Annotated in this window: 166 protein-coding genes and 1 pseudogene; 101 read left to right on the forward strand and 66 right to left on the reverse strand. The window is 72.0% G+C overall.

The window, feature by feature from the left end; all coding sequences use genetic code 11:
* Positions 1-898 precede the first annotated feature (898 nt).
* Positions 899-1,084: a hypothetical protein gene (locus AB0D94_RS08625; RefSeq protein ID WP_362047664.1), complete on the reverse strand. Its 186-nt coding sequence runs from the start codon at positions 1,082-1,084 to the stop codon at positions 899-901.
* 188 nt (positions 1,085-1,272) lie between these two features.
* On the opposite strand from AB0D94_RS08625, the gene AB0D94_RS08630 reads away from it, so the two are divergent.
* Entirely contained in the window at positions 1,273-2,616 is a 1,344-nt protein-coding gene (locus AB0D94_RS08630; protein WP_362047667.1) for a carbohydrate-binding protein, read from the forward strand.
* 106 nt (positions 2,617-2,722) lie between these two features.
* Here the strand turns inward: AB0D94_RS08630 and AB0D94_RS08635 are convergent, their stop codons facing one another.
* The 3 genes from AB0D94_RS08635 to AB0D94_RS08645 are packed head-to-tail and all read right to left on the reverse strand — an operon-like array spanning position 2,723 to position 6,638.
* Positions 2,723-3,742, reverse strand: coding sequence for a YdcF family protein (locus tag AB0D94_RS08635; protein ID WP_362047670.1), 1,020 nt, complete (start codon positions 3,740-3,742; stop codon positions 2,723-2,725).
* Between the two features lie 16 nt (positions 3,743-3,758).
* A complete protein-coding gene (locus AB0D94_RS08640; protein ID WP_362047673.1) occupies positions 3,759-5,348 on the reverse strand; it encodes a D-aminoacylase in 1,590 nt (529 codons plus the stop codon).
* Between the two features lie 9 nt (positions 5,349-5,357).
* Positions 5,358-6,638 (reverse strand): amino acid deaminase, encoded by a 1,281-nt coding sequence (locus AB0D94_RS08645; protein ID WP_362047676.1) that lies wholly within the window; start codon positions 6,636-6,638, stop codon positions 5,358-5,360.
* A gap of 309 nt (positions 6,639-6,947) precedes the next feature.
* Between AB0D94_RS08645 and AB0D94_RS08650 the strand changes: the two genes are divergently transcribed.
* Entirely contained in the window at positions 6,948-7,712 is a 765-nt protein-coding gene (locus AB0D94_RS08650) for an IclR family transcriptional regulator (RefSeq protein WP_362047679.1), read from the forward strand.
* On the forward strand, positions 7,709-8,119 hold the full coding sequence (locus tag AB0D94_RS08655) for a RidA family protein (protein WP_362047682.1): 411 nt from the start codon (positions 7,709-7,711) through the stop codon (positions 8,117-8,119). Before AB0D94_RS08650 ends, AB0D94_RS08655 begins: the two co-directional genes overlap by 4 nt.
* Before the next feature lie 55 nt (positions 8,120-8,174).
* Here the strand turns inward: AB0D94_RS08655 and AB0D94_RS08660 are convergent, their stop codons facing one another.
* Together AB0D94_RS08660 and AB0D94_RS08665 are read right to left on the reverse strand one after the other, a co-directional pair.
* A complete protein-coding gene (locus AB0D94_RS08660) occupies positions 8,175-9,512 on the reverse strand; it encodes a M14 family metallopeptidase (protein WP_362047685.1) in 1,338 nt (445 codons plus the stop codon).
* 128 nt (positions 9,513-9,640) lie between these two features.
* Positions 9,641-11,308, reverse strand: coding sequence for a glycoside hydrolase family 18 protein (locus AB0D94_RS08665; protein WP_362048100.1), 1,668 nt, complete (start codon positions 11,306-11,308; stop codon positions 9,641-9,643).
* Positions 11,309-11,718: 410 nt separating this feature from the next.
* Here AB0D94_RS08665 and AB0D94_RS08670 point away from each other — a divergent pair, with 410 nt between their 5' ends.
* The 14 genes from AB0D94_RS08670 to AB0D94_RS08735 all read left to right on the forward strand — a co-directional run bounded on the left by AB0D94_RS08670 (position 11,719) and on the right by AB0D94_RS08735 (position 23,174).
* Entirely contained in the window at positions 11,719-12,735 is a 1,017-nt protein-coding gene (locus AB0D94_RS08670) for a hypothetical protein (protein ID WP_362047688.1), read from the forward strand.
* Between the two features lie 7 nt (positions 12,736-12,742).
* Positions 12,743-13,444, forward strand: coding sequence for a Flp pilus assembly protein CpaB (gene cpaB, locus AB0D94_RS08675; protein WP_362047691.1), 702 nt, complete (start codon positions 12,743-12,745; stop codon positions 13,442-13,444).
* Between the two features lie 11 nt (positions 13,445-13,455).
* Complete coding sequence (locus tag AB0D94_RS08680) at positions 13,456-14,778, forward strand: AAA family ATPase (RefSeq protein ID WP_362047694.1); 1,323 nt, start codon at positions 13,456-13,458, stop codon at positions 14,776-14,778.
* A 54-nt stretch (positions 14,779-14,832) separates the two neighbouring features.
* Complete coding sequence (locus AB0D94_RS08685; RefSeq protein ID WP_362047697.1) at positions 14,833-15,159, forward strand: TadE/TadG family type IV pilus assembly protein; 327 nt, start codon at positions 14,833-14,835, stop codon at positions 15,157-15,159.
* Positions 15,160-15,163: 4 nt separating this feature from the next.
* Positions 15,164-15,541, forward strand: a complete 378-nt coding sequence (locus tag AB0D94_RS08690; protein WP_362047699.1) for a TadE/TadG family type IV pilus assembly protein — start codon at positions 15,164-15,166, stop codon at positions 15,539-15,541.
* Positions 15,538-16,884 (forward strand): CpaF family protein, encoded by a 1,347-nt coding sequence (locus tag AB0D94_RS08695; RefSeq protein WP_266934530.1) that lies wholly within the window; start codon positions 15,538-15,540, stop codon positions 16,882-16,884. Before AB0D94_RS08690 ends, AB0D94_RS08695 begins: the two co-directional genes overlap by 4 nt.
* Entirely contained in the window at positions 16,881-17,819 is a 939-nt protein-coding gene (locus tag AB0D94_RS08700; protein ID WP_362047702.1) for a type II secretion system F family protein, read from the forward strand. Before AB0D94_RS08695 ends, AB0D94_RS08700 begins: the two co-directional genes overlap by 4 nt.
* Positions 17,820-17,832: 13 nt before the next feature.
* A complete protein-coding gene (locus AB0D94_RS08705; RefSeq protein WP_362047705.1) occupies positions 17,833-18,726 on the forward strand; it encodes a DUF5936 domain-containing protein in 894 nt (297 codons plus the stop codon).
* A 147-nt stretch (positions 18,727-18,873) separates the two neighbouring features.
* A complete protein-coding gene (locus AB0D94_RS08710) occupies positions 18,874-20,256 on the forward strand; it encodes a histidine kinase (protein ID WP_362047708.1) in 1,383 nt (460 codons plus the stop codon).
* Positions 20,256-20,939 carry a response regulator transcription factor gene (locus AB0D94_RS08715; protein WP_362047711.1) on the forward strand — a complete coding sequence of 228 codons (684 nt, stop codon included), beginning with the start codon at positions 20,256-20,258 and terminating at the stop codon, positions 20,937-20,939. The genes AB0D94_RS08710 and AB0D94_RS08715 overlap by 1 nt, the downstream gene beginning before the upstream one ends.
* Before the next feature lie 110 nt (positions 20,940-21,049).
* Positions 21,050-21,250 carry a hypothetical protein gene (locus tag AB0D94_RS08720; protein WP_362047714.1) on the forward strand — a complete coding sequence of 67 codons (201 nt, stop codon included), beginning with the start codon at positions 21,050-21,052 and terminating at the stop codon, positions 21,248-21,250.
* Positions 21,247-21,903: a pilus assembly protein TadG-related protein gene (locus AB0D94_RS08725; protein ID WP_362047717.1), complete on the forward strand. Its 657-nt coding sequence runs from the start codon at positions 21,247-21,249 to the stop codon at positions 21,901-21,903. Before AB0D94_RS08720 ends, AB0D94_RS08725 begins: the two co-directional genes overlap by 4 nt.
* Before the next feature lie 46 nt (positions 21,904-21,949).
* On the forward strand, positions 21,950-22,525 hold the full coding sequence (locus AB0D94_RS08730; protein WP_362047720.1) for a hypothetical protein: 576 nt from the start codon (positions 21,950-21,952) through the stop codon (positions 22,523-22,525).
* Between the two features lie 4 nt (positions 22,526-22,529).
* On the forward strand, positions 22,530-23,174 hold the full coding sequence (locus tag AB0D94_RS08735) for an OmpA family protein (RefSeq protein WP_362047723.1): 645 nt from the start codon (positions 22,530-22,532) through the stop codon (positions 23,172-23,174).
* Here the strand turns inward: AB0D94_RS08735 and AB0D94_RS08740 are convergent.
* Positions 23,149-23,694: a TetR/AcrR family transcriptional regulator gene (locus AB0D94_RS08740; protein ID WP_362047726.1), complete on the reverse strand. Its 546-nt coding sequence runs from the start codon at positions 23,692-23,694 to the stop codon at positions 23,149-23,151. The two genes, AB0D94_RS08735 and AB0D94_RS08740, sit on opposite strands and share 26 nt — an antisense overlap.
* Positions 23,695-23,790: 96 nt before the next feature.
* Here AB0D94_RS08740 and AB0D94_RS08745 point away from each other — a divergent pair, with 96 nt between their 5' ends.
* Positions 23,791-24,228, forward strand: coding sequence for a nuclear transport factor 2 family protein (locus AB0D94_RS08745; RefSeq protein ID WP_362047728.1), 438 nt, complete (start codon positions 23,791-23,793; stop codon positions 24,226-24,228).
* Between the two features lie 35 nt (positions 24,229-24,263).
* On the opposite strand, the gene AB0D94_RS08750 is transcribed toward AB0D94_RS08745, so the two are convergent.
* Both AB0D94_RS08750 and AB0D94_RS08755 read right to left on the reverse strand, forming a co-directional pair.
* Entirely contained in the window at positions 24,264-24,683 is a 420-nt protein-coding gene (locus tag AB0D94_RS08750) for a hypothetical protein (protein ID WP_362047731.1), read from the reverse strand.
* A gap of 107 nt (positions 24,684-24,790) precedes the next feature.
* Positions 24,791-25,372, reverse strand: coding sequence for a helix-turn-helix domain-containing protein (locus AB0D94_RS08755; RefSeq protein ID WP_362047733.1), 582 nt, complete (start codon positions 25,370-25,372; stop codon positions 24,791-24,793).
* A gap of 122 nt (positions 25,373-25,494) precedes the next feature.
* Between AB0D94_RS08755 and AB0D94_RS08760 the strand changes: the two genes are divergently transcribed.
* The 3 genes from AB0D94_RS08760 to AB0D94_RS08770 all read left to right on the forward strand — a co-directional run bounded on the left by AB0D94_RS08760 (position 25,495) and on the right by AB0D94_RS08770 (position 28,939).
* Positions 25,495-27,156 carry an MDR family MFS transporter gene (locus AB0D94_RS08760; RefSeq protein ID WP_362047736.1) on the forward strand — a complete coding sequence of 554 codons (1,662 nt, stop codon included), beginning with the start codon at positions 25,495-25,497 and terminating at the stop codon, positions 27,154-27,156.
* 280 nt (positions 27,157-27,436) lie between these two features.
* On the forward strand, positions 27,437-28,357 hold the full coding sequence (locus AB0D94_RS08765) for a polysaccharide deacetylase family protein (protein WP_362047739.1): 921 nt from the start codon (positions 27,437-27,439) through the stop codon (positions 28,355-28,357).
* 258 nt (positions 28,358-28,615) lie between these two features.
* Positions 28,616-28,939, forward strand: a complete 324-nt coding sequence (locus tag AB0D94_RS08770; RefSeq protein ID WP_362048103.1) for a nuclear transport factor 2 family protein — start codon at positions 28,616-28,618, stop codon at positions 28,937-28,939.
* A gap of 26 nt (positions 28,940-28,965) precedes the next feature.
* Here AB0D94_RS08770 and AB0D94_RS08775 read toward each other — a convergent pair whose 3' ends face one another.
* Complete coding sequence (locus tag AB0D94_RS08775) at positions 28,966-30,102, reverse strand: serine hydrolase domain-containing protein (protein ID WP_362047742.1); 1,137 nt, start codon at positions 30,100-30,102, stop codon at positions 28,966-28,968.
* A 145-nt stretch (positions 30,103-30,247) separates the two neighbouring features.
* Between AB0D94_RS08775 and AB0D94_RS08780 the strand changes: the two genes are divergently transcribed.
* Entirely contained in the window at positions 30,248-30,871 is a 624-nt protein-coding gene (locus AB0D94_RS08780; RefSeq protein WP_362047745.1) for a hypothetical protein, read from the forward strand.
* 151 nt (positions 30,872-31,022) lie between these two features.
* Here the strand turns inward: AB0D94_RS08780 and AB0D94_RS08785 are convergent, their stop codons facing one another.
* The 3 genes from AB0D94_RS08785 to AB0D94_RS08795 form a co-directional block, all read right to left on the reverse strand.
* On the reverse strand, positions 31,023-32,309 hold the full coding sequence (locus AB0D94_RS08785) for an extracellular solute-binding protein (protein WP_362047748.1): 1,287 nt from the start codon (positions 32,307-32,309) through the stop codon (positions 31,023-31,025).
* Positions 32,310-32,574: 265 nt separating this feature from the next.
* Positions 32,575-33,192 (reverse strand): SMI1/KNR4 family protein, encoded by a 618-nt coding sequence (locus AB0D94_RS08790; protein ID WP_362047751.1) that lies wholly within the window; start codon positions 33,190-33,192, stop codon positions 32,575-32,577.
* An 88-nt stretch (positions 33,193-33,280) separates the two neighbouring features.
* Positions 33,281-33,676, reverse strand: a complete 396-nt coding sequence (locus AB0D94_RS08795; protein ID WP_362047754.1) for a DUF192 domain-containing protein — start codon at positions 33,674-33,676, stop codon at positions 33,281-33,283.
* Between the two features lie 101 nt (positions 33,677-33,777).
* Between AB0D94_RS08795 and AB0D94_RS08800 the strand changes: the two genes are divergently transcribed.
* Positions 33,778-34,575, forward strand: coding sequence for an A24 family peptidase (locus tag AB0D94_RS08800; protein ID WP_362047757.1), 798 nt, complete (start codon positions 33,778-33,780; stop codon positions 34,573-34,575).
* A gap of 142 nt (positions 34,576-34,717) precedes the next feature.
* On the opposite strand, the gene mgrA is transcribed toward AB0D94_RS08800, so the two are convergent.
* Positions 34,718-35,755, reverse strand: coding sequence for an L-glyceraldehyde 3-phosphate reductase (mgrA, locus tag AB0D94_RS08805; protein WP_362047760.1), 1,038 nt, complete (start codon positions 35,753-35,755; stop codon positions 34,718-34,720).
* A 124-nt stretch (positions 35,756-35,879) separates the two neighbouring features.
* On the opposite strand from mgrA, the gene AB0D94_RS08810 reads away from it, so the two are divergent.
* The 5 genes from AB0D94_RS08810 (at position 35,880) to AB0D94_RS08830 (ending at position 41,763) form a co-directional block, all read left to right on the forward strand.
* Positions 35,880-36,641 carry an isoprenyl transferase gene (locus AB0D94_RS08810; protein WP_362047763.1) on the forward strand — a complete coding sequence of 254 codons (762 nt, stop codon included), beginning with the start codon at positions 35,880-35,882 and terminating at the stop codon, positions 36,639-36,641.
* A 345-nt stretch (positions 36,642-36,986) separates the two neighbouring features.
* A complete protein-coding gene (locus AB0D94_RS08815) occupies positions 36,987-38,303 on the forward strand; it encodes a PhoH family protein (protein WP_362047766.1) in 1,317 nt (438 codons plus the stop codon).
* Between the two features lie 483 nt (positions 38,304-38,786).
* The gene (locus tag AB0D94_RS08820; protein WP_362047769.1) at positions 38,787-39,494 is read left to right on the forward strand and encodes a transglycosylase SLT domain-containing protein; all 708 of its coding nucleotides are present in this window, start codon (positions 38,787-38,789) and stop codon (positions 39,492-39,494) included.
* Positions 39,495-39,616: 122 nt separating this feature from the next.
* Positions 39,617-40,963 (forward strand): AI-2E family transporter, encoded by a 1,347-nt coding sequence (locus AB0D94_RS08825; RefSeq protein ID WP_362047772.1) that lies wholly within the window; start codon positions 39,617-39,619, stop codon positions 40,961-40,963.
* Between the two features lie 44 nt (positions 40,964-41,007).
* Positions 41,008-41,763 (forward strand): hypothetical protein, encoded by a 756-nt coding sequence (locus tag AB0D94_RS08830; RefSeq protein ID WP_362047775.1) that lies wholly within the window; start codon positions 41,008-41,010, stop codon positions 41,761-41,763.
* Between the two features lie 60 nt (positions 41,764-41,823).
* Here the strand turns inward: AB0D94_RS08830 and AB0D94_RS08835 are convergent, their stop codons facing one another.
* On the reverse strand, positions 41,824-42,363 hold the full coding sequence (locus tag AB0D94_RS08835) for an alkyl hydroperoxide reductase (protein ID WP_362047778.1): 540 nt from the start codon (positions 42,361-42,363) through the stop codon (positions 41,824-41,826).
* Positions 42,364-42,366: 3 nt separating this feature from the next.
* Positions 42,367-42,921, reverse strand: coding sequence for a peroxiredoxin (locus AB0D94_RS08840; protein ID WP_362047781.1), 555 nt, complete (start codon positions 42,919-42,921; stop codon positions 42,367-42,369).
* Positions 42,922-43,066: 145 nt separating this feature from the next.
* Between AB0D94_RS08840 and AB0D94_RS08845 the strand changes: the two genes are divergently transcribed.
* Positions 43,067-44,014 (forward strand): LysR substrate-binding domain-containing protein, encoded by a 948-nt coding sequence (locus AB0D94_RS08845; RefSeq protein ID WP_362047784.1) that lies wholly within the window; start codon positions 43,067-43,069, stop codon positions 44,012-44,014.
* 47 nt (positions 44,015-44,061) lie between these two features.
* On the opposite strand, the gene AB0D94_RS08850 is transcribed toward AB0D94_RS08845, so the two are convergent.
* The 5 genes from AB0D94_RS08850 to AB0D94_RS08870 form a co-directional block, all read right to left on the reverse strand.
* The gene (locus tag AB0D94_RS08850; protein ID WP_362047787.1) at positions 44,062-46,425 is read right to left on the reverse strand and encodes an FtsX-like permease family protein; all 2,364 of its coding nucleotides are present in this window, start codon (positions 46,423-46,425) and stop codon (positions 44,062-44,064) included.
* Positions 46,422-47,108, reverse strand: coding sequence for an ABC transporter ATP-binding protein (locus tag AB0D94_RS08855; protein ID WP_362047790.1), 687 nt, complete (start codon positions 47,106-47,108; stop codon positions 46,422-46,424). Before AB0D94_RS08855 ends, AB0D94_RS08850 begins: the two co-directional genes overlap by 4 nt.
* On the reverse strand, positions 47,105-47,629 hold the full coding sequence (locus tag AB0D94_RS08860; RefSeq protein ID WP_362047793.1) for a PadR family transcriptional regulator: 525 nt from the start codon (positions 47,627-47,629) through the stop codon (positions 47,105-47,107). Before AB0D94_RS08860 ends, AB0D94_RS08855 begins: the two co-directional genes overlap by 4 nt.
* 197 nt (positions 47,630-47,826) lie before the next feature.
* Positions 47,827-48,012 (reverse strand): hypothetical protein, encoded by a 186-nt coding sequence (locus tag AB0D94_RS08865; RefSeq protein WP_362048106.1) that lies wholly within the window; start codon positions 48,010-48,012, stop codon positions 47,827-47,829.
* 86 nt (positions 48,013-48,098) lie between these two features.
* Positions 48,099-49,007, reverse strand: a complete 909-nt coding sequence (locus AB0D94_RS08870; RefSeq protein WP_362047796.1) for an SPFH domain-containing protein — start codon at positions 49,005-49,007, stop codon at positions 48,099-48,101.
* A gap of 243 nt (positions 49,008-49,250) precedes the next feature.
* On the opposite strand from AB0D94_RS08870, the gene AB0D94_RS08875 reads away from it, so the two are divergent.
* On the forward strand, positions 49,251-51,527 hold the full coding sequence (locus AB0D94_RS08875; protein WP_362047799.1) for a transglycosylase domain-containing protein: 2,277 nt from the start codon (positions 49,251-49,253) through the stop codon (positions 51,525-51,527).
* Between the two features lie 131 nt (positions 51,528-51,658).
* On the opposite strand, the gene AB0D94_RS08880 is transcribed toward AB0D94_RS08875, so the two are convergent.
* The 3 genes from AB0D94_RS08880 to AB0D94_RS08890 form a co-directional block, all read right to left on the reverse strand.
* Positions 51,659-54,028, reverse strand: a complete 2,370-nt coding sequence (locus AB0D94_RS08880) for an ATP-binding SpoIIE family protein phosphatase (RefSeq protein ID WP_362047802.1) — start codon at positions 54,026-54,028, stop codon at positions 51,659-51,661.
* A 257-nt stretch (positions 54,029-54,285) separates the two neighbouring features.
* Positions 54,286-54,993, reverse strand: coding sequence for a DUF402 domain-containing protein (locus tag AB0D94_RS08885; RefSeq protein WP_362047805.1), 708 nt, complete (start codon positions 54,991-54,993; stop codon positions 54,286-54,288).
* A 101-nt stretch (positions 54,994-55,094) separates the two neighbouring features.
* Entirely contained in the window at positions 55,095-56,498 is a 1,404-nt protein-coding gene (locus AB0D94_RS08890) for a class II fumarate hydratase (protein ID WP_362047808.1), read from the reverse strand.
* Positions 56,499-56,606: 108 nt separating this feature from the next.
* Here AB0D94_RS08890 and AB0D94_RS08895 point away from each other — a divergent pair, with 108 nt between their 5' ends.
* Positions 56,607-58,133 carry a ricin-type beta-trefoil lectin domain protein gene (locus AB0D94_RS08895; protein ID WP_362047811.1) on the forward strand — a complete coding sequence of 509 codons (1,527 nt, stop codon included), beginning with the start codon at positions 56,607-56,609 and terminating at the stop codon, positions 58,131-58,133.
* Between the two features lie 62 nt (positions 58,134-58,195).
* Here the strand turns inward: AB0D94_RS08895 and AB0D94_RS08900 are convergent, their stop codons facing one another.
* The 3 genes from AB0D94_RS08900 to AB0D94_RS08910 form a co-directional block, all read right to left on the reverse strand.
* Positions 58,196-58,969: a glycerophosphodiester phosphodiesterase gene (locus AB0D94_RS08900; protein ID WP_362047814.1), complete on the reverse strand. Its 774-nt coding sequence runs from the start codon at positions 58,967-58,969 to the stop codon at positions 58,196-58,198.
* 130 nt (positions 58,970-59,099) lie between these two features.
* A complete protein-coding gene (locus AB0D94_RS08905; protein ID WP_362047817.1) occupies positions 59,100-59,729 on the reverse strand; it encodes a hypothetical protein in 630 nt (209 codons plus the stop codon).
* Positions 59,730-59,866: 137 nt separating this feature from the next.
* Positions 59,867-61,543 carry a fumarate hydratase gene (locus AB0D94_RS08910; RefSeq protein WP_362047820.1) on the reverse strand — a complete coding sequence of 559 codons (1,677 nt, stop codon included), beginning with the start codon at positions 61,541-61,543 and terminating at the stop codon, positions 59,867-59,869.
* A gap of 137 nt (positions 61,544-61,680) precedes the next feature.
* Between AB0D94_RS08910 and AB0D94_RS08915 the strand changes: the two genes are divergently transcribed.
* Positions 61,681-62,334, forward strand: a complete 654-nt coding sequence (locus AB0D94_RS08915) for a DUF1707 domain-containing protein (protein WP_362047823.1) — start codon at positions 61,681-61,683, stop codon at positions 62,332-62,334.
* A 227-nt stretch (positions 62,335-62,561) separates the two neighbouring features.
* Entirely contained in the window at positions 62,562-62,891 is a 330-nt protein-coding gene (locus tag AB0D94_RS08920; RefSeq protein WP_362048109.1) for a WhiB family transcriptional regulator, read from the forward strand.
* 186 nt (positions 62,892-63,077) lie between these two features.
* Here the strand turns inward: AB0D94_RS08920 and glpX are convergent, their stop codons facing one another.
* A complete protein-coding gene (glpX, locus tag AB0D94_RS08925) occupies positions 63,078-64,109 on the reverse strand; it encodes a class II fructose-bisphosphatase (RefSeq protein ID WP_266934478.1) in 1,032 nt (343 codons plus the stop codon).
* A 213-nt stretch (positions 64,110-64,322) separates the two neighbouring features.
* Between glpX and AB0D94_RS08930 the strand changes: the two genes are divergently transcribed.
* Positions 64,323-64,841, forward strand: coding sequence for a DUF4245 domain-containing protein (locus AB0D94_RS08930; RefSeq protein WP_362048112.1), 519 nt, complete (start codon positions 64,323-64,325; stop codon positions 64,839-64,841).
* Between the two features lie 149 nt (positions 64,842-64,990).
* Here the strand turns inward: AB0D94_RS08930 and AB0D94_RS08935 are convergent, their stop codons facing one another.
* The 4 genes from AB0D94_RS08935 to AB0D94_RS08950 all read right to left on the reverse strand — a co-directional run bounded on the left by AB0D94_RS08935 (position 64,991) and on the right by AB0D94_RS08950 (position 68,842).
* On the reverse strand, positions 64,991-65,581 hold the full coding sequence (locus AB0D94_RS08935; protein ID WP_362047827.1) for a malonic semialdehyde reductase: 591 nt from the start codon (positions 65,579-65,581) through the stop codon (positions 64,991-64,993).
* Positions 65,582-65,707: 126 nt separating this feature from the next.
* A complete protein-coding gene (locus AB0D94_RS08940) occupies positions 65,708-65,935 on the reverse strand; it encodes an exodeoxyribonuclease VII small subunit (protein ID WP_362047830.1) in 228 nt (75 codons plus the stop codon).
* A gap of 63 nt (positions 65,936-65,998) precedes the next feature.
* A complete protein-coding gene (gene xseA, locus AB0D94_RS08945; RefSeq protein WP_362047833.1) occupies positions 65,999-67,306 on the reverse strand; it encodes an exodeoxyribonuclease VII large subunit in 1,308 nt (435 codons plus the stop codon).
* Between the two features lie 33 nt (positions 67,307-67,339).
* Positions 67,340-68,842, reverse strand: a complete 1,503-nt coding sequence (locus tag AB0D94_RS08950) for an APC family permease (RefSeq protein WP_362047836.1) — start codon at positions 68,840-68,842, stop codon at positions 67,340-67,342.
* 86 nt (positions 68,843-68,928) lie between these two features.
* On the opposite strand from AB0D94_RS08950, the gene AB0D94_RS08955 reads away from it, so the two are divergent.
* Together AB0D94_RS08955 and ppgK are read left to right on the forward strand one after the other, a co-directional pair.
* Positions 68,929-69,933 (forward strand): 4-hydroxy-3-methylbut-2-enyl diphosphate reductase, encoded by a 1,005-nt coding sequence (locus AB0D94_RS08955; protein WP_362047839.1) that lies wholly within the window; start codon positions 68,929-68,931, stop codon positions 69,931-69,933.
* A 21-nt stretch (positions 69,934-69,954) separates the two neighbouring features.
* On the forward strand, positions 69,955-70,704 hold the full coding sequence (ppgK, locus tag AB0D94_RS08960; protein WP_362047842.1) for a polyphosphate--glucose phosphotransferase: 750 nt from the start codon (positions 69,955-69,957) through the stop codon (positions 70,702-70,704).
* A gap of 45 nt (positions 70,705-70,749) precedes the next feature.
* Here the strand turns inward: ppgK and AB0D94_RS08965 are convergent, their stop codons facing one another.
* On the reverse strand, positions 70,750-71,202 hold the full coding sequence (locus AB0D94_RS08965) for a DUF6542 domain-containing protein (RefSeq protein ID WP_362048115.1): 453 nt from the start codon (positions 71,200-71,202) through the stop codon (positions 70,750-70,752).
* Between the two features lie 213 nt (positions 71,203-71,415).
* Between AB0D94_RS08965 and ychF the strand changes: the two genes are divergently transcribed.
* Positions 71,416-72,504 carry a redox-regulated ATPase YchF gene (gene ychF, locus AB0D94_RS08970; protein ID WP_266934469.1) on the forward strand — a complete coding sequence of 363 codons (1,089 nt, stop codon included), beginning with the start codon at positions 71,416-71,418 and terminating at the stop codon, positions 72,502-72,504.
* Between the two features lie 136 nt (positions 72,505-72,640).
* On the opposite strand, the gene AB0D94_RS08975 is transcribed toward ychF, so the two are convergent.
* Both AB0D94_RS08975 and AB0D94_RS08980 read right to left on the reverse strand, forming a co-directional pair.
* Positions 72,641-73,033, reverse strand: coding sequence for a DNA-binding protein (locus tag AB0D94_RS08975; RefSeq protein ID WP_362047847.1), 393 nt, complete (start codon positions 73,031-73,033; stop codon positions 72,641-72,643).
* Positions 73,033-73,284: a hypothetical protein gene (locus AB0D94_RS08980; protein WP_362047850.1), complete on the reverse strand. Its 252-nt coding sequence runs from the start codon at positions 73,282-73,284 to the stop codon at positions 73,033-73,035. Before AB0D94_RS08980 ends, AB0D94_RS08975 begins: the two co-directional genes overlap by 1 nt.
* Before the next feature lie 64 nt (positions 73,285-73,348).
* Here AB0D94_RS08980 and AB0D94_RS08985 point away from each other — a divergent pair.
* A pseudogene (locus AB0D94_RS08985) lies at positions 73,349-74,308 on the forward strand (ATP-dependent helicase); the annotation flags it as partial.
* A 142-nt stretch (positions 74,309-74,450) separates the two neighbouring features.
* On the opposite strand, the gene AB0D94_RS08990 reads toward AB0D94_RS08985, so the two are convergent.
* Positions 74,451-75,488, reverse strand: coding sequence for a phosphopantetheine-binding protein (locus tag AB0D94_RS08990; RefSeq protein WP_362047853.1), 1,038 nt, complete (start codon positions 75,486-75,488; stop codon positions 74,451-74,453).
* 73 nt (positions 75,489-75,561) lie between these two features.
* The gene (locus tag AB0D94_RS08995) at positions 75,562-76,491 is read right to left on the reverse strand and encodes an aminoglycoside 3'-phosphotransferase/choline kinase family protein (protein ID WP_362047856.1); all 930 of its coding nucleotides are present in this window, start codon (positions 76,489-76,491) and stop codon (positions 75,562-75,564) included.
* A 290-nt stretch (positions 76,492-76,781) separates the two neighbouring features.
* On the opposite strand from AB0D94_RS08995, the gene AB0D94_RS09000 reads away from it, so the two are divergent.
* From AB0D94_RS09000 to sbnB, 15 genes are all read left to right on the forward strand, one after another.
* Entirely contained in the window at positions 76,782-78,017 is a 1,236-nt protein-coding gene (locus AB0D94_RS09000; protein ID WP_362047859.1) for an acyltransferase domain-containing protein, read from the forward strand.
* Between the two features lie 73 nt (positions 78,018-78,090).
* Positions 78,091-78,981 (forward strand): 3-hydroxyacyl-CoA dehydrogenase family protein, encoded by an 891-nt coding sequence (locus tag AB0D94_RS09005; RefSeq protein WP_362047862.1) that lies wholly within the window; start codon positions 78,091-78,093, stop codon positions 78,979-78,981.
* A gap of 34 nt (positions 78,982-79,015) precedes the next feature.
* A complete protein-coding gene (locus AB0D94_RS09010; protein ID WP_362047865.1) occupies positions 79,016-79,282 on the forward strand; it encodes a phosphopantetheine-binding protein in 267 nt (88 codons plus the stop codon).
* A gap of 20 nt (positions 79,283-79,302) precedes the next feature.
* Entirely contained in the window at positions 79,303-80,454 is a 1,152-nt protein-coding gene (locus AB0D94_RS09015) for an acyl-CoA dehydrogenase family protein (RefSeq protein WP_362047868.1), read from the forward strand.
* Positions 80,451-82,532, forward strand: a complete 2,082-nt coding sequence (locus tag AB0D94_RS09020) for an amino acid adenylation domain-containing protein (protein ID WP_362047871.1) — start codon at positions 80,451-80,453, stop codon at positions 82,530-82,532. Before AB0D94_RS09015 ends, AB0D94_RS09020 begins: the two co-directional genes overlap by 4 nt.
* The gene (locus AB0D94_RS09025) at positions 82,529-83,914 is read left to right on the forward strand and encodes a fatty acid--CoA ligase family protein (protein WP_362047874.1); all 1,386 of its coding nucleotides are present in this window, start codon (positions 82,529-82,531) and stop codon (positions 83,912-83,914) included. Before AB0D94_RS09020 ends, AB0D94_RS09025 begins: the two co-directional genes overlap by 4 nt.
* Complete coding sequence (locus AB0D94_RS09030) at positions 83,911-84,669, forward strand: SDR family oxidoreductase (RefSeq protein ID WP_362047877.1); 759 nt, start codon at positions 83,911-83,913, stop codon at positions 84,667-84,669. The genes AB0D94_RS09025 and AB0D94_RS09030 overlap by 4 nt, the downstream gene beginning before the upstream one ends.
* 58 nt (positions 84,670-84,727) lie before the next feature.
* Positions 84,728-85,138: a phosphopantetheine-binding protein gene (locus AB0D94_RS09035; protein WP_362047880.1), complete on the forward strand. Its 411-nt coding sequence runs from the start codon at positions 84,728-84,730 to the stop codon at positions 85,136-85,138.
* Positions 85,135-90,732, forward strand: coding sequence for a type I polyketide synthase (locus tag AB0D94_RS09040; RefSeq protein WP_362047883.1), 5,598 nt, complete (start codon positions 85,135-85,137; stop codon positions 90,730-90,732). Before AB0D94_RS09035 ends, AB0D94_RS09040 begins: the two co-directional genes overlap by 4 nt.
* Before the next feature lie 2 nt (positions 90,733-90,734).
* Complete coding sequence (locus AB0D94_RS09045; protein WP_362047886.1) at positions 90,735-94,184, forward strand: amino acid adenylation domain-containing protein; 3,450 nt, start codon at positions 90,735-90,737, stop codon at positions 94,182-94,184.
* Positions 94,177-98,493, forward strand: a complete 4,317-nt coding sequence (locus AB0D94_RS09050) for an SDR family NAD(P)-dependent oxidoreductase (protein WP_362047889.1) — start codon at positions 94,177-94,179, stop codon at positions 98,491-98,493. Before AB0D94_RS09045 ends, AB0D94_RS09050 begins: the two co-directional genes overlap by 8 nt.
* Positions 98,486-108,919 (forward strand): amino acid adenylation domain-containing protein, encoded by a 10,434-nt coding sequence (locus tag AB0D94_RS09055; RefSeq protein ID WP_362047892.1) that lies wholly within the window; start codon positions 98,486-98,488, stop codon positions 108,917-108,919. The genes AB0D94_RS09050 and AB0D94_RS09055 overlap by 8 nt, the downstream gene beginning before the upstream one ends.
* Positions 108,919-110,475, forward strand: coding sequence for a condensation domain-containing protein (locus AB0D94_RS09060; RefSeq protein ID WP_362047895.1), 1,557 nt, complete (start codon positions 108,919-108,921; stop codon positions 110,473-110,475). Before AB0D94_RS09055 ends, AB0D94_RS09060 begins: the two co-directional genes overlap by 1 nt.
* A complete protein-coding gene (locus AB0D94_RS09065) occupies positions 110,472-111,572 on the forward strand; it encodes a pyridoxal-phosphate dependent enzyme (protein ID WP_362047898.1) in 1,101 nt (366 codons plus the stop codon). The genes AB0D94_RS09060 and AB0D94_RS09065 overlap by 4 nt, the downstream gene beginning before the upstream one ends.
* 13 nt (positions 111,573-111,585) lie before the next feature.
* Positions 111,586-112,593, forward strand: a complete 1,008-nt coding sequence (gene sbnB / locus AB0D94_RS09070; RefSeq protein WP_362047901.1) for a 2,3-diaminopropionate biosynthesis protein SbnB — start codon at positions 111,586-111,588, stop codon at positions 112,591-112,593.
* A 70-nt stretch (positions 112,594-112,663) separates the two neighbouring features.
* Here sbnB and AB0D94_RS09075 read toward each other — a convergent pair whose 3' ends face one another.
* The 3 genes from AB0D94_RS09075 to AB0D94_RS09085 form a co-directional block, all read right to left on the reverse strand.
* Positions 112,664-113,950 carry an MFS transporter gene (locus AB0D94_RS09075; protein WP_362047904.1) on the reverse strand — a complete coding sequence of 429 codons (1,287 nt, stop codon included), beginning with the start codon at positions 113,948-113,950 and terminating at the stop codon, positions 112,664-112,666.
* Between the two features lie 37 nt (positions 113,951-113,987).
* Positions 113,988-115,268 carry a cytochrome P450 gene (locus AB0D94_RS09080; RefSeq protein ID WP_362047907.1) on the reverse strand — a complete coding sequence of 427 codons (1,281 nt, stop codon included), beginning with the start codon at positions 115,266-115,268 and terminating at the stop codon, positions 113,988-113,990.
* A 113-nt stretch (positions 115,269-115,381) separates the two neighbouring features.
* On the reverse strand, positions 115,382-116,200 hold the full coding sequence (locus AB0D94_RS09085) for an alpha/beta fold hydrolase (RefSeq protein ID WP_362047910.1): 819 nt from the start codon (positions 116,198-116,200) through the stop codon (positions 115,382-115,384).
* A 252-nt stretch (positions 116,201-116,452) separates the two neighbouring features.
* Here AB0D94_RS09085 and AB0D94_RS09090 point away from each other — a divergent pair, with 252 nt between their 5' ends.
* The 4 genes from AB0D94_RS09090 (at position 116,453) to AB0D94_RS09105 (ending at position 120,688) form a co-directional block, all read left to right on the forward strand.
* The gene (locus AB0D94_RS09090) at positions 116,453-117,232 is read left to right on the forward strand and encodes an alpha/beta fold hydrolase (protein WP_362047913.1); all 780 of its coding nucleotides are present in this window, start codon (positions 116,453-116,455) and stop codon (positions 117,230-117,232) included.
* Positions 117,233-117,634: 402 nt separating this feature from the next.
* A complete protein-coding gene (locus AB0D94_RS09095) occupies positions 117,635-118,672 on the forward strand; it encodes an alpha/beta hydrolase-fold protein (protein WP_362048118.1) in 1,038 nt (345 codons plus the stop codon).
* 142 nt (positions 118,673-118,814) lie between these two features.
* Entirely contained in the window at positions 118,815-119,900 is a 1,086-nt protein-coding gene (locus tag AB0D94_RS09100; protein ID WP_362047917.1) for an alpha/beta hydrolase-fold protein, read from the forward strand.
* Entirely contained in the window at positions 119,897-120,688 is a 792-nt protein-coding gene (locus AB0D94_RS09105) for a trypsin-like peptidase domain-containing protein (RefSeq protein WP_362047920.1), read from the forward strand. Before AB0D94_RS09100 ends, AB0D94_RS09105 begins: the two co-directional genes overlap by 4 nt.
* 218 nt (positions 120,689-120,906) lie before the next feature.
* Here the strand turns inward: AB0D94_RS09105 and AB0D94_RS09110 are convergent, their stop codons facing one another.
* From AB0D94_RS09110 to AB0D94_RS09120, 3 genes are all read right to left on the reverse strand, one after another.
* Complete coding sequence (locus AB0D94_RS09110) at positions 120,907-121,842, reverse strand: EamA family transporter (protein WP_362047923.1); 936 nt, start codon at positions 121,840-121,842, stop codon at positions 120,907-120,909.
* Between the two features lie 55 nt (positions 121,843-121,897).
* The gene (locus tag AB0D94_RS09115; protein ID WP_362047926.1) at positions 121,898-122,716 is read right to left on the reverse strand and encodes an isocitrate lyase/phosphoenolpyruvate mutase family protein; all 819 of its coding nucleotides are present in this window, start codon (positions 122,714-122,716) and stop codon (positions 121,898-121,900) included.
* Positions 122,717-122,997: 281 nt separating this feature from the next.
* Entirely contained in the window at positions 122,998-124,089 is a 1,092-nt protein-coding gene (locus AB0D94_RS09120; protein WP_362047929.1) for a pyridoxal-phosphate dependent enzyme, read from the reverse strand.
* 220 nt (positions 124,090-124,309) lie between these two features.
* Here AB0D94_RS09120 and AB0D94_RS09125 point away from each other — a divergent pair, with 220 nt between their 5' ends.
* The 7 genes from AB0D94_RS09125 to AB0D94_RS09155 all read left to right on the forward strand — a co-directional run bounded on the left by AB0D94_RS09125 (position 124,310) and on the right by AB0D94_RS09155 (position 132,640).
* Entirely contained in the window at positions 124,310-125,878 is a 1,569-nt protein-coding gene (locus AB0D94_RS09125) for a S8 family serine peptidase (protein ID WP_362047932.1), read from the forward strand.
* Positions 125,879-126,086: 208 nt separating this feature from the next.
* Positions 126,087-127,238 (forward strand): DUF4190 domain-containing protein, encoded by a 1,152-nt coding sequence (locus AB0D94_RS09130; protein WP_362048120.1) that lies wholly within the window; start codon positions 126,087-126,089, stop codon positions 127,236-127,238.
* Between the two features lie 149 nt (positions 127,239-127,387).
* Positions 127,388-128,140 carry a GntR family transcriptional regulator gene (locus tag AB0D94_RS09135; protein ID WP_362047935.1) on the forward strand — a complete coding sequence of 251 codons (753 nt, stop codon included), beginning with the start codon at positions 127,388-127,390 and terminating at the stop codon, positions 128,138-128,140.
* Positions 128,141-128,631: 491 nt separating this feature from the next.
* On the forward strand, positions 128,632-128,817 hold the full coding sequence (locus AB0D94_RS09140) for an SPOR domain-containing protein (RefSeq protein ID WP_031144291.1): 186 nt from the start codon (positions 128,632-128,634) through the stop codon (positions 128,815-128,817).
* A 28-nt stretch (positions 128,818-128,845) separates the two neighbouring features.
* Positions 128,846-129,238: a (deoxy)nucleoside triphosphate pyrophosphohydrolase gene (locus tag AB0D94_RS09145; protein WP_266934456.1), complete on the forward strand. Its 393-nt coding sequence runs from the start codon at positions 128,846-128,848 to the stop codon at positions 129,236-129,238.
* A 205-nt stretch (positions 129,239-129,443) separates the two neighbouring features.
* Positions 129,444-129,872: an ATP-binding protein gene (locus tag AB0D94_RS09150; protein ID WP_362047940.1), complete on the forward strand. Its 429-nt coding sequence runs from the start codon at positions 129,444-129,446 to the stop codon at positions 129,870-129,872.
* 185 nt (positions 129,873-130,057) lie between these two features.
* Positions 130,058-132,640, forward strand: a complete 2,583-nt coding sequence (locus tag AB0D94_RS09155) for a SpoIIE family protein phosphatase (protein ID WP_362048123.1) — start codon at positions 130,058-130,060, stop codon at positions 132,638-132,640.
* A 124-nt stretch (positions 132,641-132,764) separates the two neighbouring features.
* Here AB0D94_RS09155 and AB0D94_RS09160 read toward each other — a convergent pair whose 3' ends face one another.
* The 7 genes from AB0D94_RS09160 to AB0D94_RS09190 form a co-directional block, all read right to left on the reverse strand.
* On the reverse strand, positions 132,765-133,484 hold the full coding sequence (locus AB0D94_RS09160) for a PspA/IM30 family protein (RefSeq protein ID WP_362047943.1): 720 nt from the start codon (positions 133,482-133,484) through the stop codon (positions 132,765-132,767).
* Positions 133,485-133,586: 102 nt separating this feature from the next.
* A complete protein-coding gene (locus AB0D94_RS09165) occupies positions 133,587-135,641 on the reverse strand; it encodes a TPM domain-containing protein (protein ID WP_362048126.1) in 2,055 nt (684 codons plus the stop codon).
* A gap of 178 nt (positions 135,642-135,819) precedes the next feature.
* Positions 135,820-140,229 (reverse strand): protein kinase, encoded by a 4,410-nt coding sequence (locus tag AB0D94_RS09170; RefSeq protein WP_362047946.1) that lies wholly within the window; start codon positions 140,227-140,229, stop codon positions 135,820-135,822.
* A gap of 43 nt (positions 140,230-140,272) precedes the next feature.
* Complete coding sequence (locus AB0D94_RS09175) at positions 140,273-141,046, reverse strand: succinate dehydrogenase/fumarate reductase iron-sulfur subunit (protein WP_362047949.1); 774 nt, start codon at positions 141,044-141,046, stop codon at positions 140,273-140,275.
* Positions 141,043-142,968, reverse strand: coding sequence for a fumarate reductase/succinate dehydrogenase flavoprotein subunit (locus AB0D94_RS09180; RefSeq protein ID WP_362047952.1), 1,926 nt, complete (start codon positions 142,966-142,968; stop codon positions 141,043-141,045). Before AB0D94_RS09180 ends, AB0D94_RS09175 begins: the two co-directional genes overlap by 4 nt.
* A 1-nt stretch (position 142,969) precedes the next feature.
* Positions 142,970-143,794, reverse strand: a complete 825-nt coding sequence (locus AB0D94_RS09185; RefSeq protein ID WP_362047955.1) for a hypothetical protein — start codon at positions 143,792-143,794, stop codon at positions 142,970-142,972.
* Between the two features lie 163 nt (positions 143,795-143,957).
* Positions 143,958-144,188, reverse strand: coding sequence for a hypothetical protein (locus AB0D94_RS09190; protein ID WP_362047958.1), 231 nt, complete (start codon positions 144,186-144,188; stop codon positions 143,958-143,960).
* 346 nt (positions 144,189-144,534) lie between these two features.
* Here AB0D94_RS09190 and AB0D94_RS09195 point away from each other — a divergent pair, with 346 nt between their 5' ends.
* The 18 genes from AB0D94_RS09195 to AB0D94_RS09280 all read left to right on the forward strand — a co-directional run bounded on the left by AB0D94_RS09195 (position 144,535) and on the right by AB0D94_RS09280 (position 168,664).
* Positions 144,535-146,931, forward strand: a complete 2,397-nt coding sequence (locus AB0D94_RS09195; protein ID WP_362047961.1) for an ABC transporter substrate-binding protein — start codon at positions 144,535-144,537, stop codon at positions 146,929-146,931.
* A 317-nt stretch (positions 146,932-147,248) separates the two neighbouring features.
* A complete protein-coding gene (typA, locus tag AB0D94_RS09200) occupies positions 147,249-149,153 on the forward strand; it encodes a translational GTPase TypA (RefSeq protein WP_362047964.1) in 1,905 nt (634 codons plus the stop codon).
* Positions 149,154-149,591: 438 nt separating this feature from the next.
* Positions 149,592-151,244 (forward strand): ABC transporter substrate-binding protein, encoded by a 1,653-nt coding sequence (locus AB0D94_RS09205; RefSeq protein WP_362047967.1) that lies wholly within the window; start codon positions 149,592-149,594, stop codon positions 151,242-151,244.
* A 198-nt stretch (positions 151,245-151,442) separates the two neighbouring features.
* Complete coding sequence (locus tag AB0D94_RS09210; protein ID WP_362047970.1) at positions 151,443-152,366, forward strand: ABC transporter permease; 924 nt, start codon at positions 151,443-151,445, stop codon at positions 152,364-152,366.
* Between the two features lie 21 nt (positions 152,367-152,387).
* Positions 152,388-153,308 carry an ABC transporter permease gene (locus tag AB0D94_RS09215; RefSeq protein WP_362047973.1) on the forward strand — a complete coding sequence of 307 codons (921 nt, stop codon included), beginning with the start codon at positions 152,388-152,390 and terminating at the stop codon, positions 153,306-153,308.
* A 51-nt stretch (positions 153,309-153,359) separates the two neighbouring features.
* Positions 153,360-154,409, forward strand: coding sequence for an ABC transporter ATP-binding protein (locus tag AB0D94_RS09220; RefSeq protein WP_362047976.1), 1,050 nt, complete (start codon positions 153,360-153,362; stop codon positions 154,407-154,409).
* Positions 154,402-155,454, forward strand: coding sequence for a dipeptide ABC transporter ATP-binding protein (locus AB0D94_RS09225; protein ID WP_362047979.1), 1,053 nt, complete (start codon positions 154,402-154,404; stop codon positions 155,452-155,454). Before AB0D94_RS09220 ends, AB0D94_RS09225 begins: the two co-directional genes overlap by 8 nt.
* Positions 155,455-155,575: 121 nt before the next feature.
* Complete coding sequence (locus tag AB0D94_RS09230) at positions 155,576-156,514, forward strand: GNAT family N-acetyltransferase (protein ID WP_362047982.1); 939 nt, start codon at positions 155,576-155,578, stop codon at positions 156,512-156,514.
* 189 nt (positions 156,515-156,703) lie between these two features.
* Positions 156,704-158,341, forward strand: coding sequence for an ABC transporter substrate-binding protein (locus AB0D94_RS09235; protein WP_362047985.1), 1,638 nt, complete (start codon positions 156,704-156,706; stop codon positions 158,339-158,341).
* A 93-nt stretch (positions 158,342-158,434) separates the two neighbouring features.
* Complete coding sequence (locus AB0D94_RS09240) at positions 158,435-159,358, forward strand: ABC transporter permease (RefSeq protein WP_362047988.1); 924 nt, start codon at positions 158,435-158,437, stop codon at positions 159,356-159,358.
* Complete coding sequence (locus AB0D94_RS09245; RefSeq protein ID WP_362047991.1) at positions 159,351-160,367, forward strand: ABC transporter permease; 1,017 nt, start codon at positions 159,351-159,353, stop codon at positions 160,365-160,367. Before AB0D94_RS09240 ends, AB0D94_RS09245 begins: the two co-directional genes overlap by 8 nt.
* Positions 160,368-160,379: 12 nt before the next feature.
* On the forward strand, positions 160,380-161,363 hold the full coding sequence (locus AB0D94_RS09250; RefSeq protein WP_362047994.1) for an ABC transporter ATP-binding protein: 984 nt from the start codon (positions 160,380-160,382) through the stop codon (positions 161,361-161,363).
* Positions 161,356-162,477 carry a dipeptide ABC transporter ATP-binding protein gene (locus AB0D94_RS09255; RefSeq protein WP_362047997.1) on the forward strand — a complete coding sequence of 374 codons (1,122 nt, stop codon included), beginning with the start codon at positions 161,356-161,358 and terminating at the stop codon, positions 162,475-162,477. Before AB0D94_RS09250 ends, AB0D94_RS09255 begins: the two co-directional genes overlap by 8 nt.
* A 354-nt stretch (positions 162,478-162,831) precedes the next feature.
* The gene (locus AB0D94_RS09260) at positions 162,832-163,026 is read left to right on the forward strand and encodes a hypothetical protein (protein WP_266934435.1); all 195 of its coding nucleotides are present in this window, start codon (positions 162,832-162,834) and stop codon (positions 163,024-163,026) included.
* A gap of 1,500 nt (positions 163,027-164,526) precedes the next feature.
* Complete coding sequence (locus AB0D94_RS09265) at positions 164,527-165,186, forward strand: zinc ribbon domain-containing protein (RefSeq protein WP_362048129.1); 660 nt, start codon at positions 164,527-164,529, stop codon at positions 165,184-165,186.
* A gap of 17 nt (positions 165,187-165,203) precedes the next feature.
* Complete coding sequence (gene mshB / locus AB0D94_RS09270) at positions 165,204-166,100, forward strand: N-acetyl-1-D-myo-inositol-2-amino-2-deoxy-alpha-D-glucopyranoside deacetylase (RefSeq protein ID WP_362048001.1); 897 nt, start codon at positions 165,204-165,206, stop codon at positions 166,098-166,100.
* Positions 166,097-166,480 (forward strand): DUF6113 family protein, encoded by a 384-nt coding sequence (locus AB0D94_RS09275; protein ID WP_362048004.1) that lies wholly within the window; start codon positions 166,097-166,099, stop codon positions 166,478-166,480. The genes mshB and AB0D94_RS09275 overlap by 4 nt, the downstream gene beginning before the upstream one ends.
* 333 nt (positions 166,481-166,813) lie before the next feature.
* Positions 166,814-168,664: a peptidoglycan binding domain-containing protein gene (locus tag AB0D94_RS09280; protein WP_362048007.1), complete on the forward strand. Its 1,851-nt coding sequence runs from the start codon at positions 166,814-166,816 to the stop codon at positions 168,662-168,664.
* A 422-nt stretch (positions 168,665-169,086) separates the two neighbouring features.
* On the opposite strand, the gene AB0D94_RS09285 is transcribed toward AB0D94_RS09280, so the two are convergent.
* Entirely contained in the window at positions 169,087-169,881 is a 795-nt protein-coding gene (locus AB0D94_RS09285; RefSeq protein ID WP_362048010.1) for a transglutaminase-like domain-containing protein, read from the reverse strand.
* Positions 169,878-170,864, reverse strand: coding sequence for a GNAT family N-acetyltransferase (locus AB0D94_RS09290; RefSeq protein ID WP_362048012.1), 987 nt, complete (start codon positions 170,862-170,864; stop codon positions 169,878-169,880). Before AB0D94_RS09290 ends, AB0D94_RS09285 begins: the two co-directional genes overlap by 4 nt.
* A 117-nt stretch (positions 170,865-170,981) precedes the next feature.
* On the opposite strand from AB0D94_RS09290, the gene fdxA reads away from it, so the two are divergent.
* Positions 170,982-171,311: a ferredoxin gene (gene fdxA, locus AB0D94_RS09295; RefSeq protein WP_030713714.1), complete on the forward strand. Its 330-nt coding sequence runs from the start codon at positions 170,982-170,984 to the stop codon at positions 171,309-171,311.
* Positions 171,312-171,418: 107 nt separating this feature from the next.
* Complete coding sequence (gene dapC / locus AB0D94_RS09300) at positions 171,419-172,513, forward strand: succinyldiaminopimelate transaminase (RefSeq protein ID WP_362048016.1); 1,095 nt, start codon at positions 171,419-171,421, stop codon at positions 172,511-172,513.
* Between the two features lie 86 nt (positions 172,514-172,599).
* Here dapC and AB0D94_RS09305 read toward each other — a convergent pair whose 3' ends face one another.
* Positions 172,600-172,998 carry an ATP-binding protein gene (locus AB0D94_RS09305; RefSeq protein ID WP_362048019.1) on the reverse strand — a complete coding sequence of 133 codons (399 nt, stop codon included), beginning with the start codon at positions 172,996-172,998 and terminating at the stop codon, positions 172,600-172,602.
* A 314-nt stretch (positions 172,999-173,312) separates the two neighbouring features.
* Complete coding sequence (locus AB0D94_RS09310) at positions 173,313-174,269, reverse strand: hypothetical protein (RefSeq protein ID WP_362048021.1); 957 nt, start codon at positions 174,267-174,269, stop codon at positions 173,313-173,315.
* Between the two features lie 86 nt (positions 174,270-174,355).
* On the opposite strand from AB0D94_RS09310, the gene dapE reads away from it, so the two are divergent.
* Positions 174,356-175,450, forward strand: a complete 1,095-nt coding sequence (dapE, locus tag AB0D94_RS09315; protein WP_362048023.1) for a succinyl-diaminopimelate desuccinylase — start codon at positions 174,356-174,358, stop codon at positions 175,448-175,450.
* 18 nt (positions 175,451-175,468) lie between these two features.
* On the opposite strand, the gene AB0D94_RS09320 is transcribed toward dapE, so the two are convergent.
* Positions 175,469-175,657 (reverse strand): hypothetical protein, encoded by a 189-nt coding sequence (locus tag AB0D94_RS09320; RefSeq protein WP_362048025.1) that lies wholly within the window; start codon positions 175,655-175,657, stop codon positions 175,469-175,471.
* A gap of 191 nt (positions 175,658-175,848) precedes the next feature.
* Between AB0D94_RS09320 and AB0D94_RS09325 the strand changes: the two genes are divergently transcribed.
* Entirely contained in the window at positions 175,849-176,607 is a 759-nt protein-coding gene (locus AB0D94_RS09325) for a TIGR00730 family Rossman fold protein (protein ID WP_362048027.1), read from the forward strand.
* A gap of 92 nt (positions 176,608-176,699) precedes the next feature.
* On the opposite strand, the gene folP is transcribed toward AB0D94_RS09325, so the two are convergent.
* Positions 176,700-177,560: a dihydropteroate synthase gene (gene folP / locus AB0D94_RS09330; protein WP_362048029.1), complete on the reverse strand. Its 861-nt coding sequence runs from the start codon at positions 177,558-177,560 to the stop codon at positions 176,700-176,702.
* 75 nt (positions 177,561-177,635) lie between these two features.
* On the opposite strand from folP, the gene AB0D94_RS09335 reads away from it, so the two are divergent.
* Positions 177,636-177,995 (forward strand): DivIVA domain-containing protein, encoded by a 360-nt coding sequence (locus AB0D94_RS09335; protein ID WP_362048032.1) that lies wholly within the window; start codon positions 177,636-177,638, stop codon positions 177,993-177,995.
* Positions 177,992-178,570, forward strand: coding sequence for a DNA-3-methyladenine glycosylase I (locus AB0D94_RS09340; protein ID WP_362048041.1), 579 nt, complete (start codon positions 177,992-177,994; stop codon positions 178,568-178,570). The genes AB0D94_RS09335 and AB0D94_RS09340 overlap by 4 nt, the downstream gene beginning before the upstream one ends.
* 252 nt (positions 178,571-178,822) lie before the next feature.
* Here AB0D94_RS09340 and AB0D94_RS09345 read toward each other — a convergent pair whose 3' ends face one another.
* Positions 178,823-179,626, reverse strand: coding sequence for an enoyl-CoA hydratase-related protein (locus tag AB0D94_RS09345; protein WP_362048044.1), 804 nt, complete (start codon positions 179,624-179,626; stop codon positions 178,823-178,825).
* Positions 179,627-179,959: 333 nt separating this feature from the next.
* Between AB0D94_RS09345 and AB0D94_RS09350 the strand changes: the two genes are divergently transcribed.
* Entirely contained in the window at positions 179,960-180,127 is a 168-nt protein-coding gene (locus tag AB0D94_RS09350; protein ID WP_003966491.1) for a DUF3117 domain-containing protein, read from the forward strand.
* 107 nt (positions 180,128-180,234) lie between these two features.
* Positions 180,235-180,369: a phosphatase PAP2 family protein gene (locus AB0D94_RS09355; protein ID WP_362048047.1), complete on the forward strand. Its 135-nt coding sequence runs from the start codon at positions 180,235-180,237 to the stop codon at positions 180,367-180,369.
* A gap of 109 nt (positions 180,370-180,478) precedes the next feature.
* On the opposite strand, the gene AB0D94_RS09360 is transcribed toward AB0D94_RS09355, so the two are convergent.
* Complete coding sequence (locus AB0D94_RS09360) at positions 180,479-181,141, reverse strand: class I SAM-dependent methyltransferase (protein ID WP_037919526.1); 663 nt, start codon at positions 181,139-181,141, stop codon at positions 180,479-180,481.
* 179 nt (positions 181,142-181,320) lie between these two features.
* Here AB0D94_RS09360 and sigE point away from each other — a divergent pair, with 179 nt between their 5' ends.
* The 5 genes from sigE to AB0D94_RS09385 all read left to right on the forward strand — a co-directional run bounded on the left by sigE (position 181,321) and on the right by AB0D94_RS09385 (position 185,708).
* Positions 181,321-182,100 (forward strand): RNA polymerase sigma factor SigE, encoded by a 780-nt coding sequence (sigE, locus tag AB0D94_RS09365; protein WP_362048051.1) that lies wholly within the window; start codon positions 181,321-181,323, stop codon positions 182,098-182,100.
* Positions 182,097-182,759, forward strand: coding sequence for a zf-HC2 domain-containing protein (locus AB0D94_RS09370; RefSeq protein WP_362048054.1), 663 nt, complete (start codon positions 182,097-182,099; stop codon positions 182,757-182,759). The genes sigE and AB0D94_RS09370 overlap by 4 nt, the downstream gene beginning before the upstream one ends.
* Positions 182,760-182,813: 54 nt before the next feature.
* Positions 182,814-184,259, forward strand: a complete 1,446-nt coding sequence (locus tag AB0D94_RS09375) for a trypsin-like peptidase domain-containing protein (RefSeq protein WP_362048057.1) — start codon at positions 182,814-182,816, stop codon at positions 184,257-184,259.
* A gap of 117 nt (positions 184,260-184,376) precedes the next feature.
* Positions 184,377-184,829 carry a sec-independent translocase gene (locus tag AB0D94_RS09380; RefSeq protein ID WP_362048060.1) on the forward strand — a complete coding sequence of 151 codons (453 nt, stop codon included), beginning with the start codon at positions 184,377-184,379 and terminating at the stop codon, positions 184,827-184,829.
* A gap of 141 nt (positions 184,830-184,970) precedes the next feature.
* Positions 184,971-185,708, forward strand: coding sequence for a hypothetical protein (locus tag AB0D94_RS09385; RefSeq protein ID WP_362048063.1), 738 nt, complete (start codon positions 184,971-184,973; stop codon positions 185,706-185,708).
* A gap of 65 nt (positions 185,709-185,773) precedes the next feature.
* Here the strand turns inward: AB0D94_RS09385 and AB0D94_RS09390 are convergent, their stop codons facing one another.
* The 3 genes from AB0D94_RS09390 to AB0D94_RS09400 all read right to left on the reverse strand — a co-directional run bounded on the left by AB0D94_RS09390 (position 185,774) and on the right by AB0D94_RS09400 (position 188,942).
* Entirely contained in the window at positions 185,774-186,889 is a 1,116-nt protein-coding gene (locus AB0D94_RS09390; protein WP_362048132.1) for a P-loop NTPase, read from the reverse strand.
* Positions 186,890-186,985: 96 nt separating this feature from the next.
* Entirely contained in the window at positions 186,986-187,585 is a 600-nt protein-coding gene (locus tag AB0D94_RS09395; RefSeq protein WP_362048135.1) for a DUF1003 domain-containing protein, read from the reverse strand.
* Between the two features lie 85 nt (positions 187,586-187,670).
* Entirely contained in the window at positions 187,671-188,942 is a 1,272-nt protein-coding gene (locus AB0D94_RS09400; RefSeq protein WP_362048066.1) for a CBS domain-containing protein, read from the reverse strand.
* A gap of 179 nt (positions 188,943-189,121) precedes the next feature.
* Here AB0D94_RS09400 and AB0D94_RS09405 point away from each other — a divergent pair, with 179 nt between their 5' ends.
* Positions 189,122-189,910, forward strand: coding sequence for a hypothetical protein (locus AB0D94_RS09405; protein ID WP_362048069.1), 789 nt, complete (start codon positions 189,122-189,124; stop codon positions 189,908-189,910).
* Positions 189,911-190,206: 296 nt separating this feature from the next.
* On the opposite strand, the gene AB0D94_RS09410 is transcribed toward AB0D94_RS09405, so the two are convergent.
* Together AB0D94_RS09410 and AB0D94_RS09415 are read right to left on the reverse strand one after the other, a co-directional pair.
* On the reverse strand, positions 190,207-190,722 hold the full coding sequence (locus tag AB0D94_RS09410) for a hypothetical protein (protein WP_362048072.1): 516 nt from the start codon (positions 190,720-190,722) through the stop codon (positions 190,207-190,209).
* A 43-nt stretch (positions 190,723-190,765) separates the two neighbouring features.
* Positions 190,766-191,890 (reverse strand): magnesium and cobalt transport protein CorA, encoded by a 1,125-nt coding sequence (locus tag AB0D94_RS09415; protein ID WP_362048075.1) that lies wholly within the window; start codon positions 191,888-191,890, stop codon positions 190,766-190,768.
* Between the two features lie 363 nt (positions 191,891-192,253).
* Between AB0D94_RS09415 and AB0D94_RS09420 the strand changes: the two genes are divergently transcribed.
* From AB0D94_RS09420 to AB0D94_RS09435, 4 genes are all read left to right on the forward strand, one after another.
* Positions 192,254-192,838 (forward strand): suppressor of fused domain protein, encoded by a 585-nt coding sequence (locus tag AB0D94_RS09420; protein WP_362048078.1) that lies wholly within the window; start codon positions 192,254-192,256, stop codon positions 192,836-192,838.
* A gap of 72 nt (positions 192,839-192,910) precedes the next feature.
* Positions 192,911-193,555, forward strand: coding sequence for a DUF6758 family protein (locus tag AB0D94_RS09425; RefSeq protein ID WP_362048081.1), 645 nt, complete (start codon positions 192,911-192,913; stop codon positions 193,553-193,555).
* A 122-nt stretch (positions 193,556-193,677) separates the two neighbouring features.
* On the forward strand, positions 193,678-194,541 hold the full coding sequence (locus tag AB0D94_RS09430; RefSeq protein ID WP_362048084.1) for a PHP domain-containing protein: 864 nt from the start codon (positions 193,678-193,680) through the stop codon (positions 194,539-194,541).
* 86 nt (positions 194,542-194,627) lie between these two features.
* Positions 194,628-195,233 (forward strand): MarC family protein, encoded by a 606-nt coding sequence (locus tag AB0D94_RS09435; RefSeq protein WP_362048087.1) that lies wholly within the window; start codon positions 194,628-194,630, stop codon positions 195,231-195,233.
* Positions 195,234-195,359: 126 nt separating this feature from the next.
* Here AB0D94_RS09435 and AB0D94_RS09440 read toward each other — a convergent pair whose 3' ends face one another.
* The 3 genes from AB0D94_RS09440 to AB0D94_RS09450 all read right to left on the reverse strand — a co-directional run bounded on the left by AB0D94_RS09440 (position 195,360) and on the right by AB0D94_RS09450 (position 198,563).
* Positions 195,360-195,512, reverse strand: coding sequence for a hypothetical protein (locus AB0D94_RS09440; RefSeq protein ID WP_167347281.1), 153 nt, complete (start codon positions 195,510-195,512; stop codon positions 195,360-195,362).
* A gap of 97 nt (positions 195,513-195,609) precedes the next feature.
* Entirely contained in the window at positions 195,610-196,467 is an 858-nt protein-coding gene (locus AB0D94_RS09445) for an alpha/beta hydrolase (RefSeq protein ID WP_362048091.1), read from the reverse strand.
* A gap of 101 nt (positions 196,468-196,568) precedes the next feature.
* Positions 196,569-198,563: a DEAD/DEAH box helicase gene (locus AB0D94_RS09450; protein WP_362048094.1), complete on the reverse strand. Its 1,995-nt coding sequence runs from the start codon at positions 198,561-198,563 to the stop codon at positions 196,569-196,571.
* Positions 198,564-199,016: 453 nt separating this feature from the next.
* Between AB0D94_RS09450 and AB0D94_RS09455 the strand changes: the two genes are divergently transcribed.
* Positions 199,017-199,775, forward strand: coding sequence for a ferritin-like fold-containing protein (locus AB0D94_RS09455; protein ID WP_362048097.1), 759 nt, complete (start codon positions 199,017-199,019; stop codon positions 199,773-199,775).
* Positions 199,776-199,912: the final 137 nt, after the last annotated feature.

A 199,912-nucleotide genomic window follows, 5' to 3' on the forward strand; every position in this document is an offset into this window, starting at 1 on the left:
CGGCGGTGTGCGGTTCGGCTTTGCCGGGGCCTGGTCGGTGGGGTCGGTCCGCGGTGCCCCTCCGGGCTGTCTCCTCGGCTCGCGCACTGAGCCCCTGCTGCGCAAGTGGGACCCAGGTTGCGCGCTCGTCCTGCGGGGACAGCCCTGCGCGGCACCACTCCCCTCCACCCCGAGTTCCCGGACAGCCGCCAGGCCCCGCTTCCGAAGCCGAGGCGTGGGACGGGGGCGCGCAGGAGAGTCCCCGCAGGACGAGCGCGCAACCCAGGCCGGAAGCTTCGTAGCCGGGGCTAAGTGCGCGAGCCGAGGAGACGCTCCGGAGCGGCCCCGGCCCACCCCCGCCACGGCTTTCGACGGTGACGGGGCCGGCTTCCGGAGCCCGGGCCCCACCCCGGAACGGCTTCCGGCGGTGACGGGTCTGGCTTCCGAAGCCTGGGCACCCACCCCGGAACGGCTTCCGAGGGTGGCGGGGTTGGCTTCCGGAGCCTGGGCGTGGGGTGGGGACGCGCAGGAGGGTCCCCGCAGGACGAGCGCGCAACCTGGGCCGGGCATTCGCAGCCGGGGTTAAGTGCGCGAGCCGAGGAGACGCTCCGGAGCGGCCCCGCCCCACACCCGTACGCCGGTAAGCCCGGCAGGGCCGGGGCCGTACCCGCCGAGCTGCCCGCAGGGGCCCGGCAGGGCCGGGGCCGCGCTCGCCGAGCTGCCCGCAGGGGCCCGGCGGGGCCGGGGCCGCGCTCGCCGAGCTGTCCGCAGGGGCCCGGCGGGGCCGGGGCCGTACCCGCCGAGCTGCCCGCAGGGGACCGGCAGGGCCGAGCCCGCGCCCGCCGAGCCCTCGCAGGGGCAACGCAGAGCCCAGGCCCCACCCGCCAAGCCCCCGCAGGGGCAACGGCAACGGCAACGGCTACGGGAGGTAGCGCTCGATGACCTGCGGGCCCTCCTTCTCGATCAGCTTGCGGGCCTTCTCGACCCGCTCCGGAGTCGGGTCGTGGCCTGTCGCCATCACGAGGTCCTCGGGGTCGTACGGTCGCTCCCCGCCCGTGAAGAGCCGGTCCGACCGCGTCGGCTGCTGGTCCGATTCACTGTCCATCGCATACCTCCTCAGTGCCCCCTGGCCCCCATCCTCCGGCGGCGGCCCCATGAACGCACGTCGGCCGGACACCGGCGGCGGCCATAACGCCGGGGGAGGGGCCAACTGGCAGCTCCCGCACGCCGGTTCGGATTTCTACGGTTTCCGCAGACCCGCCCCATCCCCACCGGAAACCGAGGAGACCCCCCATGCTCAAGCGACACGCCCGCGCGGCGTGTACCGCCCTGGCCGCCGCCGGGCTGCTGCTGGCCGGTACGGGCGGCGCCACCGCCGACCCCGCCCCGCCCGCCCCCTCGGCGGCGACCACCCTGCGGACCGCCGACGCCCCGCCCGAGCTGCTCGCCGCCATGCAGCGCGACCTCGGCCTCACCCCCGCGCAGGCCAAGGCCCGGCTCGTCCACGAGGCCGAGGCGGGGGCCACCGCCGCCCGGCTCCGGGCCCGGCTCGGCGCCGCCTTCGCCGGGGCCTGGGTGGAGGGCGCCGACGCGGGCACCCTCACCGTGGCCACCACCCGCGCCGCCGACGCCCCGGCGATACGGGCCGCCGGCGCCCGGGCCGCCGTGGTCACCCGCACCCTGGCCGACCTGGACACCGCCAGGGCCGCCCTGGACCGGGCCGCCACCGCCGCGACCCCGGTCCGGTACGTCGACCCGCGCTCCAACACCCTGGTCGTGGAGGAGGCCGAGGCCGGGGCCGCCGCCGGGCTGCTCGCCGCCACCGGGACCGACCCGGCGCTGGTCACGGTGGTCCGTACGGCCGAGGCCCCGCGCCCGCTGTACGACCTGCGCGGCGGGGACGCCTACTACATGAACGGCAGCGGCCGCTGCTCCGTGGGCTTCCCGGTCACCAAGGGCACCACGAACGGCTTCGCCACCGCCGGGCACTGCGGCCGCGCCGGGACCACGACCAGCGGTTTCAACCAGGTCGCGCAGGGGTCCTTCCAGGCCTCGGTCTTCCCCGGCAGCGACATGGCCTGGGTGGCCGCGAACGCGCAGTGGACCGCGACCCCGTACGTGAAGGGCAGCGGCGGGGCGAACGTGCAGGTCACAGGCTCGGTACTGCAGCCCGTCGGGGCCTCGGTGTGCCGCTCCGGCTCGACCACCGGCTGGCACTGCGGCACGATCCAGCAGCACAACACCAGCGTCACCTACCCCGAGGGCACCATCTCCGGGGTGACCCGTACGACGGTCTGCGCCGAGCCCGGCGACTCCGGCGGCTCCTACATCTCCGGCAGCCAGGCCCAGGGCGTGACCTCCGGCGGCTCCGGCAACTGCTCCAGCGGCGGAACCACCTTCTTCCAGCCGCTGAACCCGATCCTGTCCGCGTACGGCCTGACCCTCAAGGTCAGCGGCAGCGACCCGGGCCCCGGCCCCGGTGACCCCGAGCCGGGCGGCACCTGGAAGGCGGGCACGGTCTACGCGACCGGCGCCACCGTCACCTACGGCGGAGCCGGCTACCGCTGCCTCCAGGGCCACCAGGCCCAGACGGGTTGGGAGCCGCCGAACGTCCCGGCGCTCTGGCAGCGCATTTAAGGGCGCACTTTTTTGGGGGGGTGTCTCGCCGATCAGGCCGGGACAGGGGGTGCCGTGGCTGCCAAGGGGGGAGCCACGGCGCCCCCGCGTCCCGCCACGCCGCGGGTCAGATGCTCAGCGCCGCCGCCACCGAGGCCAGCGCGCCGACGGCGACCAGCGCGCCGCAGATGGCCAGGTTCACCCGGCGGTGCTCCCAGAAGACCGCGACGAACTCGCGCAGCGTGGCGGTCGGCAGGAAGTAGCGGGCCGTCGGGGACCCCACGACCTGCCCGTTGACCCCGGCCTTGCGGGCCATCATCGCCGCCCGGAAGGCGTGGAAGTTGTTGGTGACCACCACGCACCGGTAGCCCGGGAGGTCCGCCTCCATGATCTCCCGGCTGAACAGCATGTTCTCCTCGGTCGTGCGGGAACGGTCCTCCAGCCGCACGTGCTCGGCCGGCGCGCCCTGCGCGACCAGCCAGTCCGCCATCGCGCGGGCCTCGGAGACCTGCTCGTCCGACCCCTTGCCGCCCGACACGAGCAGCACCGGCGGCCGCCCGCCCCGCGCGATCTGGGCGTCGTGGATCTGCTGCCCCTTGCGCAGGCGCGAGGCCAGCAGCGGCGGTACCCGGTCGCCGCCGATCAGACCGGACCCGAGCATCACCACGTGGTCGACGTCGCCGCGCACCTTGATGCGGCCGTAGAGGAAGGCGTACCCGGCGAAGGACAGGAACACGAAGGAGACGTACGCGACGACCAGGGCGAGGGTGGCGACGGCCCCGGTGAGGACCGCGGAGTCGGAGGCGCCCACGAAGGCCAGCAGCGTGATCATCGCGAAGATCCCGAGGCCGGCGAGCAGCGACAGCAGGTTGGGCAGGCGCGTGCCCTCCTTGCGGACCATGGTCATGCCGTTGGCGACGAGGAACACCCCTGTGGCCACGAGGCCGAGCGTGGGAACCGAGAAGACGATCAGCAGGGCGGCGATCGCCAGCCAGCCCGGCAGTGCGGCGACTTGGAGGAGCAGGGCGAAGGAGACGGCCACGCAGGTCAGTCCGAGGAGCACGGCGTTGCGGAAACGGCGACGGTCCCTCCGCGCGCTTATGCAGAAGGTGAGGAAGAGCAGCGCGGCGAAGACGAAGGCGACCATGGCGCCATCGTAGGTGTCAGTCCGGGAGTGCCGTCCGGCGCACGGAACGCCCGGCCAGGACCCCGGTGCGGCGCCCGTCGCGCATCACGAACCGTCCGCCGATCAGGACGTGCGGGATGCCGGTGGGCAGCGCGCGCGGGTTCTCGTACGTGGAGCCGGCCGCGACCGTGTCCGGGTCGAAGAGGACGAGGTCGGCGCGCAGGCCCTCGCGTACGAGTCCCCGGTCGGGCAGGCGCAGCCGCGCCGCCGGGCGGCCCGCCAGGTGGGCGACGCACTCCTCCAGGCTGAGCACGCCGAGTTCGCGCACGTAGTGGCCGAGGTAGTGCGGGAAGGTGCCGTAGGCGCGCGGGTGCGGTTTCGCGCCCTGGAGGATGCCGTCGGAGCCGCCGGTGTGGACGGGGTGGCGCATGATCGCCCGGACGTTGTCCTCGTGGCCGACGTGCTGGAGGACCGTGGGCCCGAGCCGGTCGCCGAGCAGGAGCCGGCGGGCGGTGTCCCAGCCGTCCAGGCGGGTGCCGACCAGGGGCGCGAAGGCGGGATCGGTGACGCCGGAGATCTCGACCGTCGACCAGTCGACGGGGACGCCGTGGCAGCCGTCCGCGCCCTCCACCTCCAGTGCGTGGCGGATCCGTTCGGCCTGGGCGTCGTCGCGCAGCCGGGCCAGGACGGCCTCCGGGCCGCCCTCGTTGGCCCAGCTGGGGAGCAGGGCGACGAGGGTGGTGCAGCCGGGGGTGTACGGGTAGCTGTCGAGGGTGATGTCGGCGCCGTCGGCCAGGGCCGCGTCGAGCAGGGCGAGCAGTTCGCCGGCGCGGCCCTCGTTCTCGCCGAAGTTCATGGTGGCGTGTGCCAGGTGCAGGGCGCAGCCGGCCTCCCGGGTCAGGTCGACCATCTCGGCGTAGGCGGCCAGCGCGCCGTGGCCGTAGGAGCGGTGGTGCGGGCAGTAGTAGCCGCCGTACCGGGCCACCACGCGGCACAGCTCGGTCAGTTCGGAGCCGGAGGCGTACATGCCGGGGGTGTAGGTGAGTCCGGAGGACATGCCGACGGCGCCCTGGGCCAGGCCGTCGGCGACGAGCTGCCGCATCCGGTCCAGTTCGGCCGGGGTGGCGGGCCGGTCCTCCCAGCCGAGGGCGTACGCGCGGACCGTGCCTTGGGGGACGAGGTACGCGGCGTTGACGGCGATGCCCTCGCCCCCGAAGCCCGCATCGAGGCGGTCGAGGTACTCGCCGACGGTGCGCCAGTCGAAGTCGAGGCCGGTGCTGCCCGGACCGCCGCCGTTCCATCCGGCGATGGCGGCCCGCACCTCGCCGAGGGTGCGGTCGTCGGCGGGTGCGTACGACAGGCCGTCCTGGCCGAGGACTTCGAGGGTGACGCCCTGGGCGGCCTTGGCGCAGTGGTCCGGGTCGCGGAGCAGCGCGAGGTCGCTGTGGGCGTGCATGTCGGTGAAGCCGGGTGCGAGGGCGAGGCCGTGCGCGTCGAGGGTGCGGCGGCCCCCGCCCGGGATCCTGCCGATCGCGGCGATCCGGCCCTCGTGCACGCCGACGTCGGCGGTGTACGAGGGCCCGCCCGTGCCGTCGACGACGCGGGCCCCGCGGATGACCAGGTCCACGGCCGTGGCCTAGAAGAAGGTGCGCACGTAGTCGGTGACCGTGCCGTCGCCTTCCACGACCGGGATCAGCGGCCACTTCTCGAAGATCGTGCAGGGGTGGGACATGCCGAGTGCCACCCAGTCGCCGACCTGGAGGGTGTCGGCCGTGTCGGTCTCCAGCCAGGCGTGCTGGTCGGACAGTTTGACGACGCGGACCCCGGTGGCGGGCCGCTCGGTCCCGTCGAGCGGGTCGCGGACCAGCTCGGCGGTGGGCAGGCCGAGGTCGTAGGCGATGTCGCGCTTGCCGGCGTTGACGAAGGCCTGGGTGGGGGAGGGGCGCGAGACGACCTGGGTCCACAGGCGGAAGGCGGGCCGCAGGCCGCCCTCTTCGGGGTGCCGGTTGAAGGGGGTGAGGCGGGTGTACCAGCCGTGGTCGTGGGAGACGTACGCGCCGGAGCGCAGCAGCTTGAGCACGGGGCGGGACAGCTCGGGGAGCTCGGCGAAGACGTCGGCCACGGCGTCGAACCAGGCGGAGCCGCCCGCGCTGACGACGATCTCGTCGAGGTCCGCGTCGAAGCGGCCGGCCTTGTCGAACTCGACGGCGAGGCCGGTGAGGCGGCGCAGGTACGCGTGCACCCGGTCGGGGTCGGCGTCCGGGACCTCGGCCTCGTAGCCGGCGACGCCGACGAGGCGCAGGGCGGCGGCGCCGGCCACGGCGTCGGCGACGGCGCGGCAGTCCTCGTCGGTGCGGGCCCCGGTGCGGGCTCCTTCGCCGGCGCCGAGCTCGATGACGACGTCGACGACGGCCGGCTGGCCCCGGAGGGCCCGGTCCATGAGCTGGACGCCGCGGACGGAGTCGACGTAGCAGACGAACCGGAAGCCCGGGTCGGCGGCGAGTTCGGCGGCGACCCAGCGCAGGGCGGCGGCGTCGACGAGTTCGTTGGCGAGGAAGATCCGCTGGATGCCGAAGGCGCGGTAGACGCGGGCCTGGTGGGGGACGGCCGCGGTGATGCCCCAGGCCCCGTGGTCCAGCTGGCGCCGGAAGAGCTGGGGGGACATGCAGGTCTTGCCGTGCGGGGCGAAGGCGAGGTCGTGGCGGGCGGCGTACGCGCCGAGGGCGCGGAGGTTGTGCTCCAGCGCGTCCGAGTCGAGGGTCAGGACGGGGGTGGTGTAGCCCCCGTCGAACAGGTCCCGGCGCTGGGCGGCGAGCTGTCCGACGGTGAGGCCGTGCGCCTGGGCGTCCGGGGGCAGGCCCTTGAACCGGTGGTCGACCGGTTCGTCGGCGAGGTCCTTGACGGGGTCGCTGGCCATGCGGGTGCCTCCCGGGTGTTGCGTTGCGTTGACTGCAACGGTCGTTGCGTGTTCCGCTGCATGCTGTCTAACATCCGGATGACGACGGGTCAACGCGCGGCCGTCCGGTGCGGCACCGCTGCTGGGGCTCCGCCCGGACCCGCGCCTCAAACGCCGGCGGGGCTGGATTCGGCGGAGGCCGTCTGCCTGGCGCGGCTGGATGGCCCGCAGGGCAATTCCAGCCCCGCCGGCGATTGAGGCGCGGGTCCGGGCGGAGCCCGGGGCGCCGGCGGAGCCGGTGTTCGCAGTGACCGTACGAGAAGGGGCCGCATGAGCCAGTCGGTGGAACGCGCCCTCGGCATCCTGCCGTTGCTCGCCCGCGGCCCGGCAGGGCTCGGCGACGTGGCGGCGGAGCTCGGCGTGCACAAGAGCACCGCGCTGCGCCTGCTGCGCACCCTGCACGAGCACCGCTTCGTGTACCGGCAGGCCGACGGCCGCTACCGGCTCGGGGCGCAGCTCTTCGCGCTCGCCGCCGAGGCCGTCGAGAACCTGGACGTCCGGGAGATCGCGCACCCCCACCTGGTGGAGCTGAACAGGGCCACCGGTCACACCGTGCACCTCGCCCTCCACCAGGACGACGAGGTCGTGTACGTCGACAAGGTCGACAGCCGCTACCCGGTGCGCATGTACTCCCGCATCGGCAGACCCGTCCCCCTCACCGTCGCCGCCGTCGCCAAGCTGCTCCTCGCCGACCTGCCCGAGCCCGAACGCGAGGCGCTGGCGCGGCGGCTGGAGTACCCGCGCCACACCGCCCGCTCCACCCCGGACGCCGCCGCCTTCCTCCGCGAGCTGACCCTCGTACGGGAGCAGGGCTGGGCCACGGACCTCGGGGGGCACGAGGAGTCCCTCAACTGCCTCGGCGCGCCGGTGCGCGGGCCGGACGGGCGGGTCGTCGCCGCGCTGTCGGTCTCCGCGCCGAGCGTGGTCGTCTCCGCCGAGGGGCTGCTCGAACTGCTGCCCCTGGTCCTCCGTACCGCCGACACCATCAGCCGGGACTACTCAGGCTCCGGCCCCGTAGAGAAGGACGGTTCATGACCGAGAAGACCGCGATCACCCCCGACACCCACACGGCGCCGCCCGCGAGGTTCTCGCACGGGGTGCGCAAGGGGAACATCCTCCAGGTCGCCGGCCAGGTCGGCTTCCTGCCGCACGTGGACGGTCAGCCGCCCACGCCCGCCGGGCCGACGCTGCGCGAGCAGACCCTCCAGACGCTGGAGAACGTCCGCTCCGTGCTGGAGGCGGGCGGCGCGGGCTGGGACGACGTGATGATGATCCGCGTCTACCTCACGGACACCGCGCACTTCGCCGAGATGAACGGGATCTACAACACCTACTTCGAGGAGCAGGGCCTCAAGGAGGTGCCGGCCGCCCGGACGACCGTGTACGTGGGCCTGCCGGCCGGGCTGCTCATCGAGATCGACGCGCTCGCCGTTCTGGGCTGAGGCACGCGGACGGGGCGCCCCCCTGGCGGTGGGGCGCCCCTGAGGGGTCCTGCGGTCAGGCGGTGCAGTACTGGGCTTCCTTGCCGATCGAGCGGTACATGCAGTCGGCGTTCTCCAGCAGCTGGAGCACGGCCTCCTTGTTGCGCGAGGTCTCGCGGTCGATCACCTCGTCGGGCGGGTAGAAGCCGCCGCCGCCCGCGCTCGCCGGGTACATCTCGAAGGTGTATGCGAAGATCTTCTGGCTGCCCCACAGCCAGTCGTCGATCGTCCCGTCCGTGATGTAGAGGTCGCTCGACTGCTCCGGGGTGTAGCCGTTGCTCGCCGCCATGCTCGTGCCGATCTTCTTGAACACGGCGAGGTCGTCGGCGGTCAGTCCGGGCGCGGTGTCGTTGTACGTCCAGCCGAAGGGCCAGAGCACCAGCTGGCTGTAGGTGTGGAAGTCGATCGATGCCTTGATCTGCTGCTTGCCGCCGATCACCCGGCTGCGGACGAAGTCGGAGACGACCTTCACCTCGGGCGTCGACTCGGGGGCCGTGCCCCGGTAGGTCTCGGAGCTCTTGCTGCTGCTGGAGCCGCCGCAGCAGCCCCACTTGTAGTTCCAGTTCCGGTTCTGGTCGGTGCCGACGTAGGAGGAGCCGGAGTTGGGCTGGCGGTTCTTGCGCCAGGAGCGGTAGGAGCCGGTGGCGATGTCGTACTCGCCGCCGTCCGGGTTGAGGTCCGGGATGATCCAGATCTCGCGGCTGTTGATCGCGTTGGTGACCCGGGACTCGGTGCCGTACTTGGCGCCGAACTCCTTCAGGAGGTACAGGGCCATTTCCACGGTCAGGTGCTCGCGGGCGTGCTGGTGCGCCGTGAAGAGCACCTCGGGCTCGGCCTCGTCGGTGGCGACGTTGTCACTGATCTTGATCGCGAAGAGGTCGCGGCCCTGGTACGACTTCCCGATGACCCGCTTGCTCATGATCCCGGGGTACTGGGCGATGCGCTGGTCGATCTCTGCCGTCGCCTCGGCGTAGTTGTGGTACCTGGAGTCCGCCGAGGGGAAGTCCATGGTGCCCGCCGCGATGCCGGGCAGGGAGCGGTCCGGCGGTCCGGGGAGGGCGGTGAGCTGGTAGCCCCGCGCGCGCAGTTCCCTGGCCTGCATGGTGTCGGCGCTGACGACGACGGTGTGGTCGTCCACCTCGTCGATCGACACCCCGGAGCTGAGCAGCGCCGTGCGGTCGGCGACCGTCGAGGGGCCGTGGATCCGGTACTGGACGATGGCCTCGTCCTGGGTGGCGGTGGACGGGGTGGGCGGTGGCGATGCCGTCGCGCTCATTCCGTAGGCGGGTGCGCCGAGGGCGAGTGCCAGCAGGGCCGCCGTGACGGCGGCCCTCCGGCGGGTGTGTAGCCGCATGCGTTCTCCTGGGTGGGGAGTGTGGGGGTAGCCGTGCGGACGTGCGCACAGCGTGCTCTCGTGGCATGTCCCGGTCAAGCGCCCCTCGTGCTCGCCGAACCGATTCAGGCCACCCCCACACGTACCGCCTAGGGGAGCGCGTGGACCTTCGGACCCACCGCGTTGGACCAAGCGTGGCCGGCCTTCGCGTCCCAGTTGGTCGACCAGGTCATCGCACCGCGCAGCCCGGGGTAGGTCTTCGAGGGCTTGAAGGATCCGCAGTTCGTGCCACGTGCCAGGCAGTCCAGGGCGTTGTTGACGACCGTCGGCGAGACGTAGCCGCTGCCGGCGCCGCTCGGGGAGGCCGGGACGCCGATGCCCACCTGGGACGGGTCCAGGCCGCCCTCCAGCTGGATGCAGGCGAGCGCGGTGAGGAAGTCCACCGAGCCCTGCGAGTAGACCTTGCCGTCGCAGCCGTTCATCGAGCCGCTGTTGTAGTACTGCATGTTGACGACGGTGAGGATGTCCTTGATGTTCAGGGCCGTCTTGAAGTACCCGCCCTGGGTGGACTGCATGTCGATGGTCTGCGGGGCCATCGTGATGACGAGCGAGGGGCCCGCCTTCGCGGACAGCGAGCGCAGCGCCTGCGTCATGTAGGTCGGGTTGATCCCGTTCTCCAGGTCGATGTCGATTCCGGTGAACCCGTACTCCTGCATCAGCGCGTACGCCGAGTTCGCCAGGTTGTTCGCGGAGGCGGAATCGTTGACCGAGATGGTGCCCTTCTCGCCGCCGATCGAGAGGATGACCGACTTGCCGGCGGTCTTCTTCGCGGCGATGTCCGCCTTGAACTGGGCGACGGTGTAGCCGCCGAGGCCCGCCGAGTCGAGGTTGAAGGTGATGGCGCCGGGCGTGGCGGTGGCGTCGGCGAAGGAGACGGCGATGATGTCGTACTGCGCGGAGACGTCGGAGATCTTCTGGACGGTCGCCCCGTTGTTGAAGTTCTGCCAGTAGCCGGTCAGTGCGTGCTTGGGGACCGCAGGGCCCGGGCCGGGGTTTCCGCCGCCGGTCGTGGTGCCCGTCACCGCGGCGGACCTGGGGCTCTCGCCCGCCGCGTTGTACGCGCTCACCTGGAAGGAGTACGAGGTGGCCGCGGCGAGCCCGGTGATCTGGGCGGAGGCGGAGGTCACGCTCTGCACGCGGACGCCGTCCTGGTACACGTGGTACCCCGTCGCCGAGCTGACCGCGTTCCACGAAAGGGTGAGCCCGTTCGCGCTCTGGCCGGAAACGGCGGTCCCGGCCGGGGCGCCGGGGACGGACGGGCCCGGGTCGGTGCCCCCGCCGCCGTCCGGGCCGAAGACGCTGAACTCGTCGACGGTGTAGGCCGGCTGGCCGTACCAGCCGTGCGTGTACACGGTGACCTGGGTGGTGCTGGGTCCGGTGGAGAAGGTCGTGGAGAGCTTCTGCCAGCCGGAGCCGGAACCGGGGGTCCAGGTGGACACGTCCTGCGTGCCCGTCCCGGTCGCGCCGAGGTACACGTAGGAGCCCTGCACCTGGGTGCTCAGCGTGTACGTCGAGTTCGGCTTGACCGTGACGGTCTGGCTGCAGCGGGCGTTGTCGGAACCGGCCGGAGTGGCCTTCAGGGCCCCGGCGCCGGCGAAGACGGGGGAGGAGACGGCGACGCCGCTGCCGCCCGAACACGACCAGTTGGCCAGGCCGGACTCGAAGCCTCCGTTACGGGCGACGTTGACGTCCGCGGCCTGGGCGGTGCCGGTGGCGAGGGCGGTCAGGCCCCCGGCGGCGAGGGTGGCGGCGCCCAGAAGGGCGAGGGAGCGTATGCGGTTCACGTGGGCTCCGGTGGGGGGAGGAATGGGGACGGGTGGGGGCCTGCCCGGTGGGGACGGGCAACTCAAGGCCTGCGCAGCCAAGTTGGTCCAGACCAATCCTGGTGTCAAGAGTCTTTGCAATGTGGCTTGAAATGGCCGAATGCCCGATCCTTGTTGTCCGGGTTTCCCGCCACCTGTGACATGTGCTCGTGTCACGGGAATTCCCAAGACCCTGCCCGGCCAGGGGTGACGCGGATATGGTGCTGGAGCAAGGGGGAAGGGCGTCGATCGTTTGCGGTCGCGCAGTGCGTGCGCGTACGCGACGGGCACGGTACGAGCGCGTCGCGGGGTCTGCGACGGGCGTGCGGACGTCCGTGGCGTACGGGGTGAACAGGGGGATTCGCGTGCCGACCGCCATCGCTGTCACCAGCGCAGACCTGGTGCTTCCCGCCCCCGACCGGCACACGCCCGGGGCCGCCGTACTGCACCCGCCCGGGAGCCTCGACCTGGAGGGCGCGCTCGCCGAGACCAGCACGCTGCTGGAGGGGCACGGCCACCTCGTGGCCCTCGTACCGTCCTGGCTGCCCCGCGCCACCGTGCAGCGGCTGCACACCGTACGGGCCATCCTGGAAACCGACCGGATCGCGCTCCTCGACATCGATCTGCCGCCGCTGGGGACCGCCCTGCTGGTACGTCAGCTGCGCCAGCTCAGCGTCTGCGACTTCAGCCCCGGAGTGATCGCCTCCGCGGCCCGCCTGCTGTCCCACTACATCTACGCGGGCGCCCTGCTGGGCTCGGTCGCCAAGCTCGACCGGGTCCCGGTCGGGCTCAAGGCGCACGCCAGGTCGTGGTCGCCGAGCGCGCAGTTCGCCGTACTCGCCCACCCGGCGCCGCACCTGGTCAGGCTGGGCGGCTCCGCCGGCTCCCGCACCGCACGCGGCACGCACGGCTCCCCGCGCTCACGCGGCTCGCACGGCTCCCACGGGGCGGACGCGGCCATGCCGGCCGGGCCCGAGTTCGCCACCCACCTCACCTTCGCCCGCGGACAGCTCGCCTCCGACTGGGTCGCGGCCGAACTCGCCCCCGCCTGGCAGGTGCAGGGGGTCATGGAGAACCCGCTGCCGGCCGACTCGCCCGCCTGGTGGGGCACCCAGAAGCTCGTCGAGTTCGCCGCCGGCATCCCGGACCCGAACGTCCTCTACCAGCTGGTCGCCTCGGTCCGCCGGGACGAGTGCCGCTGGTGCGGCCTCGAACTCATCGGCGACCGGTGCGGCTTCTGCTCCGCGCCGCTCACGGCGCCACCGCCGGCGTCACCGCCTTCGGCGGAGGCGGCCACCGCCCGGTCCCGCACCGACCGATCCGACCGCACCGACCGATCCGCCCGGCCCGAACGCAAGATCGAACGAAGAACGGCGAGGTAGTACGGCCATGAACTCACGCCAGCGCCGCGGCGTCATCCTGCTGCTCCTGTCGGTCCTGTGCGCGCTCGGGGCCTTCGCCGGCGTCCTCGTGGTGATCGGCGACGTCAATTCCAAGGTCGGGGCCGAGGTCGTCGCGTACCGCGCCAAGGGCGACATCGCCCCGTACAGCCCCCTGACGGAAGGGCAGTTCGAGGAGATCACCGTGCCCAGGCGCTGGCTCTCCGAGACCGCCGTCACCGACCTCGGCGCGCTCAAGGACAAGATCGCGCTCACCACCCTGAAGAAGGGCTCGCTGCTCCAGTCGGACATGTTCGTCGACCGGCCGCAGCTCCAGCCCGGCGAGCAGGAGATCGCCATCATGATCGACGCGGCGACCGGCGTGGCGGGCAAGATCACCTCCGGCGCGAAGGTCAACATCATCGCCACCTTCAAGGGCGCCAAGGACACCGACCCCTCCCGGTCGGTGATCATCGTCGCCAACGCCCGCGTCCTGGGCGTCGGCAAGCTCACCGCCCTGGAGAAGAACAGCGACCGCAACGGCCCGGCCGAGGCCGTCCCGATCACCTTCGCCCTCAACACCAAGGACACCCAGCGCGTCGCGTACGCCGAGTCCTTCGCGGAGCACGTGCGCCTGGCGCTGGTGGCCCCCGGCACCGACTCGGCGCCGAGCCCGAGCGACCGCACGTACACCCTCGACGGGGACAAGTAAGGCAGGCCCGGATGACCACCCGAATCCTCCCCGCGGCCGGCGACCCGGACGCCGCCCGCGCCATCGCCACCCTCCTCAGCCAGCTCCCGGCCGCCGAACCGGCCCTCCCGGTCCCCGACTCCACCACCCTGCTCGACACCCTCGCCCGCCTCGCCGCCGAATCCATCGACGAACTCCCCGAGGTCGTCCTGGTCCACGAGCGGATCGGCCCCGTCCCCGCCCTGGAGCTCATCCGCGAGGTCGCCCTGCGCTTCCCCGCGGTGGGAGTGGTCCTGGTCTCCTCCGACGCCGGACCGGCCCTCTTCTCCGCCGCGATGGACTCGGGCGCGCGGGGCCTGGTCGGCCTCCCGCTCTCCTACGAGGAACTGGCCGCCCGCGTCCAGGCCGCCGCCCACTGGTCCGTGGGCGTACGCCGCCACCTGGGGCGCGGGGCCGACGTGTTCACCGGGCCGGGCGGCCGGGTGGTCACCGTCACCGGCGCCAAGGGGGGCGTGGGGACCACATTCACCGCCGTCCAGTTCGCGCTGGCCGCGGCCGCCTCGGGACGGCGTACCGCACTGGTCGACATGGACCTCCAGGCCGGGGACGTGGGCTCGTACCTCGACGTGCAGTTCCGGCGCTCCATCGCCGACCTCGCCGGGATCCAGGACATCTCCCCGCGGGTCCTCCAGGACGCCGTCTACGACGACCGCACGGGCCTGGCCCTGCTGCTGGCCCCGGCGGACGGCGAACGCGGCGAGGAGGTCGACGACCGGGCGGCCCGCCACATCGTCGGGGCGCTGCGCAGCCGCTACGAACTCGTCGTCATCGACTGCGGGACCCAGGTGACCGGCGCGAACGCCGCCGCCGTGGAGACGGCGGACGTGGCGGTGCTGGTGACCACCCCGGATGTGGTCGCGGTGCGGGCCGCGAAGCGGATGGTCCGCATGTGGGAGCGGCTCCAGGTGCGCAAGGCGGAGGACACCGCGCTGGTCGTCAACCGCTGGAGCAAGCACACCGAGATCCAGCCCGCCCTGATCGAGAAGATCACCAAGACCCGGGCCACCCGGACCCCGGTCCCGGCCGCCTTCAAGGAACTCCAGGCGGTGGTGGACGCGGGCCGGGTCCAGGACCTGGACAACCGCTCCACCGTGAAGCAGGCCCTGTGGACGCTGGCGGGCGAACTGGGCCTGCTGGCCGGCCCGGAGGAGGCGGCGGGCGCCCAGGGCTCCCCGAAGGCCCTGGGCTCGGCGGGTCCCGCCGGACCGGCCCGTTCCGGCGGCTCGCCGGGCACCTCCCTGGCGGTCCGCGTGTCCGGCCCGGTGGCCCGTCTGCGCCGCGGCCGGGAGGGCTGACCGGTGCCGGCGGCGCGCAGACCCCGCCGCCGCGACCGGGGGGACCGCGGCCAGGTGGCGATCGAGTTCGTCGGCACGGTGCCGCTGATCCTGCTGCTGGTCGCGGCGGTGTGGGAGTGCGTACTGATCGGCTACGCGTTCTCCCTGGCCGGGAACGCGGCGGACGAGGCGGCGCGGGCGGGGGCGGTGAAGGGGGACGGCGCGTGCGCGGCGGCGGCCGGGGAACACATCGGGGGTGCCTGGGACCTGAAGGTGAGCTGCGGTGCACAGGGCGACATCTACAAGGCGACCGTCACCCTCAGCATCCCCGTCCTGCACCCCTCGCTCAACTTCGGTTCGATCGACGGCACGGGCGGCGCGGCGATGGAGAAGGAGGAGTGACGACGTGAAGAGGCGGATGCGGCGGATGCGCTCCGACCGGGGCCAGGTGGCGATCGAGTACATCGGCTTCGTGCCGATCCTGCTGTTCGTCGCGCTGTGCGGGATCCAGCTGGGCTGGGTCGCGTACGTCCACGAGCAGGCCGACACTGCCGCCCGTACTGCCGCCCGCGTCGAGGCCCGCAAGGGCAGTGGCGGCAAGGCCGCGGGCGAGGCGGCGGTCAAGGCGAGCCTCGGTGCGACGGTCGAGGTGTCCAAGGACGCCGACGCCGTGACCGCGGTGGCGAGGATCGAGATCAAATCCATCGTGCCCGGACTCGGCCTGGAGGCCGCGGTGGCCACCGCGGTCATGCCCAACGACGACCCGAAGGTGACCGGACCATGAGCCTGCGTTCCCGGGTCAACACCCCCGACGACCGCCACAGCCCGCGCGAGGACGGCCGGCTGGTCTCCTCCTACCGCGCCAAGCTGCTGGAGGAGATCGACCTCGCCGAGATGTCCGCGCTCGCGCCCGCCGAGCGCCGGGCCCGGCTGGAGCGCGTACTCGGCCACATCATCAGCCGCGAAGGCCCCGTGCTCTCCACGGTCGAGCGGGCGCAGCTGATCCGCCGCGTCGTCGACGAGGCCCTCGGCCTCGGCGTGCTCGAACCGCTCCTCGAAGACGCCTCGATCTCCGAGATCATGGTCAACGGGCCCGACCAGATCTTCGTGGAACGGGCCGGGCGCGTCGAGCAGCTGCCCATCCGCTTCGCCTCGCACGAGCAGCTGATGCAGACCATCGAACGCATCGTCTCCACCGTCAACCGCCGGGTGGACGAGGCCAATCCGATGGTCGACGCCCGCCTTCCCAGCGGCGAGCGCGTCAACGTCATCATCCCGCCGCTCTCCCTGACCGGCGCCACCCTCACCATCCGCCGCTTCCCGCGCGCCTTCACCCTGCACGAGATGATCGGCCTCGGCTCGCTCGACGAACAGATGCTGCTCCTGCTGTCGGGCCTCGTCCAGGCGAAGATGAACGTGATCGTCTCGGGGGCCACGGGCACCGGCAAGACCACCCTCCTCAACGCCCTCTCCGGCCTGATCCCGGAGGGCGAACGCATCATCACCATCGAGGACTCGGCCGAACTCCAGCTCCAGCAGGCCCACGTGATCCGCCTGGAATCCCGCCCGGCGAACGTGGAGGGCAAGGGCCAGATCACCATCCGGGACCTGGTCCGCAACTCCCTGCGCATGCGCCCCGACCGCATCATCGTCGGCGAGGTCCGGGGCGGCGAGACCCTCGACATGCTCCAGGCCATGTCCACCGGCCACGACGGCTCACTGGCCACCGTCCACGCCAACAGCGCGGAGGACGCCCTGATGCGCCTCCAGACGCTCGCCTCGATGTCCGAGGTGGAAGTGCCCTTCGAAGCGCTCCAGGACCAGATCAACAGCGCCGTCAACGTCGTCGTCCAGCTGACCCGCTTCGGCGACGGCTCGCGCCGCGTCACCGAGATCTCCATCCTGGAGTCGCACGGCCGCGAACCCTTCCGGATCACGACCGTCTGCCGGTTCGCCGCCCAGCCCATGGGGCCGGACGGGCGCGTCCACGGCTACTTCGAGTACTACCCGCTGCCGCGCCGCATCGCCGAACGCCTCTACATGAACAACCAGCCGATCCCGCAGGCGTTCGGCGTCGCCCTGCCCGACGACCCCCTGGCCACCCGCATCACCCGGACCGCCCTGTGAACCCAATCGTCCTCCTGACCCTCGGCGCCACGCTCCTGGCCTGCCTGCTCGTCGTCCTCGGCGTGCACGCGTACTCCGCCGGCCGGGCCCAGCGCGCCGCCCTCATCGAACGCCTCTCGGCGAGCGGAGCCCCGGAGCCGACGGGCCGCCGCCGGCGCTTCCCCGCGGTGGACCGGCGCCTGCGCAGGACCGCACTGGGCCGGCGGATCGAACTGAAACTGGCCACGACCGGCCTGGACCTCACGCCCGGCGAGTTCTTCGTCTACATGCTGTCCGGCATCGCCGGGGTGTGGCTCATCGCGGCCTCGTTCCTGGCACCGTTCTTCGGCCCGGTGGCGGGCGCGATCGGCGTCTGGGCGGCCAACGCCTTCCTCAACTGGCAGCGCACGCGCCGCACGGAGCGGTTCATCAATCAGCTCCCCGAGCTGGCCCGCATCCTCGCCAACGCCACCCAGGCCGGACTGGCCCTGCGTACCGCCATCGGCCTCGCGGCCGAGGAACTGGAGGCCCCGGCGGGCGAGGAACTGGCCCGCGTCGCCGACCGGCTCGCGGTCGGCCACTCCATCGAGGAGTCCCTCGGCGAGCTCACCGAACGGCTGCCCTCGCGCGAACTGGTCGTCCTGGTCTCCACGCTCGTCCTGTCGGCCCGGGCGGGCGGCGCGATCGTGGACAGCCTGCGCAACCTCACGGTCACCCTGGAACAGCGCAAGGAGACCCGCCGCGAGATCCGCACCCAGCTGTCCCAGGTGACGGTGACCGCGTACCTGGTCCCGGCCATGGGCCTGGGCTCCCTGCTGCTGGTGGACATGATGATGCCGGGGGCGCTGGACCGGATGACGGGTGCCTTCATCGGGCAGACCGCCGTACTGGTCGCGCTCGGCCTGTTCACCCTGGGCTTCCTGCTCATCCGCCGCCTCTCGAAGATCGACGTGTGAGGGGGCCGGGACGATGACCGCACTCCTCCTCGCACTGGTCGTGGCCCTGTCGGTCCTCGGCGCCTTCCACGGCATCCGCCTCTACCGCGCGGACGTGAAACTGCCCACCGACCTCGCCCTCGCCCTGGAGGTCGGCGCCACACGCACCACGGCGGTGGGCTCCGTCGTCGACCGCATGGGCATCCGCTGGGCCCCGCTGGTCCTGCGCCTGATGGGCCCCAACCAGGTCGCGCGCAAACGCCGCCAGATCGACATGGCCGGCAACCCGGCGGGCCTGACCATCGACCGCTACGCGGCGCGCCGCGCCGTGTACGGGTTCCTCGGCGCCCTGGGCGCCTTCTCGATGCTGATCAACGGGCAGCTCGTACCCGCCCTGCTGATGGTCGCCTTCGGCCTGTTCTGGATCGAGGCCGGCCTGTGGTCGGCGATCCGGGTCCGCCGGGACCACATCGAGCGCACCCTGCCGGACTTCCTGGACGTGCTGGCCGTCGTGGTCAGCGCGGGCCTCGGCTTCCGGCAGGCGCTGGACCGGGTGGCGGACAAGTACGAGGGCCCGTGGTCCGACGAGATCCGCATCACCCTGCAGCAGATGGACATGGGTGTCAGCCGCCGCCAGGCCTTCGACGAGCTGCGGCGGCGCAACGACTCGGAGCAGGTCGCGCAGTTCGTCACCGCACTCCAGCAGGGCGAGGAACTGGGCTCCCCCATCGTGGAGACGCTGATCGCGATCGCCGAGGACATGCGCCGTACGGACGCCCAGAACGCCCGCCGGCGCGCGGCGAGGGCCGTCCCCAAGGCCACCTTCGCCGTCACCATGTTCATGCTGCCCGGCACGCTCATCCTGCTCGTCTGCGGCTTCGTCTACGGGGCGAACGTCGACTTCGACGCGATGTTCGGAGGCGGGTGAGCCATGGCGGCCACACTGGGCATCACGACACTGACGGGCCTGGGACGGGCTGCGGCGGGGCGGTCCGCGGCGGGGCGGTCTGCGGCGGGGCGGTCTGCGGCGGGGCGGTCTGCGGCGGGGCGGTCTGCGGCGGGGCGGTCTGCCGCCGTGGCGGGGGAGTCCGGGGCGGCGGCGGGGCGGTTCGCCGTTGCGGCGGGGCCCGAGCGGGCCCTCCAGGTGAACGCCCTCCAGGCCCTGTGCCGCCAGGTCTTCGCCTTCCGCCTGGTCATGATCGCGCTGGGTGCGCCGCTGGCGCTGGGCGGGGCGGCGCCCGGGGGACCGGTGTACCTGGTGGGCGGGGCGGTGCTGCTCACGTTCATGGTCTCGTACGCACTGTTCCGTGACTGGGAGCGGTTCGGCCCGCTGCTGCTGCGCCACCGCTGGCTGCTGGCCCCCGACATGGCCCTCAGCGCGCTGCTGCTGGTCACGGCGACGCCCGAATCCCCGCTGGGCCTCGTCTGCGTCTGCACCCCGCTGCTGGCCGGGCTGGTCTACGGCTGGCGCGGCTCGGCCCCGTACGCGGCCGTCCAGGCGGTCGCCGTGGCCCTGGTGGCCGAGGGGCTGCTGCTGGCCACGCTGTGCCTGCTGGCGGGGGCGGCGGGGGCCTGCCTGCGCGACCTGCTCTTCCGCTTCGGCGCGGCCGGCCGGGCCCTGACGCAGACCCGGGCCCGGCTGGCGGTCGCCGAGGCGGTACGGGCCGAACGCGACCACCTGGCCCGGGAGATGCACGACTCGGTGTCCAAGACCCTGCACGGCCTGGCCCTGGCGGCCGACGCCCTGTCCCGCACCACCGACCCGGAGGCCGCCCGCCACCAGGCCGAACTCATCGCCGGGGCCGCGCGGCGCGCGGCGGCCGAATCCCGCGCCCTGCTGACCGACCTCCGCCGGGACCTCGACCTCGACGCCCCGGGGATCTCGCTCGCGTCCGAACTGCGCGCGCTGTGCACCGGGGACGGCGAGGAGTTCAGGGTCTCGGGCGTCCTGCCGGTGATCCCCTCGGCGGTGGCCCGGCACCTCGTCGCGGTGGTCTCCGAGGCCCTGGAGAACGCCCGCCGCCACGCGGACGCGCGGCGCGTGGTGGTCGAGGCCGCCGTCGACGGCCCGCGGCTCACGGTGACGGTCGAGGACGACGGCCGCGGCCTCCCCGCCACCGGCTCGGACCCGTCCGCCCTGCACCGCGACGGCCACTTCGGCCTGCTCGGCATGACGGAACGCGCACGGACCATCGGAGCCACCCTCACGATCGACCGGGGCCGGGGCCGGGGCCGGGTCCGGGGTACGGGTACTGGCCCGGGGGCGGGCACTGGTACTGGCTCCGGCCCTGGCCCGGGCCAGGGCCGGAGCCAGGGTGCGGGCACCGGCTCCGGCTTGGGCACGGGCACTGATCCCGCTACGGGTACGGGTACGGGTACGGGTACTGGCTCCGGCCCGGGTACGCGGGTCCGCCTCGACCTCCTGGTCGCGGCCCTGACCCCGGAGCGGAGCCCGTGATGCCGCTCCACGTGCTGATCGCGGACGACAACCCGGTGGTCCGGGCGGGACTGGCCGCGCTCCTGTCCACCTCCCCCGACCTGGAGGTCATCGCCCAGGCCGCGGACGGCCGCGAGGCCCTCAGCCTGACCCGCCGGCACGCGCCGGACGTCGTCCTGCTGGACGTCCGGATGCCCGGCGTGGACGGCATCTCGGCCCTGCCCCACCTCGTGCGGCTGGCGCCGGTACTGATGCTGACGTACAGCCAGGAGGCCGACATCGTCCGCGAGGCCCTGCTGCTGGGCGCGGGCGGCTACCTGGTCCACGGCGAGTTCACGGCCGACGACCTGCTCCGCGCGGTCCGCGACGTCCGTGAGGGCCGCCCCCACTTCACGCCGACGGCGGCGAGCGCCCTGCTCGCGGAACTCCGTACCTCTTCGCAACCGCAACGAGTTGTGGCACAGTCTACTGAGCGCATGCACAACTCTGTGGAATTCGGCCTGAGTTCTCGGGAGGTGGAGGTCATGGACCTCATCGCATCCGGAATGAGCAACCAGCAGATCGCCGCCGCCTGCTTCATCAGCGAGAAGACGGTCAAGAACCACATCAACCGCATCTTCGCCAAACTCCAGACCACCACCCGCAGCGAGGCCATAGCCCGCTGGCTGGGAACCGCCCGTCCAGGAGTGACCGGTCATGGGTAGACGGACTGCGCAGTGGGTCCGTAATTGGGCCCCGGGACCCTTGGTAACGACCGGTCACTGGCCGTACTGTCCGCAAATCGACAGCGGCACCGGCCCGGGAGGAACCCCTCATGTTGCAGAACACCCTGGCAAGGATGCGGAAGCGGTACGGGAGCAAGGGCGCGGGGGATCGGGGCCAGACGGCGTTCGAGTACCTGGGGATCATCCTGGTGGTCGTGGTGATCATCGGCGCGATCATCGGGACGGGCATCGGTCAGGCCATCACGACCAAGATTACGTCTGCCGTTGCGAGTATCACGGCAGGCAGGTGACGCCCAAGGGCAGCCTGGGCGACCGTGGGCAAGCCTTTCCCATCTACATCGTTGTGGTGGCAGGCCTGCTCTTCGCGACGTTGGCGTTCTTCGTCGTCGGGCAGGCGTCTGTCGTGCGGAGTGACGCTCAAGGAGCGGCAGACGCGGCCGCACTTGCGGCGGCCCGCGATGCCAGGGACCACCTGGTGCCCGGCGTTGACCTCGCCACACTGGAGCCGGAAGGATGGAAGCAGGTCCTCGAGGGGGTGCTCTTGGATGCGGGTGGCGCCTGCGGCGCTGCCCGGGAGTTCGCCGCGAAGAACGACGCGACCGCTGTCTGTGAGCGTGCCCTTCCTCGGTTCACGGTAGAGGTGCAAACCACACGAACCGTCGGTGACTCCGTGGTGCCGGGGACCAGCGGTCAGCGCGGTACCGCCAACGCCACGGCAGTTGTCGAACCGCGCTGCCAGTTGGGCACCGTGATCGTTGCCCCGTCGCCTTCTGCTTCCCCGTCAACTTCCCCTTCGCCCTCGCCCTCGTCGGGCGGCGCGGAGAAGCCCGCGTCGGTCGAGATCAAATGCAAGGGCGCGGGCGTGATCACGTTTGATCCCGCGAAGCCTGAGCCGTGGGGCGCCCTGGCGCGGACACTTTTCGCTGTACGACTGGTCGACTGACACCGAACGACAGAAGAGGGAAACGGCGTTGATGAGCATGCGGCACATGGTGAAGGTCCGCGGGGGAGCGGCCGTCGCGGTTGCAGCGGTCTTGACCCTCGGGTTGGCCGGATGCGGGGGTGGCGACGATGGCAAGCCGGAGGAGCCGAAGAAGTCTGCTGAAGCCAAGCCGCAGAACGGTGCTTCCCAAACCCCTGTGCCTAGCGGCAGCACCAGCCCGGAGCCGACGCAGGTCCTGGCGACTGTGAACGGCGAGGCGGGCATGACGCTGGTCATCAATAAAGCTGCCCGGGACGGCGGCGGTTTCCTGACCGTCGAAGGCCAGTTCAAGAACAACGGTAGTGCTCCGTATGTGAATACCGCACCTTGGCGTGGAAACGAACTCAACGCCAGTGGCGTGTCCGTCGCCGGTGTGACCCTGGTCGACAAGCTCGGCAAAAAGCGGTACTACGTGCTCCGCGACACTGACGGTAGGTGCCTCTGCACGACCGGGCTGAACATCATCGAAACCGGTCAGACGGTGCCGTTCTTCGCTCAGTTCCCCGCACCGCCCAACACCACCGCTGAGGTTGAGCTCAGCCTGCCCACCTTCGCCACGGCAACCATCAAGATTTCCGGGTGACGCCATGACCATAGTGACCCAACGCCACCGCATCGCCGCGGCCACGGCCGTCGCCGGGCTCGTCATCGCCGGGGCCCACATCATCGGCGCGACAGCGGCGTACGCCGATGACGTCAAGCCCTCCGCACCCCCCGGCACCGAGCCGTCCGCCTCCGCGCCCGTGCCCATCGACTCGAACTCGCCCGGGCTCAAGATCCCGCAGGGCGGGACGCTCGCGCCCGTCAAGGTGCTCGACATCGCCGAGGTCGTCGAGGACCTCGGCGGGGAGCAGCGGCGGCAGGAGACCAACCAGACCGTCATGATGGCGTTGCAGTCCGAGGTGCTGTTCCCCGAGAACAGTGCCGTCTTCAACGCGCAGGCGGCCGCCCGAATCCAGGCCATCGCCAACGAGATCAACCAGCAGAAGGCGACCCGCGTCCGGGTCTTCGGTTTCACCGACGACCAGGGCAGCTACGAGCACGGCAAGGAGCTGTCCAAGCAGCGGGCCGACGCCGTGCAGGCGGAGCTGGCCAAGACCGTGACCAATCCGAGCGTGGTCTTCGACGTCCGCGGGTACAGCGAGGACTACCCGATCGCCGACAACAGCACCGAGGAAGGCCGCAAGAAGAACCGGCGCGTCGAGATCACCTTCCCGCGCGGGAGCGGATGAGCAGGGCCGCCGCCTCGCCCGCCCGCCGGGCCGGTTCCGGGCCGGGGTCCAGCGCCGCCACCACCGTGGCGCCCTCGACCAGGATCAACAGCTGGTCCGCCAGGGCGTCCTGGCCCGGGCCGGCCAGCTCGCCCAGCAGCTCCCGTAGCTCCGCCTTGTGGCGGCGTACGACGTCCAGTACTCCGGCCGGTCCGGTGCCCAGCTCGCCGAAGGCGTTCAGGAAGGCGCAGCCCCGGAAGTCCGGTTCCGAGAACCAGGCGGCCAGCCAGTCGAATACGGCCGCGACCGGGTCCGGGGCGCCGGCCACGGCCTCGCGCAGGCTGGTCGTCCAGCGCCGGTCGCGGCGCTGGAGGTAGGCCGTGACCAGGGATTCCTTCGCCGGGAAGAGCCGGTAGAGCCGTTTCAGGGGGACCCCCGACTCGGTGCGGATGCGGTCCATGCCGACGGCCTGGATGCCGTCGGCGTAGAACAGTGCCTCCGCCGCGTCCAGGAGTCGGGTGCGGGCCTCTTCGTCGTCCATGAGGGCAGCGTAGACCAGGACGGCCTTGCGGGGAGAACGGTCGTTCTCTAGGGTGAGAACGTCCGTTCTCACCTGTTGTCGAGAGGGTTGGTCGCCATGACCGTCACCGCAGCACGTCCGCCCCTGCCCCCCTTCACCGAGGAGTCCGCGCGGGCCAAGGTGCAGGCCGCCGAAGACGCCTGGAACAGCCGCGATCCCGAGCGCGTGGCCCTCGCGTACACGGAGGACTCGCAGTGGCGCAACCGTGATCGCTTCCTCACCGGCCGCGCCGAGATCCGCGCCTTCCTCGCCGAGAAGTGGGAGCGCGAGCTCGACTACCGGCTCCGCAAGGAGCTGTGGGCCTGGACCGGCAACCGGATCTCGGTCCGCTTCGAGTACGAGTGGCACGACGCGGCAGGCCAGTGGTGGCGCAGCCACGGCAACGAGCAGTGGGAGTTCGACGGGGACGGCCTGATGCGCCGCCGCGAGGCCAGCATCAACGACGTACCGATCGCGGAGGCCGACCGGCGCCTGGGGGACACGCCCAGGGCCTAGTGCCGGTGGCCGGCCGGTGGCCGGCCGGCGGCCGGTCAGCCGGTGAACAGGCCGTCGAGCGGCGAGCAGGCGGAGGCGACCTCCTCCTTGCCGTAGCCCGTCCTGAACCTCAGTTCGTCCGCCCCGAGCGATTCGACCGTCACGTCGATCAGGGTCCGCCAGTGCCGTGCCGTGTCCGCCGGGAACTCTTCGGCGCCGTGCGCGGATCCTTCGGTCCCCGGCGGTCCCGGGATCCGCAGGGTCCGCCGGTCCGGTGAGCCCGCGGAGAGGAAACGGATCTCCACGCCGCCGGCGGTGAGGGCCTGCCTGACGCCGCGCGCCAGCTCCAGGATGTCGGCGCAGTGGTGCAGCGGGATTCCGGCCGCGGCGCGCCGCTCTTCGGGGACGCCGTGAAGCTCCTTCGTCACCTGGAAGACGATCCTGAACTGCTCTGCGGTCATGGTCGTGCTGGGCATGCCGTCCGTCCGGCTCGTCGTCGTACGTCTCCCCCGGGCGACGAAGAGCCTGGTCCCGAGGGGCCGTTCCACCGCCGCCCCGGCGCGGTGGGGAACCGCTCGGCGGGTCAGGGCGTCTCGTGGTGGGCCTGGGTGATGAGGTCGATGGCGACTTCGAGGGCGGCCTGGCGGGTCTCCTCGGGGTCGCCCTCCACGTGCTGGAGGAACATCATCCCGGCGTGCAGGGTGAACAGGGCGCTGACGCAGCGGACCTGGTCCGTCAGCGGGCCGTCTTCCGTGCGCAGCAGCTCCACCAGGCGGAACAGCCGCTTCTTGACCGTCTCGCCGATGCTCAGCTCGCGCATCGTCGCCTGGTTCTCCTGCATGAAGCGGTACAGCGAGGCGCCCGCCGCCATCGCCTGGCTGTAGCGCCGCAGCACTTCCTGCTTGGTCTCCAGGGAGCTCGGCTGCTTCTCCGCCCAGGAGATCAGCTCGTCGATGGGCCGGGTGAGGTCCTCGAAGAGGCTGATGATGATGTCTTCCTTGGTCTTGAAGTGGTAGTACAGCGCCGCCTTCGTGACCTCCAGCCGCTCCGCGATCTCGCGCAGCGAAGTCTTCTCGTAGCCCTGCTCGGCGAAGAGCTCCAGCGCGACGTCCTGGATGCGCTGACGCGTGTTGCCGCGACGCTGCTGCGGACCGCTGGTGGACATGGCTCTCCTCGGAGTTACTTACTTGACGCCCGGCTAGTTGCGGGTCTACCTTCCCCAGTGTAGTCAACTAGCCGGTCGGCAAGTAAGTGGCGGTACGGAAAGCCGTGCCAGGGGGAGTGGACATGGGTGAGACGGTCAAGACGACGAAGGCCCCGGGGGAGGTGGACGCAGCGGTGAAGCCGCGCAGCGTGCGGGTCGTGCTCATGGCGCTCATGATCGCGATGTTGCTGGCCATGCTCGACAACATGATCATCGGCACCGCCATGCCCACCATCGTCGGCGAGCTCGGGGGTCTGGAGCACCTCTCCTGGGTGGTCACCGCGTACACGCTGGCCACCGCGGCCTCCACCCCCATCTGGGGGAAGATCGGCGACCTGTACGGGCGCAAGGGCTCCTTCCTCACCTCGATCGTCATCTTCCTGATCGGCTCCGCGCTCAGCGGCATGGCCCAGGACATGGGCCAGCTGATCGGCTTCCGCGCGATCCAGGGCCTCGGCGCCGGCGGTCTGATGGTCGGCGTCATGGCGATCATCGGCGACCTGATCCCGCCCCGCGAACGCGGCAAGTACCAGGGCATGATGGCCGGCGTGATGGCCCTCGCCATGATCGGCGGCCCGCTGGTCGGCGGCACCATCACCGACCACTGGGGCTGGCGCTGGTCCTTCTACATCAACCTCCCCCTCGGTGCGGTGGCGCTCGCCATGGTGACCGCCGTACTGCACCTGCCGAAGCGGACCGACCAGACGCGCCCGAAGATCGACTATCTCGGGGCGGCGCTGCTCACCGTCGCCATCACCTCCACCGTGCTGGTCACGACCTGGGGCGGCACCGAGTACGCCTGGGCCTCCGCCGAGATCATCGGCCTGATCGCCGTCGGCGTGGTCTCGACCGCCGCGTTCCTCTACGCCGAGACCAAGGCCGCCGAGCCGGTCATGCCGCTGCACATCTTCCGCAGCCGCAACTTCAGCCTGATGTCGCTGATCAGCTTCCTGGTCGGCTTCGCGATGTTCGGCGGAGTCGTCTACCTCCCGCTGTTCCAGCAGTCCGTGCAGGGCGCGTCCGCCACCAACTCGGGCCTGCTGCTCCTGCCCATGCTGCTCTCGATGATGGTGATCTCGCTGGTCGTGGGCCGGGCCACCACCAACAACGGCAAGTACAAGATGTACCCGATCATCGGCGGCGCGCTCATGGTCGTCGGCCTGTTCCTGCTCGCGACGATGGACACCGGTACCTCGCGCCTGGTCTCCGGCGTGTACATGGCCATCCTCGGTGCCGGTCTCGGCTTCCTGATGCAGATCACCATGCTTGTCGCGCAGAACAGCGTCGAGATGAAGGACATGGGCGTCGCGTCCTCCTCCTCGACCCTCTTCCGTACGCTCGGAGGTTCCTTCGGAGTGGCCCTGATGGGTTCGCTCTTCACCTCCCAGGTCACGAACACCATGTCCGACCGGCTGGGCCCGGAGGCGGCCGGAGCCGCGGGCTCCGCCCAGTTGGACGCCGCGAGCCTGGCCAAGCTGCCCGAGACCGTACGGGACGCCTACCAGCACGCGGTGGCCTCCGGTACGCACTCCGCCTTCGTGCTCGGCGCAGCCATCGCCCTCATGGGCTTCCTGGCCGCCTGGTTCGTCAAGGAGATCCCGCTGCGGGGCGCGGCCCCGGCCCCGGCCGACGGTGAGGGTGACGGTGACGGCAAGGGCGCAGAAGGCAAGGGCGGAGAAGGCAAGGGCGGAGAAGGCAAGGGCGGCGCGTCCGTCCCGGCGCCGCAGGAGTCCCTCGCCCACTGACGCGAACGCGAACCCGTACGAAGGCAGGCCCGGCCCCCGTGGATGGACGGATCCACGGGGGCCGGGCCTTTGCCGTGCACGGAGCGCGCGCGGGGCCGGTTCGGTCCGCTCGCGGGCGTCACCGTTTCAGATGGTTCCCGTTGGGCAGGTTTTCGGGACGATCAAGGACCAAAGTCCCATTACATGGAATTTATGGGGGAATTGGCTGGAACCCCACTGCGGCGACGGACGTCCTGATGCACAGAACGCTCGCAAGGCGGATGGGGAGTGGACGCCCGAAATGGACAAGCAGAGCACGACGAACGAGATGAACGCGGCGGACGCGGCGGACGGGACGAGCGTCACGGGCGGGTCGAGCGCTACGGGCGGGTCGGGCGCCACGGACGCGACGCGCGCGAAGCGGCAGAGGATCCGGGCCCGCACGGCCGTCGCGGCATCGGCCGTCGCCGTGGCGGCGACGATATGGGCGGTGACGACCCTGGTGGACCCCGGCCACGACGCCCCGCACCAGAACGTGTCCCGCCAGAAGGACACCGGCGCCGCGGGCCCGCAGGGGCAGCAGCAGCCGGGGGAGCGGATACCCGAGGGCATAGCCCACGCGTCGGAGAGCGGCGCGAACGCCGTGAACATCACCATCGACGACGGCCCCGACCCCCGCTGGACCCCGAAGGTCCTCGAAGTGCTCGCGAAGTACGACGTGAAGGCCGCCTTCTGCATGGTGGGACCGCAGGCCAAGGCCCACCCCGACCTCGTCAAGAAGGTCGTCGCGGCCGGTCACCGGCTCTGCGACCACACCATGGACCACGACACCGCCATGGACAAGAAGCCCGTCGCCTACCAGGAACAGCAGATCCTGGACGCGAAGGGGCTGATCGAGGAGGCGGCGGGCGGCGGGGCGAAGGTCGAGTACTACCGGGCCCCCGGCGGGGCGTTCACCCCCGACAGCCGCCGCATCGCAGCCGCCCACGGCATGCGGCCGCTCGGCTGGAACGTGGACACCAAGGACTTCGGCAAACCGGGCGTCCCGGCCATCGTCGACGCGGTCAAGCGCGAGCTCGGCAACGGTCCGACGGTCCTCTTCCACGACGGCGGCGGCAACCGCGCCCAGACCGTCGAGGCGCTGGACGAGGTGCTGGCCTGGCTGAAGGAGCAGGGCCGGCCGACGGGCTTCCCGGTCCGCACCGCCCCCGACCCCTCCTGACCGAGCCCGACCGTGTCCTCCGACCGCCTCCCGGACCGTCCTGGCCGCCTCCCGGACCCGTCTGACACGCCGTCCGGCGGCGAACGGGTGAGGGTCGACGCCCCGGTCCGGCCCACGGTGTTCCCTGGTCGCGCACGCATCCGTGCTCGCAGCCGTGCTCGCATCCGTGCATGCAGCCGTGCCCGTGCCGTGCAGAAAGCCCGGCACGCAGCCGCGTACGCCTTCACGTACGCGCGCCCGTACTACCAGGAGGACCCCGTGATCGAGCCGAGCAAGCTCTCCGACCCCGCCGTCCGCGCCTTCGTCACCGCCGTCAACGCCGGCGACCGGGCCGCCTTCGAGGCCAACCTCGCCCCGGACGCCACCATGTCCGACGACGGCTCGGACCGCGACCTCCAGCAGTGGGCCGAGAAGGAGATCTTCTCCTCCGGCGGCCACATGGAAGTGCGGTCCCAGTCCGAGGACGGCCGCGAACTGGTCGTCGGCTACCGCAACGACACCTGGGGCGAGATGCAGACCGCCTGGCGGTTCTCCGTTGGCTCCGACGGCCTGATCAGCCGCTTCGAGACCGGCCAGGCCTGACCCGGGCCGGAGCCCGGGAGGCCCGGTCACCGCGACCGGGCCACCTCCAGCACCGCGGCCGTCAGGCCCAGGTTCTCCGCGGCCGCCCCGCCCGGGAAGCCGTAGCGGCGGCGCGTGTACCCGTACGCGACCCCGGTGGCCGGGTCGGCCCAGCCCAGCCCGCCCGCCGCGCCGGAGTGCCCGAAGGCCCGCGGGCCGACCGTCGGCAGCAGCTGGAAGCCCAGTCCGAAGGAGTGCGGCTCCGGAGCCACCAGGTCCGCGCCGCCCGGCGTGTGCGGCTTCGCGACCTGGGCTGCCATCCACGGCTCCAGCAGCGGAGCCCGCCCGTCCACCTCGCTGATCGCCGCCGCGTACATGCCCGCCACGCCGCGCGCGGTGCCGACCCCGCCGGCCGAGGCCGGACCCAGCTCCAGCACCTTCGGGTGGTTGGCGTACGCGACCAGGTCCATGGGCGGCTCCCGGTGCGCGTTGAAGGCGATCGGCAGCAGTTCCGGCACGGGCCCGCCCGCGGGCTGCCTGTCCGGCACCACCATCTCCAGCACCGGCTTCCAGCGGCCCGCGGCCCCGGCCGGCAGCCCCAGGTACAGGTCCAGGCCGTACGGGGCGCGGACGCGCTCCTCGTACACCTCCTGCATCGAGCGGCCCGTCACCCGCCGCACCACCTCGCCGGTCAGGGCGCCGATCACGAAGGCGTGGTAGCCGTGGCCCTTGCCCGGCTCCCAGAACGGCTTCTGGCCGGCCAGCCGGGACGCGACCAGCGCGTCGTCGGCGATCTCGTCGTACGCGAAGCCCTCGTCGGTGTTGATCAGCCCGGACTGGTGGGAGACCAGCTGCCGCACGGTCAGGTGCTCCTTGCCGTGCCCGGTGAACTCGGGCCAGTACGCCGACACCAGCGCGTCCAGATCGAGGACGCCGTCCTGTGCGAGCAGCGCCACCACCAGGTGGGCCGCGCCCTTGGTGATCGAGTAGAGCCCGGTCAGGGTGTCCGGCGCGGTGGCCTCGCCCGCCCACAGGTCGACCACGCGCCGCCCCTCGTGATGCACCGCCAGCTGCGCCTCGGGCGAGTGGGTCTCGGCGTCCAAGAAGGACGCGAACTCCTCCCGTACGGGCTCCCAGCCCGCTGCCACCGTGCCCTGCACGCCGCCGTTCACGCTTGCGCCCATCGGGTCCCCCTTGTAGCTCGTTGCTCGGGTCTGCCCGGCTAAACGGAAGTGGATCATGCGATATTCCGCCCTGTCGGACCTCACGTACGGGTGAATGCGCACGCGGTGTCGTTCCGGCCCGCCGGAGCGGCCCGTTGGGCCGGGCATGAAGCGCACCCGGATCGCCGCTCTCGCCCTCGCCGCCACCGCGAGCGCCCTGGCTCCCGTGATGGGCCAGTCCGCCACCGCCGCCGAGGGCACGGTCTACCTCCAGGACCCGGCCGGCGGAGAGAAGACCATGAAGTCGATGTGGACGAAGGACGAGATGCACAAGGTGGAGGGGCAGTTCCGCTTCCACCCGGGAGTCCAGTACGAGACGGTCACCCGACCCGGCCCTTCGGGCGCCCCGGACTACGAGCGTCAGGTCCCCGACCCGAAGACCCTGGCGTGGCAGCCCTCGTACGAATTCGCCTGGGCGGTCTCGGACTCGACGCTGGTGAAGAAGGCGCTGACCACCAAGGAGGGCCGGCACGTGTTCGTCGTGCACGCGGTGCTGCGCAGCGCGAAGGGGGCCGAGGTGGCGCGGGTGGAGCGGGAGCTGACCGAAAGGCCCGCGACGGGGCGGGAGAAGATCGCGGGCGGCAAGCGGATCGCGTGTGACACCGGCGAGTACACGGTGGAATGGTCGGTCACGCGCTCGGGCTACGGGACGCTCACCGGGAAGCTGCCCTGGAACTCCAGCTGCGAGCAGTACCGCACGGCGTTCGCCCCGGACAACGGGCAGCGCTGACCGGCGGGTCGGTGGTGGACCGGCCGCCCCGCGCACCTCGTGAGTGCTCGGCGGGCGACTGGGCCGCAGGCCTTGGATCAAGTGTCTGACAGCCATGGTGCCGCACGGGATGCGCTGCGGCAGGGGTCGAAGGTCCCGATCTGGGGGGCGTTCAGCGCTTCTTGGAGGCCTGGTTCGCCTTGGCGGCGATGTCCTCCAGGACGAGCTTCGGGTCGCCGCCCGGTTCCACGGCGCGGCCGATGTTGCGCTTGATGGTGTCGCTGACCGTCACCCAGGACGGGTCGTTCACCGGGTAGAGCTGGGCACCGCGCAGCGCGGTCAGGAACTGGGTGTCGTTCTTGCTGAGGCCGCCGCCGCCCTGGGTGCGCAGGGCGCTGGTGGTGGAGGGCAGCAGGTGGTAGCGGTTGGCGAAGTCCGTCAGGTTCTTGTCCTGGTAGAGGAATTCGACGAACTTGCCGATCTGCTCGCGCTGGCCGTTCTGCTTGAAGGCCATCATCCAGTCGGCCACGCCCACGGTCGGCGGGTTCTCCCCGGCTCCGAGGTCGTCCGAGACCGGCATGGCGACGGCGCCGACCCCGATGCCCTTGGCGCGCGCCTCGTGGTCCAGTGAGGGGTAGCCGTTGAGCATGCCGACCTCGCCGCGCAGGAAGGCCGCGAAGGCGTCGGCGCGGTTGAGCTGGGCGGGCGGGACGGGGCCGGTCAGGCCCGGCTCGACGAGGTTGCTCTTGACCCAGCGCCAGGTGTTGATGTTCTGGTCGGAGGCCAGGTTGTAGTTGCCGCTGCTGTCGGCGTAGCCGCCGCCGTTGCTGAGCTCCCAGATCATCGCCTCGGCGTGCGCCTCCTCCGGGCCCAGGGGCATGGCGTACGGGAACTTCACGCCCTTGTCCTTGAGCGCCTTGGCGGCGGCCTTGAGGTCGTTCCAGGTGGTGGGGGGCTTGCTGATGCCGGCCTTGGTGAAGAGGGCCTCGTTGTAGAAGAGGAGCCGGCTGCTCGCCACGAAGGGCAGCCCGTAGAGCGTGCTGCCGACCGAGCCCGCCTCGGCGAGCGGCTGAATGAAGTTCGCCTCGGCGCTGACCGTCAGGAGCTGGTCGGCGGAATAGAGCTTGCCCTGGGCCGCGAAGTCGGAGTACGAGCCCATCAGGGCCATGTCCGGTGCTTTGCCGGCCTTGACCATACGGGAGACCTCGCGGTCGATGTCGGCCCACGGCAAGAGCTGGACCTCGACCTTGATTCCGGGATGGGTAGCGGTGAAATCAGCCGTCAGCTTGTCCCAGAAGACCTTGGAACTGGTGGCCTGGGTGTCTCCGTATTCCGCGGCGACCAGGCGCAGCGTACCGCCGTCACCTGCATCGTCTTCGGAACTTCCACATCCGGCCAGTGGAATCAGCAGACCGAACACGACCGTGGTGGCGGCCGCGCCGAAAATTCTTCGTCGCACGGGTGTATTCCCCTGGTTTTCTTTTGGATCCCGTTACTACTCATGAGTTGCTCCGGGCTGGGGGATGCACTTCCATGGCCCGTTGGCCGGAATTCTCTCCTGACGGCGGGCGGTTGGCCCCATTGGGGCCCTACTTGTGGTCAATGCTCCAACTGGGGTTTTTCCGGCTGGTGTTTTCCGATATGTGATCAACCATCGGGACGCGCGTAGACATGCGAATTGCCCGTTTCCGGTCACGGAAACGGGTGGACGGGGTTCGTACGTCCTAGTCGGGGAAGTCGCCCGCGTACGGGTCGGGCTCGCCCGTCTCCGGGTTGCGCCCCTCCTGCCACCGGCGCTGGGCCTTGCGCCAGTGCACGAAGCTGAGGTGCCCGCCGTCCCAGAAGGTGATGCTGACGGGGCTCACGTCGAACTCGTCGGAGCACAGCCGGTAGAGGAACTCGGCCATGCCGTACGGGTACACGGCGAAGGAGTCGGCGGTGTGCCGCCCGCACACCAGGACCGGCCAGCGGTCCGGGTCCGGGTCGGTGGTGAGCCAGCACAGGATGTCGGACCCGCCGGTGACGCCCCAGGCGATGACCGACTCCGGGTCCAGGTCGAAGGCGGACCGGCCGCCCTCCGCCTCCCAGATCTGCCGGGCGTTGTCGGTCTCCTCCGCCATCTCGGCGGGGTCCCACTGGAGTCCGGGCTTGGGCAGCGGCAGCAGGATGCTCGCCTCGCCGTTGATGGAACCCGCGCCGAAGCGGCCCATGAACGCGATGAAATCGGCCGGGAACCGGGTGCCCCAGGCGGCCTCGGCCGCCTGCCAGTCGATGTCCTCGTCGGCGCCGTGCGTCGCCGGCATGATCTGCTCCAGCGCCTTGATCCGCGCGTTCTCCGTCATGCCGCTCCCCTGACACCCCAGCTCAACCGCCCCAACCTACCGCCCGTACGACGGCGGGCCCAGCCCCGTCTCGCCCGTCGGCCGCGCGTCAGGGTCCCGGTGCGGGGCGCGGGGCGCTCTCCATCTGTACGGGGGTTCCGACGCGCAGCCCCCAGCCCGCCATCGCGCCCGCCTCCGCCTCCAGGACGTGCCGGGAGCGCGGCCGGGGCAGCCCGAGCCGGCCGGGGGCCATGGTGGTCACGGCGATGACGCGCAGCCGCCGGTCCAGGTAGGCGACGTCGATCGCGAACCGCATCCCGAAGGTGTGCACGCTCGCCGCGGGGGTCAGCAGCAGCGCACCGGTCAGGCCGTCCCGCCCGAGCAGCCCGCGGGTCCGGGCCCGGTAGGAGGCGGCGACCTCCAGAGGGATCTCCAGCAGGATCTCCAGAGGGCTCTCGGCCGCCCCGACCCTGAGGGTGCCCGCGCCGTCGCGCCAGTTCGCCATGGCGGCCACCCTAGGGGGTGTCTTGCCGACCGTGCCGGGCCCGGCACGGCCGGCTCCCCGAACCCCGGCGGGGCGGGCGGCGCAGTGGGTACCTTCGCCGGATGGGTGTGGTGCTGATCGTCCTCGCCGCCGGGTACGGCGCCGCCGCCGGGCTGCTGCTGCCCCGCGCCGCGTACCGGCTCTCCGTCGCCCCGGGCGAGCCCTGGCGCGACCGCTGTCCGCAGGGGCACGCGCTGGCCGGCTGGCTCGGTCCGGCCCGCTGCCGGGCCACCGGCCCGGCCTCCGGCCCGTCCACCGCGCCGGCCTCCGCGGCCGAGCCCGGGCCCACGGCGGTGGCCACGGCGGCCCGGCACGCCTACGGGGCGCGGCCGCTGCCCCTGGCCGCCCTGACCGGGGCGCTCTGCGCGGCGCTGGCCGGCGCCGTCGGGCTCCGCCCCGAGGCGTTGGCGTACGTGGGGCTCGCCCCGCTGTTCGTGCTGCCGGCCCTCGTCGACCGGGCCGTGCGCCGGCTGCCCGACGTACTGACCCTGCCGCTCGCCGCCGCGGCCGCCGCGCTGCTCGGGGCCGCGGCCCTGCTCCCCGGGGCGGCCGGGTCCTGGCGGCTCGCGCTGCTCGGCGGGGCGGCGCTCGCGGCCGGGTACCTGCTGCTCTTCCTGATCAACCCGGCGGGCATGGGCTTCGGCGACGTCAAGCTGGCGCTCTCGCTGGGGGTCGCTCTTGGGTGGTACGGGTGGGGGGTATGGGCCTCCGGGGCCTTCCTGGGCTTCCTCTACGGGTCCCTGTACGGCCTCGCCCTTGTCCTGCGCGGCCCGGCGACCCGGAAGCAGCCCTTCGCCTTCGGCCCCTTCATGGTGGCCGGAGCGCTCACCGGAGTGCTGCTGGGTGGTTTCGGAGCGTAATCGTGGCGCGCCGATGCACGCAGGACGCTTTACGAAGGGTTATGGTGGAACCCCCCCCTCGGGCCGGTCCGTATCCCCCCCACGGACCGGCCCGTTTTTTGTTTCTGCCGGCTCCCGAGGGCGGGCGCCGCATCAGCGCAGGTCAGCCGCGCTGGGCCCAGATGTTGGTGCCGGGGGTGGAGACCGCGAGGGAATCGATCTCCTTCAACTCCTGCTCGGACAGCGGCGCACCGGCCAGCGCGGCCACGTTCTCCTCCAGCTGCTTCACGCTCGACGCGCCGATCAGGGCCGAAGTCATCCGCTCGTCGCGCAGCACCCAGTTCAGCGCCAGCTGCGCGAGCGACTGCCCGCGCCGCGCGGCGATCTCGTTCAGCCCCGTCAGCCGGCGGAGCACGTCGTCCGACAGCAGGTCGGGGTTGAGGGACTTGCCCTGGCTGGCCCGCGAGCCCTCCGGGATGCCCTTCAGGTACTTGCCGGTCAGCAGCCCTTGCGCGAGCGGCGCGAAGGAGATGCAGCCCATGCCGTTCTCCTCCAGCGTGTCCAGCAGCCCGTCCTCCTCCGTCCAGCGGTTGATCATGGAGTAGGAGGGCTGGTGGATCAGCGGCCGCACCCCCATCTCGCGCAGGATCCGCGCGGCCTCGGCCGTCTGCTCCGCCGTGTACGAAGAGACGCCCACGTACAGCGCCTTGCCCTGCTGGACCGCGGACGCGAGGGCGCCCATGGTCTCCTCCAGCGGGGTCTCCGGGTCGAAGCGGTGCGAGTAGAAGATGTCGACGTAGTCCACGCCCATCCGCTTCAGCGAGGCGTCGAGCGAGCCGAGCAGGTACTTGCGGCTGCCCCACTCGCCGTACGGCCCGGCGTGCATCAGGTACCCGGCCTTGGTGGACAGGACCAGCTCCTCGCGGTGGGAGGCGAAGTCCTGCGCGAAGATCTTGCCGAAGTTGAGCTCGGCCGAGCCGGGCGGCGGCCCGTAGTTGTTGGCCAGGTCGAAGTGGGTGACGCCGAGGTCGAAGGCCCGGCGCAGGATGGCCCGCTGCGACGCCAGGGCCTTGTCGTCGCCGAAGTTGTGCCAGAGGCCGAGGGAGATGGCGGGGAGCTTGAGGCCGCTGTGGCCGGTGCGCCGGTAGGGCATGGAGTCGTAGCGCGAGGGCTCTGCCCGATAGGGATTGGTATCAGTCACGTTGTCCTCCCTATCACGGACCTGTGACAGACCGAGTTGGGTAGGGCCTCCCGCTGCGCAGTAATGTGGCGCACTCGGGGGTCCGCAATCGCACGGGGGCATTGCACGGAGGGGCTGGAAGATCGTGAAGCTGCGCGACCTGGTGTACAGGCTGTACGCACGCCGGGTGGAGGGCCGCCTCGACCATGACGCGGCGCCCAAGCACATCGGCGTCATCCTGGACGGGAACAGGCGCTGGGCGAAGGCTTCCGGAGGTACGACGGAGCAGGGTCACCAGGCCGGCGCCGACAAGATCTCCGAGATGCTGGGCTGGTGCACCGAGACGGACGTCGAGGTCGTCACCCTGTGGATGCTGTCCACGGACAACCTGGACCGGCCGGAGGTCGAGCTCCGCCCGCTGCTCAACATCATCGAGAACACCGTGCGGGGCCTCGCCGCGGACGGCCGCTGGCGCGTCCACCACGTCGGCAACCTCGACATCCTGCCCGCCCGGACGCAGACCGTGCTGAAGGAGGCCGAGCAGGCCACCCACGACGTCCAGGGGATACTCGTCAACGTCGCCGTCGGCTACGGCGGCCGCCAGGAGATCGCCGACGCGGTCCGCTCCCTGCTCCTGGAGCACGCGGAGAAGGGGACCTCCTTCGAGGAGCTCGCCGAGATCCTGGACATCGACCACATCGCGGAGCACCTCTACACGCGCGGCCAGCCCGACCCGGACCTGGTGATCCGCACCAGCGGCGAGCAGCGGCTGTCCGGATTCATGCTGTGGCAGAGCGCGCACTCCGAGTACTACTTCTGCGAGGTCTTCTGGCCGGCCTTCCGGAAGGTCGACTTCCTGCGGGCCCTGCGCGACTACGCCGCGCGCCACCGGCGGTACGGGACCTGATTCGGGGGGTGTCTGACGCCCCCTCGGTACCACCCCCGCGCCCTCACCCGGTCCGCGCCGCGCCCGTACCCCGAAAGCCTTCACCAGGCATTCACCGAGCGTCCGTCATATGCCATGGCATGGCCTGGCCTGATCGGGGAATATCCCTTGCAGGTCGACGCCCGATCCACGGGTGTCGAGTCTCAGCGGACGGCATGGGGTCGTCCGCCCGGGAGGCCCTTTGCACCAGGACGCACGTGCGGTTCGCACGGACGGAGTGGAGGGCCGGAAATCGGCCCTGGCATGGGTGCCGATGACCGGTCCGGTCTTCATGGCCCGACCTCTTCCGAGGGGGTACGTCCTTCCGTGGTGACCAGCACTAAGAGCCGCCTGCCCGACAGGCGGACCTACGTCCTCGACACCAGCGTCCTGCTGGCAGACCCCAACGCGATCTCCCGCTTCGACGAGCACGAGGTCGTGCTCCCGATCGTGGTGATCACCGAGCTGGAGGCAAAGAGGCACCATCCCGAACTCGGCTACTTCGCTCGCCAGGCCCTGCGCCTGCTCGACGACTTCCGGGTTCGCAACGGTCGTCTCGACGCTCCCATCCCGCTGGGCGATCTGGGCGGCACCCTGCGTGTCGAGCTCAACCACTCCGACCCGGGTGTCCTGCCCGCCGGCTTCCGATTGGGGGACAACGACTCGCGGATCCTCGCGGTCGCCCGCAATCTCCAGGCCGAGGGCTACGACGTCACGGTGGTCTCGAAGGATCTCCCGCTGCGCATCAAGGCCTCCTCCGTGGGGCTGATCGCGGAGGAGTACCGAGCGGAACTCGCGATCACCGATGCCGGCTGGACGGGCATGAGCGAGCTCTCCCTCTCCGGGGAACAGGTGGACCTCCTCTACTCGGAGGAGCGGCTCTACGTCCCGGAGGCCGCCGAACTGCCCGTGCACACCGGACTGGTCCTCCAGTCCGAGCGCGGCAAGGCGCTGGGCCGGGTCACCGCGGACGGCAACGTGAAGCTCGTACGGGGCGACCGCGAGGCCTTCGGGCTGCACGGCCGCAGCGCCGAGCAGCGCATCGCGCTCGACCTGCTCCTCGACCCGGAGATCGGGATCCTCTCCATGGGCGGCCGGGCCGGTACCGGCAAGTCGGCGCTGGCCCTGTGCGCGGGCCTGGAGGCGGTGCTGGAGCGCAGGCAGCACCAGAAGGTGATGGTCTTCCGGCCGCTGTACGCGGTGGGCGGGCAGGAGCTCGGCTACCTGCCCGGGGACCAGGGCGAGAAGATGAGCCCCTGGGCGCAGGCGGTCTTCGACACGCTCTCCTCGGTGGCGGGGCGCGAGGTCATCGAGGAGGTGCTGAACCGCGGGATGCTGGAGGTCCTGCCGCTCACGCACATCCGGGGCCGCTCGCTGCACGACGCCTTCGTGATCGTGGACGAGGCGCAGTCCCTGGAGCGCAATGTCCTGCTGACCGTTCTGTCCCGTATCGGTGCCAATTCGCGGGTCGTTCTGACCCACGACGTCGCCCAACGGGACAACCTGCGGGTCGGCCGGTACGACGGAGTCGTGGCGGTGGTCGAGAAACTGAAGGGGCATCCGCTTTTCGCCCACGTCACGCTGAACCGCTCCGAGCGTTCCCCGATCGCCGCTCTGGTCACGGAGATGCTCGAAACGCTGTGACGCCGGCGTAAATCGGCGCAAGCCGACCCACACCGACGCACATCGACGCACACCCAGGAACGCTGACGGATCGAAAGGGTCAAAAACCTCATAGCGGCAGGACGAGTTGACGCCGCCCGGCAAAGGCCCAGGAGCCTAGCCGGGCGGCGTCGTGCTGCACAGGTCTTTGGCGAAACGGAGGGCGACATGCCAGGTGTGACCTTTCCCACGCAACGGAGAATTGCCTTGCGGCGTCGAGGTCCGGCAAAGTCTGTTTTCCGTCAGGCCCCGCATACGGCACACCTGTATCTCCCGTGAGGTACGCGCAGCACCACAACTCCACAGCCGTCAGCCGTATGCCGCCCGGAGCATCACGCGGCAGCCCCCGCAAGGGAGTTGCCCACGGGCCCGCGCCTCCAGTGACCGCACCACCACGGAGGCCAGTGTCGAGGGGCACTCTTGCGCCCGCGCGGTCACTTGCGGACGCTGCTGGAAGGACACCGTGTGAGCCGGATCTCGGTCCGGGGGTTCGCAGTGGCTTCGGCCACCGCGGTCACCACCGTTGGCGCAGTCGTAGGCGTCGCCACTGGCGACGCCTCCTCGAACGACCTCGAGACGACCGCGTCCGGCGCGACTCTCCTCGCTGAAATCCCGGCCGGCGACCAGGCCGCGGTCCTGACGCAGCAGGCGGACACGATCGCCCACGCCGCCGACGCCGACGCCAAGCGTTCGGCCGAGGAGGCCGCCCGCGTCCAGGCCGCCGAGACCGCCAAGTCGAAGAAAGCGGAAGCGGAGAAGGCCGAAGCCGACAAGAAGGCCGCGGACGAAGCCAAGCTGAAGAAGGAACGCGAGGAGAAGGAGCAGGCCGCCAGCCGCTCCGCCGCCCGCGACGCCGGTGACTTCGCGCCCCAGAGCTCGTACACGGTCGCGCAGGTCAAGGCCATCGCCCAGCAGATGGTCCCGGCCGGCCAGTTCCAGTGCTTCTCCAACATCATCAACCAGGAATCCACCTGGAACTACAAGGCCGTGAACTCGTCCTCGGGCGCCTACGGCCTGGTCCAGGCACTGCCGGGCTCGAAGATGGCCTCGGCCGGTGCCGACTGGCGCACCAACCCCGCCACGCAGATCAAGTGGGGTCTGAACTACATGAACGAGCGCTACGGCAGCCCGTGCGGAGCCTGGAGCTTCCACCAGGCCAACAACTGGTACTAGACACAGTCGACAGCCGCGGCCGTTCGACCTCGAGGAGCCCCGCACCGTCCTACGGTGCGGGGCTCCTCGCGTGTACGGTCTTCGGGGTGTGATCGCGTATCGGACGGGGGGAAGGGAACGACATGGCGAAGAGGGCAGGCTGGCTCGGCCGGCTCGGGAGCAGGCTCCACCGGATGGAGGCCCGCCTCAACGAGCGGCGCGCCGAAGTCGAGGCCGAGACCACCGGCGATCTGCCGCGCCCCGCCGCGTCCGCCCCGGAACCGGCCGTCGTGGAGCCCACCCCCGCGGTGGCCCCCGTACACGGCCCGGCGCTTCCCGAGCGCCCCGACCCCGTGAGCGTGGTCCCGTGGGGCATGCGGGTCGCCGCCGAGGCCAGCTGGCGTCTGCTGCTCCTCGCCGGGATGCTGTGGGTGCTGATGAAGGTGATCAGCGAGGTCCGCCTGGTCGTCCTCGCCTTCGCCGCCGCGATGCTGGTCACCGCGCTGCTCCAGCCCTTCGTCGTCCGGCTGCGCCGCCTCGGCCTGCCGCGCGGACTGGCCACCGCCGTCACCGCGATCCTCGGCTTCGTGGTCATCGGGCTCGTCGGCTGGTTCGTGGTCTGGCAGGTCATGGAGAACCTCGACGACCTCTCCGACCGGGTCCGCGACGGCATCAACGAACTCAAACTCTGGGCACTGGACAGTCCGTTCCACGTGACCGAGAAGCAGATCAACGACATCGCGAAGAACCTCAGCGAGACCATCGGCACCAACACCGAGCAGATCACCTCCGCCGGACTGCAAGGCGTGACGGTGCTCGTCGAGGTGCTGACGGGCATCCTGCTCGCGATGTTCTCGACGCTCTTCCTGCTCTACGACGGCAAGCGCATCTGGAACTGGACGCTCGGCCTGGTCCCGGCCGCCGCCCGGCCCGGCGTGGCGGGGGCCGGTCCGCGCGCCTGGCGCACGCTGACCGCGTACGTGCGCGGCACCGTGCTCGTCGCGCTCATCGACGCCATCTTCATCGGCCTCGGCATCTACTTCCTGGACGTGCCGATGGCCGTGCCGCTGGCCGTGTTCATCTTCCTGTTCGCCTTCATCCCGCTGGTCGGTGCGGTGGTCTCCGGCGCGCTCGCCGTGGTCGTGGCGCTGGTGACCCAGGGCGTGTTCAGCGCCCTGATGGTGCTGCTGGTGGTCCTGGCGGTGCAGCAGATCGAGGGGCACGTGCTCCAGCCCTTCATCCTGGGCCGGGCGGTACGGGTGCACCCGCTCGCGGTGGTGCTCTCGGTGGCGGCCGGCGGGCTGGTCGCCGGCATCGGCGGCGCGGTGGTCGCCGTACCGCTGGTGGCCGTCACCAACACCGCGGTGGGCTACCTGAAGGCGTACTCGCGCGACCAGCACCACCTGGGCGCCGGGGCGGTCGGACCGGGCCCGCACGGAGCGACGGCCGTGGGCCTGGTGCCGGACGGCCGGACGAAGCCCAGGACTTGACGCAGCCGAGGACTCGGCGGACCAGCAGAACAGGGGGGCGGGGGATGATCAGCGAGCCCGAGCTGGAGGAGCAGTGGGAGCCGGAGCGGCCGGCCGAGGTGGCGCAGGGCGCCGCCCCGCCGCGTGAGCGGGGGCCGGGCCGGCCGTGGTGGTGGGTCGTGGCTACGGTCGTGGCCACCTCCGCCGTCTGGGCGGGCGGCCTCCACTTCTACGGGGACCGGCTGACGGCGCCGGGGCTGCGCCACCGGGCCACGGACAACCTGTGCGAGCAGGTGAAGCTGCCGGCCCTGGGCGAGGCCCTGGGCGGGCTCTCCGACACCGCCGACCCGCACGTGGAGGGCCGGCACCCGGCGATGGACTGGGCGATGTGCAGCCGGTCCGGCTCCACCCCGGCCGGCGAGGACGCGTACTTCGTCCAGGCCGAGTTCGAACTGCACAAGAAGACCGACCCGGCGGCCGAGTTCGAGGTCGGCAGCAAGTACGAGCGGGCGTACTCCGACGAGGACAGCCGCTGGGAGCCGGTGCCCGGCATCGGCGAGCAGGCCTTGATCAGCGCCCCCGGAGCCGACGCCGAAGCCGCCGGCGACACCGGCGGGGACCTGCGGCTGCGGGTTCGTGACGGCGGAGCGGTGTTCGTCCTCCACGTCGTCTTCCTCGGTGAACGGGGATCGGGGGTCGAGCCCCCGGCAGCCCAGGACGGCGAGGCGCAGGTGCCGGTACGGCCCCGGCCCGACCGGGAGACGCTGAAGGCGGCGATGGTCAAGGACGTGCGGGCCATGATGGCGGCGCTGGAGAAGTGAACGCGCGGGGGCCCCGCGGCCGTTCCCGGCCGCGGGGCCCCCGTGTCGTACCGTGCGGTGTCACTCGGCGGCGAGCGCCGCCTCCGCGTCCAAGGTGACCGCGACGGCCTGGATGACCGAGGCGATCTTGAAGGCCTCCTGGACGGCCTCGCGGCCGACGCCGGCCTTGCGCAGGACCTGCTCGTGCGAGTCGAGGCACTGGCCGCAGCCGTTGATCGCGGAGACCGCGAGCGACCACAGCTCGAAGTCGACCTTCTCCACGCCCGGGTTGCCGATGACGTTCATCCGCAGGCCCGCGCGCAGGGTCCCGTACTCCGGGTCGGAGAGCAGGTGGCGCGTGCGGTAGAAGACGTTGTTCATCGCCATGACCGCCGCGGCGGACTTGGCGGCGGTGTACGCCTCCGCGGAGAGGTTCGCCTTCGCCTCCGGCTCCAGCTCACGCAGGACGCGCGGGGAGCGGGCGGCGATCGCGCAGGACAGGACGGTGCCCCACAGCTGCTGCTGGGTGAGGGTGTCCTGGTTGCCGACGACCGAGCCGAGGTTCAGCTTCAGGTCCTTGGCGAAGTCCGGTATGGCGGACTTCAGGGAGTCGAGGGACATCCGTCACTCACCGGCCAGCAGCGCGCCGGCGTCGAGGGTGGACTCGCCCTTGGTCCAGTTGCAGGGGCACAGCTCGTCGGTCTGCAGGGCGTCGAGGACCCGCAGGACCTCCTTGGGGTTACGGCCGACGGAGCCGGCGGTCACCATGGAGAACTGGATCTCGTTGTTCTGGTCGACGATGAAGACGGCGCGCTGCGCGAAGCCGTCCTCGCCCTGCACGCCACAGGCCTGCATGAGCTCGTGCTTGGAGTCGGCCAGCATCGGGAAGGGCAGGTCACGCAGGTCGGCGTGGTCCTTGCGCCAGGCGTGGTGGACGAACTCGGAGTCGCCGGAGACGCCGAGGATCTGGGCGTCGCGGTCCAGGAACTCCTCGTTCAGCTTGCCGAACGCGGCGATCTCGGTCGGGCAGACGAAGGTGAAGTCCTTCGGCCAGAAGAACACCACGCGCCACTTGCCCTCATAGGTCTTGTGGTCGATCTGGGCGAACTCGCTACCGGCCTCGAGCGAGACGCAGGCGGTCAGATCGTAGGTGGGGAACTTGTCACCGACAGTGAGCACGTGCTCTCCTTGCGGACAGGAAGACGCCGCCCTTTTGGGGCTATTGCGGCTTTCCAAGGGGGTTGGACGGATCTCACATGCTGGCACAGCGGCATTGATTACAGAAATAGCTACTCTTGTGTCCGGTGATCGGAGGTACCTATCAGTGGCTCCCAATAACAGGGGACCGAAGCAGGCGACGTTCGCGCAGCTGCGCGCCTTCGCGGCGGTCGCCGAGCACCTGCACTTCCGGGACGCGGCCGCGGCCATAGGCATGAGCCAGCCGGCCCTGTCGGGGGCCGTCTCCGCGCTGGAGGACGCCCTCGGGGTGCAACTGCTGGAGCGGACCACCCGCAAGGTGCTGCTCTCCCCGGCGGGCGAGCGCATCGCCGCCCGGGCGCGGGTGGTGCTCGACGCGATGGGCGGGCTCCTGGAGGAGGCCGAGGCCGTACGGGCCCCCTTCACCGGGATCCTGCGGCTCGGGGTGATCCCGACGGTGGCGCCGTACCTGCTGCCGACCGTGCTGGGGCTGTTCCACCGGCGCTACCCCGGCATGGACCTCCAGGTGCACGAGGAGCAGACGGTCTCGCTGCTGGAGGGGCTGGCGGCCGGCCGCCTCGACCTGCTGCTGCTGGCGGTGCCGCTCGGGGTGCCCGGGATCACCGAACTGCCCGTCTTCGACGAGGACTTCGTCCTGCTGGCGCCCCGGGAACATCCGCTGGCGGGCCGCCGGGACGTGCCGCTGGAGGAACTGCGGGGGCTGCAACTGCTGCTGCTGGACGAGGGCCACTGCCTGCGCGACCAGGCCCTGGACATCTGCCGGGAGGCGGGCCGTACCACCGGGGCGGACGTCACGACCACCGCCGCCGGGCTGTCCACCCTCGTACAACTGGTCGCAGGGGGACTGGGCGTGACGCTGTTGCCGCGCACCGCGCTGCGGCTGGAGACCGCCCGCAACGAGCACCTGGCCACCGGGTACTTCGCCGAGCCCGCCCCCTCGCGGCGGATCGCGCTGGCCATGCGCACCGGGACCGCCCGGCAGGAGGAGTTCCGGGCGATCGCCGCCGCCCTGCGCGAAGCGGTACGCCCGCTCCCGGTGTGGCCCACCGACTGAGTCGAAGGGCGCGGGAGCGGGCGCACCGGCCTGCGGGGGGCCGGGGGTCACTCCGTCCGCAGGCCGTCCGGGCGCATCAGGCGCAGCAGTACGGGCAGGCTGAGGACGGTCACCAGGGCGACCACGCCCGCGCCGACCCCGGTCATCGCCAGGACCGAGGCCCAGTCGACCCGGACGGGACGGCCGGCCATCCGCATCAGGACCGTGCCGAGCCCGACGCCCACGGCGGCCGCCAGGCCCAGGCCCAGTCCGATCGGCAGGGCGGTCTGCCACAGCACCGACAGGCTCAGCGTGGAGCGCTTGGTGCCGAAGGCGACCAGGGCCGAGAGCAGCTTCTTGCGTTCGCGCAGCTGCTCCAGCTGGGAGACGAGCAGGCTGGAGCCGATCAGGATCAGCACGCCCGTCGCGCCGAAGAACAGCCCGGTCCGGATCGTGGAGTAACCGGCCACCTGCTGCGTCGCCTTCAGCGTCATCGCGGTGGCGAAGGGGTCGGCCTTGAAGGCCGCCGTACGGACCCGCTCCAGCGCGTCCGGCACCGCGTCGTCGAGCTGCACGAAGATCTGCGCGTTCTGGTGGAAGCCCATGCCCTTCGGGGCGGCGGCCGGGGTGACGAGCAGCCCGGTGCGCAGCTGGCCGGTCGGATCCTCGCGGCTGGCGACGGTGCGGGCGCCGGCCGGGACGGTCCACGGTACGGGCCTGCCCCTGACGAGCTCGCCGTCGTCGAGGTCGTAGATGTTCCCGGCGAAGAGCTGGTCGCCGGGCCGGGCCGTGGGCCCGTACCCGCCGGCGGCGCCGACGGGGGCGCCGGTCAGCACGAACGCGTCGCCGTCCCGGCAGGAGTCGAGCACCGCGACCTCGCCGAGCGCCGCGCAGGTGCCGACGGTCACCGAGATCCGCTCGCCCCCCGCGGGGACCTGGTGTGCGGCGGGGACGCTGATCAGCGGGACGGCCCGGACGATGCCCTCGGTGCCGGAGATCTCCTGGGCGAGGGAGTCGGCCTTGGCCTCGGTCCCGCTGCGCAGGAGGACCGAGACGGAGGCCCGCGAGGGGTCCTGCCCGGTGTCCACGGCGTAGTCGTCCTCGACGCCCGCGAAGAGCATCTGTAGGGCGATGGCCCCGGCGACCGCCACCGCGATGCCGTTGACCAGGCGGGCGGCGGCCCCGCTGCTCACCTGGAGGCGGCGCACGGCCAGCTGCCAGGACACCGGGCCGCCGGACATCCGGCCGACGAGCCGTTCCAGCAGCCAGGGCAGCAGGGCGGTGATCCCGACCAGCAGGAGCACCACGCCACCGCTGACCTGCCACTGGTTGAACTGGCCGTGGTCGTCGCCGCGGCCCATCAGCGGGGCGAGGAGGCCGACTCCGCCGAGCGGCAGCAGCAGCCGCCACCAGATGCGGCGCCTGGCCGGCGCGGAGGTGCGGACGACGCCCAGCGGTTCGATGACGACCCCGCGCAGCGCGAACAGGGTCACGGCGACGGCCGCCGCGGGCACGGCGACGGCGACCAGGGCGGCCAGCCACGGTGCGGGGTCCAGGTCGGCGGGGAAGACGCTGCGCTGCCGGAGGCTGACTCCGCCGACCAGCTGGCGGCCGATCAGGAAGAACCCGACGCCCAGCCCCAGCCCGACCAGGGATCCGGCCATGGCCTCACCGGCCGCGATCCGGCGGACCATGCGGCTGTCGGCGCCGACCAGCCGCAGCGCGGCGAGCCGCCGGTCGCGCCGCTCCCCGCCGAAGCGGACGGCGGCGGCGATGAACACGGCGACCGGCATGAGCAGGGCGACGAAGGTCAGTACGACCAGGAGCATCAGCACCGGGTCGAGCGGCTGGGGACCCGCGACGGCGGCGAAGCCGGTGATGCGCTGGGCGCGGAGGCTGCCCGTGGCGTCCACGGCCGAGGGGAGCTGGTCGTTGCCCAGGTAGAGGAGGAGTTCGCCGGGGCCGGTCAGACCGGCGTCGCCGATGATCTCGGTGGTCCTGCCGTCGAGGCGTTCACGCAGCAGCTTGCCCTCGGAGGACTTCAACAGCTCGTCCAGGGCGGGGGAGACGGCCATGTCGCCGGGGCCGGGGATCTTCGTCAGGCCCGGCGGGACGGGGGCGTCCGGCCCCTCGGCGTGCATGATGAGGCCGTCGATGTCCTGGCCGTGGTAGGTCTGGCCGACGCGGGTGATGAGCAGGGTGTCGCGGCCCGGCTGCTCGGCGGTCGGGGCGCCCAGGGTGGAGCGGGCGTCGCCGCGCTCGCCGCGGGCGGTGAGCGCGCCGGGGATCGCGGTGCTGATCAGCAGCAGGGCGACGCCGAGGCCGACGCCCACGCCGGTGAGCAGGGTGCGGGTCCAGCCCTCGCGGCCGCCGCCGAAGGCGAAGCGGGCGCCCAGGGCGAGGTCGCGGGCCCAGACCGAGAGCGTGCTCATACGATCCGCTCCATGTCGCGGGACCTGCCGTCGCGTACGACGATCTCGCGGTCGGAGTACGCGGCCACGCGCGTCTCGTGCGTGACGAGGACGACGGCGGCGTTGGCGGAGCGGGCGGTCTCGGTGAGCAGCTGCATGACGAGCTCGCCGTTCAGGGAGTCGAGGGCGCCGGTGGGCTCGTCGGCGAAGATCACCCGGGGCTGGGTGACGAGGGCGCGGGCGACGGCCACGCGCTGGCCCTGGCCGCCGGATATCTCGCCGGGGCGCTTGCGGCCGAGGTCCTCGACCTGGAGCTTCTCCATCCAGTGCAGCGCGGTCCGCTCGGCGTCCTTGCGCTTGACGCCGGTCAGCCGGAGCGGGAGGGCGACGTTCTCCGTGCAGGTCAGCTCCGGTACGAGCTGCCCGAACTGGAAGACGAAGCCGAACTCGCTGCGGCGCAGGGCGCTGCGCTGGGCGTCGTTCATGGCGGACAGCTCGCGTCCGGCGTAGGTGATGGAGCCGGAGTCGGGGGTGACGATCCCGGCGAGGCAGTGCAGCAGGGTGGACTTGCCCGAGCCGGAGGGGCCCATGACGGCGACGACCTCGCCGGGGTGGACGGAGAACCCGGCACCGTCGAGCGCCTTGGTGCTGCCGTACGCCTTGCGGAGGTCCGTGGCGGCGAGCAGCGAGCCGGCCGGGGTCATCGGCGCACCTCCTTCGCGAGCTGGTCGAGGCGGGCGGCGGTGAGTTCGAGCCAGCGCAGGTCCGCTTCCAGGTGGAACAGGGCGTGGTCGCAGACCAGTTGGTCGGCGAGGTCCCCCTTGCGCTTGCGCTGGGTCAGGATGCGCATCAGGCGCAGGTGCTCGGCGCGCTGGGCGTCCAGCACTCCGGCCGCACCACGCCCGGTGAGCAGGGCGAGGACGACCTTGGTGTAGAGGGTCGAGTGGAGGTACGGCTCGGGCTTCTCCGGCTGCGAAAGCCAGGTCTCGACGTCGGTGATGCCCGCGTCGGTGATCGCGTACCGCTTGCGGTCGGGACCGCCGCCGCTCTCTATCCCCTCGACCTCGACGAGGCCGTTCTTCAGGAGGCGGGACATGGTCGAGTAGACCTGTCCGTAGGCCAGGGGGCGGTCGTGGCCGAACTTCTCGTCGAAGGCGCGCTTGAGGTCGTAGCCGTGGCGCGGGCCGGCCTCCAGGAGGCCGAGCAAGGTATGACCGATGGACATGGGAGCGACTGTACACGGGGTGTATACCCACGTTGTATACGCGGGGTGTATAGCTGAGGGTGTGGAGCCCGTTTCCGCAGGTGGGAGCCGTCTGTCACGATCCGGAACGGGGTGCGGGCCTCCGGGGTGTCCCGTCGGTCAGGCCGGGCCCGGGACGGCCGGTCCGGCCTGACCGACGGGACACGCCCGGACAGGGCCTAGGCGTCCGGCGGGGTGCGGGGGCGGCCGCGCGGCGGGATCGGGGCCGCCCCGCCGGGGAGGCGGCCGGCCTCGGCCAGCGCCCGCCGGAGCAGGAACTCGATCTGCGCGTTCGCGCTGCGCAGCTCCTCGCCCGCCCACCGCGCGAGGGCGTCGTACACCTGCGGGTCGAGCCGCAGCAGCACCTGTTTGCGCGCCTGCCGGCCCGCCGCCCGGGCCCCGGTGCGGGGCTCGGGCTCGGGGCCGGACGCGGGCGGTGTGCCGGGCGGGGTCACTGGTAGAGGGTGCCCGTGTTGAGCACCGGCTGGGCGGCGCGGTCCCCGCACAGGACCACCATCAGGTTCGAGACCATGGCGGCCTTGCGCTCCGGGTCCAGGTCCACGATGTCCTCCTCCGCCAGGCGGGTCAGAGCCAGCTCGACCATGCCCACGGCGCCTTCCACGATCTGCTTGCGGGCCGCCACGACCGCGCCGGCCTGCTGGCGCTGGAGCATCGCGGAGGCGATCTCCGGAGCGTACGCGAGGTGCGTGAAGCGGGACTCGATGATGTGGACCCCCGCCGCCTCCACCCGGGCGTGCAGTTCGACGGCCAGCTTCTCGGTGATCTCCTCGGCGTTGCCGCGCAGGGAGAGGCCGCCCTCCTCGTGCGCGTCGTAGGGGTACTCGATCGCGATGTGCCGCACCGCCGCCTCGGTCTGGGTCTCGACGAACTCGGTGAAGTCCTCGACCTCGAAGACGGCCCGCGCCGTGTCCTCGACCCGCCACACCACGACCGCCGCCAACTCGATCGGGTTGCCGTACGCGTCGTTGACCTTGAGGACGGCCGTCTCGTGGTTGCGGACCCGGGTGGAGATCTTCTCCCGGGTGGCCAGCGGGTTGACCCAGCGCAGTCCGTCCGTGCGCACCGTGCCCCGGTAGCGGCCGAACAGCTGCACCACCCGGGCCTCGCCCGGCGCCACCATGTTGAGCCCCGTCGTCCAGACGAAGGACGCCGTGGCCAGCAGGCAGCCGGCCACGATCAGGGCCGCCATGAGGGCGGCGCCCGACGCCATCGCGCCGGTCACGATCAGGCCCGCCCCCGCCGCGATGCCCGCCAGTCCGAGCAGCAGTGCGATGCCGCCGCCCGTGCTGCGTGCGGGGAACTCCCGTATCGCGTCCGCTGTGGTGACCGACTTCGTCATTGTTTGCCCCGTTTCCCTGAGTCGCGGCCGGTCGGGCCGTCTAGCAAAGTGATATCACTTTTCCCGCTGAGGGTCACGCATCGGCAACCCTTAGGCCGTATCGTGCGTCGGTTCCAGTGGTGTGGGTGCTGATTCTCACGTCCGAATTGACCGTTATTGGCCATGCTTGGCCAACCTTTGTCACAGCCTGCGGTGTTAGCTTTCTGAGCTGACGTCGGGGGGTTATCGAGCGGAGCGGGAGCGATGGGCCGAGCAGAAGCGCGTAAGGCGCAGCAGCAGCGCGGTGCGCGGCGGGCGCCGACCGGACGCACCAAGGGCGAGGGGAGCGGCGGCAAACGCAGCGGCATACGCCGGTTCTTCACCTGGAAGACGATCCTGGGCACCTTCCTCGGGGGGATCCTGGTGCTCATGGCCGCGGCGGTCATCCTCTACTTCTCCGTGGACGAGCCCACCGACCCGAACCGCCTGGCCACGCAGCAGAGCAATACCTACAAGTGGTCCGACGGCTCGGTCATGGCCCGCGTCGGCGAGACGAACCGCTCGATCCTGCCGATCGACAAGATCCCGCCGGACGTCCGGACCGCCTTCATCGCCATCGAGAACAAGTCCTTCTACAAGGACCGCGGCATCGACCTGATGGGCGTGGCCCGCGGCCTGTTCAACACGGTCCGCGGCAAGGGCACGGCCGGCGGCTCGACGATCACCCAGCAGTACGTGAAGAACTACTACCTGACGCAGGACCAGTCGCCGACGCGCAAGGTCCGTGAGCTGGTGATCTCCCTCAAGGTCGACCGGCGCATGGAGAAGGACGACATCCTCGCCGGCTACCTGAACACCAACTTCTACGGCCGCAACGCGTACGGGATCCAGGCCGCGGCCCAGGCCTACTACGGCATCGACGCCGACAAGCTGACCCTGGAGCAGGGCGCCTACCTCGCCGCCGTCATCCAGGCCCCCAGCCAGTACGACTGGGCGACCGCGGGTCCGAACGGCAAGCGGCTGGTCATGATCCGCTTCAACGCCGTCCTCGACAACATGGTCGAGATGGGCGAGCTGGACGCGGCCAAGCGCAAGGAACTGAAGTTCCAGGAGCCCATCAAGCCCAAGCCCACCCCGGGCATGGACGGCCAGAAGGGCTACCTGATCCAGGCCGCCAACGACGAGATGAACCGGCAGGACATCACCGACGCCGAGATCGCGGCCGGCGGCTGGGAGATCACGCTCAACGTCGACAAGAAGAAGCAGGACGCGCTGGAGAAGGCGGTCCAGGACGAGCTGGAGTCCAAGCTCGACCGCAAGGACACCAAGAACCGGCCCCAGGACCAGAGCGTCCAGGCCGGCGCCACCTCCGTGGACGCCAAGACCGGCGCGATCGTCGCCATGTACGGCGGCCAGGGCCTTGCGGAGAAGGACGCGAGCAACGCCCTGCGCACCGACTACCAGCCGGGCTCGACCTTCAAGCCGGTCGTGCTCGCCTCCGCCCTGGAGACCGGAGCGACCACCCAGGACGGCAAGGAGATCAACCCGAACACCCTCTACGACGGCACCAGCAAGCGCCAGGTGGTCGGCAGCAAGATCCCGTTCAACCCGCAGAACCAGGACGACAAGGACTTCGGCAAGGAGATCACCGTCCAGGAGGCCACCAACTACTCGGTGAACTCCGTCTACGCGCAGATGATCGTGGACGTGAAGCCGCAGGCGGTGAAGAAGACGGCGCTCGCCCTCGGCATGAAGGACCGCGAGGGCTGGCCCGAGGACAAGCCGGCCATGTCCCTCGGCACGATGAGCGCGAACACCGTGGAGATGGCCGCCGTCTACGCCACCCTCGACAACCACGGCAAGAAGGTCACCCCGACCATCATCAAGAGCGCCGAGCACAAGGACCGCGAGTACACCCCGGCCCCCGCCATCGGCGGCCAGGCCATCAGCCGCGAGACCGCCGACACGGTGACCAAGGTCCTCACGGGCGTGGTCAACGACGGCTCCGGCAACAAGGTCCAGAGCAGCGCCTACCAGGCCGCCGGCAAGACCGGTACCACCGAGTCCAACGTCGCGGGCTGGTTCACCGGCTACACGCCCGAACTGGTCACCGTCGTCGCGATGTTCGGCGAGGAGCCCGGCACGCACAAGCAGGTCACCCTGACCGGCACCGCCGGCGGCGGCCGCGCCGGCGGCTCCAGCTTCCCCGCGGAGATCTGGAAGACGTACACGCTGGCCGCCCTCAAGGGCTCGACCACGGGCAAGTTCGACCTGTCGGAGGCCGAGATGGGCACCCCGGTGGCGCCGTCCCGCAGCGCCTCCACCGCGCCCTCGTCGAGCCAGTCCTCCAGCCCGCCGGCGAGCAGCAGCGCGCCGCAGAACACCCCGGACCCGACGAAGAGCGCCACCAAGTCGCCGGACCCGACCAACTCCCCGCCGAAGTCGCCGACGTCGACGCCCACGCCGACGCCCACGCCGACGCCGAGCAGGAACACCCCGAAGCCGCCGGACCCGCTGTTCCCGCAGTCGCAGGACCGCTGACCCCACGGTGAACGAGCGCCGCCCCGCAGCCTTCACGGCAGCGGGGCGGCGCTCGTCTTCGTACCGGCCGGGGGTTCAGCGGCCCGGCGGCTCAGCCGTCCGGGGGTGGGGAACTCGGTGTGCCTGCGCGGTCAACGCCGCTCGTGCGCCCCCGGCAACGAGAGCTCGAACCAGACCACCTTGCCGCTGCTCAGCCGGGTGGCGCCCCAGCGGCGGGCCATGCGGTTGACCAGGAACAGGCCCCGCCCACCCTCGTCGGTGTCCCGGGCCCGGCGCTGGCGCGGCAGCTGCGGGGAGTCGTCGCCGACCTCGCAGCGCAGTACGTCCGTACGCAGCAGGCGCAGGGTCACCGGCCGCTCCGCGTACCGGACGGCATTGGTGACGACCTCGCTGACCAGCAGCTCCAGCGAGTCCTGGAGCTCCTCCAGGCCCCACCGCGTCAGGGCGCGGCGGGCGAACCGCCGGGCCCGGCCCGGAGCGGTCTCCTCCGGGTCCAGGAACCAGTACGCGACGTCACTGGGCGCGATCCCGTCGAACCGGGCCGCGAGCAGCGCGATGTCGTCGTCCCGGTCGCCCGGGCCGAGCATGTCCAGCACGTCGTCGCACAGCGCCTCCAGCGGCGGCGGGTGGTCCAGGCCCGTCAGCTGCGCGGTGGTGGCCAGCCGTTCGCGGAGCTGCTCGATGCCGGTCCACACGTCCCGCAGCCGGGACTCCACCAGGCCGTCGGTGTACAGCAGCAGGGTGGCCCCGGCGGGCGCGTCCAGCTCCACCGCCTCGAAGTCCACGCCGCCCACGCCGATGGGCGCGCCGGGCGGTACGCGCAGCACCTCGGCGCGGCCGCCCAGGTGCAGCAGCACCGGCGGCGGATGGCCGGCGTTGGCGATGGTGATCCGGTGCGAGACGGGGTCGTAGACCGCGTACAGGCAGGTGGCCATCCGGTCGGAGCCCAGGCGCTGGGCCTGCTCGTCCAGGTGGTGCAGGACCTCGGCCGGCGGCAGGTCCAGCTGGGCCAAGGTCTGCGCGGTGGTGCGCAGCTGGCCCATGATCGCGGCGGAGGTCATGGAGTGGCCCATGACGTCGCCGACGACGAGCGCGACGCGGCTGCCGGGCAGTGGTATCGCGTCGTACCAGTCGCCGCCGACCCGCGCCGTCTCGGCGGCGGGCAGGTAGCGGGAGGCGAGCCGCACCCCGGTGGGCTGGGGAAGGCTGTCGGGCAGCATGGTGCGCTGGAGCTCGTCGGCGATGTACGCCTCACGGCCGTACAGCACGGCCTTGTCGATGCCGAGGGCCGTGTGGGTGGCGAGCTGGGCGGCGACCAGGAGGTCGTTCTGCTCGAAGGCGGGCCGCTCGGGGCTGCGCAGGAAGACGGCGGCGCCGATCACCCGGCGGCGGCCGCGCAGCGGCGCGAGGACGGCCCGGTTGCCGCGCGGCAGCGGGTGGTCCAGGCCCAGCAGCTCGGGCAGGGCGGCCTTGGCGGCGGCGGAGGAACCGAAGACGGGCCGGACGCCGCGCAGTACCTCGGCGAGCGCGCCGCCGGTCCGGATCTCGCACAGCTCGGCCGCGGGCAGGTCGCCCTGCGGGCCGACCAGCGGCAACTGGCTGAAGTCGAGCTCGCCGGTGGCCCCCGCGGCCCCGGCGAGGTCCATCCCCGCGCCGATGGTGCTGCTGATGTCGGTGAGGTCGTCTATCGGCCGGAGCCGGTCGGTCCGACGGAGCCTTAAGACGACGGGGCCCACGGGCCGCTCGTCCCCGACCGGGAGCGGATCGCGGAGGTAGACGAGGATCGCGTCGGAGAAGGTGGGCACGGTGGCCCGGCACAGGCCGAGCACGATCTCGTCGAGGTCGATGCCGCGGGCGATCCGCCGGGTGGCGGCGCCGACGAACCGCAGCCGGTCCCCCTCGCGGCGGGCCACGCTGTCCCCGCCCGGCCCGACCCGGGCGGGCTCGGTGTCATACGGCATCTCCGGTGCCTGCCCGGAGACGGAGGAGGAGGCGGAGGCGCTGCGGGCGGCGTCGAGGTCCCGCTGCCCGGCGGCTTCGCCATCGACGCTGTCCGCGCCCGCGCCCGCGCCCGCGCCCGCGCCCGCGCCGGCGCCGTGCGCGGCCTCGGCGTCCGTGTCGGTGTCCTGCGCGCCGCGTGCCGCACCCGGCGCGGCTTCGCCGTGCGAGGCGGCGCTGCCCGGGGCGCCGGCCGTGCCGCAAGCGCCCGTCCCGGCGGTGTCCCGGGGGCCGGGGCCGGGGGTGAGCGGGCCGTCGTCCCCGCCGCGGGTGCGGGCCGCCGGGATCTCCGGGCGGGTGGCCTCGACGGCCGGGACGGGGGCCTTGCCGTGGCCGGGCTCGTCCGTACCCGCGCCGGAGGCGGTGGCCGCGGCGGCCGGGGCGTGGCCGAGTTCGCGGTGCGCCGCGCCGGAGGCGAAGGGCAGGCCGGAACCGCCCGGGGCCGGTGCCGCGGTGGCCGCGGCAGGCTGCGGGCCCTCCTGAGAGGTGGGGTACTCCGTCACGCGTGGAATTCCGTCCGTTTGCGCTCGATGTGCGCTGCACTCAACTCGGTCAGTCGCGGTATACCCGCTCAGCGGCCGGGGCACCATCGCCCCGGGTTTCCGCGTCCCCCTCGTTACCTCTCGCTCTGCGTTGACCTCCGGTCAAGTTCCGCGTACGGCACGGTACTTACGGATGTTCTGCCCGAGCGCACCGCATCGCGCGCGCGGTCTTCCGGAGGACGATCCTACGTTTGAACCCCGGGGGCGCATCAAGGGTCTCATGAGGTCATATGCGCCGGGGTGCGGTCCCAGTCCTCGGGTAGGGCCGGAACTCCCCAGGCCGGATCCGGCCGCCAGTCCTGCCAGCCGTCGGAGAACGGCGCCCCCCACCGCGTGATCAGCTCGACGGCCGCGCGCCCGGCGTCCCGGACCCGCCGCGCCTGCTCCCGGTCCATCAGACCGGAGCGCTGGGCCTGGGCGAACTCGTCCTCGTCCAGCCACTTCCAGCTGCGGTCCGGGTAGACGGCGATGTCCAGGAAGTGGTCCTCGGAGTCCACTCCGCCCGACCAGCGAGAGCGGGGCTCCTCCAGGTTCACGTACCAGTTCTTGAACTGCCAGCCGCTTCCCCAGAACAGCCACACCGACCACGGTTCCCCGGGCCGGGCCAGCTTCAGTACGCCCCCGCCGAACCAGCGCGACCGTACGGTGGTCCGCGGCGCGGTGTAGCGGGTGACGAGCGGCTCCTCGTGGACGGGGCTGCCGTCGGCGAGGACCGGCTTGACGCACTCGGTGCCGGGGGCCATCCACACCGCGAGCAGCTCGTCGGTGTCCTGCACCACGGTCACCGGGCGGCAGATGTGCACCTGGCCCTTCAGCCCCGGGGCGTGGTCGCGGTAGCGCCAGAGGATCTGCTCCCCGGGCGCCCATCGCACGTCCCGCGCGCCGCCGCTCGCCGCGCCGCCCCCGGGCCGGAAGGTACCTGTCATGCGGAGATCTTAGGGCGGGGCCTCGCGCCACCGCTGCGGTGCAGGTCACGGAGGGGGTCGGGGACGGTAATCGACCGGATCCGGCCCCCTCCGCGGACCTGTCAGGGGTGAGTCATGCGCAGCACGTCCAGGGCCTCGTCCAGCTGCTCCTGGGTGAGGTCGCCGCGGTCCACGTAGCCGGACTCCAGGACGACCTCCCTGATCGTCTTGCGCTCCGCGAGGGCCTTCTTGGCTACCTTGGCGGCCTCCTCGTAGCCGATGTAGCGGTTCAGCGGGGTCACCACGGAGGGCGAGGACTCCGCGTACTCCCTGGCCCGCGCCACATTGGCGGTGATCCCGTCGACCGTGCGGTCCGCCAGCAGACGGCTCGCGTTGCCCAGCAGCCGGATCGATTCGAGGAGGTTCCTGGCCATCACGGGGAGCATCACGTTCAGCTCGAAATTGCCCGAGGCGCCCGCCACGGTGACCGCAGCGTCGTTCCCCATCACCTGGGCGCAGACCATCAGCAGGGCCTCCGGGACGACCGGATTGACCTTCCCGGGCATGATCGAGGAGCCGGGCTGGAGATCCGGGAGATTGATTTCGGCCAATCCGGTGCGCGGACCGGAGGCCATCCAGCGGAGGTCGTTGGAGACCTTCGTGAGCGAGACGGCGACCGTGCGGAGCATCCCCGAGGTCTCCACCAGCGCGTCCCGCGCCCCCTGGGCCTCGAAGTGGTTGCGGGCCTCGGTCAGCGGCAGGCCGGTGGCGGCGGCCACCTCCGCGATGACGGCGGCGGAGAACCCGGGCGGGGTGTTGATCCCGGTGCCCACCGCGGTGCCGCCGAGGGGGAGTTCGGCGAGCCGGGGCAGCGCCGAGCGCAGGCGCTCGATGCCGTAGCGGATCTGGACCGCGTACCCGCCGAACTCCTGGCCCAGGGTGACCGGGGTGGCGTCCATCAGGTGGGTCCGGCCGGCCTTGACGACCTGCGCGAACTCGGCGGCCTTGCGCTCCATCGCGACGGCCAGGTGCTCCAGGGCGGGGATCAGCTCGCCGGTGACGGCGGCGGTGGCGGCGATGTGGATGGAGGACGGGAAGACGTCGTTGGAGCTCTGCGAGGCGTTGACGTGGTCGTTGGGGTGGACCTCCCGGCCCAGCCGCTCGGTGGCCAGGGTGGCGATGACCTCGTTGGCGTTCATGTTGGAGGAGGTCCCGGACCCGGTCTGGAAGACGTCCACCGGGAAGTGCTCGTCCCAGCGGCCGTCCGCGACCTCGGCGGCGGCGGACCGGATGGCGTCGGCGACGTCCTGGTCCACGACGCCGAGCCGGGCGTTCACCGAGGCCGCCGCGGCCTTGATCCGGGCGAGCGCCTCGATGTGGGCGCGCTCCAGGCGCTGCCCGGAGATGGGGAAGTTCTCCACCGCGCGCTGGGTCTGGGCCCGCCATTTGGCGTGCGCGGGCACCCGTACGTCGCCCATGGAGTCGTGCTCGGTCCGGAACGCATCGGCCTGCTGATCTTCTGTCATGTTCGTGGCCTCCTAAGAAAGTTGAGCAATTGTCTTGTTCGAAGTGTTCCCATCTCCCCTACTGACCAGTAAATACCGTGGGTAACACCGGCATTCGGGGAGGCGTTCATGGCACGCGCACAGACGAAACCCAGGCTCAGATCTACCTTCGCCGCCATCGTGGCGGCGGCGGCCGCCCTAGGAGGGGTCACCGCCATCACCCCCATGGCCCAGGCGGCCCCCACCGCGGGGGTGGCCACGCCCCTCCCGCCCGAGCTGGAGGCGGTCCGCGCCGCGGAAGCCACCAAGATCTACGGGGACCCGGCCCTCCGGCCGCTGAACGAGCGCAAGACCGGGCTCATCTCCCTGGGCGACAGCGAGATCTCGGGCGAGGGGATCGGCAACTACGACCCCGCCACCAACACGCCGAACAACCAGTGCCACCGCTCGCCGGACTCGGCGATCCACCGCACCGGCATCCCGGCCGACCTTACCTTCAACGTCGCCTGCTCCGGCGGGTACACCGGCAACATCAGGATCGGCGGCAGCAAGCAGTACGCCGACGAGCTGGTGCAGAGCGACAGCCTGGCCATCAAGGCCCGCAACACGAAGATCAAGATGGTGCTGCTGGTCGCCGGAGCCAACGACGACCTCCAGTTCGGCCCCGTCATGACCGACTGCGTCACCCGCTGGGTGCTCAGCCAGGGCACCTGCGAACCCAAGTACGGCCCCGGCTGGCAGGCGCGCGTCGACGGGCTGAAGCCCAAGGTGGAGTCCACCGTCGCCGACCTCAAGACGGTCATGCGCGACGCGGGCTACGCCGACTCCGACTACAAGCTGGTCGTCATGGGCTACCCCAGCCCCATCGGCCCCGACTTCTACGACAACCCGGGCTTCCCCGGCAAGCTCCCCGGCGGCTGCGCCGGCTACGACTCCGACGCCACCTGGGGCCGCAACTACGCGGTGCCCACCTTCGAGAAGGGCATGCGCGAGGCCGCCCGCAACTCCGGCGCCGTCTACCTCGACAACTCGCGGCTCTTCCACGGCCACGAGGTGTGCATGGAGGACACCTGGGCCCGCGGCCTCTACCTGGACCTCGGGGACCACTTCCCGTGGGACGAGAACACCGCCCGCCAGTCCTTCCACCCCAACTACCGCGGCCACGGCGCCTTCGCGTCCTGCCTGACCCAGCTCTACGACTCCGGCCTGCGCGAGGCCTCCTGCGCCGACCCCGCCAGCACCGGTACCCCCGTCCTCCAGGCCGGGGCCTGGGACGACAAGTTCAGGCCCCTGAAGAACGAGGCCAACGCCACCTGCCTCGACGCGAACGGCGGCTCCAGCGCCAACGGGACCGCGGTCCTCGGCTGGGACTGCCACGGCGGACGCAACCAGGGCTGGTGGTACGACGCCACCCGCAAGTCCGTCCACATAGAACTGACCCAGGACCGCTGCCTCGACGCCCCCGGCGCCAACTACGGCAACGGCGCCGGCCTGATCCTCTGGAACTGCCACGGCGGCGTGAACCAGCAGTTCGTCCGTGACGGCGCCACCATCCGCCCCGCGGCCGCCGCGGGCATGTGCCTGACGCTCTCCGCGCCCCAGCAGCCGCTGCGCCTGCAGACCTGCAACGGCTCGGCGAACCAGCGCTTCGCCTGACCCTCTCCGCCTCCGCAACCCCCCACACCCGGCCGGCGCATCCCGGCCGGGTGTTTCCACCTTCACATGTCGGCGAGCAGCTTGCGCACGTCCCGCGGCCGGTTGGTGATGATCGTGTCCACGCCGAGCCGTACGCACAGCTCCACGTCCTCGGGCTCGTCCACGGTCCACACCCGGACCGCCAGCCCCTTGGCCTTGAGCCGCGCCACCAGCGCCGGGTCCTGCCGGACCAGGTCGATGCCGGGGCCCGCGTGGGTCGCGTACGGGGGCCGCACCGGGCGGATCCTGCGCTCGATGAGGAACACGGTGGGCAGCCCGGGCGCGAGCCGGTGCATGCGGGTCAGCGCGTTCCGGGAGAAGCTCATCACCTCGACGCGGCCCGTGGACCCGTCGGCCAGCCCGTACTCCCGGAGCATCCGCACCAGTTCGGCCTCCAGCCGGCCGCCGGCCCGCGTCGGGTGCTTGGTCTCCACGGCGAGCCCGACCGGCCGCGGCGCGGCCAGCGCCTCCCGCAGCAGGTCCTCGAAGAGCAGCACCCGGGCCCCGCGGTGCTCCTGGCCCTTCCACCCGCCGAAGTCGAGGGCGGCCAGCTCCTCGTAGGTCATCTCGGAGACCACCCCCCGCCCGTCGGATGTCCGCTCCACCCGCCGGTCGTGCACGCAGACCAGCTTGTGGTCGGCGGTGAGCCGCACGTCGCATTCGAGCGCGTCGGCCCCGTCCTCGACGGCCTGCCGGTAAGCGGCCATGGTGTGCTCGGGGTGCTCGTACGAGGCCCCGCGATGGGCGACCACGCGCGTGTCGCGGGCGGTGCGGGGGGATGAGGTCGTCGCTGCCATACGGAAATCCTTGCAAACCGGGGTGAACACGTAGGTGCGGGGCTGTGTCCCCGACGTTAACCGGATGGCGACCGCCGGCAGCCCCGGCCGGGCCGAACGGTTGCCGCTACGGCTACGGCTACGGCTACGGCTACGGCTTGGGCAGTGGGGGCAGGGGGGCGGAAGTGACCTTGAAGCCGCCCTTCGTCGCGGTGGTGAAGGGGGCCGGGGCCATGCAGAGGCCGACGACGGTCTCCGCGGCGGAGCCGTCCGGCTTGACGTCGAGGTTGAAGAAGTCCCAGGAGAAGCCGACCCGGTCCGGCGCTCCCCGCTCGCCGTCCTGCACGCTGACGCCGATCCGCTTGCCCTCCGGCCAGCCGACGGTCGAGGAGGTGACCGTGGCGGTCACCGTGGCCGTCCCCTTGCCCGTGACCAGGCAGTCCACGGCCGCCTCGCTGACGCCGGTCCTGTTCTGCCCGGGGGAGTGGTGATAGACCGTCACCCGGCCGGTGGCGTCCACCGGCAGCCCCCTTTCGCCGCCCCGGATCTTCAGCGGCTTGCTGAAGGGCGCCGCCTGGGCGTCGACGGTGAAGCGGATGTCGTCCCCGGGGGTGTAGGCGTACAGGACCGAGGCCGCACCGTGGACGGCCGCGAGCTTCGGTGCGGCCGGGGCCGCCGGGGCGGGGGCCGCGCCGATCAGGGTGGCGAGCAGCGCGGCGGATCCGGCGACGGCGAGGCTGCGGGTGCGGGTGCGGGTGCGGGTGCGGGTGCGGTTCTTCATCGTGAACTCCCGGTGAGAGGGGGGCCGTTCGGTTACGGGAACAGCCTCGCCGGGAGCCCGCCGGTGATCCATCTGCCGATCGGCCGACATGCAAGAGGGCCCCTCCGCCGATCGGCAGAGGGGCCCTCGCCCACGCGTTACAGACCCGGGCCGCGTACCGGGATGCTGGTGAACGTCGGCTGCTCGGGTTCACGCGAAGTGAAGAAGTCGTTGCCCTTGTCGTCCACGACGATGAAGGCCGGGAAGTCCTCGACCTCGATCTTCCAGACCGCCTCCATGCCGAGCTCCTCGTACTCCAGGACCTCGACCTTCTTGATGCAGTCCTGCGCCAGGCGCGCCGCCGGGCCGCCGATCGAGCCGAGGTAGAAGCCGCCGTGCGTGCCGCAGGCGTCCGTCACCTGCTGGGAGCGGTTGCCCTTGGCCAGCATGACCTTGGAGCCGCCCGCCGCCTGGAACTGCTCGACGTAGCTGTCCATGCGGCCGGCCGTGGTCGGGCCGAAGGAGCCCGACGCGTAGCCCTCGGGGGTCTTCGCGGGGCCGGCGTAGTAGACCGGGTGGTCCTTCAGGTACTGCGGCATCTCCGCGCCCGAGTCCAGCAGCTCCTTGATCTTGGCGTGCGCGATGTCGCGCGCCACGACCAGCGGGCCGGTCAGCGAGAGACGGGTCTTGACCGGGTGCTTGGTCAGGGTGGCCAGGATGTCGTCCATCGGCTGGTTCAGGTCGATGGAGACGACATCCGAGGAGTCGTCCAGGTGCGAGTCGGTGGTGTCCGGCAGGAAGCGCGCCGGGTCCGTCTCCAGCTGCTCCAGGAAGACGCCCTCGGCGGTGATCTTCGCGGTGGCCTGGCGGTCGGCCGAGCAGGACACGGCGATCGCGACGGGCAGCGAGGCGCCGTGGCGGGGGAGGCGGACGACGCGGACGTCGTGGCAGAAGTACTTGCCGCCGAACTGCGCGCCGATGCCGATCTTCTGGGTCAGCTCGAAGACCTGCTGCTCCAGGGCCTCGTCGCGGAAGCCGTGGCCCAGCGCCGAGCCCTCGCGCGGCAGCTCGTCCAGGTAGTGCGCCGAGGCGTACTTCGCGGTCTTGAGGGCGTGCTCGGCGGAGGTGCCGCCGACGACGATCGCCAGGTGGTAGGGCGGGCAGGCCGCCGTACCGAGCGAGCGGATCTTCTCCTCCAGGAACTTCATCATGGAGGCCTCGTTGAGGACCGCCTTGGTCTCCTGGTAGAGGAAGGACTTGTTGGCGCTGCCGCCGCCCTTGGCCATGAAGAGGAACTTGTACGCGCCGCCGTCGGTCGCGTACAGCTCGATCTGCGCGGGCAGGTTCGAGCCGGTGTTCTTCTCCTCCCACATGGTGACCGGGGCCATCTGCGAGTAGCGCAGGTTCAGCCGCGTGTAGGCGTCGTAGATGCCGCGCGAGAGGGCCGCCTCGTCGCCGCCCTCGGTGAGGACGTTCTGGCCGCGCTTGCCCATGACGATCGCCGTGCCCGTGTCCTGGCACATCGGCAGGACGCCCGCCGCCGCGATGTTCGCGTTCTTCAGCAGGTCCAGGGCCACGAACTTGTCGTTCGAGGAGGCCTCGGGGTCGTCGATGATGCGGCGCAGCTGCGCGAGGTGGGCGGGGCGCAGGAAGTGCTGGATGTCGTGGATGGCCTCTTCGGCGAGCTTGCGCAGCGCCTCGGGCTCCACCTTGAGGAACGTACGGCCGTCAGCCTCGAAGGTGGACACGCCCTCGGCGGTCACCAGCCGGTAGGGGGTGGTGTCCTCGCCCAGGGGCAGCAGGTCGGTGTACGCGAACTCCGGCATTGGGGCCATTCCTCACTCGGCAGACAGCACTGACGACCAATTGGCAGCGCAGTCCACCAGCGTAGAACCTCCCGGGGTGGCCGTGTCTGTGAGGTAAGGCTCACTCAGCAGTATCGCGATCTATCGTGTCTCGCTATGCTGATGCCGTGGACCTGGAAAAGCACCCCGCCGCCCCCGCCCCCGCCGAGCTGCGCGCCTCCGACGCCGACCGGGACCGGATCGCGCAGATCCTCGCCGACGCCCTGGCGGAGGGCCGGCTGACCTCCGACGAGCACTCCGAGCGCCTGGACTCGCTGTACGCCGTCAAGACGGTGGGCGAGCTGGAGGTGCTCGTACGAGACCTGCCCGCGCCGGGCGCGAGCCACACCTCGCCCGCGTACGCGGCGTCCGCGCCGGTGCCGGCCGACTACACCGAGAACGTCGTGGCCGTCTGCAGCAGCTCCGCCCGCAAGGGCCGCTGGCGGCCGGGCGCGCACACCCGCGCGGTCTCCGTCATGGGCGACATCACCATCGACCTGACCGAGGCGGTCTTCGCCCAGCAGGTCACCGAGATCAACGTGGTCTGCGTGCTCGGCAACGTCGAGGTGCTGGTCCCGGAGAACGTCACCCTGCGCGGCTACGGCAGCGGCTTCCTCGGCAACTTCGAGGTGCGCGGCGAAGGCCGCGCGGTAACCGACCCGCAGGCGCCGGTGGTGATCATCCGCGGCTTCGCCCTGCTGGGCAACATCGAGGCGCGCCCCAAGCTCGGCGCCCGCCTGGTCGATCTGGCGCTGAAGCTGCGCAAGCGCCTGGAGGGCTGACGACCGGCCCCGCGCCGTGCGTTCGGTGAGGGTTCGGGGAGCGTCGCGTTTCGGACGAACCTCCGGCGCCCGGTGGCACCCAGTGCATAGGGGCGCGCACAGCGGGTAGGGACAGGTGCATCGTCTCTCGCTCGCGTATACGTCGTCAGGAGTAGACCGTGCCGCATCCGCCGCATCAGTCCCTGCAGGTTGCCGCCGTCCAGAGTCTTCAGGGGCGCCAGGCCGCCGTGCCGAAGCCGCGGGTGCCGACCAGGGTGGAGGACGGCCCCTGGCACGCGGAGGCGGTGTGCCGCCGTGACGAGGCGGGACTCTTCTTCGCTCCCTCCAAGGAGCCGACCGCGGCCCGGCTCTCCCGCGAGGAGGCCGCCAAGCGCGTCTGCGCCCGCTGCCCGGTGATGGTCGCCTGCCGGGAGCACGCGCTGCTCCAGCCCGAGCCGTACGGGGTCTGGGGCGGGCTGACTGCCGCCGAGCGCCGGGTGGTGCTGGCGCGGATGCGGCGCAGGGCGGCGGAGCTGCGCCAGGCCCCGGGTGCGGGGCCGATCGCGGCCGCGGGCTGAGCCCCGTACGCCGTACTCCCGTAACCCCCGTACCCCTGCAATCCCCGTACCCCCGCAACCCGTACCGGAAGCCGTACCCCGGGCGCGCGGAGCGCCGTAGGGACAGATGCGCGAACGCGAGAGGGGCGGTCCCCCGCACGGGGCCGCCCCTCTCACGTGCGTCGCCCGCCGCGACGCGATGCGCTCCTACTGCGCGCGGTCGAAGTCGATCGCGCTGTACGCGCGCAGCTTCGACAGGCGGTGCGTCGAGTCGATCTGCCGGATCGTGCCCGACTTCGAGCGCATGACCAGCGAGGACGTGGTCGCGGTCTCCGAGCGGTAGTGGACGCCGCGCAGCAGCTCGCCGTCCGTGATGCCGGTGGCGACGAAGAAGACGTTCTCGCCGGACACCAGGTCGTTGGTGTGCAGGACCCGGTCCAGGTCGTGGCCCGCGTCGATCGCCTTCTGGCGCTCGGCGTCGTCCTTCGGCCACAGCTTGCCCTGGATGGTGCCGCCGAGGCACTTTATGGCGCAGGCCGAGATGATGCCCTCGGGGGTGCCGCCGATGCCGAGGAGCAGGTCCACGCCGGTGCCCTCGCGCACCGCCATGACCGAGCCCGCGACGTCGCCGTCCGAGATGAACTTGATCCGGGCGCCGGTCTCGCGGATCTCCTTGACGATGCCCTCGTGACGCGGGCGGTCCAGGATGACCACGGTGACGTCCTCGACGGCCATGTTCTTGGCCTTGGCGACCCGGCGGATGTTCACCGAGGCCGGGGCGTTGATGTCGACGAAGTCGGCGGCCTCGGGGCCGGTGACCAGCTTCTCCATGTAGAAGACCGCGGACGGGTCGAACATGGTGCCGCGGTCGGCGGCGGCCAGGACGGCGATGGCGTTCGGCATGCCCTTGGCGTTCAGGGTGGTGCCGTCGATCGGGTCCACGGCGATGTCGACCTCGGCACCGGTGCCGTCGCCGACCCGCTCGCCGTTGAAGAGCATCGGGGCTTCGTCCTTCTCGCCCTCGCCGATGACGACGACGCCGTTCATCGAGACGGTGGAGATCAGGGTCCGCATCGCGTTGACCGCGGCGCCGTCGGCGCCGAGCTTGTCACCGCGCCCGACCCAGCGGCCCGCGGCCATGGCGGCGGCCTCGGTCACGCGGACGAGTTCCAGGGCGAGATTGCGGTCGGGGGCCTCCGGGGAGACGACGAGCTGGGGCGGCAGGTTGTGCTCGGTCATCGGAGCGCACCTTTCTGTACGACGACGGCCGGGATGTGAGGGTGCTGAAACTCTATCGGTAGGTCGACATATTGAGCAGGGCGGGTCACGTATGAGCGGAATATCGGTCAGTCGATTGGCCTGAGCGGACGTCTTGCCTTCCGGGCGTGCGCGCCGCGGGGACCCCGGCGGTGATCGCCCGCGGCGATACGGGACGATGGTGCCGTGGCGAATATGAAGGGCAAGCAGACGGTTCTGGACATGGTCCGCTCACTGGCGGTGATCGGGCTCGTCGTCGCGGGGATCTACATGTTCATCCCGCACGACGACAAGGCCGACCCGACGCGGACGGTCGACTACCGGGTGGAGACGGCCACGGCCCGGCGCGCCGCGCCGTATCCCGTCGCCGTGCCCGTGGGGCTCGCCCCGGACTGGCGGGCGACCTCGGTCTCGTACGACCGCAAGAACGCCGACGGCTGGCACCTGGGCTTCCTCGACCCGGAGAAGCAGTACGTGGCGGTGGAGCAGTCCAGCGACGCCTCGGCCAAGAACATCGGCAAGCTCACCCAGCGGGCGGAGGCCACCGGCCGGACGCAGCAGGTCGGCGACCAGACCTGGGAGCGCTGGGAGGGCGAGAAGTACGACGCCCTCGTGCGCCAGGAGCAGGGCTACGTCACGGTCGTCGCCGGGACCGCCCCCTTCGAGCAGCTCGGCGTGCTCGCGGCGGCGCTGGAGTTCAAGCAGGGCAAGTAGGTCCTACGCGACACCCGTGCAAGCAGGTCCTACGCGACACCCGTGCAAGCAGGTCCCACGCGACACCCGTGTACGAGAAAGGCCGCGCACCCCGGAATCCGGGGGGCGCGGCCTTTCTCGCGTACGGCTGTGGCGTCGCTCGTCCGGGCTCAGACGGTGGTGACGACCTGGTCGAAGGCCAGGCGCGGCGAGCGGTCGAACCAGGCGTCCTCGCCCGGCTTGCCGATGTTGACGACCATCAGCGGGGTGTGGTCGGCGTCCAGGAACTCCTTCTGGATGCCGGCGAAGTCGGCGCCGGTCATCGGACCCGCGGCCAGGCCGGCGGCGCGGACGCCGACGATGAAGTAGGCGGCCTGCAGGGCGGCGTTCAGCAGCGCGGACTGCTCGCGGACCGGGCGCTCGGCGAAGAAGGCGTCCTTCGCCTGCGGGAAGTGCGGCAGCAGCTCCGGCAGCTCCTCGTGGAACTCGTTGTCCGCGGAGAGGATCGCGACCAGCGGCGCGGTGGCGGTCTTGGCCTGGTTGCCGGCGGCCATGTGCTGCACGAGGCGCTCGCGGGCCTCGGGGGAGCGGACCAGGGTGATGCGCAGCGGGGTCGCGTTGAAGGCGGTGGGGCCGTACTTCACCAGCTCGTAGATCGCCTGGACCTGCTCCTCGGTCACCGGCTCGTCGGTGAACGAGTTGGCGGTGCGGGCCTCGCGGAACAGCAGGTCCTGGGTCGCGGAGTCGAGAACGAGAGACATCGGAAAAGCCTTCTTCCATGCGTGTGGTGAAGCGATGTCCCCGACTCTACGGCGAAAGTAGATGAATTTTCAACTAAATCCCTCTGCTGGTGACCGGCCTCACTCCCGGGCCGGCTCTCCCGGGCGTCACTCTCCGCCGGGCTCCGCCTCGCCGTCGCGGGCCGCCAGCGCCGAGTCCAGCCGGGCGCGGGCCCCCTCCAGCCAGTGCCGGCACACCTTGGCCAGCTCCTCGCCGCGCTCCCAGAGCGCGAGGGAGTCCTCCAGCGAGGTGCCGCCCGCCTCCAGCTTGCGGACGACCTCGATCAGCTCGTCCCTGGCCTGCTCGTACCCCAGCGCCGTATCCGTCTCAGGCATTCCCGATTCCCACCTTGTGTGTGCAGTGCAGCGGACATCTTGCGTGCGTGTGCGTGCGTGTCGTCACCCGGCGGCGTCGGCCGCGCCCCCGCCCGGGCCGTCATCCGGGCCGGCCTCCACGCCCGTACCGTCACCCGGGCCGGCGGCGGGCTCCGCGAGCCCTTCGGCGGCGACCTCCACGGAGAAGGAGCCCCGCGCCACCCGCGCGTGGAGCACCTGGCCCGCCGAGACCTCCTCCGGCGAGCGCACCACGTGCCCGTCCTCCCGCTGGAGCACCGCGTACCCCCGCTCCAGGGTCGCCGCGGGGGACAGCGCCACCACCCGGGCCAGCGTGTGCCGCAGCTCCGAGTCGGCCCGGTCCAGCAGGTGGCCCAGCGTCCTGCGGCTGCGGGCCAGCAGCGCCTCCAGCTCGTCCTCCCGGGTCTCCACCATCCGCTGCGGATGGACGAAGACGGGCCGGCCGATGGCGTGCGCGAGGCCGCGCTCCTCTCGGTCGAGCAGCCCCCGTACGGCGCGCAGCCCCCGCTCGCGCAGCTGGCGTACCCGCTCCAGCTCCTCGCCGACGTCCGGGACCACCTTCTTCGCCGCGTCCGTGGGCGTCGATGCCCGCAGGTCCGCGACCAGGTCCAGCAGCGGGGAGTCCGGCTCGTGGCCGATCGCCGAGACCACCGGGGTACGGGCAGCGGCGACGGCCCGCACCACCTCCTCGTCGGAGAACGGCAGCAGGTCCTCCACGCTGCCGCCGCCGCGGGCCACGATGATCACGTCGACCTCGTCCAGCGCGTCGAGCTCCTTGACCGCCTGGATCACCTGGGGCACCGCGTGGACGCCCTGCACGGCCACGTTGCGCACCTCGAAGCGGACCGCGGGCCAGCGCCGCCGGGCGTTCTCCAGCACGTCGCGCTCGGCCGCCGAGGCCCGCCCCACCACCAGGCCGATCAGCTGCGGCAGGAAGGGCAGCGGCTTCTTGCGGTCCAGCGCGAACAGCCCCTCGGAGGCCAGGGACCGCTTGAGCCGCTCCAGGCGGGCGAGCAGCTCCCCGATGCCGACCGGCCGTATCTCCGTGGCCCGCAGGGACAGCTGCCCGCGCGGGGCGTACCACTCCGGCTTGGCCAGTACGACGACCCGCGCGCCCTCCGAGACCGCGTCCGCGACCTCGTCGTAGACCTGGCGGAAGCAGGTCACGCTGACCGAGATGTCGTGCGAGGGATCGCGCAGCGTCAGGAAGACCACCCCCGCCCCCGGCCGTCGCGAGAGCTGGGTGATCTGCCCCTCCACCCACACCTGGCCGAGGCGCTCGATCCAGCCCCCGATGAGCCGGGACACCTGGCCTACCGGCAGCGGCGCCTCGGCCGACGTATTCAGACCCATGCACGCAGGCTAACCGCAGCGGCTGACAGCGTCTCAGGCTCCGGCACCGGTGTCGGGGCCGGGCAGCCGCACCGGAACACCCCCGGGGCCCTCGTCCGGGCCCCCGCCGGGGCCCTCGCCCGGGCCGCCGCCGGCGCCGCCGCGCCGCCCGCGCTGGGCGAAGAGCACCCCCAGGCCGGCCGCCAGCCAGACCGCGCCCACCAGCTGTGCCTCCCACGAGGCCTCGACGATCACCGCGACGGTCACCGCCGCGCCGAGCACCGGCACCACCAGGTGCTTCCACCAGACCGGGGCGCCCTCCCGCCGCTTGACCACGAACCAGCCCACCACCGACGCGTGCAGCAGGGTGAAGGCAACCAGCGCCCCGACGTCCACCACCGAGACCAGGTGCCCGAGCCCGTCGTCGCGCCGGGCCGCCCACACCGCCGCGACCAGCGTGATCGTCGCCGCCACCAGCAGCGCGGGCCTCGGGGTGCCGTCCGAGGTGCGCGCCAGCGCGCGCGGCAGCCTGCCCTCCCGGGCCATCGCGAACAGCAGCCGCCCGGCCGCCGCCTGCCCGGCCAGTGCCGCGAAGGCCGCCCCGACCGCCTTGCTCACCGCGACCAGGTCGTGCAGCCAGGTGCCGACCGAGGACTCCACCGCGGTGTAGAAGGCCGGGCCCTGCTGCGCCGGATCCGCCGCCAGCTCCGCCGACGACACGGGCATGAGCAGCGCGGCCAGGTAGCTCTGGGCCACGAACAGCAGCCCGGCCAGCGCCAGGCAGAACAGCACCGCGCGGGCCACCCGTTCCGAGCCTCCCGCCCGTCGCCCGCCACCACCCTTCCAAGGAGCTGCGCGCCCCTCTTCATTCACCTCCTCCGCGAACGAGGCGATCGCGTCGAAGCCGAGGTAGGACAGCACCGCGACGGACACCGCGCCCAGCACCGCCGCCACCGAGAAGCCCAGCGAGCCGTCCCCGGTCAGCGGCGAGAGCCAGCCGCGCCGCGCCCCGTCCTGGACCAGGACGGTCACCGCGGCGGCCAGGAAGACGAGGAGGACGAGGATCTCCATGGCCAGCACGGCGAATCCCACGCGCGCGGCCGCCCGTACGCCCCACAGGTTGAGCAGGGTCGTGACCACCACGGCCAGGGCCGTCCAGACCCACCGCGAGACCTCCGGGACCAGGGCGTTCATCGCGATCCCGGAGAACAGGTACGCCACCGCCGGGATCAGCAGGTAGTCGAGCATGGCCATCCACCCGGCGATCAGCCCCGGCCCCTCGCCGAGCCCCTTGCGGGCGTAGGTGAAGACCGAGCCGGCCTGCGGGGCGACCCGCACCATCTGCGCGTAGGAGAAGGCCGTGAAGGCCATCGCCACCGTCGCGGCCAGGTACACGAGGGCGACGGCGCCGTGCGAGGCGGCGTCGAGCGTGCCGAAGACCCCCACCGGGGCCATGGGGGCGATGAAGAGCAGCCCGTAGACGACCAGGTCACGGAAGCCCAGGCTCCGCCGCAGCGCGGTGGGCGCCGCCTTGCTGGAATCCGTAGCGGACGCCATCCGTCCTCCGGGGGATGAGCGGGACAGGGTTTCGGGCCAGTGTGTGCCGTACGGGGGACGTACGGCCTGCTGGACACCCCCGTACGATGGAGCACATGACTGCTTCCGCCCCCGCTGCCGCATCCCGCCGTGTCCTGCTCGCCGCGCCCCGCGGCTATTGCGCGGGCGTGGACCGTGCCGTGATCGCCGTCGAGAAGGCACTCGAGCAGTACGGTGCGCCGGTCTACGTACGGCACGAGATCGTGCACAACAAGTACGTCGTCCAGACCCTGGAGAAGAAGGGCGCCATCTTCGTCGAGCGGACGGAGGAGGTCCCCGAGGGCTCCATCGTGATGTTCTCGGCGCACGGCGTGGCGCCGGTGGTGCACGAGGAGGCGGCGCGCGGCAAGCTCGCCACGATCGACGCGACCTGCCCGCTGGTCACCAAGGTGCACAAGGAAGCCATCCGCTACGCGAACGAGGACTTCGACATCCTCCTCATCGGCCACGAGGGCCACGAGGAGGTCATCGGCACCTCGGGCGAGGCCCCGGACCACATCACGATCGTCGACGGCCCGGACGACGTGGCCAACGTGCAGGTGCGCGACGAGTCCAAGGTCGTCTGGCTGTCGCAGACCACGCTCTCCGTCGACGAGACGATGGAGACGGTCGACGCGCTGAAGACCAAGTTCCCGCTGCTGGTCTCCCCGCCGAGCGACGACATCTGCTACGCCACCTCCAACCGCCAGGCCGCGGTCAAGGTCATGGGCGCCGACTCCGACCTGGTCATCGTCGTCGGGTCGAAGAACTCCTCGAACTCCATCCGCCTCGTCGAGGTGGCCCTCGACGCGGGCGCGCGCGCCGCGTACCTGGTCGACTTCGCGAGCGAGATCGACGAGGCCTGGCTCGACGGCGTCACCACGGTCGGCCTGACCTCGGGCGCGTCCGTGCCGGAGGTGCTGGTCGAAGAGGTCCTGGAGTGGCTGACCCAGCGCGGCTACGCCGACGTGGAGATCGTCAAGACGGCCGAGGAGTCGATCGTCTTCTCGCTGCCGAAGGAGCTGCGGCGCGACCTGCGTGCCGAGGCCGCGGAACTGGTCGCCGACAAGTAACTCCTTTCGTACGGTATGTCCATGCAGATCTTCGGCGTGGACATCGGCGGATCCGGGATCAAGGGCGCTCCCGTGGACCTGGACCGTGGCGACCTGGCGCAAGAGCGCCACAAAGTACTGACACCGCAGCCGGCCACCCCCGACGGGGTGGCCGGCTGCGTCGTCGAGGTGGTGCGCCACTTCGGCTGGGAGGGCCCGGTCGGGCTCACCTTCCCGGGCGTGGTCACGGGCGGGATCACACGTACGGCGGCCAACATGGACAAGGCGTGGATCGGCGTCGACACGGCCGCCCTGCTCTCGCGCCGCCTGGACGGGCAGCCCGTCACCGTCCTCAACGACGCGGACGCGGCGGGCGTCGCGGAGATGACGTACGGGGCCGGGCGCGGGCGGGGCGGCACGGTCCTCCTGCTCACGCTGGGCACGGGCATCGGCAGCGCCCTGTTCACGGACGGGCGGCTGGTCCCGAACACGGAGCTGGGGCACCTGGAGCTGAAGGGCCACGACGCGGAGACGCGCGCCTCGGTCAAGGCCAAGGAGGACGGGGACCTGACCTGGGAGCGCTGGGCGCACCGGGTGCAGAGGTACCTCGCCCACGTGGAGATGCTCTTCTCCCCGGACCTCTTCATCATCGGCGGCGGCGTCAGCCGCAAACCGGAGAAGTTCCTCCCGCTGATCGAGGGCATCCGGGCCGAGATCGTCCCGGCGAAGCTCCAGAACAACGCGGGCATCGTGGGCGCGGCGATGGCGGCGCGGGGCACGCCACCGGCGTAGGGACCCCGTCCTGGGAGATCCACGAGGCCGGTGGGCCTGGGAGGTCTAGGAGGTCGAGGCGGTCCTGCGGGGGAGCCGCCGTCGGCTGATCAGCACGGCCTTGCGGACGACGACGATCAGCGCGGCGGCCAGCGTGCCCGCGTACAGCCAGCCGGCGTGCAGGGACAGGGCCGACACCAGGCCCATCAGCTGCCCGCCGAAGCCGCCGGAACCGCCGGAGATGGGCCACACTCCGGCGGCGAAGGCGATGGGGACGCTGATCGGCGCGGTGATCAGGTCGGCGGGCCGGATCCAGAGCGCGGTGGCGGCGGCCACGGGCACGAAGAGCAGCCCGTAGACGAAGAGCGAGGAGCCGAAGAGCAGCCAGGCGATCCCGCCCACCAGCATCATGGCGACGCACGCGAACAGCCCGCCGCCGAGGCCCGTCAGCCGGGGCCGGGGCAGCCGGCGGGCGGGCGCGGGCCGCGGTCCGCGCGGGACGGCGGTGGGCACGGGCACGGCCACGCCCGTCCGCCCCCGGCGCTGCGCCGGAGGTCGCTGGGGGTGAGGGGCCGGTCGCGTCCTGTAGTGCTCCACCTGTCCAAAGTAGGCCGGGGGAGCACCGGAACCGGGCGCGGACACGCGTACATCCACCGCCACTCATCTGAAAGTAAACTGTCCGACGGCCCACCTCCGGGCCGCCGCCCCCTCCAGCTACGGGAAGTCGCCAACGTGTCGCTCACGATCGGAATCGTCGGCCTGCCGAATGTCGGCAAGTCGACCCTGTTCAACGCCCTGACCAAGAACGACGTGCTGGCGGCCAACTACCCGTTCGCCACCATCGAGCCGAACGTCGGCGTCGTCGGCGTCCCGGACCCGCGCCTCGCGGTCCTCGCCGGCATCTTCGGCTCGCAGAAGATCCTCCCGGCGACGGTCGACTTCGTCGACATCGCCGGCATCGTGCGCGGCGCGTCGGAGGGTGAGGGCCTGGGCAACAAGTTCCTCGCGAACATCCGTGAGTCGGACGCGATCTGCCAGGTCATCCGTGCCTTCAAGGACGAGAACGTCGTGCACGTCGACGGCAAGGTCTCGCCCAAGGACGACATCGAGACCATCAACACCGAGCTGATCCTCGCCGACCTCCAGTCCATCGAGAAGGCGGAGCCGCGCCTGACGAAGGAGTCCCGTCTCCAGAAGGAGAAGGTCGCGGTCCTGGCGGCGGTCGTCGAGGCGAAGAAGATCCTCGAAGCCGGTGACACGCTCTTCTCGAAGGGCATCACCAAGGGCACGGAGCAGGGCGACCTCCTGCACGAGCTGCACCTGCTGACCACGAAGCCCTTCCTCTACGTGTTCAACGTGGACGAGGACGAGCTGACGGACGACGCCTTCAAGGCGGAGCAGTCGGCGCTGGTCGCCCCCGCCGAGGCGATCTTCCTGAACGCGAAGCTGGAGCAGGACCTCTCCGAGCTGGACGACGAGGAAGCCCTGGAGCTCCTCCAGTCGGTCGGCCAGGAGGAGCCGGGCCTGGCCACCCTCGGCCGCGTCGGCTTCGCGACCCTGGGCCTCCAGACGTACCTGACGGCAGGCCCGAAGGAAACCCGCGCCTGGACGATCAAGCAGGGCGCGACGGCCCCCGAGGCGGCCGGCGTCATCCACACCGACTTCCAGCGCGGCTTCATCAAGGCCGAGGTCATCTCCTTCGCGGACCTGGTCGCCTGCGGCTCGGTGACGGAAGCCCGCGCGAAGGGCAAGGCCCGCATGGAGGGCAAGGACTACGTCATGCAGGACGGCGACGTGGTGGAGTTCCGCTTCAACGTCTGATCGCATACCCAGAGGCGGCCTGACCTGCGAGAACGCGGGTCAGGCCCTTGTGCTGTCCGCAACAGTCCGCGGAACGGTTCGACCCCGTGATGCGGTGACAACGTTTGGTCTGGTCGGCGTGGAGGTCGACACGGTCTCAGACCTTGACGACCTCCACGGAAGGACCGCACAGGAGTGTCAGGTCCTCAGGGTCAGAAGTGAGGACAGTGACCGGCCGGGGCGCGTTGCGAGCGATGGCGGCGAGAGCGGCATCGATGGCGTACTTGTGGCCGTGAAGGTGATGGGCGCGAAGGAGGGCGGCGGCCTGGTCAGCGATCTCCTTGGTGACGTCGTGAACGTCGACGCGGGAGAGGACCCACTTGATGCGGGCCGCGTGGATGCGCTCGTAGTCGGCCTCAAGGGTGGTCATGGCGCTGGTGGCAACGCGCACGCCCTCCTCCGACGCCGCCTGGACCAGAGCGAAGACGGCGCGGTCCTTGCGGTAGAGCTTCGAGAGGCCCTCGCTGTCGAGCAGTAGGGTGCCAGGCATCAGGCGGCGGCCCCGTCGGCCTGACGGTGGTCGTGGCGCAGCAGCGCGCGGGCGGCCTCAATCTCTTCGCGGGTGAGTTCTTCATTGTCGGTCTCGAAGTCGGCGACGATCTCCCGCAGCTTGTCCATGGCGACCCGCTGTTCGAGGGCCTCGGCGACGTAGGCGGAGAAACCGCCGGGCCCGACGTGGGCGCGTACGGCCTCGGCGAGGTGCTCGGGCAGGCTGATGGAGTACTTTCTGCTACCACTCATGGTGCCGATCCTACCGGCGGTCGTAAGTCTCCGGGCGTGAATAGCTCCCCGTGGCGTCCGATCGATCCGCAGGGCACCGCGAACGTCCGCCGGCCCCCCCCCGTGCCGGCGGTGGGAGGATGCGGGGAGGGCGAGAGAGGGGCGGTACGGGCGGCACTGAAGCCGATCTACGACGCAGCGGTGAAGCGGGAGCTCGACGCCACCCCTGTCGCCCGACTGCAGGACGTCACCGAAGGGCGGCTGCGGCCGGGGAGCGTCGAGAAGAGCGGACTGCACACATTGGGCAAGTGTTCTCGAAGCAGACCCCTACCGGTTGCGGCAGATTCCCGGTGTCGGGCAGCGCACCGTTGACCAGATGCTCGCCGCCGCCCGCCGGCTCTCCGAGGCTGTGCACGAGACCGTGGCAGTCCACATCGACGTGGACCGGCCGGAACCGAGCACCAGCGCGCTCGTCATGGCCTTGCGCGTACTGGTGGAGGCCGGCCCCGACGCTCGGCGTGCGGTTGACAAGGCCGCCGTCTTGTCGGAACGGCTCGGTCCGTTGCTCGCCGACGCCAGGCCCGCCGCCGGACGAATCCGGATGCTCCTGGCGGGCCAGGAGAAGAAGGCTCGCGCGTTGGCGGCGGTCACCGAGATCCGGTCGCTGGTGGATGAGGAGGAGCGGGCGGGCCTGCCTAGGCTGCTCGCCCAGGCATCGGTGGACCTGCTCCGGGGGTCGTCCGATATCGCGGCCTGGGTGGACTTAGTACTCCGCTCTGCCGAGTACTACAGTCTGCTCGCCGAGATTTCCGGGCGGCTGCCGGACGCGGCCGCCGCCGAGGGCTTCCTGCCGGACGACATTGCCGAGCGAATACGGACCCAACACCTCGACGACGCGCACCGGCGGGTCTCCCTGCGCGGTTACCAGGCGTTCGGCGCGCGGTTCGCGCTTGCGCAGCGCAAGGTGATACTCGGCGACGAGATGGGCCTCGGGAAGACCATCCAGGCGATCGCCGTGCCGGCACACTTGGCCGCCGAGGGACAGAGATGTTCTGACGTGGAGTCAGCGGCAATCAGGTCTCGCAAACGGTGGACCGGTGTCCCATGTGTACACGATGTGCGCTGTGGCGCGGACAGGCCGGTCGCGCGTGCTGGATGTGCTGCGGCTCGATACCGCTACTGACCGCTCATGCGGCGGGGGTGGGGCTGGGATGTGGTGAGCGGAGGGAATCTATTACTTCCGCGCACTGTCGGGCTGTGCCGGCGTTGGTCAGGGCTGTGGCGGCCAGGTCGATGCCGAACTCCCGGCGGACGCGCAGCACGAATCGCACGGCGCGCAGTGAGGTGCCGCCCAGGTCGAAGAAGTCGTCGTCGGGGTGGATCTCCGGTACACCGAGGAGTTCCCTCCAGAAGAGGAGGACGGAGTCGAGGGAGTCCCTGTCGCGGGCGGTTCCGTTCGCGCCGTGGGTCGTGGTCATCTGTTGGCCTGTTCTCGAGGATTCGCGGGTGAGGGGCGGCCGCCGGGTCCAGGGGCGGACGCGGAGCGGTCCCGAGGCGTCGGCGGGGCCACTGACGGCGGCGGACCAGTGCGGGCCCACATCCAGGTCCCGTACCCGCCACGTACCCGAGGGGCCGGCCGCGGGGGCGTCCATCACGATGTCGTCGGCCTGGTCCGGGTGGCTGTGCCAGGCCCGCAGGTCGCCGGTGATGCCGATGCCGATCGCCTTCAGGGCGGCCTCCTTGCGCGTCCAGCACTTGAAGAAGCCCAGGAGGCGGGCGCGGTCGTCAGGGAGCCCGTCCAGCCACTGGCGTTCTCCGGTGGAGAGGACGGTCCGGGCGAGTTGTGGAATCTCGACCGTGCGCCGCTCCTCCACGTCCACGCCGACGGGTCGGTCACTGAGGGCGAGGGCCCCGCGGCCGACGGTGTGGGACACGCTGATCCACAGAGGTGTGTCGGGGTGGACGAGCGCGGGCGGTCCGTGGTCCGTCCCCCCGCACCCCGGGCACGCCCGCCGGCCCAGGACGATGTGGCCGGGCGCCGTGCCGAACAGCTCCGAGAGGATGGACCGGACGGCCGCCCGGCTGGTGACGAACTCGGCGGCGCGACGGGACGTCATACCGGCCGAGCGGTCCAGTTCCTCCGCACTGAGCAGCCGGAGGTCCTCGGGCCGGGGAGCGTCGGGAGCTTCCCAGTGCCAGACGGTCGTGCCGCCTTCGAAAGTCACGTCCGGTGCCCGTCCGGGATTCCGGGCCCGGCCACCGGCTCGGGGGCGCGGAGGGGTCGGGCGGGGAGGTGGATCATGCCTGCTTGGTGCCGAACCACGTCTCGGCGAGCGAGTCGAGGGTGGGCTCGGGCGGTGCGGGGAGGTCCTTGAAGTACCTCGGCAGGTTGCTGTAGACGTGCAGCAGCGTGTGAGCGAGGAGTTCGCGCGGGTCGAACTCGTGCCCGTACGCCTTCATGATCCGTCCCAGCAGGCGTGGATCGCCGCAGGAGACGTACAGGCCGATACCGACGAAGTCGTAGGCGCGATCCCCGATCATGGCCGGTTCGAAGTCGATGAGCCCGGTCAGCCGCCAGCCGTCGGGGTCGACGATCAGGTGCTGCCGCATCACTTCGGTGTGCAGCAGGGAGTGGGGCCGATCCGTGGCGAGCGGGACGGAGTCCAGGAAGTCCGGGATCTGCTCCAACCACTGCTCCGGCAGCTCGCGTTCACGCTGTCGTTCGACGGCTCGTGCGCGGCGCTTCGCCAGGGCGGCGTCCCAGTTCTCAGGCCCCAGGACATCGGTGAGGGGTGCGGGGTCGAGCGAATGCAGGACCGCCAGGGCTTCCCCGACTTCGGTGACGATGCGGTCCCGGTCGGCTTCCGGAATCTGCGGCCAGGCCTTCGCGAGGCCCTCCCCCGGAAGTTGCGACATCAGGACGTAGTGCCACCCGTCCTCGTACTCCCCGAATTCCAGCAACTCCGGTACGGGGATCGGCAGGCGCCCTTGGAGGTACTCCAGAACCCGGTTTTCCGTGACTGCGTCCTGGATCCACATCCGGGGAAACAGTTTGAGGACATGGCGGTCACCGAGCGCGTAGACCGGCTCCGAGCCATCGGGGTACCGAATGGGTTGGACATCGGCGAAACCGAGGCGGGCGCAGAGACTCTCCACTCCGGGTCGGAGTGCCTCGTCGTCGGGGATCACTTTGTCCCACTGTTCGTCTGTGTCCACGGCAGGCAGCATGCCCGTCACGGTATAGCGGGGGCGATGCGTTCGTAAAGATCTTCTGATGGTCCGCTGGTTCCGACGGTGTCCCCGGGAGTGGGTCCGACCCGCGGTTCTCGGCTGCCGGACTGGGTGGGTCCGGTATCCCCGGTGGTGCCTGGTGTGGGTGAGTGAGGGGGTAAATGACCTAGTCAGACGATGTGCTGACGATGATTGACGCCTCCGCGACCTGCTGGTAACTTCCAGCTCACTGCTGCGGATGATCTTTTACGAGAAGGCGATCCCGCAGAGAGCTCGGGGGGGAAGAAGTGCTGCCTTTGGCGTCGCGGCATGCCGCGATATTTCCGGGGGTCGGTGCCCAGCACACTGGCATGGGCAAAGAATTGTTCGACAGGTTCCAGATCTACCGCCGGACCCTCGACGAAGCCTCCGACGTCCTGCGAATGGACTTTCCGAAACTCTGCTTCTCGGCGGAGCACCGGAAGGATCTGAATCGGCAGGAAGAGTCCCAACTGGGCACTTTCGTCACCAGTGTGGCCATGTATCGGGTCATGACCGCCGAACTCGGACTGGAATTCTCCTTCCACGCGGGACACAGCCTCGGCGAGTATTCCGCGCTCTGCGCGGCCGGCGCCCTGTCGTTCGCCGACGGACTGGAGCTGGTCCGGCAGCGCGGTGCGGTGATCCGCAACGCGGCGTCGAAGCTCGACGGCACCATGATGTGGGTCTTGAACCTCCGGCCCGAGGTGGTCGAGTCCGCCTGCGCGAGGGCCGCGCGGGCAGGGCGCCGGGTCAGCGTGTCCGCGTACGACGCACCCCTCCAACTCGCGATCTCAGGCCCGCAGGGCGACTTGCTCGCGGTGGCGGAGGAGCTGGAGGCGCGGGGCGCGTTGGTCTACCCCTTGGGCATGGAGGGGCCGTACCACAGCGAGTTGATGCGGGCCGCCGCCGACGAGATGACGGCGTTGCTGAAGCCCTTCGACATCGCCGCACCCTCGGTTCCCGTGCTCTCCACCGTGACCGCCGAGCCGCATCCCGGCGGTGACGGGTCCCGGGAGCTGCTGGCCGAGCAGCTGGTTGCCCCGGTGCGCTGGCTCGACGTCCAACGCCGGCTGGTCGCCGAGGGAGTGGGCGGGGCCCTTGAGGTGGGGCCCGGCAACGTGCTGCGCTTCCTGCTGGAGAAGACGACCAAGAACGTGACCGGGTGGTCCGTCGCCCAGTACCCCGGGACGACCGCGTTGCGGGACGCCATGTCGGTCGGACCGGCCGACCACGCGGACGTGGTCCGCGGTTGCCTGCGGGTAGCCGCGAGCACCCCCACCCGCCGGCAGGATCCCGACCGGCTCGAACTCATCGCGCGGGCCCAGCGCGAGCTGGTCGCGCTCGACGCCCGGGCCCGGGAGGGCGCCGGACTCGCGGCGGCCGACGTCGAGGCGGCCCTGACGTGGGTCCACCGGATCCTGGAGGCCAAGGGGCTGACAGGGGTGGACGGGCAGGGCCGGATCAACCGCGTGCTCGGTGGCCGGGCATGGCGGGCGGCCTGAACCTCTGACCGGGCCGGGCGGGCGCGGACCCCGGAAGGGACGGCTTCGCCATGTCGACTTTCAGGAGAATGTCATGACCAATGAACTCCATCCTGCTCTCACCCGCACCCTCGGTGTGGTCGGTGCCGGTGGCATCGGTTCCACCGTGTGTGCCGACTTCGTGCTGCACGGCTTCAAGGTCGTGCTCGTCGACCTCTCCGAGGAGCGGTTGACCGAGGCGCGCGAACGGATCGTCGAGGCCGCCCGGTTCGGCCCGATGCTGCGGCCGGAGCTGCCCCGGGTGCCGGAGGAGGACGCCGTAGCGGCCGTCGAGTTCACCACGGATCTGGAGCGACTGCGCGGCTGCGAGTTCGTGGTCGAGAACGTCAGCGAGATCTGGGAAGTGAAGCGGGACCTCTACCTGGAACTGGACCGGATCCTGCCGGCCGGGGTCGGGATCGGAGTGAACACGTCGAGCATTCCCATCGGCCGGCTCGCGGCCCTCACCTCGCGCCCCTCGCTCACGATCGGCATCCACTTCATGAATCCCGCGTACCTCAAGGACGCGGTCGAGATCATGCGAGGGGCGGAGACCTCGGACGAGTGCCTGGACTACGTCCGCGGCCTGCTCGCCGATCTGGGCAAGGAGGGGATCGTAGTGGGCGACTTCCCCGGGTTCGTGAGCAACCGGATCTCGCACCTCTTCTTCAACGAGGCCAGCCGCGTGGTCGAGGAGCACGGGGTCGAACCGGCCGTGGTGGACGCCGTGTTCAAGAAGTGCTTCGGGCACCGCATGGGGCCTCTGGAGACGGCCGACCTCATCGGCCTCGACACGGTGGCCCTGACCCTCGACCACCTACTGGAGAGCTACGGCGACGAGAAGTTCGTCTGCTCGGACCTGATGCGCGACCTGGTGAAGTCCGGTCGGCTCGGGCGCAAGACCGGCGGGGGCTTCTACTCCTACCCCGTGCGGCAACAGCACTGACAAGCGGACCTGACAAAGAGAGAGGCGGACTGTCATGAGCGGTTCTTCGCGTGCGGAAATCGAAGAGGTCGTCCTGTCCCACCTGGCGCAGTACGACGCGTCGGGGACCCCGGACCCGGACGAGGACCTGTTCGAGACGGGCCGGGTGAACTCCCTGTTCGCGGTCCAGCTCATCGGCTTCCTGGAGGGCCGCTTCCGCTTCAAGGTCACCGTGGTCGACCTGGAGCTGAAGAACTTCTCGACGGTGAACAAGATCGTGGAGTTCGTCATACGGAAGACGACGGCTTCGGTGACCTCTTGACGGCCACGGAGCGGAGCGACATGCAGCATCTGCTGTCCCCGGCCGAGGCGAACCGGCACCGGGAGTTGGTGGCGCTCATCGAGAGCGCCTGGGGAGACCGGGCCGCGGACTGGGAGCGGACCGGTGACTTTCCCGAGGAGGTCGTCCGGTGGTGCGCGGACCAGGGCCTACTGGGTGCGGCCCTGCCCGCGGAGTGGGGCGGCGGCGGGGTGAGCGCCCTGGAGACGGGCCTGATCCACGAGGCTCTGGGAGGTGTCAGCGCCTCTCTCGCCTCCCTGGTGAACGTCCACGGGATGGCGGCCCAGACCATCGCCAAGTGGGGTACCGAAGACCAATGGGCCGGGGTCATGCCCGCACTGGCCAAGGGGGAGCGGCTTGCCGCCGTCTGCATGACGGAACCCCAGGCCGGCAGTGACCTTTCTCTCCTCACCACCGAACTCGCCGAGCGCGATGGCCGGCTGGTGCTCAACGGGACCAAGGTGTTCATCACCTTCGGCGCCGTCGCCGATGTCTTCCTCGTGTTCGCCCAGCGGGCCGGCCGGTCGGTTGCCTGTGTCGTGGAGCGCGGTACCCCCGGCCTGCGCACCGAGCCGATGGAGGACCTGCTCGGGCTGCGCGCGGCCCGGCTGGCCCGGGTCGAGTTCGAGGACTGCGAGGTGGCCCCCGAGAACGTCGTCGGACGGGACGGGTTCGGGATCAGCGTGCTCGCGCCCGTCGCTCTGGAGCACGGCCGGCACGCGGTGGCCTGGATGGCCGTGGGCATGCTCCGGGCCGTCTTCCAGGCCGGTGCCGCGTTCGCCGCTGAGCGACAGGCCTTCGGCCGCACACTGATCGAGCACGGGCAGATCCAGACCCTGATCACCCGGATGGGCACGGACCTCGAGGCCGCCAGACTGCTGTGCGTGGCCGCCTCCCGCAGTATGGACGCGGGTGATCCCGCCATGACGGACCGCGTCCTGATGGCCAAATACTTCGCCTGCCGGGCGCTGGAGGAGCACGCCTCCCAGACGGTCCAACTCCTCGGTTCCTCAGGCGTGCTGGGTGCCGGCATCGTCGCCCGTGCCTACCGGGACGCGAAGGTGCTCAACATCATCGAGGGCACCGGCCAGATCATCGAACGGATGCTCGCGCCCCGCCTGGTGCGGGCAGCCGCGCAAGGACGTGTGACGTGACCGCGTGGAGCGTCGCGCTCGATCCGGACCTGTGCGCGGCCTTGGACGCTGCCCCGGTGCCCCCGGCCGAGCTGGTGCCGGCGGTCGCCGCGGTGGCCCTGCACTACACCGCGTACGGGGAGCCGGTCCGGTTCGGCTTCGCGGCCTCCGACGGCCTGGCGCCTCGGGTGATCGCGACCGACGTGGACCCGGACGAGCCGTTCGCGGCGCTGGCCGCCCGGATCGCCGGGACCACCCGGTCCGCCGGGACAGGCGCGGACGGTCCGGCGGGTGGGCTGCCCGGGAACCTCGTGGTGCTCGGCTCCGGGGCCGGCATCGAGGGCGGTGCCGTCCGCCGGCTGACGCTGGACCTGTCGGAGGGCCGGCTGTCCGCGACCTCGGAGCCGGGCGTGGACGTGGAGCCCGGCATCTTTCCCGGGGTCTTCCTGACCTTGCTGCGGCAGGTGGCGGACGATCCGGGACGGACCGTCGGGTCCTGTGAGCTGCTGGCCGAGGACGCGGACCGGGTCCTCGGCGCCTTCAACGCCACCGATCGCGAGTTCCGCGACGACGTCACCTTGCACGGGATCTTCCGGGAGCAGGCCCGCAGGCATCCGGACCGGGTCGCGGTGAGCACCGACGGCGAGCGACTGACCTACCGGGACCTGGACGAGCGCACGGACCGGCTCGCCGGCGCGCTCCGCGCGCGCCTGGAGGGTGTTTCCGGGGGGATCGTCGCCGTGCTCGCGGAGCGCTCCCTGGAACTGCCCGTCGCCCTGCTCGGCATCCTGAAGGCGGGCTGCGCGTACCTGCCGCTGGACCCGCAGTCGCCGCCCCGGCGGCTCGCGGAGACCCTGGAACGCAGCGGCGCCGTGGCGGTGCTCGCCCAGCGTTCCCTCGTCGGCCTGGTCGAGGGTGCGCCGGTGGAGGTCCTCGCCCTCGACGACCCGCTGCTGTACGCGTCGGCGGCGGCGGCCGAGGAGTACGCCGGCCCGCGGGATCTGGCCTACGTCCTGTACACCTCGGGCTCGACGGGTCGTCCCAAGGGCGTGATGGTCGAGCACCGTTCGGTGGTGAACCGACTCGCCTGGATGCAGCGGAACCATCCCCTCGGCCCCGAGGACACGCTGCTCCAGAAGACCCCGGTGATCTTCGACGTGTCCGTGTGGGAGCTGTTCTGGTGGATGTTCACCGGCGCTCGGATGCACCTGCTCGCGCCCGGCATGGAACGCTTCCCGCTCGCGATCGTCGAGACGGTGGAGCGGGAACGGGTCACGGCCGTGCACTTCGTGCCGTCCATGCTGAACGTCTTCGTGGACCACGTGGCCGCGGCCGGTACGGCCGGAGCCCTGTCCTCGCTGCGGTGGGTCTTCTCCAGCGGGGAGAGCCTGCCCGCGCCGGTCGCGGACGCCTGTGACAAGACGCTCGGCGGCTCTGCCGGGCCGCGGCTGGTCAACCTGTACGGCCCCACGGAGACCACCGTGGACGTGACGGCCCACACCTGCCCGCCGGGCCCGGCTCCGGGCCGGATCCCGATCGGGCGCCCGATCGACAATACGCGCCTGTACGTGCTCCGGCACGGCCGGCCGATGCCCGTCGGTCTCTTCGGCACGCTGCACGTGGCCGGAGTACCGGTGGCCCGCGGCTACCTGGGGGACGAGCGGCTGACCGCGGAGCGGTTCGTGCCGGAGTACGGGCGGCCGACGGAGCGGATGTACGACACCGGCGACATCGTGCGGTGGCTTCCCTCCGGGGACATCGACTTCCTCGGCCGGGACGACCTCCAGATCAAGCTCCGGGGGATCCGGATCGATCTCCAGGAGATCGAGGACGTACTGCTGGAGGCGTCCGGCGTGGTCGAGTGCGCCGTCCGTCTGGAGACGCCCGGCCCCGGCCTCTCCCTGCTGCGCGCCGCTGTGGCGGGCGGGCCGGATCTGTCGGCGCCGGCGCTCCGTGCCCACCTCGGAGAACGCCTTCCCCCGTACATGGTCCCGTCCACGTTCGATCGCTTCGAGGGACTGCCGCGCACGGCGAGCGGAAAGATCGACCGACGCTCCCTCGCGGATCCGTCGGTCCGGGAACAAGGAGTACGGCTGTGACCGAACCGGGGACGACCCCGCGTATGGACTGGCTCTTGGAGCGGCTCGCGGGCTTCGGCGACCAGGAGGCCGTCATCGGCCCGGGCGGATCGGCCGACTACACGGACCTCGTGACCCGTGTCGAGCAGTGGCCGCGGGCGTGGCAGGGGACAGGAGTGCGGCCCGGTTCCGTCGTGGCCGTGATCGGCCACGCCCTGCCGGGGACCGTCGCGCTGATCCTCGCGCTGGCGCGGGCCGGATGCACGGTGGTGCCCATGTCCCCCCGGGACCCGGCGCCCGAGGCCCGCTCGCCCCGGTTCGCCACCGCCGAGGTGGAGACCGTGTTCGAGTTCACCGGCCCGGAGGAGTGGACCGCCACCGTCCTGCCCCGGCCGGAGGGCGAGGGCCACCCGCTGCTGCGCGGGCTGCGGGCCGAGGGCGAACCGGGTCTGGTGCTCTTCTCCTCGGGGAGCACCGGCGAGACCAAGGCGGCGGTGCTGTCGCTGCCGAGGCTCCTCGACCGGTTCCGCGTCGAAACGAGCCGGCCCTGGCGCACCCTCCAGTTCCTCGGGTTCGACCACATCGGCGGGGTGAACACCCTTTTCCACACCCTGTGCAACGGGGGGACCGCGGTCGTCGAGCCGCGGCGGACCGCCGAGGCGATCTGCCGGGCGGTGGAGGAACACCGGGTGGAACTGCTGCCCACCACGCCGACCTTCCTCAACATGCTCCTGATCTCGGGCGCACAGCGGGACCACGACCTGTCCTCGCTGCGGCTGATCACCTACGGGACGGAGCCCATGCGGGAAGTGACGCTGCAGCACCTCGCGCGCACCTTCCCCGACGTGCGGTTGAAGCAGACCTACGGCCTGACCGAGACCGGGATCCTGCCGACCCGCTCCGAGTCCTCGACCTCCTTGGGGATGCGGATCGGCGGGGACGGGTTCGAGACGAAGATCGTGGACGGGGTGCTGTGGGTGCGTTCGCCCGGCAGCATGCTCGGCTACCTCAACAGCGCCGATCCGTTCGAGGCCGACGGCTGGCTGAACACCGGGGACCTGGTGGAGGAGGGGGCCGACGGCTCGCTCCGGGTGATCGGACGACGCTCGAAGATCATCAACATCGGCGGCGAGAAGGTCTTCCCCGCGCGGGTCGAGAACGTCCTGCTCCAGGCCCCCAACGTGCGTGACGTGGTCGTCCACGGGCGGCCGAACGCCATCACGGGACAGGTCGTCGCCGCCCGTGTGGACCTCCTGGAGGACGAGGAGCCGCGCCTGATGACGAAGCGTCTGCGGCTCTTCTGCAAGGACCGGCTGGCTCCGCACGAGATCCCCGCTGTCTTCGTACGCGCCGAGGAACCCTTGCACGGAAGCCGCTTCAAGCGACAGGGATGGAACGCATGACCAGTGAGAACGCGGCCCTGGCCGATCGTCCGGTAGCGATTGTGAGCGGCGGCAGCCGCGGCCTCGGCCTGGCCTTCGTCCGCCACTTGCTGGACAGCGGCTACCGCGTGGCCACGTTCAGCCGCACGGAGACCGAGGAGCTCAAGGCCCTGCGGGACGTGCCCGAGTACGCGGACGCGCTCCACTGGAGCCCGATCGACGGTGGGGACGGGGACGAAGTCCAGCGGTTCGTCCGCGAGGTCGGGCGCGGCTTCGGCCGGGTGGACCTCCTGGTGAACAACGCGGCGATCGGACTGGAGGGGCTGCTCTCGCTCACCCGCCCCGCCGACATCGAGCGCTCGCTCCAGGTCAATCTGACGTTGCCGCTGCTGCTCACCCGGGCCTGTCTCAAGCCGATGCTCGCCGGGGGCGGCGGCTGCGTGGTCAATGTGTCCTCGATCAACGCCACACGCGGCCAGACCGGGGTGACCGTGTACAGCGCGGCCAAGGCCGCCCTCGACGGGCTGACGCGGAGCCTGGCCCGTGAGGTCGGGCCCGCCGGCGTCCGCGTGGTCGGGCTGGCGCCCGGCTACTTCGAGAGCGCGATGACCGAGAACATGCCGGCGGAGACGCGTCGCCGCATCACCCGGCGGACGCCGCTGGGGCGGCTCGGGACGATCGAGGACATGGTGGCCGTCTTCGCCTTCCTCGTCTCCGACGCCGCCCGGTTCGTCACGGGGCAGACGATCACGGTCGACGGCGGCTACACGTGCTGACGTCCCGGATGCCGTCCCGCCTTCCCCACCCCGCATCCACCCGTTCCGTAGGAGAGCAGTGAGCAGCAGAGAGATCATCAAGGCCGTCGTCCTGGACGTGGTCGAGGAGGTGTCCGGGCCGATCGAGGACATCGCCCCCGGCGACCTCCTGGTCGACGGACTCGGGCTGAGTTCGCTGCACCTCGCGCGGATCACCGCGGTGCTGGAACAGGAACTCGACCTCGACCCCTTCATCGAACTCGTCCCCATCACCGACGTCCGCACGGTGGGCGACCTGTACGACGCCTATGACCTGGCGGCGGCGGCCGGGACCGGTGACCTGGCTGCCGCCGCGACCGACGCCGCGAGCGGGCCCACCTGGGCCCCCGCCGCTGCCCCGGCGGCGGCCGGTGAGGACGCCGCCGCGGCTCGTCGTGAGGCCGCCCGGCGCGGCCGGGACCTGCGTGCTCAGGCGCGAGGCGGGGCATGAGCGACGGCACCGTCTCCCCGCACGAGGGGCGGATAGCCGTCATCGGCTTGGCCGGGCGCTTCCCAGGCGCGGCCGATGTCGGCGCCTTCTGGGAGAACGTCGCGGAGGGTCGCCCCGGCCTGCGGGACCTCACGGAGGACGACCTGCGCCGCGCGGGCGTGGACCCGCGCTGGACCGGCCACCCCGACTACGTCCGGACCGCCGCGGCCCTGGACGACGTGGACCGGTTCGACGCCGGCCTCTTCGGCATCTCCCCGCGCGAGGCCGAGCTGATGGACCCGCAGCACCGGCTCTTCCTGGAGACCTGCTGGGAGGCCCTGGAGCACGCCGGACGGCTGGACCCCCGGCCCGTCGGTGCCTCCGTGGGCGTGTTCGGCGGCGCCGGCGGCGTCCTCGCCGGCTATCTGCCGGAGGTGCTCGGGGCCGGCGGACGCTTCCTCGACCCCACGGCCTCCCTGGAACACCTCGGCAACGACAAGGACTTCCTCGCCACGCGGGTCTCCTACCGCCTCGGCCTGACAGGGCCGAGCCTCAGCGTCCAGACAGCCTGCTCCACCTCGCTGGTGGCGGTGCACCTGGCCTGTCAGAGCCTGCTCAACGGCGAGTGCGACACGGCCGTCGCGGGGGGCGTGACGGTGCGCGTGCCGTCCCACGCCGGCTACCTCGCCCACGAGGAGGGCATCCTCTCCCCGGACGGGCGCTGCCGCCCCTTCGACGCCGCCGCGCGCGGCACGGTCTTCGGCAGCGGCGTGGGCGCCGTGGTGCTCAAGCCGCTCGCCGACGCGCTGCGGGACCGCGACACCGTGTACGCCGTCATCCGGGGCACCGCCGTCAACAACGACGGTGGCGCCAAGACCAGTTACGGGGCGTCCAGTGTCGCGGGGCAGCTCGGCGCGATGCGCCAGGCGCTGCTGGTCGCTGACGTGGACCCCGGCACCATCGAGTACGTCGAGGCGCACGGCACCGGCACCCTGCTGGGTGACCCTCTGGAGATCACCGCGCTCTCCCGGGCCCTCGGCGAGGGCGACGGTCGCCTGGTCGGGTCCGTCAAGGCCCTCGTCGGCCACCTGGAGGCGGCGGCCGGTGTCGCCGGGCTGATCAAGACAGTGCTGGCACTGCACCACGGCGTCATCCCGCCCAACCCGTATCTGAACGAGCCCAACCCCCGGCTCAAGCTGGCGGCCCGCGGGTTCGACGTCAACATCGAGCCCGCGCGCTGGCGCGGCACGCCCCGCCGGGCGGCCGTCAACTCCCTCGGCATCGGTGGCACCAACGCCTTCGCCGTGCTGGAGCAGGCCCCCGAGACCGCCCCCGCCGACCCGGTGTCGCTGCCCCGGGAACTCGTCACCGTTTCGGCGGGGACCGCGGGCGCGCTGGCCGTTGCCGCCCGCCGCTGGATCGACCACCTGCGCGGGGCGGAGCCGGGTGACCTCGCCGACCTCGCTCACACGGCGCAGGTCGGCCGCCGGCGCCTGCCGCACCGGGTCGGCGTACTCGCCGAGTCCGTCACGGAGGCCGCCGATCAGCTGGAGGCCTGGCTCGACGGCAGCCCGCGGGCGAACACCGTGCACACGCACTCCGCCCGCCGGGCCGAGCCCGTCCTGCTCTTCTCCGGACAGGGCTCGCAGTACCCCGGCATGGGCGGGGAGCTGTACGCCGCGCACCCCGGCTTCCGGGCCTCGATCGACCGGCACGCCGACCTCTTCGAGCACCTGACCGGCGCCTCCCCGAGGACGGTGCTGTTCGACCGCGAACAGGGAGCGCCCCTGCTGGCCCGGGCGGACCTGCTCCAGCCCGCCACGTACCTGCTGCAGATCGCCCTGTACGAGCTGTGGAGCTCGTGGGGGATCAGGCCCGCGGCCGTGGCCGGGCACAGCCTCGGCGAGTACGCCGCCGCGTACGCCGCCGGTGTCCTCACCGCCGAGGACGGGCTGCGCCTGGTCGCCCGTCGGGGCCGCGTCATGGCCGACCTCGCCCCGGGCGGCGGGATGACCGCGGTGCGCTGCCCCGACCTCGACGCACTGGCGGAGCTGGTCGCCCCCTGGGCGCGGGAGCTGGCCGTCGCCGTGCGCAACACCCCGGACCAGGTGGTCCTCTCCGGCTCCCGGGCTGCCCTCGAAGCGGTGCGGGCCGAGTGCCGGGCCCGCCGCTGGCCCACGGTCGACCTGGCCGTCACCCACGCCTTCCATTCGCCGCTGGTGGCACCCGCGGCCGACGCCCTGCGCGAGGCCGCGGCCCGGATCGCACACGCCCCCGCCCGGCTGCCCTTCATCACCAACCTGACCGGCGCCGAGGCGGCCCCTGGTGCGGTCGAAGCGGAGTACTGGGCCAGCCAGCTCGTCTCCCCGGTGCGGTTCGACGCCTGCGTCGAGGAACTGCTCGGCCGGGACCTCACCCACTTCGTAGAGGTGGGCCCCGGCGCCGCGCTGACCGGTTTCGGGCGGGCCCGGCGAGCCGAGGGGACGGCGTGGCTGCCGAGCCTCGGCGCTCGCGAAGGCGACTGGACCGTGCTGCAGAAATCGCTGGCCGAACTGGACGCGGCCGGTGTCCCGATCGACTGGGACGCCTTCCACCAGCCGCTGCGCCGGCGTCGGATCGCGGCGCCCACGTACCCGTTCGCGGGCGAGCGCCATCGGATCGGGGCGGGCGGATCCCAGTCCCCCCGGATGGGGCTTCCCGCCCCCACCACGCGCCGCCCGGACACCGAGGCGGAGCTGCGTCGCGTACCGCTGCCCCGGTCGTCCCAGCGGCGCTGGGAGACCGAGCTGTCGGGGACCTCCCCGTTCTTCACCGACCACCTGCTGCTCGACAGGGTGGTGGTACCCGGCGCGTACCACACCGCGACCCTGCTGGAGGCGGCCTCGGACGGGGAACCGCTGCTGGTCGAGGACCTCGTCTTCCCCCGGGCCCTGGTCCTGGCCGACGAGCCGAGCGGCCTGCACCTCGTCTTCGACGAGACGGCCGACGGCGGCACCGCCGCCCGGGTCCTCGGCCTGCGGGCCGGGGCCTCCCCCCACCTCGACGGCTCCTGGACCACCCACGCCCAGGGTGTCCTGCGTCGCCCCACCGGCACCGGCACCGGCACCGGCTCCGTCACGGTACCGGCGCCGGCGGCCGCGGCCGGCCAGGCCCGGACGGTCGAGGGTGAGTCGGTCTACCGCGAACTCGCCCGACGCGGCTACGCGTTGGGCCCCTCCTTCCGGCTCGTGCGGGAGCTGAGGGTGGGCGGGGACGTCTTCGAGGCGGACCTCGCGCTGCCGGGACACCTGTCGCCCACCGGACGGCCGGCCCGGGCCGTGCTTCTCGACGTGTGCGTCCAGAGCCTCATCCTCACCTCCTTCCTCGGGCTCGACGGGCAGGAGATCGAGGGCCTGCTGCTGCCCTTCCGGGTGGAGCGCGCGCTCTTCCACCGGCCGGCCGAGGTGCCCGCGACCGCGCGGCTCCGGGCCGTTCTGCGGACCGCGCCCGAGCCCGGCGGGGACCTCCGTTCCGTCGCCGACGTGCGCGTCGAGGACGCGGAGGGCCGGCCGCTCATCGAACTGACCGGTCTGGAACTGCGGTTGGTCGGCCCCGAGCGACTGCTCGGCGCCGACGAGCCCGCCCCTGTCCACGCCCAGGTCTGGGAACCGCTCACCGGCACCCCGTCCGAGTCCGCCGGACCGGAGCGCTGGCTGGTCCTCGCCGACGCGGCGGGCGCCTGGCGGGCCGCTGCCGACGCCTTCGCGGACCGGGGCGCCTCCTCCGTGGTCGTACGGACGGGGGAGCGCTTCGAGCGGACCGGCGCCGCGGAGTTCGTCCTCGATCCTGCCGACCCCGACCAGCTCCGCGCCCTCCTGGCCGAGCTGGGCGACTCCGGCCGGACCATGGGGGTTCTGCACTGCCTGGCCCTCGACCTGGGGCCCGAGGAGTCGTCGCCGGCCTCGCCGCGCGGGCCGCTGGGCAGCCTTCCGGCCCTCGTCCGGGCCTGGGAACAGGCCGGGTGGGCAGCGCCCGCCACTCTCGCTCTCGTCACCGGCGGGGCCGTCGCGGCCCGGCCGGACGGTGAGGACGTCCGCCCCGCGCAGAGCATGCTCTGGGGCGCGGGCCGGTGCGCCGTGTTCGAACTGTCCGACTGCGACGTCCGGTTGTTCGACGCCGACCCCGCGGACCTGGCCGGCTCGCTGGGCCGGCTCCCCGAGGCGCTGTCCTTCCCGGCCGAACGGGCGCGGGAGACGGCCTTGCGGGCCGGGACCCTGTACGTCCCGCGGCTGCGGGCCGGGCGGCCGGACGGCCCGCAGCGGTTCGTGGCCGGCAGCGAGGGCTGCCACCTCGTCACCGGCGGGCTCGGCGCGCTGGGCCTGCGGACGGCCGAGTGGCTGGCCCGGTGCGGGGCACGGCATGTGGTGCTCACCGGCCGCACCGAGCCCGGGGAGCGGGCCCGAGAGGTCATCGCCCGCCTGGAGTCCTCGGGCGTCCGGGTGACCGTGGTCGCGGCGGATGTCTCGGACGAGGCGGAGACCATCGCGCTCGTCACCCGGCTGCACCAGGACCACGGTCCGCTGCGCGGGGTCGTGCACGCCGCCGGCGTGGTCGAGGACGCGGTCCTGTCCCGGCTGGACTGGGACTCCTTCGCCCGGGTGCTCGCTCCGAAGGTGGCCGGCGCCCGGAACCTGCACCGCGCCACCGCTGGGCTGGACCTGGACCACTTCGTCCTCTACTCCTCCACCGCGGCCCTGCTCGGCTCTCCCGGACAGGCCCATTACGCGGCGGGCAACAGCTTCCTCGACGGGCTGGCCCTTCACCGCCGGGCGCTCGGACTGCCCGCGCTGAGCGTCGGCTGGGGGCCGGTCACGGACGGGATGACCGCGCGACTGGATCCCCGGCACCGCGAACGGATGACCGCCAACGGCTTCACCCTGCTCGACCCCGAGGCCGTGTTCGTGGCCCTGGACCGGATCATGGGCGGGCCCCACGAGGCCCAGTACGGCGTCTTCGCGCTGGACTGGGGGACGTACCTGGAGAGGGTCGGCGACCGGATCCCCGGGAACCTCGGGGCGAACCGGGCGCCGGCGGGCGCGCGCTCCCGGGCCGCCGGCACAGCGCTCCAGGCGCTGCGCCGGGACTGGGGCGCGGCATCGGCGCAGCGCCGGGACGAGCTCGTCGCCGGCTACGTCGGCTCCGTGCTCGCCCAGCGGGTCGGAGTGGACGAGGCCGGCTTCGACCGGGACGTGCCACTGACCTCTCTGGGCCTCGACTCGATGATCGCGATCGAGACACGCAGCCAGATCAGGGCGGACCTCTCCGTGGACCTGCCGCTGACCGATCTGCTCCAGGACGAGTCGGCCCGCGGGCTCGCCGCGGTCCTGGCGGCCCGGCTCACCGAGAACAGTGAGACCACCGCGGACACCGCGAACGGCGTGGACCTCGGGCCGGCCGGCGGCCGGGCAGCCGAAGCCGCCACTGACGCCCCGGGTGCGCGGACCGAACCGTCCGTCGCCGGCGGCGAGCCGCTTTCTTCCGCACGCGCGGAGGAGTTGCTCACCTCCCTGCACCTGCTGGACGACGCCGAGATCCAGGCGCTCGAAAAACTGCTCGCGGCGGAGCAGGAGGGATGACCATGAACGACCACGGCACCCGCGCGAGGGTGGCTGCGCTGCTGCGCGAGCGCGCGGCGGCGGTGCGCACCACGCACGCACTCTCGTACGGCCAGCGCTCCATGTGGCTGCTGCACCGGATGGCGCCCGACAGCGCCTCCTACCACATCGCGTTCGCCGCACGCGTCGAGGGAGGTCTCGACGCGGACCGCTTCCGCGAGGCCCTGCGGGCCCTGGTGGCCCGGCACCCGGCCCTGCGCACCACGTTCGGCGAGGTGGACGGCGAGGCCGCGCAGACGGTGCGCGGCTGGCTGGACCCCGGCTTCGAGGAGACGGCTGCGCACGGGTGGCCGCAGGAGCGGCTGCGGAGCGCCGTCGAGGCGAGCCACGCGCGGCCGTTCGACCCGCAGGACGGCCCCTTGATCCGGGCGGCCCTGTGGCACACGGCCACCGACGAGACCGTCCTCCTCCTCGCGGTCCACCACCTGGTGGCGGACTTCCGCTCGCTGGAACTGGCCCTGGGCGAACTCTCCGAGCTGTACGCGGCCCTGGGCGAGGGGCGTCCCGCCAGGCTGTCCGGGAACCCGGCCCCGTACACCGACCACGTCGCGCACCAGCGCGCCTTCCTGGCCGGCGAGGACGGCCGGCGGGCCCGGGAGCACTGGCACCGGACCCTGGCCGGCGAGCTGCCGGTCACCCAGTGGCCTGCGTTCCGCACCGATCCCGGGGCGGAACCGTCCTCCGGCGAGTCGATCCGCTTCGCCCTGGACGACGTCCTGGCGAAGCGGGTCCACGACTTCGCCCGCCGGGAGAACGTCACGGTCTACGCCGTGCTGGCGTCCGCCTTCACCGTCCTGGTGGCCCGCAGCACGGGCCAGGAGGACGTGCTGATCGGAACCCCGGTCGCCGGGCGGACCGTCCCGTCCGCCGCGGGCACCTTCGGCTACTTCACCGACCCGGTCGTGCTGCGCACCGACCTGGCGGACCGGCCGTCGTTCACGACCCTGGTCCGGCGCACCCGGCGGGCCGTCATCGAGGCCCTGGAACACCAGGAATACCCCTTCGAGCTGCTGGTCGAGGAACTGGCGCCGCGCCGGGCCTCGGGGGTCAACCCGGTCTTCCAGAGCATGTTCATCCACCAGAAGCCGCGGGAGTTCCCCGGGCTGGCGGCGCTGCACTGGGGGGAGACGCCCGCGGGGGCGTCCATGGACCCGATCCCCTGGGGCGGGTTGGGCCTCAGGCCCTACCGGCTGGCCCAACAGGAGGGGCAGCTCGACCTGTTGCTGGAGACGATCGAGGACGACGACCGTCTGCTGGCCACGTTGAAGTACCGGCCGACGGTGTTCTCCGCCCGTGCCGCCCGTGATCTGGTGGAACGTTTCCGCACGCTGTTGGACGCGGCTCTGGAGGATCCGGACCGGAGCGTCGCCCTCCTGCCCTTCGCCGAAGTCCGGCTGCGGGGTGGAGCGGCCCGCGCGGGCAGGCCCGCGCCGACGGCGGGGGACAGCCTGCTGCGGCGCTTCGAGGACTCCGTCGCCCGCCACGCGGACCGGCCCGCCACGCGTTGCCGGGGTCGGGAGCTGACCTATCGGGACCTCGACGCGTCGGGTGCCCGGTGGGCCGAGCGCCTGCGCGCCGAGGGGGTGGGGTTCGGCGACCGGGTCGCGCTCCTGCTGGAACCCTCCCTGCACACCGTGACGGCAGTCGTCGCCACCCTCAAGCGCGGGGCCGCGTACGTACCCTTCGACCCGCACAACCCGGCCGCCAGGCTGCGCTTCCTCCTGGCGGACTGTGGTGCCCGGGTCGTGCTGACCACCCGGAACCTGGCCCCCCTGATCGAGGACGCCGACCCGGACCTGCGCGTCCTGACCATGGACGAGTACGAGGACCCCACCGGCGCCGGCTCCGCTTCCGGAGGGACGGCGGACACGCCGGCACCGGGTCCGAGCGATCTCCTCTACACCGTCTACACCTCGGGATCCACCGGCGCGCCCAAGGGCATCGACGTCGAGCACGGCAATGTGCTCGCGCTGCTGGACGCCATGCGCGAGCACATCGAGCCCGACCCGGTCGCGGTGTGGACGCTCTTCCACTCGACCGCGTTCGACGTGTCGGTCTGGGAGCTGTGGGGCTCACTGCTCTCCGGCGCCTGCCTCGTGGTGGTGCCCGCCGACGTCGCCAGGGCACCGGACGCCGTCCGTTCGCTGCTGATCGAGGAGCGGGTCACCCACCTCAACCAGACTCCGTCCGCGCTCCACGGGCTCGCCGCCGAGGTGGGGCGGCGGGGCTCCGGCGGGCTCGTGCTGCGCCACACCTTCTCCTGCGGTGAACTGCTCACCGCGGAACTCGCCCGCTCCTCGCTCGGCTGGTGCGGCACCCTGTGGAACCTCTACGGCCCGGCCGAGACCACGGTGTGCGTCACCGCGCACGCGGTCGGACCCGAGGACTGCGGTGGAGTGTCCGTGCCCGTCGGTGTCGCCCTGTCCCATGCCGAGACGTACGTGCTCGACGCCCACCGGCAGCCCGTCCCCGTCGAGGTGACCGGCGAGCTGTACGTCGGCGGCCCCGCAGTGGCCCGCGGCTACCACAACCGCCCCGAGCTGAACCGGGAGCGCTACCTCGCGGACCCCTTCGTGGCGGACGGCGGACGCATGTACCGCACCGGGGACCTGGCCAGGGTCAACGCCGACGGTCTGGTGGAGATCCTGGGGCGGGTCGACAACCAGGTGAAGGTCAGCGGCTACCGCATCGAACTGGAGGAGATCGAGGCCGTCCTCGACCGCGACCCCGCCGTCGAGCGGTCGGTGGTCCTGGTCGAGGGGGCGCACGACGACGGACGGCGGCTCACCGCGTGCGTCGTCCCCGTTCCCGGCGGCCGCCCCGAGGAGGCCGCGCTGCGCGCCCGGCTGCGCGGGGAACTGCCCGAGTACATGCTGCCCGCCTCGTTCGTCGTGCTGGACGCCCTGCCACTCAACCCGAACCAGAAGGTGGACCGGGGCGAGCTGGCCCGCCGGGTGTCGAGCGTCCGGTCGGCCGCGCCGGCGCCCGCTGCCGAGGCCCTCGCCCCCGTCGGCGCGGCCGGGCTGGAACGGACCGTGGCGGGCGTCTGGGAGCAGGTGCTGCGCCGCGAGGGCGTGCGGCCGACGGACAACTTCTTCGACCTCGGAGGCACCTCCATGCTGCTGCTCCGGGTGCACCGCGCCCTCTGCGAACTGCCCGGGGGCACCGGCCTGGCCGTCTCCGAGCTGTTCGGCCACCCCACCGTCGCCGCTCAGGCGCGGCGCCTCGCCGCCGGAGAGCGGAACGCGGCCGGTGACCCGGCGCCGACCCGGGCCGCAGGCCCGGACGGCGATGCCCCGGGCGCCGGGCGGCGCCGGGCAGCGATGCGCCGGAACACGGGTGGCAACCGGGCGGCGCTGCGGCGCGACCACCGAGGCCACCGAGACCACACGATCGGAGAGAACGATGCCTGACCGCGTCGAGGACGGGCCCGTCCTCAGGGCCGAGGACATCGCGGTCATCGGGGTGCACGGGCGCTTCCCGGGTGCCCGGGACTGTGACGAGTTCTGGTCGCGGCTGCGCGTCGGCGACGACTGTGTCACCACCCTCAGCGACGAGGAACTGCGTGCCGCCGGCACCCCCGACGAGCTGGTGTCCGATCCGGCGTACGTCCGGACCGGCGGAGGGCTGTCCGACGTATTCGGCTTCGACCACGAGTTCTTCGGCTACAGCGCGCGCGAGGCCGAACTGATGGATCCGCAGCAGCGGCTCTTCCTGGAGGCCGGCTGGGAGCTGCTGGAGACCATCGGGTTCGCCGGCACGGCGGAACGGCGCTCCATCGGGGTGTTCGCCGGAGCGTCGATGAACACCTACCTCCCCAACGTGCTGGCCCGCGAGGTCGATCTGCTCTCGCTCGCCGGTACGGAGATCATGCTGGGCAACGACAAGGACTACTTGCCGACCCGGTTGTCGTACAAGCTCGGACTGACCGGCCCGAGCGTCAACGTCCAGAGCGGGTGCTCCACCTCGCTGGTCGCGATTCACACGGCCGTGCAGAGCCTGCTGAACGGTGAGTGCGACATCGCGCTCGCCGGGGGCGTATCGGTGCACGTCAGCCCGCACCCCGGCTACCGGTACCAGGACGGCCTGATGTTCTCGCCGGACGGCCGCTGCCGGCCGTTCGACGCCGCGGCCTCGGGCACCGCTTTCGGCGACGGGCTGGGGGTGGTCGCCCTCAAGCGCCTCACCGAAGCGGTGGCGGAGGGTGACCGGATCCTCGCCGTGGTCAAGGGCTCTGCCGTCAACAACGACGGCGCGGGCAAGGTCGGCTTCACCGCCCCGAGCGTCGACGGGCAGCGCGAGGTCATCACCGAGGCTCACGCCGTGGCCGAGGTCTCGGCCGATGACATCTCCTATCTGGAGGCGCACGGCACTGGGACCGTCCTGGGCGACCCGGTCGAGTTCACGGCCCTGCACGAGTCCTTCGCAGAGGGGACCGACCGGCGCGGGTACTGCGTGCTGGGCTCGGTCAAGGCCAACGTCGGGCACCTGGCGGGGGCGGCAGGGGTCACCGGCTTCATCAAGACCGTGCTCGCCCTGCACCACGGCGAGATCCCCCCGCATCCGCACTTCGACCGCCCGAACCCGGAACTCGACCTGGCCGCGAGCCCGTTCAGGATCAACACCGAGCCGGAGCCGTGGCCCGCGGGCGACCTGCCCCGGCGGGCCGGGGTCAGCTCCTTCGGCATGGGGGGCACCAACGCCCATGTGGTCCTGGAGGAGGCGCCCCGGGACCTGCCCGTCGCGCTGGGAACCGCGGGACGGCAGCTCGTGGCCGTCAGCGCGGCCTCGCCCCGGGCCCTGACCGAGGTGCTCGGGGCCCTCGCCGACCGGCTCGACCAGGATCCGCGGCCCGACCTCGCGGACGTGGCCTTCACCCTGCGCGCCGGGCGGCGGGAGTTCCCGTACCGGCGGACCGTCGTGGCCGACGACTTCCGGGAGGCGGCTGACGGGCTGCGCCGGGCCGCCCGGTCCGGGGACGTGCCGCCGGTCGGGTTCGCCCCGGAGGTCGCTCTGCTGCTGGGGCCGGCCGCGGCGGCCGGGTTCGGCGCCGTCGCGGAGGAGGCGCCCGCGCTGCGGGCTGCCGTCCGTCTGTTCGAGGAGGAACTGGTCGAGGTCGGGGTGGCCCCCGCCACCGCTGCCGATGTCGTCACCGCTGCCCTCGACGGGGGAGCCGCGTCCGACCACCCCGGGCTCACCGCGTTCGTCGCGGGACACGCCCTGGCCGAGCTGTGGACGCGGTCCGGCGTGGCGCCCGCGGCCCTCGTGGGGACGGGCGTCGGAGAGCTGTCGGCTGCCTGCCTGGCCGGGGTCCTGACCCGGCGCGAGGCCCTGGCCGTGCTGGCGTGGGACGCCGGCCTGCTGCCGACCGCCCCCGTCCTGACCCCGCGGGCCGGCTCCGTGCCGGTCTACTCGGCCGCGACCGGGAGCCCGCTCCGGGGCGAGGAGCTCGCCGAGGCACGGCGCTGGGCGGAGCGGTTCGGCCATGCCGCCCACCTGGCGGCGGCGCTCGCAGCGGCGGTCGCCCCCGAGGCCCTGCTTCTCGCGGTGGGCGCGGACGCGACCGCGCCGGCCCCGGCCGGCGCGATGGTGCCCTGCCCGGCGAGTGGTGGGCGCGGGCCGGCGCGCTTCGGCGTGCTGGACGCCGCCGCCCTGCTGTGGACGGCGGGCGTTCCGGTGGACTGGACCGGCTGGCGGCCGGGCCGCCGCCGCCGGGTCCCTCTGCCCACCCACCCGTTCCACCGGCGGCGCCACGTGGCCCGCGCCACGCCCGCCCCCGAGGCGGTCACGGCGACGGCCCCGGCCGCCACCCCGGCCGCCCCCGAGGAGCCCACGCGCCGGGAACGGCCCGCCGACTGGCTGTTCGCCGAGTCCTGGCAACGGCTGCCCCTCGGACGGTCGTTCGGCGCACCCTCCGACTCCCGGCCCTGGCTGCTGCTGTCCGACGAGGGCGGCCTGGGGTCGGCGCTGCGCGCCGAACTGGCCCGCCACGGGGTGCCGACCGTCACCGCGCGGGCCGGCACGGGGTTCGCACGGACCGGATCCGGTTCCTTCACCGTCGACCCGACGACCCCCACAGGGGTGCGGGACCTGTTCGCGGCGCTCGCCGAGGACGGTTCGCTGCCCGGCACGGTGGTGCATCTGTGGTCCCTGGACGACGGCTCCGGGCTGGACCCGGAGGAGGTGGAGAACGCCCGACGACGGGGCTTCGACACCCTGGTCGAGCTGGCCGGCGAGCTGGCGCGACGGTCCCCGACCGGTTCGGGCGCCCGGATCCGGGTCGTCGCCCGCGGCCTCTTCGACGTGCTGGGCGGCGAGACCGTCTCGCCCGCCACGAGCACGGTGCTCGGGGCCGCCGCGGTGATCCCCCAGGAGTTCCCGCGCCTGACGGCCCGTTGCCTGGACCCGGGCGACGACCCGGTGCCCGCCGAGCGCCTGCTGGCGGAGCTGGACGGCCCCGCCGACGAGCCGGTGATCGCGTTCCGCCGCAGCCGGAGGTGGGCGCGACGGTTCGAGCACGCGGCCGGCGACGAGGCCCCGGCCCCGTCGGCCCTGCGCCCCGGCGGCACGTACCTGATCACCGGGGGGCTCGGCGGGATCGGCCTGACCCTCGCCGAGCACCTGGCCTCCACCGTGGGCGCCCGGCTGGTCCTGACCGGCCGGTCCGCCTTCCCGGAGCCCGCCGAGTACGACGCGTGGCTCCGCGAGCACGGCCCGGACCACCCGCTCGGCCGACGCGTCACGCGGGTGCGGGACCTGGCCGAACGCACCGAGGTGCTGGTCGCTTCCGTCGACGTGACCGACGTACGGGCCATGGCGGACCTGGTGGCCGAGGCAGGCCGTCGGTTCGGCCGGATCGACGGCTGGTTCCACGCCGCAGGGGTCCCGCTGGACCAGGCGGTCCGGTGGATCGGACGCTCCGACCGGGACGCCTGGCGTGAGGTCATGGCCCCCAAGGTCGTCGGCGCCCTGGTCCTCGAACGGGTCTTCGCGGACCGGCCCGTCGACTTCGGCTGCATGGTCTCCTCGCTCTCGTCCCTGGTCGGCGGTCTGGGCTACGCGGGCTACGCGGCGGCCAACGCCTTCCTCGACGCGATGGCTTCGGCCCGGCCGGACCGGTTCACGGTGAACTGGGAGGGCTGGGACCTCCCGGGACAGCAGCCGGTCACGGACGGCGCCTCGGAGTCCTGGCAGGAGCTGCGTCGACTTGCCCTCACCCCCGAGGAGGGGACCGCGGCCTTCGACCTGGTCCTGCGACAGGCCGGGGAGCGGCGCCTGGCGGTCTCCACCGTGGACCTGGACGCCCGGATCCGCCGCTGGGCGACCGGCCGTCCCCCGGCGGCCGGGGAGAGCCCCGCACCCGGCTCGGGCCCCGAACCCGTTCCGGTCTCCCTCGGAGAGGACCTGGAACAGCGGCTGGCCCGGGTGTGGGGCGAGGTCCTGCACTGCGAGGTCGACCAGTACGACAAGAGCGTCTTCGACATGGGGGGCAATTCGCTGCTCCTCGTGGAACTCGCCCTCCGGATCGAGGAGAGCCTCGGGTTCCCCCTCCAGGCGACGGACCTGCTGGAGGCGCCGACCGTCGCGCACTTGGCCGATCGTCTGCGGGCGAACGCGGGCGGTGTCCCCGACGACGAGTTGGCGAATGCGGCACAACGGGTGGACCGGCGTGCTCGCGCCCGTGCCTCCCGCAGAACCAGGAAGGGTCTCACCAGTGAATGACCATCCGAGCATTGCCGTCGTCGGCATGGCGGGGAGGTTCCCCGGCGCCGACAGCGTGGCCGAACTGTGGCGGGTGATCGAGGAGGGGCAGGAGACCGTCCGGACCTACTCGGACGCCGAACTGCTGCGCGCGGGCGCCGACCCGGCGGCCGTGCGGGACCCGGACTGGGTCAAGCGCGGGGCTCACCTCCGGGACGTGGAGTACTTCGACGCCGCCTTCTTCGGCTACACCGGCCGCGAGGCCGAGCTGATGGACCCGCAGCAGCGCATCTTCCTGGAGGTCTGCCACGAGGCGCTGGAGCAGGCGGGCCACGGTCCGGGCACCTTCGACGGGGCTGTCGGCGTGTTCGCGGGAACGCGCCGCAGCGGCTATCAGGACCTGCTGGACCGGCCCGAGTACGACAACGTCACCGACGCCTTCGTCAAGCAGGGCAACGAGCCAGATGCCCTGGTCACCAAGGTCGCCTACAAGTTGGACTGCACCGGTCCCGCGTTCACCGTGCAGACCTTCTGCTCCACCTCGTTGGTGGCCGTGCACCTGGCCTGTCAGCAGCTCCTCGACGGGGAGTGCGACCTCGCCCTCGCCGGCGGGGTGGCCCTGCGGCTGCCGCAGCACGTGGGCTACCGCCACCAGGAGGGCGGCACGCTGTCCCGCGAGGGGCGGTGCCGCCCCTTCGACGCCGCCGGCAACGGGCTGATCTTCGGTGACGGCGCGGGCGTCGTCGTACTGCGGCGGTTGGAGGACGCACTGGAGGACGGGGACAACGTCCTCGCGGTGATCCGGGGCTCGGTCGTCAACAACGACGGTGCCCGGCGGGCCGGTTACACCGCCCCGGGGATCTCCGGCCAGGCGCGTGCCGTCCGCGAGGCCATGCTCGCGGCCGATGTGGACGCCACGATGATCGGCTACGTCGAGACCCACGGCGCCGGTACGCCCCTGGGAGACAGCGTCGAACTGGCCGCGCTCACCAAGGCGTTCGACACGGACCTGCGGGGCGTCTGCGCCATCGGCTCGGTGAAGTCCAACGTCGGCCATCTTGATTCCGCGTCCGGCGTGACCGCGTTGATCAAGACGGTGCAGGCGCTGCGCCACCGGACCATCCCGGCCAGCCTCCACTTCGACGTGCCCAACCCGGAACTGGACTTCCTGAACAGCCCGTTCCACGTGAGCACCGAGTCGAGCGAGTGGCGGCCCATCGACGGGCGCCGCATCGCGGGCGTCAACTCACTGGGCATCGGCGGCACGAACGCGCACGTGATCGTGGAGGAGGCGCCGGCCGCGGTGAGCGCCCCGACCGGGGCCGGGCACCACCTGTTCGTGCTGTCCGCGAAGAGTGCGGAGGCCCTTGAGCTGGCCGGCGGCGAACTGCGCCGGTTCCTGGAGGACCACCCCGAGGTCCCGACCGCGGACATCGCCTTCACCCTGCAACGGGGCCGGCAGGCGCATCGTCACCGGCGCTGGTGGATCGCCTCAGACAACGAGGAAGCGGCCCTCGCCCTGGCCGAGGGGCGGTACCGCGAAGGCGACGCCGGGCGCGCGGGCGGCGAGCCCCCGGCCGTGCCGTCCGCCGGTGCTGATCCGCTGTCCCGGCTGGGCGCCGCCTGGCTCGCGGGCGACCGGATCGACTGGACCACTCTCTACCCGGGCGAACGGCGCCGACGTGTCGCGCTCCCGACCCATCCGATGCTCCGCAAGCGGCACTGGCCCGAGACGGAGCCCGCGCAACCCCCCACCCCGGCCGTGCCGACCCCCGCGTCCGCGACGCCGGTCGAGCACACCGACACCGAATACGCAGCCGTGGCTGTTCAGAACGAGGACGTACCGATGAATTCCCTGCTCCTGGACGAACTGCGGACCCTCGTGGCCACCCGGTTCAAGATCCACCCGGACGAGTTGGACGACAGCGTTCCCTTCCTGGAGATGGGTGCCGACTCGCTGCTGTTGCTGAGCATCCTCCAGCCGCTGGAGGAGCGATACGGCTGCAAGCTCTCGATGCGGCAGTTCTTCCGGGAGTTCCAGACGCTGGCCGAGCTGGCGATGTACCTGGAGAAGACCGCCGACGCCGACCGGCTGCCCACGGCCGCCGCCGCACCGGCCCCGGCGGCTGCCGCCGCCCCCGTCGCCGAGCCGGTCGCCCCGGCGGCTGCCCCCGTCGCCGAGCCGGTCGCTCCCGCGCCCGCGGCCCCGCAGCACGTCGCGCCCACGCCGGCCGCTGCCCCGGTCGTCGAACCGGCTGCGCCGCTGGTGCCCGCACCGGCGTCCGTCGTGCCGGTCGTCCCGCCTCAGGCCGGCCCGGCTGCCGAAGTCCCGATGTCCGCCATCGAGCGCATCGCCGCGGAGCAGCTGCGGGTGATGGGCCGCCAGCTCGACCTCATGAGCGGGGCGGCGACCTCCGTGCCGTCCACCGAGATCGTCGTGCCGGCTCCCGCCGCGCTCCGGGCCGCGAGCCCCGAGCCGGTCGCCGCGCCGGAGCTCGCGGCCCACCCGGAGCCGGCGGCGGTACCCGCCACGTCGGCACAGGCCGCCGCGCCGGCGAAGGCGGAGTCCGCGCCGGCCCAGACCGCCGCGCCGATCGTCCCGCTCGCCCCGCGCATGCGCTCGCAGACGCAGATCGCGGACACCGCCGCCCGCACCCGCTACCTGGAGGCGTTCACCGATCGCTTCTCGGCGAAAATGGCCCGGTCGAAGGAGTTCGCCCAGCGATTCCGCCCGGCCATCGCCGACAGCCGGTCCACCATCGGCTTCCGCATGTCCACCAAGGAACTGCTCTTCCCGATCGTCGCCGAGCGCGGTCGCGGAGCTCGGCTGTGGGACCTCGACGGCAATGAGTACGTCGACCTGACCATGGGCTTCGGCGTGCACTTCTTCGGGCACCAGCACGCGCCGATCATCGACTCCCTGCGTGAGCGCATGGACACCGGATTCGGCCTCGGCCCCCGGACCGAACTGGTCGAGGATGTCGCCGCGAGCATCCTGAAGCTCACCGGCATGGAGCGGGTCGCGTTCGTCAACACCGGAAGCGAAGCGGTCATGACGGCCCTGCGGCTGGCCCGCGCGGCGACCCGCCGGGACCGCATCGTCATCTTCTCCACCGGCTACCACGGCCATGCGGACCCCGTCCTCGCCGCCCCGACCTGGGTGGACGGCGAACTGCGGACCAAGCCCATCGCCACCGGCGTGACCCAGCGCAGCGTGGAGGACGTGGTCGTCCTGGAGTTCGGCACCGAGGCCGCGCTGGAGTACATCGAGCGGCACGGCGCGGAGCTGGCCGCCGTCATGGTGGAGCCGGTGACGACCCGGCACCCGGGTGACCAGCGGCCCGACTTCCTGCGCAAGCTGCGGGAGCTGACCCACCGGCACGGGGCGAAGCTGATCTTCGACGAGATGGTCACCGGATTCCGGGCCCACCCGGGCGGCATCCAGGGCCTCTACGGCATCGAGGCGGACCTCGCCACCTACGGAAAGATCATCGGTGGTGGTCTTCCGCTCGGCGTGGTCGCCGGTCGCGGCGGCGTGATGGACGCCATCGACGGCGGCGTGTGGAACTACGGCGACGACTCCTTCCCCACGGTCGAGTCCACCTTCTTCGGCGGCACCTTCTGCCAGCACCCGCTGTCGATGGTCGCGGCCAAGACCGTTCTGGACGAGCTGATCGCCTCCGGTCCGGAGCTCCAGGAGGCCCTGGGCCGCCGCACGGCCCGATTCACCGACGCCCTGAACGCCGACTTCAGCGCCCTTGAGGTGCCGATCACGGTGGACCGTTTCGCCTCGCTCTTCCGGTTCGAGCACGAGGCGAACATGGATCTGTTCTTCTACAACCTCCTGGAGAAGGGCGTCTACATCTGGGAGTGGCGCTGCTGCTTCCTGTCCACCTCGCACACCGACGAGGACCTGGCCTTCGTCCGCAAGGCGATCCGCGAGTCGATCGGCGAACTGCGCGAAGCGGGCCTGCTGGCACCGCTCTCCGCGTCGGCCCCCGCGCTCGCCCCGCTCCACGGCCCGGACGGCGCGGCGCTGCCGCTGCCCGATCCGGAGGCCGCCGTCGTGCTCCCCGCCCCGAGGCCCGCCACGGCCCCGGCGGTCGTCCAGGACCAGGACCAGGACCAGGACCAGGCCCTCACGTTCCCGGCGGGCCGGGCCCAGAAGCAGCTGTGGGCCCTGGCCAACGTGTCCGAGGACGGCTCCCTCGCCTACGACCTGCACGTCGACTTCTGGCTGGACGGCCCCCTGGACCGCGCCGCCCTGCGCACGGCAGTACGGGGCCTGCTCGCCCGCCATCAGGGCCTGCGCCTGACCATGGCCCCCGACGGCGAGACCGCACGGGTGCGCCCGGTCGCCGAGATCTCCCTGGACGACGTCCTCACCTTCGAGCGGGCTTCCGGCCCGGCCGAGATGGACCGTCTCCTCGACCCGGCCCAGCGGCACCCGTTCGACCTGGTGCGCGGCCCGCTGGTGAAGGTGCTGGTCGTGGAGTCCGCTCCGGAGCGGCACCTGCTGCACCTTCGGGTGCACCACCTGATCGCGGACGGCTGGTCCACCGTCCCGCTCCTCGGCGACCTCGCGGAGCTGTACACGGCGGCCTGCCGGGGCACGGAGGCCAAGCTGGACCCGGCCCCGCAGCCGGGTGACTTCCGCGCCTGGCAGGAGGAGCTGGCCGCGGCCCCCGAAGCCGCCGCTCACCGTGACCACTGGGCGACCCTGCTCAAAGGGGCCGGGGAGCTGACCCTGCCCGGCTCCGACCAGGGTCAACTGCCCACGTTCCGCAGCGAGCGCCGCACCCTCACCCTCGACACCGACTTCTTCGCCCGGCTGCGGCGGGAGGCCGCGGCCCAGGGCGTGACCCCGTTCGCCTACCTCGTGTCGGCCTGGGGCCTGCTGCTGCGCCGGATCACCGGACAGGAGGACGTGATCGTGCTGGCCCCCTCGGCCGGGCGCCCGCCGCACCTGGAGCAGCTGGTCGGCTACTGCACCAACTTGATGCCACTGCGCTTCCGCGTCGCGGGTGACGCCCAAGTGGGCCCGTGCGTGGAGGAAATGCAGGACCAGCTCCTGGACGCCATGGAGCACGACACGCATCCCTTCGCCGACACCGTCGCCGCCGTCGACGCGCAGGCCCCCGGGCTGGCCCGCCGCCTCTTCACCAACGTGATCGTCTTCGACCGCGAGGTCCCGCTGCCCGGGATGCACGGGCTGACGGTCTCGGAGGCCGCCGTGGCCCCGCGCCGCCACAGCCCGTACCCGCTCATGGTGACGATCACCGACACGGGCTCCGGTCTGCGCTGCGACTTCGACGTGCAGCGCGACGTGCTCCCCGCGGGCATGAGCGGGCAGGTCCCCGGCATGTTCCGGAATCTGCTGGCCGAGATGGTCGCCGACAGCGGCCGCTCCCTGGCGGCCATCGACATCCTGGACGAGGGCGAGCGCGCCCGGATCCTGGGGTGGGGCCGGGGCCCGGACGTCGAGCTGGGCGACCTGACGGTCTGCGAGCTGTTCGAGCGGCAGGCCGCCGCGACCCCGGACCGGACCGCCGTGGCCTGTGAGGACCGCGTCCTCACCTACGCCGAGCTGGACGACCGGGCGAACCGGCTGGCCGCGGTCCTGCGCGACCGGCTGCCGATCGGCCCGGAGAGCATCGTCGGGATCCGGCTCCCCCGCTCCGAGCGGTTCCTCGTCACCATCCTCGCCCTCTGGAAGTGCGGGGCCGCCTACGTCCCGCTGGAGCCGAAGCACCCGATCCGGCGCCACCTCAAGGTGCTGGAGCTGTGCCAGGCCGTCGGGGTCGTCTCGGAAGCCGACCACGAGCCCGAGGGCGACACCGACCTGCCGTGGCTGCGCTACGGCGACCTGGTGGCCGAGGGCGCCCGCCTGGAGTCCGCCGCCCCGGTCGCGGACCGGCCGATGGACGCGCCGGCGTACGTGATGTTCTCCTCCGGCTCCACCGGCGAGCCCAAGGGCATCGTGATCGAGCAGCGGGCCATGCTGAACCACGTCCTCGCCAAGATCGAGGACTACGACGTGGACGGTGACTCCGTCCTCGCCCAGAACGCCCCCAGCTCCTTCGACATCTCGGTCTGGCAGTTCGTGGCGCCGCTCCTGAACGGCGGCTCCGTGTGGGTCTACCCCGACTCCGTGGTGGAGGACCCGGCCGTCCTCATCCGCCAGGTGGACGAGCACCGCGTCAGCACCCTCGAACTGGTCCCGAGCTACCTGGCGATGATGCTGGACGAGCCCGCGCTCACCGGCGGGCAGGTTCTCTTCCGGGCCCTGCGGCACGTGGTGCTCCAGGCCGAACCGCTCAAGCCCTCGCTCGTCGAGCGCTGGTACCGGAGCTTCCCCGACATCGCCATGTCCAACGCGTACGGGGCCACCGAGACCGCCGACGACGTCCTGCACCCGCGAACCCGGGTGCCGGACTCCGACCTGACCCCGACCGGCAAGCCGATCCGCAACGCCTCGGTGTACATCGTGGACGAGGAGTTCCGACTGGTACCGCCCGGTGTCCGCGGTGAACTCCTGGTCGCCGGCGTGCCCGTGGGCCGCGGCTACCTGGAGCGGACCCCGGCCAACGCCTCGGCCTTCCTCCCGTACAACCCCGTCGAGCCGGAGCGTTCCGGACCGGTGTACCGCACCGGTGACATGGCCCGGTGGCGCGAGGACGGGGACATCGAGATCCTCGGCCGGGACGACCACCAGGTGAAGGTGCGCGGCCAGCGCGTCGAACTCGGCGAGATCGAGCGGGTCATGCACGGGCTCGACGGCATCGCCGACGCCGTGGTCAAGGACTTCCCGGCGCCCGAAAGCGCCGGCGCCCGGCTCATCGCGTACCTCGTGGGAACCTCGGGACGCACCCCGGACCCGCAGGCCGTCAAGGCCGAACTCGGCGAACGGCTGCCCGACTACATGGTCCCCGCCCAGTTCGTCGTCCTCGACGTCCTCCCGCTCAACGACAGCGGCAAGGTCGACAGGAAGGCGCTGGCCGAGCCGGCCGCCCCCACGGGCAAGGAAGCCCCCGCCACGTCCCGCCACTACCTGGACGACCTCGTCCTGCGCTCTGTCCGCGCCGTGATCGGACACGGGCAGGTGGGACTGGACGACGACTTCTTCCAGCTGGGCGGCAACTCGATCACCGCCGTCCGGCTGGTGCAGATGATCCGTGAGGAGGCGCAGATCGAGCTGCCGGTGGTCACCGTCTTCGAGCGGCCCACGCTGCGCGAACTCAGCGACGCCGTGCTCGGCGCGGCCTTCGACGCGTACGCCCCGATTCCGCGCGCCGAGGCCAAGTCCGCCTACCGGGCCTCGGCCTCCGAGGAGCGGATGTTCTTCCTGTGGATGCTGGACCCGTCCAGCCGCCTCTACAACATCCCCATGGCCTACCTGGTGGACGGCCCCGTCGACCTCGACCGGCTCCGAGCCGCCGTGGACGCGGTAGCCGCCAAGCACGACATCCTGCGGACCACCTTCGACATGGAGGACGGCCGGCTGGTGCAGCGGGTCCTGGACACCGTCCAGGTGCCCCTGACCGACCTGGGTGTCACGGACGAGTCGCTGGAGGACCTGGTGCGAGGCTGGGCCGCCCCGCACGACCTGCGGACCGGCCCGCCGCTGCGGATGGCCGTCGCCCGCCGCTCCCGGGGCGAGGAGCGCGTGCTGCTGCTGGACATGCCGCACATCGTGTTCGACGAAGGCTCGGTCGGCGCGTTCTTCCACGACCTGTCGGCCGCCTACCGGGGCGAGCAGCTGGAGCCCGCCGCGCTGACGTACAAGGACTTCGCCGAATGGGAGCACGTCTACCGGACTTCGGACGGCTTCCGGAAGGACCGCGCGTACTGGCTGGACCGCTTCCAGAACCCGCCGGCCACGGTGGACTTCCCGCAGCGCCCGCGCCCGGCAGTCCTCGACATGGTGGGCCGGCGTCACTCCTTCTCCCTGGACGCCGAGCTGACAGCCCGGCTCCGTGACTACTGCCGCACCCACCGGGTCACCCCGTACATGGTGCTGCTCGCCGTCTTCAACACCCTGCTCTCGAAGTACACCGGGCAGCAGGAACTGGTGGTGGGCACGCCGGTGGACGGCCGCTACCACCCGGCGTGCGCGGACATCATCGGTATGTTCGGCAACTCCCTGCCGCTGCGGACCGCGCCCGAGGACGGCAAGTCGTTCGAGACCTACACCAACGAGGTGCGCGGCGCCGTCCTCGAAGGGCTCCAGCACCAGGCTTACCCGTTCGAGGAGCTGGTCCGGGAACTCCACCTCCCGCGTGACCCGAGCCGAAACCCGCTCTTCGACTACATGTTCGTCTTCACCGACCTCAGCCACGCCCGCTTCGACATGGACGGTGCGGTCGGCACCCCGGCGCCGGTGAGCATCGGCGTCGCCCGGATGGACATGACCTTCTCCGCATACGAGCGGCCGGACACCATCGAGGTCATCCAGGAATACGCCACCAACGTGTTCGACCTCGACACGGTCGAGCAGATGGCCCACCACTTCACCCACCTGGTGCGCCAGGCCCTGGCAGCCCCGAAGCAGCCGCTGGCCGACCTCAGCCTCGTCACCGAGGACGAGCGGGTGCGCCTGACCTCCGGGCAGGGCACCTTCGAGGCGGTCCCCGACAACGAACTCACGCTGCACGAGCTGTTCGAGCGGGCCGCCGACGCCGAGCCGACGCGCACGGCCGTGGTGAGCGGCGCCGTCCGACTCTCCTACGCGGAGCTCGACGAGCGCGCCAACAGGCTGGCCCGGGTGCTGCGCGAAGACCTGGCCGTCGGACGCGAACACCCCGTCGGCCTCCTGCTGGACGAGCCGCACGACATCGTCACGGCCATGCTGGGTGTGCTGAAGGCGGGCGGCGCCTATGTGCCCTTCGACCGTTCCACGCCGCCGGCCCGGGTCCGCGACCTGCTGGTCCGCAGCGGCGCCGGCGTACTCATCAGCGACCTGCTGACGGAGGACGAGGTGCCCGAGGGCGTCCGGCTGTTGCGCCCGGACGCGCCGGAGATCGCGGCGGCGTCCGGCGACCGGCTCTCCAACGTCAACGCTGCGGCCGACCTGGTGTACATCATGTTCACCTCCGGCTCGACCGGCCGGCCGAAGGGCGTGCTCGTCGAGCACACCGGCGTCCGCCGGGTCTCCCACACCCCTGAGTACGTGCCGATCCTCGACGGCGAGCGCGTGCTGCAGGCCACGAGCTGGGGCTTCGACGTCTCCGCGGTGAGCATGTACGGAGCGCTGCTGAACGGCGGCACGCTGGTCTGCCCGTCCCGCGGGGAACTCCTCGACCCCACCCTGCTGCGTGAGCTCGTGACACGGGAGGAGGTGGGCCTGGCCTTCTTCAGCACCGCCTTCTTCCACATGCTGGCGGACGTGGCGATGGACAGTCTGGAGCCGATCCGCACCCTCGTCGTCGCGGGTGAGCGCATGTCGGCGGAGCACGCCCGCCGCACGGTCGCCCGCCTCGGCGCCGGCCGTCTGATCAACGCCTACGGCCCGACCGAGGGGACGGTCTTCGCCACTGCCTTCCAGATCGAGGAACTCGACGAGGACACCGTCTCCGTGCCCATCGGGGCCGCCGTGGACGAGACCCGCGTCTACATCCTCATGCCGCACGGTGAGCCCGCCCCCGAAGGCATCGCGGGCGAGTTGTGCATAGCCGGGCCCGGCGTGGCCCGCGGCTACCTCGGCGCCGAGGACACGACCGACGGCCCCTTCCAGCCCGACCCCTTCGTGCCCGGGGACCGCATGTACCGGACCGGTGACCTGGCCCGCCTGCTCCCCGGCGGCCTGGTGGACTTCATGGGCCGTCGCGACGACCAGCTGAAGATCCGGGGCTTCCGCGTGGAGCCCGCCGAGATCGAGGCCGCGCTGCGCACCTGCGCGGGGATCAAGGACGCCCGCGTGGTCGCCCGGGTCGCCGAGCACGACGGCGAGCTGGAGCTGTACGCGTACCTCGTCGGGGACGAGGGGCTGCGGATCCCCGCCGTGCGGGAGGAGCTGCGCTCCCTGGTGCCGCACTACATGCTGCCCGGTCACTACGTGGCCATGGACCGGCTGCCCCTCAACGCCAGCGGCAAGGTGGACAAGAACGCCCTGCCCCAGGCCGAGCGCTCCTCGGAGCCCCGCCCCGCAGAGGGAGACGGAGCCCGCACCGCGACGGAGGAGCGACTGCTCCGGGTCTGGGCGGACGTCCTGGACCTGCCCTCGGCATCGCCCTCCGACAACTTCTTCATGGTGGGCGGCCACTCGCTGAAGGCCGTGGCCCTCATCGCCGAGGTGCGCGAGATCTTCCACGTAGAGGTGCGACTGATCGACTTCCTGGCCGCCCCGACCGTCCACAGCCTCGCCGAGCAGATCGACAACCTGCTCTGGGCGGCGGGCGGCGCTCAGGACGCCGCGCCCACGGACACCCACGAGGAGATCGTGATCTGATGAGCACCCCCCATCCCGACAACCTCCAGGGGCTGATGTCCCGGCTGCGCGGCCTGGGCGTACGGCTGCGCGCCGACGGGGACCGGCTCGCGCTCGACGCTCCCAAGGGGGCGATCGACCCGGACCTCCTCGCGCTCATCCGGCGGCACAAGGAGGACCTGCTGCGCACCGTCGCCCGGGCCGGCGAGGTCCGGGCGACGGGCCCCGGCATCCCGGCCGCCGAGCCCGCCGAGTGGTACCCCCTCTCCGCCGCCCAGCAGCGCCTCTACTTCACGGCGCTGCTGGACCCGGAGGTCACGACCTACAACATCCTCGACGTGTTCCGGATCGACGGGTCCGCGGATCCGGACCGGCTGGAGCGGACGCTGCGCTCGATGGTGGAGCGGCACGAGGGCTTCCGCACCGCGTTCGACCTGCGGGGCGAGGATCCGGTCATGCGGGTGCTTCCCGAGGCCGGGTTCCGGCTGGAGCGGCTGCACGAGCCGGAGTTCACCCCGGAACGGTCGGGCGAGTTCGTGCGTCCCTTCGACCTCACCGAGGCGCCACTGCTGCGCGCGTGGCTGGTGGAGGTCCGTGCGGACCTGCACTACCTGGTCACCGACAAGCACCACCTGGTCTTCGACGGAGGTTCCCGGGCCGTGTTCTCGCGCGACTTCGTGCGGGCCTATCTCGGGGAGGAGGCCCCGCCGCTCGCCCTCGGCTACAAGGACTACGCGGTGTGGCAGGCCGACGGGGACGATCCGGCGCTGGGCCGCATGGGCGCGTACTGGGACGGGGTCTTCGCCGACCGGGCCGACGACCCGGCGACGGTGGCCCGGGCCCACCCGGAGCTGTGGGGAACCCCGCCCCGGCGGGCGCACCTGGACCTCGGCGCGAGCACGGTGGAAGCCGTCCGCCGGCTCTGCCGGGAGGGCGGATCCTCCGTGCCGATGTTCCTGCAGGCCGTGTGGCACACGGTGCTGCACGGCTACAGCGGCCAGCGGGAGATCGTGATCGGACACCCCGTGGACGTGCGGACCGGTGCGGGTCTGGAGGGCCAGATCGGGCTGTTCGTCAACACCGTGCCGATCCTTTCCCGGCCGCGGCCGGGGCTGCCGTTCATGCAGTACGCCCAGGAGATCCGCGACAGGATCATCGCCGGCCTGGACAACGGGCAGTTCCCCTACGACAGGATCGTCGACCGGGCCTCCACCCGTCGCAACGTCAACGAGGACCCCCTTGTGGACGCCTTCTTCAACGTGGCGCACGCGGACGTCGCCGGCGCGGGCCCGTGGGAGCGGACAGGGCTCCGCGAGGTGCCGGGCGACCCCCGGGCAGCGCTGCCGGAACTCCCGTGCCTGGCCTGCCGGTTCGACATCACCCTGAGCGTCATCGAGATGCCGCAGACCATCCGGCTCGCGCTGGAGTGCGTCACCTCCCTCATGGACGAGGAGACGGTGCGCGGCCTCACCGACGCCCTCGGCGAGGTCGTCGAGCGGGTGCTGGCCGATCCCGGGGTGACCCTCGGGGAGCTGGTCGGAGCCCACTGGCCGGCGGATCGAGCGTCCGAAGGATGATCACCGGAAACCCGCTCGACCTGCACTTCCCGGATGTGTTCTTCGAGATGGCCGGGCTCGTTCCGGGGGGTCGGATGATGTTGAAGCTGGAGGGCTTCAACATCACCGGCTCCATCAAGCTCAAGTCGGCGCTGTTCATGGTCGAGCACCTGGAGCGGCGCGGACTGCTGGTACCGGGTCGCTCCACCCTCGTCGAGTCCTCGTCGGGGAACCTCGGTGTCGCCGTCGCCCTGATCTGCCGGATGCGCGGATACGGGTTCATCTGCGTGACCGATCCGAACATCTCGGCCTCCAACCTCCGGGCCATCCGGGCGTACGGCGGCCGGATCGACCGGGTGGAGACCAAGGACGAGCAGGGCGGCTACCTGCGCACGCGCCTGGACCGGGTGGCCGAACTGCTGACGCAGGACCCGGACCGGGTCTGGCTCAACCAGTACGCGAACCCGGCCAACGCACGGGCCCACGCCCAGTGGACGGCCCGGCAGATCCTGCAGTCCGTGCCGCGCGTCACCCACCTGTACGTCGGCACCGGCACGACGGGGACGATGATGGGGCTGGCCGAGAGTTTCGCCCGGCTGTCCCCGCAGACCGAGCTGGTGGCGGTGGAGCCGGAGGGTTCCGTCACGTTCGGCGCCGCCCGGCCGGGGCGGCGCCGGCTGCCCGGCCTGGGTACCAGCAGCCGTCCGGCGATCGCGGACGCCGACCGCGTCCACCGCATCGTCCACGTGGCGGAGCGGGACGCGGTCCGCCGCTGCCACCGGACGCTGGAGGCGCACGGCCTGCTCGTCGGCTCGTCCACGGGCTACGTCCTGGAGGCCGTCGCGTCGGACGCCGACGGCTTCGCCCCCGACAGCGTCGTGGTGGGCATCTCGCCCGACTTCGGGGACAAGTACCTGGACACGCTGTACGCCCCCGAGTGGCTGGAGGCCAACTTCGAGGACGCCCGGGAGACCTTCCCGGGCGTCGGCGAGGACGGAGGGCCGGGCGAGCCGCTGTGCGGCCCGTTGAGCGAGATCCTCGACCACTCGTGGGGGGACGGGGAGGATCCGGCGCCCGAGCCGGCGCCGCGCTCCCACCTGCCCCTGCCCACACCCTGACAGAGAGAGACCAGTGACCCTTCCCAGCTTTCACGTGATCGGCGCCCCCGCGGTGGCCGAGATCCTCGCAGACCGGCACGGCGACATCGTCGACCTCGTGGCAGACACCTACCGGCTGCACGGCGAGGGCGCCACCACCAACCCCGACAGCTACTTCCTCCGGTTCGCCGACCGGCCCACCTCGCGGATCATCGCGCTTCCGGCGCGGGTGCAGGGCAAGGCGGACCTGGCGGGCATCAAGTGGATAGCCAGTTTCCCCGAGAACCACGACCGGGGCCTGCCCCGGGCCTCGGCGGTGGTCATCCTCAACGACATGGCGACGGGCATGCCGTTCGCCTGCGTCGAGGGCTCGGCCATCAGCGCGACCCGGACAGCCGCGTCGGCGGCTCTGGCGGCCGGGCTCCTGCACCCGACGAAGGACGTGGAGCGGATCGCCGTGATCGGGTCGGGCCCCATCGCCCGGACGGTCCTGGAGTTCCTGGCCGCATCGGGTTGGCGGGCGGGCCGGCTCCGGGTGCACGACCTCGTGCCGGAGCGCGCGGCGGCCTTCGCCGACCGGGCCCGTGAGCGGGGTCAGGAGGCCGAGCCGGTGGCGAGCGCCGAGGACGCGATCCGGGGCGCGGACCTCGTCGTGCTGGCCACCACCGCCGCCGAGCCCTACCTGCACGACGCCTCGCTGTTCACCCCCGGGCAGACCGTGTTGAACGTCTCCCTGCGCGACCTGGGCGTCCCGGTGATCCTGTCCGCCCAGAACGTACTGGACGACGTGGACCACTGCCTGAAGGCGGCGACCTCGCCGCACCTCGCCGAACAGGCCGGCGGCAGCCGGGAGTTCGTTGCCGGGACCATCGCCGACGTGCTGGCGGGGCGGCTGTCGCCCGACCCGGACCGGGTGCGGGTGTTCTCCCCGTTCGGGCTGGGCGTGCTGGACCTGGCGCTGACCGGCTTCGTCTTCGACGAGGCGGTGTCCCGGGGTCTCGGGACCCTTGCCGCCGACTTCTTCGGCCTCGACGGGTCCTGAACCGACCCGTTCCCCCAGGACCCCGTACCGAGCACCGCTCCTGGTACGGGGTCCTTTGCTGTGCCCCGAGTTACGACTCGGTGGCCACCGGCTCCTCCGGGGACACCTCGGACTTCTCCTGGTCGAGGGTCCGCAGCGTGCGCACCTGGGACAGCAGCGGCCAGACCATGGAGGTGACCAGGCCGACCGAGGCGACGACGAGGGTGTTCGCAAGGCCGAGCGCGGTGCTCGCCATGGCGCCGCCGACGAGGGCGCCGAGCGGGTTCACCCCCCAGCTCATGAAGCGGACCGAGGAGGTGATGCGCCCCAACAGGTGGTCCGGGACGAGCGTCTGCCGGATGGTGTTCACGCACACGTGCATGACCACGATGCCGAACACCCAGCTGAATTGGGAGATGCCGATGAGCGTCAGGCCCACGGGCTTGTCGAGGAGGTAGGCGAAACCCACCGGGAGGGCGGTGACGCCCGGCAGCGCGTAGCTCATGACCAGGGTCGGTCCGATGCCCAGCCGGGCGATCACACGCTGGTTCACCGAGGCGGCGATCAGCCCCGCCACACCGCCGAGCATGGTCATCACGCCCAGCGTCAGGGGGCTCATGCCCACCTCCCGGATGGCGTAGAGCAGGTAGAGCGCGGCGAACATGGCGCCGAAGAAGTTGAAGTGCGTCGACGCGACGGCCAGCGGCCACTGGTACCGGTCGCGGCGCAGCAGCTTCAGCCCGCTGACGATGGCGTCCCAGTGCCGTTCCTTCTCGGCGCCCTCCGGCTTCTCGGGGTGGGCCTTGGGCATGCCGAGGAGGGCGGCACTGCTGACGATGTAGGTGACCGCGTCGACCAGGAGGGCGACGGGGGCGCTGAGCCACTGGACCAGGGTGCCGGCGATGCCGGGGCCGGCGACGTCGCCGACGGCCTCGCTGCCCTCCAGCCACGAGTTGGCGGGGCCGATGTGCTTGGCGCCGACGAGCCGGGGCATGTAGGGGACCATGGCGCTGTCGAAGAGCAGGGTGAACGCGCCGACCAGGAATGCGGCGAGGGCGAGCACCCAGATGTCGAGGGCGTCGGCCCAGGCGAGCAGGGGGACCGCGACCAGGACGATCAGCCGTCCGAGGTTCGCGACGTGCATCATCAGGGTTCGCTCGTAGCGGTCGGCCCACACCCCGGCCGACAGCCCGAACACCAGGTTGGCGGCGCCCGCCGCGGCGGTGAGCAGACTGGTCTCCCAGGCACCGGCGTCCATGGTGAGCACGGCGAGGAGAGGCAGGGCGAGCGTGGTCACCTGAGCGCCGGTCAGGGATATGGATTCGGCGGTCCACAGGCGGAAGAAGCCAGTGGCCGCCAATTCTGATCTTTTGGGCACGGAGTGTGGTCCTCTGTTCGGATAAAGGCAGGAGAGGTCACCCGAGGGTGACGGGAAGACGGGAATAGCCCCGGAGGTTGAAGATCGGCCGCAGTTCGGCCTCGCCGTGGAGGGCGAGTCGCGGGAAGCGGGTGATCAGGGCGGGGAGGGCGACGGCTGCCTCCAGACGGGCGAGTGCCGCGCCCAGGCAGTAGTGGATGCCACCGCCGAACGATGTCGCCTTGGGTCCCTCGCGCCGAATGTCGAACCGGTCCGGGAGGGCGAACTGCCCGGGATCCCGGTTGGCCGCGCCGAGGAAGGCCACCACCCGGCTCCCCTCGGGGACCGGGACGCCGCCTATCTCCGTGTCGCGGATCGCGTGCCGCATGGTCCCCTGGACAGGGGCGTCGTAGCGCAGGACTTCCTCGACGGCCGCTTCGGCCAGGGTGGGATCGGCCAGCAGGGCGGCACGTTGTGCGGGGTGGCGCAACAGGGCCATCACACCGTTGGTGATGAGGTTGACGGTGGTCTCGAATCCCGCGATGAACAGCAGCATCACCGTCTGCAGCAGCTCGTCCTCGGTCAGTCCGCCGTCGCGGTCCCGCACGGCGATCAGGGCCGAGATCATGTCGTCCCGCGGTGACTTGCGGCGTTGCGCGATGAGGTCGGTGAGGTACGGGGCGAGTTCGCGGACCGCCTGGTCGGAACGCTCGTACGCCTCCTCGAAGGCGAAGAGGTCGAAAACGACCGAGATGGCCGCGGTGGGGCCGCGCAGCCAGGTCCAGTCCGACTCCGGTACGCCGAGCAGCGCGCCGATCACCGACACGGGCAGCGGGAAGGCCATGAGGTCGTGGACGTCGACCGGGCTGCCGTCCGCCCCGGCGTCGGCCATCGCGTCGAGTTCCGCCGCGACCAGCGCCTCGATCCTGGGCGTCAGCTCCCGGATGCGCCGCGGGGTGAAGGACCCGCTCACCAGCTTCCGCAGGCGCGTGTGGTCCGGAGGGTTGCGGTGCAGGAGGGACTCGCCCATGACGACGTTGGTCGGACTGTCGCGCCAGTTGGCTTCGTTGAGGTCCATCCAGGCCGCGTCCTCGACTTGGAGGTCCGGGGAGCGCAGCGCCCTCGCGCAGTCCTCGTACCGGGTGAGGACGGTGACCCCGTACCGGCTCACGTGGACCGGGGCCAGCTCGCGCAAGCGGGTGTAGCGCGAGTAGGGGTCCTCCCGGCCCTGGCGGGTCTGGAGTTCGAGGAAGGCCGCGTCGGCCTCCGACGTCGTGTCCCAGGAGTCGCTCGGGAGCCGACCCGTGGTTCGGATGGGCAGGGAATCCAGCTCGCTCATGGCCTTGTCTCGTGGTGGGGGGAAGGGGGTGGGCAAAGCGATGGGGGATCAGTCGAAAAGCGACGGACCGGAAATGGGTGAGAAGAGTCCGATTTGCTGCGGCACACGCAGAATCAGGCGAGCCCGAAGCGCCGGGACGGGCCGCTGAAGTGCTTGGCGACGAGTGCGGAGACCGGTCCCACGCCGTCGCGGGCGATCATGGTGTAGTGGTTCCCGGGCACCTCGACCTTGGTGAGCCGGCCCCGTACCACCGGCTCCCAGTCGGAGACGGGGAGCGCGTCCTCGGAGGACTGCACGAGCAGCACCTCGGCCGAGACGGGCCGGGGGCGGTACTCCGTCGCGGCCGTCAGATTGGCCCGGAACACCTCGAAACGTCGCTGCATCTCCCCGAGCCACCACTCCCGGTCGCCACCTCGTCCCAGCCCCAGGTGGTCGAGCAGCGTGCCGAGCCGCTCCGTCTGGGAGAGCCGGTCGAAATCGGCGGGGAAGGACGATATCGGCGTACCCAGGGACGCCGTGACGTCGCGCATGTACCAGCGCGTGACGGTGGCCACGTTCGGGGGCTCGGCGAAGGGCTTCGGGAACTGCGTGTCGATCATGGCCACGCGCGCGGCGTCGCCCCGCCGCTCCAACAGCCGGGCCAGTTCGAAGGAGACGACACCGCCCATGGACCAACCGCACAGCAGGTACTCGTCGACAGGGCCGAGTTCGTCCATCACCGCGAGGTAGGCGGACGCCATCTCCTCGACCGACGTGTGCGGGACTCCGCCCGCTTCCAGGCCGGCCGCCTGGATGGCGTGCACCTGGAACTCCGGTGCGAGGGCCGAGGCCAGCACGGCGTAGACCGCGGCGCTGCCGCTGACGGCGTGCACGCAGAAGATCGGCCGCCGGCCGCCGGAGTCTCCGGAGCCGGTCGAAAGGGAGACCAGCAAGCCTCCGTGGGGTTGGACATGCACCGCCTGCGTCCCTCCCCCAAGAAGTGGCGATAGCTGCTGAGAGGGCAGGCGCGGGGATGCGTCGGCTGCCCGGTCGGCTGGTTGATCATATCGTCTGCATGCGCTGTCGGGAAGGTGCGAAGGCCGCCCGAAAACGGTCTCCCACCGGCACATATGCTCCGAAGGTGGGCCGGGTGACCGAAGCCCCGGAGGCGCGGCGACGGACGTCGCGGGGGAGGGACGACGAGCATGAACGAGACGAGTACGGCCGAGTCGGACCGATGGCTGAGGGTCCTGCGCCCGAGCCCGGGCGACGCCCGGCTGGTGTGCTTCCCCCACGCAGGCGGGAACAGCACCTTCTACCACCCCTGGGCCGGGCTGCTCCCGCCGCGGCTCGAACTGGCGGCGGTCCGCTACCCCGGCAACATGGAACGCAGCTGGGAGAGCTCGGCCCCCGACGTCGAAACGCTCGCAGACGGCGCGACCCGGGCCATCCTGAGCGACGGGGACCGCCCCGTGGCCCTGTTCGGCCACAGCCTCGGCGCGCTCGTGGCCTACGAGGTGGCGCAGCGCCTCGAGTACCGGGGGCGCCCGCCCGTGGCCCTGTTCCTCTCGGGCCAGGCCGCCCCGCACCACCTGCGGCGGGGCTCCGTCGCGCTGCGCGACGACGACGACTTCTGGGCAGCGATCACCACGCTGGGCGGGATCGACGAACAGGTCTCCGCCGTCGCGGAACTCCGGGCCCTGGCCCTGCCCGGGTTGCGGAGCGACTTCCGGATCGCGGAGACCTACGGACCGCGCCCGGTCCGGCCGCTGCACTGCCCCGTGATCGTGTTCACCGGAGACGCGGACCCCACTCATGCGCCGGCCGGGGCCGGGGCCTGGAACGACGCGGCCCGCGGGCTGTTCCGGATGCGGTCCTTCCCCGGCGACCACTTCTTCCTCGTGCCGTGGGCAGCCGAGGTCACGGGCACGATCGCGGCCACCGTGGCGGAACTGCTCGGCGCCCCGGCCGGCGCCGCCTCCTGAGCCGCCCCCTCCGGAACGGAACGGCGCCCCCGGACCGCGGGTCCGGGGGCGCCGGCAGAGATTCGTGCCATGTTTTTGCCTGGTTTTGGAACTGCGCCGAGTATTCGGTCATCAGGACTAAGGGATGCCCAGCCGTTCTGCCCCCAGGGGCAGTCATGACCGTTCGGAGCGAAGTTCGTGCACCAGTACCCGCAGCGCCCGGGGCCCGAGGGCCAGCCGTCGTACGAGGAGCCGTACCCGCGGTACGAGGAACGCCGCGGCGAGCAGTTCGACCAGCAGTACGGCCGGCCCTACGGCGGCCAGTACGACGGCCAGTACGGCGAGCAGCCCCCGGGCCCGCCCCCCGTCCCGCCCCGGCAGGACGAAGCCGAGGCCCCGCGGCCCAGGCGGTCCCGGCGCGGGGTGTGGATCAGCGCGGTGGTCGTCCTCGCACTGCTGGCCGGTGGTGGCGGCTTCGCCGCCTGGAAGCTCGACTGGTTCTCCGGCAACGGCGAGGCCGTGAGCTTCGGCAAGACCAACCCGCCCCCGGCCGCGGAGCCCAAGGGCTCGGGCGGGGCCTCGGCCAAGCCCTCCGGTGACCCCGACGTGCTCATGCCGGCCGGCCCCAAGTCCGACTTCAAGCAGACCGCCAAGCTCGAAGACGGCACGATCATCGCCAAGACCCGCCTCGCGGGGGCCAAGTCCGGCTTCGAGGGCGACGTCTGGGTGTGGGCGCCCAAGGAGTACGACGACCCGAAGTACGCCAAGAGCGCCTTCCCGGTCCTCATCGCGCTCCCCGGCGGCAACGGTTTCCCGGCCAACTACTGGTCCGACCGCAGCCTCGGCCTCCAGAAGGCGATCAGCGAGGGGGTCCAGGCCGGTACCAGCCTGCCGTTCATCGTGATCATGCCGGTGCTCAACCCGGACAACAAGTTCTATTACGACGGGTCCGACATACCCGGCCAGGCCAAGATGGGCACCTGGATCGCCGAGGACGTCCCGGACTTCACCCGGGCCAACTTCCGTACGTACAAGTCCCGTGACGGCTGGGCCTTCATGGGCTCCTCCTCCGGCGCCTTCGTCGGCATGAAGACGGTCCTCCAGCACCCGGACAAGTTCAAGGCCGTGATCGCCAGCGGTGGCGAGATCGTGCCCGACTCCCCGCTCTGGAAGGGCCACCAGGCGCAGATGGACGCGAACAACCCCGAGAAGCTCGCCAAGAAGCTGATCGACAGCAACGGCCCCGAGGTCTACATCAACTTCCAGATAGGCACCAAGGAGACCGGGAAGGAGCGGATGACGAAGTTCCAGCAGCAGTACGGCAAGGGACCCGTCAAGATGACCATCCGCGACATCCAGAACGGTGAGCACAACGGCTGGCACTACGTCCGGGGCATGAAGGAAGGCTCCCTGGAGTGGATCAGCAAGGTGCTCAAGGCCCCGAAGCCCGAAGCGGGCTGACCCGGCCGCGTGGTGCGCGCCACGCCACAGCCGTCCCAGGCAACCCATCCGGTCGTTCACACCTCTGTAGAGGGTGTAAGGGGGACCAATCGGTCCGGCCCGCGCTCCGAGGTGAGCGCCGGAGAAGGAACGGGACAATTCCGTGCAGCATGACCAGCAAGGCGACGGCGGCTCCTCGGCCAGGAGCAGCCGTCGTCCCAAGCGCCTGCGCCTCATTCTGATCACCGGTGGGCTCGCGCTCACCCTCGCCGCCGGCGGCGGCGCGGCCGCCTACAAGTACGGCTTCTTCTCGGACATAGGGGATCCGGTCTCCTTCGGGAAGGTCCAGCAGAAGGCCGCCAAGACCTCCGACGTCCGGCCGGGCGTGAGCATGCCCACCGGGCCGGCCGCCGAGTTCGTCCGCACCCACCGGATGCCGGACGGCACGCAGATCGGCAAGACCACCCTCGTCGGCAAGAAGTCCGGCTTCACGGGCGACGTCTGGGTGTGGGTGCCGAAGGAGTACCACGAGCCGAAGTACGCCAAGAGCGCCTTCCCGGTCCTGATCTCCCTGCCCGGCGGCCGGGGCTACCCCACGAACTACTGGGGGACGGGCCCCGGCCTCGGCCTCCAGCAGGCCGTGAGCGACGGGGCGAAGGCCGGCACGAGCCTGCCGTTCGTCCTCGTCATGCCGGTGACCAACGCCGACACCAAGCACCACTTCGACGGCTCGGACATCCCCGGCCAGCCCAAGATGGGCACCTGGATGGCCGAGGACGTCCCGGATTTCGCGAAGGCCAATTTCCGGACCTTCACCTCCCGCGACGGCTGGGCCTTCATGGGCTCCTCCGCGGGCGGGTTCAACGGTTTCAAGCAGCTCCTGAAGTACCCCGGCCGGTTCAAGGCGGCCATCGCGAGCGGTACGGACATCGTCCCCGACTCCCCGCTGTGGAACGGGAACACGCAGGCCATGGACGCGGACAACCCCGAGAAGCTCGCCGAGAAGCTGATCAAGGCGGGCGGTCCGGACGTCTACATCAACTTCCAGATCGGCACCGCCGAGACCGGCCGCGAGAAGGCCGAGAAGTTCATGAACGAGTACGGGAAGGGTCCCGTGCACACCTCGCTCCAGGTGATCCAGGATGGTGAGCACAACGGAAAGTCGTACGTGCGCGGCATGAGGGAGGGCTCCCTGGAGTGGATCAGCAAGGTGATGTCCGGACCGACCCCCGACCCCGCCGTGCGATGACCCCGGTGGTGAAGGGGGCATCGGCGGCCGCCGTCGCGGGGATCGCGGCGGTCTGCGCCCTCGTGGCCCTCAAGGCGCCGGCCGACCGCCAGGTGCACCCCTTCCCCACCGTCGGCGTGCTCATGGCCAACGGGGAGCACTGGTGCACGGCGAGCGTGGTCGACAGCCCCAAGGGCAACGTCGTCGCCACCGCCGCGCACTGCGTGGCCCCGGCCGGCGAGGACGGGAAACCGGGCGAGCTCGCCCACGACGGCCTGGCCATCGGCGAGCTCGCCTTCGCCCCCGCCTTCTCCGGCGAGGGCTCGGGCAGCCATCCGCTGGGGGTGTGGAAGGTCCGCTCGATCCACGTGGACGACCGCTGGACGAAGTGGGGCGAGGACACCGCCGACTTCGCCTTCCTCACCATCGAGCCGGACGAGGACGGGCAGAGCGTCCAGGAGGCCGTGGGCGGCGGTGCCGAGGCCCCGAAGCCCGACTGGACCTCCGGGTACGAACGGGACGTGACGGTCGTCGGCTACCCGGAGTCCGAGCACAACCCCCAGAACAAGCCCGTCTCCTGCACCACGCAGACCGGCCACGACGAGGACGACCCCGACATGCTCTACATCAGCTGCGCGGGGTTCTGGACGGGGACCAGCGGCAGCCCCTGGGTCGCCGACCGGGGCGGCCCGGGCCGCCCCGGTCGGCTGATCGGCGTGCTGAGCGGCGGGGACACGGACGTGGACTCCACGGCCGCGCTCTTCGACGAGCACGCCAGGGCGCTGTACGAGCGCGCGGCGCGCGGCTAGGTCCTGTCCGGGCGATCTTCGTGGATCAGCCCGCGTCGTCTGGTGCGGTGCATCGCAAGGCGGAGGAGCGCAGCTCGTACTCGGCCGTACTCGCGCGGTCCGACAACGCGGCGAGGTGCCGTGCCAGGCGGCGCGGGCCCGCGAAGATCGCCCGGACAGGGCCTAGTCCCCCCGACGGGAAGCGTTCAGGCCGGTCGATGCCGCCCCGGGCCAGGGCGCTACTTCCTGCGCTCCGTGCTGACGATCACGCCCACCGCCGCCACCACGATCGCCCCTCCGAGGACGATCGGCCAGGTCAGGGCCTCGTCGAGGATGAGCCAGCCGAGGGCGACGGCCACGACCGGATTGACGTAGGCGTACGTGGACACCAGCGACAGCGGCGCCGCCTGGAGCAGCCACACGTACGCCGTGAAGGCGACCAGCGAGCCGAAGAGCACCAGGTAGCCGAGGGCCAGCCAGGACGCGGTGGAGAAGGCGGCCGGGTCGAGTCCGCGGTGCTCGCCGCGCAGCAGGCCGACGAGGACGCCGCCGACACCGCCCGCGAGCATCTGGTACGCGCTCCCGGTGAAGGGGTTGCCCGGCAGCGTCAGCTTCGACGCGGAGAACGAGCCGAGCGACCACAGCACCGAGGCCGCCACCACCAGCAGCACCCCCCACAGCCGCACCGCCCCGCTCAGCCCCGGCAGGGTCAGCACCGCGAGCCCGGCGAGGCCGACGAGGACGCCGCCCAGGGTGCGCAGCGGCGGGCGGTCCCCGGTGCCCGCCCGCAGCACCACCACCCACATGGGGACGGCCGCCACCAGCAGCGCGGCCAGGCCGGACGGCACAGAGGTCTCGGCGAGCACGACCAGGCCGTTGCCGCCGAGGATCAGCAGCAGGCCGACCACCACCGTCGAGCGGAGCTGGGCCGGGGTGGCCTTGAGCGCGGCCGGTCCGAACCGCCAGGCGACCACGCCGGCCAGCAGCAGGCCGGCGGTGATGAAGCGGACCCCGGCCGAGAGGAACGGCGGCATGGTCTGCACGACGATCCGGATCCCGAGGTAGGTCGAGCCCCAGACGACGTACACGAGCACCAGGGCGGTCCAGACGGCGCCGGTGATCTGGCGGTGGGGGGCGGCCGGGGCCTTGCCCTCCACCGGGGTTGATGTGTGCATGTCCGGGATCCTAGATCGTTGGCCTATGCAGGCTCCGGTGGATTTACCGCTCGTCTCAGCCCTTGAGCAGGCCGTTCAGCTCCCCGTACGGGAGCGAGTGCGCGAGCGGACCGTAGGTGCCGCCGGAGAGCAGCTCCTCGGTGGCGCGGCGGACGACGGCGTACGCGGCCTCCGCCACCCACGAGCCGAGGCTGACGCGGGAGACGCCGAGCGCGCCGAGCTCGGCGACGCCCGGGGCGCCGGGGCCGGCGAGGATGTTCAGCGGGGCGTCGATGCCCTTGACCAGCTCGGCGACCGTGGCCGGGTCGGTGACCCCGGGGACGAAGATCCCGGTGGCCCCCGCCCGCAGGTAGGCGGCGGCGCGGGCGAGGGTCTCGTCGAGCCGGGTGGAGGCCTCGCCGAGGCCGAAGAGGTACGTGTCGACGCGGGCGTTGATGTACAGCGGGATCCCGGCCGCCCCGGCGGCGGCGCGGGCCGCGGCCAGCCGCTCCGCATGCTCGGCGGGGGAGCGGTTGCCGTCCTCGATGTTGATGCCCACCGCCCCGGCGGCCAGGACCCCCGAGACGGTCTCGCCGACGGCGTCGGGGCCGGCGCCGAAGCCGCCCTCGATGTCGGCGGTGACGGGGACGGAGACGGCGGAGGCCACCCGGGCGACGAGGTCCAGGGCCCGGTCGCGGGCCAGGGCGTCCCCGTCGGGCGCCCCGAGGGACCAGGCGACCCCGGCGCTGGTGGTGGCGACGGCGGCCGCGCCGGCGGCCTCGACGAGCCGGGCGCTGGCGACGTCCCAGGCGTTGGCGAGGGCCAGGGGCCGTGCGGGGTCGTGCAGGGAGGTGAACGCGCGGGCCCGGGCGGCAGGATCAAGCAGTCGAGTCATGCCCTCAGTTGAGCAGACGGCACCGCGGGAGGCTGGCGAATTTCCGACACCGAGCCCGTCGCCCGGCAGCAGCCGGGGCGGCGGGCGGGGCCCGGCTGGGCGGCCGTCCCGGCGGCCGGGTCCGGCCCGGGCCGGTGGGCGGGGGTGGGGCGCGGACACTCCGGAGCGGCTCCTCGGCTCGCGCACCGAGCCACGGCTGCGCGGGTGAGGCCTGGGTCGCGCGCTCGTCCGGCGGGGACCCTCCTGCGCGTCCCCACCCCACCTCCCGCCGGGCCGCGCCCCTACTTCGAGCCGCAGAGGGGCAGGACCGCCGTGCGGCCCTGGAGGGGGTCGCCCGGGGCGTCGGGGCCCACCGCGGCCCAGCAGGCCGCGGCCGTCGGTTCCACGAAGAGGCCGCGGCGGGCCAGGTCCTGCCGGGCCTCGCGCAGGCGGTCCTCCGGGACGGTGAGGAAGGTCCCGCCGGACTTGCGCACCGCGGCCAGGATCTGGCGGGCGCGCGGCGGCGCCGGGATCGCGATCCCCTCGGCCAGGGTCGGCCGCTGCTCCACCGGGGCCACGTCCTCCGCGCCCGCCGCGAAGGCCTCCGCGAGCGGGGCCACCGCCTCGGCCTGCACCGCGATCAGCGCGGGCGGCCGGACCCCGCGCCGGGCCAGCTCCTCCACGGCCAGCGCGGCTCCCAGCAGCAGGGTCCCGTTGCCCACCGGGACGACCAGGGCCTGCGGGAGCCGGCCGCCCAGCTCCTCCCACACCTCGTACACGTAGGTCTTGGTGCCGTGCAGGAAGTACGGGTTGAAGACGTGGCTCGCGTAGAAGGCCCCCGGCTGGTCCGCGGCCTCCCGGGCCGCCTCCGCCGCGGCCTCCCGGCCTCCCGGGACCACCCGTACGACCGCCCCGTGGGCGCGCATCCGCTCGGTCTTGCGGTCCGAGGTGCCCTCGGGCACGAAAACTTCACAATTGAGCCCGGCCCGCGCGCAGTACGCCGCCACGGCCGTCCCCGCGTTGCCGCTGCTGTCCGCCACGACCCGTTCCGGGGCCAGCCGCCTGGCCAGCTCCGCGAGCATCACCGCGCCCCGGTCCTTGAAGGACAGGGTCGGCATCATGAAGTCGAGTTTGGCGTGAACCCGTTCTGCCAGCGGTACCAGCGGAGTGTGACCCTCCGCCAGTGACACGGCGAACGCCCCCGGCAGCGGCAGCACGGGCGCGTACCGCCACAGGGAGTTCGGCCCGGCGGCCGGGTCCAGCGCGGTGGCCGGATCCGGCGTGAAGTCGAGGTCCCAGGGGCCGCCGCAGACCGGACAGCACCAGGGCGCCGTCCGGACGTCGGCGCACGTCCCGTCCTCGGGGCAGACGTAGCCGGGGAGTGCGTGCGTCATGTGCGGAACGCCTTTGCTCGATCATGGCCGCTGTATGGCACGGATGTTACGGCTGCGCGCTCCTCTTGTGGTAGGCGGCAGGGCTGGGTCAACCTTTCGGAGGCGACAGCCCGTTGGGCCATCTGCATTGTCATGACCATGCCTAAATCATGGCAGGAGGATGCCCCGGCGGCTGCGCTTAACCCCCCGCAACGCACCACCTATGAGGAGGACACCTCACATGTCCGTGATGCGTCACACCCGCCGGAAAATCGCCGGCATCAGCGCGACCGCCGTCGTGGCCCTCGCGCTCGGCGCGGCCGCCGCGTTACCCGCTTCCGCGGCCGACCACGGCGCGCAGGGCGTCATTGAGAACGCGGGCGCCGCAGGCTCCGTCCCCGGCAGCTACATCGTGACCCTGAACGACTCCGCGCGCTCCACCGCCGACAGCGGCAAGGCCGTCGCCAAGCGGTACGGCGCGAGGATCGACCGGACCTACAGCGCGGCCCTCAACGGCTACTCCGTCGAGGTCTCCGAAGCACAGGCCAGGAAGCTCGCCGCCGACCCGGCCGTCAAGTCGGTGGTGCAGAACCGGACCTTCACCGTCGACGCCACCCAGCCCAATCCGCCGTCCTGGGGCCTGGACCGCATCGACCAGCGCGCGCTGCCGCTGAACCAGAGCTACACCTACCCGGACAAGGCCGGTGAGGGCGTCACCGCCTACATCATCGACACCGGCGTCCGCAAGACGCACACGGACTTCGGCGGCCGCGCCTCCGACGGCTACGACGCGATCGACAACGACAACACCGCCCAGGACGGCCACGGCCACGGCACCCACGTCGCCGGCACCGTCGGCGGCGGCGCGTACGGCGTGGCCAAGAAGGTCAAGATCGTCGGCGTCCGCGTGCTCAACAACCAGGGCTCCGGCACCACCGCCCAGGTCGTCGCCGGCATCGACTGGGTGACGCGCAACGCCGTCAAGCCGGCCGTGGCCAACATGTCGCTCGGCGGCGGCGCGGACTCCGCGCTCGACACCGCCGTCCGCAACTCCATAGCCTCCGGCATCACCTACGCGGTGGCCGCGGGCAACGAGTCGACGGACGCCTCCACCAAGTCCCCGGCGCGCGTCGCCGAGGCCATCACCGTCGGCGCCACCACCAACACCGACGCGAAGGCGAGCTACTCCAACTACGGCTCGATCCTGGACATCTTCGCGCCGGGCTCCTCCATCACCTCCACGTGGGGCACGGGCGACACCGCCACCAACACCATCTCCGGCACTTCGATGGCCTCGCCGCACGTCGCGGGCGCGGCCGCGGTCTACCTCTCGCAGAACCCGGGCAGCACCCCCGCCCAGATCTCCGCGGGCCTGGTCGCCGCCTCGACGCCGAACGTGGTGACCGGCCCCGGCACCGGTTCCCCGAACCGCCTGCTCAACATCGGCAGCGGCGGCACCGTCCCGCCCGGCCCGCGGTTCGAGAACGCCGCGGACTTCGCGATCAACGACAACTCCACCGTCGAACCGCCGATCACGGTCAGCGGGGTCTCGGGCAACGCCCCGGCGACGCTGAGCGTCCCCGTCGACATCAAGCACACGTACACCGGTGACCTCAAGGTCGACCTGATCGCGCCCGACGGCTCCGTCTACGTCCTGCACAACCGGGCCGGCGGCAGTGCGGACAACATCATCAAGACCTTCACGGTCAACGCCTCCTCCGAGGCCGCGAACGGCGTCTGGAAGCTCCGCGTGAACGACAACGCGAACGTCGACACCGGGAAGATCGACTCCTGGGCCCTGCAGTTCTGAGGGCTGATCCGGGGGCGCTGATCCGGGGAGGCTGAACCGGCGCGCCGACCCAGGGCACCGCGTACGGCCGCGCGCACGGGACGGCGCACGGCAGCACTGCGTACGCCGCGATGAACAGGCGGGGGCGACCGGCGAGACGGTCGCCCCCGCTGCGTACTATTCGCGCATTCGTTCGCGCCCTCTGTGTTGGAGTCCCCGCCCCGTGAGCATGCCGCCGAGCCCTCCCCCCGGACCGGGACACCGCTGGTCGCCGCCCTCGCCGCCGCCGGCGTGGGGGCTTCCGCCCGGCTACGGACGGCCGCCCGCGCTCAACGGCTTCGCGCTCGCCTCCCTGCTCGTCGGACTGCTGTGCCTGCCGCCGCTCGGCATCGTCTTCGGGATCGTGGCCCTCGTACAGATCGCGAAGAAGCGGGAGCGGGGCAAGGCGCTCGCGGTCGTCGGGCTGGTGGTGTCCGTGGTGATGACGGGGGTGCTGGTCCTGACGGTCGACCGGGTGGCGACGGTGGTCCGCGACCGCTTCGACTCGGCCGGCGCGTTCGAGGACGTCGACGGCGAGCTCACGGACATGGAGGACCTGCGGACGGGCGACTGCTTCAACGTCCCCGGCGGGGACCTGATGCACGACCGGCCCCTGATGTACACGGTGGACTGCGCGCAGGAGCACCACGCCGAGGTCAGCTCCTCGGGCCCCTTCGACCCGGCGGGCCTGCCGGGGTCGCAGGAGGCCGAGCGCGACGCGGAGGCGGCATGCTGGAAGGCGCAGGACGCCTACGCGATGGACACCTGGGCCCTGCCGGCGTACGCGGAGATGTACTTCTACGCGCCCTCGCGCGAGTCCTGGCGCCGGGGCGACCGGCAGCTCCTGTGCGTGATCGGCACGACCGAGGAGGACCAGCGCGGCAGCCTGCGCCGGGACGCGGGCACGCTCACGCCCGCGCAGGTGTCCTTCCTGAAAGCGGCGAACGAGGTCGACCTCGTCCTGGGCCAGTCCCCGGAGACGGATCCCGCGAGCTCGCTCGCGGAACACCGGACCTGGGCGCGCGAGGTGTACACGGCGCTGGGGGCCGAGGTGACGGCGCTGGAGCGGGACCGGGCCGCGCCGGGGATGGAGAAGGCCGCCGCGGCCCAGCTCAAGGAGCTCGGCGCGGCGCGGGCGGCGTGGCTGCGAGCCTCGCAGGCGCCGACGCCGACCGAGTTCGACAAGCAGTGGGACCGGGCCGCGGCCGCGATGTCGGTCACCACGGAGCAGGCGCTGCGCGGTGCGTACGGGCTGTCGACGAAGATTCCGCGGTGGCTGGAGGAGCACCCTGGGCGTCCGGAAGTAGGTTCCGGACGCGGACCTTCGTCCGAGCAGGTCTGACGGCGTCGGCGGCGTCGTCCGCGTAACGCGCGGTAACGGGTTTGAGTGACCTGGCTTCATCACTTCGGGTGAAACTCTGGCCCTTGCTTGCGGTCTACAACCGTCGGTTGCCAGGGTGTAGCTGTCTGTCAACCTGATGGGAGTGGCCCGTGACTTTCGGTGAGCAGCCGGCCTATCTGCGCGTGGCCGGGGACCTGCGGCGGAAGATCGTCGACGGTTCCCTGCCCCCGCACGCCCGGCTCCCCTCGCAGGCCCGGATCCGCGAGGAGTACGGGGTCTCGGACACCGTGGCGCTGGAGGCGCGCAAGGTCCTCATGGCGGAGGGTCTGGTCGAGGGCCGGTCCGGGTCCGGGACGTACGTGCGGGAACAGCCCGTCCCCCGGCGCGTGGCGCGCTCCGGCTACCGCACGGGCGGCGCCTCCACTCCCTTCCGGCAGGAACAGGCGGACGCGGGCGCCCGCGGCACGTGGGAGTCGAACAGCGAGCAGTGGGCCGCCCCGGCGGAGATCGCCCACCGGCTCGGCATCGAGCCCGGCGAGCGCGTGATGCGCACGCGGTACGTCTTCCGCGACGCCGGCGAGGCGATGATGCTGTCGACCTCCTGGGAACCCCTGGCCGTGACCGGCCGCACGCCCGTGATGCTGCCCGAGGAGGGCCCGCTGGGCGGCTCCGGGGTCGTCGACCGGATGGCCGCGATCGACGTGGTCGTGGACAACGTGGTGGAGGAGGTCGGCGCGCGGCCGGGCCTGGCGGAGGAGAACCTCCTCCTCGGCGGGGTCCCGGGCCACGTGGTGCTCGTGATCGGCCGCACCTACTTCGCGTCCGGCCGCGCCGTGGAGACGGCCGACGTGGTGGTCCCGGCGGACCGCTACCGCCTCGCGTACCACCTCCCGGTGCGCTGACCCGTCCCCCGCCGGCCCAGGCTCCCGGGGCTCCGCCCCAGCCCCGGCGGGGCTCAGAGATTCGGGGGCTCTGCCCCGGACCCCGCGCCTCGAACGCCGGCGGGGCCGGGTTGTGCTCGGCGGGCAGGGTTGTGCTTGGTGAGGCCGGCTTGTGCGCCCGCGCTGATGCCCAGAGGCCGACCCCTCGCGCATGGCGGGCGGCATCAGCCAAAATCCGGCCCCGCCGGCGATTGAGGCGCGGGGTCCGGGGCGGAGCCCCAGGACCGGCGCCGCACCCATGTGCCGTGGTCATCCTGACGGGCCGCAACCCGGGCCGTGTGCGCCGGGTCGGACCGGCGCACACGGCCCGCTCGTACGCATGGCCGGATGCGTACGCCTGCGAGGTACCTCTTCGTGAAAAACCGTATCCGCTGAGTAAAGGTCGGGCGTACGCTCGGGCATATGCGCAATGCGGTTTCCCGGGCAGGTACGTCGGCGGAGGGTGAAACGCGATGAACGACAGCGGTGCCCTGCTCCCGTGGCTGGTCATACGTCAGGACGACAACGGCAACCGCTACCGGGTGGGCCGGTACCCCACCCGGGCCGAGGCCCAGAAGGTCGTCGACAGCCTCGACGACCGAGGACACAAGCAGCTGTACTGGGTCGAGCGGATCGGTCAGACCGCCACGATGAACTGAGCATCCAGCGTTGACATAGGCTCCGCCCATGACGGTACGAGTGGTCGTGGGCGGAGCCCTTTGTCATGAGGGGCGCCTGCTGGCCGCCCGCCGCAGCGCACCCCCGGAGCTCGCCGGACGCTGGGAGCTGCCGGGCGGCAAGGCCGAGCCGGGGGAGTCCGTCCCCGATGCGCTGGTGCGCGAACTGCGCGAGGAGCTCGGCGTGGAGACCGAGGCGCTGGAGCGGATCCCGGGGGAGTGGCCGCTGAAGCCCGGCCTGGTCCTGCACGTGTGGACGGCCCGGCTGGTCTCGGGGGAGCCCGCGCCGCTGGAGGACCACGACGAGCTGCGCTGGCTCGGACCGGAGGAGCTGGAGTCGGTGGACTGGCTCGACCAGGACCGCCCCGCGGTCGCCGAGGCCGGACGCCGACTGCGCGGCTGAACATCCGGCGGGGCCGGGGTCGGCGCACGGCCGGGTCACGGGGGCGCGTGGCGCTTGCGCTGTAGGCCGTCTGCGCCACAGTGCGCCGGTGGGTGGCGGATCGAGTGGTACGGCGCCCCAAATATCGGGTATGTCGCTATTAATCCCTATCTCGTCCCCCTTTCGTCCCAGACGAACCGGACTGGGGTCGCTGCTGGCCCGGGAAGTGATCGGCGTGATCGACACAGACGGTGAATGCGCCGAGTGGGCCTTCCCCGCCGAGCCAGGTGCCGTCCGCACCGCCCGCCACGCCGTACGGGGAACCCTGCGCGACTGGGGTCTCGACTCCGTCGGAGACGTGACCGTCCTGCTGGTCAGCGAGCTCGTCACCAATTCCCTGCGCTACGCGTCCGGCCCGATCGGCGTCCGGCTGGAGTGGCGAAATCCAGCCGCCCGGGGCTCCGCGGGCGGCGCCGCGCTGCTCGTGGAAGTTTCCGATCCGCTTCCGGATCCGCCCCGCGAGAAGGTCGCGAAGCCGGACGACGAGGGTGGCCGCGGGCTGCACCTCGTGGCCGTCTCGGCACAGCGCTGGGGGACACGGCACAAGAAGTCGGGCAAGACTGTGTGGTTCGAGTTGGCACTTCCTGGTGAGTAACAAGGTGAAGGGTGGCCGACCGTCACACGACGTGGCTCGAAACTAACGAGACCTTGCTGTGATCGTGAACGCCGTGCCGTCCGGGGCCGTGGTGCTGAATACTTCGGTCATGGCCGGTCCGGTTGCGGTGAGCTGGAGGGGACGGTCGCGTGAGCGAGATACCTGCGCAGGCACATCAGGCCCGTGTGCCCGGGGAGACATGGCACGACTCCCTGTGGCACAGCAGCCCGCCTGGCTCGATATATGACTACATAAAGGTCGCTTCCTTCTCGATCGGACCCGACGGGCTCGTCGACCAGTGGAGCCTGCGCGCCGAGGAACTCTTCGGGCTGACGGCCGCCCAGGCGGTGGGGCGCGACCCGGTCGACGCCTTCATGCCCCCCGAGTTGCGCGAGGGCGGGCACCGTAAGGTCGCCGAGATCCTCGACGGCAAGGAGTGGACCGGCCTGATCCCCTTCCGCATGCCGGGCGGGGACGGCGCGCACGGCGTGGCCGAGATCTATGTGATGCCCACCCAGACCGAGACCGCCGAGCGGGCCGCACTGTGCGTCGTCGTCGACGTGCGCGCACTGCGCCGGATCGAATCCGATCTGGCGGCTTCACAGGCCATATTCGGCCAATCTCCCTTCGGCTTCCTGCTCTTCGGCACCGACCTCACCGTGCAGCGGGCCAACCGCCGCTTCGCGACCGTCTTCGGGGGCGCCGCCGAGGAGCACCGCGGGCGCACCGTGCACGACTACCTGCCCGCGCACGAGGCCGACCGGATGGCCGAGGCCCTGCGCCGGGTCCTGGAGACCGGGGAATCGGTCACCGACCTCCGGATCACCGGAGCCGCCCCCGGCAGCCGCGAGGACCGCCACTGGTCCATCAACCTCTACCGGGTCCACGGAGGCACCGGCCGCCCCGTCGGCGTCGCCGGCATCGGTACCGACGTCACCCGCCGCCACCTCGCCGCCCGCGAGGCCGCCGGGGTCCGGCGCAACCTCGCCCTGCTCAACGAGGCCGGGCACCGCATCGGCAACTCCCTCGACCTGGAGACCACCGCCCGCGAACTCCTCGACGTGACCGTCCCGGGCTTCTGCGACCTGGCCGCAGTCGACCTCTACCAGGGGCTGCTGCTCGGCGACGACGACCGGCCCGCACGGCCCCAGGGCCCGGGCGTGCCCAGCCTGCCCGGCCAGGGCCCGGCCCGGACGCCCTCCGCCGCGCTGCGCCGGGTCGCCTTCGCCTCCGCCGTCTCGGACGCCCCGCTGTCCGGTCCGGGCGCGCTGGTCTCCGTAGGCGATGTCCACCGCTACCCGGCGGCGTCCCCAGGCGCGCTCGCACTGCGCACCGCGCGGCCGCGGCTGATCGAGGGCGGGGGGCCCGAGGACCTCGTGCAGTCCACCCTCGTCGTCCCGATGGTGGCCCACGACACGGTGGTGGGCCTCGCGCAGTTCTCCCGTACGAAGGGCAGCGAGCCCTTCGGCGAACGGGACCGGGCGGTCGCCGTCGAGCTCGCCGCGCGGGCCGCCGTGTGCATCGACAACGCGCGGCTCTACCGCCGCGAGCACGAACGGGCGCTGATACTGCAACGCAGCTTGCTGCCCCCCGGGGACCCGGAAGCCGCCGGGCTCGACATCGCCTGCCGGTACCTGCCGGGCAACGCGGCCACCGAGGTCGGCGGGGACTGGTTCGACGTCATCGAACTGCCCGGCCACCGCACCGCACTGGTCGTCGGCGACGTGATGGGACGCGGCCTGCGGGCCGCCGTCGCGATGGGGGAACTGCGGACCGCCGTACGGACCCTCGCGCTGCTGGACCTCGAACCGGCGGAGGTGCTGACCGCCCTCGACGAGATCGCCCGCGGCCTCGGCGCGCCCGGCGGCTCCCAGCAAGCCTCCCGGGCCGCCCTGCACTCGCGGGACGCCGACCGCTCGGAGGTCTACCTCGCCACCTGTGTCTACGCGGTGTACGACCCGGTGACCCGGCGCTGCACGATCGCCAACGCGGGCCACATGCCGCCCGTCCTGGTCGAACCCCCCGACGAGGGCGGTGCGCCGCGGCCCGCCCTGCTGCTGGAGGTACCGCCCGGCATGCCGCTGGGGGTGGGCGGCGAGCCCTTCGAGGAGGTCGAGGTGGAACTGCCGGAGGGCGCCCTGCTGGCCCTCTACACCGACGGGCTGGTCGAATCCCGCGACCATCCCCTGGAGGAGGGGCTGCGCGGCCTGCGGGAGGCCCTCGCGGACCCGGTACGGCCGCTGGAGGACGTCTGCGACCACGTGCTGAACACCCTGGACACCCGGCACGGGGAGGACGACATCGCCCTCCTCATGGCGCGGGTCCAGGGCCTGCCGGTGGACGCCGTCGGCGACTGGCAGCTGCCGCGCGAGGCCCGTTCGGTGGGCCGGGCCCGCGAACTGGCCCGCGCCAAGCTCCCGGCCTGGGGCCTGGAAGGGCTGCTGGACACCACCGAGCTGCTGGTCAGCGAGCTCGTCACCAACGCCCTGCGCTACGGGGAGGGCGAGATCCGGCTCCGCCTCCTGCTGGACCGGACGCTGGTGTGCGAGGTGTGGGACGCGAACCTGGTCCAGCCGCGGCGCCGCCGCGCCCGGGACACGGATGAGGGCGGCCGCGGCCTCCAGCTGGTGGGCCTGCTCTCGGCCGGCTGGGGCACCCGGCGCACCCACCGCGGCAAGACGGTCTGGTTCGAGCTCCCGCTCCCGGGTGCGGCGGCCGAAGCCGTGTCCGAGCTCTCGGCGGAGCAACTGCTGAGCATGTACGGGTAGGACGAGGCTCGGCTGGATTGCCCGCAGGGCAATTCCAGCCTCGCCGGCGATTGAGGCGCGGGGGTTCGGGGGCGGAGCCCCCGCAGCGGCGCCGCACCTCGCACACCGCACCCCCCCGGGAGGGTCAGGCAGCCCGGCCCTGCTTCAGCGCCGCGAGGCGGGCCTCGATTTCAGACGTCTTGCCGAGGTCTTCCAGGGACTCGAACTGCGCGTCCAGCGAAGAGGCGGCCAGTTCCTGCTTGCCCATCGCCATCGCCTCCTCGCGCCGCACCTTCTCCTCGAAGCGGTTCAGATCGCTCGTCGGGTCCATGACGTCGATGTTCTTCACCGCGTCCAGCATCGTGTTCTGCGCCTGCGCGGTCTTCGCCCGGGACACCAGCTCGTCGCGCTTCGCCTGGAGCTCCGTCAGCTTGTTCTTCATCGAGTCCAGGCCCGACTTGAGCTTGTCCACGACGTCCGTCTGGGCGGCGATCGTCGGCTCCGCCGTCCTCGCCTCCTTCTCCGACTGCATCTGCCGGCCCAGCGCCACCTTCGCGAGGTTGTCGAACTTGTCGGCGTCGGCCGTCGCGCCCGACGCGCGCAGCTCGTCCGCCTTCCTGCTCGCCGCGAGGGCCTTGCCGCCCCACTCGGAGGCCGCCTCCACGTCCTCCTTGTGGTCCGCCTCCAGCATCCGGAGGTTGCCGATGGTCGTCGCCACGGCCTGCTCCGCCTCCGAGATGTTGTTCGTGTAGTCGCGGATCAGCTGGTCCAGCATCTTCTGCGGGTCCTCGGCCTGGTCGAGCAGCGCGTTGATGTTCGCCTTGGCGAGCTGGGTGACGCGGCCGAGGATGGTCTGCTTGCTCATGACGGTTCTCTCCTGCGTGAGGTGCGTGAGGGATGGTCCGGTGCCCGCCGCTACGGGCCCTGGGTCCTGCCGGGTGCGTGCGCGGTGACGGGCGACGAGGTGTCAGAAGCGGCCGCCACCGCCCATGCGGCCGCGGGTTCCGCCGCCGCCGAAGGAGCCGGGGCCGCTGCCGCCGCCCCCGAAACCGCCTCCGAAGCCACCCCCGCGCCCGCCGAAGCCGCCGCCGCGCAAGATCTCGCCGAGGATGATCCCGCCGAGGACGGCCCCGCCCCGGCCGCCGCCGGACCGGCTTCCGCCGTACGGGTCCTGGTAGCCCCGTACGTCCTGCTCCGCCAGCTGCTGCGCCTGCCGGGCGAGGGAGTCCGCCTGCTGGGCCTCGGCCAGCGCGCCCGCCGGGTCCGAGCCCGTCAGGGACACCGCCCGCTCCAGGTGCCGTCCGGCCTCCGCCAGCCGGGTACGGGCCTGGCTGCCGACGGCGCCCCGGCTGGTGGTGACGTAGTCGGTGGCCGCGCCGATCGCGCTGCGGGCCGAGAGCAGGGCCTGGTCCAGCAGGGCCACGGCCCGCTGCCGGCCCGACTCCCGCTCGCGCGCCCCGGCCAGCGCCTCGTCGAGGGCCGCGTCGGCCTCCTCGATGCGGCGCAGGGCGTCGATCGGGTCGTACCGCCCGGCCGTCTGCTCCTCCCGTACGTCGGCCATCACGGCCCGCGCCCGGCCGATCCGGCCGCGCAGGTCCGCCGTGGAGGTGCCTTGAGCGGTACCGGTCAGCAGCCCCTCCGCGTCCGCGAGGTCGGTCTGCGTCTCGTTCAGGGCGCCCGGCAGCTTCCCGGCCGCCTCCGCGAGCTCCTGGGCCCGCCGCTCCACCGCGTCGACCAGGGTCGCGGCCTGGTCCACCGCGCCCTCGGCGGCCCGTACGTGCACGGCCGCCTTGCCGTTGTCCCCGGCGTCGACGGCCGCGCGGGCCTCGCCGAGGCTGGTCGTCGCGAACAGCAGCCGGTCCTTGGCCTGTTCGGGGTTGGAGGCGACGGGCGCGGCGGCGGAGTCCGCGTACCGCTGTGTCATCGCGGCCAGCGTCGCCCCGGCCGTGGTGGTGCGTCCCGTCAGCGCCCGGAAGTGCGCCTCCACGGTCGCCAGCGCCTGCGGGGCGTTCTTCTCCAGGTCCCGCAGCCGGTCGAAGTCCGCCGATTCGGCGTCGAGCCGCCGGTTCGCCTCGGTGCACCGGGCGACGATCTCGTCCAGCATCCGGCGCCGTGTGGGGTCGTCCTCCGGGTAGGCGTCGTCGAGCTGCTGGCGCAGCCGGAAGGCGTGCGTCAGCTCGTCCTTGGCGTACTTCACGGCCTCGACGAAGGGTACGACCGCCTCGTCGCCGAACTGGGCCGAGGCGAAGCCGATTTCCTCCGTGCTGGTGCGGACCGCGTCATCGGTCTCCACCAGCAGCGCCTTGGCCTTGGCGTCCAGTTCCGGCAGCTCCAGCTGAGCCGCCCCCTGCGTGCCCCAGCCCGGACCGGTCGTCGTACCGCGTCCGGCGGAGCCGATGCCGGCGTCCTTGCGCTTGCGGCGGCGGTACGCGTACGCGGCGAGCGCCCCGGCCGCGCCGACCGCGACCACCGGGAGCACGAAGTCCCCGGCCCCGCTCTCCCCGCCCCCATTGCCGCCCGGGTCGGCCTGCCCGGGCGTGATGGTGGGCACGGGAACGGGCAGCCCGCCGAGCACGGCGTTGTAGCCGTCGGCCGCGCCGATCGCGGCGCCCGCCCAGTCGTTCTGCTTCAGGGCCGGCTCGATGGCGGTCCGCGCGACGGTGGCGAGCTGCTCCTCGGTGAAACCGGAGTCGACATCGGCCGAATAGGCGTACTGCCGGGCCCCGGTCGCGACGGCCAGCAGGACGTCGTTCTGCCCGAGGCCGTTCTTCTCCGCGGTGGCGTCGGCCCAGCTCTGCGCGGAGCGCCCGGAGAAGTCGCGGACGTACGTCACGAACAGCTGGATCCTGCGGTCGGCGTACAGCTTGTCGAGCGCGGCGGTGACGGCGGGCGCGCGGTCCCCCAGCGCCCCGACGCGGTCGGTGATCTGCCCCTCCTGGGACAGGGTCACGGGATCCTCGGCCCGGGCGGGCGGCGCCCCGGCCACGCCCCAGCCGCCGAGCGCGAGGAGCGCGGCGGCCAGCGCGAGGGCGGCCCGTACGGATATCCCGGCGGTGGCGCGACTCTTGGTCCTGCTGCTCGGCGCAATCACATTTCGGAGGGTATGGGCGGTTTCCGGCCCCCGCACCCGGAGTGATCAACGCGCCCGGCGGCACGCACCGGGCGGTGTCCCGCCGGATCGGCGGGACACCGCCCCGCGCTCAGGGCAGGGCGATCGCCGTCAGCGTCGGCAGCGGGAGCACGACGCTGTCCCCGGTCAGCACCGCGTCCCGGCGGCCGATGTGGAGATCGCTCCACTGCCAGCCCGGCTTCAGCGTCGCCAGGTCCAGGGCGGTCAGGAACGGCGGCTGGGAGGCCCGGCCGAGCCGGGCACGGCTGCCGCGCGCGGACTTCACGTACAGCCGCCCCTGCCGGATGCCGAGCAGTTCCAGCGCGCAGCCGCCGTCGTGCTGCGCGAGCCGCTGCCGCGCCCGCTCCCGGCCGGTCAGCGCGTCGAACGCGTACACCACGTCGCCCTTCTCCTGCCGGCGCCAGCCGGCGGCGTACACCACGGATCCGGCGGTCAGCACGGACGCGGGGGTGCCCAGTTCGACCGACCACAGCTCGCCGCCGCGGCGCCGGTCCAGGGCGCGCAGCACCGGTCCGTCCAGCACGGCCACCGGGCCCCCGGCCACCTGCGGGGCGCCCGGCGGCACCAGGACCCGCCCCGCGCCGCGCTGCCAGGTCCACAGCAGCGCGCCGTCGGCCAGGTGCAGGCCCATCAGCGTGTCCTGGCCCGCCAGGACGAGGCAGTCCCGGTCCACCGTGGTCGTCAGGGAGGAGTGGTACGGGCCCGGGCGCTGCCAGCGCACCTCGCCGGTGGACGCGTCCAGGGCCGTCAGCCGCTCCCGGCCCGCGTGCAGGACCAGCCCGCCGGCCGCCACCACCGGCATCCGGTCGCGCCCGGCGGGCCCCGCCTGCGGCAGGTCCCGCCACCAGCGCACCCGGCCGTCCCGGGGCTCCCGGGCCAGCAGCCGCACCCCGGAGCCCGCGCGCTGCTCCAGCGCCACGCAGACCGTGCCGGCGTCGGCCGCGCAGAAGGCTGCCGTGTCCCCCGGCAGGGGCGCCGCCGGCACCCCGTCGTCGGCGAAGGCCGTCCAGCGGGTGCCCCCGCCGTCGGCCCGTACGGAGCCCACCTCGTCGCCCGAGGTCCACACCACGCTGTCCCCGGCCGCGCACAGGGCCAGCGGGACGGCGTCCGTGAACCACCGGCGTGCGCCGGGGAATCCGGGGGCCTGCGGGCCCGGCCGGGTCGCGGAGTCCGCGCGGACGGCGCCCGCCACGGCGACCGCCACGTCGTGCGGAGGCGGGCTGCCCGGGTCCGCCGCCGCCTCCGGCAGCCAGGGCGAGTGACTTGCGGCCACGCACTCCCGGGCGATCCGGGCCAGCTCCCGGGCCCGCTCCGGGGCGTCGGGCAGGTCCCGGGCGGCGACCGCGCGCTCGCGGGCCACCGCCAGGTCCAGGAGGCGGTGCGGTTCCTGCGCGAGCCGGGCCCGGGCCTCCGACAGGGCGGTCCGCGCCCGCTCCACCTCCTCGTCGCCGGAGTTCCGGCCGTGCAGGAGCAGCAACGAGTCCGCCTGGTCGCGCAGTTGTCCGGCGCGTACGGAATCAGCCCGATTTGAGTGCCGGCCCGCCTCCACGATCAGCTGGGCGGCCCGGTCGTCCACGTAGTACGAGAACGCCTGCTCCGCGCGGGCGAAGGCTTTGGCCGCGCCCGCCGGGTCGGCGGCGGCGCGCTCGCCCACCACCGCGCACAGCGCCAGGACCTTGCTGCCATCGCGCCTGTCCAGCCGCTCGGCGAGGCGCAGTGATGCGGTCAGGTCCGTACGGGCCACTGCCGCGACGAGGCCGGCACGGGCCGTCGCGCGCAGGCCCGTGTCGCGGATCCGGGCGAGGTGCTCCTCGGCGAGGGCGAGGTCGGTGGCCGCGGTGGCCACGGCCACCCGGGCCCAGATCCGGTCCCCGGCGGGGTGGTCCGCGAAGTGGCGCAGGGCGAGCTGCGCGGCGCGCTCGGGGGAGACCCGGGCCAGTTCCTCCGCGACCATCCGCAGCGGGGCCCGGCGGTTCGAACCGAAGACCGTGAACAGGGCCTGCTGGGCATCGGTGAGCAGCCGCCCGGTGCGTGCGGGGGCGTGCCGGGCCGTGCGCCGTGCGAGGAAGGTCAGCAGATCGGCGATCCGGGCCCCGTCGCCCTGGCCGTCGGTCCACGCGCAGCGCTCCGCGCCCGCCAGCAGCCGGCCCGCGAGGGGGGCGTCGAAGCGCGCGGCCGCGTCGGCGGCGACGGCGAGCCCCTCGACGCGCAGGTGCTCCCAGCCGGGCGACGCGGTCCACAGGGTCTCCTCAGCCTCGTGCAACAGCCCGCGGACGAACTCCTGCACCGCGTACGGAACCTCGGCGCCCGCGGCCGCCGTGGCCGCCGTGGCCGCGATCGCGGCGGCAGCCAGGTCCGCGGCCGCAGCCGGATCCGGAGCAGCAGCCGAGGCCCGGGGCCCCGACCCGCTCCGGGCCCCGCTCCCGCCGGCCCCGCCCCGGGCCCCGCTCCCGGTCCCGCCGACCCCGTGCCGGACTCCGGTTCCGGCCCCGCTCCCGCCGGCCCCGTCCCGAGCTCCGCTCCCGGCCTCGTGCCCGCCCGCGCTCTGGGACCCGCTCCCGGCCTCGTGCCCGGTGCCGCTCCCCGTCCAGCTCCCCGTCCCGGCCTCGCGCCTGCTCGCGCTCTGGGCCCCGGTCCCGGCCCGGGACCCGCTCTCGGCGTCGCGCCCGGTCCCGGTCCCGGCCTCGTACCCGCCCGGGCTCTGGGCTCCAGTCGCAGCCCGGGACCCGCCCTCGGCTTCGCGGCCGGTCCAGCTCCCCGTCCCGGTCCCGGCATCGTGCCCGCCGGCGCGCTCGGTTCCTGTCCCAGCCCGGGACTCGCTCTCCGTCTCGCGCCCGGTCCCGGTCCCGGTCCCGGTCCCGGTCCCCGTCCCCGTCCCCGTCCCGGTTTCGGCCTCGCGCCCGCCCGGGCTCTGGGCCCCGGTCCCAGCGCGGGACCCGCTCCCGGGTTCGCGGCCGGTCCCCGTCCCGGTTCCGGCCTCGTGCCCGCCCGGGTTCTGGGCCCCGGTCGCAGCCCGGGACCCGCTCTCGGCTTCGCGCCCGGTCCCGGTCCCGGTCCCCGTCCCGGTTTCGGCCTCGCGTCCGCCCGGGCTCTGGGCCCCGGTCCCAGCGTGGGGCCCGCTCTCGGTCCCGGTCCCCGTCCCGGCCCCCGTTCCCGTCCTCCCGGTCCCGGTCCCGGCCTCGTGCCCGCCGGTGCGCTCGGCCGCGGTCCCAGCTCGGGACCCGCTCTCGGCCCCGCGCCCGGTCCCCGTTCCGGTCTCGGCCTTGCGCCCGTCGCGCCCGCCCGGGCTCTCGGCCCCGGCCCCGGTCCCGGTCCCGGTCCCGGCCCCGGTCCCGGTCCCGGTCCCGGCCCCGGCCCCGGGCCCTGGCGGCGCGGCCCCGCTCGCCGGGCCTGCGGCGGCCGCAGCCGCGGCCAGAGCGGCAGCGGGAGCGGCTGCTCCGGAGGCGGCAGCGGGCGCCGCGGCTTCGGAGTCCGGGGCGGGCCCGGGCCCGTTCGCCGTGCCTGCCCCGGCCGTCGGGCCGGGGCTCCGGGTGACGGCGTACCCGGGGGCCGCCGGGGCCGCACCGCCCGCGGCCGGGTCCCCGTGGTGCCGGTCCCGGCCGTGCCCCCCGCCCCCGCCCGCGAGGGCAAGCCCGCGCAGGGCCTTCCCGACGGCCTCCGCCGACTCCGGCCGGTCCGCCGGCTCCTTGGCCAGCAGGCGCCGCACCAGCCGTTCCAGCTCCGGAGCCACCGGGAAGCCCGCCTCCCGCAGCGCGAGCGGTTCGTCCTCGATGTGCCGGCGCATCAGCACGTACGGGGACTCCGCCACGCCGAACGGCGGCTCCCCGCTCAGCAGGGCGTACAGCACGCACCCCAGCGCGTACAGGTCGCAGCGCGCGTCGACGTGCTCGCCCCGCCACTGCTCGGGCGCCATGTAGGGAGGGGTGCCGAACATCCGGCCCGTGACCGTCCAGCCCCCGGTCGCGTCCGCCGAGTGGGCGATCCCGAAGTCGCAGATCTTCAGCCGCCCGCCGGGCAGCAGGAAGAGGTTGCCGGGCTTCAGGTCGCGGTGCACCACCGCCTGTTCGTGGGCGGCGGACAGCGCCTCCGCCGTCTGCGCCGCCAGGCCGACCGCGGTCTCCTCCGGCAGCCCGCCCGGCGTCCGGCCCAGCAGCGACGCCAGGTCCTCGCCCGCGAGCAGCTCCATCACGATGAACAGCCTGCCCTCGTGCCGGCCCACGTCGTGCACCACCGTGATCCCCGGGTGCTGGAGCCGCGCCCCGATGGTGGCCTCGCGCCGGAACCGGCTCACCACCTCGTCGTTCGTCGCCGTGTCCAGCAGCACCTTCACGGCGACGGCCCGGTCCAGCGTCAGGTCGTACCCGCGCCACACCTCGCCCATGCCGCCCTGCCCGAGCCGCTGGTCCAGCCGGTACCGGCCGGCCAGTCGATCCCCCACCCGCACCGCAATGCCCCCTGACGACACGTCATCCGACGTCATCCCAGGGGGCATTGTGTCCTGCGAAGTGAACGGCTGGGGGCCGCTACGAGGACGGACGCCGCCCGATCCTGCTGCCCAGCCACACCAGCGGGTCGTACTTGCGGTCCACCGCCCGCTCCTTCAGCGGGATCAGGGCGTTGTCGGTGATCTTGATGCCCTCGGGGCAGACCTCCGTACAGCACTTGGTGATGTTGCAGTAGCCCAGCCCGTGCTCCTCCTGCGCGCTGCTCTTGCGGTCCAGGCCGGCCTCCGCCGCCGCGTCCAGGGGGTGCATGTCCAGTTCCGCCACCCGCATCAGGAAGCGCGGACCGGCGAAGGCGTTCTTGTTCTCCTCGTGGTCACGCACCACGTGGCAGGTGTCCTGGCACAGGAAGCACTCGATGCACTTGCGGAACTCCTGCGAGCGCTCCACGTCGATCTGCTGCATGCGGTACGCGCCCGGGGCCACCCCCTCCGGCGGCACGAAGGCCGGAACCTCCCGCGCCTTCTGATAGTTGAAGGAGACGTCCGTGACCAGGTCGCGGACGACGGGGAAGGCGCGCAGCGGGGTGACCGTGATCGTCTCCTCCCGCTCGAAGGTCGACATCCGCGTCATGCACATCAGCCGCGGCCGCCCGTTGACCTCCGCGCTGCACGAGCCGCACTTGCCCGCCTTGCAGTTCCAGCGCACCGCGAGGTCCGAGGCCTGGGTGGCCTGGAGCCGGTGGACGATGTCCAGGACCACCTCGCCGTCGTGCACCTCGACGGTGAAGTCGCGCAGCTCCCCGCCCTCCGCGTCGCCCCGCCAGATCCGGAAGCTCGCGTCGTACGTACTCATTCGTACAGCTCCTCTTCGGCGAGGTACTTGACCAGCTCTTCCTTCTCGAAGAGCGCGAGCAGGTCGGAACGGATGGGGTCGGTGCGGGTGCGGACCAGGGCGATCCGGTCGGCTGCCGGGTCCGAGGGCGCGGGGTCCACCGGGCGGCACAGCAGGTTCACCGGCCGCCAGCTCCGCTCCATCGCCGGGCAGTCCTCGCGGGTGTGCCCGCCCCGGCTCTCGGTACGCTCCAGGGCCGCGCGCGCCACGCACTCGCTGACCAGCAGCATGTTCCGCAGGTCCAGCGCCAGGTGCCAGCCCGGGTTGAACTGCCGGTGGCCCTCCACCCCGGCCCGGGCGGCCCGTACGCGCAGCCCCGCGAGCTTCTCCAGGGCCTCGGCCATCTCGCCCTCGCGCCGGATGATGCCGACCAGGTCGTTCATGGTCGTCTGGAGCTCCTGGTGGAGCGTGTACGGGTTCTCCGCGCCCTCGGCGGCCTGGAAGGGCGCCAGCGCCTCCGCGGCCGCCGCGTCGACCTCCTCCTGGGAGACCGCCGGGCGCTCACCGGCGGCCGTGGCGTGCTCCGCCGCGTGCAGACCCGCCCGCCGTCCGAAGACCAGCAGGTCGGAGAGGGAGTTCCCGCCGAGGCGGTTCGAGCCGTGCATCCCGCCCGCGACCTCGCCCGCCGCGAACAGGCCGGGGACGCCGACGGTGGCCGCGGTGTCGGAGTCCACCGCGATACCGCCCATCACGTAGTGGCAGGTCGGGCCCACCTCCATCGGCTCCGCGGTGATGTCCACGTCCGCCAGCTCCTTGAACTGGTGGTACATCGAAGGAAGGCGCCGGCGGATCCTCTCCGCGGGCATCCGGGTGGACACGTCAAGGAAAACCCCGCCGTGCGGGGAGCCACGGCCCGCCTTCACCTCGGAGTTGATCGCCCGGGCCACCTCGTCGCGGGGCAGCAGTTCGGGCGGCCGCCGGTTGTGGTCCGGGTCCTCGTACCAGCGGTCGCCCTCCTCCTCCGACTCCGCGTACTTCTCCTTGAAGACGTCCGGGACGTAGTCGAACATGAACCGCTTGCCCTCGCTGTTGCGCAGCACCCCGCCGTCGCCGCGCACCGATTCGGTGACGAGGATGCCCTTCACCGAAGGCGGCCAGACCATGCCGGTCGGGTGGAACTGCACGAACTCCATGTTCAGCAGGGGCGCGCCCGCGAGCAGCGCCAGCGCGTGGCCGTCGCCCGTGTACTCCCAGGAGTTGGAGGTGGTCTTGAAGGACTTGCCGATCCCGCCGGTGGCCAGCACGACCGCCGGGGCCTCCAGCACGAAGAAGCGGCCGGACTCGCGCTCGTAGCAGAAGGTCCCCGAGACCCGCTGCCCCGCGGCGGAGCCGCTGTCGGACCCGCTCTTGAGGACCCTGGTGACAGTGCACTCCTGGAAGACCTTGAGCCGGGCCTCGTAGTCCCCGTACTCCTTGAAGTCCTCCTGCTGGAGCTGGACGATCTTCTGCTGGAGGGTGCGGATCAGCTCCAGGCCCGTGCGGTCGCCGACGTGCGCGAGGCGCGGGTACTCGTGGCCGCCGAAATTGCGCTGGGAGATCTTCCCGTCGGGGGTCCGGTCGAAGAGCGCGCCCCAGGTCTCCAGCTCCCAGACGCGGTCCGGGGCCTCCTTGGCGTGCAGCTCGGCCATCCGCCACTGGTTGAGGAACTTGCCCCCGCGCATGGTGTCGCGGAAGTGCACCTGCCAGTTGTCCCCCTCGTTGACGTTGCCCATGGAGGCGGCGATGCCGCCCTCCGCCATCACCGTGTGGGCCTTGCCGAAGAGGGATTTGCAGATCACGGCCGTACGGGCACCCCGCTCGCGGGCCTCGATCGCGGCCCGCAGCCCGGCGCCGCCCGCGCCGACCACGACCACGTCCCACTGCTGCCGTTCCACTTGAACCATGTCAGAAGATCCTCGGGTCGGTGAAGGCGCCGCTGGCCAGCAGGTACACGTAGAAGTCGCAGAGGGCCACGCTGATCAGGGAGGCCCACGCCAGCTGCATGTGACGGGTGTTGAGCCGGCTGATCCAGCCCCACAGGCGGTAGCGCACGGGGTGCTTCGAGAAGTGCTTCAGACGGCCGCCCATGATGTGCCGGCAGGAATGGCAGGACAGGGTGTAGGCCCAGATCAGCACGATGTTGACCAGGAACAGCAGGGTCCCCAGGCCCATGTGGCCCCACGCGTAGTGCTCGTCGCGGAAGGTCAGCACCGTGTCGTACGTCAGGATCCCGGCGACGGGCACCGCGGCGTAGAAGAAGTAGCGGTGCAGGTTCTGCAGGACCAGCGGGAAGCGGGTCTCGCCGGTGTACTTCGTGTGCGGCTCGGCGACGGCGCAGGCCGGGGGCGAGGCCCAGAAGCCGCGGTAGTAGGCCTTCCGGTAGTAGTAGCAGGTCAGCCGGAAGCCGAGCGGGAAGACCAGGATCAGCAGGGCGGGGGACAGGCCCCACCAGCTGCCGAAGAGGTCCCAGTTGGGTCCGGCGCGCATCTCCTGGCAGTTCTCCGCGAGGCACGGCGAGTAGAACGGCGAGACGTACGGGGCCGCGTAGTAGTCGGCGTTCGCGAAGGCCCGCCAGGTCGAGTAGACGATGAAGGCGAGCAGCCCGGCCGCGGTGCCGGCCGGGGCCAGCCACCACCGGTCGGTCCGCAGGTGCCTGGCAGCGATCGCGGCCCGGGAGGCGTCGTGGACGCCGCCGGGCCGCTGCCGGGGTGGTTGTGTGCCTGTGGCCAAGGGGGACTCCGGGTGGAGTGATGAGGGGTGGCCCAGGAGGCCCAGCCGCGGACGGCTGGGCCAGATGGGTGATGGGCGGGGAGGTCCGGGCCGGCCGGAGGCACCGGCACCCGGCCGTCAGGGGCCGGGCGCCGGCGGCTCCGCCGGGGGCGTTGCTCCGCCGTCAGGGGGCGTGACGGTCGCGGGCGCCGAGGCCCTCGTCGTCGGAGTCCGTCCACAGCGAGCTGTCGTACGGGGTGTCCGGGACGGTGACCATCCGGGACGGATCCGGCGGGGCCGCCGTCCTGGAGTCGGCCGACCGCTTGCTCCCGGCCTGCCGCTCCAGTTGCTCGACCTTGCGCGTCAGCTCGTCCAGGTTGCGCCGTACGGCGCTGAGATCGTCTTGCAGGGACATGATTTGCCCTCACTTCCGCGGGTGCGGTGGCAACGCTCATGTGCGCCTGCGAGTGTCGCGCTTCCCGTCCCCGGTTGTGAAGGGACGTGCAGCGATTGCGGGCGCGCAGGCGTGATCTGTGCGCCCCTCCCTGCCCCCCATTCTCATCCCTCTTCCGGGCGAACGCTCGTCCGCCGCGCGCACCCCGTTGGTCCGCACGGGTGGGCTTCGCGGCGTGGCGCGGGGCTGCTGCGAGAGGCCGGGCGGGGCGTCGATTTCAGTGGGATCCGGCAACCGATGTGATCAGCTCCATATACCGCCAAACGTGATCATGCTTCCCTCACGCCCTGCCCCGGAGGTACCACCCATGTCCCAGAGAAGGCGCAGGTCCTTGGCGCTCCTGACCTCGGGAGTCCTCGCACTGCCGCTGCTCACGGGCTGCGGCGCGGGCGACGACGAGGGCGGCCCGGCCGCCGCCGGGCAGGACATCGCGACCACGGCCCGCGACAAGGTGGCCGACGGGGGCGTGCTGCGCTGGGCCGTGGACTCCCTGCCGAACACCTTGAACACCTTCCAGGCCGACGCCGACGCCACCACCGCCCGCATCGCCGGGGCAGTCCTGCCGCAGCTGTTCGTCCTGGACGCCAAGGGGCGGCCGGTGGCCAATCCCGACTACCTGGAGAAGGCGGAGGTCGTCGAGCGGGAGCCCAAGCAGGTCGTCCTGTACAAGCTGCACCAGCAGGCGGTGTGGAGCGACGGCCGGGAGATCGGCGCCGCCGACTTCGTGGCCCAGTGGCGGGCCCTGAACGGCAAGGACTCGGCGTACTGGACGGCCCGGAACGCGGGCTACGACCGGATCGAGAAGATCGAGCGGGGCAAGACCGACCTGGAGGTCCGGGTCACCTTCTCCAAGCCGTACGCCGACTGGCGCGCCCTGTTCACGCCGCTCTACCCCAAGCAGGTCACCGGCACCCCGGACGCCTTCAACGAGGGCGCGCGGGGCACCCTCAAGGTGACCGCCGGACCCTTCGGCCTCGGGGCCATCGACAAGAAGACGGGCACCGCGGCCCTGACCCGCAACCCGCGCTGGTGGGGCCAGCCGCCCAAGCTGGACACGCTCGTCCTGACGGCCGTGCCCCGGGCCGGGCGCCCGGCCGCGCTGGCCGCGGGCAAGATCGACCTGGCGGAGATCGACCGGGCGGGCGCCGACCGCATCGCACTGGCCCGCCGCGACGCCAAGGGCAGCGCCGGCGCGGGCAGCGGCGGGGCCCCGGCCCACGGCCCGGCCGCCGCGGTGACGCCGGCGCAGGCCACCCTGTCGTGGGCGATCGCCTTCGGCGCGGACGAGGAGAAGGCCGAGGCCGAGCAGGAGAACCGGCTGAAGAAGGCCGAGGCGGCGAAACGGTACGCCGCCGAGCAGAAGGCCCTGCGGACCTTCACCGTGCGCAAGTCCCTGGAGCCCGCCTACACCCAGCTCGCCATGAACGGCGCCTCCGGCCCGCTGGCGGACGAGCGGGTCCGCCGGGCGGTGGCCCGGGCACTGGACCGCAAGGCACTGGCCGAGGCCGTACTGAAGCCCCTCGGCCTCCCCGCGAAGCCGGTCGGCAGCCACCTGGCGCTGGCGGGACAGCGGGCGTACGCCGACAACAGCGGCGCCCTCGGCGGCCAGGACACCCAGGCGGCCCAGGCCCTCCTCGCGGACGCGGGCTGGCGCCGCGGCGGCAAGCTCACCGAGCCCTCCGGCGCCAAGGCGGGCCCGGAGAGCGCGCCGCAGGACGACGCGAAGACCCCGTCCGGGCCGGGCACCGGCAACGACGGGCTCTACATCGTGGGCCAGGACGACGGGCACAACGGCGAGCTGCGCTCGGCGACCGCGGACCTGGTCAGGGCGCTCCCGGCCGGGCCGGCGGCGGGACCGGGAACCCTCCCCGGCGGCCACGGCTCCGGCGCCACGGGCACCGACGCCGGCGCCTTCGCCGCGTACGCCCCGCGGACCGGGCCCTCCCCGGTCCTGGCCCCGGCTCCCTTCGCGGCCCAGCAGGAGGCCTCGATCCTCGCCCAGGCCGCCGCGCTCGCCCAGGCCGCCCAGCCCGCCCCGGCCGACGACGGCAAGCGCACCCCGGGCCGCGACGGCGAGGCCGCCGACCCCGCCAAGGCCTCGCCGCCCCCGGCCAAGCAGGCCGTCCGCACCTCCGGGAACATGCTCGCCAAGGACGGCAAGCCCCTCACCCTGCGCTTCGTCCTCCCGTCGGGCCCCGGCTCGGAGGCCCTGCGCACGGTCGGCGAGCGGATCACCCGGATGCTCCAGAAGCTCGGCGTGCAGACCGAGATGACCAAGGTGGCCGACGAGAGCTTCTTCAAGGACCACATCGCCTCGGGCCAGTACGACCTGGCGCTCTACTCCTGGCCCGCCACCGCCTACCCGGCCACCGACGCCCGGCCCATCTTCGCCAAGCCGGAGCCGGCCGCGGACGGCTCGCTGCTCGTCGAACAGAACTACACCCGGGTCGGCACCGACCACATCGACCAGCTGTTCGACCAGGCGGTCGGCGAGTTGGACGAGGAGCAGTCCCGCGAGCTCATGCGCAAGGCCGACGCCCGGATCTGGGCCGCCGCCGGCTCCATCCCGCTCTTCCAGCGCCCCGAGCTGGTCGCCGTCAAGCCGTCCCTGGCCAACGCGGGCGCCTTCGGCCTCGGCACCCCCCGCTTCCAGGACATCGGCTGGAAGAAGCCGCCGACCGCGAAAGACAAGAAGAAGAAGTAGTGACAAAGGGGCGCCCGGCAGGTTGCCCCGAGGATCTCAAGCTCAGATGTGACTCAAGTTCCTTGCCCGCCGGATCTTCGGCGGGCAAGGTCATGGATGCCCGTTGACCCGCATGAACACTGGCCCGACCGGCGGCCGAGCACCCCCACCCCGCGCTCGGCCGACCTCATTCGTACGGCCTCTTGACAGACCCCCCGGCAGGCGGTTCCCGCTGCGCGACGTACCATGGGGTAAGGCCGTGGCAGGTTTTCGCCCGGTCGAGGCGCGCGTGCCAGGCCGTACGCGACGCCATCCACGATCCCGGGAGAAGCGCCGAAGTGCCCACGCGCCACGACATCCGTAACGTCGCCATCGTCGCCCACGTCGACCATGGCAAGACGACCATCGTCGATGCCATGCTCAAGCAGGCCGGTGCCTTCGCCGCCCACCAGCACCTCGACGACCGCATGATGGACTCGAACGACCTGGAGCGTGAGAAGGGCATCACGATCCTCGCCAAGAACACGGCGGTGAAGTACCACCCCAAGGACGGCGGGGCGCCCATCACGATCAACATCATCGACACCCCCGGCCACGCCGACTTCGGTGGTGAGGTCGAGCGCGGTCTGTCGATGGTGGACGCCGTCGTCCTGCTGGTGGACGCTTCGGAGGGTCCGCTGCCCCAGACCCGCTTCGTCCTGCGCAAGGCCCTGCAGGCGAAGATGCCGGTCATCCTCTGCATCAACAAGACCGACCGCCCGGACTCCCGGATCGACGAGGTCGTCAACGAGACGTACGACCTCTTCCTGGACCTGGACGCCGACGAGGACCAGATCGAGTTCCCGATCGTCTACGCCTGCGGCCGTGACGGCGTCGCGTCGCTGACCAAGCCCGAGGACGGCACCGTCCCGGCGGACAGCACCAACCTGGAGCCGTTCTTCTCCACCATCCTGGAGCACGTCCCCGCCCCGGTGTACGACGAGGAGGCCCCCCTCCAGGCCCACGTCACCAACCTGGACGCCGACAACTTCCTCGGCCGCATCGCGCTCGTCCGCGTCGAGCAGGGCGAGCTGCGCAAGGGCCAGACCGTCGCGTGGATCAAGCGTGACGGCAGCATCTCCAACGTCCGCATCACCGAGCTGATGATGACCGAGGCGCTCACCCGCAAGCCGGCCGAGGTGGCGGGCCCGGGTGACATCTGCGCGGTCGCCGGTTTCCCCGAGATCATGATCGGCGAGACCCTGGCCGACCCGGAGAACCCGATCGCCCTTCCGCTGATCTCGGTGGACGAGCCGGCCATCTCCATGACCATCGGCACCAACACCTCCCCGATGGTCGGCCGCGGCGGCAGCGGCAAGGGCGCGGACGCCAAGTCCGCGGTCAAGGACCGCAAGGTCACCGCCCGCCAGGTCAAGGACCGTCTGGACCGCGAGCTGGTCGGTAACGTCTCGCTCCGCGTCCTCGACACCGAGCGCCCCGACGCCTGGGAGGTCCAGGGCCGCGGTGAGCTCGCGCTCGCCATCCTGGTCGAGCAGATGCGCCGCGAGGGCTTCGAGCTGACCATCGGCAAGCCGCAGGTGGTCACGCAGGAGATCGACGGCAAGGTGCACGAGCCGGTCGAGCGCATGACGATCGACGTCCCCGAGGAGCACATGGGTGCGGTCACGCAGCTCATGGGCGTCCGCAAGGGCCGCATGGACAACATGTCGAACCACGGCTCCGGCTGGGTCCGCATGGAGTTCGTCGTCCCGTCCCGCGGCCTCATCGGCTTCCGTACGGAGTTCCTCACGAACACCCGCGGTACCGGTATCGCCCACTCGATCCACGAGGGCCACGAGCCGTGGTTCGGTCAGCTGGTGACCCGTAACAACGGTTCCCTGGTCGCCGACCGCGCCGGCTCGGTCACGCCGTTCGCGATGATCAACCTCCAGGAGCGCGGCGTCCTGTTCACCGACCCCGGCACCGAGGTGTACGAGGGCATGATCGTCGGCGAGAACTCGCGCTCCGACGACATGGACGTGAACATCACCAAGGAGAAGAAGCTCACCAACATGCGTGCGGCTTCCGCGGACAACACGGAGAACGTGATTCCGCCCCGCAAGCTCTCCCTGGAGCAGTCCCTGGAGTTCTGCCGCGACGACGAGTGCGTCGAGGTGACCCCGGAGGCCGTCCGCATCCGCAAGGTCGTCCTGGACCAGAAGGAGCGCTCGCGCACCGCGTCGCGCGCCAAGTCCGCGAAGTAGTACCCGAGTGGTCCGGCCGCCCCACGGGCGCGGCCGGGCACCGGAATCGGAGCAACCCCTCCCGTCATGGAGACCCATGACGGGAGGGGTTGTTCGCGTTTGTCAACCGAATATTTGGGCTCCAGTGTCCGCATACCGACCGTGACACTCCGGAAGACGTCATAACCGTCCGTTTCGCGGGTGTCTGTCTCTGATCCCTTTGTCCGGATTTCGGGTTTCTGGCAGGGATCGATGTTGTGAAAACGAGACCACTTAAGTGTGGTTTACGGCCTAGGCGTCGCCGAGGATGGCTCCATTGAGCTCGGGTCAATGGGTCATGCGCTGTGGGGAGCGCCGACTCACGAGCACACTATGGGCAGGAATTCGCTCGCCGTCAGGGGTGTCGGCGGCGTTTTTTTGCCCCTCAAGCCAATCAGTGGACTCATGAGGAGGAAACCCATGCGTGGTGCCAAGAGCGCCAAGTGGGTCGTGGGGGCGATTGTCGTTGCCCTGGCCGCGACCGCCTGTGGCAGCGGTGACAAGGACAACAAGGGCGACGGTGGTGTCGCCGGCGGCGTGTTCCGCATGGGCAACACGGAGCCCGACACGATCGACCCGGGCCGTGCGCACGAGTCCACGGGCATCCTGGTCTCCAACGCCCTGTTCACGGGCCTGTACGCCAACACGCCGGACGGCAAGGCCGAGCCGGCGCTCGCCGAGTCGGCCACGCCGAACGACAACTGCACCTCCTGGACCTTCAAGGTCAAGCAGGGCACCAAGTTCTCCAACGGCGAGGAAGTGAACGCCGAGGCGTTCTCCCGCGGTTGGGCGCGTGCCGCTCACAAGGCCGCCGCCTCCGACGTCGCGTACCACTTCGCCGACATCAAGGGCTACAAGGAGCTGAAGGACGGCGCTGCCAAGACCTTCAGCGGCGTCACCACTCCGGACGCTTCGACCATCAAGGTCGACCTGTCCCAGGCGGACTGTGAGTTCGTCCTGAAGACGGCCCACGGCGCGTACAGCCCGGTCCCCACGACCGCCAAGGTCGGCGAAGAGGACAAGGCGTTCGGCGAGTCCCCGGTCGGCAACGGCCCCTTCAAGATGAAGGGTGCGTGGGAGCACAACAAGCAGATCACCCTCGTCCGTAACGACGACTACGGTCTCGAGAAGGCCTCGCTCGGCGAGGTCCAGATCAAGCTCCTGAACGACAAGACCGCCCACCAGCTCGAGTTCGAGCAGTTCCAGGCGGGTGCGCTGGACTACGCGCACATCCCGGTCCCGCAGCTCAAGGCGGCCGAGACGAAGTTCAAGGCGCAGAACAAGTGGCTCGCCAAGGACACCATGGGCATGAACTGGATTCTGCCGATCGGTGACACCGCGCCCCTGAACAACAAGGACGCCCGTCTGGCGATCTCCTACGCGATCGACCGCGAGGCCGTCGCGAAGGGTGTCTTCCAGGGCTTCCAGACCCCGTCGACGACCATCGTGCCGCCGGCCATCCCGTCCGCGTACCAGAAGGACCTGTGCACCTCCTGCATCAAGCAGGACGTCGCCAAGGCCAAGGAGCACGCCGAGAAGGGCGGCCTGAAGCCGGGTACGGAGATCAAGTTCCTCTTCAACACCGGCGCGGGCCACGAAGAGTGGGTCCAGGCCTTCGCCAAGCAGATCGAGGACGTCCTCGGCGTCAAGGTCAAGCTTGACGGCAAGGACTTCCCGGGTCTGCTCGAGGAGCAGAAGACCCCGGGGGCGACCGGCATGTACCGCTTCGCCTGGGGTGCCGACTACCCGACCGCGGACAACTTCCTCTTCCCGCTGCTGCACTCGACCTCGATGGCCAAGGACGAGAACGGCAAGGTCACCGGTGACAACCGCGCCCGCTACAACAACCCCGAGTTCGACAAGCTGATCGACCAGGCCCGTGCCACCAAGGACGACGCCGCCCGCATTGCCCTCTACAAGCAGGCTGAGAAGATGGCCATGGACGACATGGCGCTGATCCCGACCTTCAACCGTTCCCAGTTCCGCCTGATGGCGACTGACAAGTTCACGGGTCTGGACGACATCAACTTCAACGAGGACCCGATCCTCGAGAAGATCCAGCTCAAGAAGTAACCGGTCCGGCGGTAGATCCGCCAGGAGCGTTGCGCGTCGCGGCCCCCCGGAAAGCCGGTGGGCCGCGACCCCGCTCAGCAGGCCGTTCTTACTTCGGCACCCCTCACATTCGCGGGCCCCGCCCGCCCGCCGAGAGCCGGTCCGTCGCACGGGCCGGAGGCCGCTGTTCCCAGAAGCGGCCAGGTAGAGAGGCAAAACATGGGAAGGTACGTCGCCCGTCGCCTCGGGCAGATGGTCATCACGCTCATCGGCGCGACCATGGTCCTGTTCACGTGTCTGTTCGTGCTCCCCGGAGACCCCGTGGGCTCGATCGCCGGCAGTGACAAGGCACGTGACCCCGCAGTGGTCGCAGAGCTCCGTGAGCGCTACGGACTCGACAAGTCCCTGCCCGAGCAGTACGTGAACTACGTCAAGAAGGTCACGACCGGTGACCTCGGGGAGGACTACATCCAGCGCCGGGAGGTCTCCGAGATCCTCGGTCCGAAGCTGGCCAACACCGCAAAGCTGGCCGCCTTCGCGATCGTTCTCATCTCCATCTTCGGCATGGGCGTGGGCATCATCGCCGCGCTGTACAGATACAGCGCACTGGACGTCACCACGACTTTCTTGACCACCGCCCTGGTCGGCTTCCCCACCTTCGTCATCGGCTTCCTGCTGAAGAAGTTCCTCGCGCTGGAACTACAGTGGCTGCCGATCGACGGCGACTCCTTCGACGCCATGATCCTTCCCGCGCTGACCCTGGCCCTGGTGGACATCGCCTTCGTCGCCCGCCTCACCCGCGGCACCATGCTCGAGGTGCTGCGCGCGGACTACGTCAAGACCGCGGTGGCCAAGGGCCTTCCGCGCCGACGGGTGCTGTTCAAGCACGTCCTGCGCAACTCGGTCATCCCCGTCGTGACCTATCTGGGCATCGCCTTCGGCGCCCTGCTCGGCGGCGCGCTGATCACCGAGACGATCTTCAACTGGGACGGTGCCGGTCTGGCGCTGGTCCAGGCGGTGCAGCAGCAGAACAATCCGATCGTGATCGGCGTGGTCACCTACAGCGTCGGCATCTTCATCGTTCTCAGCCTCCTCGTCGACATGCTCTACGCAGCACTCGACCCGCGCATCCGCCTCAGCTGACCGTCCCCAAGGAGATTTCCCATGACTGAGCTCGTCAAGAGCCCGGCGCTCGGGGACGAGGCCCCCGCGCCGGAGAAGGCCGTCGTGTCCGCCACCCCCAAGCAGATCAGCCAGTGGGGCGAGATCCGCCACCGCTTCGTGCAGAACAAGCTGGCCGTCGTCGGCCTGTGCATCGTCACCCTGCTGTTCCTGACGGCGGCGTTCGGCGGCTTCATCGCGCCGTACGACCCGCAGGACCAGGACCTCATGAACACCCTGGCGAGCCCGGGTGGAGAGCACCTGATGGGCACCGACTCGCTCGGCCGCGACGTGTTCTCCCGCCTCATAGCCGGCACCCGCATCGCCGTCCTCGTCGGTCTCGCGTCGATCCTCTTCGCCGTGCTGATCGGAGTCCTGCTCGGCGCCGTCGCGGGCTACTTCGCCCGGTTCGCCGACCCGGTCATCATGCGCATGGCCGACGTCTTCCTCGCGTTCCCCATGCTCATCGGCGCCATGGTCATCATCCTGGTGACCGGCCGCGGCATCACGCCGGTGATCATCTCGCTGGCGATCTTCTCGTGGGCCACGGTCGCGCGCCTGCTGCGCAGCTCGATCCTGTCGGTCCGCGAGATGGACTACGTGCACGCCGCCAGGGCGCTCGGCGCCAGCGGCCCGCGGATCATCCGCAAGCACATCCTGCCCAACTCGCTGACCGCGGTGCTGGTCTACGCGACCTTCAACGTCGGTACCGCGATCATCGGTGTGGCCGCCCTGTCCTTCCTGGGCGCCGGCGTCCCGGTGAACATCCCCGAGTGGGGCAACATGCTCGCCGACGGCCAGGCGTACATCGGGATCCAGGACCATCTGTGGATGTTCCCCAGCCTCTTCGTCGTGGTCACCGTGCTCGGCTTCGCCTTCGTCGGCGACGGCCTGCGTGACGCGCTCGACCCGAAGCTGCGGTAGGGCCGCCCGATGCTCCGAAACAACATCAGCAAGCAGGACGAAGGTGGCGGCGTGACCACGTCGGAGATTCTCAGCGGAACGGAGACGGACGCCCGTCCCGGCACCCCGCTGCTGGAGGTGGACAACCTCCAAGTCGAGTTCAAGACCCGTGACGGGGTCGTCAAGGCCGTCAACGGCGTGAGCTACAGCGTCAGTTCCGGCGAGACCCTCGCCGTGCTCGGCGAGTCCGGCTCCGGCAAGTCCGTCACCGCTCAGGCGATCATGGGCATCCTCGACAGCCCGCCCGGACGGATCGCCGGCGGCGAGGTGCGCTTCCACGGCAAGGACATCCTCAAGATGTCCGACGAGGAGCGCCGCAAGCTCCGCGGCAACAAGATGGCGATGATCTTCCAGGACGCGCTGTCCTCCCTGAACCCGGTCTACTCGGTCGGCAACCAGCTCGGCGAGATGTTCACCGTGCACCGCGGCATGTCCAAGAAGGACGCCAAGGTCAAGGCCATCGAGCTCATGGACCGCGTGAAGATCCCCGCCGCCAAGGCGCGCGTGGGCGACTACCCGCACCAGTTCTCCGGCGGTATGCGCCAGCGCATCATGATCGCCATGGCGCTGGCCCTGGAGCCGGACCTGATCATCGCCGACGAGCCCACCACGGCTCTCGACGTGACCGTCCAGGCCCAGGTCATGGACCTGCTCGCGGAGCTCCAGCGCGAGATGAACATGGGCATGATCCTGATCACCCACGACCTCGGCGTCGTCGCCGACGTCGCGGACAAGATCGCCGTCATGTACGCGGGCCGGATCGTCGAGACCGCTCCGGTCCACGAGATCTACAAGCGCCCGTCCCACCCGTACACCCGCGGCCTGCTCGACTCGATCCCGCGCCTGGACCAGAAGGGCCAGGAGCTCTACGCGATCAAGGGCCTGCCGCCCAACCTGCTCAAGGTCCCGACCGGTTGCGCGTTCAACCCGCGCTGCCCCAAGGCCACCGACCTCTGCCGTACGGAGATCCCGGTACTGCACCAGGTCACCGAGCAGGACGGCACCGAACTGCCCGGCCGCGGCAGCGCGTGCCACTTCTGGAAGGAGCAGATCCATGGCTGAGCTCACCAAGAACGCCACCGAGCGCGAGCCGATCCTCCAGGTCCGCAACCTGGTCAAGCACTTCCCGCTGACCCAGGGCATCCTGTTCAAGAAGCAGGTCGGCGCGGTCAAGGCGGTCGACGGGATCTCCTTCGACCTCTACAAGGGCGAGACCCTCGGCATCGTCGGCGAATCCGGCTGTGGCAAGTCCACCGTCGCCAAGCTGCTGATGAACCTGGAGACGGCCACCGCCGGCGAGGTCTTCTACAAGGGCCAGGACATCACCAAGCTGTCCGGCAAGGCCCTCAAAGTGGTCCGCCGCAACATCCAGATGGTCTTCCAGGACCCGTACACCTCGCTGAACCCGCGCATGACGGTCGGCGACATCATCGGCGAAGCCTTCGAGATCCACCCCGAGGTGGCTCCCAAGGGCGACCGCCGGCGCAAGGTCCAGGACCTCCTGGACGTCGTGGGCCTGAACCCGGAGTACATCAACCGGTACCCGCACCAGTTCTCCGGCGGTCAGCGCCAGCGCATCGGCATCGCCCGCGGCCTGGCCCTCCAGCCCGAGATCATCATCTGCGACGAGCCGGTCTCCGCGCTCGACGTGTCGGTGCAGGCGCAGGTCATCAACCTGATGGAGAAGCTCCAGGACGAGTTCGACCTGTCCTACCTCTTCATCGCGCACGACCTGTCCATCGTCCGGCACATCTCGGACCGCGTGGGCGTCATGTACCTGGGCCGGATGGCCGAGATCGGCACCGACACGCAGATCTACGACCACCCGACCCACCCGTACACCCAGGCGCTGCTGTCCGCCGTCCCGGTCCCCGACCCGGACGCGCGCGAGGGCCGCGAGCGGATCATCCTCACCGGCGACGTCCCGTCCCCGGCCAACCCGCCGTCGGGCTGCCGCTTCCGCACCCGCTGCTGGAAGGCCCAGGACAAGTGCTCCACCGAGGAGCCGCTGCTGGCGATCCCGGAGCGCTTCAAGGGCCAGGACACCTTTGCCGCGCACGAGTCGGCCTGCCACTTCGCGGAGGAGAAGGCCGTCCTGGCCGTCTGACCCCCGCAGGCGTACGTCCTTCAGGGCGCCCGGTACCGGATTCCTCCGGTACCGGGCGCCCCGGCGTTTCCCCGCCGAAACCCGGTTGCGCCCGCCCGAGGCCCGGGCCGAGAGTGGGCCGATGACCGCCATGCTGACCGTCCGGCCCGCCGGGCCCGGGGACGCGTCCGACATCTGCGCCCTGCTCAACGCCGTCGACGTGATCGAGATCGGCCGTCCGGAGACCGACCTGGGCACGGTCGAGGCGGACCTCCACCACCCCGACGTCGACCTGGCCACCGACTCCTGGCTGGCCTTCCACGGCGGCCGGCTCGTGGCCTACGCCATGGTCTGGGCGGACTCCGGACCCGGCCGCGTCGACGGGGACCACTACGTACTGCCGGACCACCACGAGGCCGCCGTACGGCTCCTGGAACTCATGGAGGCCAGGGCCCGCGAGATGGCCGCCGGCCCGGGCCCCGGCGTCCTGCGGATCCAGCTCAACGTGGCGCCCACCCTCGACCTCGGCCTCCTGCGCGGGCGCGGCTACCGGACCATCCGCCACTACCAGGTCATGACCCGTACGGTGACCCCCGCGGCCGACCTCCCGCCCGCCCCGCCCGCCGGGCTCACCCTGCGCCACTGCGCCGCCGACGAGGCCGACCGCCGCCGGGCCCACGCCCTGGTGGAGGAGACCTTCGCGGCGCACTTCGGCCATGTGGACCGCGACCACGAGGCCTGGCTGGACCACCTCGACGCCCGCGACCTCGACTGGTCCCTGGTCTGGATCGCGAGCCTGCCCGGGCAGGGCGACGTAGCGGTCCTGCTCACCCGCGACGACCGCACCAGCATGGGCTGGGTCAGCCACCTCGGCGTGCGCAAGGAGCTGCGCGGCCGCGGCATCGGCGGCTTCCTGCTGCGCCACGCCTTCGCCGTCTACGCGGAGCGCGGCCGGGACACCGTCGGCCTCGGCGTGGACACCCGCAACGAAACCGGCGCACTCGCGCTCTACGAGGCACACGGCATGGGCCTGCACTACGCGGTCGACACCTGGGAGCTGCTTTTGCACCCACAGGGGTGAAGGTGCGGGACGCGCGGGTGGAATCGGGCCGACCGTGAGTCCGCGGGCAGACACATGGGGTGACATTGGGCGATACGCTTTGAGCCTGCCTGCGGGCAGCGGTCAGGGCTTGGCCGTCACGAGGTTCCACGGAGCCGAGTGAGAAGTCCCCCGGACCCGTCCGGGGGAAGGAGTCACAGGAGGCACTCCATGCGTGGAGGCGGAGCCATCCGGGTCCAGTGGGCCGCGTGCGCCGTGGCCGTCGCCCTCGCGGCGACGGCCTGCGGCGGCGGGAGCGACAGCGGCGGAGGCGGTGGCGGTGCGGGCGTCGTCTCGTCCTCCTGGGGTGACCCGCAGAACCCGCTGGAGCCGGCCAACACCAACGAGGTGCAGGGCGGCAAGGTCCTCGACATGCTCTTCCGGGGCCTGAAGCGGTACGACGCGAAGACCGGCGAGGCCAAGAACATGCTCGCCGAGAAGATCGAGACCACGGACAGCCAGAACTTCACGATCACGCTGAAGGACGGCTGGAAGTTCAGCAACGACGAGCCCGTCACCGCCCAGTCCTTCGTCGACGCCTGGAACTACGCGGCGGACGTGCGCAACAAGCAGAACAACGCCTCCTTCTTCGCCGCCATCGTCGGCTACGCGGACGTGCACCCGGCATCCGGGGAACCCAAGGCGAAGACGATGTCCGGACTCGTCGTCAAGGACCCCAGGACCTTCACCGTCGCCCTGAAGCAGAAGTTCTCCACCTGGCCCGAGACCCTCGGCTACCAGGCCTTCTCCCCGCTGCCCAAGGCCTTCTTCACCGACCACGCCGGCTGGCTGAACAAGCCCGTCGGCAACGGCCCGTACACGGTGGACTCCTACACCAAGGGCACCGGCATGAAGCTGCGCAAGTGGGACGGCTACCCCGGTGAGGACAAGGCGCAGAACAGCGGCGTGGACCTCAAGGTCTACACCGACAACAACACCGCGTACACCGACCTGATCTCCGGGAACCTCGACCTCGTCGACGACGTCCCGGCGCAGCAGCTGAAGAACGTCAAGGACGACCTCGGCGACCGGTACATCAACCAGCCGGCCCTCATCATCCAGACCCTCACCTTCCCCCTCTACGACCCCCAGTGGGGCAAGGAGGGCATGGAGAAGGTCCGCCGCGGCATCTCGATGGCCGTCAACCGCGACGAGATCACCAAGCAGATCTTCCACGAGACCCGCACGTCCGCGAAGGACTGGACCTCACCGGCCCTCGGCGACAAGGGCGGCTTCTCCGCGACCGCCTGCGGCGAGGCCTGCACCTTCGACCCCGCGGCGGCCAAGCAGCTCATCCAGGAGGGCGGCGGCCTGCCGGGCGGCAAGATGACGCTCACCTCCAACGTGGACACCGGCTCGCACCGCGACTGGATGGACGCCGTCTGCAACAGCATCAACAACGCCCTCGGCGAGGGCCCGGTCTGCACGGTCAACCCCATCGGCACCTTCGCGGACTTCCGCAACCAGCAGAGCTCCTACAAGCTGACCGGCCCCTTCCGCTCCGGCTGGCAGGCCGACTACCCGCTGATCCAGAACTTCCTCCAGCCGCTCTACTACACGGGCGCCTCCTCCAACTACGGGAAGTTCAGCAACCCGGACTTCGACAGGCTCGTCGACGCGGCCAACCAGGAGAGCGACGCGGCCAAGGCGACCGCCACCTTCGGCGACGCCCAGAAGATCCTCGCCGAGCAGATGCCGTCCATCCCGCTCTGGTACCAGAACGGCAGCGCCGGGTACTCCGAGCGGCTCTCGGACGTGAGCCTCAACCAGTTCAGCGTCCCGGTCTACGACCAGATCAAGGTCAGCTGACCCGCCGACGGATCTCCCGGCCGGCCCCCCGCCGCTCGCAGGGGGCCCGCCGGGCCCACCGACGCTGATCCCACCGACAGCATGGAGCACTCCATGGGACGTTATGTGATCCGGCGGCTGCTCCAGATGATCCCGGTGTTCATCGGCAGCACCTTCCTGATCTTCTTCATGGTGTACGCGCTCGGTGACCCGGTCGCGGCCCTCTTCGGCGACAAGGCTCCCGACCCCGCCACCGCCGCGCGCATCCGCAAGGACCTGTACCTCGACCAGCCCCTGTGGAAGCAGTACCTCCACTACATGGGCCAGATCTTCCAGGGCGACTTCGGCACGGCCTTCAACGGCCAGCAGGTCACCTCGCTGATGGCCACGGCCTTCCCCGTCACCCTGCGCCTGACCGTCGTCGCGATCGCCATCGAGATCCTCGTCGGCATCACCCTCGGCGTGGTCAGCGGCCTGCGCCGCGGCAGGGCCGTCGACACCAGCGTGCTGGTGCTCACCCTCGTCGTGATCTCCGTGCCCACCTTCGTGACCGGCTATCTGCTCCAGTACCTCTTCGGCGTCAAATGGGGCTGGGTCCGGCCCACCGTCTCCCCGGACGCGCCCTGGAACGAGCTGATCCTGCCCGGCATCGTCCTGGCCCTGGTCTCCCTCGCGTACGTCACCCGCCTCTCGCGCACCTCGATCGCCGAGAACGTCAAGGCCGACTACGTGCGCACCGCCGTCGCCAAGGGCCTGCCGCGCCGCCGGGTCATCACCCGGCACCTGCTGCGCAACTCCCTCATCCCGGTGGTCACCTTCATCGGCACCGACATCGGCGCCCTGATGGGCGGGGCCATCGTCACCGAGCGGATCTTCAACATCCACGGCGTCGGCTACCAGCTCTACCAGGGCATCCTGCGCAACAACGCCCCCACGGTGGTCGGGTTCGTGACCATCCTCGTCATCGTCTTCCTCCTGGCGAACCTGCTCGTCGACCTGCTCTACGCGGTCCTGGACCCGAGGATCCGTTATGCCTGAGCCCGAGAGCCCCGAAGGCCCCGGCGGCTACGACCCCGTGGGCCCCCGCCCCCACGAGGCGATCTCACCCACCGGCCAGGGGGGCGCCATGGACCTCGCACTGCAGGAGGCCGAGAGCCTGGAAAAGGTCCCGGGCCCCGGCCCGGGCGCACCGGCACGGGAGCGCGCCCGCTCCCTGTGGTCCGACGCCTGGCACCAGCTGCGCCGCAACCCCGTCTTCATCCTCTCCGGGCTGCTGATCCTCTTCCTCGTCGTCATCGCCATCTGGCCCCAGCTCATCGCGAGCGGGGACCCGCTCCAGTGCGACCTGTCCAAATCGCAGCAGGGCTCCGCCCCCGGCCACCCCTTCGGCTACGACACCCAGGGCTGCGACGTGTACACCCGTACCGTCTACGGGGCCCGCGCCTCCATCACCGTCGGCGTGTGCGCCACCCTCGGCGCCGCCCTGCTCGGCTCCGCGCTCGGCGGGCTCGCCGGCTTCTTCGGCGGCTGGAGCGATTCCCTGCTCTCCCGTGTCGCCGACATCTTCTTCGGCATCCCGGTGATCCTCGGCGGCCTGGTGTTCCTGTCCGTCGTCACCAGCACCACCGTCTGGCCGGTGGTCGGCTTCATCGTCCTGCTCGGCTGGCCGCAGGTCGCCCGCATCGCCCGCGGCTCGGTGATCACCGCCAAACAGAACGACTACGTCCAGGCCGCCCGGGCCCTCGGCGCGGGCAACGCCCGGATGCTGCTGCGGCACGTCGCGCCCAACGCCGTCGCGCCCGTCATCGTCGTCGCCACCATCGCGCTCGGCACCTACATCGCCCTGGAGGCCACGCTCTCCTTCCTCGGCGTGGGCCTGCGCCCGCCCACCGTCTCCTGGGGCATCGACATCTCCAACGCGGCCTCGCAGATCCGCAACGCCCCGCACATGCTGCTCTACCCCGCGGGCGCGCTCAGCCTGACCGTGCTCGCCTTCATCATGCTCGGCGACGCGGTGCGCGACGCCCTCGACCCCAAGCTGCGCTGAGGAGCCCCGCACATGCTGCTCGAAGTCCGCGATCTGCACGTGGAATTCAAGACGCGCGACGGAGTCGCGAAGGCGGTCAACGGCGTCAACTACTCGGTGGACGAGGGCGAGACCCTCGCCGTCCTCGGCGAGTCGGGCTCGGGCAAGTCGGTCACCGCGCAGGCCGTGATGGGCATCCTCGACATGCCTCCGGGCCGGATCGGGGGCGGCGAGATCCTGTTCAAGGGCAAGGACCTCCTGAAGATGAGGGAGGAGGAACGCCGCAAGGTCCGCGGCGCCGAGATGGCGATGATCTTCCAGGACGCCCTCTCCTCCCTGAACCCCGTGCTGAGCGTCGGCGCGCAGCTCGGCGAGATGTACGAGGTCCACCGCGGGATGTCCCGCAAGGACGCCAAGGCCAAGGCCGTCGAGCTGATGGACCGGGTGAAGATCCCCGCGGCGAAGGAGCGGGTGGGGGACTACCCGCACCAGTTCTCCGGCGGCATGCGCCAGCGCATCATGATCGCGATGGCGATGGCCCTGGAACCCTCCCTGATCATCGCGGACGAGCCCACGACGGCCCTGGACGTCACGGTCCAGGCCCAGGTGATGGACCTGCTGGCCGAGCTCCAGCGCGAGCTGAACATGGGCCTGATCCTGATCACCCACGACCTCGGCGTCGTCGCCGACGTCGCCGACAAGATCGCCGTCATGTACGCCGGCCGGATCGTCGAGGCGGCCCCCGTCCACGAGATCTACAAGGCGCCCGCGCACCCGTACACACGCGGCCTGCTCGACTCGATCCCGCGCCTGGACCAGAAGGGCCAGGAGCTGTACGCGATCAAGGGGCTGCCGCCCAACCTGCTGGCCATCCCGCCCGGGTGCGCCTTCAACCCGCGCTGCCCGATGGCGCAGGCCGTGTGCCGCACCGACGTGCCGCCGCTCTACGAGGTGACCGAATCGCCGGTACCGCGCGCCAGCGCCTGCCACTTCTGGAAGGAGTGCCTCCATGCCTGAGTCCCTTCTGGAAGTGAAGGACCTCGTCAAGCACTACCCGCTGACCCGGGGCATCCTCTTCCGCAAGCAGATCGGCGCGGTCAAGGCCGTCGACGGGGTCTCCTTCGAGCTGCGCCCCGGCGAGACGCTCGGCATCGTCGGCGAATCCGGCTGCGGCAAGTCCACGGTGGCCAAGATGCTGGTCAACCTGGAGCGGCCCACCTCGGGCGCGATCTCGTACAAGGGCGAGGACATCACCAAGCTGTCCGGCAAGGCCCTCAAGGCGGTCCGCCGCAACATCCAGATGGTCTTCCAGGACCCGTACACCTCGCTGAACCCGCGCATGACGGTCGGGGACATCATCGGCGAGCCGTACGAGATCCACCCCGAGGTCGCCCCCAAGGGCGACCGGAGGCGCAAGGTCCAGGAGCTCCTGGACGTGGTGGGACTCAACCCGGAGTACATCAACCGGTACCCGCACCAGTTCTCCGGCGGCCAGCGCCAGCGCATCGGCATCGCCCGCGGCCTGGCCCTCCAGCCCGAGGTGATCGTCGCCGACGAGCCGGTCTCCGCGCTCGACGTCTCCGTCCAGGCCCAGGTGATCAACCTCCTGGAACGCCTCCAGAGCGACTTCGACCTGTCGTACGTGTTCATCGCGCACGACCTCTCGATCGTGCGGCACATCTCCGACCGGGTCGGGGTCATGTACCTGGGCCGGATCGTCGAGATCGGCACCGACGCCCAGATCTACGAGCACCCGACCCACCCGTACACCCAGGCCCTGCTCTCGGCCGTGCCCGTCCCCGACCCGCAGGCCCGCGCCCACCGCGAGCGGATCATCCTCACCGGTGACGTGCCCTCACCGGCCGACCCGCCGTCGGGCTGCCCCTTCCGCACCCGCTGCTGGAAGGCCGAGGCCCGCTGCGCGGCGGAGGTGCCGCTGCTCGCCGTCCCGGCGGTCTTCCCCTCGGGGCCGGCCGCGCACCCTTCGGCCTGTCACTTCGCGGCGGAGAAACAGGTGGTGCCGCACACGGAGCCGCCGCCGTCGGCACCGCCGTCGTGGCCGCCGGCCGCACCGCCGGCCTCACCGCCGTCCTCGCAGCCGGACCCGCCCGGTCCGCTCGCGAAGGAGTAGATCACCTCACCGCTCATTTCCAGCCACCCGTGCAGGGGTGACCCGGTGACCCGGGTCACCCAGTCAACTCCGTTTACACGGAGGCAACTTGCCCGTTTCTGCCCCGAGATATGGGCCGTGCAGCCTGGGTGTCGTGCGGCCGTGCGGGTGCCGACAGCCGGCCGGGGAGGCGTCACGCCTGTCCGGTCGGCCACCCCCGTGCCCCTCCAAATGCGCGGCATGCGCCCCTCGTGCTGCCGGATTTCGATCGATGCGCTGGCACGGATAGTTATGATCCGTAGCACGCGGTGGGTATGACTCCTGCCGAGCACGAATACGCGTACCGATATCCGCTCGACGTGGAGGTGAAACGCCGTGGCACTCTCGATCTCCGCCGTGGTGCTGCTGGCGATCATCGTCTTCCTGCTGGTCCGCAGGTCGGGCCTGAAGGCAGGACACGCGGTGGTCTGCGTGCTTCTCGGCTTCTACCTGGCCAGTTCCACCGTGGCGCCGACCCTCAGTCAGCTCACCTCGAACGTGGCCAGCATGATCAGTGGTCTCAAGTTCTAGGACGCTGCTCGTAGGCTCGCATATTTCCTTAGGTATCCGTAGTGATCGTGTTGAGACTCTCGTCGTGATGTCCGCCCGGTGCGGGTGTCGGATGTGAGTTCGCGGATCGAATGGGTGACCTTTCGTCGGAGGTGTCGTTGATCGGATGACAGCACCGTGGCGGGGAGGGTGAGCGTTGAGTCGGAAGGCGCCGCTCGCCGAGGCTGGGACCACGCGGACCGCTTGTGCCCGCGGCCTGTTGCGGACGGGTGTGGATGAGAAGACCGGTGAACTGCTGGCCACCTCGGTGCTGGCGGAGCGTGTCGGCTGGGCGGTCTCTCTGGTGGCCGGCATGGCCGCCGAGCTGCTGGCCGCCCACTGGAACACAGGCGATGTGGATGCGCTCGCGTCCGGCGAGGATGCTGGCGGGCGGAAGCTGCCGTCGAACGCGTGGATGGCGCTGCGCCGTCTGGGCTGGACCGTCGTGCCGCCCGAGGGTATTCGTGTCAATGACCGGATCGTCCGTATGGCGCAGGAGCAGGCCGGGCGCCTCCTACGGTCGGCAAAATGGCGCGGCGATCTCACCGTCGCGGTGATCGAGACCTGGCCCGCCGACCCTGCCAAGCGCACGGGCCGAGAGTGGGAGGCGGTGCGCGCGGCGGTGCCGGGAGGGCAGCATCTGCCGTCCACCGTCATCAAGTCCCGCACCCGGCAGATCGCCGTGTTCATCAAGAAGCACGATGTGATGCCGGCCGATGTGTTCGAGGTGGAGAGCGCGCCCAGGGCCGTTCGGACGTTGCCGCTGTCGGCCTGTGACGGGCAGCAGGCCACCATCGAGCGGGCGGATGATCCGCGCCGTGCCCTGCTGCGGTTGCAGCTTCCGATCCGCCCCGACCCGCGGTCCTACAAGGACTGGACGTGGGTGGCCTGCCCGATCAAGCTGCCCCCGACGATCCCGGCAGGCGCGGTGCTGCACCTGCCCAACCTCCGCCCGCACCAGGGGTGCGTCCGTGTCGATCTCGTCTATACCCACCTGGTCCCGAAGGCGGCCCGCAGTGGGCACACGGTTGCGCTGGGTGTGGACTGGGGCCTGAATACCCTGCTGTCCTGTGATTCGCCCGTCTTCACGGCGACGGGCGAATCACCGCCCTCGGGGTCGGCGGCATTCTCCGGGCCGCCGGAATCATCGCCAAACAGCACCGGCTGCGCCGACTGTCCGAGCACCTGCGTGCCAAGGCAGACCGCTATCAGCGACTCATCGACGGACGTGCCGTCACTAACGTGCGATTGGAGACCAAGCACGGCGTCTTGGCCGACCAGATCCGTACGGTGTCCGACCGGCGCTCAAACCTCAACGACTCGCTCGCTGCATCCGCCGCCAGATGGACGGTCGATCAAGCCATCGCCGCCGGGGCGAGCGTCATCTACGTCGAAGACCTCCGCTCGATGGAGGCCCGCGGCATGGGCCGCACCCTCAACACGCGCCTGTCCCAGCAGATACGCGGGAGGATCGTGGACCGTATGCGGCATCTGGCCGCCGAGACGGGCATCGCCGTCGTCACCGTCCCCGCGCGGAACACCTCCAAGCACTGCCCGCGATGCCTTACCCCGCTACGGCATCGCAAAGCCCCCGACCGGCCCACCACACCCGGCTGGAAATGGGCCGTCTGCCCCGGCTGCGGATGGCAGGGAGACCGTGATCACGGTGCCTGGCAGCGCATCGCAGCGCGCGGCCTTACCCACCAGACGAAGACGATCGTGACTGACCGCACCACCGGCAGCATGGTCATCCGCACGGTCGTGGACACACTCGAAGCAGGCGCGGTCATCGCACCGACCACCGATCAGACCAGCCGACGGGACCGGTCCAAGACCGGACCCACCCGGCACAAGACACCACGTCCGACGCCCAGGCGACGCCGGACACCCTCCCCTGCCGGGCCTCAGGGCCCGGCAGGCCAGCGTCCGGAGGGACACGCTCACACGGACCGGCCCCGACTGCCCCGCGCAGCCAACCGGCACCAGGACGTGACAACGATCAGTACACCCACCACCAGGCCACACCCGGCCGCGAGGAGCAGCAAGAGGCGCGGGATTCCACCTCCACGCCCACGCCACCCCTCCACGATGGGAACCCATCCTCGAACCAGACATACGTCCGGCTCAGGATCACTCACCTGATCTGAGACGCTAGGCCCATGAACGGTCTTCCCGCCCGTCGTCTGCTGCTCGTGCACGCGCACCCGGACGACGAGTCGATCAACAACGGCGTCACCATGGCCAAATACGCGGCCGAGGGGGCCCTCGTCACCTTGGTGACCTGCACCCTCGGCGAGGAGGGCGAGGTCATCCCGCCGGAACTCGCCCACCTGGCCGCCGACCGCGACGACGCCCTGGGCGCCCACCGCGTCGGCGAGCTCGCCGCCGCCATGGCCGAACTGGGCGTCACCGACCACCGGTTCCTCGGTGGCCCCGGCCGCTTCCGGGACTCCGGGATGATGGGCGCCCCCCAGAACGGGCGCCCGCAGGCCTTCTGGTCCGCCGACGTGGACGAGGCCGCCGCGTACCTCGTCGAGGTGATCCGCGAGGTGCGCCCGCAGGTGCTCGTCACCTACGACCCGGACGGCGGGTACGGGCACCCCGACCACATCCAGGCCCACCGGGTCGCCATGCGCGCCGCGGAACTGGCGGCGGAGAGCGCCTACCGACGCGACCTCGGAGCGCCGCACGCGGTCGAGAAGATCTACTGGAACCGCGTCCCGCTCTCGGTGGTCGAGGAGGGCTTCGCCGCGCTGCGGGCGGCCGGGCGCGAGACGCCCTTCCCGGGGCTGGCCACACCGGCCGACGTGCCGGGGGTCGTCGCCGACGAGCGCATCACCGCCGAGATCGCCGGTGAGGAGCCCTACGCGGCCGCCAAGGCGGCCGCCATGCGGGCCCACGCCACCCAGATCGCCGTGGACGGGCCCTTCTTCGCCCTCTCCAACGACCTGACGCAGCCGCTGTTCACCGGTGAGTACTACGAACTGGCCGCGGGCCGGCCGGGCGCCGCGCCGGGCGAGCGCGAGCACGACCTGTTCGCGGGGGTGCGGGCATGACCGGGACGCTGACACCGGGGCGGATCGCCGCCTGTCTGGGCCTGTTGGCGGCCGGCGCGCTGACCGGCGCGGCCGGCTGGCTGGTGGTGGACCTGTGGTTCCCCGCCGGACTGCTGCTCGGACTGCTCGCCCTCTTCGGGGTGTTCCTGGCGGGCCGGATCACCCTCGGGGTCGGGCTGGGTGTGGGCCCGGCCGCGGCCGGGTGGTTCCTCGCGTACGTGATGCTGAGCGTGCCGAGGCCGGAGGGAGACTTCCTGCTCAGTTCGTCCGGTATCGGCATGTACGCCTATCTTTTGGGTGGAACCGTACTCGCTGTGATCTGCGCCACGATGCGCGGCCCGCAGGATCGTCCGATTCAGGCCGCGCGGCCTGCCAAGTGACGTGGTGTCGGACCCCGTAGGGGGACCGGTCCCAGGCGGTCCGAACGCCCCTTGAGAGGGGTTTGACCCGGGTCATGGGGAACCTCTGATTCCTGGTGGTCAGTTGCGCCCGGGCGGTGGCCAGTATGGTGGACGGGCCGCCGAGCTGCCCGCGCACGGTATGACGGGCGGCGGAGCCAACCGGGAGAACCTGCCTTGAGTCGTGAAACCGACAGTTCGTCCTCCGGGCCCCAGGGGCACGGTGGAGCCGCCTACCCCTCGGGTACGCCGCCGTATGGAACCGGCCAGTATCCGTCCACGGACGCTGCGGCGACCGCCCCGGAGGAGAACCCTGTGACGTCGAAGCCTTCCACGCCCGATTCCGACGGGCCCAAGACCGAGACCACCCTGACGACCCGGATCCGGATCAACATCCCGGGTTCGCGGCCGATCCCGCCGGTGGTCGTGCGCAAGGCCATGGGAGCCGACGCCGCCGACGCGGCGGCCGCCGGGGCCGAGGACCGGCAGGCCCCGCAGCCGCCGGCGCCGTCGGCCGCGGAGCCGAGGCTCACGCCGCGGCCGAAGCCCCAGCCGACCCGGATCGAGGCCGCGCCGGAGCCGGCGCCCGGGCCGGGCCCGGCCCCCGCGGCCGAGGGGGAGGCGCCCAGCAACTGGTTCGCCCCCCGCAAGGCCCCGGCACCCGCGCCCGCGCCGCCCGGGCCCGTGCAGGCGTCCGCCCCCGCCCCGTCGCCCGCGGCCGCCCCGCCGCCCCCGCCCGTACCCGGCGCGGGCTACGCCCCGCCGCGCACCTCGCCGCCCCCGCCGGTGCCGGGCGCGAGCTACGCCCCGCCGCGCACCACCCCGCCCCCGCCGGTCGCGGGCTCCGGCGCAGGCTACGGCCAGGACCCGATGGGGCCGGGCCGGGCCCAGCCCCAGCCCCCGGCCCCCGCGGGTCCGCACGCGGGCGGCCCCGGCGTGGGCTCGACCCAGGGCTTCCCGGCGTACGGGAGCGGCCAGGAGGACGGCGGCCCCGTCACCGAGGCGTTCCCCGTCTACGGCAGCCAGGGCGGCGTCCCCGCCGGCCCCACCGGCGGCCCCGGCTTCGGGACCGTCCCCGTCGACGGGCCGCGCCCCGGCGAGACGCCCCGCTGGCCCGGCCCCGAGCTGGACACCCCGGCACCCCTCCCCGTACCGGCGCCCGGACCGGCCCCGGCGGCCGCCCGCCCGGCGGCCGCGAAGCCGAACGCCGTGGCCAAGCCCGCCAAGAAGGGCCGCTCCAAGCTGGTCCTCCTCGGCGGCGGCCTCGTCGCCCTGCTCGGCGTGGCCTACGGCGCCGGGCTGCTCCTGAACCACTCCGACGTCCCCAAGGGCACCACCGTCCTCGGCGTCGACATCAGCGGCAGCCGCGACGAGGCCGTGGCCAAGCTCCAGAAGGCCTTCGGCACCCGCGCGACCGCTCCGCTCCAGCTCAGCGTCGGCGGCAAGCAGGTCGAGCTGAAGCCCGAGAAGGCCGGCCTGACCCTGGACAGCCAGACCACCGTCCGCAACGCGGCCGGCAGCGACTACAACCCCGTCACCGTGATCGGCTCGCTCCTCGGCAACGAGCGCAAGGCCGACCCGGTCCTGCCGCGCGACGAGGAGAAGCTCCAGGTCGCGCTCCAGGAGCTCGCCGCCACCGCCGGCACGGCCACCGAGGGCACGATCACGTTCGACACCGGCAAGGCCGTCGCCGTCCCCGGCACGGCCGGCAGCACGCTCGACGTGGACGCCTCCGTGGAACAGGTCGCCCAGGCCTTCCGCGACATGGTCGCCACCGGCAAGTCCACCGCGGTCGAACTGCCCGTCACCACCAAGGCGCCGGTCATCGACCAGGCCGAACTCGACCGGGCGATGAAGAGCTTCGCCGAGCCGGCGATGTCCGCGAACGCCGTCGTCAAGGCGGGCGGCAAGAGCATCGCCTTCGGCAGCAAGTCCCTGCCCCGCATCCTCAGCATGCAGGTCGTGGACGGCCACCTCGTCGAGAAGTTCGACCTGGAGGCGCTGAAGGAGACCTACGGGAACACCTTCGACGGAGTCCTGATCACCCGGGGCACCGGTGCCAAGACGGCGGTCACCCCGCAGGACGTCGCCGGCGCCCTCGGCACGGCCCTGCGCGGCAAGAACACGGCCGAGCGCACGGTGGTCATCGACACCAACGCCAGCTAGACGCCCCCAGGGCACCCGTTCCACGGAGCCCCCGCCCCGCACCCCGGGCCGGGGGCTCCGCGCGTCGCCCGTTGCCGCTCTGCCTCGCGGCGCCGTTGCCCGGACTCCGCCCCGGACCCCGCGCCGCTCCGACCAGCGGCGCCGTTGCCGGGGCTCCGCCCCGGACCCCGCGCCTCAATCGCCGGCGGGGCTGAAATTGCCCCGCGGGCAATCCAGCTGCGCCCGGGCTGCCTGCGGGCAATCCAGCTGCGCCGGGCTGACGGCAGCGGCCCAATCCAGCCCCGCCGGCGTTTGAGGCGCGGGTCCGGGCATCGCCCGGGAGGCTCCGCGCAGCGGCCCGCACCGCCTCGGCCTGCCCTCCGCGCAACGGCCCGGCCCCGCCCCGCCCGGCCCCGCGCAGCGGCAGCGGCAGCGGCGGGGACTCAGTTCAGCAGAGCGCGAGCGGAAACGGCCTCGGCGCGGATGCGCGACGCCGCGTCGGTGTCCACCGCGGCGACCACCTCCGCGTACGCGTCCAGTTCCGCGGCCCCCTCCTGGAAGGAGCCCCGCTCCACCAGCAGCCGCGCCCGCTCGTAGCGCAGCGACGCCGGGTGCGACGGCAGCAGCAGCGACAGCTCCAGCGCCCACAGGGCCACCGCCGACTCCTCCGGGCGGGCGGAGGCCCAGGCACGGATGTTGTTCAGGATCCGCAGGACGATGTCCAGCGTCCTGGCGGGCGTACGCGGCCCCGCCGCCAGTTCCGCAGGCCCCGCACCCAGCGAGGCGCCGCCCGCGAAGGGGTCCACCACCACCCCGTCCTCCGGATCCCCGAAGCCGACCACGAAGTGTCCCGGCAGCCCCAGCCCGTACACCGGCGCCCCCGCGCGCCGGGCGACCTCCAGCCACACCACCGACAACAGGATCGGCAGCCCCCGCCGGCGCCGCAGCACCTCGTGCAGCAGCGAGGACGACAGCCGGTCGTAGTCGGCCGGGGTGCCGTGGAAACCGAGCTGCCCGCCCAGCAGTTCCGTGACCGCCGAGGCCCACTGACGGCCCTCCCGCAGCCCGTACGGCAGCATCCCGGCCAGCCGGTCCAGCTCGATCTGGGCCCAGTCCATGGCCCGTTCGTCCAGTTCCGGGTCGGCCTCCGCCGCCAGCAGCAGGCACAGCACGGCGAGGTCCGGGCGCTCCGAGCGGGCCTCCGCCGCGAACTGCGCCCGCCGCTCCGCCCGGCTCACGACGCCGCCCGGTAGTGGTGGTACGTGTGGTGGGTGGCGAAGCCCAGCCCGTCGTAGAAGGCCCGCGCCGCCGCATTGTCCGTCTCCACCTGGAGCCACGCCGCCGACGCGCCCTCCTCCAGCGCCCGGCGCGCCAGGGCCGCCATCACCGCGGTGGCCAGGCCCTCCCGGCGGTGCGCGGGGTCGACCGTCACCGCCGCGAACCCGGCCCACCGCCCGTCCACCACGCACCGCCCGATGGCCCGGCCCCCGGGCAGCGCCGCGAACCACACCGACGGCCCCTCGACCAGCATCCGCCGGGCCAGCGCCGGGTCGGTGACCTTGCCGTAGCGGGCGAGCCAGTCCTCGTCCGGGGCACGGGTCAGACGTACGGCGTCGGCGGCGGGCGCGTCCACGTCGCCCACCGGCGCCAGCGCCCCGATCCGTACCTCCGCCGACACCTCGGACGTCCAGCCCCGGCGTTCCAGCTCCGCACACAGCAGCTCCTGGGTGCCCGCGGCCCCCGTCGCGGCCTGCACATACGCCGGAAGTTCTCGTTCCGCGTACCAGGAGGTCACTCGCGCGAGTGCATCGTCCAGCGGTATCCCGGGGTCGCCGAGCGGCAGGACGGAGTTGGCGCGCCGGGTGAAACCCTCGGCCGCCCGCAGCGTCCACTCGCCCAGCGGCTCGCTCTCCAGCGGCTGCCAGGACCGCGCGGCGACCCGCGTCAGCTCCTCGAAGGAGGCCGCCGGACCCCGCCTGCGGGCCGGTGCCGCGGGCACGACCTTGCCCGCGACCAGCGCAGATTCCGCGATACGGACGGACTGCCCGTTCTTTTGTGTGATCAGCAGCACACCCTCGTCCCAGGATGTGAGAACCCCTACGGTGTCGGTGAACTCGGGGGATCCCCTCAGCCCGGCCTCCACTCGTCGTACAGACACTCGTTTTCCCACGTCAGCCGGGGTGATACGGACCTCCAGCAGCCCACCTGCAGTGATTTCCACAGCTCTGTCCGCCCCTCCTGTTCGGATCGTGCCCGGGAACGGAGATACTAGGTGCGGGCATCGACGACGCCGCGCTCCCGCGCGATATGGAAAGCCCTACCGAGGAGGAACGAGAGCGTGACCTACGTCATCGCGGAGCCTTGTGTCGACGTCAAGGACAAGGCATGCATCGAAGAGTGCCCCGTCGACTGCATCTACGAGGGCCAGCGGTCCTTGTACATCCACCCGGACGAGTGCGTCGACTGTGGTGCGTGTGAGCCGGTCTGCCCGGTCGAGGCCATCTTCTACGAGGACGACACTCCGGAGGAGTGGAAGGACTACTACAAGGCGAACGTCGAGTTCTTCGACGAGCTCGGTTCGCCCGGTGGTGCTTCCAAGCTGGGCCTGATCGAGCGCGATCACCCCTTCATCGCTGCGCTGCCCGCCGGCATCAACGGCGAGCACTGACCTTTCACGGCAGAAGCGCCCCTCGGTCCCGTCCGGCTTGCCCGCCGCACGGGACCGAGGCGTTTGTCCGTCCGCAGCCCCCGTCACCAGAGAGAGCAGAGCGCACCGTGGCCGCAGTATCCGACCGTCTTCCCGTCTTTCCCTGGGACAAGCTGGAGCCGTACAAGGCCACGGCGGCGGCCCACGCGGACGGCATCGTCGACCTGTCGGTCGGCACCCCCGTGGACCCGGTGCCCGAGCTGATCCAGCGCGCCCTGATCGGCGCCGCGGACTCCCCGGGCTACCCCACGGTCTGGGGCACGGCCGCCCTGCGCGACGCGATCACCGGCTGGGTGCGCGGACGGCTCGGCGCGAGCGCCGCCGGACACCGCAACGTCCTTCCGGTGGTCGGCTCCAAGGAACTGGTGGCCTGGCTGCCGACCCAGCTGGGCCTCGGCGCCGGCGACAAGGTCGCCTACCCGCGGCTCGCCTACCCCACGTACGAGGTCGGCGCGCGGCTGTGCGGCGCCGAGGCGGTCGTCTACGACGACCCCACGGAACTCGACCCGGCCGGGGTGAAGCTGCTGTGGCTCAACTCCCCGTCCAACCCCACCGGGAAGGTCCTCTCCAAGGAGGAGCTGATCCGGATCGTGGCCTGGGCGCGCGAGCACGGGATCCTGCTCTTCAGCGACGAGTGCTACCTGGAGCTGGGCTGGGAGGCCGAGCCCGTCTCCGTCCTCCACGACGAGGTGTGCGGCGGCTCCTACGAGGGCCTGGTCGCCGTCCACTCCCTCTCCAAGCGCTCCAACCTGGCCGGCTACCGGGCGGCCTTCGTCGCCGGTGACGCGGACGTCCTCGGCGAGCTGCTCCAGATCCGCAAGCACGGCGGCATGATGACCCCCGCCCCGGTGCAGGCGGCCACGGTCGCGGCCCTCGGCGACGACCGCCACGTCGAGGAGCAGCGCGCCCGCTACGCCGCCCGCCGCGCGGCCCTGCGCACGGCCCTGGAGGCGCACGGCTTCCGGGTCGAGCACAGCGAGGCGAGCCTCTACCTGTGGGTGACCCGGGACGAGCCCTGCTGGGACACCGTCGCCCACCTGGCGGAGCTCGGCATCCTGGTCGCGCCGGGCGACTTCTACGGAGAGGCGGGCGCGCGTTTCGTCCGCGTCGCCTTCACGGCCACCGACGAGCGGGTCGAGGCTGCGGTCAAGCGCCTCGGCTGAGGCGAGGCGCCTGGGCCGAGGCCCTCCGAACAGCCCGAAGGGGCCGGGAGTTCGTGCTCCCGGCCCCTTCTGCGTCTCCTGGACGGTCAGCCGGCCAGGCCGCCGGGGAGACCACCCGGAAGACCGCCGGGAAGGCCACCGGGAAGACCGCCGGGAAGACCGCCGGCCAGCGGCAGCGCGTCGGTGGGCAGGCCCTGCGTGGCGGCCGGGAGGTCCTGCGTGGCGGGCAGTCCGCCGAGGAGGCCGCCCGTGGTCCCCGCCAGGTCGGCGGCCGGAACGGCCTCCGTGGCGGTGCCCGCGGCGTCCGTGGCCACGTCGGTCGCGGCGGTGGCATCGGCGGTGTCCGGGGCGGTGAGCGCGCCCAGCTGCGGCACGGACTCCAGACCGGCGGCACTGGCCACGCCGGCCGCACCGACCACGGGCGCTGTCCCGGCTGCGAGGAGCAGCGCGGCACGGGCGATCCGACGGGTCAGGGGGAGGGTCATGATGCTCCTAAGCGGTAGCGGCTGAGTACGCCGTGTACAACCGCTCGGGGGGCGGGTGGAGTTGCGGAGCCGGTTGGTAAAGGATCGGTAACGCATCGTTTAATCGGCTTCCGCGACAAATGCATCGGATCCCCGCCCACCAGGGATTCCTTGCCCGTACGGCCCTCTTGGCGGGGCCGCGCGGTCACCCCCGCAGGGGTGACCCCTCGTACGCGTGGCCGGACCGGCCCGCCGGGCGTGTCGCCGACGTGCGCCGGGTGTGCCGCGCCGACGGGCAGCGCGGGGTGCCCGTGCCGACGGGCAGCGCGGGCCGCTCAGCGGGCCACGAAGATCCGTACCTCGCCGTCGGAGGCGTTGTGCGCATCGCCGTCACCGGACTTGCCGATGCCGCCCTTCGGCTGCCACTGGCCCCGGGCCTTGCCGCCGATCCAGCCCTCGTCCCCGTACGAGACCCGGGCGATGCCCAGCTCGTGCGACCGGGCCACCGCCCAGTTGGCCATCGCCCGGCCGCGCCTGGCCTCGTCCGGGCCGCCGTCCCGCTTCAGCCGGAGGCTGATCTCGGGCTCCTGGACCCCGACCAGCTCCGTCGCGCTGTCCGGTGAGCCGCCCGCGCTGCTCGCGCCGCCCAGCGCCTGCTTGCCGAAGGCCCGTACCAGCTCCGCCCTGACCGTCTCCGGGTCGCCGCGCAGCGGCGCCGGACCCGAGCAGAACAGCGCGCCGCCGTCGCCGAAGGCCGCCGTCAGGACCGTCGCGTCGGGCTCGTGCTTCGCGTACGCCTGCGGGTAGCCGCTGCGCTGCACCTTCTGCGCGGCCACCGTCAGCGGCAGCCGCGAGTACCCCGGGACGTCCACGAGGTGGTCGTAGAAGATCCCGGCCGAGTACACCGGGTCCGTGATCTGCTCCGGGGTGCCCCAGCCCTGCGAGGGCCGCTGCTGGAAGAGGCCCAGCGAGTCACGGTCGCCGTGGTCGAGGTTGCGCAGCGAGGACTCCTGCATCGCGGTCGCCAGCGCGATGGTCACCGCCCGGTCCGGCAGCCCCTTGGAGATGCCGACGGCGGCTATCGTCGCCGCGTTCGCCGCCTGTTCGGGGGTCATCTCGTACTTCTGCCGGCTGTCCGCGCCCCCGGTGGCCGTGCAGTACGGGGCGCCCGCGCCCCCGTTGGAGTCCCGTTGCACGGCGAAGTAGCCGATCACCGCGATCAGCACGAGGAAACCGACGGCCGCACGGAGCGGCCTGCGGCGACGAGGGCGAGGGCGACGGGTCTCGGACACGCGGCCCACCGTACTTGAGGCATATGACGCGTCCATCGGCCGGACGGCGAGGCGGTGTCCCATCCCGGGGGGTTAGGGTCGGTTCCATGCCCGCATCCGAGCTGGACCTCACCCTGGACGCCGCCGAGCTGACCGCCCGGCTCGTCGACATTCCTTCCGTGAGCGGCGACGAGAAGGTGCTCGCCGACCTCGTGGAACACGCGCTGCGCGCCCTGCCGCACCTCACCGTGGACCGCTACGGCAACAACGTGGTCGCCCGTACGCACCTCGGCCGCGCCGAGCGCGTCGTACTCGCCGGCCACCTCGACACCGTGCCGATCGCCGACAACGTGCCGTCCCGCCTCGACGAGAACGACGTGCTGTGGGGCTGCGGCACGACCGACATGAAGTCGGGCGTCGCCGTGCAGCTGCGTATCGCGGCGACCGTGCCCGAGCCCAACCGCGACCTCACCTTCGTCTTCTACGACCAGGAAGAGGTCGCCGCCGACCTCAACGGTCTCGGCAAGGTCGCCGCGGCCCACCCCGACTGGCTGACGGGGGACTTCGCGGTCCTGCTGGAGCCCTCGAACGCCGAGGTCGAGGGCGGCTGCCAGGGCACCCTGCGCGTCCTGCTGCGCACGGCCGGCGAGCGCGCCCACTCCGCGCGCAGCTGGATGGGCTCCAACGCCATCCACACGGCCGGACCGATCCTGGCCAAGCTGGCGGCGTACGAGCCCCGCAGGCCGGTCATCGACGGCCTGGAGTACCACGAGGGCCTCAACGCCGTGCGCATCGAGGGCGGCGTCGCCAACAACGTGATCCCCGACGCCTGCACGGTGACGGTCAACTTCCGTTACGCCCCGGACCGCAGCGAGGCCGAAGCGCTGGCCCACGTACGGGAGGTCTTCGCGGACTGCGACATCGCCGAGTTCGTCGTCGACGACTCCTCCGGCGGCGCCCTGCCCGGCCTCTCCCACCCGGCGGCGGCGGCCTTCATGGAGGCCGTCGGCGGCCGCGCCATGCCCAAGTTCGGCTGGACGGACGTCTCCCGCTTCAGCGCGCTGGGCGTCCCGGCGGTCAACTACGGCCCGGGCGACGCCCTGCTGGCGCACAAGGTCGACGAGCGCGTCGAGACGAAGGCCATCCTGCACTGCGAGGAACGACTCCGCGCCTGGCTCAGCACCCCGCCGCCTGGGCAGTAGGGCTTGAGTCACGGTGCATCACTGGCTGTGATGCACCGTCCGCGTCCGGCCACCCCGCTGACGCAGGTCGAAGTTCCGGAAGATCCTCCGCTCGAAGGCCGCCTCCGACACCCATGAGGCCGCCTCGTTGCAGGCGCGCAGGGTCGCGGCGAGTGCCGACGCCTGCGAGGGCGTCGGCAGGAGCTTGACCTGCACAACGAGCTTCATGAGACGTGAAGCTATGGGGGCGTACGTGGGTCCGTTCGCCGATCACCCGTTCCTCACCGGTTTTGGTGGCCCATGGGGCGTCTGTTCGCTTCTCAAGTCCGTCCGGCCACGCCAGCAACCTGTCGAGTTCCGATTTTCGTCACTCTGCTGTGTCTACCCTTGGCCGAACGATCAGCAGGAGGGAGCACATCATGGGCAACCCTGAAGGGTCCGCTCGTCGTCGGCCCGAGGAGCAGCAGCTCGGGCCGGTGCTGAGGAGGCGGAGCCAGATCAAGGCGGGCAGTACGACGGACCAGCGGCTGCTGGACTCCGCCGGGCCCTCCGAGTGGGTGCACACCGATCCCTGGCGGGTCCTGCGCATCCAGTCGGAGTTCATCGAGGGCTTCGGCACGCTCGCCGAGCTGCCGCCCGCGATCAGCGTGTTCGGCTCGGCCCGCACCCCGGCGGGGACGCCGGAGTACGACGCGGGCGTACGGATCGGCGGCGCGCTGGTGGACGCCGGCTTTGCGGTCATCACCGGCGGCGGCCCGGGCGCCATGGAGGCGGCGAACAAGGGTGCGCGCGAGGCGGGCGGCATCTCGGTCGGCCTCGGCATCGAGCTGCCCTTCGAGCAGGGGCTCAACCAGCACGTCGACCTCGGGCTGAACTTCCGGTACTTCTTCGTCCGCAAGACGATGTTCGTGAAGTACAGCCAGGGCTTCGTGGTCCTGCCGGGCGGCCTCGGCACGCTGGACGAGATGTTCGAGGCGCTGACGCTGGTACAGACGCAGAAGATCACCCGCTTCCCGATCGTGCTGTTCGGCACGGAGTACTGGAGCGGGCTGATCGACTGGCTGCGCAACACGGTGATCGCGCAGGGCAAGGCCTCGGAGAAGGACCTCTACCTGTTCCACGTCACGGACGACGTGGACGAGGCGATCGCGCTGGTGACGAAGGAAGTCGGCAAGTAGCCCCGGGGCCCGGGCCTTTCAGGGCCCGGGCCCTGTCGTTCCTGGGCGGGCCCAGGGCCGTTTCCGGGCGCGGCTCACGCCAGGCCGGCGGCTCAGGCCAGGCCGCGGCGGGCTACCGCCGGGGGGCGGTGGCCCTGGATCGAGCGGACCATGTCGAGGACCTGCTTCGTCTCCGCGACCTCGTGGACCCGGTAGACCTGCGCGCCCAGCCAGGCCGAGACGGCCGTCGTGGCCAGGGTGCCGAGCAGGCGCTCCTTGACCGGCTTGTCGAGGGTCTCGCCGACGAAGTCCTTGTTGGACAGGGAGACCAGGACCGGCCAGCCCGTGTCGGCCATCTCCGACAGGCGGCGGGTGGCCTCCAGCGAGTGCCGGGTGTTCTTCCCGAAGTCGTGGCCCGGGTCGATCATGATCGCGTCCCGGCGGACGCCCAGCGAGGCCGCCCGCTCGGCGAGGCCGACCGTGACCCGCAGGATGTCGGCCATCACGTCCTCGTACGCGATCCGGTGCGGCCGGGTACGCGGCTCCACCCCGCCCGCGTGGGTGCAGACCAGCCCGGCGCCGTAGCGCGCGGCGACCTCCGCGAGCTTGGGGTCCACCCCGCCCCACGCGTCGTTCAGCACATCGGCCCCGGCCTCGCACACCGCCTCGCCGACCTCGTGCCGCCAGGTGTCCACGCTGATCACCACGTCGGGGTGGCGGCGCCGGACCTCGGCGACGAAGCCGACCGTACGCCGTGCCTCCTCGGCCGCGTCCACGTGCTCGCCCGGGCCCGCCTTGACCCCGCCGATGTCGATGATGGCGGCGCCCTCGGCCACCGCCTGCTCGACGCGGTCCAGGGCCGGCTCGTCGAGGAAGGTCGCGCCCTGGTCGTAGAAGGAGTCCGGCGTCCGGTTCACGATGGCCATGATCACCGGCTCGTGGGTGTCGAACTCGCGCCTGCCCAGTCGCAGCATCCTGCTCTTTCCTCCTTCGGCGGCCCTTGCGCCTCGTCTGCGACCTTAACCTGGTGGCCGGAGTCTCTCAGGGGAGTGATCGTGTTCTTCTTCTTGATGATCGCGCTGGTCGTGGTCGTGGCGGCGGTCACCCTCGCGGTGATCGGCGGCGGTTCGGAGGCCGTCCTGCCGGAAGCGGAGCCGGACCGGGTCGCGGACGGGCTGCCGGAGAGCCGCCCCGTCGTACGGGCCGACATCGACGCGCTGCGGCTGCCGGTCGCGCCCCGCGGCTACCGGATGGCCGAGGTGGACGACGTACTGGAGCGGCTGGCGGCGGAGCTGGCCGAGCGCGACGCCCGGATCGCCCAGCTGACGGCCGTGGTGGCCGCTGCGGCCTCCGCGGGCCCGGCGGACGAGGACGGCCACGTCGACCTCACCAAGCACGGTGAGCGGTGAGCGACACCGTCGCGGGTACGGACGGGCGCCGGCGCTGCCCTTGGGCGCTGGCGACGGCGGACTACACCCTCTACCACGACACGGAGTGGGGCCGCCCGGTCCACGGCGACGACGCGCTGTACGAGCGGCTGTGCCTGGAGGCCTTCCAGTCGGGGCTGTCCTGGCTGACGATCCTGCGGCGGAGGGAGGGCTTCCGTAAGGCCTTCTCCTCGTTCGAGATCGCGGCCGTCGCGGAGTTCGGACCGGCCGACGCGGAGCGTCTCCTCGCCGACGAGGGGATCATCCGCAACCGGGCCAAGATCGAGGCGACCCTGGCCAACGCCAAGGTGCTGGCCGGATGGGAGCCGGGCGAGCTCGACACCCTGATCTGGTCCCACGCCCCGGAGGAGCCCGGCCCCGCCCCGCGGACGCTGGGGCAGGTCCCGGCGGTCACCCCGGAGTCCACGGCCCTCGCCAAGGCCCTGAAGAAGGCCGGCATCCGCTTCGTCGGCCCCACCACCGCCTACGCCCTGATGCAGGCCTGCGGTCTGGTCAACGACCACCTGGCGGACTGCGCCTCCCGCGACGCGGCCTGAGCCGGGCCGGCGGGCGGCACCGGGTGAGGTGGCTGCCGCGGCCGGGTGCGTAACGCCCCGGCCGCGGGCCTGGGCGGGCCAGGTCGTGTCGTCGAAGTGCCGTCTGGCTGGTGGGGTCCGGCACGCACGCTCGCCGCGTTGTCGTCGGTCGCCGATGCTCCGCATCGACTCCCTCCTCCGCCTTGCGATCGCACGCACCAGACCCCACCAGCACCGCCTTACGGGCGGCCGACGCCACTTTGACGACACTCCCTAGCGGCCGAGGTACTGCGGCGGCTGCTTCGCGAGGAACGCCTGCACGGCGATGCCGTGGTCGGCGGAGGCCCCCGCGCGGGCCTGGAGGGCCTCCTCGCGCTCCAGGGCCTCGGGGAGGGAACGGGAGGCCCCGTACGCCAGGGACTCCTTCAGGGCCGCGTAGGCGACCGTGGGGCCCGCGGCGAGGGCGCGGGCCACCGACTCGGCCTCGGCGTGCAGGGAGTCCGAGGGGACGAGGCGGTTGGCGATGCCCAGCTCGTACGCCTCCTGGGCCTTGACCGAGCGCGGGAAGAGCAGCAGGTCGGACGCGCGCGAGCCGCCGATCAGGCGGGGGAGGGTCCAGGAGACCCCGGAGTCGGCGGTCAGGGCCACTCCCGCGAACGAGGTGTTGAAGGACGCGGTGTCGGCGACGACCCGGAAGTCCGCCGCCAGCGCGAAGCCGAAGCCCGCCCCGGCCGCGACGCCGTTCACCCCGGCCACCACCGGCTTCGGCATCTCGGTGAGGGCCCGGACGATCGGGTTGTAGTGCTCCGCGACGGTGTCCATCGTCAGCGAGGAGCCGTTCTCGCGGTCCGCCGCGAGGTTCCCGATGTGCTCCTTGAGGTCCTGGCCCACGCAGAAGGCCCGGTTGCCCGCCGCGGTCAGCAGGACGGCCCGTACGGCGGTGTCCTCGGCGGCCGCACGGACCGCGTCGCGCAGTGCGACCTTGGCCTCCGTGTTCATGGCGTTCATCGCGTCCGGACGGTTGATCGTGATGGTCGCGAGTCCGTCGGTCACTTCGTAGAGCACGCTGTCGGCCATGGCAGGGGGTCCCCCTTCGTCGCGGGCTTGGCTACCGGCCGGTACCGGCCGGTGCAAGGGCCAGCATGGCGGACCGGACGGGAACGGCACATGTGATGTGCGTCAAAGAAAGCGGATGCCGTTCGCCAGGGGGAGCGGCGAAGTATCGCAGGCGGGTCCCCGAAATGAGTGGTTTTGGTCGAGCGCGTTGCACAAGCGTTCCCGAGCGATGTTGGTCATCGGGTCCTGACATGCGGGATAATGGCTGGGAAGCAATGTGTTCGATGCCGGGTATTAGGCGCCTGAATGGGGCCGTCGGCTGACGATGAGCTGGTTTCAGGAAGGGGAACGAGCATGGCGGCCATGAAGCCGCGGACGGGCGACGGCCCGCTCGAGGTCACCAAGGAGGGGCGGGGCATCGTCATGCGCGTACCGCTCGAGGGCGGCGGTCGGCTTGTCGTCGAGCTGACCCCGGACGAGGCGGACGCCCTGGGTGACGCCCTGAAGAAGGTCGTCGGCTGACCCCCCAAGGACGCTGACTGCACTTTCACAGATTTCTTCGCTGCCCCGACCGCGATCTGCGGCCGGGGCAGCGTTGTGTCCGCCTGCTTGTCGCCTTCGGGGCGCCGATGCTCCTCGCGGTCCCGGTCGCCGCGGCCGTCGGCTGGTCCCGGCTGGTCCTGCGGGCGCACACCGCCGCCCAGCTCCTCGCCGGCGCCGTGCTGGGCGGCACGACGGCCCTCGCCTTCGCTCTGCTGCGCTGACGGCGGGGGGCGGCCCGAGGGGGGTGCCGGAGCGGTCTACGGGGACCCGGCTCCGCGGGGCGGTCCTACGCAGGCCCTGCGCCGGTCCTGCGGGTCGATCTAAGGGGCCTCAGCGCCGCACGGCGCACAGCAGCCCGTCGCCCACCGGGAGCAGCGCGGCCTCCAGCGCCGGGCTCTCCCGGACGCTGCGCAGCAGTTCGCGGACCCGGAGCACCTCCACCGGCTGGGCCGCGGAGTCGACCGTACGGCCGTCGGAGAACACTCCCTCGAAGCACACGAGTCCGCCCGGGCGCAGCAGCCGCAACGATTCGGCGAGGTAGTCGAGGGACTCGGCGGGGTCGCCGTCGCAGAAGACGAGGTCGTACCCGCCGTCGGCGAGCCGGGGCAGGACGTCGAGGGCGCGGCCGGGGATGAAGCGGGCGCGGTTGCCCGCGAAACCGGCCGCGCGGAAGGCCTGGCGGGCGAAGGCCTGCCGGTCGGCCTCGGGATCCACCGTGGTCAGGACCCCGTCGGGGCGCATTCCGTGCAGGAGGTGGATGCCGGAGACGCCGGTTCCGGTGCCGATCTCGGCGACCGCCTTGGCGTCCGCGGTGGCGGCCAGCAGGCGCAGCGCGGCCCCGGTACCGGGGGAGACGGAGCGCAGGCCCGCTTCCCTGGACCGGTCGCGGGCCCATCGCAGAGCGTCGTCCTCGGCGACAAACGCGTCGGCGAACGCCCAGCTCGTCTGCCGGTTGCCGGTAATGACCCTCTCCTGTCCCCATAGTTGGCGCAACGGTGACTGTATCCGTTGACGTCGGGAACCCGCAGATGGGACCGGGCGTTGTGAGGGGTGGAGGCGGGATAAGAGGGGACGGTGCCGGGCAGATCGACGGCTCGGAGCCGGTCCGGGGCCCAAATCCCGTGCAAAGTTACTGCAAAAATGCTTATCCGGAGCTGACGGAGGGGGTGGCTATGGTAGGGACTCCACTGGACACCACCAGAGCCGACAGGGGAGGTGCGGCTGCGCCTGTGGATCGTGGGGGCGTACTGAGACGCCTCTTCTGGTCGGCGGGTGAGCCGAAATCCGTGACCAACATTGCTGACCGCTTCCACACCGCAGACACCGCAACCACCGCGACCTTTGCCGCCGATGCGGGCTCCCAGGCGTGGACACCTCCCTCGTGGGAGGAGATCGTCAGCACGCACAGTGCGCGGGTGTACCGCCTTGCCTACCGTCTGACGGGTAACCAGCACGATGCCGAGGACCTGACTCAAGAGGTCTTCGTCCGCGTCTTCCGCTCGCTGTCCACGTACACGCCGGGCACGTTCGAGGGCTGGCTCCACCGGATCACCACGAACCTGTTCCTGGACATGGTCCGCCGCAAGCAGCGGATCCGTTTCGACTCGCTCGCCGACGACGCCGCCGAGCGGCTGCCGAGCCGTGAGCCGTCCCCGCAGCAGGTGTTGCACGACACGCACTTCGACGCGGACGTGCAGCAGGCGCTGGACACCCTCGCGCCCGAGTTCCGCGCCGCCGTGGTGCTGTGTGACATCGAGGGTCTGTCGTACGAGGAGATCGCCGCCACGCTCGGCGTGAAGCTCGGCACCGTGCGCAGCCGTATCCACCGGGGCCGTTCGCACCTGCGCAAGGCGCTCAAGCACCGCTCTCCCGAGGCACGCGCGGAGCAGCGCGCGCTCGCGGGGGTGGCCGTGGGCGTTCCGGGCGCCGGGGGAGAGGGCGGAACCGAGTGAGCGGAGCCAGTCCTTCTCCTGCCGAACAGCACCTTGGCGACCGGCTTGCCGCCCTGGTGGACGGGGAGCTGAAGCACGACGCCCGCGAGCGGGTCCTGGCCCACCTGGCCACCTGTGCCAAGTGCAAGGCCGAGGCCGACGCGCAGCGCCGTCTGAAGACCATGTTCGTGGAGAGCGCGCCGCCGCCGCTGTCCGCCGGGCTGCTGGCACGCCTCCAAGGGCTGCCGGGCGCCGGGCCCGAAGGTCCGGCCGGACCCACGGGGCCCTCCGGTCCGCCGGGTGCCGCGGGGCCCGATCCGCTCTCCTCCTTCGCCTACGCCCTGCCGGCGGCTGCCGCCGCCCGCCCGCAGCAGGAGGGCTTCCGGATCCACGAGGTGGGCCGTCCGCGCCGCCGTCTCGCCTTCGTCGCGGCCGGGGCCGTGTCGCTGGCCGCGCTCGCGCTCGGCGGCTCGCTGCCGCTGGAGACCGTGGACCCGAACGCCCGGGGTGATTCCCCCGCTCCCGCCTCCCGGCCCGGCCCCGCCGTGTCGGTGGCCGACGCGGCCGTCCGCGACCGGCTGCCCACCCCCGGAGCCGTCCTCACCCTCCTCCCGCCCCCGCTGCCGCCGCTCCACCCCTCCCCACCGGCCTCGGCCCGTCCGGTCTCGCTCCTGCGCTGAGCCGGGACCTGGTTGAATCTGCGGCACATGCGCATGAGTACGCGGGGAGCGCCCATGGCCGACAGGCAGCAGACCGATCCGGCTCCGTCCTGGTGGAGCCGGCCCGAGGGGCCGGCGGACCCCCACCACGACGGGGTCCCCGCACCACGCCCCGAAGGTGCCCAGGCCGCCGAGGACGCGGCCCCGGAGGCGGCTCCCGCCGCTGACGCGGCCCCGGACCCGGCTGCGGCCTCCGCCCCGGCCCCGGCCCCCGCCCCGGCGGCCGCCGGGGACCTCCGGCAGCACCAGGACCCGTACCAGGCCCCGTACGAGACCCCGTACGGGGACGGGCCGGCCGCGCGGGGGCCGCGCTACGACCCCTGGGACGACCAGCCCTTCCAGGCCGTGGACCGGGGCAAGCAGCCGCGCCAGATCCGGCTGTGGCACCTGGCCTCCCTCGGCGCGGGCGTGGCCCTGCTCGCCGGCGGGATCGGCGGCTACGCCGGGGTCCTCGCCGAGCGGCAGAGCAACACCCGCCTGGAGCTGCCCCAGGCGGCCGCCGCGGACAAGGGCCGGGCGCCCGAGAGCGTGGCCGGGATCGCGGCCACGGCGCTGCCCGGAGTGGTGACCCTGCACGTACGGGGCACCGCGGGCAGCGGCACCGGCACCGGCTTCGTGCTCGACCAGCAGGGCCACATCCTGACCAACAACCACGTCGTCGGCGACGCCAAGGAGATAACGGTCACCTTCAGCACCGGCGAGAGCGTCACCGCCGAGCTGGTGGGCCGGGACTCCGGCTACGACCTGGCCGTGGTCAAGGTCAGCGGGGTGCGCGGGCTCCAGCCGCTGAGCCTCGGCAACTCCGAGAACGTGAAGGTCGGCGACCCGGTGGTGGCCATCGGCGCGCCCTTCGACCTGTCCAACACGGTCACCGCGGGCATCATCAGCGCCACCGGCCGGCCCGTCACGGCGGGCGGTGACAAGGGCGACGGCAGCGACATCAGCTACGTCGACGCCCTCCAGACCGACGCCCCCATCAACCCCGGCAACTCCGGCGGCCCGCTCCTGGACGCCGCGGCCCGGGTGGTCGGCATCAACAGCGCGATCCGCGGGGCCGACAAGGGCGACCCCACCCGCCAGGGCGGCAGCATCGGGCTGGGCTTCGCCATCCCCATCAACCAGGGCAAGCGCGTCGCCGAGGAGCTCATCCGCACCGGCCGCGCCACCCACCCCGTCATCGGCGTCACCCTCGACATGGAGTACACGGGCGACGGGGCCAAGGTGGGCGACAAGGGCGAGGACGGCAAGCCCTCGGTGGTCGCGGACGGGCCCGGCGCCCGCGCGGGGATCAAGGCCGGTGACGTGATCACCAAGGTGAACGGCCAGCGGGTGCGCGGCGGCGACGAGCTGATCATCAAGATCCGGGCCCACCGCCCGGGCGATCCGCTGACCCTCACCGTGCTGCGCGAGGGCCGGGAACGCACGCTGGAGGTGGTCCTCGGGTCGGCGAACGGCTCATGAGCACTCCATGACGCGCGGGTGAAACCGCGGCCCAGCCGGTACGCAGGTATGGGCCCGCAGGGCAGGCCGGGTACCGTGTGTCCGGGCCCGAAGTGAAGAGAGCCGAGGAGCGGCAAGGTGTTCAACGACATAGGCGCACTCGAACTGGTCACGATCGTGGTGCTCGCCATTCTCATCTTCGGCCCGGAAAAGCTGCCCAAGGTCATCCAGGACGTCACGGGCGTGATCCGGAAGATCCGCGCGTTCTCCGACAGCGCCAAACAGGACATCCGCTCCGAACTCGGCCCGGAATTCAAGGATTTCGAGTTCGAGGACCTGAATCCGAAGACCTTCATCCGCAAGCAGCTGAGCGAGAACGAGGACCTCAAGGAGATCCGCAGCAGCTTCGATCTCCGCAAGGAGCTGAACGACGTCACCGACGCCGTGAACAGCAAGGAGACCGACGCCGTGACGGCTCCCGCGGCCGCCGCGTCCACCGGCGGCGCGCCCGCCGCCGGCGCGGACCTCGTGAAGAAGCCCGCGGCCCCCGCCGCGGACCAGCGCGCCCGTTTCGACGCCGACGCCACCTGAGCCGCACCACGCAGCCTGCCCGGCGATCCCGGGTCGGATGGCTATCCTCCATGAGTCCGGATCCAGGACGCCCGAGGGCGGGGGTCCCCCCAGCGAAGCGTGGGGGAGGGCCGCTTCGGACCCCACGGAACGAGAGGCCAGATGGAGACGACGAGCAGTAGCCGGGTAGGGGCGCAGCCCGCGGAAGCCCCCGCCGCCGCACCCGCGGAGGAACCGCAGAGCGCCGCGCAGACCGGCACGCAGGCCGACGCGCAGCCCCAGGAAGCCGCCGCTCCCGTCCCGGTGGCCCGCCGGACGGCGGAGGGGTACCTGAGGGCCGACTTCCCCTGGTACGGGCTGGACGGGGCCTTCACCGGCCCGCGCTGGCTCATGCAGGTCGGCCTCGGCGCCGACGGCACCGTGGAGCACGGCTCCACCGGGCACGGTGACGAGCCCTCCGCCCGCGGCGAGATCGCCACCGGCGAGAAGGAGCGCTTCGCCGTGGTCGTCACCGTGGCGAGCAACCCGCTGCGCCGCAGCGGCGACGGCACCGGCGTCCTGGAGGCCACCTCGGTCTCCTCGGCGGCCTGGCTGGCCGGCTCCGGGCTGCTGGCCTACAGCTGGCCCGGGCAGATGGACCACTCCCTGCGCAGCGACTGGCTGGACCAGCAGACCGAAGCCGCCTGGGAGCTCGCTGACGACCTCGGCGGCGAGGACTGGTCGACGCTGTCGCTGCCCGTCGACGGTGAGCCCACGCCCTTCCACTACCGCGAGTCGGAGTTCGGCTGGGTGCTCGCCGGCTCGACCGGCAGCGGGGTCCACCTGGGCGCGTACGGGCGCGGCATGAGCGCCTACGGCCTCGGCTTCTCGGTCATCGGGGACCTGGCGGCGTACGCGTAACGCGGCGGCCGGGACACGCGAAGGGGCGCCGCTCGACGAGCGGCGCCCCTTCGCGTGACGGCAGATCAGAACTTGTTGCGCGGGGTGATGCCCAGGGACATGCCCGACAGGCCGCGCGCGCGGCCGCCCAGCTTGCCCGCGATCGCCCGCAGGGCCGCGCCCGCGGGGGAGTCCGGGTCGGACAGGACCACGGGCTTGCCGTCGTCGCCGCCCTCGCGCAGCCGGACGTCGATCGGGATCGAGCCCAGCACCGGCACGCTCGCGCCGACCGTCTTGGTCAGTCCGTCGGCGACCTTCTGGCCACCGCCCGAGCCGAAGACGTCGACCATCTCGTCGCAGTGCGGGCACGGCAGGCCCGACATGTTCTCCACGACGCCGACGATCTTCTGGTGGGTCTGTACGGCGATCGAGCCGGCCCGCTCCGCGACCTCGGCCGCGGCCTGCTGCGGGGTGGTCACGACCAGGATCTCGGCGTTCGGCACCAGCTGGGCCACCGAGATCGCGATGTCACCGGTGCCCGGCGGCAGGTCCAGCAGCAGCACGTCCAGGTCGCCCCAGAACACGTCGGCAAGGAACTGCTGGAGTGCGCGGTGCAGCATCGGTCCGCGCCACACCACCGGGGCGTTGCCCGGGGTGAACATGCCGATGGAGATGACCTTCACCCCGTGCGAGGACGGCGGCATGATCATGTTCTCGACCTGGGTCGGGCGGCCCTCGACGCCCAGCATGCGCGGCACGCTGTGGCCGTAGATGTCGGCGTCCACGACGCCGACCTTCAGGCCGTCCGCCGCCATCGCCGCGGCCAGGTTGACCGTGACGGAGGACTTGCCGACGCCGCCCTTGCCGGAGGCGACCGCGTAGACGCGGGTCAGCGAGCCCGGCTTGGCGAAGGGCACCTCGCGCTCGGCGGTGCCGCCGCGCAGGGTGGCCGCCAGGTCCTTGCGCTGCTCGTCGCTCATCACGTCCAGGGTGACGGCGACCGAGGTGACGCCGGCGACCCGTTCCACGGCCTCGGTGACGTTCTTGGTGATCGTCTCGCGCATGGGACAGCCCGACACGGTGAGGTAGACCGTGACGGCGACCGCGCCGCCCTCGCCGATCTCCACCGATTTCACCATGCCGAGCTCGGTGATCGGCCGGTGGATCTCAGGGTCGTTCACCGTCGCCAGCGCGTCGAGGATCGCGTCCTGCTCGGGCACTGCGGCGGCGTCGGCGGGGGATGTGTCGGTAGCCATGCCCCGATGGTACGGCTCGGTAGCATGCCGCGGGGAAGACTGCTAGCGGTCGCCTTCGTCACTCTCGAGCGGGAATAGACGACGCTCGTCCATCTCCTTGATCAAATCCTGGAACTCCGACCTGATCCAGTCGCGCGTGGCGACCTCGCCCAGGCCCATCCGCAGCGCCGCGATCTCCCGGGTCAGGTACTCGGTGTCGGCGATGGAGCGCTCGTTCTGCTTGCGGTCCTGCTCCAGGTTGACCCGGTCCCGGTCGTCCTGCCGGTTCTGCGCGAGCAGGATCAGCGGGGCGGCGTACGAGGCCTGGAGCGACAGCATCAGCGTCAGGAAGATGAAGGGGTACTGGTCGAACCGGAGGTCGTCCGGCGCGAAGATGTTCCACAGCACCCAGACGATGATGACCAGGGTCATCCAGACGATGAACCGGCCCGTGCCGAGGAACCGCGCCACCCGCTCCGACAGGCGCCCGAAGGCCTCCGGGTCGTACTCGGGCAGCAGCGACCGGCGCGGCGCGCGCGGCAGGTCCAGCCGGACCCGTGAGCGCGTCAGCGCGCTCGCCCCGGTGCTCTGACCGGACTTTCCCGCGCGTTCGGCGAAACGGTCCGCCGCCTCCGCCGCGAGTCCCTGCTCGCGCGCCTGCATCCGGGCCTGCTCGCGCCGCTCCCGGATCTGCTCCCGGCGCCGCTCGCGCGCCTGCTCGCCGCGCCCCCGGTCGAAACGTCCTCGGTCAGTGGCCACGCACGGCCTCCTCGGAATGGAATTCCGTCTCCCGCCAGTCGTCCGGCAGCAGGTGGTCCAGTACGTCGTCGACCGTGACCGCGCCCAGCAGCGAACCGCTCTCGTCGACCACCGGCACCGCCACCATGTTGTACGCGGCGAGGTGCGTGGTGACCGCGGGCAGCGAGGCGTCCGGCCGCAGCGGCGGCAGGTCCGTGTCCACGATCGAGCTGACCAGCGTGAACGGCGGGTCCCGCAGCAGGCGCTGGAAGTGCACCGTGCCCAGGTACTTGCCCGTCGGGGTCTCGTCCGGCGGCCGGCACACGTACACCTGGGCCGCCAGCGCCGGCGACAGGTCCGCCTGCCGTACGCGGGCCAGCGCGTCGGCGACCGTCGCGTCCGGCCGCAGCACGATCGGCTCCGTGGTCATCAGGCCGCCCGCGGTGTTCTCCTCGTACGACAGCAGGCGGCGCACGTCGGCCGCGTCGTCCGGCTGCATGAGCGTCAGCAGCCGCTCCTTGTCGTCCTCCGGCAGCTCCGAGAGCAGGTCGGCAGCGTCGTCCGGGTCCATCGCCTCCAGGACGTCGGCGGCGCGCTCCTCCTTCAGCTTGCCGAGGATCTCCACCTGCTCGTCCTCCGGCAGCTCCTCCATGACATCCGCGAGCCGGTCGTCGTCGAGGGCGCTGGCCACCTCCGCACGCCGCTTGGGCGTGAGGTGGTGCAGGACGTTCGCCACGTCGGCCGGGCGCATCTGCTCGAAGGTGGCCACCAGGTTCTCGGCGCCCTGCCCGTGCTCCTCCAGCGAGAAACCGGTCACCGCCGACCATTCGACGGTCAGGGTCTCGCCGCGCCGGCGCAGCGCCCCCGCCTTGCCCTTCCGCACGAAGATCCGGTCGATCTCCCAGTCCCGGCGGGCCGGAAGCTGCTGGATGGCCACGTCCAGGACGGTGACCTCCTCGCCGTCCGCGACGAGCCTCACCCGCCGGTCCAGCAGCTCGCCGAGGACCAGCCGCTCGGTGGGCCGCTGTTCGAAGCGGCGCATGTTGACGACGCCCGTCGTGATGACCTGCCCGGACTCCACTCCCGTGACCCGGGTCATCGGCAGGAAGATCCGGCGCCGGCTGACCACCTCGACCACCAGGCCCAGCAGCCGCGGCGGGCGCCCGCCCACGCGCAGCATCGCGACGAGGTCGCGGACCCGGCCGACCTGGTCGCCGTTGGGGTCGAAAACGGGCACACCCGACAGATGCGAGACGAAGATCCGCGGGGCGCCTGCAGCCATCCGAGCGCCTCCTAGAGCGTCAACCGACAGTCCTGCCGTGCCTCAGGCTAGCCCGTGCCGGCGGAAGGCGTCCTGGTGGGGCGGTCCGCCCGGGGTCCCTACGGGGGGTCGACGGCCCGCGGCCCACGGGCGGGTACGCTGCCTGCTGCCCCCAGCCGAACGACGAGAGGCATCCGCCCGTGACCGCCTACCTCCCCGCCATGCGGATGCGCCGGGCCGCCTTCATCGGCGCGTTGTGCGCGGGCCTGGCCGTCACCGGCACCGGCTGCGGGGGGAAGGACCCCGACGAGGGGACGAACGGGGTCGGCAAGCTCTCCGCCGACAAGATCGAGGAGAAGGCCAGGACGGCCGCCACGGAGGCCGACTCCGTCCACCTGTCCGGCACGCTCGTCAGCGGCGGCAAGACCTTCACCCTCGACATGCGCCTGAAGTCCGACGGCGGCTCCGGCGAGGTGAAGTCGCAGGAGGACACCTTCCAGCTGCTCCGGGTGGGGGAGCAGCTGTACCTGAAGGCCAGCGCCGCCTTCTGGGGGCAGTCCGAATCGGCCGGCAAGCTCGGCGACAAGTACGTGAAGGTGCCCGAGGGCGACCCCTCGTACAAGCAGTTCCGCGGCTTCACCGACATGGACGTCCTGCTGGACGGGCTGCTGGGCCTCGACGGCAAGCTGACGAAGGGCGCCGCCTACACCAAGGTCGGGCACACCCGCGCGGTCCAGGTCACGGCGGACGCGGGCAAGGGCGGCAAGCTCTCGGTGTCCCTGGAGGGGACCCCGTACCCGCTGCTGATGGAACGCGCCGGCGGCGCCGGGCGGGTGGAACTCGCGGAGTGGGGCCAGAGCTTCCAGCTGGCGCCGCCCGAGCAGGACCAGACCGTCGACTACGGGCCCCAGCTGCCGACGACGAAGGACGCGGGCTCCCCGCCCGCCGCCCCGTCCAAGGGCCAGGGCTCGAACCCCACGAAGCCGTAACCCCTGCGGGCGGCCCCGCCGGCGTTCGAGGCGCGGAGCCATGGCAACGCCGCCGCACCCGCGCACCCAGCCGCACATCAGCCCACGGCGGCACAGGGCGAGCCCCGAACCTGCGGCACACCGCCGGAGGCTAGGCCCTGTCCGGGCGATCTTCGCGGGCCCGCGCCGCCTGGCACGGCACCTCGCCGCGTTGTCGGACCGCGCGAGTACGGCCGAGTACGAGCTGCGATCCTCCGCCTTGCGATGCACCGCACCAGACGACGCGGGCTGATCCACGAAGATCGCCCGGACAGGACCTAGGCGCGCGCCGCCTTCTTCCGCTTCAGCAGCAGCTTCGGCAGCCCCGCCGGAATCGGCTGGCGGGTCGTCGCCGGGGACACCAGCGGGGCCGCGGCCAGCGAACCGGCCGGCAGCTCCGTGCGGACCGCCTCCGGCTCCAGCCGCAGCAGGCGGCACTCCCGCGCCCACCGCTCGGTCATCTGCTCCGAGTCGGGCGCGTTCAGCCGCTTGCCCTTCAGCTCGGCGACCGCGGCCTGCCACGGCTCACTGCCCGGCGCCAGCTCCCGTACCGTCGCCGTCCAGGCCACCAGCCGGCCGCCCTTGTCCTTGCTGCGCACGGTCACCTCGGCGGACGCGCCGTCGGCCAGCCCCGGGAACGGCTGCTCGCCGGGCCCGTCGCCCAGTACGTGGGCCGCACCGTCCACCCAGGCGTGCCACAGGGCCCGGTCGGCCCCGGCGCCGCGGACCCAGATCAGGCCGGACTTCTTGGTGGCCTCCTCGACGAGGGCCAGGTCGAGCGTGCTGAGAGTCATGCGGAACAGAGTAGGGGGTGCCCCCGTACGGCCCGGCGGCGCGTCAGAGCCAGCCGTGACGGCGCAGCGCCCGGTGGATGGTGAAGCAGATCCCGACGATCGAGGCCATCACCATCGGATAGCCGTACTTCCACTGGAGCTCGGGCATGTGGTCGAAGTTCATCCCGTACACCCCGCAGATCATCGTGGGCACGGCGATGATCGCCGCCCAGGAGGTGATCTTGCGCATGTCCTCGTTCTGGGCGACCGTCGCCTGCGCGAGGTTGGCCTGGAGGATCGAGTTCAGCAGCTCGTCGAAGCCGACGACCTGCTCGTGCACCCGCGCCAGGTGGTCGGCGACGTCGCGGAAGTACTTCTGGATGTCCGGGTCCACCAGCCGCATCGGGCGCTCGCTGAGCAGCTCCATCGGACGCAGCATCGGGGAGACCGCCCGCTTGAACTCCAGTACCTCGCGCTTGAGCTGGTAGATGCGGCCCGTGTCGCCGCCGCGCGTACTGCCCTTGGCGGGAGCGGCGAAGACCTGGCTCTCCACCTCGTCGATGTCGTCCTGGACGGCCGCCGCCACCGCGATGTACCCGTCGACGACGTGGTCGGCGATGGAGTGCAGGACGGACGAAGGCCCCTTGGCGAGCAGCTCCGGATCGTCCTGGAGACGGTGGCGCAGCCCCTTGAGGGAGCCCTGGCCGCCGTGCCGGACGGTGATGACGAAGTCGGGGCCCGTGAAGCACATCACCTCGCCGGTCTCCACCACCTCGCTGGTGGCGGTCAGTTCGGTGTGCTCCACGTAGTGGATGGTCTTGAAGACGGTGAAGAGGGTGTCGTCGTAGCGCTCCAGCTTCGGCCGCTGGTGGGCGTGCACCGCGTCCTCCACGGCCAGCGGGTGCAGGCCGAAGGTGGCGGCGATCCCCGCGAACTCGGCCTCCGTCGGCTCGTGCAGCCCGATCCAGGCGAAACCGCCGTCCTCGCGGACCTTCCGGATCGCCTCACGCGGCGTCAGACGGGCCGCGTCCGGATCCTGGGCGTCGCGCTTGCCGCCCCGGTACACGGCGCAGTCGACCACCGCGCTGCTCGCGGACGGGTCGCGGGTGGTGTCGTAGCCGGGCTGGGCCGGGGTGGACTTGCGCAGCGACGGACGGACGGCCGCACGCAGGTAGGGCAGCATCGACATGGCAGGCTCCTTCGCACGCACGGCTGCGGACCGTACGGGTGGGAGACCCTCCCCCTGCGGCAGGCAGGCGGAAGGAAGCAGGACGGGAGGACAAAGTTCTGCCGTCGCTCTTCTACTGATCAGGAGATCAAAGGGGGCGGGAGGCGCCCGTCACAGAAGTGGAAGAGCGATTGGTACTGCACGATCGACTTCGATCCACCGCAGCCCCACCTCCTCCGGCCGGTCCCCCGTGAGGGACGTCCTGTAGCCGGGGCGCTGAAACACCGCTTCTGCGTGCGGCCCCGAACAGCTGTCAACACTATCAGCCGACAGATGGTCAAGACCCGCCCTTTACCCGGCTGATACGAGTTCTATGCTCCCTGCATGGCAGAAATTCTGGCCCTCGTCGAGTCCCGGCTGCGCACCGCGTTCGGGGAACCCGACGCCCGCGCCGCCGTCACCTTCCTGGGCACCGACCGCATCGAGGTACTCCGCTTCTCCGAGGGAGGCCTCCTGCGGTACGCGACCCTCGGCATGTCCGCGCACCCGATGACCGACCCGACCGCCGTGGTCGCCGACCCCGTACGCGGGCCGCGCGCCGAGCTGGTGCTGACCGTACGGGGAGGTCTGGCGGCCACCGACAAACTGCTCAGGCCGCTCGCGGTACTGGCCGCCTCCCCCCAGGTCGAGGGGCTGATCGTGGCCCCCGGCGCCTCGCTCGACGTGGGCGAGCCGCTGTGGGACGGGGCTCCCTTCAGCTCCGTGCTCGTGGCGGAACCCGGCGGCCTGGTGGAGGACTTGCAGCTGGACGAGCCCATGGACCCGGTCCACTTCCTCCCCCTCCTCCCCATGACGGCGAACGAGGCCGCCTGGAAACGGGTGCACGGCGCGGCCGCCCTCCAGGAACGCTGGCTCGCGCGCGGCACGGATCTGCGGGACCCTCTGCGTACGGCAGTCGCACTGGACTGAGACCGGCGCCGCGCCCCCGGACGGGTGATCGTGTCTTGACGGGGCGCCGGGCGGGGAGGAGCGTGGCTTCTTATGAGGGGCGAACCAAGTTGCCCGAAGTGCGGTGGCCGGGTCAGGGCGCCCGGTCTCTTCTCCGACTCCTGGCAGTGCGCGGTGCACGGCACCGTCCACCCCCTGCAGCCTGTCATCCCGCCGAGCGTCGAAGGCCTGGGCGTGGTGGTGCACCGGGCGCAGGTGCCGGTGTGGATGCCGTGGCCGCTGCCGGTGGGGTGGCTGTTCACCGGGATCGCGTCCGCCGGTGACGACCGCAGCGGGGGCAAGGCGACGGCCGTGGCCTGCTCGGGCCCCGGCCCGCTGGGCGGGATCGGGGAGCTGCTGCTGGTCGCGGAGGAACTGGGTGTCGGCCTCGGCGCGCGGTACGCGGGGATCGACGGCCCCGACCCCGGCTCGCACATCAACGTCTCGGCGCCGCCCCACGCCAAGGTCGTCGCGGCGGGCCGCCCGACCCCGCTGTGGCACCTCAACGGGGCCCCGGACGACCGGGCCGTCTTCGCGGGCGAGGCGCGCGGGCTGTGGCTGTGGGCGATCGTCTGGCCCGAGCAGTCCGGCCTGCTGATGTACGACGAACTCGTCCTCACCGACCTGCGCGACGCGGGAGCCGAGGTGGAGCTGCTGCCCTGCGGCGCCCTCAGCCCGCGCATCCTCGGGCCGGCCTAGTGCGGGTGTCTCGCCGATCATGCCGGGCCCGGGCCGGCCGGCATGATCGGCGAGACGCTTCCTAGGCCTTCGGCCCGGTTATCCTGGAGTGTCCCCGTCCGTACGACCCCTGGAGCAAGGCTGTGCGCATCGACCTGCACGCCCACTCCACGGCCTCGGACGGTACGGACACCCCGGCCGAGCTGGTGCGCCATGCAGCCGGCGCCGGGCTGGACGTGGTCGCGCTGACCGACCACGACACCGTGGGCGGTTACGCCGAGGCCCTCGCCGCCCTGCCCGCCGGGCTGACGCTGGTGACCGGAGCCGAGCTGTCCTGCCGGCTCGACGGGGTCGGGCTGCACATGCTCGCGTACCTCTTCGACCCCCTGGAGCCCGAGCTCTCCCGTGAACGGGAACTCGTCCGGGACGACCGCACCCCCCGCGCCCAGGCCATGGTCGGCAAGCTCCAGGCCCTCGGCGTGGACGTCACCTGGCAGCAGGTGGCCCGGATCGCCGGCGAGGGTTCCGTGGGGCGGCCGCACATCGCGACGGCGCTCGTCGAACTCGGCGTCGTCCGCACCGTCTCGGACGCCTTCACGCCGGACTGGCTCGCCGACGGCGGGCGCGCGTACGCCGAGAAGCACGAGCTCGACCCCTTCGACGCCATCCGCCTGGTCAAGGCGGCGGGCGGCGTCACCGTCTTCGCGCACCCCGCCGCCGTCAAGCGCGGCCGGTGCGTGCCCGAGTCCGTCATAGCCGAGCTGGCGGCCGCGGGCCTGGACGGCATCGAGGTGGACCACATGGACCACGACTCCGCCACCCGCGCCCGTCTGCGCGGGCTGGCGGCCGACCTCGGACTGCTGACCACCGGGTCCAGCGACTACCACGGCAGCCGCAAGACCTGCCGCCTCGGGGAGTACACGACCGACCCCGAGATCTACGGCGAGATCACGCGCCGTGCGACCGGCGCCTTCCCCGTGCCCGGCGCGGGCGGACGCGAGCGCTAGGCCGGTTCCTTCCCCCGGACCGGGCCCGCTCCGCCCTCCCCTCCGCTTTTTCTTCGCAACACCCCTCTCTCCTGCAAGGCATCACTGTGTTTGATTTCGCCGTCTTCGGATCCCTTTTTCTCACGCTTTTTGTGATTATGGACCCCCCGGGGATCACGCCGATCTTCCTCGCCCTCACCTCGGGCCGCCCCAGCAAGGTGCAGCGCCGCATGGCCTGGCAGGCCGTCTGCGTGGCCTTCGGCGTCATCGCCGTCTTCGGTCTCTGCGGCCAGCAGATCCTGGACTACCTGCACGTCTCCGTCCCGGCGCTGATGATCGCCGGTGGTCTGCTGCTCCTGCTCATCGCGCTCGACCTGCTCACGGGCAAGACCGACGAGCCGAAGCAGACCAAGGACGTGAACGTCGCCCTCGTCCCGCTGGGCATGCCGCTGCTCGCCGGGCCCGGCGCCATCGTGTCCGTGATCCTGGCCGTGCAGAAGGCGGACGGGGTCAGCGGCCAGGTGTCCGTCTGGGCCGCGATCGTCGCCATGCACATCGTGCTGTGGATCACCATGCGCTACTCGCTCGTGATCATCCGGGTCATCAAGGACGGCGGTGTCGTGCTCGTGACGCGGCTCGCCGGCATGATGCTCTCCGCGATCGCCGTCCAGCAGATCATCAACGGCGTGCTCCAGGTCGTCCGGGGAGCCTGACCGCGCCCGCCGCGCGCTGCCCGTCGCACCCGCGCGCAGTTCCGCCGCGCGAAGGCGCGGACGCGCGAACGCCCCCGTACCGGTCTCGGTGCGGGGGCGCAGACGTCTGTGCGGGGATCTCGGGCGTCAGCAGGACGCCGTCTCGGCCGGTCGGATCAGAATGCGCTGGCCGACGTACGCGGCCTGCTGCACGATCCGGTTGACGGAGGCCGCGTCCACGACGGTGCTGTCCACGGCGGTTCCGTCGACGTCGTCCAGGCGCAGAATCTCGAAGCGCACGGGCTTCTCCCTTCGTCGGTGTTTCTCCTTGCAGAGGGTTCAACGAAGTGTAAGAGACAAACATTCCCTACGCTAAGGAAATTTTTTCACTCGCTAACTACCGACCGTTGCAGGACTCCCAGAAGGCGAGCAACGCACTGGCTGTGACCTGCGGATTCTCCGCATTGGGGGAGTGCTCGGCGCCCGGCACCACCACCCGGTCCGCCCCCAGACGGCGGGCCATGTCGTCCATCAGCGGGACGGGCCAGGCGTAGTCGACCGTTCCGGACAGCACCAGCTTCGGCAGCGCGACCGCCGCCAGCGCGTCCACCCGGTCCGGCTCCGAGATCAGGGCGCGGCCCGTGACGATCAGCTGCTCGGGGACGGTCGCCAGCCACCGCTCGCGCAGGAAGTTCACGGTCTCGGGGGAGTCCGGGGCCAGGTCCGGCGGGTCCTGCGCGCGCATCGCCGCCCACACCGCGGGCATGTCGTCCCCGAGCGCCTCCAGCGCGGCGACCAGCAGCTTCGTACGGGCCTGCTGGCCCTCGTCGATCGCGGCGGGCCCGCTGCTCATCAGGGTCAGCGAGGTGAAGGGGACGGCGTCGCGCAGGACCGCGGCGCGCGAGACCAGCCCGCCGAAGGAGTGCCCGACCAGGTGGACCGGCCCCCCGCCGAGCGCGGCGGCCTGGGCCGACAGGTCCCGGGCCAGCTCCTCCAGGGCGTACGGGGCCTCCTCGCGCGGGCCCGGGCTCTGGTACTGGCCGCGCCCGTCGACGGCGACCACCCGGTAGCCGGCGGCGGCCAGCGGCTCCAGGAGGGCGATGAAGTCCTCCTTGCTGCCCGTGTAGCCGGGGACCAGCAGGGCGGTGCCGCGTACGGGCTCACCCGCCTCGTGCACGGCGAACTCGCCGCGCGCGGTGGCGAGCCGGCGGGCGCGGGCGGTGGAGGGCAGCGTGAGGAAGGGCGGCTTGCTCATGGCCAGAGGTTACCGGCCCGTACGGAGCGGTGGTGGCGGGATGCGCCGATGGCCCGGCCCCCCTCGGAAGGGGGACCGGGCCATCGGATGGTGCCTGGGGACTACGCCTCGGGCGCGGCCGCCGCCTTGCGGGTGCGGGTGCGCTTCGGCTTGGCCGAGGCCTCCTCGGCGGCGGCGGCCGGAGCGGCCTCCGCGACCTTGCGGGGCCGGGTCGTCCGGCGGGCCTTCACGGGCTCCACCGGCGGGGCCATCTGGAAGTCCGGCTCCGGAGCGGTCTCGACGACCTTGCGGGCACGGGCCCGCCGCGGCGCGACCGGGGCTTCCTCGACCGCCGGGGCCTCGACCACGACGGACTTGGCGACCGCGGCGACGGGCTTGCGGGTGGGCGTCCGCCTCCGCTTGACCGGGGCTTCCTCGGCGGCGGGCGCCTCGACCACCGCGGCCTCGGCGACCACGGTCTCGGCGACCACGGTCTCGGCGACCACGGTCTCGGCGACCACGGTCTCGGCGACGGCCTTGCGGGTACGGGTGCGCTTCGGCTTGACCGGGGCCTCCTCGGCGACCGGGGCCTCGACCACGGCGACCGGAGCGGCCTCGGCGACCGGAGCGGCCTCGACCGTCTCCACCGTCTCCACGGCCTGGGCCGGCACCGCGCCGACCCGGGTGCGGCGGCGGCGCGGCCTGCGCGGCTCGTCGGCGCCCGGGGCCTCGGGGGCCTCGGCCACCGGGGTCACAGCAGCGTCGGCCGCCTCGGCGCCCAGCTCCGTACCACCACGGGTACGGCGGCGCTGGCGCGGCGTACGGGTGCGCGCGGGGCGCTCCTCGGTCACCACGGGGGCGGCGGCGGCCGGACCGCGACCGCCACGGCCACCACGGCCGCCGGTCTCGCCCAGGTCCTCGAGGTCCTCGGCCTTCAGGCCGGCCCGCGTGCGCTCGGCACGCGGCAGGACGCCCTTGGTGCCCGCCGGGATGTTCATCTCCTCGAACAGGTGCGGAGACGTGGAGTACGTCTCGACCGGGTCGTGGAAGTCCAGCTCCAGCGCCTTGTTGATCAGCTGCCAGCGCGGGATGTCGTCCCAGTCGACCAGGGTGACGGCGATGCCCTTGTTGCCCGCGCGGCCGGTGCGGCCCACGCGGTGCAGGAAGGTCTTCTCGTCCTCCGGCGTCTGGTAGTTGATGACGTGGGTGACACCCTCGACATCGATACCGCGGGCGGCGACGTCGGTGCACACCAGCACGTCGACCTTGCCGTTGCGGAAGGCGCGCAGCGCCTGCTCGCGGGCTCCCTGGCCCAGGTCGCCGTGGACGGCGCCCGAGGCGAAGCCGCGCTTCTCCAGCTGCTCGGCGATGTCGGCCGCCGTGCGCTTCGTACGGCAGAAGATCATGGCCAGCCCGCGGCCCTCGGCCTGCAGGATGCGGGAGACGAGCTCCGGCTTGTCCATGTTGTGCGCACGGAAGACGTGCTGCTTGATGTTGGCGACGGTCACGCCCTCGCCCTCGGGCGAGGTGGCGCGGATGTGCGTCGGCTGCGTCATGTACCGGCGGGCCAGGCCGATGACCGCGCCCGGCATGGTCGCCGAGAACAGCATGGTCTGACGCTTCGGCGGCAGGTAGTTGATGATCTTCTCGACGTCGGGCAGGAAGCCCAGGTCGAGCATCTCGTCGGCCTCGTCGAGGACCAGCGCGCGGATGTGCGACAGGTCGAGCTTCTTCTGGCCGGCCAGGTCGAGCAGGCGGCCCGGGGTGCCGACGATGATGTCGACGCCCTTCTTGAGCGCCTCGACCTGGGGCTCGTACGCGCGGCCGCCGTATATGGCGAGGACGCGGACGTTGCGGACCTTGCCGGCCTGCAGGAGGTCGTTGGTGACCTGGGTGCACAGCTCGCGGGTCGGAACCACCACGAGGGCCTGCGGGGCGTCGGTCAGCTGCTCGGGCGTCGCCCGGCCCGCCTCGACGTCCGCGGGGACGGTGACCCGCTCCAGCAGCGGAAGGCCGAAACCGAGCGTCTTGCCGGTTCCGGTCTTGGCCTGGCCGATGACGTCCGTGCCGGAAAGGGCGACGGGGAGGGTCATCTCCTGGATCGGGAAGGGGGACACGATGCCGACGGCCTCAAGGGCTTCGGCGGTCTCGGGGAGAATCCCGAGGTCACGGAACGTAGTCAGGGTGCTGCCTCTTCTGTGAGACGCGGCGCGAGGCGGCGATGGGGGTCGTACCGTGCCGGGCTTGCAGTACTGCGACGTACGTACAAAGCTGCGCGGGACCACTAAGCCTTCGCTCAAGCGCTTGTGCCGCTGAGGGGGCCCCTCATGGGTGGCCATGCGCATGAACGCACGCACCACGCCGAGGGCGGGTCGGTTGGAGCCGATCGGGCCACCGACCGGGCATCCTCATTCGGATGGCCCGCCGAGTATCCGGCAGGCGCATTACCACTGTACCCCGGAATCGCGCAGCTGTGTCGGGCGAATTCACCGGGTAGGCGTGTTTACGGGGCCCGACAGTGAACAGGTGTGGTGACTTGGGCCGCCTTTCGGCGGGCTATTGTGCGGAGCATGTCGACCGTAGAAAACGCCTCGCCCGCCGACGACAGCGCCCCCGGAGAATCCGCGGGCATCGCCGCCCAGGACTGGGCGACCGCCTCTGCCTCGCCCCAGTACCGGGCCGCCGTCGTGGACCTGCTCGGCGCACTCGCCTACGGAGAGCTCGCGGCCTTCGAGCGCCTCGCGGAGGACGCGAAGCTCGCGCCCACCCTCGACGACAAGGCCGAGCTCGCCGCCATGGCGTCCGCCGAGTTCCACCACTTCGAGCGGCTGCGCGACCGTCTCGCCGCCATCGAGGTCGAGCCGACCGCCGCCATGGAGCCCTTCGCGAAGGGCGTCGACGACTTCCACCGCCAGACCGCCCCGTCGGACTGGCTGGAGGGCCTGGTCAAGGCGTACGTCGGCGACTCGATCGCCAGCGACTTCTACCGCGAGGTCGCCAGCCACCTGGACACCGACACCCGCGCGCTCGTCGTCGGCGTGCTCGACGACACCGGCCACGGCAACTTCGCCGTCGAGAAGGTGCGCGCCGCGATCGAGTCCGACCCGCGCTGCGGCGGCCGGCTCGCGCTGTGGGCCCGCCGTCTGATGGGCGAGGCGCTGTCGCAGGCCCAGCGCGTGGTCGCCGAGCGCGACGCGCTCTCCACCATGCTGGTCGGCGGAGTCGACGGGATGGCGGCCGGCTTCGACCTGGCGGCCGTCGGCGAGATGTTCACCCGGATCACCAAGGCGCACACCAAGCGGATGGCGGCCCTCGGCCTCGCAGCCTGACCGCTCGCAGACGTACGGCGGCCCCGGAGCGCATCGACGCGCTCCGGGGGCGGCCCGCGCCGAGGGGGGGGGGGTGGGCGCCCGGGGGGGGGGAGCAGTGAGGGGGGGGGCTGGGGGGGGGGGGCCGGGGCGCCGCC

The sequence above is a fragment of the Streptomyces sp. NPDC048255 genome, assembly GCF_040652415.1.
GTDB lineage: Bacteria > Actinomycetota > Actinomycetes > Streptomycetales > Streptomycetaceae > Streptomyces.

What these genes read in the sequence shown, in the direction of transcription:
- AB0D94_RS08625 (WP_362047664.1), bottom strand. Translation starts at nt 1,084, where the DNA reads ATGGACAGTGAATCGGACCAGCAGCCGACGCGGTCGGACCGGCTCTTC.
- AB0D94_RS08630 (WP_362047667.1), top strand. Translation starts at nt 1,273, where the DNA reads ATGCTCAAGCGACACGCCCGCGCGGCGTGTACCGCCCTGGCCGCCGCC.
- AB0D94_RS08635 (WP_362047670.1), bottom strand. Translation starts at nt 3,742, where the DNA reads ATGGTCGCCTTCGTCTTCGCCGCGCTGCTCTTCCTCACCTTCTGCATA.
- AB0D94_RS08645 (WP_362047676.1), bottom strand. Translation starts at nt 6,638, where the DNA reads ATGGCCAGCGACCCCGTCAAGGACCTCGCCGACGAACCGGTCGACCAC.
- AB0D94_RS08650 (WP_362047679.1), top strand. Translation starts at nt 6,948, where the DNA reads ATGAGCCAGTCGGTGGAACGCGCCCTCGGCATCCTGCCGTTGCTCGCC.
- AB0D94_RS08655 (WP_362047682.1), top strand. Translation starts at nt 7,709, where the DNA reads ATGACCGAGAAGACCGCGATCACCCCCGACACCCACACGGCGCCGCCC.
- AB0D94_RS08660 (WP_362047685.1), bottom strand. Translation starts at nt 9,512, where the DNA reads ATGCGGCTACACACCCGCCGGAGGGCCGCCGTCACGGCGGCCCTGCTG.
- cpaB (WP_362047691.1), top strand. Translation starts at nt 12,743, where the DNA reads ATGAACTCACGCCAGCGCCGCGGCGTCATCCTGCTGCTCCTGTCGGTC.
- AB0D94_RS08680 (WP_362047694.1), top strand. Translation starts at nt 13,456, where the DNA reads ATGACCACCCGAATCCTCCCCGCGGCCGGCGACCCGGACGCCGCCCGC.
- AB0D94_RS08695 (WP_266934530.1), top strand. Translation starts at nt 15,538, where the DNA reads ATGAGCCTGCGTTCCCGGGTCAACACCCCCGACGACCGCCACAGCCCG.
- AB0D94_RS08705 (WP_362047705.1), top strand. Translation starts at nt 17,833, where the DNA reads ATGACCGCACTCCTCCTCGCACTGGTCGTGGCCCTGTCGGTCCTCGGC.
- AB0D94_RS08715 (WP_362047711.1), top strand. Translation starts at nt 20,256, where the DNA reads ATGCCGCTCCACGTGCTGATCGCGGACGACAACCCGGTGGTCCGGGCG.
- AB0D94_RS08720 (WP_362047714.1), top strand. Translation starts at nt 21,050, where the DNA reads ATGTTGCAGAACACCCTGGCAAGGATGCGGAAGCGGTACGGGAGCAAG.
- AB0D94_RS08730 (WP_362047720.1), top strand. Translation starts at nt 21,950, where the DNA reads ATGGTGAAGGTCCGCGGGGGAGCGGCCGTCGCGGTTGCAGCGGTCTTG.
- AB0D94_RS08735 (WP_362047723.1), top strand. Translation starts at nt 22,530, where the DNA reads ATGACCATAGTGACCCAACGCCACCGCATCGCCGCGGCCACGGCCGTC.
- AB0D94_RS08740 (WP_362047726.1), bottom strand. Translation starts at nt 23,694, where the DNA reads ATGGACGACGAAGAGGCCCGCACCCGACTCCTGGACGCGGCGGAGGCA.
- AB0D94_RS08745 (WP_362047728.1), top strand. Translation starts at nt 23,791, where the DNA reads ATGACCGTCACCGCAGCACGTCCGCCCCTGCCCCCCTTCACCGAGGAG.
- AB0D94_RS08750 (WP_362047731.1), bottom strand. Translation starts at nt 24,683, where the DNA reads ATGCCCAGCACGACCATGACCGCAGAGCAGTTCAGGATCGTCTTCCAG.
- AB0D94_RS08755 (WP_362047733.1), bottom strand. Translation starts at nt 25,372, where the DNA reads ATGTCCACCAGCGGTCCGCAGCAGCGTCGCGGCAACACGCGTCAGCGC.
- AB0D94_RS08760 (WP_362047736.1), top strand. Translation starts at nt 25,495, where the DNA reads ATGGGTGAGACGGTCAAGACGACGAAGGCCCCGGGGGAGGTGGACGCA.
- AB0D94_RS08765 (WP_362047739.1), top strand. Translation starts at nt 27,437, where the DNA reads ATGGACAAGCAGAGCACGACGAACGAGATGAACGCGGCGGACGCGGCG.
- AB0D94_RS08775 (WP_362047742.1), bottom strand. Translation starts at nt 30,102, where the DNA reads ATGGGCGCAAGCGTGAACGGCGGCGTGCAGGGCACGGTGGCAGCGGGC.
- AB0D94_RS08780 (WP_362047745.1), top strand. Translation starts at nt 30,248, where the DNA reads ATGAAGCGCACCCGGATCGCCGCTCTCGCCCTCGCCGCCACCGCGAGC.
- AB0D94_RS08790 (WP_362047751.1), bottom strand. Translation starts at nt 33,192, where the DNA reads ATGACGGAGAACGCGCGGATCAAGGCGCTGGAGCAGATCATGCCGGCG.
- AB0D94_RS08795 (WP_362047754.1), bottom strand. Translation starts at nt 33,676, where the DNA reads ATGGCGAACTGGCGCGACGGCGCGGGCACCCTCAGGGTCGGGGCGGCC.
- AB0D94_RS08800 (WP_362047757.1), top strand. Translation starts at nt 33,778, where the DNA reads ATGGGTGTGGTGCTGATCGTCCTCGCCGCCGGGTACGGCGCCGCCGCC.
- AB0D94_RS08825 (WP_362047772.1), top strand. Translation starts at nt 39,617, where the DNA reads ATGGCGAAGAGGGCAGGCTGGCTCGGCCGGCTCGGGAGCAGGCTCCAC.
- AB0D94_RS08830 (WP_362047775.1), top strand. Translation starts at nt 41,008, where the DNA reads ATGATCAGCGAGCCCGAGCTGGAGGAGCAGTGGGAGCCGGAGCGGCCG.
- AB0D94_RS08835 (WP_362047778.1), bottom strand. Translation starts at nt 42,363, where the DNA reads ATGTCCCTCGACTCCCTGAAGTCCGCCATACCGGACTTCGCCAAGGAC.
- AB0D94_RS08850 (WP_362047787.1), bottom strand. Translation starts at nt 46,425, where the DNA reads ATGAGCACGCTCTCGGTCTGGGCCCGCGACCTCGCCCTGGGCGCCCGC.
- AB0D94_RS08855 (WP_362047790.1), bottom strand. Translation starts at nt 47,108, where the DNA reads ATGACCCCGGCCGGCTCGCTGCTCGCCGCCACGGACCTCCGCAAGGCG.
- AB0D94_RS08860 (WP_362047793.1), bottom strand. Translation starts at nt 47,629, where the DNA reads ATGTCCATCGGTCATACCTTGCTCGGCCTCCTGGAGGCCGGCCCGCGC.
- AB0D94_RS08870 (WP_362047796.1), bottom strand. Translation starts at nt 49,007, where the DNA reads ATGACGAAGTCGGTCACCACAGCGGACGCGATACGGGAGTTCCCCGCA.
- AB0D94_RS08875 (WP_362047799.1), top strand. Translation starts at nt 49,251, where the DNA reads ATGGGCCGAGCAGAAGCGCGTAAGGCGCAGCAGCAGCGCGGTGCGCGG.
- AB0D94_RS08885 (WP_362047805.1), bottom strand. Translation starts at nt 54,993, where the DNA reads ATGACAGGTACCTTCCGGCCCGGGGGCGGCGCGGCGAGCGGCGGCGCG.
- AB0D94_RS08890 (WP_362047808.1), bottom strand. Translation starts at nt 56,498, where the DNA reads ATGACAGAAGATCAGCAGGCCGATGCGTTCCGGACCGAGCACGACTCC.
- AB0D94_RS08895 (WP_362047811.1), top strand. Translation starts at nt 56,607, where the DNA reads ATGGCACGCGCACAGACGAAACCCAGGCTCAGATCTACCTTCGCCGCC.
- AB0D94_RS08900 (WP_362047814.1), bottom strand. Translation starts at nt 58,969, where the DNA reads ATGGCAGCGACGACCTCATCCCCCCGCACCGCCCGCGACACGCGCGTG.
- AB0D94_RS08905 (WP_362047817.1), bottom strand. Translation starts at nt 59,729, where the DNA reads ATGAAGAACCGCACCCGCACCCGCACCCGCACCCGCACCCGCAGCCTC.
- AB0D94_RS08910 (WP_362047820.1), bottom strand. Translation starts at nt 61,543, where the DNA reads ATGGCCCCAATGCCGGAGTTCGCGTACACCGACCTGCTGCCCCTGGGC.
- glpX (WP_266934478.1), bottom strand. Translation starts at nt 64,109, where the DNA reads ATGACCGAGCACAACCTGCCGCCCCAGCTCGTCGTCTCCCCGGAGGCC.
- AB0D94_RS08930 (WP_362048112.1), top strand. Translation starts at nt 64,323, where the DNA reads ATGAAGGGCAAGCAGACGGTTCTGGACATGGTCCGCTCACTGGCGGTG.
- AB0D94_RS08935 (WP_362047827.1), bottom strand. Translation starts at nt 65,581, where the DNA reads ATGTCTCTCGTTCTCGACTCCGCGACCCAGGACCTGCTGTTCCGCGAG.
- AB0D94_RS08940 (WP_362047830.1), bottom strand. Translation starts at nt 65,935, where the DNA reads ATGCCTGAGACGGATACGGCGCTGGGGTACGAGCAGGCCAGGGACGAG.
- xseA (WP_362047833.1), bottom strand. Translation starts at nt 67,306, where the DNA reads ATGGGTCTGAATACGTCGGCCGAGGCGCCGCTGCCGGTAGGCCAGGTG.
- AB0D94_RS08950 (WP_362047836.1), bottom strand. Translation starts at nt 68,842, where the DNA reads ATGGCGTCCGCTACGGATTCCAGCAAGGCGGCGCCCACCGCGCTGCGG.
- AB0D94_RS08955 (WP_362047839.1), top strand. Translation starts at nt 68,929, where the DNA reads ATGGAGCACATGACTGCTTCCGCCCCCGCTGCCGCATCCCGCCGTGTC.
- ppgK (WP_362047842.1), top strand. Translation starts at nt 69,955, where the DNA reads ATGCAGATCTTCGGCGTGGACATCGGCGGATCCGGGATCAAGGGCGCT.
- AB0D94_RS08975 (WP_362047847.1), bottom strand. Translation starts at nt 73,033, where the DNA reads ATGCCTGGCACCCTACTGCTCGACAGCGAGGGCCTCTCGAAGCTCTAC.
- AB0D94_RS08980 (WP_362047850.1), bottom strand. Translation starts at nt 73,284, where the DNA reads ATGAGTGGTAGCAGAAAGTACTCCATCAGCCTGCCCGAGCACCTCGCC.
- AB0D94_RS08995 (WP_362047856.1), bottom strand. Translation starts at nt 76,491, where the DNA reads ATGCTGCCTGCCGTGGACACAGACGAACAGTGGGACAAAGTGATCCCC.
- AB0D94_RS09005 (WP_362047862.1), top strand. Translation starts at nt 78,091, where the DNA reads ATGACCAATGAACTCCATCCTGCTCTCACCCGCACCCTCGGTGTGGTC.
- AB0D94_RS09010 (WP_362047865.1), top strand. Translation starts at nt 79,016, where the DNA reads ATGAGCGGTTCTTCGCGTGCGGAAATCGAAGAGGTCGTCCTGTCCCAC.
- AB0D94_RS09015 (WP_362047868.1), top strand. Translation starts at nt 79,303, where the DNA reads ATGCAGCATCTGCTGTCCCCGGCCGAGGCGAACCGGCACCGGGAGTTG.
- AB0D94_RS09030 (WP_362047877.1), top strand. Translation starts at nt 83,911, where the DNA reads ATGACCAGTGAGAACGCGGCCCTGGCCGATCGTCCGGTAGCGATTGTG.
- AB0D94_RS09040 (WP_362047883.1), top strand. Translation starts at nt 85,135, where the DNA reads ATGAGCGACGGCACCGTCTCCCCGCACGAGGGGCGGATAGCCGTCATC.
- AB0D94_RS09045 (WP_362047886.1), top strand. Translation starts at nt 90,735, where the DNA reads ATGAACGACCACGGCACCCGCGCGAGGGTGGCTGCGCTGCTGCGCGAG.
- AB0D94_RS09050 (WP_362047889.1), top strand. Translation starts at nt 94,177, where the DNA reads ATGCCTGACCGCGTCGAGGACGGGCCCGTCCTCAGGGCCGAGGACATC.
- AB0D94_RS09060 (WP_362047895.1), top strand. Translation starts at nt 108,919, where the DNA reads ATGAGCACCCCCCATCCCGACAACCTCCAGGGGCTGATGTCCCGGCTG.
- AB0D94_RS09065 (WP_362047898.1), top strand. Translation starts at nt 110,472, where the DNA reads ATGATCACCGGAAACCCGCTCGACCTGCACTTCCCGGATGTGTTCTTC.
- AB0D94_RS09080 (WP_362047907.1), bottom strand. Translation starts at nt 115,268, where the DNA reads ATGAGCGAGCTGGATTCCCTGCCCATCCGAACCACGGGTCGGCTCCCG.
- AB0D94_RS09090 (WP_362047913.1), top strand. Translation starts at nt 116,453, where the DNA reads ATGAACGAGACGAGTACGGCCGAGTCGGACCGATGGCTGAGGGTCCTG.
- AB0D94_RS09105 (WP_362047920.1), top strand. Translation starts at nt 119,897, where the DNA reads ATGACCCCGGTGGTGAAGGGGGCATCGGCGGCCGCCGTCGCGGGGATC.
- AB0D94_RS09110 (WP_362047923.1), bottom strand. Translation starts at nt 121,842, where the DNA reads ATGCACACATCAACCCCGGTGGAGGGCAAGGCCCCGGCCGCCCCCCAC.
- AB0D94_RS09115 (WP_362047926.1), bottom strand. Translation starts at nt 122,716, where the DNA reads ATGACTCGACTGCTTGATCCTGCCGCCCGGGCCCGCGCGTTCACCTCC.
- AB0D94_RS09120 (WP_362047929.1), bottom strand. Translation starts at nt 124,089, where the DNA reads ATGACGCACGCACTCCCCGGCTACGTCTGCCCCGAGGACGGGACGTGC.
- AB0D94_RS09125 (WP_362047932.1), top strand. Translation starts at nt 124,310, where the DNA reads ATGTCCGTGATGCGTCACACCCGCCGGAAAATCGCCGGCATCAGCGCG.
- AB0D94_RS09130 (WP_362048120.1), top strand. Translation starts at nt 126,087, where the DNA reads ATGCCGCCGAGCCCTCCCCCCGGACCGGGACACCGCTGGTCGCCGCCC.
- AB0D94_RS09140 (WP_031144291.1), top strand. Translation starts at nt 128,632, where the DNA reads ATGAACGACAGCGGTGCCCTGCTCCCGTGGCTGGTCATACGTCAGGAC.
- AB0D94_RS09145 (WP_266934456.1), top strand. Translation starts at nt 128,846, where the DNA reads ATGACGGTACGAGTGGTCGTGGGCGGAGCCCTTTGTCATGAGGGGCGC.
- AB0D94_RS09160 (WP_362047943.1), bottom strand. Translation starts at nt 133,484, where the DNA reads ATGAGCAAGCAGACCATCCTCGGCCGCGTCACCCAGCTCGCCAAGGCG.
- AB0D94_RS09170 (WP_362047946.1), bottom strand. Translation starts at nt 140,229, where the DNA reads ATGACGTCGGATGACGTGTCGTCAGGGGGCATTGCGGTGCGGGTGGGG.
- AB0D94_RS09175 (WP_362047949.1), bottom strand. Translation starts at nt 141,046, where the DNA reads ATGAGTACGTACGACGCGAGCTTCCGGATCTGGCGGGGCGACGCGGAG.
- AB0D94_RS09180 (WP_362047952.1), bottom strand. Translation starts at nt 142,968, where the DNA reads ATGGTTCAAGTGGAACGGCAGCAGTGGGACGTGGTCGTGGTCGGCGCG.
- AB0D94_RS09190 (WP_362047958.1), bottom strand. Translation starts at nt 144,188, where the DNA reads ATGTCCCTGCAAGACGATCTCAGCGCCGTACGGCGCAACCTGGACGAG.
- AB0D94_RS09195 (WP_362047961.1), top strand. Translation starts at nt 144,535, where the DNA reads ATGTCCCAGAGAAGGCGCAGGTCCTTGGCGCTCCTGACCTCGGGAGTC.
- AB0D94_RS09205 (WP_362047967.1), top strand. Translation starts at nt 149,592, where the DNA reads ATGCGTGGTGCCAAGAGCGCCAAGTGGGTCGTGGGGGCGATTGTCGTT.
- AB0D94_RS09210 (WP_362047970.1), top strand. Translation starts at nt 151,443, where the DNA reads ATGGGAAGGTACGTCGCCCGTCGCCTCGGGCAGATGGTCATCACGCTC.
- AB0D94_RS09215 (WP_362047973.1), top strand. Translation starts at nt 152,388, where the DNA reads ATGACTGAGCTCGTCAAGAGCCCGGCGCTCGGGGACGAGGCCCCCGCG.
- AB0D94_RS09225 (WP_362047979.1), top strand. Translation starts at nt 154,402, where the DNA reads ATGGCTGAGCTCACCAAGAACGCCACCGAGCGCGAGCCGATCCTCCAG.
- AB0D94_RS09230 (WP_362047982.1), top strand. Translation starts at nt 155,576, where the DNA reads ATGACCGCCATGCTGACCGTCCGGCCCGCCGGGCCCGGGGACGCGTCC.
- AB0D94_RS09235 (WP_362047985.1), top strand. Translation starts at nt 156,704, where the DNA reads ATGCGTGGAGGCGGAGCCATCCGGGTCCAGTGGGCCGCGTGCGCCGTG.
- AB0D94_RS09240 (WP_362047988.1), top strand. Translation starts at nt 158,435, where the DNA reads ATGGGACGTTATGTGATCCGGCGGCTGCTCCAGATGATCCCGGTGTTC.
- AB0D94_RS09245 (WP_362047991.1), top strand. Translation starts at nt 159,351, where the DNA reads ATGCCTGAGCCCGAGAGCCCCGAAGGCCCCGGCGGCTACGACCCCGTG.
- AB0D94_RS09250 (WP_362047994.1), top strand. Translation starts at nt 160,380, where the DNA reads ATGCTGCTCGAAGTCCGCGATCTGCACGTGGAATTCAAGACGCGCGAC.
- AB0D94_RS09255 (WP_362047997.1), top strand. Translation starts at nt 161,356, where the DNA reads ATGCCTGAGTCCCTTCTGGAAGTGAAGGACCTCGTCAAGCACTACCCG.
- AB0D94_RS09265 (WP_362048129.1), top strand. Translation starts at nt 164,527, where the DNA reads ATGCGGCATCTGGCCGCCGAGACGGGCATCGCCGTCGTCACCGTCCCC.
- mshB (WP_362048001.1), top strand. Translation starts at nt 165,204, where the DNA reads ATGAACGGTCTTCCCGCCCGTCGTCTGCTGCTCGTGCACGCGCACCCG.
- AB0D94_RS09275 (WP_362048004.1), top strand. Translation starts at nt 166,097, where the DNA reads ATGACCGGGACGCTGACACCGGGGCGGATCGCCGCCTGTCTGGGCCTG.
- AB0D94_RS09305 (WP_362048019.1), bottom strand. Translation starts at nt 172,998, where the DNA reads ATGACCCTCCCCCTGACCCGTCGGATCGCCCGTGCCGCGCTGCTCCTC.
- dapE (WP_362048023.1), top strand. Translation starts at nt 174,356, where the DNA reads ATGCCCGCATCCGAGCTGGACCTCACCCTGGACGCCGCCGAGCTGACC.
- AB0D94_RS09320 (WP_362048025.1), bottom strand. Translation starts at nt 175,657, where the DNA reads ATGAAGCTCGTTGTGCAGGTCAAGCTCCTGCCGACGCCCTCGCAGGCG.
- AB0D94_RS09325 (WP_362048027.1), top strand. Translation starts at nt 175,849, where the DNA reads ATGGGCAACCCTGAAGGGTCCGCTCGTCGTCGGCCCGAGGAGCAGCAG.
- folP (WP_362048029.1), bottom strand. Translation starts at nt 177,560, where the DNA reads ATGCTGCGACTGGGCAGGCGCGAGTTCGACACCCACGAGCCGGTGATC.
- AB0D94_RS09345 (WP_362048044.1), bottom strand. Translation starts at nt 179,626, where the DNA reads ATGGCCGACAGCGTGCTCTACGAAGTGACCGACGGACTCGCGACCATC.
- AB0D94_RS09350 (WP_003966491.1), top strand. Translation starts at nt 179,960, where the DNA reads ATGGCGGCCATGAAGCCGCGGACGGGCGACGGCCCGCTCGAGGTCACC.
- AB0D94_RS09355 (WP_362048047.1), top strand. Translation starts at nt 180,235, where the DNA reads ATGCTCCTCGCGGTCCCGGTCGCCGCGGCCGTCGGCTGGTCCCGGCTG.
- sigE (WP_362048051.1), top strand. Translation starts at nt 181,321, where the DNA reads ATGGTAGGGACTCCACTGGACACCACCAGAGCCGACAGGGGAGGTGCG.
- AB0D94_RS09375 (WP_362048057.1), top strand. Translation starts at nt 182,814, where the DNA reads ATGGCCGACAGGCAGCAGACCGATCCGGCTCCGTCCTGGTGGAGCCGG.
- AB0D94_RS09385 (WP_362048063.1), top strand. Translation starts at nt 184,971, where the DNA reads ATGGAGACGACGAGCAGTAGCCGGGTAGGGGCGCAGCCCGCGGAAGCC.
- AB0D94_RS09395 (WP_362048135.1), bottom strand. Translation starts at nt 187,585, where the DNA reads ATGCAGGCGCGCGAGCAGGGACTCGCGGCGGAGGCGGCGGACCGTTTC.
- AB0D94_RS09400 (WP_362048066.1), bottom strand. Translation starts at nt 188,942, where the DNA reads ATGGCTGCAGGCGCCCCGCGGATCTTCGTCTCGCATCTGTCGGGTGTG.
- AB0D94_RS09410 (WP_362048072.1), bottom strand. Translation starts at nt 190,722, where the DNA reads ATGACTCTCAGCACGCTCGACCTGGCCCTCGTCGAGGAGGCCACCAAG.
- AB0D94_RS09415 (WP_362048075.1), bottom strand. Translation starts at nt 191,890, where the DNA reads ATGTCGATGCTGCCCTACCTGCGTGCGGCCGTCCGTCCGTCGCTGCGC.
- AB0D94_RS09420 (WP_362048078.1), top strand. Translation starts at nt 192,254, where the DNA reads ATGGCAGAAATTCTGGCCCTCGTCGAGTCCCGGCTGCGCACCGCGTTC.
- AB0D94_RS09425 (WP_362048081.1), top strand. Translation starts at nt 192,911, where the DNA reads ATGAGGGGCGAACCAAGTTGCCCGAAGTGCGGTGGCCGGGTCAGGGCG.
- AB0D94_RS09445 (WP_362048091.1), bottom strand. Translation starts at nt 196,467, where the DNA reads ATGAGCAAGCCGCCCTTCCTCACGCTGCCCTCCACCGCCCGCGCCCGC.
- AB0D94_RS09455 (WP_362048097.1), top strand. Translation starts at nt 199,017, where the DNA reads ATGTCGACCGTAGAAAACGCCTCGCCCGCCGACGACAGCGCCCCCGGA.